The organism is Citricoccus parietis, assembly GCF_042433045.1.
Lineage (GTDB): Bacteria > Actinomycetota > Actinomycetes > Actinomycetales > Micrococcaceae > Citricoccus > Citricoccus parietis.
Map to the genome: position 1 here is coordinate 1 of NZ_JBHLWH010000005.1, position 227,297 is coordinate 227,297.

Below are 227,297 nucleotides of genomic sequence, written 5' to 3' on the forward strand. Positions count from 1 at the left end.
CGGCCCGCCACGTCACCGTCAACCGGCCGTTCTCCCACACCTTGGTCAACGGCGTCACAAACCCCGGCAATTGCGGCTCGCCGTATTGACTCTTCGCGGCGGCCACCAGGCGGTCCACGTTCTTGCGGATGGTCGGCAACTGGGCGTCCAGATACCGCCCCGGGCAGGCCGTGGAGTTGGTGACCTTGTGCCCCAGGATCGTAGGAACGGTGACCCTGGTGCCGTCACTCCACCGGGCGGTGCCCTTGCCTCGCTGGGTCAGTGTGACCTTGGCCGTCGGATCGACGTCATACCGGTAGGCCTGCCAAGCCAGCACCTTCTCGATGGCCCGCACCATGGGTGCCGGGGCCGAGGCGATGTCATAGTTGCCCATGGCGGAGATGCCGATGGTGTCCGTGTTGAACCCGCCGGCCTGAGCGCCCTGGACGGGCTTCTCGATCGATCCACGGCGGCCCTGGAAGATGTTGCCGTACTTGTCCACCAGGAACTGGTAGCCGATGTCTCCCCAGTCCAGGGAGACCGCGTGGTACTGGAAGATGCCGCGGATCTGGGCATAGGCGCCGGAGGCGGAGTAGTTGTTCGAGCCTGCCGTGTGGTGCACGTACATCGCCTGGAGGTCCGTCGACGGGGTCCCCCAGTCCTTGACCTTGCTCTCATCGGCACCCCACTGCGCGCGGGTGATGATCTTCGGCTTGACCGCATCGGCCGAGGCGTTGGCCGTGGCGGTGGCCTGGGCGGTCCCGGTGATCAGTCCCTGCTGTTCATGGACGGCGGGCCTGAAGGCCGCGTCGCCTCCCGTGCCGAGGGAGGCGGCCGGTACGGCCTCTGCACCCTGGCTGGAGGCTGCGGACTCCTGGCTGGCCAGGCCGGCCTGCTGCTCGATCTCCGCCAGGTCGTCTGAGGCGGAGGAAGCCGCCTCCAGCTTGCCGTCGGTCTCGGCCGTGCCCGGGTCGATGAGCTCGAGCTCCAGGCCCGCCGGAACTTCGCCGTCCGCCGTGGTCACTCGGGCCTGGATGGCATCGCCACCGCTGGAGATCAACGGCTCGGTGCCCACGCGGTCCGCATGGGGCGCCTCATCGCCGTCGTGGATCTCCATGCTGTTCCAGTCGGTCCACTCCCCGGCCTCACGCACGCGCAGGGACACGTCGGTGACCTGGTCCGCCTCGGCGATGTCCCACGTCACACCCGCGACGATGAAGTCCATGGTCTCGACCGGTTGGGTCAGGGCCGCGATGTGCTCGACCTCGACCTCCTGCGTGGACGAGATGGCACCGTTGAAGACAGAGTCGGTCAGTTCATCGGCCTCGGGGGCCGCTGGAGCATCGACGGCGGCGTCAGCCTTGGCCCGCAGGTCCCGGATCACGACGTCGGAGGGCTGGGACTCGCTGCCCGCGGACGTCGGTGCGGTGCCGGACACGGGGGTTGACCGGGCCGAGAGTGTCGAGGACATCAGCGAGACCTCGGGTTCGGTGGCCTCGGACTCAGCGGCCGCGGCTTCGCTGGCCTCCGGTGTCGAGGACGCCGACGGCTCGGCGAGGTCAGGGGCGTCCGTGACCGAGGGAGCCAGCGTGCTGTCAGGCGCCTGGGTGCCGTCTGTCGTCTCGGTGCCGTCAGGCGTCTCGGTGCTCTCAGGACTCGGTGTGTCAGGGGCTTCTGCCACGTCAGGAGCCGGTGTCGACTCAGGGGTGTCCGCCACCTCGGGGAGCGCCTCGGGGTCGATGCCACCGAGGGCAATGGATTGCTCCCCGGCGCCCTTGATCTCGGAGGCCACCTCCCCTGACTCGACGGCCGGGTCAACTGCATTCTCGCTGGTGGCCGTGGTCACCGCCGGAGCAGCAGTGGTGTCCGGCACCACGGGCATGGCCGTGGCCGGCAGGACGGTGGTGGCGGTGAGCGTGAGGGCCAGGGCAGTGGCGGCGCCGGCCTTCAGGACAGGGTGGAGCGTCCGGGACATATCAGTTTTTCCCTCAAGTGGTGCAGAGCGATGGACGTGGACGTGGGATTCCCCTCAACGCCACAGATAGGTTATCAAGCGTTTATTGACTTGTAATCACTTTTGTCCCTTTGGTCTCAGCCTTAACACAGAGTTCACTCCGCGGTTGGCGCTGATGACAGGCCAAGCCAAGACAAGACAAAGGGACACCGGGTCACCCTCAAGGGTGGACCCGGTGTCCCTATGCGCGCCGTCGGTGGACGGCTGTCAGAGCACTCCGTCGATCTTAGAAGTCCCAGTCATCGTCTTCCGTGGTTTCGGCCTTGCCGATCACGTAGGAGGAGCCGGAGCCGGAGAAGAAGTCGTGGTTCTCATCCGCATTCGGGGACAGCGCCGAGAGGATGGCCGGATTCACGTCGGTGACGGCGGAGGGGAACATCCCCTCGTAGCCGAGGTTCATCAGGGCCTTGTTGGCGTTGTAGTTCAGGAACTTCTTGACGTCCTCAGCCAGGCCGACGGAATCGTAGAGGTCATGGGTGTACTGGACCTCGTTCTCGTACAGTTCGAACATGAGCTCGAAGGTGTAGTCCTTGAGCTCCTGCTGGCGCTCCGCCGACTCTTTCTCCAACCCGCGCTGGTACTTGTAGCCGATGTAGTACCCGTGCACGGCCTCGTCGCGGATGATGAGACGGATCAGGTCAGCGGTGTTGGTCAGCTTGGCACGGGAGGACCAGTACATGGGCAGGTAGAAGCCCGAGTAGAAGAGGAAGGACTCCAGGATGGTGGAGGCCACCTTCTTCTTCAGCGGATCGTCACCGTGGTAGTAGTCCAGGATGATCCGGGCCTTCCTCTGGAGGTTGGCGTTCTCCTGGGACCAACGGAACGCGTCGTCGATCTCCTTGGTGTTGGAGAGCGTGGAGAAGATCGAGGAATAGCTCTTGGCGTGCACCGACTCCATGAACGCGATGTTCGTGTAGACGGCCTCTTCATGGGTGGTCAGCGAGTCCGCAATGAGGGAGACGGCGCCCACGGTGCCCTGGATGGTGTCCAGCAGGGTCAGTCCGGTGAAGACCCGCATGGTGAGGGTCTTCTCGTCCTCGGACAGCGTGGCCCAGGACTGGATGTCATTGGACAGCGGCACCTTCTCCGGGAGCCAGAAGTTGGACGTCAGGCGGTTCCAGACCTCCACGTCCTTGTCATCCTGGATACGGTTCCAGTTGATTGCCTCGACGGTCTCGAGGGTCTTGACAGCGTCGGCCATCATCTCAGGTGTCGTCCTCACTTCAAGGGTGCAGTGCTGTGGGTGGTTCGTGGTTCAGCCGGGCGGGCCGCCGGGAAGGCGACCCGCCCGGCCAAGGCTAGTGGCCGGCGTCGGGCCCGGAAGCCTGACAGGTCAGAGCATGCAGGAGACGCAGCCCTCGACCTCGGTGCCTTCCAGCGCGAGCTGGCGCAACCGGATGTAGTAGATGGTCTTGATGCCCTTGCGCCAGGCGTAGATCTGCGCCTTGTTCAGGTCACGGGTGGTGGCCGTGTCCTTGAAGAACAGGGTCAGGGACAGGCCCTGGTCCACGTGCTGAGTGGCGGCGGCGTAGGTGTCGATGACCTTCTCGTAGCCGATCTCGTACGCATCGTCGTAGTACTCGAGGTTCTCGTTCGTCAGGTAGGGAGCCGGGTAGTAGACGCGGCCCAGCTTGCCCTCCTTGCGGATCTCGATCTTCGAGGCGACCGGGTGGATCGAGGAGGTCGAGTTGTTGATGTAGGAGATCGAACCGGTCGGCGGCACGGCCTGCAGGTTCTGGTTGAAGATGCCGTGCTCCATGACAGAGGCCTTCAGCTCGCGCCAGTCAGCCTGGGTGGGGATGGACACGTTGGCACCGGAGAACAGCTCGGCGACCCGCGGGGTGGCCGGCTCCCAGACCTGTTCGGTGTACTTGTCGAAGAACGTCCCGGAGGCGTACGTGGAGTCCTCGAAGCCGCCGAACGTCGACCCGGTCTCCATCGCGATGCGGTTGGAGGACCGCAGGGCGTGGAACAGCACCGTGTAGAAGTAGATGTTCGTGAAGTCGATGCCTTCTTCGGAGCCGTAGTGCACCCGCTCGCGGGCCAGGTAGCCGTGCAGGTTCATCTGGCCCAGGCCGATGGCGTGCGAGGAGTTGTTGCCCTGGACGATGGACGGCACCGAGTTGATCTCAGACATGGTGGACACCGCGGTGAGCGCCCGGATGGCCGTCTCGATGGACTTGCCGAAGTCCGGCGAATCCATGGTCTTGGCGATGTTCATGGATCCGAGGTTGCAGGAGATGTCCTTGCCCACGGAGGCGTAGGTCAGGTCCTCATTGAACTCCGAGGCCTCGGAGACCTGGAGGATCTCGGAGCACAGGTTGGACATGGTGATCCGGCCCTTGATCGGGTTGGCCTTATTCACCGTGTCCTCGAAGACGATGTACGGGTAGCCGGACTCGAACTGGATCTCGGCGAGCGTCTGGAAGAACTCGCGGGCGTTGATCTTGGTCTTTTTGATCCGCGCGTCGTCGACCATCTCGTAGTACTTCTCCGACACCGAGATCTCGGAGAACGGCTTGCCGTAGACGCGCTGCACGTCGTACGGGCTGAAGAGGTACATGTCCTCGTTCTTCTTGGCCAGCTCGAACGTGATGTCCGGGATGACGACGCCCAGGGACAAGGTCTTGATGCGGACCTTCTCGTCCGCGTTCTCACGCTTGGTGTCCAGGAACCGGTAGATGTCCGGGTGGTGGGCGTGCAGGTACACGGCACCGGCACCCTGGCGGGCACCGAGCTGGTTCGCGTAGGAGAAGGAGTCTTCGAGGAGCTTCATCACCGGGATGACGCCGGAGGACTGGTTCTCGATCTGCTTGATCGGGGCGCCGTGCTCACGGATGTTGGTGAGGGACAGGGCCACGCCGCCGCCGCGCTTGGACAACTGCAGGGAGGAGTTGATGCTGCGCGCGATCGACTCCATGTTGTCCTCGATGCGCAGCAGGAAGCAGGAGACGAGCTCGCCGCGCTGGGCCTTGCCGGCGTTGAGGAAGGTCGGGGTGGCGGGCTGGAAGCGTCCGCCCACCATCTCCTCCACCAGGTCGATGGCGAGCTGCTCATCGCCCTGGGCCAGGTGCAGGGCCACCATGCAGACGCGGTCCTCGTAGCGCTCCAGGTAGCGCTTGCCGTCGAAGGTCTTCAGCGCGTAGGACGTGTAGAACTTGAAGGCGCCCAGGAAGGTGGGGAAACGGAACTTCAGCCCGTAGGCGCGGTCCCAGAGACTCGTCCGGAACTCGGCGGAGTACTGCTCCAGCGTCTCGGCCTCGTAGTAGTCGTGCTCCACGAGGTAGGTCAGCTTCTCATTCAGGTCGTGGAAGAAGACGGTGTTGTTGTTGACATGCTGCAGAAAGTATTGACGGGCTGCCGCGTGGTCGGCCTCGAACTGGATCTTGCCGTCCGCACTGTAGAGGTTCAGCATGGCGTTCAGCTCGTGGTAGCCCAGGTTCTGCCATGCCGCCGGCAACTCCTTGGCCGACCTGATCATGTCCTGCTCGGTGATTGTCATCCCCAAAACCTTTCCAGTCCTTCGCGCACGGCCGTGACGTCCTCCGGCGTGCCCATGAGTTCGAATCTGTACATCAGGGGCACCTCGCACTTGCGCGCCACGATGTCCCCGGCGAGGCAGTAGGCCTCGTAGAAGTTGGTGTTCCCTGCGGCAATGACGCCCCGGATCAGATCCCGGTTCGACTTGACGTTGAGGAATTTGATGACCTGCTTCGGAACGGCTCCCGTGCCGTCTCCCCCGCCATAGGTCGGCAGGATGAGGACGAAGGGCTCCGTGGCCAGGAGGGTCGGCTCCTTGGTGATGATCGGCAGCCGCGCCACTTCACCCTCCGGCAGCTCCAGTTTGGAGACGAAGCGGTGGGTGTAGCCGGAGGCGGAGGAGAAGTAGATCAGGCGTGCAGCGGTCTGTTGTGGGGTCTGGGACCCCACAACACCTGTCGGCCTGCTCTCGCTGACCACGCTCGTCATGGTGACCTCGGGAACCTCAGGCCACCGAGGCGGCAGCGGCGGTGGCCAGCTCCTCGATCTTGTCCGGACGGAAGCCGGACCAGTGCTCGGCACCCGTGATGACGACCGGGGCCTGCATGTAGCCCAACGACCGGACGCGCTCCAGTGCCTCGGCGTCCTGGGACATGTCCACGGTCTCGTAGGCGATGCCCTTCTTGTCCAGGGCGCGGTAGGTGGCATTGCACTGCACGCAAGCCGGCTTGGAGTAAACGGTGACGGTCATGGTCATTCCCCTGTCCTCGGCTACCGCGTCCGGATTGCCGGACCGGCGGGCGTTTCTGCTCTGTGGTCTGTGTTCTTGCGTCATGGCCGCGAAATCCGTCTAGGACCTGTTCAACAGGTCCCGATACCGTGGATTCCGGGTCCGCCCGGACTCTCCGGCATGAAAAACTGCGCGGTCCGAACTGCTGACATCAATACTACATCTAGTGGTGACCGTATGGAACAACCACAAGATCCTGTCTTACATGGTTGAGATTAGTTTCCCCCAATTCGTCCACAGGCGGTGTGGATGAACGGACCGTGTACGCACCCGCCCGAACGCCGGAATCACGCCGATCGACGGTTGCGGGCCGGAGAACGTCCACAGGGTGTGGACGAAGAGGCCCGGTGTTGTGCACAGATTCTTTTGACCCAGCACGGCGGCGTGTCCTGTCCGCGGCAGCGGCGTGTCGGCGTCGTGGCGGGACCGGTCGGCATCACGGACAAGACACGGATAGCCTCGAGGAACCACAGGAGGCACCACAGGAGGGACTCCCATGCCCACGCCAGAGACACCCCGCCGCCTGGTCAACACCCACGACCTCGCCGACCTCGCCGCCCGAGATGCAGCGACCGCCGCAGACGCCACAGATGTCACAGCTGCCAGAGTCGCCACCGGCGCCGCGGGCGCGATCTGGAAACTCGATGAGCCGGTCCGGGAGCTCGACTCGAACATCATCGCGTTGCCGGCCGGTGACGGGATCGACGCGCACCAGGGCCCGGACAACGACGTGATGATCCATGTCCTTGACGGCTCCGGCACGCTCGGAACCGCAGCGGGAGACCTGACCCTACGGCCTGGAGACCTCCTGTGGATGCCCCGGCGTTCGATGCGCCGCTTCACCGCGGGCGGTTCCGGACTGATCTACCACACGGTCCACGTCAGGAAGCCGGGCCTGCTCCCGACTCTGCGCCGATGACGTCGCTGCCAAACTGGGCGATGGCGTCCCCGATGGACCGGTGCAGGGTGGGGTAGGCCCACGGGATCCGCGCCAGCTCGGCCAGCGGCACCCGGGCGTGGACGGCCACGGTGAGCGCCCCGAGGATCTCCCCGGCATGAGGGCCCACCACCGCCGCGCCGATGAGCACTCCCCCACTCGTCCTGGTCCCGGATCCCTTCCCAGTCCCCTTCTCGTCCGCATTCCCCTCCGCCCGAGCCACCAGGGTCAGGTGCCCTCGAACCTCGTCGATCCAGCCCCGGCTTGAGGCCCCGAGGTCCACCCTCGCCACGTGGACCTCGGAGGCATCGCCGCCCCCATGTTCCACGGCCTTCCGGGCCTCACCCTCAGAGAGCCCGACGGCGGCCACTTCCGGATCCGTGTACGTCACCCGGGGTACGGCATGGCGGGGAAAGGGGCGCGGGGCCGCTCCGGCCAGGAGCTGGTCCGCCACCACCGCCGCCTGGGCCATGGACGTGTGGGTGAAGGGGCCGGCACCGGTCATGTCCCCGATGGCGTACCGGCCCGGAACGGGCTGCCCGCCCTCCGCGACCGCGCCGTCCAGGACGCGGCACCAGTCATCCACGTCCACGGGGTCCCGCGGCACCCGGCCGGTGGCCAGCAGCACCCGGTCCACGGTCAGCCGGCCCCCCGTGGTCAGCTCCAGGTCCACGGGGCCGACCGAGGCCGGGATGCCGTGGGACGTCTCATACCGGGAGGCCTCCCCGGCCTGCACGCGACTGATCTCCGTCCCCGTCCGGACGTCGATCCCCTCGGACCGGAACCGCTCCGCCACCAGCTCGCCGGCCTCCGGGGCCTCGCCCGAGAGCAGCCTTTCACCGCGCACCAGCAGGCTGACGCGGACGCCGAAACCGGCCAGCGCCTGCGCCAGTTCACACCCCACGGGCCCACCGCCCACGATGGCCAGGGAGGCCGGGAGTGTCTCGGCCGTCACCACGTCCCGGTGGGTCCACGTCACCGCCTCCGGCAGGCCGGGCACCGGGATCCGCACCGATTCCGAGCCGGTGTTCAGGACCACCGCACGGCGGGCCGTCCAGGTCTGGCGCGCGCCGCCGTCGTTGGGGGTGACGGTGACCCTGGTGCCGTCTGAGGCCGGGCCGGTTGCGGGACCTCCCGCGATCTCAGCCCGCCCGTGGACGAACTCCGCGCCGGTGCCGAGCAGCCGCTCCACGGCCACCCGGTCGTCCCAGTGGTCCGTGGCCTCCTCCCGGATCCGCCGCGCCACCCTCGCCCACGAGGCGTCCTCCCTCCGGGACTCGTGCAGCATCATCTTCGACGGGATGCAGCCGTAGTACGGGCATTCGCCACCGACCAGGTGCTCATCCACGGCCAGCACCGACCAGCCGCCGCGCGCCAGCCGTGCGGCGACGTCCTCCCCGCCGGGGCCGAGTCCGATCACGACGGCGTCGACCGTCCTGGACACCGAGACGGACGTGGCGGACATGGGCCCGGACGTGGGGATCGACGCCGGGATGGGGGTGGACGCTGGGGTGGAGGGGGAAGCCATGGGACCAGACTTCCATCAGCACACCCCGGGTGGCGAGAGACAGTGTGCCCCGACCCACGCCTAACGCGGCGCTCCGGGCCCAGCGACCGGACACCCTCCCCCTGAAGGCGCCCCACCCCTACGCTGAGCCCATGGTCACCGTTGCCGAGAACCTCATCCAGACCCTTTCCCTCAATGGCGTCCAGCGCATCTATGGCCTGCCCGGCGATTCGCTCAATGCCATCACGGAGTCCCTCCGGACCCACCCCGAGATCGAGTGGGTGCACGTGCGCCATGAGGAGACCGCGGCGTTCGCCGCCGGGGCCGAGGCGGAGATGACCGGTGACGTGACGGTCTGTGCGGGCAGCTGCGGCCCCGGGAACCTGCACCTGATCAACGGGCTCTACGATGCCCAGCGCAGCCGCGTCCCGGTGCTCGCGCTCGCCGCCCACATCCCCACGGAGGAGATCGGCACCACCTACTTCCAGGAGACGCACCCGCAGGAGCTGTTCCGGGAGTGCTCCGTCTATGTGGAGTACGTGGCCGATCCGAAGCAGATGCCCCGCCTGCTGGAGATCGCCCTGCGCACCGCCATCGAGCAACGCGGCGTGGCAGTCCTGGTGATCCCCGGTGATGTCGCCTCGGCGGCCGCCCACGACGATCGCCGCACCCTCGTGCGGAAGGCCCGCTCCGCCGTCGTGCCCCTGCCGGACCAGTTGCAGGAGGCCGCCGATGTCCTCAACGCGGCGCGGAGCGTCACCATCCTGGGCGGCGCGGGGACCGCCGGAGCGCACGCCGAGGTGATGCAGCTGGCCGAGCGACTGGCCTCGCCGATCGTGCACGCGATGCGCGGCAAGGAACACCTGGAGTACGACAGCCCGTACGACGTCGGCATGACCGGCCTGCTCGGCTTCGCCAGCGGGTACAAGGCGATGTCCGAGGCGGACGCCATCCTCATGCTGGGCACGGACTTCCCCTACCCGCAGTTCTATCCGGACGATGCCCGGGTGATCCAGGTCGACATCCGTGGCGCGCAGATCGGGCGCCGGCGCCCCGTGGACGTGGCCCTGGTGGGCGGGGTGCGGGAGACGGCGGCGGCGCTGGTCCCGCTGCTGGAGCAGAAGAAGGACAGGCACCTCAAGGACGCGCGGAAGCACTATGCCAAGACGCGCGCGAAGCTGGACGACCTCGCCACCCCGGCACGGAAGGGCGCAGCCGTGCACCCGCAGTATCTGGCACGGCGGATCAGTGCCCTGGCGGCCGAGGACGCCGTGTTCATCCCGGACGTCGGCTCCCCCGTGGTCTACGCCGCCCGGTACCTCGAGATGAACGGACGACGCCGGCTGCTCGGCTCGTTCTCGCACGGCTCCATGGCGAATGCGGTCCCGCAGGCGATCGGGGTGCTGGCCCAGGACCGCGCCCGGCAGACCGTCACGCTCTCCGGCGACGGCGGGCTGACCATGCTACTGGGTGACCTGCTCACGCTGGTGCAGATGAAGCTGCCGGCGAAGGTGGTGGTGTTCAACAACTCGTCCCTGAATTTCGTGGAGCTCGAGATGAAGGCCGCCGGGCAGCTGCCCTTCGCCACGAGCCTGGAGAACCCCGACTTCGCCGCCGTGGCCCGGGCCATGGGCATCAAGGGCATCCGGGTGGAGGACTCGAGGGACGTGGATGCGGCGCTCACGGAGGCCTTCGCGCACGACGGCCCGGCTCTGGTGGACGTCCTGACCGACCCGCAGGAACTCACCATTCCGCCGGCCATCCAGTTCGAACAGGCCAAGGGCTTCGCGCTGTACTCCCTCCGCACCGTCCTCTCGGGCCGCGGCGACGAGCTGTTCGACCTGGCGAAGACGAACCTGCGGCAGTTGTTCTAGTCCCGGCTAGGGTTGCCGGGTGGACCGAACGCCGAAGAACCTCATCCTCGCCTACGTCCTGTGTGTGGCACTCGGTCTGGTGGGGGCGCATCGGTTCTACCTGGGGCATCGTGCGCTCGGGGTGGTGTACCCGATCCTGACCGTGGCCGGCCTTGCCAGTGCTCCCTGGGGCATCGGGTTCGTGTTCGGCGGGTTGGTGATCCTGTTGTGCCTGATCGACGTCGTGCGCCTGCCCGGACTCGTCCGGAGGGCCGACGGCGGCCTCAACTAGGCGCGATCGCGCAGTTCCGCCTCAGCGACCCGGGTGACCGTCTCTCCGGTCCACCGTCCGTGCCGGTCCATCATGTGTCCCAATCGCTTGGGGGTCCGCAAGACGACTCCCCGGCGCAGGCGCACTCCGCGTTTCAGGGCGTTCTGCATCGCCACCTCGAGTTGGTGGATCGCTGCGAGGTTCTTGAGCCAGACATCCACCACGAGGTTCTCGCTACCACCACTGGTGGCGGCGAAGCGGATTTCCGGCAGGCCGCCCACCATGCGTGCGAAGTCCTGGAGGGACACGGCCTCGACGTCCATGAAATACCACACATGCACGGGCCACCCAGAAAGTGTGTTGACCAGGTCCGTCCGCAGATGGAACCGTCCGCTGTGCAGCAGGACCGCCAAGGCGTCCTGCACCCGTTGCGGCGGGACCCTCGCAATGCGTGCGAGCTCCGCCGCCGAGGTCCGACCATCGCGGCCCAAGACCTCGACGATCACCGCCTCCAACTCGGCGGGAACGGTTCGTGGTGCGCGTGCCCGGGGCCCCGCCGCACGGGGAATTGACTGGACCTCGGACTCATCCAGTTCCCGAATGGTCCATTCGTCGGCCACGCGTAGTACCCCGGTCAGGATCTGGGTCCGGATCTGCCTGACATGCGGTATGGACGGGAGGTCCTCCAGCAGGAACTCCGTCAGCTCCCGTTCCGTGGCGGCACCGACCGTGACCACCAGGGACAGTCCGGACGCCACGATGTCGATCGTGGTGGCCGCGGGGATCGGACTCAGCCGGCCGACCGCCTGCTTCACGTAGCCCGGCTCGATGTCGACTTCCACGATGGCCGAACCGTGCTGGGGAGTCCCCACGGCGTAGCCATGGGTCAAGGCCAGACCCGACTCGGTCAGGGCCTTCCAACGCCGGGCCAACGTCGTTTCATTCAGGCCGACCACCGGCGCCAAATCTGTCCAGGGGGCCCGGGGAGACACCTGCAGTGCGTGAATCAACCTCCGGTCCATCTCATGCAAATGCATTTCCTGCATATGGCCCTCAATTTTTGGTCGAATCCTGCGATTTTTCACGATGGAAAAACTCTAGGCCGAGCGTTGCCATCACACAAGATCGGGGACCGCAGCCGTTATCGCGATGGGACGGCATCGGACCCCACAGACTTCTCAGGACAAGAGGCCCCTCATGAGCGTCACCGAGAACACCACCATGACCGTCGGACTGCATCCGGTCCTCTGGATCGGCGCAGGCCTGGTCCTCGCCATCGTCGTGGTGCAGTCCCTCGTCTACCTCCGTGCGGCACGCAAGGCCGCCCCCGAGGCCGGGATGACCGGTCTGGACTTCACCACCGCCGTCCGCACCGGCGCCACATCCGCCATCGGACCGTCGCTTGCCGTGTGCCTCATCGCCATGGCCGTGTTGCCGGTCCTGGCCACCCCCAGCACCCTGACCCGCATCGGTCTCGTCGGCTCGGCCGCCTACGAGACCATGGCGGCCGACGTCGCCCTCGGTGCCATGGGAAGCGGGCTGGGGCAGGACAACGTCACCGGCACCATGTTTGTCTCGATGCTACTGGCCCTGGCCATCGCCGGTTCCGGGTGGATGGTGGTGACACTGATCGCCACTCCACTGATGAAGCGGGGGCTCAAGACCAACACCAAGACAGCGGCGGGGAAGGCCTCACGCTGGGCCGTCGTGCCCGCTGCGGCCCTGGTCGGCGCATTCTTCACCATGGGTCTCAAGGAAGTCTCCGCCGGCCTCACCCCGCTGCTGGTGTTCCTGGCCTCGGCCGGCGTCATGCTCCTGGCGACCTACCTGTCCAAGCGCACCGGTAAGGGTTGGTTCCTGGAATGGGCCTTGGGCATCGCCCTGTTCGTCGGCATCGCCGTCGGCTACGTCCTTTCCTGACATCCCAGCACCAGACTCCCCTGGATAACTCCGATCCCGAACGAGGTTCCCATGTCTGCTCCCACTGAAGCCACCACCGGCACGTCTGACTCCGCGATCCGGTCCGTGACCGGCACCGGCTCGATCCCCCATCCGCTCGCCACTTTCGATAAGATCACCTCGGTCTGGGGCCCCGTCACCATGCTGGCCGGACTCCTGGCGATGATGTCCGGACCCGTATTCCTGGCAGTCTTCGGCGGTTTCGATGTCGATTTCGGCACGGTGGCGATGGCCGTCGTCGCCATCGCCATGGTGTTCGGCGTCATCTGGTTCGTCGAACCAGTCTCCTACTTCCCCATTCTGGGTCCGGCGGCCATGTACCAGGCCTTCCTCATCGGAAACATCTCCACCAAGCTCCTGCCCTCGGCCATGGCGGCACAAACCCGCATCAAGGCCAAAGTGGGCACGCCCAAGGCCCAGCTCGCGGCCGCGGCGGCCATCTCCGCCGCAGGACTGATCCACGTGGTCTCCCTGATCCTGTTCGTCGGCCTACTGGGCAACTGGCTCCTGGGCATGATCCCCAGCGACATCCTGTCCGCCGTCTCCACCTTCATCATGCCGGCCGTCCTCGGCGCCTTCATTGTCCAGGCGGTCCAGACCAATTGGGGCAACAAGCCCGTACTCCTCACCGGCCTGGTCGTCGCCGCGGTCATCATCGTCGTGCTCCTGCCGTTAGTGCCCGGCCTAGCCACGTTCGCCACCCTGCTCGGCGTCGTCCTGACCATTGCCGTGGTCGTCATGCTGCCGCGCAAAGCCGCCCCGACCGCCGGCGCCGGGGAATCGACGTCCGAAGAGCTCATCAACTAGGACAACCTCTAGGCTCAAGAACCAATCCCTCATTGACAAGGAACAACATCATGAATCACGTTCAGAAGATCTCCGAGGCCATCGATGTCCTGGCACCCGAGTTCACGGCCCTCTCCGACTCGATCTGGGACGAACCGGAACTGCGCTGGGACGAGTACACGTCCATGGAGAAACAGATCAGGGTCATCGAGGGCCACGGTTTCGAGGTCACCCGCACCGTCGCTGGGATCCCCACCGCCTTCTCCGCGGAGAAGGGATCGGGTGGGCCGGTCATCGCCTTCTTGGGTGAATACGATGCCCTGGACGACCTCACCCAGGCCAGCGGCTCCCCGGAGCGCCACCCCGATCCCCACAGCAGCTCGGTCAACGGCCACGGATGCGGGCACAATCTCCTCGGCAGCGGCGCCCTCCTGGCCGCCGTCGCCACCGCTGCGTACCTTGAAGAGCATCACCTGCCGGGCATCGTCCGCTTTTACGGCTGCCCCGCCGAGGAGGCCGCCGCCGGCAAGTCCTTCATGGTCAAGGACGGTGCCTTCGCAGACGTGGACTCGGCGATCACGTGGCACCCGGCCGCCACCACGGCCTACAAGCAGAGCCTCATGCTGGCCTACACGCAGGTCTACTTCCACTTCAAGGGACTCGCCGCCCACGCCGGTGCAATGCCCCACCTGGGCCGCAGCGCCCTGGACGCCGTGGAGCTGCTCAATGTGGGCACCAACTTCCTGCGCGAACACATGCCGGACAGCGCCCGCGTCCACTACGCCATCACCGACGCCGGGGGTCACTCCCCCAACGTGGTCCAGGCCAACGCCTCCGTGTACTACATCGTCCGCCACACCGACGCCCACCAGATGCGCGCACTCTACGAGCGCGTGGTGAAGATCGCCCAAGGCGCCGCCCTGATGACGGAGACAGAGCTGACCATCGAGTTCGATGGCGCCTGCTCGGAGGTCCTGCCCAATGAGGTCCTCGAACAGGTCCTGTACGAGAACGTGAAAGAACTCGGCGCGGTCCCCTTCGATGCCGAGGACCAGGCCACCGCCGCACGGTTCGCCGCGGGGCTCGATGAGCGTGAGGTCCGCACCGCCAAGAAGTCCCTGGGCTGGGACCCTTCAGACGCGCGCGCCCTTCATGACGACCTGCCCGCACCGGCCTTCGAGTCGCCCCGCATCCAAGGCACGGGCTCAACCGACGTCGGGGACGTGAGCTGGTCCGTGCCCACCGTGCAGATCTTCGCCGCCACCACCGCCATCGGCACCCCGTTCCACGCGTGGCAGACCGTCGCCCAGGGCAAGCTGCCGGCTGCCCATAAAGGCATGGTCTACGCCGCGAAGGCCATGGCCGCGACGGGTATTTCCCTCTTCGAGCACCCGGGCCGCATCGCCGAGGCCCAGGCGGAATACGACGCCCTCACGGCGCAGACGCCGTACATCAGCCCGATCCCGGACGGCGTCGTCGCTCCCCCGCTGCGCGGGATCGGCGACGTGCCGGACGATGCCAGTGAACTGAACGGCGACCTGCAATCGGCCTGATCCCGTGCCGTCGGGTCCCGGGCCGCAGTCGACGTCGGCCCGGGACCGTGCGCTGGCGACCCACCTCCGTCTCGCCCCAGAAGGAGTAGCATCGAGGTGACGACGTCTGCATTCGCGGAAGACGCTTTCTGGAAAAATGACTTCACCGTGGCGGATTGCGGCCCTCTGCGGTGCGGGCGCCCTCCACCAGATTCCTGTCTCGCAGCAGAGGAGCTGAACAGTGTCCGAAGCAGAAGGCACCCCGCCCACGTCACCCCGCCAGCCCGGGGACAACCGCGTCGAGCGCACCAAGCTCGGCGGCACCGATCCGGCGGTGGACCGCCGCCGGCAGCGCCGCGACCGTGACGAGCAGTTCCGGGCACCGCTCACCAGCAGTGAGATGGTCAAGGGTCCCGCCGATCTGGTGCCGGACAACAGGCCCCGCGTCAACTGGCGGGTACTCGCCATCGCCTCGGCCATCATCCTGGCCTTCTCCGTCTGGGCCATGGTGGCCCCGGACAATGCCTCCGCGATCATGCAGTCCGTGGTGGCATGGATCGGCACCAATCTCGGCTGGTACTACGTGCTCACCATCGCCATCGTGATCGTGTTCGTCCTCTGGGTGGCGCTGTCCAAGGAAGGCAGCGTCCGCCTCGGACCAGACCACTCGCGCCCGCAGTACAAGATGTTCACGTGGGTGGCCATGCTCTTCGCCGCCGGGGTCGGCATCGACATGCTGTTCTACTCGGTCACCGGCCCCATCCAGCACTATCTCCAGCCGCCCACCGGCGAGGGCGGCAGCCCGGAGGCCGCCCAGGAGGCCGTGGTCTGGACGATGTTCCACTACGGCATCTCCGGCTGGTCCATGTATGCCCTCATCGGGATGGCCCTGGGCTACTTCGCCTACCGCTGGGGCATGCCCCTGTCCATCCGCGCCGCCCTCTACCCGCTGCTCGGCAAACGCGTCCGCGGTGGCCTGGGCGACGCGATCGACGTCATCACCCTCGTCGGCACCATGTTCGGCGTGGCCACGTCCATGGGCATCGGCGTGGTGCTGTTGAACATCGGCTTCTCCATGATCTTCGGCCTCCCCCAAGGGCTGGCCCTGCAGATCGCCCTGGTCCTGGTCGCCGTCATCCTCACCGTGGCCGCCACGTCCTCCGGCGTGGACAAGGGGATCAAGTGGATCTCGGAACTGAACATCTGGGCCGCGGCCGCCATGCTGCTGTACATCCTGGTGACCGGGCCCACCTCGTTCCTGCTCAACGGCGTGGTCCAGAACATCGGCCGCTTCATCGTCACCCTGCCCGAACGCACGTTGCAGACCTTCGGCTACGAGGCCGGCGGGGCCGAGTGGATGTCCGGTCAGACCCTGTTCTTCTGGGCCTTCTGGCTGGCTTGGGGGCCCTTCGTCGGCCTGTTCCTCGCCCGGATCTCGAGAGGCCGGACGCTGCGCGAATTCGTCATCGCCGCGATCACCGCGCCGGTGCTCTGTGACTTCCTCATCGTCTCGGTCTTCGGCAATTCAGCTCTGTTCCAGGTCTTCAACGGAGACATGGACTTCGCCCAGCTGGCCATCGACCACCCCGAGGAAGGGTGGTACGCCCTGCTGGAGATGTTCCCCGGCGCGGCCTTCCTCATCGGCCTGGCCACGCTCTCGGGCCTGTTGTTCTACCTGACCAGCGCGAACTCCGGGGCCATGGTGATGGCGAACTTCTCCTCGTCCATCCCGAACCCCCTGGACGACGGGGCGAAGTGGCTGAGGATCTTCTGGGCCGTCGTCACCGCCGTGCTGACGATCGCCATGCTGGTGGCCGGCGGGGTGACCACCATGGAGTACGGCACGCTGATCTTCGCCCTCCCCTTCACGGTCATCGCCTACCTCATCATGATGTCCTTCTCGAAGGTCCTCCGCATGGAACGGGCCGAGAGGGAGGGCCAGGTGCTACGCCGGCAGTCCGCTGCCGCCCACGGCGGCCACGTCCCTGAGCGCACCTGGCGCCAACGGTTGGCCGGCATGCGCGCCTACCCCTCGAAGAGGCAGGTCGCCCAGTTCATGGAAGACCGGGTCCAGCCGGCCCTGGCGGACGTCCTGCGGGAGTTCACCGCCCAGGGATACGAGGCCACGCTCGAGATCACCCCGGATCAGGACTCGGGGATCTCCGGGCACCAGCTCAAGGTCGCGATCCCCGAACACCGCGGCTTCCAGTACCACGCCCAGGCGGTCGAGGCGCCCGTACCGACCTTCGGCGGCCGCGGCTCGATGTCCCGCTCCACCGACGTCTACTACCGCGTGGAGGTGTTCGCCCAGACCGGCTCCGAGGGGTACGACCTCTACGGACTCAGCAAGCAGCAGGTGATTGACGACGTCCTGGACCGCTACGAGGCCCACCTCGGGTTCCTGACGTACACCCATGAGCACGACTACGCCTCCGTGCTGACGCCGGCCACCACCGTGCCCACGGCCACCGGGACCCTGGTCCAGGTACCCTCGGAGGACACCGCCGCGGAGGTGGCCGAGGATGCCGAAGAGATCCGGAACCACCTGGACCGGAGTGACCAGCAGGCAGAAGACCGGGGAGACGTCGGCGGCACCCATCACTAGCCGGCGCTCATCACCAGGTGGCGGCGACGAAGCCGTGCAGGTCGGCCTCCAGCTCGATCCGTGAGCGCATCAGCTCGGCGACCAGGCCGGCGTCGAGGGCAATACGCAAGCGGTCCCGGGGCACGGAGACGGTCATCCCGGCCACCGCTGTGCCCGAGCTGTCCCGGATGGCCACGCCGACTGCCCCGACACCCTCTTCGGTGCACTGATCGTTGACGGCGAAGCCGCGGATCCGGATCATTGCCAGTTCGGCGGCGAGCCGCGTGTGGGACCGCGCGTCGAAGGGACTGCCGACCAGCTCAGCCTGGTGGCGGTACAGCTGTTCGACCGTGGCCGGGTCCATCGTCGCGAGCAGGGCCTTACCGCCCGAGGCCGCGGCGGCCGGCAGGGCCACGCCCTGGCGGTCGCCCACTCGAACAGAGTGGTCCCCCTCCACGGTGGCCAGGAAACGCACCTCGGTCCCGGCACGCACCATCAGGTTGGCCGTCTCCCCCAGCCGACCGGCCAGCATCTCCAGGTGCGGATAAGTGCGGTGACGTAGCTCGGCCGTCCAGGGGACCCCCACCGGCGGCAGACCCAGGGCCGGGCCCGGGATGTAGCGACGGGAGGCGTCCTGGACGGCGTACCCGCGGTAGACCAGCATCGCCATGAGGCGGTGCGCCGTGGAGACGGAGACGCCCAGCAGCCGGGCCGCAACACTGATGCGCACCCGGCCGTAGTCACGCACCATCTCCATCAGGGTCAGGGCGTGGTCCACGGACTCGACGGGATACCTCGGCGACTGCCGCAGAGAGGGCGTTTTCTGCACAGTAGATCATTCTGGCACTGTTCCTGTGCTGAGGTTCACAGTAGACCTATGATCCAGAGCACATCCGCCTCGGACGCGCCCTCCGTGGCGCCCCGCCGACAGGCCACCACCACCGCCCACGGCTCACTGCAGGGCAGTGGGCTGTCCCGCCGCCAGGCCACCCTGGCCGTGGTGGTCTGCTGGCTCCTCGTGGTCTTCGACGGCTACGACCTCATCGTCTTCGGCACCGTCCAGACCTCGCTGCTGGAGGACACCGGCTGGGGCCTGGACAATGCCTCCCTCGGCCTCATGGGGTCCATGGCGTTCGTCGGGATGATGATCGGTGCCCTGCTGGCCGGGCGGATGGCCGATTCCTGGGGCCGTCGCCGCACCATCTTGGCGTGCGCCGTCACCTTCTCGATCTTCACCATCCTCTGCGCCTTCGCTCCGAGCGCCTGGGTCTTCGGCGTGTTCCGGCTGCTGGCCGGGATCGGCCTCGGCGGCCTGGTGCCCTCGGCCAACGCCATGGTGGCCGAGCTGGTCCCCGAACGCTGGCGCTCCTCCATCGCCACGTTGATGATGTCCGGCGTCCCGATCGGCGGTTCCCTGGCCGCCCTCATCGGCATCCCCCTGATTCCGTCCCTCGGCTGGCAGTCGATGTTCCTCGTGGCCGTCCTGGCCCTCGTTATCGTGGTCCCGATGGGCCTGGCCTACCTCCCCGAGACCCTGCCGTCCGAAGCCGCGGACCGAGAACGTCCCGGCGCCTCGCCGGCCACTGGCGGGGCGGCGAAGGCCGGCGGTTTCTCCCTGTTGCTCCGTGATCCCTTCCTGCTGGCCTCCATCATGTTCGCCCTGGCCACCCTGGCCACGCTGTTCGCCTGGTACGGACTCGGCACGTGGTTGCCGCGCGCCATGGAAGCCCAGGGCTACGACCTCGGCTCCGCACTGACCTTCTCGCTGTCCCTGAACGTCGGTGCCGTTCTCGGCTCGATCGTCACGGCCTGGGCCGGCGACCGCTTCGGCGCTGTCCGCTCCGGCGTCATCGCCGCCGCCCTGGCCGGCGTGGCCCTGCTGGGCCTGTTGCTCTCCCCGCCGGTGTGGCTCGTGTACGTGATCTTGATGGTGGCCGGCGTCGGGACACACGGCACGCAGTGCCTGATCATCGCCGCCGTGGCCAACCACTACCCGGGGCACCTGCGCGGCACGGCCCTCGGCTGGGCCCTGGGCGTGGGGCGCCTGGGTGCCGTGACGGCGCCGCTGGTGGCCGGATTCCTGCTCAACGGCGGCTTCGGCGCCGGATCGATCTTCGTCGCCTTCGGCGTGGCAGCCCTGGTGGCGGCGGTGCTGTTGGTCGTCATCATCGCCCAGGGCAACGGCGGGCGCGGCATCGGATCACACCAGGCCACGGCGAGCTGAAACAGCTGACAGAGTTCCACGGCCGGGGCATCACCCCGCGAACGGGCGCGTCGGGATTCCGCGCACCCCTACCTCCGCCACGAACAAGGCACCAGCCAGCGGGTCCGCATCGGTGTCCACGTCTTCCCGCGAGGTGGTGATGAACAAGCGGTCCAGGTGCTCACCGCCAAAGGTGCAGGCCGTGGTCTTGGTCGCCGGTACCTCGATCACCTCGTCGAGTCGCCCATCCGGCCGGTAACGCTGGATGACGCCTTGGCCCACCACGGCCACCCAGACACCGCCCTCCGCGTCCACGGTCAGACCGTCCGGCTGGCCGCCGTCGGCAATCTGCACGAAGGATCTCCGGGCCGTCAGGCCGTTCGCGGTGTCGTAGTCGAAGACCGAGACGTGTCCGGTGGGCGTGTCGTTGTAGTAGGCCAGGGAGCCGTCCGGGCTCCAGTCCAGCCCGTTGGAAATGGTGACGCCGTCCAGGACGACGTCGACCCGCCCGTCGACATCAAGGCGGTAGAGCGAGGCGGCACCCGGGGTCTGGTCGTACGCCATGGACCCGCAGTAGAACCGGCCGTCGGGGTCGCATGCGCCCTCGTTCATCCGCACCGCGTTCGACGCCCACACCGGGGACAGCGTGGCGATGGAGCCGTCCGAATCCTCCAGGGCAAAGCCCTGCTCGACGCCGATCACCGCGCCCCCGCCACGGCGTGGCCGCACCGCTGCAGCCACCGAAGCGACATGATGGCGAGTCACCGTGTCCCACGCGTCCCCCGCGTCGCCGGTCAGCGTGAGGATGTCCCCGGCGAGCATGTCCACCCAGCGCAGCCCTCCCCACTGCTCGGACCAGACCGGCCCCTCTCCGTGGTAGGTGATCGGGTCGGTGATCTGCTGGGCACGCATCGAAACCTCCTGGATGCGGTGAGGCAGGGTCGGAAACGAGGGCTCACCCTCAGACAACCCCGCCGGCGTGCTGGGTGCAAGGGGCTCCTTCCGGTCCTCCGGCCGGGGATGCAAGGATCGTCGCATGTCCCTTGCTCGACGCCTGCTCGGCACACACCTGCTCGGCACCCGGTGGCCGCGCTGGGACGAGCGCACCGGTGCGGGTTGGCTGCTCAGCCGAAGTGAACGCGGGAACCCGGCGACCGACCTGCCCGCCTGGACCGGGGGCAACACCGTTCGACTGCTGCCCCACGGGGACGCGTACTTCGGCGAGCTCGCCCGTGAGCTGGCAGCCACCGGCCCCGGTGACCTGGTCCTGGTGGCTGGCTGGCGGATGGACGCCGACCAGCGGCTGGGTCCCCACACGACCGACCAGCGGTTGGGTCCCCACACGACCGTGGCGCAAGCCCTGGTGGCCAGTGCCAGGCGCGGTGCGCTCGTGCGGGGATTGGTGTGGCGCTCGCACCCGTCATGGATCGTCGGCTCGCGAGCCGAGAACCTCCAGGTGGCCCGCCGAGTCAACCGCGCTGGCGGGCAAGTGCTGCTGGACCATCGCATCCGCTCCCTGGGCAGCCACCACCAGAAGTTCGTGGTGGTCCGCCGTCCCGGCGATCCCGCGCGGGACGTGGCGTTCGTGGGCGGGCTGGATCTGGCGCGGTCCCGCAACGACGACCTCGAGCACGGCGGGGACCCGCTGCGCCGCAAGTTCGCGGAGGCCTACGGGCCCACGCCGGCGTGGCACGACGTGCAGGTCGCGGTCCGTGGGCCAGCGGTGCGGGACGTCGAGGAGGTCTTCCGAGAGCGATGGAGCGATCCGGCCCCGATGACGTGGCTTCCGTGGCAACGTCTCCACGATGCGTTGTCCGGGCTCCCCCAGCGAACGTCTCCACTGCCTGCGCCGGCCCCCGCCCCTCCTGCGCAAGGGCAAGACCGCGTCCAGCTGCTGCGCACCTACCCCCGTCGGCGCGCAGACGGCTACCCGTTTGCCCCTGACGGCGAGTTCAGTGTGGCCCGCGGCTTCGTGAAGGCCATGGAACAGGCTCAGCACCTGGTGTACATCGAGGACCAGTACCTCTGGTCGGCGGAGGTCGGCCGCATCCTGGATGCCGCGCTGCGCAGGGCACCGGAGCTGCGCATCCTCGCCGTGTGCCCGCGATACCCGGACCAGGAAGGCCTCCTGAAGGTGCCGCCGTCGTTGCTGGGTCAAGGGCTGGTCCTGCGCACGCTGAGTCCGCGCGTTCGGGACCGGGTCACCCTGCTGGACCTCGAGAATGCGGCGGGCCGGCCGATCTACGTGCATGCCAAGCTGTGCGTGATCGACGACGTCTGGGCCTGCGTGGGCAGCGCGAACCTCAACCGCCGGTCCTGGACCCATGACTCCGAGCTGAGCGTCGCGGTGACCGACGGCGGCGATGCCGACACCGCTGACCGCCCGGGCGGGACCTTTGCTCGGGAGTTACGCCTGCGACTGATGCGCGAGCACCTGGGCCGGGCCGGGGGCGGCGTTGATGACGGGGACGATCTGGCGGATGCAGCGCAGGCAGTCCGGGTGCTGCAGGCCAGTGCCGCGGCACTGGACTCGTGGTACGACGGCGGCCGGCAGGGCCCGCGCCCACCAGGCCGGTTGCGTTCTCGGCTGCCCGAGCGCGGCGCCGCATGGCAACGCGCCCTGGTCCGGCCCTTCTACCACGCGGCGTTCGACCCGGACGGACGTCCGCCGGGCAAGCGACTGCGCCGCCGGTATTGAGCCTGCGCAGGTGACCGCAGCAGACCGTCGCGCAGAGCACGGAGCACCGCATTCGTCCGGTCCCGCGCCCCGAGCTTCAGGAGGATGGTGGAGACGGCTGCGATGAGGCTGAGCAGGACGCCAGCGTCAGGACCCCTTGGGGACCTTGACCGCGATCACCGGGACGGAGGCGCCCAGCAGGATCTCCTGGGCGTTCGAGCCGAGCAGCAGCTTGCCCACTGGACTGCGGTGCTTGATACCGACCACGATCACGGTCACGTTCAACTCCTCGGCCACATCCAACAGATCACCGGCGGCATCCCGGCTGCGGGCGTCCGGCTGACGGTGCGTGATCGCGAGACCATCCGGCGCCGGATCGCCGGCCAAACCGGCAGCGGGGTCCAGGGCTCCGGACCCGCCCGCGCCGCCGTCGAGGTCGAAGAGGATGAGGTCCTCCCCACGGCGCGTCGCCTCAGCCACCGCGAAGTCCACCGCCGCCCGGCCCTCCGGGCTGCCCGTCCGCCCCACCAATACCGACATGCCGACTCCCTCCGGTGTGCGGACGCGCCACCGCGACGCCCCCGCCCTTCGTCCATGACTGTGACTCAGGATACATTTCCCTGTAGACCAGGGGAGCACCAGCCCATGAGCCGGTTCAGAGGGGGACGTCCAGCATGGCAGCTGACCACCACGCCACATCAGGTAGACCCGGCGTCGGCATGATCATCTATGGCGTGATAACCGCCCTGGTGGTCGGGACGGCGTCGTTCTTCTCGATCCAGTCGGCCACGGCCGGGGCGGACCTGCGCAGCAATCTGACCCTGATCGCGCCGGCGGGCGCCGGCGGCGGCTGGGATGGGTTCACCCGCTCCCAGCAGTCCGCGATGCGCGTCAACGGGATCGTCAACAACGCCCAGGTCGTCAACATCCCGGGCGCCGGCGGCACCATCGGGCTCGGTCGGTTCAGCACCATGCATGGACAGGCGGACACCCTCATGGCCACCGGCTCGGTGATGCTCGGGGGGATCGAACTGAACAACTCCCCCGTGGACCTCTCGGACGTGCGGCCCATCGCCCGGCTCTCGGACGACTTCGATGCGATCGTCGTCCCGGCCGATTCGCCCTACGAGACGATCGACGACCTGGTGGCGGACTGGAGGAAGGATCCAGCCTCGTTCCCGTGGACCGGCGGCTCGGTCGGCTCCATCGATCACCTGATCATCGCCGAGCTGGCGCTGGAGGCCGGCATCGACCCGGCCGAGATCACCTACATCCCGAAGACCTCCGGCAGCGAGGCGATCCAGACCATCGCCTCCGGCACCGCGAAGGCGGCGACCTCCGGATACAACGAGTTCGCGGACCAGATCGAGGCCGGCCGGATCAGGGCCCTGGGCATCTCCAGTCCTGAGCGGCTCGACGGCGTGGACGTCCCCACCATCACCGAGCAGGGGTATGACGTGGTGATGGCCAATTGGCGCGGCATGCTCGCCGCCCCGGGCATCACCGATGAGCAGTTCGAGGAGCTCGAGGCCATCGTCACGGAGACGTCCCAGACACCCGAGTGGCGTCAGGCCCTCGAGGACAACCAGTGGACCGACTCCTTCATGACCGGCGAGGAGTTCGAACAGTTCATCGCCGAGGACCAGGAGAAGATCGCCGCCCTGATCGAGGAGTTGGACCTGTGAGCCAGTCCCAGCCCACCGCCCCTTCGCACCCCGTGGGCGACGCCGGCTCCACCACCGCCCGCGGTTGGTGGCACGGACGCAGCGGCCTCTTCCTCGCCGCCTTCATGGCGGCCTTCTCCACGTACCTCCTGGTCGGCATCCTCACCATGGCCGTCCCGGACGGCGCCGACGCCCCCGGGCCGCAGTTCGTCCCCCTGATCATCACGGTGGCCGGGTACATCCTCGCCGTCCTGCTGGCCGTCCACTACCTCCGCACTCCCGAGCCGGCCGTCACCCCCACCTTCACCGCCGAGGACGATGCGACGGAGGAAGAGCGGCGCGCGGCAGAGGCCGCCGCCACCGTGCAGTACCGGACCTTCTCGGACTGGTATGCCGTGGGCTGGAGCGTCGCCGGGTTCCTGGTCTTCGCCCTGCTGCTGAACATGCTCGGCTGGATCCTCGGAGCGGCGCTGCTCTTCTGGTGCGTGGCCCACGGGATCGGCAGCCGCCGCCACCTCTTCGACGCCAGTCTGGGCCTGCTGCTGAGCAGTTTCATCTACCTGGCCTTCGACGTCGGACTGGGCCTGTCCCTGCCCTCCGGCGTGCTGGGAGGGGTGTTCTGAGATGGAATCCATCATGAACCTCATGGACGGTTTCGGCTCGGCGCTCTCTCCCATGAACCTTTTGTGGGTCATCGTCGGCTGCCTGCTCGGCACCGCGGTCGGCGTACTGCCCGGGCTGGGCTCCTCCATGGCCGTGGCGCTGCTGTTGCCCATGACCTTCGCCCTGGACCCCACGGGCGCCTTCATCATGTTCGCCGGCGTCTACTTCGGTGGACTCTTCGGCGATTCCACCATGGCCATCCTCATGAACACCCCGGGCCAGGCCTCGGCCATCGCCTCCACGTTCGAGGGGCATCGCATGGCGAAGGCCGGACGGGCGCCCCAGGCCCTGGCCACCGCCGCCATCGGCGCGTTCATCGGCGGCATGATCGGCTCCATCGTGGTGGTCTTCCTGGCCCCGGCACTGGCGGACTTCTCGGCCAACTTCGGGCCCCAGGAGTTCTTCGCCCTGGCCCTGTTCGCCTTCGTGGCCACGTCCTCCGTGGTGGCCGACTCGATCCTGAAGGGCCTGTGCTCGCTGATCATCGGGCTGGGCATCGCCGTGGTCGGCATCGACCAGACCTCGGGGGCCGAGCGGTTCAGCTTCGGGGTCCCCCAGCTCTTCGACGGCATCTCCCTGGTGACCGTGACCGTCGCGATCCTGGCCCTCGGCGAGGTCTTCCACATCGCCTCAAGGGTCCGCCGCGATCCCACCAACCGCGTCATCCAGGCCAAGGGCCGGCCGTTCCTGTCCGGGCGGGAGTTCCGCGAGGCACTCCCTGCCTGGCTCCGAGGCACCGGCATCGGCCTGCCCTTCGGCGTCATCCCGGCCGGTGGCGCTGATGTTCCGACCTTCGTGGCCTACGGTCTGGAGCGTCAGCTCGACCGTCGGCGCAGGAAACCTCAGTTCGGCAAGGGGGCCATCCGCGGGCTCGCGGCCCCGGAGGCCGCCGGCAACGCCACCACGGGGACCGCCATGGGTGCGCTGCTGTCCCTGGGCCTGCCCATCTCCGCCACCGCGGCCATCATGCTCGCAGCCTTCGAGCAGTACGGATTGCAGCCCGGGCCGCTGATGTTCGACCGGTCTCCCGATCTGGTCTGGGCGCTGCTGGCCAGTTTCTTCATCGCAATGGTCGTGCTGCTGATCCTCAACCTGCCCTTCGCGCCGCTCTGGGCCAAGCTGCTGGCGATCCCCCGCCCCTACCTGTACGCCGGGATCACGGTCTTCTGCGGCATGGGGGTCTACGCGACCTCGGGTTCCACCTTCGACCTGCTGATGCTCTTGGGCATCGGTCTGCTGGGATTCGCACTGCGCCGGTTCGGTGTGCCGCTGGCCCCACTGATGATCGGCATGGTCCTCGGCCCCCTGTTCGAGACGAGCATGCGGGACGCCCTGGCCAGCTCCAACCAGAGCTACGGCGTCTTCGTCGATGGACCGATCCCCGTGGCCATCTATGCGCTGCTGGCCCTCGCCCTGGTGATCTCCATCGTGGGGCGGGTCCGGGCGAAGGCGCGGAAGGACACCTGACCCCCGTGTCGCGGTGTGACGTGGTCGGCTGCAGGAATTCGCACTCCACACGGACGTCAGTTTAGGTTAGGTTCACCTTACCGACTCGAAGTGAGCCGTACCCGTGACCATCGAGCATCTCGAACACCCCACCCACGACGCCGAAAGAGCAGTCCCAGCGGACCAGGCCACCGGCCGTAGTGACGGGCGCGCCGAAAGGGAAAAGTCATCATGATCTCGCAGGACAACGCACGGCCTTCGGCCGGTGTGCCGGTGCTCGCCGTGGTCGGCACCCGCCCGGACGCGCGGCTGGAGTACGCGACCGAGCTGGCCCGGACCCTGGACCGGCAGCTGGTGACCTCGTTTCAGCTGAGGGCGGCCGAGGAGCCGGTGTCCGAGGCCAGTCGGCTGACGGCCCGAGTGGAGACGCCGGCCGGTGCCGTGGTGGAGATCCCCGACCGGGTGTCCACGGCAGACCTCGCCGCTGAACTGTCCTCGACCGCGTCCGCCGCGCGGCTGGAGGGCGTGATCTGCGTGGTGGACGCCGCTCATGGCGTGCAGGACCTGTTCCGCGAGGACTACCTGGTCCCCCGGAGCGGCCACCCCTCCACCGCCACGGCCCGGTCCCTCGTGTCCATCACGCACGTGGAGTACGCCTCCGTGATTGTCCTGGTCAACTGGGAGGACGTCCCCACGGACGAGCTCCGCACCCTGTTGGCGCTGGTCCACCATCTCAGTCCGCTGGCGCGGGTACGCCTGCTGGAGGACCTGGCAGACATGGAGGACACCCTGCCGGATCTGCCTGCGATCCCCGGATATGACGCTCACCTGGACCGCCCTGGTTGGGTGAAGCTGCTGGCCCAGGGGTTCGAGACCTTCATCCACGATGACCGCGTGACAGCCCTCCACTACGACTGCGCCCGGCCGTTCCATCCTGTGCGAATGCATGAGCTGGTCCACGAGCTGATGTCCCCGGAGCGGTTCGGCACCGTGGTCCGCTCCGCCGGCTACTGCCGGGTGGCCAGCAGCGCCAACGTCACCGGGCATTGGAACCACGTGGGCAAGGTGATGGCGCTCAGCCCGGTCAGCCTCGACGACGACCTCGAGCTGTTGCTGGACCCCTGGGCGGACACGGACCCGCTGACCGTCGGCCAGAGCCTGGCCTTCATCGGTCTGGACCTGGACCGCGAGGGGCTGATCAGCGCCCTCGACCGTGCCGTGCTGACGGACGAGGAGTTCCTCGCGGGACCCTCCGCGTGGGCCGAACAGGTGAAGCGGCTCCGATAATCCCCCTGGACCCGGACGGGCGGTGCCGGCCGCCGCGGCTCAGGGAACCAGCATCACTTTGAGGGCCTCTCGGGCGTCCATGGCGGCATAGGCGGCCGGTGCCTGCGTGAGCGGCATGGCGACGTCGAAGACCCGCCCGGGGTTGATCTCCCCGGCGACGACCTGAGCCGTGGCGGACTCGAGGTAGCGGCGCACGGGGGCCGTGCCTCCCGTCAGCGTGATGTTGTTCACGAACAGGCTGCCACCGATCGGGGCCTCCCGGTACTGGGGGACGCCCACGCGGGAGATCGTCCCGCCGGCGCGCACCACCCCGACCGCCTGCTCGTAGGCCGGATGGTGGCCCACGGCCTCGAGCACCACATGCGAACCGTGGCCACCGGTCAGGTCCCGCACCAGCGCGATCCCCTCGTCACCGCGTTCGGCCACGACGTCCGTGGCGCCGAACTCGCGGCCGAGGTCCGTGCGCGAGGCGTGCCGGCCCATGAGGATGATCCGGTCCGCGCCGAGCTGGCGGGACGCCAGGACGGCGGAGAGCCCCACGGCACCGTCACCGATCACGGTCACGGTCTGTCCGGGGCCCACCTGGCCCATCGTCGCGGCGTGGTATCCGGTCAGGTAGACGTCCGAGAGACTCAGCAGACTCGCGAGCAGGTCCTCGGAGCCGTTGCCCGTCTCATCGACGGCAGAACCGTCGGCGGCCCGGACCGCCACCAGGGTGCCGTCAGCCAGCGGGACGCGGACGAACTCGGCCTGCAGGCCGATCCCCTGGCCACCGAAGAAGCCGCCATGCAGGCAGGAGACGTGGAATCCCTCACGGCAGAACTCGCAGGTGTTGTCCTGGTAGGTGAAGGAGGAGATCACCAGGTCGCCCGGGCGCAGCGAGGTCACGGCCGCGCCGACCTCCTCCACCACGCCCATGACCTCGTGGCCCATCGGGCTGCCCTGCTCCGAGGCCTCCTTCGAGTGATAGGGATGCAGGTCCGAGCCGCACACGCAGGAGCGCACCGTGCGGATGACGGCGTCCGTCGGCTCGATCAGCCTCGGGTCGGGAATGGTCTCGACGCGGACGTCTCCGGCACCGTACATGAAGGTCGCTTTCATGTCCCCCACGCTACCGGCAGTCTCCCACCCGAACGTCCTGGGCGCGGGCCCGCCGTCGGCGAAGACCTACCCCACGATGGTGACGGTTCCCGCGTCGCCATCGACCTCCACGATGTCGCCGGTGCGGATGATCTGGACCGGGTCACGGTCGAACTCGCTGACGGTGGGTACACGGGTCACCACGGCGCCGAGCACGGCCTTGGTCGTCACCGTGGTGAACACCATGGCCGCTGGGGCCGTTCCCAGCAACCGCGTGCTCTGGAAGAAACCCGACCAGCCGGACGACCCCTTGGCCCCGGGGAAGACCAGGACCTTGCCCGTGAAGCACACTCCGCACAAGGCGTGGCGCCGCTCGATGATGGTGCCCTGGGCCGGGTCGATGCCGCCCCACCCGGAGATGGTCTCCGGGGAGACGAGGGCTTCTGCCCGGACGATTCCGGGAACGATTCCCCTTCCCCTGAGCACCGTTCCCGGTGTCACGGCGCGGGCTTCTGTGGACGGCATGCTCATGACAGCTCTCCTTTCCAGGTTCCGGTGATCGCGGCCTGCACGCAGTCGGCTGTGGTGCCGAACCAGGCTTCGATCCCGAGGATGGCTGGCAGATAGTGGGCCTGCTTTGCACTGTCGGTGGCGAAGACCCGCGTGCCCTTCGGCGCTGTCCGGGACATGGCCGGACAGGAGTCCGTCAGGAGGCGCCCACCGGCACGGTGGATGACCTCTGTGTAGCCGTTGCGGTCAGCCACGGCCCGCAAGGCCCGCGGCGTCATGATCCAGAGCTCCGTCCCGGGATGCAGTGTCCGCCCGTCCAGCAACGCGGCGATCTCCCCCAGTTGGTCCAGGGAGGCATGAGGACAGCCCAGCAGCACGAAGTCGACGTCCTCGGTGTCCCCCTGGTTGTTGAGCAGTTCGTACATCTGGCGTCGGTCCGACGCGGTGAACGCCACGGGTTCCGGGATCTCGTGCGGTCCGAAGGCAGCCTCCACCGTGGGTGCCTCCGGCGTGACACCGGGCAGGTGGAAGATCTCCACGCCCCCGGTGGTCGCCAGGGCCGCCCCGAGGTGCTTCAGGTCGGCCTGGCTGGGCAGGGCCAGCCCCCCCGTCAGGACGGGCCGCTCCTCCTGGACCACATGCCCCGCGAAGTACCCGAACAGTCCCCAGTCCAGGAAGGAGTCGATGGGCACGTCCGCCCGGATGAGGTGGGATCCGTGACGGTTCTCATCCAGGTGATTGCCCCAATAGGGGATGCGGCCGGTCAGGCCGGCCGCTCCCGTTGACGCGGTGCCCTCGCAATTGGACTTGGCACCGATGACCGAGTTCGCGTAGACGACCGCTGAGGATTCCATCCAGGCGATGTGCTCTCCCCGCACGGGCAGGTTGCCCACCTGGTAGGGCGTGCACGTGGCCAGAATGTTGATGCCCCGGTCACTGGCGAAGGCCTCGGCGTCAGCCTGCAGCTCCACCAGGTGGGGGTTGTAGGGGGTGACGTTGAGGGCATCGGCACTGAATCCGTGCTGCAATTGGCACGTGGGGACCCGCATCTTAGGGATCTCGATCTCGTCGTCGCAGTCGAGGTTGATGACGGCGTACGCCTTGTTCCAGCCGCCCTCGGCCACGATCTTCTCTTTCGCAGGGGTGGGTTGGGTGGAGGTTCCGGCCACATTGCGGACACTGCACAGCCTCTCGGCCCCCAGTCCCTCCCCGTAGCGGACCAGCAGGTCCATGGCCGCCGCCACGGCGTCACCGTCCCGTCCGTCCAGCATGGCCCGGTCGTCGTCAGTGAGCAGCATGGAGGGGCTCCTTCTCCTCGTCCCGGCGGCCGCTGGGTGGCGCCCCGGCCAGACCCGCACCGTCTCCGGTCTCGTCCGGACCGATATTGGCCCGGATGCGTTCACGCAACTGGGCCCGGTCGATCTCGGCCACGGGACCGCCGTCGGCCAGGTCGAGCGCATGGGCCGCGGCCTCGCCCATGGCTGCACAGGGTCCCATCACGCGGATGCTGGAGAGGGCGGCGGCGTCGCCGTCCACGCACCGTCCGGCAGCCAGCAGGTTGACGGCACCTCGGGGGGTGATGCTGCCCAGGGGCACATAGTGCACGTGATCGCCGTCGAATTGCTCCCAGACGTATCCCTCGGGCTGGTCGTGCAATTCGATGGGCCAGGAGGTCCGGGCGATCGAGTCCTCGAACCGGACCCCTGAGCGCACCTCGTGTTCGGTGAGCTGGTGCTCACCTGCAATCCATCGGGTCTGGCGCCGACCCGGAAGACCGTAGAAGCGGACGGAGGCCTGGCCGAAGGCCGCCGGATGGTGGTCCCGAAGGAATTGGATGACGCGATCGGCCTGGTCCTTGCCGCGCAATTGGGCTTCAGCGGCCCCCACGGCCTCGAGAGGGGATTCGATATGAGTCATGTTCAGCACCGCCGTGTCCCGGCCGGGGAAGAAGAAGGCCAGCCCGTCCCGACGGATCAGCCCGTACTCCTCGGCATGGTCGTACACGCTCTGGGCCAGGTCCTGGGGGTCCGGCGCAGCCGAGGGGACGAGCCCCTCGACGCGCACCTGCTGCGATCCCCAGATGGTCCGTTCCGGGACCCGGCATTCGAGGCCGGCCTCCCAGGTCAGCGCCGCGTCTCCGGAGGCGTCGATGAAGGCGTCCGCCTCGACCTTCAGCAGTCCGTAGCGAGTCGCGAACGTCACTGACCGCAGGTGGCCGGCGTCGTTGTCCACCGAGAGGATGGAGGCTCCGGTCACGGGAACCACTCCCGACTGCACGATCTCGCGTTCCATCCAGCGGCCCACGGCGTGTTCGTCATAGTTCACCGTGATGGTGTGGCGGTGGTTGTAGGAGAGATCACCCGTCTTCTCCAGATCGGGGAACATCCGGTCGAAGAGGCCGTGCGTGAGCTGGCGGTACTCCGGCCCGTTGCCGTAGACGCCGCAGAACAGTCCGATCAGAGAGTTCGCGCACTGCCCACCCAGCATGGGCAAGGCGTCGACGAGGATCACCCGCCGGCCCAGACCCGCCGCCGTCAGGGCGGCGGAGACGCCGGCGATGCCGGCGCCGACGACGCACAGGTCTCCGCGCAGTTCCTCCAGCGGTCCGCTCGGTGGTTTCGTCACAGTGTGGATCTTCACGTCGGTCAGCTTGTGGGGCATCAGGAGTCCTTGGCGTAGTGGTGGTGCTGCAGTGCGGGGGCGGCCTCGGGGACCAGGGTGGCGCCGCGTTCGAGCGGCGTGACGGTCCGGGCATAGACGCCGAGCCACCCCCCGGTCGCGGCGGGCTCGCGGGCCGGCTGGGTCAGCCGACGTCGCTCGAGTTCCTCGCCGGAGACGAGCAGGTCGACGGTCCCGGCCGGGATGTCGGCACGGATCCGGTCGCCGTCGTGGACCAGCCCGAGGGGCCCCTCTAGGGCTCCTTCCGGCTTGACCTCGCCGACGACGATGCCCTGGTTCACGAGCCCGGAGAGCTGGCCGTCGGTCACCACGGCCACCTGACCGGTGAGTCCGGCGCCGTTGAGGGCGAACACGACATTGGAGGCCATACCCATCCCCGGTGTGCCGGAGGGTCCCAGGCCGCGCAGGACCAGCACGGTCCCCGCCTCGACTTGATGTGCGTTGACGGCCGCGATGGCCTCTGCCGCATCCTCGAAGACCCGAGCAGAGCCCTCGAAGCTGTCCTGGCGACGCTCGGTGGCGGAGAGTTTGACGATCGAACCGGCCGGCGCCAGGGACCCGTACAGGATCTGGATGGTGGCGTGTGTGGCGCGAGGCTCGTGCAGGGGGCGGATGATGCTGGCGTCCGGCTCCGGTGCCCGCTGCAGGACCTCGCCCAGTGTGCGCCCGCCGATGGTGGCGACCTCGAGGTCCAGGACGGGCTGCAGCTGCGTGAGGACGCCGAGGGCTCCCCCGGCGGCCTCCAGATCTTCAATGCTGTCAGGGCCACTCGGCCGGATGGCCGTGAGTGGGCCCACCTCGCGGCCGAGCTCGGCGAACAGGGCACTGATGTCCACGTCCACGCCGGCTTCCACGGCGATGGCCTGCAGGTGCTTGACGCTGTTGATCGACCCACTCACGGCCAGCACGGCCGCGACGGCGTTGCGGAAGGCACCCGGGGTCAGGATGTCCCGGGGACGACGCTGGGCCAACACCGCCTCGACGATGGTCCGGGCGGAGGCACGGGCGTTCTCCCACATCGCGGTGCTGTTGGCCGCAACGGGTGCCGATCCCGGCAGGCTCATGCCGAGTGCCTCGGCCATGATGTGCATGGTGTTGGCGGTTCCCATGCCGGTGCAGACGCCAGGGCCGGCGATGGCCCGGTCGCTGATCGTGCAGAGGTCCTCGATGGTGATGCCTCCGGTGGCCACGTGGCCGGCCTTCATGAAGACCTCCTCGATGTCCGCGGGCTCGCCGTTGTCCAGGATCCCGCAGGGCTGGTATCCGCAGGGCACCACGATGGTGGGCACGTTGATCCGACCGGCCGCCATCAGTTGGCCCGGTGTCGTCTTGTCGCACGAGGCCAGACAGATCATGCCGTCCAATTGGCCGCCCTCCACGGCTGCCTCGATGTCATTGGCCAGGAGGTCCCGGCTGGACAGGACGTAGCCGCCCCGGCCCCCGGCGGCCATGATGAAGTCGGTGGGTGCTACCGTCCGGATCTCGAAGCCCACGGCCCCGGCCTCCCGGATGGCCTCGACCACCTGGTCGGCGATGGCGTCGAGATGGCTGAAGCAGGGTGAGAGTTTCGAGGAGGAGTTGACCACGGCGATCTTCGGCTTGATCACATCCTCGTCACTCAGGCCGAGTGCCTTCCATTGCGTCCGGCGGGTCGCCCACCGGGGAGAGCCGACAGGGAAGTTGCTGCGCAGTTCCATTCAGCCCACGTCCTTTCGCCCATAGACGGATTCGTGCCAGGGGATCGCCACGCGCTTGAAGGAGGTCACGATGAAGTACATGATCAGTCCCACGGTCGCCAGCATCAGGATGACCGCGAACAACGCCGGTGCATTGAGCTCGTTGAGGGTCTTCACCACCATGTAGCCCAGTCCCTCGTTGCCACCCAGGTACTCGCCGACGATGGTGCCGATCACCGCCAGCACGATGGCCGTCTCCATGCCGGCGAAGACGTGCGGCATCATGCTCTTGTACTCCAGGTGCCGGAAGGTCTGCCACCGGCTGGCGTTGATGCTCTGCATCAGGTCTCGGTGCCCCCGGTCCACGGAGCGCACGCCCAGCAGGACGTTGAGCATGACGGGGAAGAAGGCCAGGAGGCCGGCGATGATGACCTTGGTGGTCATGCCGAACCCGAACCAGATGACGAACAGCGGGATGAGGGCGACCTTCGGCACCACCTCCAGGGCGATGATCAAGGGCCTGACGCTGGCTTCCACCAACGGCAGCTTCCCCAGGACGACCCCGACGAGGACACCCGCCAGGACGCCGGCCACGAAGCCGAGGACGATCTCGATAACGGTCACCCGCACGTTGTCCCAGGTGGTCGGCTGGGCGAGGAGTTCCCCGAGATTCTCGAAGATCATGCTCGGTGGAGGCAGGATCAGCGGGGAGACATCCAACGCCTTGACGCTCAGCTCCCAGATCACGAACAAGACCACGAGGAGTCCGGGAGTGGTGATCCACGGCAGGACCTTCAGCAGCTTCTTACGATTCATGGTCGTCCTCTTCGTTCAGTGAGGTGTGCAGGTTCCCGACCAGCCCGTGGAAGGCGGCGTCCTTCTTGATCTCGAGTCCGCGGGGGCGGGCCAGGGGGACGTCGACGACGTCCTTGATGCGACCGGGGCGCGGGGTGAGGTGGACGACCCGGTCCCCCAGGGCCACGGCCTCGTCGATGTCATGGGTGACGAAGACGACGGTGGCGCGGGTGGCCAGGGCGATGCGCTGGATCTCCATGTTCATCTTCTCCCGGGTCAGCGCGTCCAGGGCGCCGAATGGCTCGTCCATCAAGAGGAGCTCGGGGTTGTCACTGAGTGCCCGGGCGATGGCCACCCGCTGGCGCATGCCGCCGGACAGCTCGCGGGGATAGTTGGGGAGGAAGTTCTCCAGCCCCACCAGTTCGGCCAGTTCCCGGACCCGGTCCCGCCGCTCTTTCTTCTTGACCCCGCGCAGGCGCAAAGGCAGGGCGATGTTGTCCTCGATGTTGTACCAGGGGAAGAGATTCGAATCCTGGAACACGACGCCGAGACGGCGGATGACGGATGAGTCGACCGTCTCCTGGTGCCACAGGGCGCGTCCGCCGATCTCGACGTGACCGGCGGTGGGCGGGACCAGTCCGGCCATGATGCGCAGCAGCGTTGTCTTGCCGCAGCCCGAACGACCGATCAGGGAGACGAACTCCTCCTTGCGGATGTCCAGGTTGATGTCGGAGAGCGCGTGGGTGGTCCCGCGTTCGGTCTTGTAGGTCTTGCCGAGTCCGGAGATCCGGATCTCCGGACTCGGGTCCGGCGCTGCGGTCTCAGGTGTGGCCACGGTGGGTTGGGTTTGCATGCTCATGATTGCTCCTCGGGAATGGGCGGAACTCAGGAGGCCGGCAGGTAGCTGTTGTCCAGCCACTCCAACGGGTCCGAGCCGGACTCGACCATCCCGGCAGCCACGAGCTCCTCGTATCCTTCGGCCCAGTACCCCTCATCCGTGGTGAGCAGCGGCTGGGTCCCCTTCGCGGTCCAGAGGTCCCTGCTCTGGCTCAGGGATTCCTTGGCCACACCGTCGTCATCCAGGGACCCGAAGGAATACTTCGACCGCATCGTCTCGATGACCGATTCCAGTGACTCGTCGTCGACGATCTCCTGGACGGCATCCCGGATGGCGGCCATGTACGCCTTGATCGCGTCCTCGTGCTCCTCCAGGGACTGCTGCGTGGCGGTGTAGATCTGAGAGTCGGCGCGAACGGCATCGCCGGCATCGAAGGCCTGTGCCTCGCCCTCGAACTGCTGCTGGGTGACGATGGCCTGGTCGATACTGACCATGTACCCGGCGATGTCCCCGCGCTTGACCAGTTCGAAGGTCCCGGGGCCCAGGCCGACGACCTGGCGTGCGACGTCGTCGGGGTTCAGGCCGGCCTTGTGCAGCATCAGGGACAGTGACTTGTCGCTGGTACCGCCCTCGGAGGGCACTCCGATGGTCTTGCCGAGGAAGTCCTCGGGCTTCTCCAGCGGGTTCGCCGTGGCATTGAGGATGCGGATGGATGAGCCGCGCACGATGCTGCCCACGTTGACGAGTGGCTGTCCGTCCGCGGCCGCCGTGATCAGGTCGATGGCCCCCACCCGGGTCAGGGGTCCCGCCCCGGCCACGAGCGTCTGGATGGCCTGGGGTGAGCCCTTGGTGGACTGGAACGTGACCTGGAGGCCGTGGTTCTCGAAGTGGCCACCGGCGTCCGCCAGCAGTTCGGGAGCGACCGAGAGGGTCTCCATCGGCAGGTAGCTCAGGTACGTGAACGGCGCGGTTCCGCCTTCACCGCCGCCCGCGGCACCGGAGGACGCGGTACCGCAGCTGGTGAGAAGGCCGGTCATGCCGAGTGCCGACAGTCCCAGGGTGCCGGCAAGGAAGCCGCGCCGGTTGACCTGGGAACGGACGAGCGGGGATTGCAGGGACATCGTTGACTCCTTGTTCGGATGGATCGCCGAACACGACTTTGCCAACGGGGGCGACGCGGCTCTACAGAGATCTCAGTCAGTGAGATCTGGGTCACACGATGTGCCGGATCTAGCGGTTCATCTGGACGTTCAGTGCCATGGACCTCGTGATGGCCAAGGCTGTCGTCTGGACGGCATGCGCCATGGTCTGTTCCTTCAGGCTCCCCAGGGGCGTGTTGACGGACAGGGCCGCGATGACCTGGCCATGGGTGTCACGGATCGGTGCCGCCACCGAGATGGCGTCCATGACGACCTGACGGTCACTGACGGCGAAGCCTCGTGTCCTGATCGAGGCCAGCATGCGCCTCAGCTCCTGGGGACTGGTGATGGTCAAGGGCGTCCGCCGCTCCAGGCGGCCCGACAGGTAGTCCTCCTGAGTCTCCACGGGCGCATGGGCCAGGAGCATCAGTCCCACCGAGGTCAGGTGCAGCGGATAGTGGCTTCCGATGTAGGGCCGGGAGTTGCGCGCACGCCAATGTGACATCCGCTCGATGAAGACGGCTTGCGAACCCTCCCGCACGGCCAGGTGGACCGGGTGACCGGTGATGTCCATGAGGTCCTGCATGAACGGCAGTGCCGCCTGCTGCACCCCGCCGGACCGCGGCGCATGGGCGGCCACCTCCCACAGCCACAGGCCCACGTGATAGCGGTGCCCCTCGCCGATCTCCAGCACTCCCTCCTCGGCCAGGGAACGCATGATCCGGTGGCAGGTGGAGGCCGGCAACCCGGTCCGGCGGCTGACCTCGGTGGCGGTCAGTTCCTCCGCGCCCCGCTCGAAGGCTCGGAGGATGGACGCCATCCTGGACAGCATGCTTCGTTGATCCTCGCCAGCCAGGGCCCCTCCTCCTCGTGTGCCGCTCATCACACGATAGCCGCCAAGGTGGCTGACCAGCGCCCCAGGGCGGACGCCCAGCTCAGAAGTACTGCATGCCCTGATCGACGCTGAGGTGCTCCGAGGTGATCGTGGCCGAGGCCGGGGACACGAGGAACGCCACCGCGTTGGCAATGGCCTCGGGCTCCATCCAACCCGGCTCCAGGAACGCCTGGCCCATCTGGTTGACCTTCGGGTTCTCCCGGGTGGACGCCTCGATCTGGTCCACGGTGTCGCCGCCGCCCATCGGGGTGGCCACGGCGCCCGGATGCACGGAGTTCACCCTGATGTTGTGCGGGCCCAGTTCGATCGCGAAGCCGCGGGTCAGGCCCACGAGGGCGTGCTTGGACGCCGTGTAGTGGATCATCATCGGCTGCACCTTCTTGCCGGCGTAGCTCGAGGTGATCACGATCGCGCCCCCCCTGCCACCGTCGATCAGGTGTTGGGCGGTGGCGGTGATGGTGTTCCACACGCCGGTGAGGTTGATGTCGATGGTGTCCTGCCAGGACTGCTGCGAAATGTCCTGCCATTTGGCGGGTTCACAGATCCCGGCGTTGGCCACCACGATGTCGAGGCTGCCGAGTTCGGCCACGGCCCGGTCGGCAGCGCCCTTGAGGGCATCGCGGTCCCGGACGTCGGCTTCCACCCCCAGAATGCGGCGGTCGAGTTCCTCCACCAACCGCACGGTCTCCACGAGATCATCGGGCGTGGCTGCGGGGTAGGGAAGGAAATCGGCCACGGGCCCGGCGATGTCCACGGCCACGATGTCCGCGCCCATGCTCGCCAGCTTGACGGCATGGGCGCGGCCCTGGCCACGGGCGGCACCGGTGATGAAGGCGACCTTGCCCTCGAGTTCGTCCGACATGATGGACACTCCGTTCTGAAGTGGGGTAGAAGCTCAGGGGTCAGAAGCTCAGGGGTGGACGGGTGGCTGGACCCAGCCCCCCGGCCGCCCCTTCGACGGCGGAGGAACCCAGGGCCGGAGCGCCCCAGACATGGCCCTCGTCGCCGCCGGCGGTGATGGCGAAACCCGGTGGGATGAGCAGGTCCTGGGCGGAGATCTCGGACAGGGTCGCGTGGCCGTTGCCCATCATGGAGGCCTTGAGCCCGTCCTTCATGATGTCCAGGACGTTCTCCACCCCGGCCTGCCCGTTGGCGCTCATGCCCCAGAGGTAGGCACGCCCGATGAGGACACCCCGGGCGCCGAGGGCCAGGGCCTTGTAGACGTGGGAACCGCGGCGGATGCCGCCGTCCAGATACACCTCGACGTCGTGGCCGATGGCCTGCGCGATCGCGGGGAGCAGGCGGATGGTGGCCGGCGTCGTATCGAGGTTGTTGCCGCCGTGATTGGACACGGAGACGGCGGTGACGCCGGCCTCCCGGGCGGCTTTGGCATCGTCCACCCGGGTGATGCCCTTGACCATGAACGGTCCGTCCCACTGTTGCCGCAGCCAGGCGATGTCATCCCACGAGGGGGTCTCGGTCTGGCGCCACCACCCCATGGCCTCGAAGAACCCCGGTGCGGGTTCGCCCTTCGGCACGGCGTTCGGCACGGACAGCTCCGGCGGACGCAGGGTCTTGGCCCAGTCCATGGCGTAGTCGAACTTGCCGCCGGCGATGATCTCCGGGGCGTACTTGAGGATCGTCTTGAGGTTCATCTCCTGCGGGATCTCCGGGCTGCCCCAGTCCCGGCCGTAGCCGCTGGTCCAGTCCAGGGTGATGATGAGACCCGCGGCCCCGGAATCCATGGCCCGCTGGGCGAGGGTCAGCATCTGGTCGCGACCGCCGGCCCAATACAGCTGGAAGAACGTGCGCCCTGGATTCTCGGGCAGGACATCCTCCATGGGCTTCGAGGAATAGGCACCCAGGCCCATAGCCGCGCCCCGGTTGTTCGCCGCCCGGGCCACGGCAATCTCGCCGTCGGGATGCACTGCCTGTACGCCCGTGGGGGAGATCATGACCGGCAGCTCGACCGGCACACCCATGATCGTGGTGGTCGTGTCCTGCTGAAGGGGATTGCCGGTGATCTTCGGGGCGAAGCCGAGCTCCGAAAAGGCATCGATGTTGTTCTGCACGGTCATGCCGCGTTCTGAACCGGCCACGAGGGCCATGTACACGGACTTCGGCAGGCGCCTCTTTGCCCGGCGCTGGGCCTCCGCCACGCTCTCGAACCACGGATTGGTCATGGTGATGCCGTCCTCACTGTTGGATGTCGTTGGTCGTTGTTGATCAGGGTGAATCTCACGGACTCAGGATCCTCGACAGGGCCCCCGGCAGGTCCCGGAAGGTACGCACGGTCTCCAGCCGTCCGCGCCCGAGCCGGGCCAGGTCGCGCCCCAGGTCCACGTCCTTCTCCCCCGAGGTATCGAGGAGGACGTCCAGGCGGGGCAGGCTGGCGGCCGCAGCGCGCGGGTCCGGTCCGGCGTTGTGGACGCAGTCGGACAGCAGCAGCACACGGCCCTCGGCCGCGGGGACCCTGGCCAGTTCGTCGCGCGCCAGGCGCAGGGGCTGTTCCACATTGGTCAGTCCGCGAGCCGGGATGCGCACGAGCGTCTCGAGGATCCCGCCCGGAGTGCCGCCCTGGCCCATCGGTACGATGCGGGCGGCATCGGACCAGAACGCGATCACGGCCAGGTCGTCCCGGGCGAACTCCCCCACCATCGCGCCCACGGCAGCAGCGGCTGAGCGGACTCTCTCCCCGCGCATCGAGCCGGACACATCGAGGAGGAGCACCATCGCCCGGCGTTGACGGATGCGCTCGCGCACCACGATGTCCGAGGGCTCCGGAACCGGCTTGGCCACGAGGTTCTCCACCGTCGCCTCCAGGTCGATGTCCTCGGCGCTGCCCCGGAAGGGGAGCTGCTCCAGGTCTCCCAGTCCACGCCGCGCCGTCGCCCGCCGTGGCGGCTGTGGAATGGCCAAGGACAGGGCGATCTCCCGTGCCCGGCGCAGCACCTCCCGGTCGGCCTGATCGTCCAGGTCCTCCAGGTCGATGACCTGACTGTCCTCGCCGGTCTCCCCCGGCGCCGCCGTTCCCCTGACCCGAGCGGCGGTGGCATCCTTGCCGGATCCGCTGGCCGTCAGCACCTGTCCGCCGCCCTCGCCGGTCGCCGGCTCGAAGACCGTCGGGGCCTCCTCGAGCACCTTCGGCCTGCGACGCCGGCCCGGCGCCTTCTGCGACCGGCGCACGATCGGAGCGTCGTCCTCGATCTCCTTTCAACCCGGCTCCGCCGCCGCGGGATTCAGGATGAAATGGTCCTCCCAGATCTCCTGCAGCACGCGCTCTGGTGTGGTTCCCGCCGCCTCGTCCACGTGGAGGCGCCCGGAGAGGGAGACCATGGCGGCGTCCAGGATGACGTCGGCATAGCGGCGCCGCGGGGTGTCCTCCGCACCCACCCGGCCCTCACCCGGAGTGTCGAGGCCATGCAGATTCAGCAGTTGTGCGGCCACCAGGGCCAGGTCGATGGCTCCCCGCACCGAACTGCCCTGGCGGGTGTCCTCATGCTCCCGGGTGGCCCGGGTCAGGGCGACGGCGTCCGTGACCAACGCGGAGGCGAGCCGCGCTGGGACGTCCTGGCCGCCGTCGGGCCCCAAGCCGGTGCGCAACGCCACGATCCGGTGCTCCGCCGCGGCGTCCTGGTACCCGAGGACGAGGCGGTTGAACCGGTCATGCACCGAGGTGGACAGGCGGGTGGTCCCGACGTTGTCGTAGGGGTTCATCGAGCCGATGATGCGGAACGTCGGCTGGGCCGTGATGGTTCCGATCCGCGGGATCGTGACCTGCCGCTCCGCCATGGCCGTCAGCAGGGTGTTGAGTGTGTCATCCGGCGCACGGTTGAACTCCTCGATGTAGAGGAAGCCGCCCTCGCGCATGGCCCGCACGAGCGGCCCGTCCACGAAGTTCTCATCCCGGTACCCCTCCCGCAGGACACGGGCGGGGTCATGCCCGCCGAGGAGCTTGGACGGGGTGAGATCTGCGTTGCCCTCGACCAGGACGAAGGGGATGCCCCATTCCTCGGCGATGGCCCGCAGGATCGTGGACTTGGACGTCCCCGGGGGACCTTCCAGCAGGATGTCCCGCCCTGCCGCCACCGCGGCGAGAACCAGGTCGAGTTCGCGGTCGCGGCCGACGACGCGGTGGCCGACGCTCTCGCGGACGCGGGACACGTGGCTGGTATCCCGCAGGCCCGTTGACTGGATGCTCATCTGGTCCTCGCTCGGTGAGTGGTTCGTGCCGATAGTGCTGTTCGGTGACGTCGTCGACCGGCCCGTCAGGTCGCTGACATGCCGCCGTCGACAGCCATCGGCAATCCTGTCGTCCACATGGACTCGTCGGACAGCAGATACAGGACCGCGTTGGAGATCTCCCGTGGCGACATCAGACTGATGCCGTCCGCGTCGCCGCGGGGGAAGCCGTTGAGCATGGCCAGCAGTCCGGGATTCTCGCTTTCGAGCTCCACGATCCTGTCGACCCCCTGCGCCATGTGGGTGTCGACCGGACCCGGGTGGATGGTGTTGACCCGCACCCCGTCTCTCGACATCTCCTGAGCGAACGACTTCCCCAGCGCCGTGACACCGAACTTGGCCGCGTTGTAGGGCGCATTGAATGGTCCGGGCTTGATGCCGTTGGCCGATGAGATGAGCACGATCGAACCGCCGTTGCCAGCGTCGATCATCACCGGGGCAGCCGCACGGACCGTGTTCCACACCCCGGTCAGGTTGATGTCGATCGTCGTCTGCCAATCGTCCTGGGAGAAGGCGTGCCAGTGGTTGAAGATGTCGATGCCGGCGTTGGCCACGATGCCGTCCAGTCGGCCACCGAGTTCGGCCACGCCCCGGTCCACGACCTGCTTGAGGCGGTCGGGGTCACGGACATCTCCCTGTTCGGCGACGATGCGTCGATCGAGGGCCTCGACCTGCTTGACCGTCTCGTTCAGGTCCTCGGACGTCGACCCCTCATACTCGGTGACCCCCGGTATCGGCTCGCAGATGTCGAGGGCGATGATGTCAGCTCCCTCCTCCGCGAGGCGGAGAGCGTGGCTCCTGCCTTGACCTCGCGCGGCACCGGTGATGAAAACGACCTTGCCTTCCATGCGTCCTGCCATGAGGTGACTCCTTTGTCAGTACAGATATCGGGTGTTGGTTCTCCTAGTCGTCACGGACGACTAGGAGTTACTTGGTGGTGTAGCCGGCGTCGACCTTGATCTGGGTACCGGTGACATAACGGGCCTCGTCCGTGGACAACCACAGGATGGCGTTCGAGATGTCCACGGCTTCGATGATGCCGACGTTCAGCGCATGCGAGGCGTGCATCGTCTCGCGGAAGGACTCCTCGTTCGGGCTGTCCGGCGAGAAAAGGTTGTACAGCGCGTCATTGAGCACCATGGGCGTGGCCACGGACGTGGGGTGGACCGAGTTGACCCGGATGTTCTTGGGTCCCAGTTCCAGCGCGAGAGTCTTCATCAGTCCCACCACGCCGTGCTTGGCGGCCGTGTATGCCGCAACGCCGTAGGTGCCCTTGATGCCCGCCGTGGAGCTGGTCAGCACCACAGACCCACCATTGTCAGCGGCAATCATGTGGGGCGTCGCGGCCTTGACCGTCTGCCAGACACCCTTGAGGTTGATGTCCAGCATGGTGTCCCAGTCCTCCTCCGTAGTGTCCGCCGCGAGCGGTCCGAACGTGAAGATCCCGGCACTGGCGGACACGATGTCCAGGCGTCCACCGAGTTCGGCGACGCCCTCGTCCACGACGGCCTTGACGGCGGCGTAGTCACGGACGTCGGCCTGGCGGGCGACGATGCGCCGGTCCAGGGCCTCGACCTGACGGACGGTCTCCGCAAGATCCTCCTCGTTCGGGGCGGGGTAAGGAACGCCGTCGATGGGTCCGCAGACATCGAACGTGATGATGTCTGCCCCCTCCTCGGCGAGGCGCACGGCGTGGCTACGACCCTGGCCACGCGCTCCTCCCGAGATGAGGGCAACTTTTCCTTCTAGCCGTCCGACCATGGTTCAGGGCTCCTTCGTGAGGCGTGGTGGCGCGCAATGGTGGTGGAGTGTGAGGCGGGTAGGTGCGTGGGATGAGGCGTTCCGTGTGATCTGGGAACGGGGTCAGAAGACGACGGACTTGAGGCCGGCGCCGGCATCCACGGGCAGCGGGACGCCGGTGATGTACCGGCCCTCGTCCGAGGAGAGGAAGAGGACGGCGTTGGAGATGTCCACCGGCTCGACCCACGGGATGGGCAGCGAGTTCATGGACTGGGACGTCGCGGCGAAATCCTCGTCGGTGGGGTTCTCCAGGTCGGGGCGGAAGAGCTTCTTCGTGGCCTCGTTCATGATCATGGGGGTGTCCACCTGGGTCGGGTGGATGGAGTTCACCCGGATGCTATGCGGGGCCAGCTCGAGGGCGAGCGTCCGCATCAATCCGACCACACCGTGCTTGGCCGAGACATAGTGGGCGATGTTGCCCATGCCCTTGAGGCCGGCCAGGGAACTGGTGAGGACGATCGAGCCACCATTGCCGCCGGCCTTGATGTGCGGGATCGCGGCCTTGGCCGTGTGCCACACCCCGGTGAGGTTGATGTCGATCATCGTCTGCCAGCCGCCTTCCGACATGACGTCTGCTTCAGCCATCTCCCCAGAGATCCCGGCATTGGCAGAGACGATGTCGATACGGCCGAACTCGGCGAAGCCCTCGTCCGCCACAGCTTTGATGGCGTCGAAGTCACGGACATCGGCCTGGCGGGCGATGATGCGCCGGTCCAGGGCCTCGACCTGACGGACCGTCTCCGCCAGGTCCTCGGCGGTGGGACCCGCATAGGGAACGTGTTCGACATCCTGGCAGATGTCGAACGTGATGATGTCGGCCCCTTCCTCCGCGAGACGGACGGCATGGCTTCTGCCCTGCCCCCGTGCTCCTCCGGAGATGAACGCGACCTTGCCTTCGAGACGTGCACCCATGGTTGAAGTCCTTTCTGCCTAGAGGCTCGTCTGGCCGGCGTCGACCTTGAGCTGCTGACCGGTGATGTAGCGGGCCTCGTCCGAGGCGAGGAAGAGCAGCGCGTTCGAGATGTCCCGGGCCTCGACCCAGTCGATGTCCAGCGCCTGCATGGTCCGGGAGACCTCTGCGAAGTCCTCCCGGCTGGGGTTGTCCTTGCCCGGAACGAACAGCCTGTACATGGCCTCGTTCTGGATCATGTCCGTGTTCACCTGGGTGGGGTGGATCGTGTTGACACGGATGTTCTCCTTGCCCAGTTCAAGCACCAGTGTCTTCATCAGGCCGACTACACCGTGCTTGGCGGCGACGTAGTGCGCCATGTTGGCGTAGCCCTTGATGCCCGCCGTCGAGCTGGTGAGGACGATCGCGCCGCCGTTGCCACCGGCACGAAGGTGCGGAAGGGCGGCTTTCACCGTGTGGCGGACGCCGGTGAGGTTGATGTCGATCATCTCCTGCCAGCCGTCTTCGGACTGGTCCGCCAGTTGGTTGACCTCGCCCAGGATGCCGGCATTGCCGGAGACGATGTCGAGTCGCCCGAACTCGGCGAAGCCCTCGTCCGCGACGGACTTGACCGCCGCGAAGTCGCGGACATCGGCCTCGCGGGCGATGATGCGCCGGTCCAGCGCCTCGACCTGACGGACCGTCTCCGCCAGGTCCTCGGCACGCGGGCCGGGATAGGGATTTGATTCCATGTCCTGGCAGATGTCGAACGTGATGATGTCGGCGCCTTCCTCCGCGAGACGGACGGCATGGCTTCTGCCCTGCCCCCGTGCTCCTCCGGAGATGAACGCGACCTTGCCTTCGAGACGTGCACCCATGATGTGACTCCTTGGTCTGTTTGGTGATGGGGTTGCTTGTCGGTAGGTGGGATGTGGATATTCGGTTGTGACGGAGGGGGATCCGGTCAGGACGATGAGGCCGCGGAGGCGCCAGGTGGCACGAATCCAGCCAGTGGATCGATCTCGCAGGCACTGACCGGCGGGCGTGCGGGGGCGCCCATGCCGATGCTCACCGAAACGGGCCGGGACTTCGCGCGCGGGCGGGGCGGTGAGGTCCGGTGGGACCGGTCGACACTGGGCCGCGGGAACTCCAGGTCCGCCTCCCGCCCCTGGAGGAGTTCCTCGCCAAGGCCGCGCACGCATTCGGGGTCCGGACCGTCGAGAGGAAGGCCGGTGAAGAACTTGGCCGCCATGCAGCCGCCGCGGCAGGTGTCGATGAACTGGCATCCGGCGCAGGCTCCGCCTGTCTGGGGCTCGCGGAGCTCGGTGAACAGCTCGGAGCCGCGCCACACGTTGGCGAAACCGCCATCGTCCACCGTGTTGCCGGCTTTGAACTCATCGTGGATCGCGAAGGGACAGGCGTAGACATCGCCGACCGGGTCGATCAGGCACACCACCCGCCCGGCACCGCAGAGGTTCAGCCCGGGCAGGGTCTCGCCATAGGCGGAGAGGTGGAAGAACGAGTCACCGGTCAGCACGCCCTCCCCGTGGGCCACCAGCCAGTCGTAGAGCTCGCGCTGCTGCTCGGGACGCGGGTGGATGTCATCCCAGACATCCACCGCGCGTCCGGAGGGCCGCAGGCGGGTGATGCGCAGCGTGGCACCGTACTCGTCCGCCAGGGCCTTGAACTCGTCGAGCTGCGGGATGTTGTGCCGGGTCATGACCACGGAGATCTTGAACCCCTCGACGCCGGCGTCCTTCAGGTTCTGCATCGCCCGGACCGCGAGGTCGAAGGAGCCATTGCCCCGCAGGGCGTCGTTGACCTCGGCGGTAGCCCCGTCGAGGGAGATCTGCACGTCGATGTAGCCGTTGTCGGCAATCCGCTGCGCGGCCTCCGGCGTGATGCGCACCCCGTTGGTGGAGAACTTCACGCCGACGTCGTGGCTGGTGGCGTACTCGACGATCTCCCAGAAGTCGGAGCGGACGGTCGGCTCGCCACCGCCGATGTTGACGTAGAAGACCTGCATCCGCTGGAGCTCGTCGATGATCTCCTTGCACTGCTCGGTGGACAGCTCGTTCGGATCGCGGCGGCCGGAGGCGGAGAGGCAATGCGAACAGCTGAGGTTGCAGGCGTAGGTCAGCTCCCAGGTCAGACAGATCGGGGAATCGAGACCGCGTTCGAAGTGGTCGATGAGGGAAGGTCGGCGCTCGGGGGCGAGGGTCAAGGCATACTCCCGTGGGTTGGGTCGTCAGGCGTGGTCGGTGGCCGGCAGCAGCATGTCCGTCTCGGCCAGTCGTTGCAGGGCGGACACATAGCCCGGCCGGGTGTCCTCGTCGATCCCCAGGGCAGTGAACGTCGCGTCCACGCTCGGGAAGTCGGCCAGTGCGGTGACCAGGTCGACGAGTCGGGTGTCCTTGAGGAAGCTGAGGCGGCGGGTGCCGAAGTGGTAGAGCAAAGCCCCGAAGGGTTCAGGCCGCACCGCCACGCGCGGATTCAGGGTCCAGGCTGTCCCGGGATCGAGGCCGAGCCCCGATCCCGGATCCACAGCCGGGTGTGTGGTGGTGGCCAAGGTCAGTAGACCCCGCACATGCCGTCGATCGAGACATCCTCGACGAGATCGTCCGCCGTGACCTCCGGGTCAGTGTTCTGGGCGTGAGCGCTGGACTGCTCCATGGTTCCTCCCTGGAAAGTGCCGTGAATATGTGAGCTGGATCACTCGCATGATGGGAGACTAAATGACACTGGGTGCCAATGCAATGGATCGTGCACAACCTGGTGAACAATCTTCCTAGAGGTGAGAGGAGGGGCCATGACCGAGAACCACGAGACCTCTGACCGGACCCTGGGCCGTCCCCGTGCCACCACGCACGACGTGCTGGCCGAGATCGGCGTGGAGCTCTTCACCCGCCACGGGTATGAGAACGTCTCGGTCCAGCGGATCGCCGATGAGGCGGGAGTGTCCCGCCGGACCTTCTTCCGCTACTTCCCGACGAAGGCGGACCTGCCCTGGGGAGACTTCGCCCGGGAGGTGGAACGGTTACGCGGAGAACTGGCCCTCGTGCCGGATGACATCCCTCTGATGGCCGCCGTGCGCCATGCCGTGGTGGAGTTCAACCGCGTCCCACCGGAGGCCGTCGACCAGCACCGAGCCCGGCTCGGACTCATCCTCACGGAGCCCGAGTTGATCGCCCGCTCCCTGGTGAAATTCCTGGACTGGCGGCGAGTCATCGCGGAGTTCACGGCTCGGCGACTCGACCTGGAACCCACCTCCTTCTTCCCCGAGCTGGTCGGTGAGGTCGCCTTGAGCGCGGCCGTCGCCGCCTATCGGCAGTGGATCCCCTCGCCCGACACCGACCTCTCGACCTTCATCGACACCGCCTTCGCCGCGATCGTGGACCTGGACCGGCTGGAGCAGGGCGTCGCCGCACAGCTGTCGACGCGATTGGAGTCCCGGGGGGCAGGACCACAGGAGAACCACGAACACCGCGCCAATCCGGGAAATCCAGGAAATCCAAGAAATGCAGGAGGAGAACACCGATGAGACTCACTGACGCCACCTGGCCGGACATCCGCCCGCAGACCTTCGGTGGCGCGGCCCCAGTGCTCGTGCTCCCGGTCGGGGCGCTGGAGCAGCACGGTCCGCACCTTCCCCTGGACACGGATGCCGTCACCGCCACCGCGGTGGCCGCCGCCGTGGCAGACGCCAGGCCTCGTGCCGCCCTCGCCCCGACCCTCCCGATCGGTGCCAGCGGGGAACATGCCGACTTCCCCGGCACACTGTCCATCGGCAGTGACGCCCTGCGTCAGCTCATCGTCGAGGTGGTCCGTAGCTCCACCCCGACGCTCTCAGCGGTCATGGTGGTGAACGGACATGGCGGCAACGTGGATGCCCTCCGGTCCGCCGCCGAACTGTGCACGGCCGAAGGACGGACACTCCTCCCCCACCACCTCGGCCTGCCGGGCATGGATGCCCATGCCGGCCGGACCGAGACCTCGCTGATGCTGCACCTGGCCCCGGAGCGGGTGCGGCTGGATCACGCGGAGCCCGGCAACACCGCTCCCGTGCGAGAGCTCCTCGCCGAGATGAAGGCGCACGGGGTGCGCGGCGTCAGCCCGAACGGCGTGCTCGGCGATCCAACCGGAGCCAGCGCCACCGAGGGAGCGGAGCTGTTCGCCCGGCTCCGCGACCGGGCCATCGCAGCGTTCGACGGTCTCACGGAATAGACGGCAGAGACGGCAGAGACGGCAGAACTTATGCCGTGCGTTGGCGCAGCCGCGGCCGCAGCACCGCCCACCGCCGGAACCGCACCGCGGCACGGAGCACGCCGGTACCGTAGGCCGCGTCCGCGACGAGTCGCAGGGCAAGGTGCCGGGCGGGATCGAGGGCTGTGCCGGCGTCGTGCGCTGGGCCGTCATGGCCGAGGCGGCCCTGAACCCAGTGCCGGGCAGCCCGCGCGGTGTCCGGCACTGTGGGAACCAGTGCCAGCACGACGACGGCGCGCGCCACCCGCCGCGCCCGCCTCGCCGGTGCCGCGGACACCGTGGACACCGCGAGGGCCAGCGCCCCGAGTGGCCACCACTCGCGGCGCAGGGCGTTGCCGACAGCAGTGATCTCGGACCGCAGTCCGAGCACGGCGACCTCGGCGCCGCCGGACACGGGCAGACCCTGACGGTGGAAGCGCCGCACACCCGCGCCGAGTTGGACCGCCACACCACCCGCGACGACCGCCAGGCCCATCCCGCGCACCGCATCCCTGCCACCGGCAGCCACCAGGCTTCCAGCGAGCACCGCCAGGCCGGGCCACCCCCAGGTCGCTGGGGCGAGCCGGCCGGGGTGCCGGTCCTCGAGGGGGACGGCAGAGGTTCCATAGGCCGCATGGCGCTGGGACCACTCCGCCAGCCCAGAGCGGACTCCGTGATGGACCTCGGCGGCCGGCACATACCGGACGGTGTGGCCGGCGGCGACGAGGCGCCAGATGAGGTCGACGTCCTCCCCCACCCGCAGCCCGGGTTCGAAGGCCGGATGCGGCAGGGCAGCGCGACGCACGAGCAGGGCAGCGGAGGGGACGTAGCCGATCTGGCCACCGGGGGCGACGCGCCGCGCCTGGGGCCCGAGGTCGAGTCCGCCGCGCCGGGACTCGAACCGTTCCAGGACGGTGCCCGCGCCGGCGCCGGTCACGGAGCCCCGGACCCGGGGAGCGGCAACGGCCACCGCCGGGTCGTCGAAGTGAGGAAACAGGACGTCCAACCAGTCCTCGGTGGGCACGGTGTCCGCGTCCAGGAACGCGGCGAAATCGGCCGGTCCCTCGGCTGAATCGTGGGACGCGGCCAGTCCGGCGTTGCGGGCGCCGCCGGGTCCGACGTTCTCGGGCAGGACCACCAGGCGCACACCGTGGGCTGCACAGACCCGTGCGATGTCCCGGGCGTCGGCGGCGCTCGAGGCATCATCCACCACGGTCACCCGATGGCCCTGCACGGCCGGGAGGAGACGCGCCAGGGGCACGACCGAACCGTGGACCGGCACGATCACGTCCACCTCGTCCGGACCGGGCCGGCGGGGTGGGTGGACGGGCAGGGCCAGACCGCGGTCCACGAGCAGTCGTGCGGTCGCTCGTTCCACGTCATTGACCGGCTCGACGGCCCCGGCGCCGCGGCTCAGGACCCTCCTGGCGAAGGGACGGGCTGGGGCGGACAGCCGGGCCAGCCCCCACGGCGACCCGCCGAACACCAGTTCACCGCTTCGGCGGGTGTAGGAGCCCTGGGTCCGTTCGATGGCCGTCATCGACTCTCCCGGATCCGGGTCCCGGCCAGGTGCCCCAGTGCCATGGCCACCGCGGCCGTCCCTCCGGAGAGATGTGTGGGCAGGGCAGAGAGGTCGGCCACGTGCAGGCCGTCGATGCCGCGCACCCGTAGATGCTCGTCCACGACGGCGTCCACTCCGCCGGCCGCGCAGGTCCCCACGGCGTGGTAGATGCCACCGCCGGAGGAGCGGACGAAGGCGGCGGCAGCCTCGTCATCACCGTCGGCAACACTGACGCCCGGCAGGTCCTCGTCGATGACCACTCCCGAGAGCGCCGGTGCGGCGAGCACGGCGCGGGCTGTCTTCAGGGCACGGGCGGCCGCCGCCCGGTCGCGGGGATCCTCGAGCAGGGGTGCACGGACGTGCGGGGGCCGGTGGGGGTCGGTGCTCGCCGCGTGGACCGATCCGGTGGAGTACGGGCTGAGGGCATAGGCCTGGATCATCAGTCCGGCGTGGTCCGCCGGGGCCAGGCCCGTGCCGTCCGTGGAGATGTCGGTGAGCAGCAATTGCAGATCCGGCCGGTTCCCGCCGGTCGAGTCCACGGAGGCGGCGAGTTCGTAGGGACCGGAAGCGAGCGGCCCCGACCGGGTCGCGAGGTATTGGGCGGCGGCACCGAGCAGGCCTCGGGTGGTCCCGAGCCGGCCGTTGAGGCCCAGTCCGGGGCGGATCCGGGCCTTGACGGTGGCCCCCCGTTGTTCCCTGAGGCCTTCACCCACCCGCGGCGCTGAGACGACGGGGTCGATGCCGAGGTGCCGCAACCGGTCCGGGTCTCCGATGCCCGAGCGCTCCAGGAGCGGCGGTGTCTCCAACGTTCCCGCGGTGAGCACCACCTGACGCCGGGCGTGGTGACGGATGCGGTTGCCCTCTGCGGTGACAGTCTCCACGCCGACAACACGGTCACCGGCGGTCAGCACCCGGACGGTCGTCTGCCCTGTGAGCACCCTCAGGTTCCCTGCACGGAGTCCGGGTCGCAACAGCGTGGCGACGCTACGCCGCATCCCACCTCGGATGGTGGCTGGGGTGCGTCCCACCCGTGGCCCGACGGCGGCGCGCACGTCCGGCACGAACGGCACCCCGGTCTCCCCGAGGCCGGCGATCAGGGCTCGCAGGACCTCGGACGGAGGTTCAGACGGGGGCGCGGAGACGGGCAGTACGGTTTCCAGGTGATCGAAGGCCCGTCCGAAGGCGGGCCAGGACCAGTCCGGGCCGAGGCGTTCCGCCAGGCCGCCGTAGAGGTGGGATTCGCCGCGCAGGTACATGGTGCCGTTGATGAGCGTGGAGCCGCCGACGCCTCGGCCCCGCCGCCACACGTCCACGGGACCCGGTTCCCGTGCCGGGAGCGCCGGATACTCGAGGCTGATCCGCGGGTCGAACATGGTCCGCACAAAGCCCTTCGGCACGGCCACCAGGGGGTTGCGGTTCCACGGGCCGGCTTCCACGACCAGGACCCGCAGGTCTGGATCCTCAGCGAGCGTGGCAGCCATCGAACATCCGGCCGCACCGGCACCGACCACGATGACCTCGGCGGTCAGTCCGCGTACCGCATCGGGTGGGTCAGGGGATCCAGCGCGAGAGTCGACGGGACGTGATGTCATAGTGCGTTCATCGTAGTCACGGGAGAGGCGCGGCCGACTCGACGTGGCAGAGACTCAGGTGGTCACCGCCATCATCAGGCCCTCTCGATGGGAATCCACAGTTGGCCGCTCCCGCTGGTTCCCCCCTCATGCGGTTGCACGGAGAGCAACTCAGGACCCGGAGCCCAGCGGTAAGGATTGGCCGGGAACCACTCAGTCGCCGCATCGGCCCAGAGCTGTTGCAGTGCCTCAGGGAAGTCGCCTTCCGCTTGGAAGACGACCCACAGCCCCGCTGGAACGTCGAGCGATTCCAGGCCGGCCGGCGTCGGGCGCGTGGTGGCGACCGCGCGCCAATAATCCAGCCAGCTGCCCTCGGCGCGCGGCTCGTCGATGTTGACGGTGACGGCGACGCTGCCGGCCGGTTCCTGGTCCGAGAGCTCGGCCAGCTGTGTCCGGACGGTGGGGTCTATAGAGCGTTCGAAGTCGGCGATGGCGGCGTTCTCCCCCTCATGGATGAGCGGGACGCGGGTACTGACTCCCACCAGGCTGAAGGCGGCTTTATCGATGATGCGGTGCTTCACGTCTGTGGTCCCTTCGACGGTCAGATGGAATCTGAGTTGCGGTTGAGAATGGAGGACGGCGCCGGGACGGCGTGCCTGGCTCGGTGTCATGCCGTGCAGTGACTTGAAGGCCCGGTTGAACGCCTCGGCAGAGCCGTAGCCATAGCGCACGGCCACATCCAGCACCGTGGAGCCATCCAGGATCTCGGCGGTGGCCGCGGTGAGACGCCGGCGTCGGACATACTCGGACAGCGGCATGCCGGCAAGGGTCGAGAACATCCGGCGGAAGTGATACTCCGAGGTCAGGGCAGTCGTGGCCAGTGCCTGGACGTCGACGTCGGCCGTCAGATCCGCTTCGATGTCACCGATGGCGCGGTTCCAGTGCTGCATGGCATCCTCCCTTCACAGCTCAACTGTAGGGAGGAACCGCAGCCTCCTACCCGAGAAATCGTGCCCGGTTGGGTTGGAGCCGACCCCACGGAGTTCCAGCCGATGGTCAGGCCCGGCCAGGGCGGCCGCCATGGAGAGTCGCGCCAGTGTCCTCGCGGTGTTCCAGCCGGACATGACGGCAGCGGCATGCGTCTCGGGGACACTCGAGTGCACTGGTCTCTCATGACGAGATCGATACATTCGGCTGAGGAAGGGCGATGTCCGGTTCTCGTAGCGGTGGCCGGTGGGGGTGATGACGTCCAGTCCGTCAGGGGTGGCCTCGTGACGCCAACCGGCGTTCTCCTTGGTGTAGTTGCACCGCGCGCACAGCCCCGAGCCATTGTTGAAGCTCGTCAGGCCTCCCTCGCTGTGCGGCTTCACATGGTCGGCGTGCCGGATGGGTGCCTCACACCACGGGGTGCGGCAGACGTCGTCCCGCAGGACGAGCATCCTGCGCAGTAGCGGCGGGAACACTCGGGCCGTCGAGTCCATGGCCACCAATTGCCCGGATTCCGGTGCCGTGAAAAGCCGACGGAGGAAGACCTCGGTTTCAGGGTCAGTCACCATCTGCCGGGCCTGCTCCGCTGGGATCGGCCCCTGGCCGGGCAACCAGCCGGAGGTGGGATCTCCATCCAGCAATGAGGCGTCCGTCATCACGAGGTGGATCTCCGTGGGGATCGCCGGCGCCGAGGACTGCCCGGTGGCGCGTTCCACCAGGAGGTCGGCCATGATCTGGTCCCGCGTCCGCCCCTCCGCATCGCCCACCCCCACGGCGGTGCTGGCGTCCCGGTGGAGGTTCGCGTACACCGCCACGGCCTGGGGCATCGGCAGCAAGGCCGTCAGGTAGGCCATGCCGCCGGTGGCCGGACGGACGGAGACCCGGCGTTCGGCCGTGCACCGCTCCAAGTGGGCGACGGCGGACTCCTGGTCCAGCCGCTGGGCATGGGCCCTGGCCTCAGCGGCCAGCTTCTTCACGCCGATGGGACCCAGGCGGCAGGACATCAGCGCGTCCACGGTCCGGCGGTGTTCCACCGGCAGCCACGCCGTCTCGCGTGCCATGGCCGTGGCGTGCTCCTCGGAGATCCCACCGTCCGTCAGGGCGCGGAGGGTATTCGGCATCTCATGGCAGAGGGCACGGGCGAGGCCGATGTGGCGTCCGCCCCGTTGTGCCGGATCCCGGCGGGCCAATGCCACCTCGCCGCCGACTCCACGACCCTGTTGATCGACCGGCACTCCTTCTGCCGATTCCCGGGTCCGGCGCAGTCCGTCCAAGGCCACCGCCTCGCGGGCCTGCAGCGCCGCGCATGTTGCTTTGAGGGACTCCAGGACCCGAATCCGGTCTATGGCCTCGACCTCGGTTCCAGCAAAAGCCATCCCCGCGAGGGTCTCCCGGAGGGCGGTGAGCTGTTCGGAACCCTCCAACAAGTCGGGGAGAGCCCCAGCCACCTCTTGAAGTGGCTCGCAGGCGGTGCCTCTGACGGGTCCCCGCACAGCACCGGCCGCCGTGTCGGCGAAGCCGAGAGCCGACGAGAAGCGCTGGGGATCTTTCATGTTCCGACCCTATAAAAGGGCATGGACACGATAAGGCCTCCACCGCGAACCCGTGAATATCTCCTTCTTCACGGCCTGCCGCAGCGCCGGACGACGAACACCCTGAAGAGCACTGAAGGAGCCGGTCCTAGTGCGCGGCACGGCCGTCGGAGGGCCGCCCGATCAGGGTGTCCATGGCGGTGGAGAACTCGAGGACGATCCGGGCACACGCGATCCAGATTACGGCGGGTATCCAGCCGAGCAGCAGGGCCAGGATCCCCAGCGTGGTCCCCTGGCTGAACCCGATGACCACCACGGCCACCCAGGTCACCACGATGCCCACCACCACGGCGTAGATGGCGCGGGCCAGGCCCATCGACATCCGCTGGTCCCCGTTCAGTTCGAAGAGGGCCCGGAAGAGGGACACGGGCCCATGCGGCTCTGGCGGGGAGTGCTCCGGGTGGCGATACGGGCTGAAGTGGCTGGTGGGATCCTGCCGACCAGTTGCCGGCCGCGAATCATGGGAGACAACCATCTCGGACCTCCTGCATCGGACCGGGTGCACCACGGCGGATCAGGAAGATCACGTGCATCAGGTGCACCGCATGCGGCTCTTCACCGGTGCTGACCCGCAGGTCCCGGATCTGCCCCATCACGGCCTGCTCCAGGCGCGGGGCCAGCGGGTTCAGGATCGCCACCACATCGCGCACGTCATAGCCGTTCACCCAGGCCCCAGACCGTGCCGGGACCACCGCGGGCACCGGCACCGGCCCATCCCCGGCTCCCCCGAGCAGATGCCTCTGCACCACCGGCAGCCCCAGCGGACTCCCGGTGGTCGCCACCAGGGCGATCGTTCGTCCCTGCGCACCCCGGGTCAGCGCATCGTAGGCGACCACGCTGCCCAGACTGTGCCCGACCACCACCACGGGTTCCCCCATCGGGACATCGGCGAGCGCCCGCTCCACAATCGCCAGCACGGTCTGACGTACCTCGGCGCAACCCAGATAGTAGGCCACGTCCGTGAAGTACTCCTCGATCACCCGAGCGGAGACCCCCGCCCTCTCGGCCAGGAACTGCAGCGCCGCTCGCAGCCACGGCACCCTGAGAAGCTCGTCCAGTTCCCACCACGGACGCCCGACGCCGGCCGGGACACCTCGGGCGGTCGGCTCACCGGCCGCGGGGTGAAGGGACTCGGTGTGAAGGGACTCGGATTGAAGGGATGCAGAGTCCGGGTCGAACCGCAAGTGTTCGGTGACGTCATGGACCAAGCCGGCTTTGACCTCGCAGACCGCCTGCACGTCGGCGGGCAACGGCTCGCCGGTACTCCAGCGGGCGAGGTCCGGCCCCGGGCCGGAGCCCTCGCGTTCGGCGACCGCGTCGCGGAAGGCATTGCCGTAGAACGGGAACAGGACCGGGGCGGCGTTCGGGACCGGTGGCCGGCCGGCGTCGTGCAGTCCGGTGTTCAGGGCCTGCAGCCACCGGCGGCGAATGGCGTCCGCATGCTCTGCGACCTGACCAGGCGGGATGCCCGGAGCGGTGTGCTGGCCCCGCCCGTGGATGAGGAACAACGTGGTCATGGTCTGCCTCCTGACCACAGACTAAACCTTGACGTTCCCTGAACGCGTCACATCTACTGGCCGGGTTCAAGAGGCAGAGCCCGTGGACGAGGACGTCCGACCGGGCCCAGCCTCAACCAAGGAGGAGGGCATTTCCCATGGGACACAAGAAAAGACTGACCGCTGTAGGCTGCGTGCTGGCCCTGGCCGGCACGGCACTGGTGGCCGGCCCGACGGCTGCCGCACCGGACACGAGCGAAACAGCAGCAAGAGCTGACACGGCGGACACGCAGGCCCTGGAGCGGTCGTTGACCGAGGCTCCATCACGAGACCTGCAGACACCGTTCGAGGCCAGCAACGGGGCGAACTGGACCACGGTCGAGGAGGCGCAGGCCTTCCTGGAGGAACTCGATGCGGGCAGCGAGCGCGTCGCCCTGCAGCAGGTGGGCGAGTCGGTGGAGGGCCGGCCCCTGAACTTCGTCACGGTCGGCTCCCCCGCACCGGAATCGCAGGAGGAGGTCGCGGACGGCTCCATGATCCTGTTCAACTGTTCGATCCACGGCGATGAGCCCTCCGGGCGCGAGGGGTGTCTCCAGCTGGCCCGTGACCTGAGCACCACCAAGGATCCCGCGTGGAAGCGGCTGCTGAACAAGACCACGGTGGGCTTCACCTTCATCAACCCGGACGGCTGGGAGGCCGACACCCGGGAGAATGCCGACGATGTGGACATCAACCGGGACTTCCTGGCCTTGGCCACCCCGGAGGCCCAGGCTCTGGCCACGGTCATGCGGGACTGGAACCCAGACGTGCTCAACGACCTCCATGAGTTCGGCCCGCGCGAGTTCTATGACACGCAGGCCCTGATCCTGTGGCCGCGGAACCGGAACGTGGACTCCACCATCCATGATCTGTCTGAGCGGATGGTGAACAACTACACGGGGGCACAGATCGAGGCCAATGGCATGACCAGCGGAATCTACGGCCTGCTGGTCAAGGACGGTGAGCCGTTCCAGCAGGTGGCCGGTGACCACCAGGCCAGGATCCTGCGCAACTACACGGGCCTGAAGCACATCACCGGGCAGCTGACGGAAGCGGCGCAGGGCCCGGTGACCCCGGAGGAGGAGAACGATCCCCTGTTGGCGAACCGCCGTGCCGTGGACGTGCAGTACTCGAGCGCCGTCGGCTCGCTGGCCATGATCTCGGAGAACCGGACCAGGCTCGCCCGCCAGTCGGTCCAGGCCGCCGAACGTGCCACCCAGGCCGGTGCCAACCAGGCCGGCGTCGTCTACTTCAGCGGCCAGGACAACATGCTCCCGACCACCAGTGACGGCGCGGAGCCCCACCCCATGTGCGGATATCAGCTGACCGAGGCGCAGCTGGCTGAGGTGGGGTCCACCCTGGAACTGCACGAGATCGCGTGGGAGGAGAACGCCGAGGGCGCCTTCGTCACCATGGCGCAGCCCGGCAAGACGCTCATCCCGCTGCTGCTCGATGAGCGCGCCGAGTACGGGTTGACGGAGGCCACCCCGCTGGACGACTGCTGAGACGAGTCGGTCCTCTGGTGATAGTGCCGCCCGATGCCGGCCACCCACCCGGGTGGCCGGCATCGGGCGGACCCGTTCTTGCGGTCCTTCACTGCCCCACGTTGACCAGCCCTGACTCATAGGCGGTGACCACGATCTGCGTCCGGTCCCGCAGGCCGAGTTTGGCGAGGATCCGGGAGACATGGGTCTTGATGGTCTGCTCCGAGAGGAACAGCTCGCCGGCCAGCTCCGCATTGGACCGTCCGGTGGCCACGAGCCGCATGACCTCCAGTTCGCGCTCGGTCAGCTCCCCCAGCACGGTCACATCCGGCTGACGCGCCACCGGCCGGCTGACATAGTCCGCGATCAGCTTCTGGGTGATCGACGGCGCCAGCAGGGCCTCCCCGGCCGCGACCACCCGCACGGCGTTCGCGAGGTCCTCGGCGGTGGCGTCCTTGAGCAGGAAGCCGCTGGCGCGGGCCTGCAGGGCGGCGAAGACATACTCGTCCGCGTCGAAGGTGGTCAGCATGATCACCCGCGGATGGGTGTCCCCCGGCATCGCGAAGACCGCACGCGTGGCATCCAGCCCATTGACCACCGGCATGCGGATGTCCATCAGCACCACGTCCGGCCGGGATCGCTTAACCAGGTCCACCACCTCAGCGCCATCCTGTGCGCTCCCGACGACGGTCATGTCCTCCTGCGCGTCCAGCAGGGCCCCGAAGCCCTGGCGGACCATGGCCTGGTCATCCACGATAAGGATGCGGATCGGGTGTATGGCGGAGAACGGCTCCGCTGGTCTCTGGCTCACCCGACCAGGGTATCCGTCGCGCCGACGTAGCCCTCAAGTAGCCCCGACCTTCACCCTGCTGGGTGATGACCCGGCCCGACCGGCTCCGTAGCTTCGCCACCATGAACACCACACCTTCCGTCCTGACCCGCCTCGGCCGTGACTACGCCTTCGTCCTGCCCGGCTTCTTCATCTCCCTGTTCGCCTTCGTCCTGCTCGTTCCCCTGTTCACGCTGGCTCTCGGCACGGCCGTCATCTGGATCGGTGTCTGGCTGCTGCCCATTGTCCTGCTGGTGGCCACCGGATTCGCCGAACTGTCCCGCAGCCGTGTGCGACTCTGGGGCGGCCGGCTCGACCAGCCGGCCTACCGACGTGGCGGCGCCGGTATCAACGGATCCCTCCGCTACCTCACCGACCCGCGGCGCTGGCTGGACCTGCTCTTCGAGACCCTCATCGCCTTCCCGGTACGCACCCTCACCTTCGTGGTCTCCGTGACCTGGACGGCAGGTGCCCTCGGTGGGACCACCTACGTGTTGTGGGGCCACTACCTTCCCCGCGGAGAACAGGAGGCGCCCCTGGCCGCCGGCATGCTCGAGGCCCTCACCGGCGGGGCCATCCCGGACGCCGTGGCCACCAGCTACGCGGTCGAGTCCGTGTTCAACCTTCTGATCGGCGTGCTCTTCCTGCTCACCCTTCCCGCCGTGATGCGCGGACTCGCGCTGCTCGACGCCACGACCACCTCGGCTGCGCTCGGCGCCGGGCCGGCGTCGGGATATCCGATGCCATCCGGCGCCCGGGTAGCGTGAACACCATGCGCGCCGCCGAGCCGTCTGCTCCCTCGTCAGTCTCCTCCACTCCGTCCTCGGGTGACGGGCTGACCCCTGGACCGTCACCCGCCCGGGGCAGCTTCTCGCGCAGTGGGTGGACCTGGCTCCTGACGTACTGCGCCGCCGTGGTCCTGATCGCCACGGGCTGGCCCATCCTCGCCGCGGTCCACCACGTCCACGTCGCCATCGCCATGGTACTGGCCATCGGCCAGGCGGCCGCGGTGCCCCTCGCCGTCCGTCGGCCGATCCCGGCCATCCTGCTGGGCACGGCCGCGGCCCTCGGCACCACGCTCGCGACCGACCCCACGTCCGGGCCATGGCCGTGGCCCGTCACCACCCTGATCGCCTTCATCCTGCTGGTCCTCGTGGTCGCCTTGCGCCACCCCTGGCGCATCGGTGCCGTCACCTGGTGTGCCGGCGCCCTGGTCGGCGGGCTCGGCCTCGCCCTCGAGAGCTCCGCCACGGCCGAGGCGGCCGTGTCCAGCGCCACCCTGTCCAACGCTGTCGTGTGCGCTTCCATCGCCGGTGGCGCCCTGGCCGTCGGCAGCGCCCTGCAGGTCCTGCTGGCCAGCCGCAGCCAACTCGACCACGAACGCCAGCTCACCGCCGAGGAGGAGACCAAGCGCCGAGAGCTGCAGCAGCGCAACCGCATCGCCCAGGAGTTGCATGACGTGGTGGCACATTCCATGTCCGTGATCTCCGTGCAGGCCACCACCGCCCCCTATCGGCTGCCCGGCATGGACGAGCCGACGCGGGGCGAGTTCCACTCGATCGCGGATTCCTCCCGCCGCGCGCTGACCGAGATGCGGGGGCTGCTCGCCATCCTGCGCGGAGACGATGCCGCCGACACCACGCCCCAGCCGACCATCGCAGACATCCCCCAACTGGTCGTCACCACGCGGTCCTCCGGGGCGCAGGTGGAACTGGAGATCGACCCGGAGCTCCTCCCGCTGGGCGGGGTGACAACGGCTGGCGGGACTGGAGTCCCCGGTGCGGCGAGTGCGGCCGGTGACTGGTCCGCCGTCGTGCCTCCCGCCTCGGGCCTGACCGCCTACCGGGTGGTGCAGGAGGCCATCAGCAATGCCCTGCGGCACGCACCCGGTGCCGCCATCCGCGTGCAGGTCTCCGTGGGAGACCAGATCGGGATCCGCATCGCCAACGGACCGCCCGCCCGCGGGGGTCTCGTGGCGTCGCCGGGCGCCGGCCTCGGTCTGAAGGGCATCCGCGAGCGCGTGTCCGCGCTCGGTGGCACGGTCAAGGCCGGCCCGACGCCGGAGGGCGGCTTCACGGTGAAGGCCCGGCTGCCACTGTAGACGCCTTCGCCGGAACTAGCCACCGGGGCTGATTCTCCTTACAGTGACCCCAAGAGAAGGAGGACCCATGGGAATTTCTAGAAAAGCTGCGGTGACCAGCGGATTCGTGGCCACCGCGGTGGCCCTGACGGTGACCGGCTGCACATCCTCGTCATATCCTGCCGACCCAGACGGGACCTTTGACGACGTCTCGGGTGGCACGCTCTCCGTGGGGGTGGTCCACCACCCCCCGTACGTGGATGCCACCGGTGCCGAACCCACCGGCAGCGAAGTGGACCTCATCCAGGCCTTCGCCGAGGAGATCGACGCGGAGATCGAATGGACCGCCTCCGGCGAGGAGTCGCTCATCACGGCCCTTAAGACCGGGGACGTGGACCTGATGGCCGGAGGACTGACCGACCAGTCCCCCTGGTCCTCCCAAGCGGCCCTCACCCGCTCCTATGCAGAGGACACCGGACCGGACGGCAAGACCGTCAACCTCGTCCTGGCCGTCCCGCTGGGTGAGAACCAGATGCTCGGGGAACTCGAGCGATTCCTTGACGAGCGCCACCCGGAGACCACCCCGTGACCATGACCGTGCGCCGATTCGGGCGGACCGAACTCACACCCGAACTGCAGCAAGCCCTGCGCCGAGCCACCCGCCTGGAATGGATCACTCTGGGAATGCTCGCGGTGACTGTGACGCTCGTGATCGTGGTCATGGGCAGTTCCCAGGCCATGAAGGCCGCCTGGATCGAGGACATGCTCTCCTTCATCCCTCCTCTCGCCTTTCTGGTGGCGGCCCGCGTCATCAACCGCCCTCCCACGCGGAGCCGGCCCTATGGCAACCACAGCGCCGCGGGGGTGGGGCATCTCGTGGCCTCCGTCGCCCTGCTGGTCATGGGGGCATACCTCATCATCGACTCCGGCAGCGGCCTGGTGTCGGCCGAGCATCCCCCGATCGGCACGTTCCATCTGTTCGGGCACACGGTGTGGCAGGGCTGGTTCATGATCGCCGTCATGATCGTGTCCATCCCGGGGCCCGTGATCCTGGGACGGATGAAGATCAAGATCGCCGAACAGCTTCATGACAAGGTCCTGTACGCCGACGCGGACATGAACAAGGCGGATTGGCAGACGGGGGTCGCCACCGCCGTCGGGGTGGCCGGCGTGGGGTTAGGACTCTGGTGGTTCGACGCCGCCGCCGCGATCTTCGTGGGTGCCAGCATCCTCAAGGACGGCATCACGAACGTGGTCACCGCGATCACGGACCTCGCCGACGCGCGGGCCCGGACCATCGACGGCGAGGACCCGCACCCGCTGGTGGCGAAGGCGGAGGACTACGCCCGGTCGGTCGACTGGGTCCTGGATGCCGGAGCCAGGGTCCGGGATGAGGGCCACGTGTTCCACACGGAGATGTTCGTGGTTCCCCGCGATGGCGCGGCACAGACTCCCTCACGCCTGCGCGAGCTGACCGAGGGCATCGTCGACCTGGATTGGAAGCTGGAGGACGTGGTGGTGGCCCTGGTGGAGGAGCTGCCCGCCGAGGTCCACGGTGGAGTCGAGCGGGACAAGCAGTCCGAGGGCGGTCAGGTGGCCCGCTGACACTCCGGTCTCAGGTCCGAAGACGCTCCCGGACCAGCAGCGGCAGGGCCCTGACCAGCAGCACCATGACCGCCAGTTCCACCAGGGTCTGGGTCACCACCACGAGCGGTGCGAGGTCGTAGGCGGCCGGCAGGGCGAGCACCAGCGGCAGCACCACGAGCGAGTTCCGGGTCACGCCGCTGAACACCACCGCCCTGCGGCCCGGGGCGTCCAGTCTGGCCAGCCGGCCGGTGGCCAGGCCGATGACCACCATGATCACCGCGAACCCCACGAACACCGGGACCACGGCGAGCAGGCCGCCCAGGTGCGCGCCGACGCCGTGGATCTGGGACGCGACCACCACGGCCAGGGTCGCCATCATCAGCGGGACCATGGCGGCGAGCGCCCCGTCCCGCAGCCATCGCCCGGCACGCCAGCGGGCGGCGGCGGCGGTCTGGGTGAGCCACGCGGCGGCCAGCGGCAGGGCGATGAGGAGGACGAAGGCCTCGAGGAAGGGGCCGACGTCGACCGTCTGCAGGAGACTCTCCCCCACCATCAATCGCAGGTAGACGGGCAACAGCACCATCTGGGCGAGCATGAGCAGTGGCGTGGCCGCCAGCAGACGGTCCGCGGCGCCGCCGGCCAGGCGGGTGAAGACGATGACATAGTCCACGCACGGGGTCAGCAGCACGAACAGCACCGCGACCTCCATCACCTGGGACGGCGCCACGAAACGGGACAGTCCGAAGGCCACGAGGGGGACCACCGCGAAGTTCACCAGCAGGATGGCCGTCAGGAACCGGCCGTCCCGGAAGGCTCCCGCCAGCCGCCGGAACGGGACCGCGAGGAACGTGGAGTAGAGCAGGACACCGAGCACGGGATTGATCGCGTGCCCCGCCGGTCCGGCCACGGCCGGGACCAGGAGCCCGACGCCGGCCCCGGCCAGCAGCGCGGCCACGTACAGCACCACCTGGTTCCGTTCCAGCCACGGAACGGTGACCACCCTTCGACCCGCCGCCTGGTGCCACATGTCCTCCAGCATCTCAGGATCTGGCGGTAGAACCCGGACGGTCACCCTGTCGGTGAAGGTCTGATGAACAGCAAGATAACTTGCACGCATTTCATTCGATGCAATACAAGTTGCCGTTTACGCTGGTTCCATGAGCTTCATCGACCGCGTTGACGAACACCGGAGCCGACTGACCAAGTCGGACCGGGCACTGGTGGACGAACTGCTGTCCTATCCGGCAGAGGCGCCCCTGTGGCGCGGCGAAGACGTGGCCCGGCGCGCCGGAGTCCACCCGGCGGCCGCCACCCGGCTGGCCCAGCGCCTGGGATATCACGGCTACCCGGAACTGCGGGATCACCTCCGGCAGGACCTGGGTACCGGGCTCACCGGGGCGGGCGACCGTTTTCGGGTGGAACTACAGGACTCCGGTGGACACTCCGTGCTGGAGACCCTGCTGGCCACCGAACTGGACACCCTGTCTCAATTGTGTCGGCACGTGGGCCAGGACCAGCTGGATCGGCTCGCCGACCGCATCGCCACCGCCGGCACGGTCCATCTCTTCGCCCGCGGCAATGCCTCGGTGCTGGCGGAGCTGCTGGAACGACGACTGCGCCGCTTCGGCATCCGCACGGTCAACCTGACCGGCACCGGCCGGGACGTGGCCGAGCGGATCCTCACCCTGACCTCTGACGACCTCGTGGTGGCCTTCGCCTTCCGGCGGCCGCCACGCGATCTGAGTGAGCTGCTGGGCCACGCGCAGCGGGTCGGCGCGGGCACCGCGCTGGTCACCGACACCATGCACACCCTCGAACCGGCACCGGATGCCATCCTGTCCGCGCCGCGTGGACACCAGGACAGCCGAGAAGGATTCGCGTCCCTCACGGTGCCCATGGCCATCGCCAACGCCCTGGTGCTGACCATCGCCCAACGTCACGACCAGGCACTGCTGCCGGCGCTGGATGCCCTGGATGGACTCATGGCCGCGTTCGACTGACCCACCACACCAGACCGACCACCGTCCGATCGATCCGCCCCACCTCCCCTTGATGCACCCCGCCCTACCGTTCCCTGCCCGAAAACACCCCCGAAGGACTGGAAATGCGTTCGAAGAAGATCCTGCCCATCGCCGTCTCCCTCCCCCTGCTACTCACCCTCGCCGCCTGTGGTGGCGGTTCTCCCGATGCCGCCCAGAACGCCGGGACCGCATCACCGGCGAGTTCGGCCGGAACCCACGAGCTCGACTCGCTGAACCCGGAGCAGCTGGCGGAGCGAGCCCGGGAGGAGGGTCAGGTCACCGTCTACTCCTTCACCTCCCGGATCGCCCAGGTCGAAGAGGCCTTCGAAGAGGCCTTCGAAGAGGAGTACCCCGGGATCGACTTCATCGGCCATGACATCTCCTCCTCGGAGCAGATCACCCGTCTGCAGGCCGAGGCCCAGGCCGGTTCACCGTCGGCAGATGTCGCCTACATCTCCGACGCACCCGTCGTCGTCACCGAACTGCTCCAGGACGGCATCCTGACCAACCACGTGCCCGAGCGGATGGCCGAGGTGGTCCCCGCCGAGTACCAGGAACCGCTGCTGGCCAACCGCCTGTCCACCAAGGTGCTGATGTACAACGAGGAGGCCCACCCGGACGGCAGCCCCATCACCAACCTCTGGCAGCTCACCGAGGAGGAGTGGAACGGCAAGGTCGTCATGGTGGACCCCACGGTCCGCGGCGACTACCTGGATCTGATGACGGAGATCGTCGCCAAAGTCCGATGCCATGGCCGCCGCCCACGAGGAGCACTTCGGTCAGGCCATCGAGCTGGACGAGGGCATCGCCACTGCCGGCGGGCAATTCATCGCCGACCTCTACGCCAACGGACTGGTCCTGGTGGATGACACGGACAACGTCAATGCCGCCGTCGGCCAGACCGGCCAGGAAGACCCGCCGGTGGGCTTCACCTCCTATTCCGACCGCCGGGACAACGAGGACGAGGGCTGGGCGCTGCAGGTCTCGCTCGGCACGGAGCCGACCACCGGCATCACCTTCCCCGCCTACCTGGGCCTCGTGGAGGGCGCCGAGAACCCGGCCGCCGCCCGGCTGGCCATCGACTTCATGATGGGCGACGATTCACCCACGGGCGGTCCGGGCTACGAGCCGTTCTACGTGGCCGGCGACTACCCGGTCCGCGAGGATGTGGAGAATCCCGAAGGCGCCGTCTCCCTCGAGGAGCTGGCAGCCTGGGACATCGATCCGGAGGCCACCGCCGAGACGCGCTCCGACGTCGCCGACTTCATCCTCACCCTGGGCTGATCGCATGACCTTCACGACGATGGCCGTCCGCCTCCGCGTGGCCGCACACCAGCCCGCAGTGGTGCTCGGGCTGGGCACCCTGCTGGTGCTGGCCGTGCTGGTCGTCGCGCCGATCGTCGGACTGGTCAACTCCACGCTCACAGCCGGCAACCGAGAGGCCTGGTCGGACGTCTTCGCCTCGCGGCTGTCCGAGAACCTGCTGTGGGACCCCCTGGGGAACTCCATCCTCATGGGGGTCACCACCGCGGTCCTGTCCACCGTGATCGGCGGGTTCCTCGCCTGGGTGGTCGTGATGACACGCATCCGCGGACGGGCGGTGCTGGGAGTCCTGGCCACCATCCCGTTCGCCCTGCCGAGCTTCGCCCTGGCCCTGGCCTGGGAGTCGGTGTTCCGCAACGACCTGGTCGGCGGGTCCACGGGGATCCTGTGGAACCTGGGCTTCCAGGTGCCGGACTGGCTGGCCTGGGGACCGGTCCCGGTGGCCCTGACGCTGACCGCCCACTACTTCTCGCTGTCCTTCATGTTGATCGCGGCGGCCCTGGCGTCCGTGAACGGGGACCTGATGGAGGCCGCTGAGATGACCGGGGCCTCCAAGCTCAGGGTCGCCCAGGACATCGCCCTGCCCGTGGTCGCACCCGCCCTGGTCTCCGGCGCGCTGCTGGCCTTCGCGGAGGGTGTCTCCAACTTCGTCACCCCGGCCCTGCTGGGGCTGCCGGTGCGCTTCCACACCCTCTCGACCCGGCTGTACGGGTCCATCACCACCGGAGACACCCCCCGTGGCTACGTGCTGTCGATCGTGCTGATCGTGGTGGCCGCCATGATCATGTACACCTCCACCCGGGTCACCGGGGGCCGGCGCAGCTTCGCGACGATCACCGGCAAGGGGGGCCGCCAGCGTGGGATAGCCCTGGGTGCCTGGGGCTGGCCGGTCGGGGCGCTGTCCTGGCTCGTGGTGGCCTGCACCACCATCCTCCCCGGGATCGTGCTGGTGCTCAGCTCGCTGGCCCGGCGGACCGGTGACTTCACCGCCGGGCTCACCCTGCACTACTGGATCGGCGGCTCGGACCCGTCGATCGCCCAGGGGCAGCGCGGCGTCCTGAACAATCCGCAGATCCTCCAAGCCACGGCGAACACCGTGCTGCTGGGCGTGTGCGTGGCCCTCGGCGCCGGCCTGCTGGGCCTGCTGATCTCCTACGTGGTCACCCGCCGCCGGCACCCGAGGTGGATGATCGGGTCACTGAACGTGCTCTCCTTCGTGCCGTTCCTCATCCCCGGCATCGCCCTGGGCGCGGCGTTCATCGCGCAGTTCGGAGCACCCATCGGCCCGATCCCCAGTCTCTACGGCACCTTCACCATCCTCGTGATCGCCGGGATCGCGGCCACCATCCCGTTCGCTGTCCGATCCGGCACGGCGGCCATGAGCCAGGTCTCCACGGACATCGAGGAGTCCGCCGTCATGGCCGGGGCCGGAATGGTCCGGAGGCTGAGGTCCGTGATCGCCCCGCTCACCGCGCGGGGCCTGTTCACCGGCGGGGTGCTGGTGTTCGTGCAGATGGTCCGTGACCTGTCCCTGGTGGTGCTGCTGGCCACCCCGGCCATGCCGGTGCTCGCCGTGCTGACCTATCAGTACTCCTCGGAGAACTTCACCCAACTGGCCAACGCGGTCACCGTGATCATCGCGGTGATCTCGGTGGGCGCCACCCTGGCTGCCCGTCGGTTCGAGGGCGCTGCCCAGCCCTGGGCACAAAAGACCACGGCCCCCTGAGGGCGGACCTGATCTGGGCGACCCGGTCCCCGACCTCCCAGAACCGCCCCCCGTACCGAAAGGACTCCCCCTTGAAGGACCCTCACGCGACCGCCGTCCGCGCTCGGCCCGGCGCTGTCCACGACAGCACCACACCAACCACCACAGCCACGTCCCGTCCCAACGGCTCTGGCTCCGTGACCGTCACAGGACTGCGCAAGGACTTCGGCGGCTCCGTCGCCGTGGACGGCATCTCCTTCACCGTCCCAGCCGGGGCGTTCCTGGTACTGCTGGGCCCCTCGGGTTGCGGCAAGACCACCACCCTGCGCATGCTCGCCGGCCTGGAACAGCCCACCGGCGGGCAGATCAGCTTCGGAGACCGCGTGATCGCCCGCGGGGACGGGACCGTCAATGTCCCGGCCGCCCAGCGCGAAGCCGGGTTGGTCTTCCAGTCGTATGCCCTGTGGCCGCACAAGACCGTGCGGGACAATGTGGAATGGCCGCTCAAGGTCGCGAAGTGGGCGGCGGGCCGGCGGCGGGAGCGGGTGGCCGAGGTGCTGGACCTGCTGGCCATCTCCGAGCTGGCGGAACGGTACCCCGGGGAGATCAGTGGTGGTCAGCAGCAGCGCGTGGCCATCGCGAGGATGATCGCCCCGGAACCGAAGATCCTGCTGTTCGACGAACCCCTGTCCAACCTCGATGCCAAACTACGCGTGGACACCCGCGGTGAGTTGATGCGCATCCACCGTGCCACCGGCGCCACCAGTGTCTACGTCACCCACGACCAGGTGGAGGCGATGACCATGGCCACCCATGTGGCGCTGATGAAGGACGGCAGGATCGAGCAGTTCGGCTCGCCCCGCCAGCTGCTGGAGAATCCCCGTACCGCGTTCACGTCCACCTTCATCGGCACCCCGCCGGCCAACGTCCTGCCGTGCACCGTCATCGGAGGCCGGATGATGGCTGACGGCCCCGCGACGGCGGCGCGGCTGGACTGCGGGCCGGCGCCCGCTGGTGTGGCCGAAGGGGAGAACGTGCAGGTCATGTTCCGGGCCACCTCGATCACGCTGCAGCACACGCAACCCACGCAACCCACGCAACCCACGCAACGGACCGTGCCGACGTCGGGTCAGACGAGCCACAGGACTATCCTCGATGCCCTCTTCGCGGACCAGGCACCGCTGGCGGACCGGTGGGTGGTCGGCGTCGATATGCCCGGCGGCAACCGCCTCAGCGTCATCCTTCCCTCCCCGGTGGGCCTCGGTCCCGGCGAACCGGTGCAGCTGATCTTCCCGGACGAGCCCGACGCCGTCTTCGGCCCCGATGGCGTGGTCGTGGGCGGGGCCCGGCGATGATGCGCCTGATCCTGGTACGGCACGGCGAGACCACCTGGAACCTCGATCGGCGGTTGCAGGGCCAACGGGACATCGGCCTGTCCACGACGGGACGCGAACAGGCCTTCGCCCTGCTGGGCGCCATCCGGAGACTGGCCCCGGAGTACGTGGTGTCTGCGGAACTCGCCCGCGCCCGCGAAACCGCCGAACTGCTCGGGGCAGGGCTGGACGCCACCGACGACCGGCTCAACGAGGCCTTCCTGGGCTCGTGGGAGGGATGCCATTCGGCCGAGCTGAAGGCCTCCACCCCGGAGCTGTACGAGCAATGGCGGGCCGGGCAGTACGAGCCGCCGGGCGCAGAGTGCTTCGCGGCACTGACGGACCGCGTCGTGACGGGTGTGGACCAGGCCATCCGAGACGCACACGCCCGAGGGCTCAGGACCCTCATGGTCGTCACGCATGGAGGACCGGTCCGCGCCTACCTGCGGGCCGCCGTCGGACTCGATCCTGCCCGGACGGTGCCGAGCCATCCGGCGAGCCTGTCCTCCGTGGATGTGGACCCGTCGGCGGACTCACCGAGTCTCGCCGGGACCGCCAGGCTGAGGCTGTTCAACTTCGCGCCCGCCTTCTCCTCGCTGGACCCCTCCGACTGAGTCGATGGCCACCGCCGGGGGACCATTAGGCTGGGCACATGGACCCGTCCACCGCACCACCCTTCCCCCGCCCGTGAACCGGCTGTTCCGTTCGGCCCTGGGCCTGTTCGCCGCACCACGGCTCAACGTGCGGGAGGACTACGCGAAGGTCCGGCGTTTCCAGCAGCGCGTGGCCGCGCTCTCGGGACCGCGCTATCGGCCCGTGTACCGGCAGACGGCGGCTGATGTGGGAACCCATCGTGTCCCCGTGAGGATCTTCCAGCCGAAGGAGAAGCGGCGGGACGAGGTCCTGCTCTTCTTCCACGGCGGCGGCTGGGTCACCGGTGACATCGAGAGCTACACCCCGGCCTGTGCCACGATGGCTGACCTCACCGGCTGCGTGGTGGCCTCCGTGGACTACCGGCTGGCCCCGGAGCATCCCTTCCCGGCGGGCCTGGAGGACTGCTTCCACGTGGCACGGATGGTGTTGGAGGATCCGCGGCGGGCCGGGATCGACTCGGCCGCCAATGTCGTCCTCGTGGGCGACTCCGCCGGCGGCAACCTGGCGGCCGCTGTCTCCCTGATGTTGCGGGAGCGCGGCCACCGCGGTGCGAGCCGGCAGATTCTGCTGTACCCGGTGACCCACTGGGACCACGACCCGGCGACCTCCCCGTTCGCCTCGGTTCGCCATCATGGTGAGGACTACCGGCTCACCTCCACGGAGGTCCAGGACTACTTCGACCTGTACGTGCCCGACCGCCAGCAGCGCCGCAGCCATCTGGTCGCGCCACTGATGGCTCCGGACCTGTCCGGACAGCCGAAGACCCTGCTGGTCACGGCGGAACTGGACCTGCTCTGTGATGAGGGCGAGGCCTACGGCGAGGCCCTGGCAGAGGCAGGAAACGAGGTGCGGGTCCACCGGGTGGGCGGGGCGTTGCACGGGTTCATCGCGCTGCCCCGGTTCTCCCGTTCCCTGCGGGAGGCGTACGAGGTGATCAACGTCTTCCTCGACGAGGACTCTCCTGTCGGTGAGCAGCCTGTCGGTGAGCAGCCTGTCGGTGAGCAGCCCGGCAGTGCAGGCCACCCCGGCCACCCCGGCCACCCCGGCCACCCCGGCCCTCAGGACACACCATGACCGGGCGGACCTGGGCGCGGCTGGACAACGCCTCCAACATCTTCCTGGCGGCGCGGACCGATGCCGATCCCAAGGTGTTCCGCCTCAGTGCGGAAATGGACCACGAGGTGGATCCGCAGCTGCTGCAGGAGGCCCTGGACGCCACGTACGCTCGGTATCCGCTCTACCGTGCGGTGCTGCGGCGCGGAGTGTTCTGGTATTACCTGCAGGACAGCGACCTGCGTCCCCTCGTCAGCGCGGAGGTCCAGCACACCTGTGCCCCGATCTATCAGGTGGACCGGCGCACCCTGTTGTTCCGCGTGCTGCACCACGGCCGGCGGGTCAACCTCGAGGTGTTTCACGCCCTGTCCGACGGCACCGGGGCGCTGTGGTTCCTCTCTGACCTGGTGACCGCCTACCTCGGGTTGCGCTATCCGGAGGTGGAGCGGGCACTCGGGGCAGCCCCCGAGGCCGGTGCAGGCGAGCCCGGGGCTCCCGTCGGCACGGCACGGGCCGAACAACTCCAGGAGACTCCGGTCCACGAGCTGACCGCCGACAGCTTCGCGCACTACTTCCGCCGGCGCCGCCGGGACCAGGCGCCGGCCACCGGTGCGGACCGGCCGCCGCGGAAGCGGGTGCACCGGGTCAGGGGCACCCGCACGCCGGACCACCGCACCCGTGCCGTCGAGCTCACCCTGCCGGCCCGGGACGTGCTGAGCCTGGCCCGGGCCGAGGGCGTCTCGCTCACCATGTATCTGACCGCCCTCTTCTTCGAGTCCGTCCGCCGGTCCTCGGGTGGACTGGGCCGGAACCGCACCCTCGCGGTCTCGGTGCCGGTGAACCTGCGCCAGTTCTTCCCCTCGACGTCGGCGCGGAACTTCTTCGCCGCCGTCCGGGTGGAACACACCTACGGCGAGGGCGAGGACGACGTCGGCTCCGTCGCCCGCCAGCTGGAGGGCCAGTTCCGCCCGAAGGCCACCCCGGAGGCCCTGGAGAGGAAACTGCGGCGTTTCATCCGCTTCGAGCGGACGCCCGTGTTGCGGGTGGTGCCGCGGCCGCTCAAGGACCTGATCCTGGGGGTGGTCAACCGAGTCAACAACCGCGGCCTGACCGTCGCGATCTCCAACATGGGCCGGGTGAGCCTGCCGGAACCGGTCGACTCCCACGTGGGCCGCATGCTGCTCCACGTCTCGGCGGCCCGCCCCCAGTTCTGCGCCGTTTCCCACGCCGGCCTGCTCACGGTCAGCTTCTCCTCACCGTTCACCGAGACGGGACACATCAGGGAATTCGCCCGGCACCTCACCGACCACGGGATCGCGGTATCCGTGGCCGCGGCGCGCGTCACCGAGGAGGAGCTCAGATTGGTGGAGACAGGAGTGGATACAGGGGTGGAACCATGAGGCGCTGCCCGGAGTGCGCCGTGGACATCGAGGGCGCCTGGAGCCACTGCCCCCTGTGCGCGGCCCCGACCTTGGCCCCAGCCTCGGGCTCGGGCGAGGGCTCAGGCGAGGTCACCCCGAGTCCGTTCCCCGCAGTGCCCCTCCAGTTCTCCCGGCGTCGAGTCCTGAGGGCCCTGTTCCTCGCCTCGATCGCGGTGATCCTCGCCTCGTTCACGGCCCAACTGCTGTTCAGCCGGGACCTGGACGGCATCGGGGTCCTGCGTTCCGTGTGGCTGGGCGTCAGCGCCATGTGGCTGGTGGTGCTGATGGCCGTGCGCAAGCGGCGCAACCTCGCCAAGAGCACCGTGTACCTCGTGGTGCTGGTCGGCCTGGTCTGCGTGTACTGGGACTACCTCACCGGATGGCTCGGCTGGTCGCTGACCTATGCGGTGCCCATCGTCTGCGCCTCGTCCATCATCGCCCTGCTGATCACGGTCCGGGTGATGCGCATCGAGGTGGGCGAGCACATCGTCTACAGCGGCCTGACGGTGCTGCTGGGCCTGGCGCCGCTCGGGTTCCTGCTCTTCGGCTGGGTCACGACCCCGCTGCCGTCGGCGATCTGCGGTGCCCTCAGCCTGCTCGCCCTGGTGCTGCTGCAGCTCGGACGGGGTCGGCAGGTCCGCCACGAACTCGCCAAGCGGCTGCACCTGTAGACCCCGCGCAACCGGTCCGCCGTCCGGTCATCCGCTCGGATGCGGGTAGTCCACCGTGCGGCCCTGGAATTCCAGGATCGCGGGGTTGAGGACGACTCCGTCACGTATCTCGATGGCCCGGCTGATGGTTTCGCTGCCGGCCCAGGCGCTGGGTCCGCCCATGACGATGTCCAGGAAGGGCAGCAGGGCATCGCTGATCTCCCAGCTGGCCGAGTTCCACAGGTACGAGGGGCTGTGGTCCACCGCGTAGTAATCGATGGTCCCGCCCACCGTGAACATGGGATCGGCGAACGTGGTGGGACGGGCCCATTCGAACGCCATGCCCTCGTCGCACGAGACATCCACGATCAGGCTGCCGGGCCGGAAGGCCTCAAGATCGTCGGTGCGCAGGTAGAGCAGTGGGGCATTGGGATCCTGCAACGTGCAGTTGACGACGATGTCACTCTCGGCCAGGAAGGGAGCCAGCGGGACCCGTCCGCGGTCATCGGTGATGACCTCGCTGAGATAGGGGCCACCGTCATGGTCGAACTGGATCATGTGCGCGGAATGGATGGGTGAGGCGACAGAGGCGACCTTGCGGTTGGTCAGCACACGGACATCCGAGATGCCGTGGGCCTTCAGGGCCGTGACGGCTCCCCGTGCCGTGGCACCGAATCCGATCACCACGGCACTGAGCCGGCGGCCGTAGTCCCCGGTGACACCGGTCAGGGCCAGGGAATGGAGCACGGAGCAATACCCGGCCAGTTCGTTGTTCTTGTGAAAGACGTGCAGTGAGAAGCCGCCGTCACTGGCCCAGTGATTCATGGCCTCGAAGGCGATCAAGGTCAGCCGGCGGTCGATGGCCTGCTGGGTGAGTTCGCGGTCCTGCACGCAGTGCGGCCATCCCCAGAGCGTCTGACCGTCTCGCAATTCAGCCAGGTCTGCCGCCTGCGGCTTGGCCAGCAACACGGTGTCGGCGGCGGCGATGACGGCCGCCCGGTCAGCCACCGCACCCACCAGCTCAGCGAGGTTTGCGTCCGAGTAACCGAACCGCTCGCCGTAGCCCTCCTCCAAGACAATCCTGCTCCGTACGGAGGGATCGATGCGTTGCAGGTGGTCCGGGTGCAGGGGCACGCGGTACTCGGCGGTCTTCCGGGTGGTCCCCAGCACGCCGAGGACAGGATGATTCGATGGTGCCATGGTGCACGTCCATTCTGGGGTGCCGCAGTGGCACCGCACACATCAGGCTATACCGGCCCGGGGGTTCCAGCGGCGAGCAGGCTGCAGGAGGTACTGGTGTGGGGCCGCACGGCTCAGTGACCCGGCGGCCGCCACCCTGGATCCCGGCCGGACAGGCCCAGCACCCGGTCCAGCTGGGGTGCGTCCGCCGGCACCGGGACCCGGGGTCCGAAGAGCCCCTCCCGTTCGCCCGGCTCCTCCGGGATCCCGGCGCAGAATTGCTCGACGGCGTCCAGGGCCTGTTGCTCCACCGCATAGTCCTGACCGGTGGCCACCGCCAGGTCCCAGCCGTGCAGCACGACCTCGTCGAGCGCGACCAGCACCGCCACCTCGGCGGGCATGGTCTGCGCTCCGGCCGTCGTCGTTCCGGTGCGTGCCCCGGTCTCGTTCCAGGCGGCGGCGAGGTTCTCCAACTCGGCCGGCAGGGTCTCCCGCCAGTCCTCGGGGAGTTCCAGCCGCGACGGGTCCGGGGCGGTGTGGGTGGTCGGTCCGTCGATCTTCCGGGCGGCGTCACGGAAGGCGATGGCCAGGCCGTGCAGATGCGCCAGGAGCAGGTGGACGGGCATCTGGGGGCACGGCGTGGGGGCGTAGTGGTGCGCGTCCTCGATCCCGCGCACCACGGCCGCCACCCTCCGCGTGCTCTCGGTGAGGTCGATGCTGGTCATGGTGGGTCCCTCTCTCGCTAACGGGCCGGCGTGGTGGTGCCGAAGGTCTCGGGGTCCACCGGGCGGGCGTGCCGTGGCAGCTTCTCCACCACCAGGCGGTAGGAGTCGAGCACGAGTTCCTCGACCAGTCCGCCGGTGATGGTGTCCCCGCCGGTCACGGTGATCCAGTGCCTCTTGTTCATGTGGTAGCCGGGGGTGATCTCGGGATGGGCCTGGCGCAGTGCGCCGGAGTCCTCGGGTTCCGCCTTGAGGTTGACGATCGGTTCGCCGTCCAGCTCGGCCAGGAACATGAACATGCGGCCCTTGACCTTGAACACGTCGCTGTCCGGGCCGAAGGGCTGGTCCACGGTGACGGCGGGGAATTTGAGGGCCGCATCCCGGGCGATCCGGTGCACTGTGGTTCCGTTCATGGTGTCCGTTCCCCCGGTGGTCGAAGGGGGTCGAATCCCCTCCGCCATCTTCAGACTATGCCCGAGCGGGGGCCTTGCCGCAAGGCCCCCTGGTGCTGCCAGAATCAGGGCTCGAATCTGATCGGAGCCGCACCGTGACCACAGCCCACCACCGCACCAGCACCTCAGCCTTCGCGCTGCCAGAGCACCTCTCCGCCAAGGCAGATCCGGACCTGATAGCCGACGACGACGCCCACTTCGCGGCCATCGCCGCCGCCCTCGAACGCCGGCGTTCCGAGGACGGCCGCCGCCTCGACGCCCTGCGCCGGCAGCCGCGTGGCAGCGGCGAGTACGCCTTGGAGCGGGATGCCGAGATCCGCCGGCTGTCCTCCCGCCTGCTCCTGCTCCAACGGTTCGGTCTGGACCTGGTGCTGGGCCGGATGGTCCCGTCCGACGGCAGCGGCACCACCGTCTACGTGGGCCGCACCGGCCTGACCGACGGTGACGGTCACCGTCTGCTCATCGACTGGCGCTCCCCCGCGGCTGAGCCGTTCTTCGCCGCCACCCACGCCCATCCCCTCGGCCTGGCCAGCCGCCGCCGCTACCGGTGGAGCCGCGCGCGCATCACGGACTACTGGGACGAGGTCTTCACCACGGAGAGACTGTCCGGCGGACTGCAGGCCCATGCCGCACTCGACGACCAGTCTGCCTTTATCGCCAACCTCGGGGCCCAGAGGACCGGGCGCATGCGGGATGTGCTCGGCACCATCCAGGCGGACCAGGACGCGATCATCCGCGCCGGATCGCACGGGGCGCTCGTGGTCGACGGCGGCCCGGGCACCGGAAAGACCGTCGTCGCCCTGCACCGCACGGCCCACCTGCTCTACTCCGACGAGCGGCTGCGCCGCCACCGTGGAGGCGTGCTCGTCGTGGGCCCCCACGAGCCCTATCTGGCCTACGTCGCGGACGTGCTGCCCTCACTCGGCGAGGACGGGGTGCTCACCGCGACGGTGCGCAGCCTGCTCCCGGAGGGGGCAGCGGCTCCCGCCGAGGCGGCTCCGCGCGTCGCCGATCTGAAGTCCCGCCGCGACCTGGTGGACGCCGTGGAGCCGGCGGTCCGGCTGTATGAGGAACCTCCCGCCGAGGCCCTGCTGGTGGAGACACCGTGGGACGAGGTCTGGTTGTCCCCCGAGGACTGGGCCGAGGCCTTCAATGCCCTCGACTCCGGTACCCCGCACAACGAGGCGCGAGAGGACGTCTGGACAGCGCTGCTGCAGATCCTGGTGGAGGCCCACAGCGCTGGAATGGACCCGGACGCCGCCCGGGACGAGGAGAACGGCGAACCGTCCACCGAACAGCTGTACCGGTCCTTCGATGCGAACCGTGGGCTACGGGAGGCCTTCGCCCGCGCCTGGCCCGTGTTGCGTGCCGAGGAGATCGTCGGCGACCTGTTCACGGTGCCCGCCTACCTGTCCCGGTGCGCGCCCACACTGGAGCCGGACGAGGTTCGGTCCCTGCAGCGCGCGGACCCTCAAGCGTGGACACTGGCCGACCTGCCGATCCTGGACGCGGCACGCCGCCGCATCGGTGACCCGGACACAGCCGGGAAACGCCGTGCTCGCGACCGGGCACGCGAGCGCCACCAGGCCGCCATGGACCGGGTGATCGACGACCTGGTGGCCGCCGACGACTCCGACCTGCAGCTGATGACGACCCTGAAGACCGAGGACATCCGGGACAGACTCATCGTCGACGAGGACCTGCCGGCGGAAGCCCGTGACCCGCTGGCCGGACCCTTCGAGCACATCGTGGTGGACGAGGCGCAGGAACTCACCGATGCCGAGTGGCAGATGCTGCTGGACCGGTGCCCGTCCCGCAGCCTCACCATCGTCGGGGACCGCGCCCAGGCCCGGCGGGGGTTCACCGAGAGCTGGCGGCAACGGCTGGAGCGCGTCGGGGCTGGACCGGTGGAGATCGCCACGCTCAGGATCAACTACCGCACACCCGAGGAGGTCATGGCGGAGGCGGCCCCCGTGATCCGGGCCCAGATCCCGGATGCCAACGTGCCGACCTCGGTCCGGGCCTCGGGGAACGCGGTGCGCCACGGCACCGTGGACGAGCTGGGCCAGGTGCTGGACGCCTGGCTGGAGGAGCACGACCAGGGTGAGGGCACCGCCGTCGTGATCAGTGCGGACGGGACCACCGCGGCCGGTCCGGTTCAGGGCGGGGCGCCGGGCACGGCGGTGCGGGACCGGGTGCGGTCCCTGACGCCCGCCCTGGCCAAGGGCCTCGAGTTCGACCTGGTGATCCTGGTCGACCCGCAGGAATTCGGTACCGGGATCGAGGGTGCCGTAGACCGGTACGTGGCCATGACCCGGGCCACCCAGCAGCTGGTGATCCTGGAGGACTGAGGGCCGTCCTGGAAGACTAGGCTGGAAACCAGACGTACCGGTTGTCTCAATCAAGGGTGGATGTCCATGTCAGGAGTAGTCGCAGCCCACGGTTCCTTCGATCCCCGCCGCGGCCAGCGGATGCTGGACCGGTTGGCCCACCGCGGACCGGACGGGGCGGGCAGCCGGGAACTGGGCCGGTCCTGGCTCGGCAGCAGGTACCTGTCCATCGTCGATCCGGTCTCCGGTGACCAGCCGCTGTCCGGCGGACGGGACGGCGGACTCTGGGTCGTCGGGGACGGCCTGATCCACAACCACCGCCGGATCCGCGAGCGGCTGGGTGACGGGCGTTTCCGCACCGACTCGGACCTGGAAGCCGCGATCGTCCTCGTCGAGGAGCACGGCCCCGAGGCCTTCGGACACCTGTGGGGACCCTTCGCCCTGGTGGTCGCCGGAGCGGACGGCCGATTCGCCGCGGCCCGTGACATCCTCGGGCTGGCCCCGCTGTACTGGGTGCACGAGGGCGAGACGGTGGTGTTCGCCTCCGAGCTGAAGGCCTTCGACGAGGATCAGCGCCCCGCGGTGCGGCCCTTCCCGCCCGGACACTGCTGGACCCCGCAGGAGGGGCTCAAACCCATCCGGCGCTTCCCCGGCACCACTCCGGTGCTCCTGCAGAGCCGGTCTGCGGACGACGAGCCCCCGGCCTGGGTGTTCGATGCCCTGCGCGAGACCCTGATCCGGGCCGTGGACCGCAGCCTGGCCAGCCGGCAGCGTCCCGGGGTGTTGCTCTCCGGTGGTGTGGACTCCAGCATCATCACCGCCATCGCAGCCCGGCGCGGCGACTGGACGTCTGCACCGTTGAAGACCTTCGCCGTCGGGCTCGAGGGCAGCGGGGACCTCGCCGCCGCCCGGATCGTGGCCGAGCATTGCGGCACGGACCACCACGAGCTGGTCTACACCGCCCAGGACGCCATCGAGGCGGTGCCCGAGGTCGTCGCCGGGCTCGAGTCCTTCGATCCGAAGCTCGTGCATTCGGCGGTGCCCAACTACTTCGTCTCCCGCCTGGCGTCCCTGCACGCCAAGATCGTCCTCGTGGGTGAGGGCGCCGATGAGCTCTTCGCCGGTTACACCCACTTCGGGCGCCATCGTGACGGATCCGAATTGCACGCGGAACTGCTGGAGACCCTGCAGGGCATGCACATCGGCGGCCTGCAACGGGTGGACCGCGTGGCCGGTGCCCTCGGGGTGGAGCCCCGCCTGCCGTTCCTGGACTTGGACATGGTGGAACTGGCGATGGCCCTGCCCCCGGAATGGAAGCTCGTGGGACGGGACCGGCCGGCCAAGTGGTTGCTCCGCAAGGCCTTCGACGGGTGGCTGCCGGACGAGGTGCTGTGGCGCCGCAAGGAACAGTTCGGCGAGGGCACCGGCATGAACGACGTCCTGGCCGAGCACTTCGGCCAGACCGTCAGCGACGACGACCTGGCGGCCGAGGCGGACGCCCTCACCCCTCCGGTGCGCACCCGGGAGGAACTCGCCTACTTCCGGATGTTCGAGGCCGTCCTGCGCGGCGTCAACGCCCAAGAGACCGTCGGCCGGTTCCCGGAGGCCTGATCAGGTCCGGGAACCGGCCGACCTTGGATGCGATGGCGGTGGCGGTGCGGTCAGTGACGGTGCGGTCAGTGACGGCGGCGGTCAGCCGCCGATGAGGCCCTGGTCCTGGAGCCACTCCTCGGCCACGTCCCGCGGATCCTCGCCGTCGGTGTCGACCTTGCCATTGAGCTCCATCATGGTCTCGTTGGTGAGCTTCTCCGAGATCGGGGCCATGATCTCGGCGATCGCCGGGTACTCGTCCAGGGTCTCCTGGCGCAGGGTCATGGCCCCCTGGTACTCGACGAAGAACTCCTGGTCGTCCTCCAGGATCACCATGTCGTTCGACGCGACCCGGGCGTCGGTGGAGAACACCTCACCGAACTCGCAGGTGTCCCCCACCTGCGTGTAGATCAGGTTCAGTTCGAGCTCCACGACCTCGGAGAACTCGAAGCCGTAGGCCTCCTCCAGCCCGGGCAGGCCGTCATCGCGGTTGATGAACTCGCTGGCCGCGCAGACGCGGGCCTGGTCCGGGTTCGCATTGATGAACTCCGCCGCGTCGGACTGGGTGACCAGAGAGTTCTCGTCGGCGAAGTCCTGCTTGACCGCGATGCGGTAGGTGTTCTCGAACGGGGCCGCGTCCAGCCAGGCGATGCCGTTCTCCGCGTCCGCCTCCGAGACGGCCGCGAACAGGTCCTCGGGAACGTCCTCGGTGGTGTTGCCGAGGATGTTGACCCAGCCGGTGCCGGTGTAGTCCCAGTAGAAGTCGATCTCATCCGTCTCCAACGCCTCGCGGACGGTGGCGCTGCCCGAGATCCCGGTCTGGTCCTCGATGCTGGCCCCCGCGTCCTCCAGGGCAAGCGAGGTGATCTGGGACAGGACGACGGACTCGGTGAATTCCTTGGAGCCCGCGGTCAGCTCGGCCCCATCCAGCGCGCCGGCGTTGGCGCTGTCTCCGCCGCCGTCGCCGCCGCCACAGCCGGTCAGCAGCAACGCGGCCACCGCCGTCAGGCCGATGCCGCCGAGCGTGGTCTTGCGGGTTGTTGCGTTTCTCATGTCAGTTCCTCATTTCAGTACGATCACTGGGTGATCGGTGCGATCAGGGTGCGGTCAGGATGCGGTCACGGTGCGTTCGTTCAGGTCCTGGCGGACCGGAGTCCCTTGGGCTGCAGCAGGTTCTCTGCCAGTCCGGCGAGGTAGTCGATGAGCAGGGCCAGCACCGAGGTCAGCACGGCACCGACCACCTGCACCAGCACGCGGTTGGTGGACAGTCCGGCCATGATGACGTCACCCAGTCCACCGCCGTTGATGTGGGTCGCCAGCGTTGCCGTGCCCACGTTGATCACCAGGGCAGTGCGGACGCCCGCCAGGATCACGGGCACGGCCAAGGGCAGTTCCAGGCGACGCAGGACCTGGAACCGGGACAGGCCCATGCCCCGCCCTGCCTCGAGTACGTTCTCGTCCACCTGCTCCAGTCCGACCATGGTGTTCAGCAGCACCGGGATGATCGCGTAGAGCACCAGGCCGACGATCGCGGCCTGGAACCCGAGGAACAGGAACATCACGGCCAGCAGCACGAGGACGGAGATCGTCGGCACCGCCTGGCCCAGGGTCAGGAGGGTGATGATGAACGGACGGATCCGGCGGGTGAACGGCCTGGTCAGCAGGATGCCCAGGGGGACGGCGATCAGGAGCGTGATCACGGTGGACACCGCGGTGAGGGCCACGTGCTCCCCCACGGCCGTGGACAGCGCGGCGGCGTTCAGGGAGCGTGCCTCGATCGAATCGAGGTCGCGGCCGCTCACGTAGAGGTACAGGGAGACCAGGACGACGGCCAGGATGAGGGGCATCGTCAGGTAGCCCACCCATCCGCGGCGGGCGGCGGAGGGCGGGGTCTGGGTGACGACGTCGGCGTCCCGGACCCCGGCGGGGGTGGCCGTGCTCATGGCGTCGTCCTCCCGTCCGCGAATTCGGTGCGGGCCTCGGCGACGGCCGAGTGACGCATGGAGCGGATGGCCTCGTTGATCTGCTCGATGTCCACCACACCCAGGTGCCGACCGTCCTGATCCACCACGACGGTGACGGCGTAGCGGGCGGCGATGAGCTCGTTGAGCGCATCACTCAGGGTGGCCCGTGACTCCACGACGGCCTGGGGCACGGTGCCGATCCGGTCCAGGGGCTGCCCCTCGCCCCGGCGGAGGTCGTCGGCACCGACCCAGCGGGCCGGGCGTCCCTCCGTGTCCAGCACGAGGACCGCACTGTGGTCCGATTCGCGCAGCACCCGGTGTGCCTGTTCCACGGAGTCCGCGGCGGACACCGTGGGCCACGGCGCGAGCTCGATGTCCCGGACCCGGGAGAGGCTCAACCGCTTCAGCGAGGCGCCCCCACCGATGAAGTCACGGACGAAGTCGTTGGCCGGGGCGGTGAGGATCTTCTCCGGGGTGTCGTACTGGGCGATCGAGGACCCCTCCTGCAGGATCGCGATCCGGTCCCCCATCTTGATGGCCTCATCGATGTCATGGGTGACGAACACGATCGTCTTGCGCACCTCGGACTGGAGGCGGAGGAACTCGTTCTGGAGGCGTTCGCGGGTGATGGGGTCGATCGCCCCGAAGGGCTCGTCCATCAACATGACCTGCGGATCGCCGCCGAGGGCGCGGGCGACTCCGACGCGCTGCTGCTGCCCGCCGGAGAGCTGCTTCGGATAGCGGCCGCGGTACTCCTCCGGATCCATGTTGACCATGCTCAACAGCTCGTCCACCCGGGACTGGATGCGGGCGGCGTCCCAGCCCAGCAGCTTCGGCACGGTGGCCACGTTCTCGCCGATGGTGAGATGCGGGAACAGGCCCGTCTGCTGGATGACGTAGCCGATCCTCCGGCGCAGCTGGTCCGCATTCGTGGTGGTGACGTCCTCGCCGCCGAGGATGATCCGGCCGGAGGTCGGTTCGATGATCCGGTTGATCATCTTCATGGTGGTGGTCTTGCCACAGCCCGAGGGTCCCACGAGGACCACGATCTCGCCGGCGTGGATGTCCAGGGTGAGTCCGTCCACGGCATTGCGCTGCGTCCCGGGGAAGCGCTTGGTCAGGTTCTCGAGGCGGATCATGACCTCTGGTTCCGGAGTGGCCTGCGGTGTCTGGGTCATCGGATACCTCGCGAAGTAGTGAGTCGCTGGACGGTGTAGAAGATCAGGTCGAACAGGACGGCCAGCACGATCACGCCGAGGGTGCCGGCCAGCACCATGTTCACGGCCACGGGGGTTCCCACCCGGGCCAGGCCGGTGAAGATCATCTCGCCGTAGCCCGGTCCGTTGACCACCGCGCCGATGGCCGCGATGCCCAGCAGCACAAGGGTGGTGACCCGGACGCCGGTGATGACCACTGGCCAGGCCAGCGGCAGTTCGATGCGCAGCAGGCGCTGCCGCCGGTTCAGTCCCATGCCCTGGGCGGATTCGATGACGGCCGGGTCCACTTCCCGCAGCCCGGTGATCGTGTTGCGCACCACCGGCAGCAGTCCGTACAGCACCAGGGCGAACAGCACGGGCGGCCAGCCGAGGCCGAGCGGCCCCAGCAGCAGGATGAACAGGGCGAAGGACGGGATGGTCAGGAACGTCCCGGTGATCGCGAGCACGAACTCCCGCGGACGCTCCGTCCGATAGGTGGCGATGCCCAGGGCCACGCCGATGACGGTGGCGATGAGGACTGCTGCACCGACGATCGCGGCGTGCGCCAGACCCATCTCGAGCAGGTCGTCTGCCCGGTTCCCCAGGAACTCGAGGAATTCCACGGCTGCCCCCTTTCGAGACGAATAATGCCTGATGACGACTATAGTTCAGCGACTTTCCGCGGTACGTCTCAGTAGGTCAGGCGGACGGCGGCCTCCCGCAGGTAGCGGTCCACGAGCGAGTAGGCGTCCCGGGTCAGGGCGCGCCACAGTTGCAGCGCCAGCGCCGGATCGTCCTGTTCCAGCACCTCGATCGCCTCCGGGGTGAGGACCATGATCTCGACCTCGCCGACGGCCTTCTCGGTGGTCTCCTGCCGGTCCGCGGTCCCGAGGGCCAGCTCGCCGAACGTCATCCCGGCCCCCAGCGTGTTCAACCGCACCCGCTCACCCAGGGGGTTGGTGGCGATGGTGTTGATCTGTCCGGAGACGATGAAGTGCACGCCGCCGAAGCGCTGCCCGACCCGGCGGATGACGTCCCCGTCCTCGTGGAACCGGTGCTCCATCAGGGCGGCCAGCCGTTCACGGTCGGCCTCCTCCAGGAGGTCCAGGGCCGGCGACTCGGTCACCGGGACCCGCTCCGTGGCCGAGATCGGCGCGCCGTAGCGTTCCAGCAGGGCGTCCTCGCAGTATTCGACCGCCTCACCGAGGCCCTGGAAGACCGGCACCGGGGCAGCGTGACCGTGAGGGCCGGCGTCGGGGTGCACGATCAGGGCGGGGGCCTCCTCGCCGGTGACGAGCACGAGCTCGCGTCCGGCCGCGGCCAGCTGACGTTGGAGGCCGGTGATCATCTGGCGGGCGAGCCGGCCGGCGTCGTACACCTGCCGCAGGTCCAGGACCACGAAGACGACGCCGTCCTCCAGTTCGCTGACCGCGCGGACCAGCGATTCGGTGCCGGCGAAGAAGAGGTCACCGGTCACCTCGATGATGCGGGCTCGGTCTCCGTAACGCTCCAGCACCTCGGCCTCCTCCTCCGTGCGCCGCACACGGGAGGGGAACCGGGAGATCTCCATGGTGTCCTTGACCGCGGACCGCCCGCTGCGGGCGGCGCGCACGAAGTGCATCTCCATGTCCTTCGACACCCGCCGGCAGGTCTCCAGCCCCCGGACGCTGTTGCCGTGCCCGTCCAGCGGGGGCGAGAAGACGGCCAGGCCGGCCTGTCCGGGCAGCACGGCCAGCGTCCCGCCGCCCACCCCGGACTTCGCGGGCATGCCGACGCTGCTGACCCAGGCGCCGGCGTCGTCGTACATGCCGGAGGTCATCATGACGGACAGGACCCGTTCCACCACGTCGATCTCGAAGACCTGCTCCCCGCTGACCGGCTGCGTGCCGCCGTTGGCCAGGGTGGCCGCCATCAGGGCCAGGTCACGGCAGGTGACCTGGACCGAGCATTGGCGCAGGTAGTTCTCCAAGGCGCGGCTAGGATCGTTCTCGATGACCTCGACGGAGCTGAGCAGATAGGCCAGCGCATGGTTGCGGTCACTATGCCGGATCTCCACGTCGAAGACCGAACGGCTGCTGGACAGATCCCGCCCGGCGAAGCGGGAGTAGGTGTCCACGATCCGGCGCACAGCGGACCTGCCGCCGCCGCCACGGATCATCGACGCGACCGCCAGCGCCCCGGCGTTCACCATGGCGTTCGGCGGCCGGCCCGTCACCGGGGCCAGGGAGATCTGGTTGAACGGGTCCCCGGAGGGTTCCACGTCCACCTTCTCGTCCACGGCGTCGAAGCCGTAGTCCGCCAGGGCGAGTCCGTAGCTGAACGGCTTGGAGATCGACTGGATCGAGAACTCCTGGTCGGCCACCCCGACCGAGTAGACCCGGCCGTCCACGGTGGCCAGGCAGATGCCGAAGTCCTCCGGGTTCGGCTCCCGACCCGGGGGGTGCACCTGGTACGGCTCTCCCCCGCGCAGGCGCTGGACGTCAGCGAGCAGCGACTCGAGGTACTCCTGGATGGGCGATTCCATGCCCCAACCGTAATAGCCCGGGTCAGGCGTCGATGACGACGACCGTCAGGACGGGCGCCCGGCGGTAGGCACGATCGAGGTGACGGGCCACGGTGTCGCCGATCAGCTGCTCGAGCTGGTCGAGGTCGTCGATCTCGGACACGGACGGCTTCGACAGCGCGATCGAGACCTTCTTGGCCGCACCGTCGAAGATCACCTTGTCCTGGATGAAGCCCTTGGTGACGAACTCCAACGGCTCGGCGAGCTGGTTGGTGTCCGCGTCCACGAGGGCCACGACCGTCACAGAGCCGCCTTCCTGCAGCGACGTGCGCTCCTTCAGGGTCTCCTCGGTGACCTTGCCGACGGTGTGGCCGTCCACGTAGACCAGGCCGGCCTCGACCTGACCGGAGACAGCCGCCTTTCCGTTGACCAGGTCCACGGTGGTGCCGTCCTTGACGACCAGCACGCGTTCCGGGGCGATGCCGGTCTTCACAGCCAGTTCGGCGTTGGCGTGCAGGTGCTTGGATTCACCGTGCACGGGCATGACGTGCGTGGGCTGCACGATGTTGTAGCAGTAGACCAGCTCGCCGGCGGAGGCGTGTCCGGAGACGTGCACCTTGGCATTGCCCTTGTGCACCACCTTCACGCCGAGGTCGGTGAACTTGTTGATGATGCCGTAGATGGCGTTCTCGTTGCCGGGGATCAGGGAGCTGGCCATCAGCACGGTGTCGTCCGCGCCCAGCTTGATCTGGTGGGTGCCGTTGGCCATCCGGGACAGGGCGGCCATCGGCTCGCCCTGGGAACCGGTGCTCACCAGCGTCACCTTGTTGTCCGGCATGGACTGCAGCTTCTTGAAGTCCACCACGAGCCCGCGCGGGATCTTGAGGTAGTCGAGTTCCCGGGCGATGCCCATGTTCTTGACCATGGACCGGCCCACGAAGGCGACCTTGCGGCCGTGGGCGTGCGCGGAGTCCAGGACCTGCTGGATCCGGTGCACGTGGCTGGCGAAGCTGGAGACGATGATCCGCTTCGGTGCGGTGGCGAACACCTGGTCGATGGCCGGGGTCAGATCGCGCTCGGAGATCGTGAAGCCGGGCACCTCGGCGTTGGTGGAGTCGGTGAGGAAGAGGTCCACGCCCTCCTCGCCCAGACGGGCGAAGTGCCGCAGGTCGGTGATGCGCCCGTCCAGCGGGAACTGGTCCATCTTGAAGTCACCGGTGTGCAAGACCAGGCCGGCAGGGGTGCGGATGGCCACGGCCAGCGCATCCGGGATGGAGTGGTTGACGGCCACGAACTCGAGTTCGAAGGGACCGGCCTGGTGGAGGTCCTCGGCCTCCACGTGGACCGTCACCGGCGTGATCTTGTGCTCGGTGAGCTTGGCGGTGATGAACGCCAGGGTCAGCTGGGAGCCGATCAGGGGGATGTTCGGGCGTTCCTTGAGCAGGTAGGGCACGCCGCCGATGTGGTCCTCGTGCCCATGGGTCAGCACGATGCCGACGATGTCATCCCAGCGACCCTGCAGGGACGTGAAGTCCGGCAGGATGACGTCGATGCCGGGCTGGTGCTCCTCGGGGAACAGCACACCGCAGTCGACGATCAACAGCTTGCCGTTGTACTCGAAGACGGTCATGTTGCGACCGACCTCGCCGAGGCCGCCCAGCGGCGTGACCCGCAGCCCCCCGGAAGGAACGCCGGACGGGGACTTGGACTTGCGGGGCGAACGGGCCAAAGGATCACGCTTTCATCGGGATTGTTTCAAGACAGGGGGACCATGCCGACTGCGCGGATCCGGCATGGACGCGGACCGCTACAGGGAGATCAACTCCCCATGCTACCCCTCACGGGGGTGCTCCGCCGCCCCGGTGAGGGGTAGCCACCGCTCCGAGGCAACGAAAAAGCCCTTGTTCCGAAGAGCAAGGGCTTTTCATCTGGTGGAGGTAAGGGGATTCGAACCCCTGACCTTCTCCATGCCATGGAGACGCGCTACCAACTGCGCCATACCCCCAGATGCGTTGTTTCCGGCCTTCCCGTTTCCGTTCCGTCCGAAGCAACTCCATAAATATACACAGCACTTCGCATGCTCCGCAAATCGAACGGAACCCCTGTGGCCGAGGGCACAGAGCATTACAGCTAGCCGGCCCCGCGCCGGCCTTTACCCGTTGATCATCCGCTCATCACGCGTTGTAGGCCTCGATCCGCCACCGCCCGGGGCGCTGCGGCGAACCCTCGAGCACGATCGCCGCACCATTGCGCAGCCGCTCCAACCGCCCCATCCCGGCTGCATCCATGCCGGTCAGAAGCGTGGCTGCGGCCCGGAGGCAGTTGCCGTGGGCCGTGACCAGCATGGTCTCCGGCATGCCGAGGGTGGACTCCGCCTCGTCCACCATGCGGGTGATGGCGGTGACCACCCTGGTGCCCGACTGCCGCGGGGTCTCCCCGCCCAGAGGGCCGTGGTCGAGATGGGAGCTGCGCCACGTGGTCCAGTCATCCGGCCACTGGGTCCGGATCTCGCTGAAGCTCAGACCCTCCCAGGTGCCGCCGCCGGTCTCCTTGAACTCCTCGTGCAGCACCAGGTCCAGACCACGGCCGTCCACCACGGATTCCGCGGTGGCGCGGGCCCGGACCAGGGGTGAGGACGCCGCCAGGTCGAAATGGTGGCCGGCCAGCCGCACTGCGGCCTCCGCGGCCTGGGACCGGCCGACATCGTCCAGGGGGATATCCGTGTGTCCCTGGTAGCGCTCCTCGGCGTTCCACGCCGTACGGCCATGCCGCAACAAGACCAGTCGCATCCCGTCTCCCCCGGCTCAGTCTCGGTCAGTACTGTTCAGTCTTGTTCAACTCAGTCTTGTTCAGCCCTGTGGAGAGAGATCAATCCTGGTCCCGGCTGGGGGTCCAGTCCCGCTGACCCTCGTCCGGGTCCACCGCGGAACCGCCCTCATCCACGGCGACGCCATCGGCCAAGCCGAGGTCCACCAGAGGGGCGTCCTTCCAGAGACGGTCCAGCGCATAGAACACGCGCTCCTCCTCGTGCTGGACGTGCACCACGAAGTGCCCGTAGTCCAGCAGGACCCAGCGGCCACCGGCCTTGCCCTCGCGGCGGATGACATCCAGCGTGAGTTGTTGGGTCAGCACGTCCTCGATCTCATCCACCACCGAGACGACCTGCCGTTCGGAGCCGGCGGAGGCGATCAGGAAGGCGTCCGTGAGGCCCATCTGCTGCGCCACGTCAACGGCCACGATGTCCGTGGCCTGCTTGTCTGCAGCGGCCTGTCCGGCCAGTTTGAGTGCGGTCAGGGTGGTCTCGGGAATGGTCATAGGCACCTCGGTGTGGATCGGTCAGCGAACGGGTCGGATGAGTGGACTCAGGAAGGAATCGGAAGAAACAGTGAAAGCAGTGGAAAGGACGGAGGTAGCGGTGGAGGGACGGCCGTCAGAAGACGATGGCGAGGATCAGGGCGACCACGAGGATCAGAACCACGATCCCGGCCACGATCATCAGGGTCCGCTCGCGTGAGGACCATTCGGAGGCCTGGATGGAGTCGAGTCCATGCGCGGACTGTGCGTCCACGGGATCGTGCCGGCCTGTGGGAGAGACTGTCCCCTGCTTCGGTGCGGCAGGGCCAGCCGCCGGCTTCGATACGGCCGTTGACCTCGCCACCGAGGTCGAAGAGACCTGCGGAGCCGACGGCGAGACCTGGCGGATGAGGCCGGTGTTGAGCTGCCGAGCCTTCTCGGCCAACAGCTCCTGCTCCCGGAGCAGGGCGGGGTCGACCGTGGAGGGGTCCGCCCCTGCCGCGGCCTCGATCCGGGCAGCCAGCGCGGCGCCCTCCGCGGCGAGCGACTCACGGGTGAACGGTTGTCCAGCGGAGGCGCCCGGTGCAACGGACGTGGACGTGCCGCCATCGGTGATCTCAGCGGACTCCGCCACAGCGCCAGAGGGGGCCCCTGCCGGTGCCTCCGCCCTGCGGGCCCGGGTGGCCTCGCGGCGGGTGGACGGCCGGACGGGCTCCGGGTTGCCGCGTTCGCCGGCACTCGCGGATTCCAGGGGGGCAGGACCACCCGCGGCGGCCGTGACGGCCGGCATGGCAGCGACCGGAATGGCAGTGCCCTGCTGGCGACGCCATTCGCGCAGTTGCCGCCGCGAGAGCGGCTGCCCGTCCGGGCCCACGGGAACGCCGTCACGGTCCAGCGTCACGTCCTCGGGCAGCAGGTCAGCTGAGGAGGCCGCCGCCGACGCGGTGGACTGCTTCCCCGGTCCCCCGGCCCCACGGTCCGCTGCACCGGTGGCCCGGCGGGCCTTCAGCGCGGGCCGGTCCGCGGGGGCTGTGTCGCCGCCGGTCGGGGCGCCCGCCTCGTCCGGGGACTTGATGGCATAGGCACCGCCTCCGGGCTCACCCGTGGCGTAGATGACGCGGGGCAGCTGTCCGGTGAGCGGGCCGACGTCGGCGGGGCTGATGGAGGTGGCCGGCAGCTCCAGGATCGTCGCCTTGGAGAGATCGCCGGCCGGGGCGCCCGCGTCGCTGTCCGCGCGGCGGTGCTGGCGCAGTGAGCGCCGCGTCGGCAGCTGCGGCTCGGCCGGGGTTCCGCCGGTGGTGGCCGCGGCCGGCTCCACCCCCGGCGCACCGCGCTTGATCTGGGGCCTGCCCAGACGGGGGTTGGCGGCCTGCGGCTTCTGGTCCTGCTGATGACTCATACGGTGGTTCCCGGCGTCGATGCTGGTGCGGCAGCCGGTTCCCCGGACTGCCGTGGTGTATCCGGGAGCATCTCGGGCGGACGGCTCCCCCCGGTGAACGGCTCCTGGCCGTCACCGCTGCCGCCGCCCAGCCCCCCTCCGGGGATATGGGCGGACGGGAGGTACAGGTTGTGCTTGGCGATGTATTGGACCACGCCGTCCGGCACCAGGTACCAGACCGGTTTGCCGTCCTGGACCCGGTCTCGGCAATCGGTGGAGGAGATCGACATGGCGGGGATCTCCATGAGCTTGACGCCGGTCTCCGGCCCCAGCTCAACCAAGTCGTGCCCCGGACGGGTCACGCCCACGAACTGGGCCATGTCCCAGAGCTTCTCGACGTCCTTCCAGGTCATGATCTGCTCGAGGGCGTCGGCACCGGTGATGAAGAACAGCTCGGCCTCGGGCCGCAGGGTCTTCAGGTCGCGCAGGGTGTCCGCCGTGTACGTGGGACCGGGCCTGTCGATGTCCACGCGGGACACCGTGAAGCGGGGGTTCGAGGCAGTCGCGACCACGGTCATGAGATACCGGTGCTCAGCGGGTGACACCCTCCCCGCGTCCTTCTGCCAGGGTTGGCCGGTGGGCACGAAGACGACCTCATCCAGGTCCAGCTCGGAGGCCACCTCGGAGGCGGCGACGAGGTGGCCGTGGTGGATGGGGTCGAAGGTGCCGCCCATGATGCCCAGGCGGAAGCGACGGTGGGTCACAGTGAGATGCGGTTCAGGGGTGGATCAGTGGCCGGAACGCTGGCTGCCGTGGCCGGCCGATCCGTGGACGTTGACGTCAGTGGCCGGCGCGGGGTGGCGCTGCGAGACGGAACGCAGGGACATGGTGGCCACCAGCAGCAGCATCAGGATGGCGAAGGCTCCCACGCCGAAGACCCAGGCCGGGGCGACGAGCTCGTTGACCACGTGGGCCTCTTCAGCGGCAACGGCCACGGCCGCGGTGATGTTCTGCATCTGGTGGTTCTCCCTTAAGACTGCTATGACGGCCGGCGCCCCGGCCACGTATCACGGTGATGTCTGCGGTCCATCCTAGTACGTTCCCCGCAGGGCTCCGGCCTGCGTCAGGATCGGACCTGGCCCTGGCCGCGCAGCACCCACTTGGTGGTGGTGAGTTCCTCGAGGCCCATCGGCCCGCGTGCGTGCATCTTCTGCGTGGAGATCCCCACCTCGGCGCCGAGCCCGAGCTGACCGCCGTCCGTGAAGCGGGTGGAGGCGTTGACGATGACCGCGGCGGAGTCGATCTCGGCGACGAACCGGTCGGCGTTGGCCAGGTCGTTGGTCACGATCGCCTCGGTGTGCCCGGTGGACCAGCGTCGGATGTGGTCCATGGCCTCGTCGAGCGAGCCCACGGTCTTCACGGCGAGTTCGAGGGCCAGGTACTCGGTGCCCCAGTCCTCCTCCGTGGCCGGCGTGGCCGTGGCTTCCGCCTCGGTGGGCAACCAGGCGCGGGCGCCCTCGTCCACGTGCAGGAGCACCCCGGCCCGGTGCAGGGCGCGCAGCACCTCGCGCCCGGCCTCCTCCGCCCCCGCGTGGATCAGCAGGGTCTCGGCGGTGTTGCACACGGAGACGCGCTGGGTCTTGGCATTCAGGGCGATGTCCACAGCCATCTTCACGGGAGCCGACTCGTCGATGTAGAGGTGCACGTTGCCCTCACCGGTCTCGATGACGGGCACCTTGGCGTTGCGGACCACGGACTGGATCAGCTCCCGTCCGCCACGAGGCACCAGCACATCCACGGAGCCGCGCTCGGACATCAGGGCCGTGGCCCCGTCCCGGCCGAACTCATCGATCCCCTGGACGATGTCCGCGTCGAAGCCGTGGGACAGTGCCTGCTCCCGGAGGATCTGGATGAGCACCGTGTTGGTCTCCCTCGCAGCGGAGCCACCGCGCAGGATCACGGCGTTGCCGGACTTCAGGGCCAGGCCGGCGATGTCCACGGTGACGTTGGGGCGGGCCTCGTAGATGGCTCCCACCACGCCCAGGGGGACGCGCAGCTGGGTCATGTGCAGGCCGTTGGGCAGGTCCCGTCCGCGCACCACGTTGCCGACCGGGTCCGGCAACGCCACGAGCTCCTCCAGAGCGGTGGCGAGGGCCTCGATCCGCGGCGCGTCCAGGCTGAGCCGGTCGAGCATGGCCTCTGATGTGCCCTTCTCGCGGCCGTTCTCCACGTCCTTGCGGTTGGCCGCCAGGATCGCGGAGGCGTTCTGACGCAGCGCGTCCGCCATGCCCTGCAGCGTCTCGTCCTTCCGGGCCCGACGCGCGGTGGCCAGTTCCGGACGCGCCCTGCGGGCCCGCTCGGCCACCGCGAGGATCGCCTCGCGGACCTCCTGCGGCACCGTGGCCCCGGCCGGTTCCCCGGTGGGTCCGGTTCCGGTCGCTGAGTCGGTGACGGTGGCGTTGTTCTGGGCAGTCGTGGACATGCCACCAGCCTAGCGCCGGGGCCGTGCCCTCGCCGGCAGTCGGACACAATCGTCGGTGTGCACCACGGGCCGCTGGTACTCCGGCCCGAACTCCTCGCGCAGCTGGACGGTGTGCCGTCCGAGCATGGCCGGAAGCTCCGTCGAGGAGTAGTTGACGAAGCCACGGGCCACCACGGTGCCGAGGGCGTCTGCCAGCTCGACCGGGTCGCCGGCCTCGAAGGACCCTTCCACCCCGGTGATCCCGGCCGGCAGCAGGGACCGGCGGTTCTTCACGACCGCGGCGACCGCGCCGTCGTCGAGCACCACGCGGCCCTGCACCTCGGCGAGCAGGCCGAGCCAGATGCCGCGCGCGGACTGCCGCTTCCCGGAGGCCTGGAACCAGGTGCCCACGTCCTCACCGGCCAGCGCGGCCTCGGCGTTCTGCGCCGAGGTGACGATCGCGTGGATCCCCGAGCCGGTGGCGATCCCGGCTGCGTCCACCTTGGTGACCATGCCTCCGGTCCCGACGCCGGCCGGCCCGGTCCGCCCGATCAGCACCGTGTCCAGGTCCGCCTTCGAGACCACGTGGGCGATGCGTTCCGAGCCCGGACGTGACGGCGGCGCGGTGTACAGGGCATCGACGTCTGTCAGCAGCAGCAGCGCATCCGCTCGCAACAGGTTGGCCACGAGGGCCGAGAGCCGGTCGTTGTCCCCGAACCGGATCTCCGCGGTGGTGACGGTGTCGTTCTCGTTCACGATCGGGACCACAGACAACGCCAGTAGCCGGTTCAGTGCCCGGTGCGCATTGGTGTACTGGGTGCGGCGGCTCAGGTCCTCCGCGGTCAGCAGCACCTGCGCCACCTCGGTGCCGTGGCGCGCAAAGGAGGCCGTGTACTCGGCCAGCAGCTTGCCCTGACCGACGGCGGCCGCGGCCTGCTGCGTGGCCAGGTCACGCGGGCGCTTGCCCAACCCCAGGGGGTGGATGCCGGCGGCGATGGTCCCCGAGGACACCAGGATGACCTCCGTGCCGCGGGCGCGGACGGCGGCGATCGTGTCCACGAGCGCATCGATGGCCTCCCGGTTCACGCCCGTGGGGGTGGTCAGGGAGGAGGAACCGATCTTGATGACCAGGCGGCGGGCCCGGTGCAGGGTGTCCCGACCCGTCACCGGATTGGGGACCTGCTCAGCCATGGGAGTCCTCAGAGCCGGAGCCCCTCGTTGTATCAGCCTCATCGGCCGTGCCGGACCCGGAGGTCTCATCGGTCTCGTCGGACGTGCCGGTCTCATCGTCGCTGATACCCGCCAGGCGGTTGATCTCCTGGTCCACCGCCCACACGCCGGTGCGTCGCTCACCCTCGAGGTCGGCCTGGGTCGCGGCGCGGGCGGCCTTACGCTCCTCGTAGTCGCGGCGCTTGTCCTCACGGGTGGGACGCTGGCGGTCCTCCATGCGGAGGTCCGCACCGCGGGGGCCGCCCAGCAGTTCGGCACCGGCCGCCATGGTCGGCTCCCAGTCGAAGACCACACCGTCGTCATCCGAACCGATGACCACGGCGTCCCCGGGCTTGGCGCCCTGCTTGAACAGCTCGTCCTCCACGCCGAGGCGGTTGAGGCGGTCGGCCAGGTACCCCACGGCCTCGTCCACGGTGAAGTCGGTCTGGGCCACCCACCGTTCGGGCTTAACGCCACGGACCCGGAACAGGGGCTCGAGGTTGCGCTCCTCACGGCGGATCTCGAACTCTCCGCTGCGGCCCTTGCGCGAGCGGACGGAACGCGGGCGGATGACCTCGGGTGCGGCGATCTCCTCGGGCTCGGGCAGCCGTTCGCGGGCCTGGCGGACCAGGTCGGCCATCGCGAACTTCAACGGGTCCAGTCCCTTGTGGGAGACGGCGGAGACCTCGAAGACGCGCAGTCCACGCGCTTCCAGCGTGGAGCGGACCATGTCCGCCATGTCCTGGCCGTCCGGAAGGTCGGTCTTGTTCAGGGCGATCAGCCGGGGGCGTTCGTTCAGCGGGATGACGCCCTGGCCACCTTGGGCGAAGGTCGGCTCCACGGCATAGGCGGCGAGTTCGGCCTCGATGGCCTCGAAGTCGGAGAGCGGATCCCGGTCTGACTCCAGGGAGCCGCAGTCCAGTACGTGCACCAGGGCCGCGCAGCGCTCCACGTGGCGCAGGAACTCCAGGCCCAGGCCCTTGCCCTCCGAGGCACCCGGGATCAGGCCCGGGACGTCGGCCACGGTGTACCGGGTGTCCCCGGCCTGGACCACGCCGAGGTTCGGCACCAGGGTGGTGAACGGGTAGTCGGCGATCTTCGGGCGGGCCGCGGAGATGGAGGCGATGAGGGAGGACTTGCCGGCCGAGGGGAAACCCACCAGGGCCACGTCCGCCACGGACTTCAGTTCCAGGACGATGTCCCGCTCGTCCCCGGGGATGCCAAGCAGGGCGAACCCGGGGGCCCTGCGCTTGGCCGAGGACAGCGCCGCATTGCCGAGGCCGCCCATGCCGCCCTCCGCGGCCACGAAGCTGGCGCCGTGGCCCACGAGGTCGGCGAGGATGTTGCCCTCGGCGTCCTTGACCACGGTTCCGTCAGGCACGCTCAGCGTCAGGGACTCGCCGGTGGCGCCATTGCGGAAGTCGCCCATCCCGGGACCGCCGTTGCCACCATGGCGGTGCGGTGCGTGGTGGTAGGAGAGCAACGTGGTGGTCTGTGAGTCCACGATCAGGGTGACGTCACCGCCGTCCCCGCCGTTGCCGCCGTCGGGACCACCCAGGGGCTTGAACTTCTCCCGCTTCACGGAGGCCACGCCGTGCCCTCCATGCCCGCCGGAAACGTGCAGGACCACCCGGTCCACGAAAGCCGCCATGGCCGCCTCTCCTCAGAACTTCTCGGTACCACCCGTGCGGTGGTGACCAGTCTTGCGCAGATCGCTGCACTCCGGGGCGGAGCACAGGGCGCGTTAACCACTGCGGCGGAGGCGGGCCGCAGTGGCCCACCCCCGCCGGAGCGTTGAACTACTGGGGAATCACTCCCCCGGTGCCGTCAGCTGAATGATCACTCAGCAGCGGCAGTAACGATGTTCACGACCTTGCGGCCACGACGGTTGCCGAACTCGACGGCGCCGGCGGACAGGGCGAACAGGGTGTCGTCCTTGCCGATGCCGACGTTGGCGCCCGGGTGGAACTTGGTACCGCGCTGGCGGACCAGGATCTCGCCGGCGTTGACGGCCTGGCCGCCGAAACGCTTGACGCCCAGGAACTGTGCGTTCGAATCGCGGCCGTTCTTGGAGGAACTACCGGCCTTCTTATGTGCCATGGTGCAATCCTTCGGTGTTTATCTCGGGGACCTGGAAGTCCGGATCAGGCGATCGAGGTGACCTTGACGGTGGTCAGCTCGGAACGGTGACCCTGGCGCTTCTTGTAGCCGGTCTTGTTCTTGTACTTCTGGATGACAATCTTCTTGCCACGGGAATGGTCAACGACCTCGGCAGTGACCTTGACCTTGGCCAGGTCATCGGTACCGGTGGTCACCTTGTCCCCGTCCACCAGCATGACGGCGGACAGCTCCAGGGAGCTTCCGGCCTCAGCGGCAACGCGGTCAAGGGTAACGAGGTCTCCAACGGAGACCTTTTCCTGGCGGCCGCCAGCGCGGACAATCGCGTACACCACTTGGGACTCACTTCTCTCGACATTTACGAATCTGTTCGACTGCAACCCGGCCTGCCCAAACCAGCGGTGTCCGGCCGGCAAAGGCGGACGGTCCCGGACAGCGGGGGCAACGGCTCTCGGCGTACCGGCGGGCTTTCCAATACCCAATTCACCGGGCAGACAGAAAACGACGGCGGCGCAGCACCGAGTATCTATCCTACCCGCCGGTGCCCCCTCGGGCCAAATGACACGCTCACTCGGGGCGGGCGATATCCTCCGCCTTGACCCCGACACCGAGCATCATCGGCGCGGCCGAGGGCGCAGCCGCCTTCTGCTGGGCCTCCGCCCCGGTGCCGCTCCCGGCCGGGGCGGCGGTAGCGCTGAAGCGATGACCACCGGCGTTCTCGCCGGCCGCCGCGATCTCCACCGTCCGGATGTCACCGGCCCCCTCGGAGGAGGCCGCCCGACGACGGCGCTGAGGCCGCGCTGCCGGTTCCGCCTGAGCTGCCTGACCTGCCTGACCTGCCTGACCTGCCTGGGGAGTATCGCCGGAGGCGCGCTGGTCGCGGGGGGTCTTCTGGTCGAGGGCGCTCTCCAGTGATGCCAGGTCGGCCTGGGGGGCCGCCGTGGCCTTCGACCGCCGGGAGCGGCGCTTGGCCTGCGGCACCTCGACGGCCTCGCCCGCGAGGGTCAGGGTCGAGGGTGCCGGATCCGGCTGATCCTGGCCGGCTTCCTGACGGGTCTCCCGTTCCGGTGCCGGCTGGGAGTCCTTCTCGGGGATGGAGGTCCCGTCCTTCTCCTCATGCGCGCTGGCCGCGGCGGCTGCCATGTTGGCGAAGGCCGCCCGGGCCGCTTCGGCACGCGCCTTGCGCTCGGCCTCCTCCTCGGGGGTGAGCTTCTGCTCGACCGGCGGCTCGTGCTGCTCATGACGCTCACGCTCGGCCTGGCGTTCCCGGCTGCGGCGGCGGCGCTCACTGCGGGAGGACTTCCGGCCGCCGTCGCTGGAGTCGTCCTGCCCGGAACCACCGGAACCACCAGATCCACCGGATCCGCCCGTTCCGCCGTGGCTGTGGGACGCGCTGTGGGCCCGCGGTTCGCCGTGGGCATTGTGGGCGCGGCGGTGCTCCACCGGCATGTCATGGACGATGATGCCGCGGCCGTTGCAGTGCTCACAGGTCTCCGAGAAGATCTCGACGAGGCCGGTGCCCATCCGCTTGCGGGTCATCTGGACCAGGCCGAGCGAGGTCACCTCGGCGACCTGGTGCTTGGTGCGGTCGCGGCCGAGGCACTCGACCATGCGACGCAGCACTAGATCACGGTTGGACTCGAGCACCATGTCGATGAAGTCGATGACGATGATGCCGCCGATGTCCCGCAGGCGCAGCTGCCGGACGATCTCCTCGGCAGCCTCGAGGTTGTTCTTGGTGACGGTCTCCTCGAGGTTGCCCCCGGACCCGGTGAACTTGCCGGTGTTGACGTCCACCACGGTCATGGCCTCGGTGCGGTCGATGACGAGCGAGCCGCCGGAGGGCAGGAAGACCTTGCGGTCCAGCGCCTTCTGCAGCTGCTCGTCGATGCGGTTGGACGCGAACAGGTCCTCGCCGCCGTGTTCCTCGGGCTTCCACTGCGCCAGGCGGGGCAGCAGGTCCGGCGCCACGTAGGTCACGTAGGCCTCGATGTTGTCCCAGACGTCCTCGCCCTGGACGATCATGCCGGAGAAGTCCTCGTTGAAGACGTCCCGGACGACCTTGATCGTCAGGTCCGGTTCCGAGTAGAGCAGTTCCGGCGCCAGGGTCTTCGTGGAGGTCGACTTCTCCTCGATACCCTCCCACTGGGCGCGCAGGCGGTTGATGTCATGCATCAGCTCCTGCTCCGAGGTGCCCTCGGCCGCCGTGCGCACGATCACGCCGGCGTTCTCCGGGAGATGGTCCTTCAGGATCTTCTTCAGGCGGGAGCGCTCGACGTCCGGAAGCTTGCGGGAGATGCCCGTCATGGAACCACCCGGCACGTAGACGAGGTACCGGCCCGGCAGGGAGATCTGGCTGGTGAGCCGGGCGCCCTTGTGGCCGACCGGATCCTTGGTGACCTGGACGAGGACGGAGTCGCCGGACTTCAGGGCGTTCTCGATCTTGCGGGACTTGCCCTCGAGATTGGCGGCATCCCAATTGACCTCGCCGGCGTAGAGCACCGCGTTGCGGCCGCGGCCGATATCCACGAAGGCGGCCTCCATGGACGGCAGCACGTTCTGGACCTTGCCCACGTAGACGTTGCCGATCATCGAGTCCTGGGTGGTGTTGGACACGAAGTGTTCGGCCAGGACCCCGTCCTCCATGACGGCGATCTGGATGCGGTGCTCACGCTGGCGGACCAGCATCTTGCGGTCCACCGACTCGCGGCGGGCCAGGAACTCGGCCTCGGTGATCACATGGCGGCGCTGGCGGCCACCGGAGCGTGAATCGCGGCGGCGCTGGCGCTTGGCCTCCAGACGGGTGGAGCCCTTGAGGGAGGTGACGGCCTCCGGACCGGTGGAGGCGGCCTGGCGGGGCGCGCGAACACGGGTCACGGTGTTCTCCGGGTCATCCCCGGCGCCACCCTCCAGCTCCATGTCCACGTCGCCGCGGCGACGCTTGCGGCGGCGGCGCGAACCGTTGCCGTCGCCCTCGGCGTCCGAGCCGTCCACGTGGGACTGGTTCTCACGCCCGTCTCCGCCGCGCGCACCGGAGCTGCGCTGGGACTGGTCGTCGCCGTCATCGTCTTCCGAGGTGGTGCTGCCCTGGTCCGAGGCGCTGCCCGAGCGGCCCCGGCTGCGGCGGCGACGGCGGGAGCTGCGGGAACCGGACTGGCCGCTCTCGTCATCCTGCTCGTCCCGGTCATCGCGAGACATGCCGGAGTCGTCAGCCGTGGCCTCGAGCTCGTCGTAGCCGCCGCTGGCGTCCTCGTCCTGACGGCGGTTGCGGTTCTGACGCGGGCCGCGACCCTCGGGCTCACTGCGCTCACTGCGCTCACTGCGGTCATCGCGGGACCTGCGCGGTACCGGAGGAAGGGTGGACAGGTCCGGAGCCTTGAAGATCAGGGCCAACGGGTCATCCGGGATGGCGAAGGGGTCATCAACGGCCGGCTTCTCCTCGGCGGGTTCCGTCGCCGCGGCACCACCAGCCGTGGCCGTATCCGAGGGGCCAGCCGGGTCCTCGGACTCGGCGGCCGGGGAATCCTCGGCGGAGGACGATTCCTGGGCGACCGTTGCTCCGGCGTCCTCGGGAACCGCTGAGGGCGGATCCAGCGTCCGGTCCCCCGTGGTCTGCGCGTCCTGTTCGGACGTTGCTGCTGCGTCGTTGTCGTGGTGTTCGTTGGCTGCCATGGACAGCACCTCCTGCACCGCGGTCACGCCACACTCGTGCCCGTGGAGCGGCTCGGTCCGTTCCCGGTGGCGTTTCCCCCGATCCGTCAAGCGGTACTCGGGGTGCCGCCGTCGACGGACTCCAAAAAGTCTTAGGTGAACCGTAGGTTCGGTCTCCGCTGGATGCGGCGCCCTCTCCCGGAACCATCGGCGGCCATCCCGGTCTCACGCGTCTTGTCGCGTGCCAATGGCGGCTGTCGCAAGGCCGAGGACGCGTGGTCCGCGTCTCTGAAGGCCTGGCAGTTTCCTTACACTGCCTCAGTCCTCTACCGCCGGCCCGGTGGCCGTCCAATGGACCCTGCCCATGGTGTGGCCATCGGCGGGTCGAGGACCATTCTCTCACACGGGGGGCCTGATCGGCGGGATGAAGCCGATCGGCCTCCACCATCCGGCGCCACGGCCGTGCTCCGCACCGCGACTCGTTCACGGCAGCACCCCACGTTCTACGATGGAGCGGTGAACTCCCCCGCAGACGCCTCCCCCCGCACCGCGACCGACGCCGGCAGTGACGTCGCCACCCCCGGCGGTGGGCTCGACGACCGCCTCAGCTGGTACGCCCGGCCCTTCGGCACGGCGTGGATGATGCTGATCACCGCCCTGCTGGGCCTGTACGGCACCCTCATGCTGGTCATGGAACGGGTGATGCTGTGGAACGATCCGAACCACATCACCAGTTGCGATCTCAATCCCTGGGTGTCCTGCGGCGAGGTCATGAAGACGTGGCAGTCCCAGCTGTTCAACTTCCCCAACCAGTTCATCGGCATGGTGGCATTCCCGATCGTCATCACCATCGCCATGGGCCTCTTCGCCCGGGCGCGGTTCGCCCGCTGGTTCTGGATCGGCATGAACCTCGGAGTCCTGGCCGGCTTCGTCTTCATCGTCTGGTTGTGGAGCCAGGCCGTCTACGAGATCAACATCCTCTGCCTGTACTGCATGGTCGTCTGGGCCGGCATGATCCCCCTGTTCGTCCTGCTGACATCCCGGAACATCCAGCACGGCGTGATCCCCGCCCCGGCCGGCCTGCGGAAGTTCGCCGCCGAGTGGTCCTGGCCGGTCATCGTCCTGCTCTACGTGGGCGTGCTGGCCTCCATCCTGCTGCGCTTCTCCAACGCCTTCTTCTGAGCAGCTGTCCGGGCGGCCTGCCCCAGCGAACCGCCCCAGCGAACAGCTTGAGGCTCAGGCGAGCAGCGTGACCAGGTCAGTGCGCATGGCGGCCGGGTCCTGGTCCGGGCTCGGCTCGGTCACGTAGATCTCCCAGAACGGCAGCGCCGGCTGATGCCCGGCCTCGGCCACGGCCTGCATGAAGGCGCTCCAGGCGTCCCCCAGGCTGTCATACGCGCCGAGGTGGGACACGATCGCGATCCGGCCTCCCGGCAACTCGGAGGATGCCAACGTGATCCCAGATCCCGCGGTGACCGGCTCCTCCAGAGGGCGGTCCACCGGCAGACCCACCTCCATGTCCACCGTGTCCGAGGGCATCCGGGTGTGCAGCGAGAAGGCGGGGCCGACCGGCTGGAGGCCATGGGCGCCGAGTGCGGGAAAGAGCGCGGAGAAGGTGGAATCGAACACCTCCGCCATGGCGGCCATCGGCGAATCGGTGACGGCCTGCACCACCGTGGTGACCGGCGGCACCTCGAGGACCGTGACCTCGGTGTAGGGGGCGGCCAGGTAGTACGGGCTGGAGGCGTTCTGCGTCATGATGACTCCTCGGGTCGGGGGGGGGTGTCCCTCTGTTCTCTGTCCAGTGGCGGCGGGATCCAGGATCACCCTAGGACCCGGGCCCGCGCGGCCCCACTCCAAACGTGCGGTTTGCATCGGCAGTCCCGCCGTGGGAACGAGAAAGTCATCACCCCAGAAGGTCCGAGCGAGTCTTCCTCGCCCGGATCTTCCTGGGTGATGACGGTTCAGCGGGGTTCAGTCGGAGCGGCCGGACGGGTCAGGCGAACCAGATGCCGAGCTCGCGGGTGGCTGACTCGGTGGAGTCGGAGCCGTGGACCAGGTTCTTCTGCACGGACTCGCCCCAGTCGCGGCCGAGGTCACCGCGGATGGTTCCGGGGGCCGCGGTGGTGGGCTCCGTGGCGCCGGCCAGCGAGCGGAAGCCCTCGATGACTCGGTTGCCCCGCAGGCGCACGGCCACGACCGGGCCGGAACCCATGAACTCGACGAGCGGCTCGAAGAAGGGCTTGCCCTCGTGCTCGGCGTAGTGCTGCACGAGCATCTCGCGGCTCGGCTCAAGCATCCTCAGGTCCGCGATGGTGTATCCCTTGGCCTCGACGCGGGCCAGGATCTGGCCCGTCAGGTTGCGGGCGACTCCGTCGGGCTTGATGAGGACGAGGGTCTCTTCGACAGTGGTGGTCACAGATGCTCCTTGGATATCCAGGGGTCGGGTGGTCCCGGGATGGATGGTTTTTCTAGGCCGCTCACGCGGACTCCGGGTCCAACCCTACTGGGATGCGGGGCCGTGCTCTTCACGCCACCTCGCCTCGGCCTCGGCGCGTGAGGTGTTCTCACGGTCGATCTGCGCGCCCTTGACCACGGCGTACCACCAGGCCAGGCCGAAACCCACGCCCACGATGGCCATGGTGTATTCGATGAAGGCGGACGCCACCAGGAGGATCTGGATGGTCCAGCCGATCCAGATGCCGAGCGGCTTCCGGACCAGCGCGCACGTCAGGATCGCCACCACCGCCAGGCCCAGGGACAGGCCCAGTGCCCAGGGTGCCATCGGCTCGCCCCGGTTGACCCCGTAGACGGCCATGCCGAAGAAGGCCAGCACGAAGGCCTCCATGACCAGGACGGTGGAGGTGAAGGTCGCCCGGATGGAGCGGGCCTTCTTGACCTGCCCCGGCTTCCACTGCCGCTGGGACTTGGTCTCCCGTGCCGGTCGCCAGGACTCGTGCCCGGTCGTCGTCTCGGATGAGCTGTCCGAACTCATGCGTTGTCCCCTCCGTCTGCCCTCGGTCCCCGGGACCCCCGAGGCCCCTGGGTTCCGCCATCGACGTCGCCGTCATGATCGTTCTCGTCGAAGATGTCGTCGAAGTCCTCCTCGTCCTCGTCGAGGCCGTCACCCAGCTCCAGGCCGAAGTCGTTGAACACGTCCACGGCGGTGGGCACCGCCACCGCCTCTGGGGTTCCGGACCCCGGCGCACCCGCCGAGGGTGCACCGAGGAGCTCACGGGCTTCGGCCACCAGGGTGATGGATCCGGTGATCAGCACGCCGCCGCCCAGGCCGGCTTCCCCGGCAGTGGTGGCCTCGGCACGTCCCACCGCCCATTCGATGGCGTCCGGAACGGACTCCGTGGCGAAGAGATCCTCCTCCGGCCAGCCGGCGTCCAGGGCCGTCTGGGCCAGTTCGCCGGCCGGGATGGCGCGGGGCGAGTCGGACTGGGTCAGGCAGAGGTCCTCCACCAGGTCGCCGAACTCCCGGTACAGCTCCGTGAGCATGGACAGGGCGTCCTTCTCCTGGAGGACACCGACCACCAGCACGAGCTTCTCGAGCCCGAACGCCTCCTGCAGTGCCCCGGCGGTGGCCTTGATGCCGGCCGGGTTGTGCGCCGCGTCCACCACGATCGTCGGGGCGTTGCGTACCACCTCGAGCCGGCCGGGGGCGGTGACCTCGGCGATGCCCTGCTGCAGGAGGTCGAACTCCAGCGGCTTCTCGCCCCCGAAGAACGCCTCCAATGCGGCCACGGCCAGGGCCAGGTTCTCGGCCTGGTGTCCGCCGTGCAGCGGCAGCGTGAGCTCGGGGTAGCGGCCCGCGATGCCCTGGACGGACACCTGCTGTCCGCCCACGGCCACGGACCGGGACTCCACACCGAAGTCGACGCCACCGAACCGGAAGCCCGCGTCCACCGCACGGGCCACGTCCAGCAGGACCTGCGCGGCGTCCGGTTCCTGGGCGGCCGAGACGAGGAAGCCGCCAGGCTTGATGATCCCGGCCTTCTCCGCGGCGATCTCGGCCACGGTGTCCCCGAGCAGGTCGCTGTGGTCCAGCGAGATCGGGCTCACCACGGACACCGCCGCGTCGGCCACATTGGTGGCGTCCGTGATCCCGCCGAGACCGACCTCGAGCACCACCACATCCACCGGCTCATCCGCGAAGACGGCGAAGCCGAGCACGGTCAGGGCCTCGAAGTAGGTCAGCCGGTTCTCCCCGGCCGCCTCCAGCTCGGCGTCGACCACCTGGACCACCGGCAGGATCTCGTTCCAGATCCGCACGAACGTGCCGCGGTCCACAGGAGCCCCGTCGATGCTGATGCGCTCGGTCACCGAGCTCAGGTGCGGCGAGGTGTACCGGCCGGTGCGCAGGCCGTAGGCCCGCAGCACCGACTCGATCATCCGCGCCGTGGAGGTCTTGCCGTTCGTCCCCGTCAGGTGGATGACCGGCGCCGCCCGCTGCGGTTCGCCGAGCAACTCCATCGCCCGGAACATCGGTTCCATGCGCGGTTCCATCTTGTTCTCCGGGGCCCGCGCGAGCAGGTCACGGTAGACGGCCTCGACCGTCTCGGGTGCCTCGGCCGGTTCATCCGGCAATTGATAGTCCTCGTTCTGATTGCTCTTCTTGTTCTTGTTCTTGCTCTTGTTCTTGTTCTTGCGGTCCTTCATGCTCACGCGTCACTCCCGGTCGAGATGGATGCGGCGGCGGCCTTGGCCACGGTCACCTGCACGGTCTTGGTCGCGTCATCGGCGGGGTCCTGACGTGGATCCGCGGCCCCGGAGTCCTCCAGCACCAGCTCCACCGTCAGGGTCTCCCCGGAGACGAGGTCCCGGTGCACATCCACGGCGTGCACGACGGCGGCCGGTCCCGTGATCACGGTCCGCACCCGGTCTGAGACCTCCAGTCCGGCGTCCTTGCGGGCGGCCTGGAGGGCCCGGATCACGTCGCGCGCCGTGCCCTCGGCGGCCATGTCCGCCGGGACCGAGGTGTCCAGCACCAGGAAGCCGCCGGGCACCACGGTGACCGCGCGCGATGCAGCCGCGGCGCCGGCGTCGGCGTCAGCCTCGTTGTCTTGGCCTCCGCCAGCCACGGCCCCGGCCGCACCGACGGTGGTCTCGAGGGAGTACTCCCCCTCGACGAGTGGGATACCGCCCGAGACGACCGTCCCGTCCTCGGCCACGGACCAGTCACCGGACTTGGCGCCCTTGATGGCGACCTGGACCTGCTTGCCCAGGCGCGGGCCGGCAGCACGGGCGTTGACGGCCAGGGACTGGCTGATCCCGAAATCGGTGGCGGACACCTCGGCGGCGTCCTGCAGGTCCACGGACTTCAGGTTCAGCTCGTCCATGATGATGTCCGTGTAGGCGCCGGCCAGGCCGGCCGCATCCGGCACCACCACGGTCAGGGACTGCAACGGCAGCCGCACGCGGCGTTTGGCCCCCTTGCGCAACGAGGAGCCGGCCGAGGCGATACGGCGGACGGTCTCCATGCGTTCGACCAGAGCCTGGGCCTCCGCCTCCGAGGCGAAGCCGGCGAAGAACGGCGCGGCATCCGGGTAGTCGGTCAGGTGCACCGACCGGCCGCCGGTCAGTCCGCGCCATATCTCCTCGGCCACCAGCGGCATCAACGGCGCCGCGGCCCGGCAGAAGGCCTCCAGGGACGTGTACAGCACGTCCAGCGCCTGGGTGTCCTCGTCGAAGAAACGCTGGCGGGAGCGGCGGACGTACCAGTTGGTCATGGTTTCCATGTAGGCGCGCAGGGCGTCGGTGGCGTCGGAGACCTCGTAGGAGTCGAGGCCGGCCTTGACCTCGCGGAGCATGCGTCCGGTGGCGGCCAGGATGTACTGGTCCAGCGGGTCCGTGGACTCATAGCGGAACGAGGCACGATAGCCTTTCGGGCGCTCGGTGCCGTCCGCGGCCCGGCCGCGTGCCGAGTTCGCGTAGAGGCTGAAGAAGTGCCACACGTTCCAGGCCGGCAGCAGCACCTGGCGGGTCGCCTCCCGGATGCCCTCCTCGGTGACCACCAGGTTCCCTCCGCGCAGGATGGGCGAGGCCATCAGGAACCAGCGCATGGCGTCAGAGCCGTCCCGGTCCAGGACCTCGGAGACGTCCGGGTAGTTCTTCAGGGACTTGGACATCTTCTGCCCGTCCGAGCCCAGGACGATCCCGTGGCTGATGACGTTGGAGAACGCCGGGCGGTCGAACAGTGCGGTGGCCAGCACGTGCATGGTGTAGAACCAGCCGCGGGTCTGACCGATGTACTCCACGATGAAGTCGGCCGGATTGTGGGTCTCGAACCACTCCTTCTCCTCGAAGGGGTAGTGCACCTGGGCGTACGGCATGGAGCCGGAGTCGAACCAGACGTCCAGCACGTCCTCCACGCGGCGCATCACGGCCCCGGCGGCGGCGGCCTCCGGGTCCGGGTGCGGCCGGGTCAGATCGTCGATCCAGGGACGGTGCAGGTCCACCTCACCCTGATCGTTGCGCGGCAGCCGCCCGAAGGCCTCCTCGATCTCGGTCAGTGAGCCGTAGACCTCCTGGAGCGGGTACTCCGGATGGTCCGACTCCCACACCGGGATGGGCGAGCCCCAGTAGCGGTTGCGGGAGATGGACCAGTCCCGGGCGTTCTCGAGCCACTTGCCGAACTGCCCGTGCTTGACGTTGGACGGGATCCAGTTGATGTCCTCGTTCAGTTCGACCATGCGGTCCTTGAACGCGGTGACGGAGACGTACCAGCTGGTGATGGCGCGGTAGATCAGCGGCGTGCGGCAGCGCCAGCAGTGCGGGTAGGAGTGCTCGTAGGAAGCCTCCCTGAACAGCTTCCCGGCCGCCTTCAGCGCCCGGATGATGGTCCGGTTGGCCTCGAAGGCCTGCACGCCGGCGATGTCCTGGAGCTCGCCGCCGCCCCGATTCGCGTCCCCGAACAGGGGCAGGAAGCGCGCGCCCTCGTCCACGGAGAGGATCACCGGGATGCCATGGGCCTCACAGATCCGCTGGTCGTCCTCACCGTAGGCCGGCGCCTGGTGGACCACGCCGGTGCCGTCCTCGGTGGTGACGTAGTCGTCCACGAGGATCTGCCACGCATTCTCGGTGCCGTAGGTCTCCACATCCGTGAAGTAGGTGAACAGCGGCTCGTAGGCCAGACCGCCCAACCGGGAGCCCAGGTAGGTGCGCTGGACCGCCTCGGTGGCGGCGCCGGCGTCGGGATAGCCCAGCTCCTTGGCGTGCGCCCCCAGCAGGTCCTGGGCCAGAAGATACGAGGATCCGGCGATGTCCTCCGCGGCCTCCGGTCCGGCGGGGACCACCGCGTAGGTGATCTCCGGTCCGACGACGAGTGCCTGGTTGGTCGGCAGGGTCCAGGGGGTGGTGGTCCAGGCGAGCACGCGCACCCCGGTGAGCTCGGCAGCCAGGGCCGCATCGGCGCCGGCCGAGCCCGCGGCCAGACCGGTGATCGGGAAGGCCACGGTGACCGAGGGGTCCTGGCGGGACTTGTAGACGTCCTCGTCCATGCGCAGTTCGTGGTTGGACAGCGGGGTCTCGTCCTGCCAGCAGTAAGGCAGGACCCTGAAGCCGCGGTAGGTGAGGTCCTTGGAGTGCAGGTCCTTGAACGCCCAGAGCACGGACTCCATGAACTCGGGGTTCAGGGTCTTGTAGTCGTTCTCGAAGTCGACCCAGCGGGCCTGCCGGTTGACGTAGTCCTTCCACTGATCCGTGTACTTGAGCACGGAGGCGCGGCAGGCGTCGTTGAACTTGTCGATACCCATGGCCTCGATCTGGGCCTTGTCCGTCATGCCCAGCTGCTTCATGGCCTCGAGTTCGGCGGGCAGCCCGTGCGTGTCCCAGCCGAAGCGGCGCTCCACCCGGCGGCCCTGCTGCGTCTGGTAGCGGGCCACGAGGTCCTTGACGTAGCCGGTCAGCAGGTGGCCGTAGTGGGGCAGGCCGTTCGCGAAGGGTGGGCCGTCATAGAAGACGAACTCGTTGCCGGAGCCGTCCTCGTGGGTGGCAGGCCGCGCGTCGATGGAGGCCTGGAAAGTGCCGTCCTCGTCCCAGTACTTCAGGACGCGCTCCTCGATCTCTGGGAAACGCGGGGAGGAGGGGGTGCCGGACTGGGCGTTCGGATCCGAGCTGGCGAGGGGGTACACGGGCGTTGCCATCCTTGCAGGGGTCGACTGTGGTGCTGTCTGGTCTTCCTGCAAGGACGCCTGACGTTGTCCTTGAGCTCCAGCGCGGAGATCGAGGACGACGGCGGCGCGGTACCACCCTGCTTGCCGTCCCGCTCCCGGTGGTCCGGTGAGGCGAGATCGGCCGCTCATGACTGCTGTGACGGGCTTACCCGTCCGGGTCTACTGGGGCCGGCGCGTGCCGTGCCCGTTCTTCCGGAAGCTCGCCGGTGATGGCCGGGTCAGTGCTGCTGGTGCTGCTGGTGCTGATTCTACGCTCTTTTCTCGCTCTTCTCGCTCCTCTCGCCTGGGTCCTCTTTCCCGTCCTGCCCGCTCCTTCTCGGCGAATCGTCGAAGTAGTCGATCAGCGCGGTCCCCACCCCGGCGAGCACGGCGTAGGTAGCCCGCGGCCGTTTCGCACCGAGCCGGGCGATCAGCTTCTCGGACCACTCGTCGGTGACCGATGTCAGCCACACGGAGCCGGCCATGAGCCCGCCGAAGAGGGCCCCCGTGGCCACGGGGGCGCCGAGGCGCCGGGCCCGGGACACTTCGGTGGGGGCTTCACCCTGCACCTCGGCCTCACGCTCGAACTGATCCCGTTTCAGCATCAGGACGCCGGTCGCCACCGCGGCAGCGACACCGCCGGACCACAGGGCCAGGGGCTTGCGGGGGATCTTCCACAGGGGGAAGGCGGAGACGATCCCGGTGGCGGCACCCAGGCCGAGTGCCTTCCGGAGTCTTGGGACGTCCACGCCGGGGTGGTCGGTGTCCGTGCTGCTGACTGCGCCGCTGTCCTTGCTGTTGCCCCGGGCGGCGGTCGGCCGGTCTCGGTGCTGTCCTGCCATGCTGGTGTTCCTCACGTTGTCCTGATCATCTTGAAGTTGGCCGCCTGGGCCACGGGCCGCAGCACGATCTGGTCCAGGTTGACGTGGTGGGGCACCGAGACGGCATAGGTGCAGACGTCCGCGACGTCCTCGGCGGTCAGGGGCTTCTCCACCCCCGCGTAGACGCGGTCCGCCGCCTCCTGGTCGCCGCCGAGGCGGTTCAGCGTGAACTCCTCCGTGTGCACCAGTCCCGGCAGCACCTCGACCACCCGGATGTTGTGGTCCACCTCCTCGAGGCGCAGCGCGCCGACGAGTCCGTGCTGGGCCATCTTCGCTGCGTTGTACCCGCCGCCGCCCTCATAGCTGGCGAGCGCCGCCGTCGAGGTCAGGACCAGCACGGTGCCGTGCCCGGTGGCGCGGAGCAGGGGCAGGAACGCCTGGGTGGTGTTCAGGGTGCCCTGCACGTTGACGCGGTACATCCAGTCCCAGTCCCCGCCCTGACCGTCCGCCACCCGGTCGGTGCCCTGCGCGCCGCCGGCGATGCACAGCACGGTGTCCACTCCCCCGCCGTCCTCGACGACCTGGCGGACCCTGGCCATCTGCTCGGCGTCCGTGACGTCGGCGGGCACCGGGACGATGGTTCCGGTGCCCGCGGGCACCGCCTCGGCGAGGGACTCGAGCCTGTCGGTGCGGCGGGCCACGGCGTAGACGGTCCAGCCCTCGGCCGCGAGTTGAGCGGCGGTGGCCCGGCCGATGCCGGAGGAGGCCCCGGTCACGACGGCGGCGCGGTTCGGTCGGGTGTTCTTCTCACCAGTCATGGCACCACTCTATTCACGGTCAGAGTTCGGCGAGTTGTTTGCCGGGATTGAGGATGCCCCCGGGATCCACCGCGTCCTTGATCGACCGGTGCAGCCGCCGGCTCCCCTCGTCCAGTTCCCGGGGCAGCCAGGCACGCTTCAGCGATCCCACCCCGTGCTCGCCGGTGATGGTGCCGCCCAGCTGCAAGCCGATGTCCATGATCTCCTCGAACGCCTCATGGGCCTGACGGGTCGATTCCGGGTCCTGGGCGTCGAAGAACACAGAGGGGTGGACGTTGCCGTCACCGGCATGGGCGACCACGGCGATCATCAGGCCGGTCCGCTCGCGGATGGTCTCCAGACGGTCGTAGAACTCGGGCAATGCCATCCGTGGCAGGCAGACGTCGTCCAGCAGCTGTCCGCCGCCGTGAGTCTGCGCATGGCGTTCGAAGGCCGGCTGGGCCATCCGCCGCGTGGCCACCAGGGCGTCGCTGTCCTCTGGATCCGTGCTGAACGCGACGTCCAGGGCGCCGTGGTGCTCGGCCGTCGCGGCGAAGGCGGCCACCTCCTGTTCGGCGGACTCCCGGTGGCCGTCCCCGTTGGACTGCATCAGCAGCAGGGCTCCGGCCTCCGCGTCGAGTCCGAAGTCGCCGAACTCGTTGAGGAGCGTGATGGCATGGCGGTCCAGGGACTCCAGCATCGAGGGGCGGGCGCCCGTGGCCATGAACGCAGCCACGGCGGAGGCGGCCGCGCGTTCCGTGGGGAAGGCCGCCACGGCCGTCAACGGGGGCGGCAGCAGCGGCACCAGCCGCAACGTCACCTCCACGACGACGCCGAGGGTCCCCTCCGAGCCGACGAACAGGCCGACGAGGTCCAGTCCGGCCACTCCCTTGGTCGTCCGATGCCCCAGCCGCGTCAGCGTGCCATCAGCCAGCACCACCTTGAGTTCCCGGACGTAGTCCCGTGTCACCCCGTACTTCACGCAGCACAGGCCGCCGGCGTTCGTGGCCACGTTCCCGCCGATGGAGCAGATCGCCACCGAGCCGGGATCCGGCGGGTACGCCAGACCGTGGGGCACGAGGGCCTCCTTGAGGGTCTGGTTGATGACCCCGGGTTCCACGGTCACCGTCTGCTCGCCGGTGTTGATCTCCAGGATCGAGTCCATCCGCTCGACGGAGAGCAGGATGCACCCGTCCACGGCGTTCGCACCACCGGAGATGCCGGTGCGGGTGCCCTGGGGCACCACCGGGATGCCGAGCCGGGACGCGAGACGCAGCGTCGCCTGGACATCCTGGACGGTGCGGGCCCGCACCAGGGCCAGCGCATCGCCCACCGCGCCGAAGGGTGCCTGGTCCGCGGCGTGGCCCGCCACGACGCCCGGCTCGACGCTGACGGCGCCCGGAGTGAGCTCGGGTCCCAGCTCGTCGACCAGGCGCTGTGTCAGGGGGTTGCCGGCAGTGCTGACGACTGTGCTGCGTGAGATGGACATGGCCCCACGGTAGGCCGGGATCCCCCGGCTCGCCATCGCGCCGTCCCGAGTGACCCGGTTCGGAGAGCCTCAGGGGGCGTGGGACAATCGGGATCATGGCTGAACAGATCCCGGGCACAGACACGCCCGTTTCCACGACCGCGTCCACCAGTGTTGCCGTGACCGTTCCGGACCGTCCTGCCCTCGAGGGGCTGGAGGACAAGCTCTCCGCCCGGTGGAGGGCCGAGGGCACCTATGCCTTCGAGGCCGACACCACGCGGGAGCAGGTCTACTCGATCGACACCCCGCCGCCGACCGCCTCCGGATCGCTGCACGTGGGGCACATGTTCTCCTACACGCAGACCGACGTGCTGGCCCGCTACCAGCGCATGAACGGCAAGAACGTCTTCTACCCCATGGGCTGGGACGACAACGGCCTGCCCACGGAACGCCGCGTGCAGAACTACTACGGCGTCCGCTGCGATCCGACCAAGCCCTACATCCCGGGGTACCAGCCGCCGGAGAAGCCCGCGAAGAACCAGCGGGACTGGGACGTGGTCTCCCGCCGCAACTTCATCGAGCTGTGCGAGGAACTGGCCGTCGAGGACGAGAAGGTCTTCGAGAACCTGTTCACGCGGCTCGGCCTGTCCGTGGACTGGTCCCTGACCTACCGGACGATCGATGACACGTCCCGCGCCGTGTCCCAGCGCGGGTTCCTGCGCAACCTGGCCTCCGGGGACGCCTACATGGCCGAGGCCCCCACGCTGTGGGACGTCACCTTCCGCACCGCCGTGGCCCAGGCGGAGCTCGAGGACCGCGAGGTGCCCGGCGCCTATCACCGCATCCCGTTCTTCACCGCTGCCGGGGAGAAGGTCTTCATCGAGACCACCCGTCCCGAGCTGCTGCCGGCCTGCTCGGCCCTCGTGGCCCACCCCGACGACGAGCGGTACCAGCCGCTGTTCGGCCAGACCGTGACCTCTCCGCTGTTCGGGGTCCAGGTCGAGGTCCGAGCCCACGGGCTCGCCAAGCCGGACAAGGGCTCCGGCATCGCCATGGTCTGCACCTTCGGCGACCTCACCGACGTCACCTGGTGGCGCGAACTGAACCTGCCGACCCGCACCGTGGTGGGCCGTGACGGCCGCTTCCACGCCGAGACCCCCGAATGGATCACCAGCGAGTCGGGCCGCGCCGAGTACGAGAAGCTGGCCGGCAAGACCGTGTTCTCCGCCAAGGAATCCGTGGTGACCGCGTTGACCGAGGCCGAACTGATGGACGGCGAGCCGAAGAAGATCACCCACCCGGTGAACTTCTATGAGAAGGGCGACAAACCGCTCGAGGTGATCTCCTCCCGCCAGTGGTACATCCGCAACGGCGGACGGGACGCCGAACGCCGCGAGAAGCTCCTCGCCCGGGGCCGCCAGCTGTCCTGGCATCCCGAGTTCATGCGCTCCCGCTACGAGAACTGGGTGGAGGGTCTCAATGGCGACTGGCTGGTGTCCCGCCAGCGGTTCTTCGGTGTGCCGATCCCGGTCTGGTACCCGCTCGACGCCTCCGGCGAACCGGACTACGAGCACCCGATCGTGCCCGCCGAGGACCGGTTGCCGGTGGATCCGGTGGCTGAGGCCGCTCCGGGCTACGACGAGACCCAGCGGGACGTGCCCGGTGGCTTCACCGGTGACCCGGACGTGCTGGACACCTGGGCCACCTCCTCGCTGACCCCGCAGATCGTCGGGCGCTGGAGCCGGGACGAGGAATTCTTCGGCAAGGTCTTCCCGTTCGACCTGCGCCCCCAGGGCCACGACATCATCCGCACGTGGCTGTTCTCCACCGTGGTCCGGGCCGAGGCCCTGAACGACTCGGTGCCGTGGAACCACACCGCCCTCTCCGGTTGGATCCTGGACCCGGACCGGAAGAAGATGTCCAAGTCCAAGGGCAACGTGGTGGTCCCCACCGATGTGCTGGACGAGTACGGCTCGGATGCGGTCCGGTACTGGGCGGCCTCCGCCAAGCTCGGCGCGGACACCGCCTATGAGGTGGCGCAGATGAAAATCGGCCGACGGCTGGCGATCAAGCTCCTCAACGCCTCGAAGTTCGCCCTGAACCTCGGCGCCTCGGTGGACAACGTGGTCCGCTCTGCCGACGATGCCGCGGTCATCACCAACCCGCTGGACAAGGCCCTAATGGTCCGCCTGTACGACACCGTCCAGCAGTCCTCGCGGGCCTTTGAGACGTACGACTACGCCCGGGCGCTGAACCTGACGGAGTCCTTCTTCTGGCAGTTCACAGACGACTACGTGGAGCTCATCAAAGACCGCGCCTACGGCGGCCACGGCGAGGCCGAGCAGGCCTCCGTGCTGGCGACCCTGGCGACCACGCTGGACGCCCTGCTGCGCCTGCTGGCACCCTTCCAGCCCTTCGCCACGGACGAGGTCTGGGGCTGGTGGCGGACAGGCTCCGTGCACCGCGCCCCCTGGCCGGGCCGGGCTGAGGAGATCGCCGGCATCGAGGCCGCCTCCGCCGGCGCCACCGCCGACGTGCTAGCTGCCGTCGCCCTCGCCCTCGGCGGCATCCGGAGGGCCAAGTCAGAGGCGAAGGTGAAGCAGCGCACCGAGGTTCTCGCCGCCGTCGTGACCGCCCCGGAGAACCGCCTCGGTTCCCTGCGCGGCGGACTCGCCGATCTCAAGGCCGCGGGCAACGTCCGCGAACTCACGCTGCTGGCCGGCAGCCCGAACGGGGACGCCGGCATCGAGGTCTCCCAGGTGGAGCTGGCCGCGCCGGACGTCTCGGAAGCCACCACCGGATAGGTACGGCCGTTAGGCGTGACGGATCTGCTCCATGATGCCGGACCAGGGGATTAATAATCTCGGGCCAAGGTAAAAAAGTCCGGCAGCCGTGCTGATATAGGGATCACCGGATGACGCGCGTTCTATCCCCAGGACGCCCGTCATTGACCCGCACGATCTCCGTATCTTCCGACGGGAGTTGGTCTTCTCATGGCGCCACCATCCTCAACTCGTCATGCCCTCGTGGTCGAGGACGATGATGACATCCGCAGTCTGCTGGTCCACACCCTGAACCGGGAGGGCTTCACCGTATCCGAAGCCCCCAACGGAACCCGGGCCGTGGAACTGGTCCACACCCTTGATCCCGAATTGATCACCCTGGACGTGCAGCTCCCCGGCCTCGATGGGCTGGAGGTCTGCCGCCAGTTGCGCGAGTACTCCAACGCCTACGTGGTGATGATCTCCGCGCGCTCAACGGAGATCGACAAGCTGGCCGGGCTGGAGGCCGGCGCCGATGACTACCTCAGCAAGCCGTTCAGCACCCGGGAGCTGAGGGCCCGCATCGCAGCCTTGTTCCGGCGGCCCCGCGACCTGGTGACGGACTCGACGGAACTGGAACGCGCCGTCGAGGTTCAGCGTGGTCTCCTGCCGGACTCCTCTCCGGACCTGCCCGGGTACGAAGTGGCGGCGAGCTTCCGCCCGTCCCGGGCGGTCGGGGGCGACCTCTACGACTGGCATGTCTCCTCCGGCCAATTGCACGTGATCCTCGCGGATGTCATGGGCAAGGGCATGGGCGCGGCGATGATCGCCGCCGCCGTGCGGTCTGCCTTCCGGACCGTCGGTAACATGCCGGGACTGACCTCGGCCTTCAACCACGCCGCCCAGTCACTGGGGGGCGCCCTGGAAAGCTCCGATTCCTATGCCACGGTCTTCAAGGTCCGCCTCAATCCTGCCAACGGCCGCTTCTCCTACGTGGATGCCGGCCATGGAATCGCGGCCATCGTGGGCCCTGATGGCAACGCGAGGCGCCTCGATGCAGGCGGGCCGCCGGTGGGCCTCTGGTTCGACGACCAGTGGGTGGCCCAGCGGGCCGACCTGAACCCCGGGGAGTCATTGATCCTCGTCAGCGACGGCGTGCTCGATGCCGTCGGCGACCTCGAGGGGACCTTCGCGGCCATGTCGAAGGTCGTCCTCGCCCACCGCAGCATCCAGGACGTGGCGGACCATCTCGCCCGGCTCGCCCAGGACGATCCCGAACACGATGACGTCACCGCCGTCGTCGTCCACCGTCATCCCGATGTCCCAGGAAAGGACCACCGCTAATGCAGGTCACCGTAGAAAGACATGACACCTACACGGAGGTGAGGAGCGAGGGCCGCCTGAACATGGTCGCCGCCCCCAAGCTCAAAGACGTGATCTCCAGCGAGATCGGTGCGGGCTCGAGGCAGATCGTGGTGGACCTCGGCGCCACGGAGTTCATGGACTCATCGGGCCTGGGCGCCCTCATAGGCTGCCTCAAACTGGCTCGCCAAGCCGGTGGCGACCTGCGCATCGCCAATGTGCCACCGCAGGTGCTGATGGTGCTGCAACTGACTAGCATGGACCGCGTGCTGACCCCCTACCCCGACTCCGCATCGGCGTTCTCCCGTGCCTGAGCCGATCCTGCGCTGTGCCGACCGTCTTCCGGCGGAACCAGGGACTATCGAGACCGTCCACGACCACCTGGAAGACCTGTGGGCGGCGGCCGACCATGTTCCGGTCCTGGATCGGATGGCCTTCGACACTGCCGTCATCGAAACGGTCAGCAACACCATCCGACACGGCGTGGGAGACCCGGGACCGGTCGAGTTGGGAATGGAGTTTGCGGCCTCCCCCGCCGAGCTGCGCGCGACCATCATCGAGTTCGGTGCCGCCTCGGCGGCGCTGGGCTCGCAGCAGGTCACCGTGCCGCTTGAGGACGTCATGGCCGATGCCCTGGCGGAATCGGGCCGGGGGCTGGCCCTGATCCGCGCCCTGGTCAGCCTTGATTTCGAACGCGCCGGCACCACGAACGTGTGGCGCCTGTACCGCCCGACGAACCTGACGGAGTAGAACCATGGCACGGAACGGCATGAAACGTGAAGAGAGCCACGGGCGAGCTGGAGTCATGACCACGGCCCTGGCGGGCATGGGCGTTCTGCACTTCGCGCGGCCTCGGGCCTTCGATGGACTCATCCCCCGCGCCCTGCCGGGCTCGGCCCGTGCCTGGACCTACGGCTCGGGCGTGGCGGAACTGGCCGTCGCCGGGCTGCTGGCCGTACCGGCCACGCGAGGCGTGGGTGGCCGGGCCGCTCAGGTGCTCTTCCTGGCCGTCTGGCCGGGGAACTTCTATCACGCGTGGCGTGCCCGGAAGGCCACACCCGCCGTCCGGGCCGTCACGCTGGCACGGCTTCCCCTGCAGATCCCGATGATCCGGGCCGCGGGGCGCCTGGCCCGCGGACGCTGAACCCGCCCGCAGTACACCACGGAGAGGCTGAGGCCGGAATCAGGCCAGGATCAGGCCCTTCGAAGCGGATGAACAGTCAGTCGAACTGAGGGTTGGTCGTGCGGGAACGCTTGATCTCGTAGAAGTAGGGGAACCCGGCCAGGGTCACGGCCGCATCGAAGATCCGGCCGGCCTCCTCACCGCGCGGGATGCGGGTCATCACCGGCCCGAAGAAGGCGGTGCCGTTGAAGGAGACCACCGGCGTGCCGACGTCATCCCCGACCTTCTCGATGCCTCCCGCGTGGGAGGCCCGCAGCGTCTCGTCCAGCACGTCCGTGCGGGCCGCCGCGAGGATCTCCTCGGTCTCCAGACCCAGCTCCTCCAGTGCCCCGCGGACGGCGGCCTCGAAGTCCTTCTGTCCCTCGTTGTGGATGCGGGTGCCCACGGCCGTGTAGAAGGCGCCGATGGCCTCGTTGCCGTGGCGCTCCTGGATCTGGGTGGCGGCGCGGGCTGGCAGCCATGCCCGGTCAAGCATGGAGCGGTAGCCCTCGTCCAGATCCTGGTGCTCGTTGAGGACCGACAGGGACATGATGTGCCAGTTCACCCTGATCGGGCGGACCTTCTCGACTTCCAGCATCCAGCGTGAGGTGATCCAGGCGAACGGACAGACGGAGTCGAACCAGAAGTCGACAGTCTGGGTCCCCCCCTCGGTGGCGGTGTTCGTGGCGTCAGCGGTCTCGGTCATGGTGCCTCCTGGCATGCGTATGGGTGATTCGGGAATGGTCCGCGGTGAGGCCCTGGTGGGACTCAGGCCGACTTGGTGCGCCGCTTGCGCTGCACCTCACGGGAGATCAGCGTGGGCTCGGTCCCCTCGCGGACCACGTCACCGGTGATGACCACGGTGGCGATGTCATCGCGGGAAGGCAGGTCGAACATGACCGGCTTGAGGACTTCCTCCAGGATGGAGCGCAGCCCACGGGCGCCGGTCCCCCGCTCCTCGGCCTGCTCGACCACCGCGTCCAAGGCCTCATCCTCGAACTGCAGCTCGACGCCGTCCATGAGGAACATCTTCTGGTACTGCTTCACCAGGGCGTTCCGGGGCTTGGTCAGGATGTTGACGAGCTGTTCGTGGTCCAGGTTGTCCACCGTGGTGATCACGGGCAGCCGGCCGATGAACTCGGGGATCAGGCCGAACTTCAGCAGGTCCTCCGGGCGGACGTCCGAGTAGGACACGTCCCGCTTGCCGATGGTGTTGATCGGTGCGCCAAACCCGATTCCCTTGGAACCCGCACGTGAGGAGATGATCTCGTCCAGGCCGGCGAAGGCCCCGGCCACGATGAACAGCACGTTCGACGTGTCGATCTGCAGGAACTCCTGGTGCGGGTGCTTGCGGCCACCCTGTGGCGGGACGGCGGCCGTGGTGCCCTCCAGGATCTTCAGCAGGGCCTGCTGGACGCCCTCGCCCGAGACGTCCCGGGTGATGGAGGGGTTCTCGGACTTGCGGGAGATCTTGTCGATCTCGTCGATGTAGATGATGCCCTGCTCGGCTTTCTTGACGTCGTAGTCGGCGGCCTGGATGAGCTTGAGCAGGATGTTCTCGACGTCCTCGCCGACATAGCCTGCCTCCGTCAACGAGGTGGCATCCGCCACGGCGAACGGCACGTTGAGCTTCTTGGCCAGGGTCTGGGCGAGGTAGGTCTTGCCGGATCCGGTGGGGCCCACGAGCAGGATGTTGGACTTGCCGACCTCCACGTCCGCCAGCTCGTCGGCTTCCTCGGCCGAGCGGTCGGCGAACGAGTCGCTCTTGGCCTGCGTGGACTGCTGCCCGGAGCGGATGCGCTTGTAGTGGTTGTACACGGCGACGGCGAGGGACCGCTTGGCATCGGGTTGGCCGATCACGTACTCCTCGAGGAAGTCGTAGATCTCCCGGGGCTTGGGCAACTCAACCTCGGCGGTCTCCGCGACCTCGGAGAGTTCCTCCTCGATGATCTCGTTGCACAGCTCGATGCACTCGTCGCAGATGTAGACGCCGGGTCCGGCGATCAGTTTCCGGACCTGCTTCTGGCTCTTTCCACAGAATGAGCACTTGAGCAGGTCGGCGCTTTCACCGATGCGGGCCATGCGGGAATCTCCTCGATTGGGTCGGGCCTCCAGACGAAGCTGCCCGGGGTACTGCCATTACAGCTTAGGGGGTGGACGCGTTAGGACGGTGGATTGCAACGGCGGCCCACACCGGACGTGACGGAGCATGTCCAGGTGCGGGCCGCCGTCGGGCGATCCCTGGTCCCCGGCGGTCCCTGCCACCGCTCACACGGTCGCAGGTCCGCCAGCCGGACCGGATCAGTTGGAGAGCTGCGGACGGGTGATCTTGCGGGACTCGAGGACCTCGTCCACCAGGCCGTAGTCCTTGGCGCCCTCGGCCGAGAGGAACTTGTCCCGGTCGATGTCCTGGCGGATCTGCTCGGCCGACTTGTTGGTGTGCAGGGCGAGTGTCTCCTCCATCCAGGTGCGGATCCGGAGCAGCTCCTCGGCGTGGATCTGCAGGTCCGTGGCGGTGCCCTGGTCCCCGCCCATGGACGGCTGGTGGATCAGCACTCGGGCGTTCGGCAGGGCCAGGCGCTTGCCCGGCGCCCCGGCGGCCAACAACACCGCCGCCGCCGAGGCAGCCTGGCCGAGGCACACGGTCTGGATCTCGGGACGCACGAACTGCATGGTGTCGTAGATCGCGGTCATCGCGGTGAACGAGCCACCCGGGGAGTTGATGTACAGGGTGATGTCCCGCTCCGAATCCATGGACTCCAGCACAAGCAGCTGGGCCATGATGTCATCCGCGGAGACGTCATCCACCTGCGAGCCGAGGAACACGATGCGGTCCTCGAACAGCTTGGCGTAGGGATCGTTGCGCTTGAAGCCGTAGGGCGTGCGCTCCTCGAACTGGGGCAGGACGTAGCGGCTGCTCGGAGCCGGCTGACCGGCACCGGAAGGCATTCCGACGGGGAACTGGTTCATGTCTGGTCTCTCCTGGGCAAAGGGTCTGGTCGGTCGTGTGGACGTGTCTGGGCGGCCGGGGCCGGATCAGGCGTTGCTGTCCACGCCGCCGCCGCCGGACACGGAGCCGGCACGTTCGGCGATGCGGTCGAAGAACCCGTATTCCAGGCCCTCCGTGGCGGTGAACCACTTGTCCCGCTCGTTGTCCTTCAGGATGGTGTCCACGGTCTGGCCGGTCTGCTCCGCGGTCAACTCGGCCATGACCTGCTTCATGTGCAGGATCAGCTGCGCCTGGATGCGGATGTCCGACTCGGTGCCGCCGATGCCGCCAGAGGGCTGGTGCATCAGGATGCGGGCGTGGGGGGTGGCGTAGCGCTTGCCCGGCGTGCCTGATGACAAGAGGAACTGTCCCATGGAAGCGGCCAAGCCGGTCGCGACGGTGACCACGTCGTTCGGGATGTACTTCATCGTGTCGTAGATCGCCATGCCGGCAGTGACGGAACCGCCCGGGGAGTTGATGTACAGGTAGATGTCCTTCTCCGGGTCCTCGGCGGAGAGCAGGAGCAATTGGGAGCAGATCACGTTGGCATTGTCATCCCTCACCTCGGAACCCAGCCAGATGATGCGTTCCTTGAGCAGACGGTTGTAGATGTAGTCCTCGCGGGCCGCCGGATCAACCGACGCCATACGGGGAGCAGTGGACGATGCGGACATGGCGCCCTGCCTTCCTTCAGATGGACTTCACATGCGACGACGGCACCTGGTGGTACACGTCCGGCATTGGTCTTGGATCGAGACTACTGTCCAACGGCGCCGCCCGGGCCCTCCTGACCCGGCTGTTCGCTGTTGGCGTGGATGGCCGACGACGGCGGCCGCCTCCCTGATCCGGACGCCAAAACGCCCGGGCCGACCACGCATGGTGCATGGTCGGCCCGGGCGTTCGCCTCCCGCTCCCGCCGATCCGGTGGGGATCAGTTCCGGCGGGCGGACGGCGGTTCGGCGATCACTCGGCCGTGTCTGCGGCCGTGTCCTCGGCGGTCTTCTTGGCGGCAGCGGTCTTGGCTGCGGCGGTCTTGGCCGGAGCCTTCTTCGCCGGAGCCTTCTTGGCCGGGGCCTTCTCCTCGCCCTCGGCCTCGGCCTTCTTGGCGGCGGCGGTCTTGGCCGGAGCCTTGGTGGTGGCCGTCTTCGCAGCGGTCTTGGCCGGAGCCTTCTTCGCCGGAGCCTTCTTGGCCGGAGCCTCCTCGGAGCCCGCCGCGCCCTCGGCCTCGGCCTTCTTGGCGGCGGCGGTCTTGGCCGGAGCCTTCTTGGCGGGAGCCTTCTTCGCGGGGGTCTTCTCCGCCTCGGCCGGGGAATCGGCTGACGGGGCGGAATCAGCAGAATCTGCAGAGTCAGCCGAATCAGCGGAGTCGGCAGAATCTGCGGAGTCGTCCGAGGCAGCGCTGTCTTCGCCACCCGGGGTGACGAAGGCGGTCAGGTCCACGGTGTTCCCGGCGGTATCGGTGACCAGAGCGTACTCGAGGACCTTGGCGAGGGCCTTGCGGCGGCGGACCTCACCCATGATCATCGGCACCTGGCCGGCCTGGTCCAGCATCTGGGCGAACTGGTTCGGGTCCATGCCGTACTGCTGGGAGGTGGAGATGATGTATTCGATCAGCTCGCCCTGGTCCACGCCGACCTCTTCGGCGTCGGCGACCTTGTCGAGGATGATCTCGTTGCGGAAGGCCTCGCGGGCGTTCGACTCGACCTCGGCGCGGTGCTCCGGGGTGTCGTGCTCGTCGCCCTCGGAGTGACCCTGCTGGGAGAAGTGCTGTTCGATCTGCTCGTTGACCACGGAGTCCGGGACCGGCACCTCGACGAGCTTCACGAGCTCCTCGAGCACCTTGTCACGGGCCTCGATGCCCTGACCGGTGACGGCGCCCTCGGCGGCCTTCTCCTTCAGGTCGGCCTTGAGCTCGTCGATGGTGTCGAACTCGGAGGCCAGCTGGGCGAAGTCGTCGTCGGCCTCGGGCAGCTCGCGCTCCTTGACGCCACCGAGGATGACCTTGACGGTGGCCTTCTCACCGGAGTGGTCGCCACCGGCCAGGACGGTCTCGAAGACCGCGTCTTCGCCGGCGGACAGGCCCTCGAGGGCCTCGTCCATGCCGTCGAGCATGGTGCCGGCACCGACCTGGTAGGACAGGTCCTCGGCGTGGTCGACCTGCTCGTCCCCGACCGTGGCGGTCAGGGTGATGGTGACGAAGTCGTCCTGGGCGGCGGGGCGCTCCACGGCCTTGAGGGTGCCGAAGCGGGAACGCAGCTCGTCGAGGGCCTTCTGCTCGTCCTCCTCGGACGCGGCGGCCGGCTCGACGGTGACCTTGAGCCCCTTGTAGTCGGGCAGCTCGACCTCGGGACGGATGTCCACCTCGACGCTGAACTTCAGCGGGCCCTCGGCCTCGCCGTCAACGCCGGGCATGGAGGTGACCTCGACCTCGGGACGGGCCATCGGGGTGGTCTCGGTCTGGGCCAGGGCTTCCTGGTAGTAGTCGTTCAGGCCCTCGTTGACGGCCGTCTCCACCACGTAGCCACGGCCGACCCGCTGGTCGATGAGGCGCGCAGGAACCTTGCCCTTGCGGAAGCCGGGGACCTGGATCTGGTTCGCCACCGTCTTGTAGGCCTGGTCCAGGCGCGGCTTGAGGTCCTCGAAGGGGACCTCGACGTCCAGCTTGACCCGGGTCGGGCTGAGGTTTTCTGCGGTGCTCTTGACCACGTGGGACTCCTGTGTGGATTGATCGTCTCGTCTATATGGCGCGGATGGGCCCGGCCGTCGGGCATCCGGTGAATCAGGCCGCCCCGGCAAGCGGGGCGACCATGACGTCGGGGTGACAGGATTTGAACCTGCGGCCTCACGCTCCCAAAGCGCGCGCTCTACCAAGCTGAGCTACACCCCGCAGACGGCCCTGGCCGTTTCTGGCCAGAGACCAGTGTACGCATGACGGCGCCAGACTCCGCATTTCTGCGACATTCAAGCCCGGGCTGAACCTCTGCGCCGCGCCGATGTGGGCCTGTTTTGCTGCTCACACGGACTGCTTGGTAGGATCAACTTCGCTGCGTTCGGCTGATGGCCCTTGCGGGATCATCCATCCCGGCCGACGCCGTGGGGATGTAGCTCAATGGTAGAGCCCCAGTCTTCCAAACTGGCTACGCGGGTTCGATTCCCGTCATCCCCTCCACCGCAACACGAAGGCCCCGGATCCATCCGGGGCCTTCGTGTTTAAGACCTGAACGTCACTGATTAAGCTTTGCCTTATATAAGACTCGATGAAAGCATGGATCCATGCACGCTCTCGATGTCCTGGGTGATCCCGTCCGGCGCCGCATCCTCGAGATGCTGGCCGGGGGCGAACTCAGCGCCGGGGAGGTCGGCACCCAGGTGCAGGCCGAATTCGGGATCAGCCAGCCTGCGGTCTCGCAGCAACTGAAAGTCCTTCGTGATCACGGCTTCGCCACCGTGCGGCCCGAGGGCACGCGCCGGCTCTATGCGGTGGACCCCCAGGGGCCCCGGGAGGCCAGCGACTGGCTCAGTCCGTTCGAGCAGTTCTGGCGGCCAAGGCTGGATGCTTTGGGGACCGAACTGGCCCGGGGCAAGCGCCATCGGAGGCTGGCAGCGGAGCGTGCAGCAGCGGAGATCACCGCAGACGTCACCGAACACCACCATCCATCCCACCAGGAGTCATGACATGGTCGATATCCAGAATCAACTCTCTGCTGTCACGCGCGGCCTCGCACTCGAGGACCGGGACGGCGAACCCTCACACGTCCAGACGCTTGAGCAGACCTACCCGGCAGGGCTCGAGGACGTCTGGGAGGCGGTCACCACGGCCGATCGCATCGCCCGCTGGTTCCTGCCGGTCAGCGGTGACCTCGGCCTCGGCGGCCAGTACCAGCTCGAGGGCAATGCCGGCGGCACCGTGCTGGAATGCGCCCCTCCCACGGACGGCACGGCAAGCTACCGGATCACCTGGGAGTTCGGAGGAGGCGTCTCCTGGGTGACCGTGCGGCTGGCCACCGAGGGTGACTGGACGCGATTCATCCTCGAACACGTCGCTCACGCTGCAGACCTCCCGGAGGGGATGTGGGACACCTACGGCCCCGGCGCCACCGGGGTGGGCTGGGACGGCGGCCTGATGGGCCTGGGATTGCACCTCGGGGCCATCGAAGGCTCTCTCTCGCCCCAGGAGGCCGAGGCCTGGGCCGTCACCGAGGAGGGCAAGCGTTTCTATCGCGGAGCCGCTGACGGCTGGGCTGCCGCCCACGTGGCCGCCGGCGCGGACCCCACGGTGGCCGCCCGCGCTGCGGACGCCACCTATGGCTTCTATACCGGGTCGGACGCCTGATCCGGCGCCCCGGGGCTGCCCAGCCTCGGGGCGGCCCAACCCTGCCCCCGGCTCACCGGTAGTCCTCCACGGCCAGGTCCGCAGACGGCGTCGTGTCCATGGCGGCGATGAACCCCCAGGCGTCCGGCCGGGAGCCGTCCACGTCGGTCACGCCGTAGTGCCGGGCCAGTTCGAAGGAACTGACGGACCGGGTGTTCCACTGATCCCGCTGCGGATCGGCCGCCAGCTCCACGATGCCGCGGGCGAGCAGGGCGGGGGTCTCCGAGATCACGAACTCGTAGGGCGGGACCACGTCGGTCTTCCCGCGGTTGGCTTCCGCCGTCTCGCGCCAGGTCTGCTCGGTGACGCCGAAGGCATCCAGCATCATCTCCGAGCGCAACCATCCGGCTGAGACGGAGACCGCCGTACCCCCGTGTGCCTTCAGCTCGTGCCCCTCGGCGAAGGCCAGCCGGTCGACAGCGGTCTTCGCGAGGTCCAGGAACACGGTCTCCCGGAAGTGGCCCTGGTTGTAGTCCCGGGTCCCGTCGGTCGTCTCCACCACCAGGCCCCCGGGGTGGCGGATCAGCAGGCCCAAGGCGGCGTGGCTGGTCAGCAGATGGGTGCGGAAGCCTGCGTCGAAGAGCCGCATGCCGTCGTCGAGGTCGTACTCCCACAATGGGATGCCGAACTCCACGTAGGCCTCTCCTCCGATGTCGTTGATGAGGATGTCCAGTCGACCCTGTTCCCGGTCGATCCGCGCCACGAGCTCACGGACGGCGCTCACGTCGAGGTGGTCCACGACCACGGCATGGGCCGTCCCGCCCTCGGCCCGGATCAGGCCGGCGGTCTCCTCGACCGTTTCTGGCCGCCCATAGTCCGAGGGTTGGCCAGCCGTGGACCGGCCCGTGCAGTAGACGACCGCCCCGGCCCGGCCCAGTTCCCGGGCGATGGCCCGGCCGGCACCGCGGGTGGCCCCCGCCACCAGGGCGATCCTTCCCTCCAAGGCCCGAGGGCGTTGCCCTGCCGACTCCGTTGCTCCCGTTCGTTCGGCTGGTGCTGCCGGACCTGTTTCGTCCGTTGGTTCGGCTGGTTTCATCGCCATGACTCTGTCCATTCCGGTTCTCGTGTTCGATCCTGTACTCACCATGGTTCCGCCTATTCATGACAACCCATGTCGTCAATCGGTTAGCGTGCCTCATGCGCACCACCCGGTTGTTGGCGATCATGATGGATCTGTCACGCCGTCAGCAGACGTCCGTCCGGCAGCTCGCCGACCACCACGGGGTCTCCACCCGCACCATCCAACGGGATCTGACGGCACTGCACGAGCTTGGCGTCCCGGTGTGGACCCGCACGGGTCCCGCCGGCGGGGTTGGCTTGGTGGAGGGGTGGTCCTCACCCGTCACCGGGATGACGGCGTCCGAGCTTCAGGCGCTGCTGATGGGCGAGGCCGGATCCCGCGATCTCGGTCTGCACCCGCACTTCGAGACCGCCCGGCTGAAGATGCTGGGCACCAGGACGGCCCAGGATCCGGGCGTCAACTCCGTCAACGAGCGATTCCTCATCGACCATGAGCGGTGGTTCGCCGAACCGGAGCGGCCCGCGTCCCTGCCGGTGGTCTCCCAGGCAGTGTGGTCTGGTCGGCGATTGAGAATCGACCACAGCCGGGGGTCCCGCTTGGTCGACCCGCTCGGCCTCGTCCTCAAGACGGACGTCTGGTACCTCGTGGCGGCACATCGTCGCCGGATGCGGACCTATCGCCTCTCGCGCATTGTCGCCGCCGAGATCCAGCCAGAGGCGGCGTGGCGGCCAGACGATTTCTCCCTCTCGACCTACTGGGAGGCCAGTCGAACGGCCTTCGAGGCGTCCGTCCAGACCCTTCCGGTCCGCCTGTCCGTCCCGCTGGCGTCTCTCGATGCCCTGCGGGAGGCGGTCCCGGGGCCGGGCATCGACGCGGCGCTGGATTCCGTGCGCCAAGACGAAGGTGACCGGCTGGAGCTGGACCTGTTCATGGAGCACCAGGACATCACCGTGGCACAGCTTTTGCAGGTTCCGGGCATCGAGGTGCAAGAGCCTGCGGCCGTGCGAGAGGCGTTGTACCGCCGCGGCGCAGAGCTGGTCGCCCGGAACCGTTCCCCCAGTCCCGACGATCCTGAAAATTCCCGGTGATCATCACCGGGACTTCTCTCGATCACCGGGTATCGCCGACCTCCACCCCGTCAGTCGCCCCATGGATCACGCCGTCCTTCACCCCGTGAGCTGACAGCCCGGGCACCAGAAGAGCTTCCGCGCCTGCATCTCGGCCAGTCGGACCGTGGACCCGCAGACCCGGCAGTCCATCCCGTCCCGCTGGTACACGTAGTACGCGTTGTCCGGCCACACCGGAGCCACGTGCCCGTGCTCATTTTTCGACCTGCGGTGCTCGGGGCGTGTGGTGATGATCTTGCCGTCCCGGACGCCGTCGTTCATCAGGGCCACGAGATCCTCCCAGAGAGCCACGCCGGCCTCCCGCCCCAGCGCCCGTCCCGGCCGGTACGGGTCGATCCGCTGCCGGAACAGGGACTCGGCACGGTAGATGTTTCCCACGCCGGCCAGCACGTTCTGGTCCATGAGCAGCTGCCCAAGCGCCACCCCGCGGGCGGACACGCGCCGCAGGAACTCCTCCGGCCCGGTGCCGGGCGCCAGGGGGTCCGGTCCGAGGCGGTCGACGACGGCGGCCGCCTCGGGCGGCGTGATCACCTCGCACGCGCTCGGGCCGCGCAGATCCGCCCAACCGTGGGCGGAGACCAGCCGGACGCGGACCTGGCCCACCGGGGCCGGCGGGCCGGCGTACGCGGGTGCGGCGCCGGCGTCGTGCCCTGGGGTGTGCGGTGCCGTGTCTGCTGCCGTGTCTGCGGGCGCCGCCGGAACGTCAAAGGTGTCCGTCTCTCCCATCCTGCGGGGTGCGCCGATGCTGGAGGCCCCGCGGAACGTCTCATCGCCGCCGAAGCTCCAGGCGCCGTAGAGACCGAGGTGGACGCGGAGGACGAGAGCGGTGCCGGTGTAATGGCCGAAGTCGAGGAACAGGTGTTTGCCGTGGGCCCGCGCCGCCGTCAGCGTGGCCCCGTCGATCAGACGGGCGCCGGCGGCGAAGCGGCCCTGCGGGGAGCTCACCCGCAGGCGCTCACCGGCGAAGACGTCGGAGAACTGCCGGGCGAGGCGGTGGATCGAATGGCCCTCGGGCATGGGTCAGGCCACCGTCAGCTGACGATCTCGCGGGTCTGCTCGTAGTGCGCGATCTTGCCGATGCGGCGCACGTGGCGCTCGTCGCCGGAGAAGGGCTCCGCCAGGAAGGCCTCGATGATGGCGGTGGCCTCCTCGAGGGAGTGCTGCCGGCCGCCGACGGCGATGACGTTGGCGTCGTTGTGCTCACGGGCGAGCCGGGCGGTGTCCAGGTTCCAGGCCAGGGCGGCGCGGATGCCGCGGACCTTGTTGGCGGCGATCTGCTCGCCGTTGCCGGAACCGCCCAGGACGATCCCGAGCGCCTCCACCCCGGACTGCTGGTCCACCACCACGGCGGCGGCCGCGTTGATGCAGAACGCCGGATAGTCGTCCTGCGGGTCATAGGACTGGGGTCCGTGGTCGACCATCTCGTATCCGGCGGCCGTCAGGTGCTCGATGAGGTGGGCGCTCAGCTCGAGGCCGGCGTGGTCGGTGGCGATGTGCACGCGCATGGGTCTGCTCCTGCTGTCGGCATCTGGCGGGTTCTCGTCCGGCCGTGGCGATGCGGTGGGATACGGTCGGGACCAGCGACCAGCCTACCGGGGCGGTTCCCCTACCCGCAGGGATGTGTCCGGTGGCACAATACTCCCTGGACCAGTTATCCAGCAATCGCTTCACACCGGGGTGCCTGCTGGTCCTGTCCGCCCGATGGCATCCGCACCGCCATCGTCACTGTCCGTTCCCGATCGACCGGAGGCCACGTGCCCACTCTGAACATCACCCGCACCGAGGCCGCCGAGCGTGCCGCAGCCCTGAGAGTCGCCTCCTACGAGGTCGACCTGGACCTCACGCTCGACGGCGACCACTTCCGCTCGGCGACCACCGTCACCTTCTCCGCGGCGGAGGCGGCCGTAGGCACCAGCACGTTCATCGACTTCGTCTCCACCGAGGCGCCGACCGTCACCCTCAACGGAGAGGTCCTGCCGGCGGAGGCCTTCGACGGCACCCGCATCGCCATCGGGCCGCTGGCGGCCGAGAACGTGCTGGTGGTGGACGGGTTGGCCGACTACATGAACACCGGTGAGGGCCTGCACCGCTTCGTGGATCCGGTGGACGGGGAGACGTACCTGTACTCGCAGTTCGAGGTCCCGGACTCCCGCCGCATGTTCTCGGTCTTCGAGCAGCCGGATCTGAAGGCCACATTCGCCTTCACCATCACCGCCCCCGATCACTGGGCCGTGGTCTCCAACTCCCCCACCCCACAGCCGGCCCCCGCCGGGGGCGCGCGGGAAGGGGTCTCCACGTGGGCCTTCGAGCCCACCCCGCGGATCTCCTCCTACATCACCGCGCTGATCGCCGGTCCCTACCGGTCCACCCATTCGGAGCTGACCAGTTCGGACGGCCGGACCATCCCGCTGGGCGCCTACTGCCGCGCCTCGCTGTTCGAGTACCTGGATGCCGAGAACATCTTCGAGCTGACCCGCCAGGGCTTCGAGTTCTATGAGGCCCAGTTCGGCACCCCCTACCCCTTCGCCAAGTACGACCAGCTCTTCGTCCCGGAGTTCAACGCCGGGGCCATGGAGAACGCCGGCGCCGTGACCTTCCTGGAGAACTACGTCTTCCGCTCCACCGTCACCGAGGCCATGGTGGAGCGCCGCGCCATCACGATCCTGCACGAGCTGGCCCACATGTGGTTCGGCGACCTGGTGACCATGAAGTGGTGGAACGACCTCTGGCTCAACGAGTCCTTCGCCGAGTTCATGTCCACGCTCTCCGCCGCGGAGAACACCCGCTACACCGGGGCCTGGACCACGTTCTCCGCCATGGAGAAGAACTGGGCCTACAAGCAGGACCAGTTGAGCACCACGCACCCGATCAAGGCCGAGATCCGGGATCTGGACGACGTCCTGGTCAACTTCGACGGCATCACCTACGCCAAGGGCGCCTCCGTGCTGCGCCAGCTCGTGGCCTGGGTGGGCCAGGAGAACTTCATGGCCGGCGTCCGCGCGTACTTCGGCAAGCACGCCTGGTCCAACACCGAGCTGCCGGACCTGATGCGTGAGCTCGAAGCCTCCTCCGGCCGCGACCTGACCGAGTGGACCCGGTTGTGGCTGGAGACCTCCGGGGTGAACACCCTGTCCGTGGAGGTCGAGACCGCCGGGGCGTCCGGCTCCGGCACCACTGACGGCGGAACTCCCGACGCCGGCGCCATCACCTCCCTGCGCCTGCGCCAGTCAGCGCCGGGAGACCACCAGCCCGGGGACGACGTGCTGCGTCCGCACCGCATGGCCGTGGGCTTCTACTCCGCGGATGGCTCCGGACGGCTGGTGCGCACCCACCGGTTCGAACTCGATGTGGCGGGCGAGGTCACCGAGGTCATGGAGGCCGCCGGCCAGCGGCGCCCGGACCTGATCCTGCCCAACGACGACGACCTGGCCTACGCCAAGATCCGCCTGGACGACGCCTCCTGGGCCTTCGTGGCCACCCACCTGAAGGATGTGGCGGAGTCCCTGCCCCGTACCTTGCTGTGGGGTGCGGCGTGGGACACCGTCCGTGACGCCGAGGCCACGGCGGGGTGGTTCACGGACCTGGTGCTGACCAATATCGGCCACGAACGCGACTCATCCGTGGTGCAGACCCTGCTGCGCCAGCTGGCCACCACGCTGACCCAGTACGCCGCGCCCAAGCACGCCGTACAGCTGCGTGAATCCGCTGCGGACCGCCTGCTGGACCTGGCCCGGAAAGCGGAGGCGGGCTCGGACAAGCAACTCCAGTTCACCAAGGCGTTCGCGGCGGCGGCCCGCTCGGAGCGGCAGCTGGACACGCTGGCCGCCCTGCAGGCCGGCACCGAGTCACTGGACGGGCTGGACCTGAACACGGACCTGAAGTGGGAGATGCTCACCGGGCTCGTGGCCGGGGGCCGCGCCGGCGAGGCGGAGATCGCTGCCGCGGAGGCCGCCGATGCCACCGCCACCGGTGCCCTGGCGGCCTCACAGGCTCGCGCCGCGGTGCCCACCACCGTGGCCAAGCGCACGGCGTGGGACCAGGTGGTGAGCGGAGAACTGTCCAACATGACCCAGCGCAACGTGCTGCTCGGCTTCAACCGCGTGCACGATCCGGCCCTGTTGGCCCCGTTCGCCGCCGAGTTCTTTGCGGGTGTGGAGGAGCTGTGGGCCTCGCGTTCGCACGAGATGGCGGAATCCGCGGCGATCGGGCTGTTCCCGGGTGCCCAGGTCTCCCAGGAGACCATTGACGCCGCGAACGCCCTGGTGGAGCGCTCGCGGGGCACGCAGGCCGCCCTGTCCCGCACGGTGGCCGAGTCCCGCGACGAGATGGTCCGCGCCCTGGCCGCGCGCCAAGCGGACGCTGCGCGGTAGCCGCCCCGCGCCCCGGTCGGTCGCCTCTCGCCGACGCTGTGCGGGACATCCCCACCGGTGGGGATGGCCCGCCCAGCGTCGGCTTACCGGGGTTCGACCGCCGGAACAGCTTCACCGTCGGCCACGATCCGCTGCTCCCCCGCGTAGATGACGAAGCGGTCACCGCGGACGAAGCCGGCCAGCGTCATCCCGGCCTCCCGGGCCAGGTCCACCGCCAACGACGACGGCGCGGAGACGGAGGCGAGCATCGGCACCCCGGCCATCATGGCCTTCTGGGTGAGCTCGAAGGAGGCCCGGCCGGAGACCATCAGGGCATGCCCGGAGAGGGGCAGCATTCCTTCCAGCAGGGCCCAGCCGAGGACCTTGTCCACGGCGTTGTGGCGGCCCACGTCCTCACGCACCGCCACCAGCTCGCCCGTGGCGGTGTTGAACAGGCCGGCGGCGTGCAACCCGCCGGTGCGGTCGAAGACCTTCTGCCGCTCGCGCAGCACCTCGGGCATCTGCAGGACGAAGGACTCGGTGACCTGCATCGGGTCGCCGTCGACGGGGAACCGCGACTGGGTACGGACGTTCTCGATGCTGGTCCGCCCGCACAGGCCGCAGGCGCTGGACATGAGCACCTGGCGTTCCATCTCCGGCGCCGGGGCCTGGACCCCGGGCCGCAGGACCACGTCCACGGTGTTGTCGGTCTCCTCCGCCCCCGGGCCGAAGTCGCGGCCGCAGTACCGGACGGAATGCACCTCGCCGGCGGCCCCGATCAGCCCCTCGCTCAGCAGGAAGCCGACGGCCAGGGAGAAGTCCTCCGTGGGCGTGCGCATCGTCACCGCCAGCCGCCGGCCGTTCACCCGGATCTCCAGGGGCTCCTCGGCCGCCAGCACGTCCGCCCGGGCGTCACGCTCCCCGGCTTTGACCCTGACCACGCGGACCCGCGATTCACTTCGTGCCATGCCTCCATCTTCGCCCCCGGCCCGCTTTCAGTCGACTTCGGGTGGGTCGCGACGCCCAACACCCCCACGAAGTCGACGGAAAACGCGGTGAATGAGTGCGCCGCGGACTGGCGGGGACGCCGCGGACTAGGCTGGCCCCATGCCCCAGGACCGCCCCGCGCACACCGCAGAACGGACGCTCCGCCAACGGACCCTGCCCCAGATCGGCGATTCCGGACAGGAACTCCTGTCACAGGCCTCCATCGCCGTCGTCGGCGCCGGAGGCCTCGGCTCGCCCGTCATCAGCTACCTCGCGGCCGCCGGCATCGGCACCCTGCACGTCATCGACGACGACCAGGTGGAACTGAGCAACCTCAACCGCCAGACCCTGCACGGCGTGGACACCCTCGGCGGACTCAAGACCGACGGTGCGGTGTCCGCGGCCCGGCGCCTCTCCCCCGAGACCACGGTCATCCCGCACACCGTCCGCCTGACGGACGCCAACGCGGCGGACCTGCTCGCCGGCGTCGACCTGATCATGGACGGCAGCGACTCCTTCACGACCCGATTCATCGTCCACCGGGCCGCCACCGCCCTCGGCACGCCGGTGGTCTTCGGAGCCCTGATGCAATGGAGCGCCCAGGTCACCGTCTTCTGGTCCGATCCTCCCGTGGCCTCCCACCTTCCCGCCGTCGTCCTCACCGATGTCTTCCCGGACAATGCCGCCACCCATGCCGCACCCGGGTGCGCCGAGGCCGGGGTCCTGGGCGCCGTCGTCGGGATCACCGGCTCCCTGATGGCCCTGGAGGCGATCAAGCTCATCCTCGGCACCGGCACGCCGCTGTTGGGGCGGATGATGCTGATCGACGGGCTCTCCGGCACCACCACGGACATCCCCCTCACGCCGTCCGCCCGGTCGACGCCGACCGCCGCGTCAGCCGGAGACACCGCCCGCGTGGTCCCGATCGACCGCCCTGACGTGGATCCGGCGGCCGTCTGGCTCGACGTCCGGAGGCCGGAGGAATCCCGCGAGCGCCCCGGCCCGCCCGGCACGGTAGAGCTGCCCCTCGACCGGCTCCTGCGTCTGCGCCACGGCCCGGAGCTGCCGCTGCCTCCCGAGCACCCGCTGGCGCCCGTCCAGGCTGCCCTGGGACCCGGTGGCATGGTCGGGCCGCCGGACGGAGCGACGCTGCTGCCTTTCTGCGCGGCCGGCCCCCGGAGCGCGACGGCGGCCCGTCACCTGGCGCGCCTCGGCTGGCCCGTCCAGGGGTACCTGGACGGCGGACTTCCCTCAGCGACCATCGAGCCCCCAGGAGACCACCGTGGCTGAGGCGCGCTACCGCAGCACCGTCGAGGACCACCAGCACCGGGTCCTCACCCTGGCCCCCCTCCTGCCCGCAGACACCCTGCCCCTGGCCGAGGCCGCCGGGCTCACCCTGGCGGCCGACGCCAACGCCACCCTGGACCTGCCCCCGTGGGACAACTCCGCCATGGACGGATACGCCGTCCGGTCGGAGGACACCACGCGAGCCTCCGCGCAGGCACCGGTCCGCCTGGACCTCATCGCGGAACTGCCCGCCGGCACGGAGGCCGATCCGGCGCTGGCCCCCGGCCAGGCGGCCCGCATCATGACCGGCGCACCGATGCCCACGGACGCGGACGCCGTCGTGCCCCTGGAGGATGCCGTGGGCTGGGACCCGGCCGCGCCCACCGCCGGCACCGAGACCCCCGTACACGTGGAGCTCCACCACCCCGCCGTGGCGGGACGCCATCTGCGGCGCCGCGGGGAGGACGTGCGCGCCGGCGAACTCGTCTCCCCCGCCGGCCGGCCGTTGACACCGCACCGGCTGTCCGCGCTCGCCGCCGCCGGTATTGCCGAGGTGCGGGTCCGTCGCCGGCCGCGGGTCGTGGTCGTCAGCACCGGTTCAGAGTTGGTGGCCCCCGGCGAATCGGTCCGCCGCGGCCAGATCCCCGATTCCAACAGCCTCCTGCTGGCATCCCTGGTGGAGGCCGGCGGCGGGCTGGTGGTGCACCGGGGCCGCGTCTCCGACGACCCCGCTGAACTGCAGACTGTGCTGCAGTCCACCCAAGGCGCCTCCGACGCCGTGATCCTCACCGGAGGGGCCAGCGTGGGGGCCCATGACGTCGCCCGCCTCGTCCTGGCGCCAGGCTCACCGGGCGGAACGGTGCCGCCCGCGCCCGACGGCGGCGCCCCGGCCCCCGAGGATCCCACCGTGCGCTTCGACCGGGTCGCGGTCCAGCCGGGCAAGCCCCAGGGCTTCGGCTTGCTGCCGGACGGGCGGGCCGTGTGGTCGCTGCCGGGCAACCCGGTCAGTGCGTGGGTCTCCTACCTGCTGTTCGTGGAGCCGGGGCTGCTGGCCATGCAGGGCCGCGATGCCCCCGTGGCCCCCTGGCACCCGGTGATCACGGAGGAGGGCTGGCGTTCACCGCCCGGGCGGGAGCAGTTCGTGCCGGCACGGGTGGTCTCCGCCCCCGGGGAACCGCTCCGGATCGCCCAGGCCACCGAGCGTGGCTCCGGATCCCATCTGGCCGGCCGGATGGCCCGCGCCACCGGACTGGCCCGCGTGCCCGCCACCACCGACGCGGTGTCCGCCGGAGACACCGTCCTCTACCGAGCCCTGGAGGCCTGATGACCGAATCCCCTGCCGTCCAACCCACCGCTTTCGGCGCCGCCGGAGCCGACGGCTTCACCCACCTCGCCGGTGACGGCTCGGCCCGCATGGTCGATGTCACGGCCAAGACACCGACGATCCGCAGCGCCACCGCCGAGGCCACCGTGCTCGTGGCCCCGGAGGTCCTCGAGGCCCTGACCGGGGGCACCGTACCCAAGGGTGACGTCTGGGCCGTGGCCCGGATCGCCGGCATCCAGGGCGCCAAGAAGTGCGCCGAGCTGCTGCCGCTCGCCCATGTGATCGGTGTCCATGGCGCCACGGTGGACTTCGAGGTCGGCCCCGATCGCATCCGCATCATCGCCACCACCCGGACCGCCGACCGGACCGGGGTGGAGATGGAGGCCATGACCGCCGCCTCCGTAGCCGGGCTGGCCATGGTGGACATGGTCAAGGGCCTGGACCGGGCCGTCGAGCTGACCGGGGTCCGGCTGCTGGAGAAGACCGGCGGCCGCTCCGGCACGTGGCGCCGTGACGACGCGGAGCACCCGGCAGCGCCGGAAGCCCCGGAGGCACCGGAGGCACCGGTCGACCGTGGCTGAGGCGCTGGCGGCGATCGTCCTGGCGGGAGGAGCGTCCACTCGCATGGGCCGGGACAAGGGCTCGATCGTCGTGGATCCCGCCGACGGGCTCACTCTGCTCGAGCGCACCGTCCAGGCCGCGCTGTCGGCCGGTGCCACCACCGTCGTCGTGGCCGGTGACCGGCCGGTGACTGCTGCGCCCACGGTGCAGGCTCTGCCGGCGTCTCCCCCTACGGGACCGGCGGCCCCACAACGATCCATTCAACGCTCCATCCTGGACTCCCCGGTCGTCCGGTTCGTGCGTGAGGACCCACCGCGGTCCGGCCCGGTCGCGGCCCTGGACGCCGCACTGGCCGCCCTGACCGCCCCCGAGGCAGACCGCGTCCTGGTGCTGCCCTGCGACCTGGCCAATCCGGTGGCGGCCGCCCGTGAGCTCGTCCGGGCCTCCGACCGCACCCGGGCTGGAGTCCTGGACGGGGCCGTGGATCGAATCCCCGGCGGCTCTATGGACGGCTCCCTGGACGACGGCGGCCCCGACGGCGTCGTCGCCGTGGACTCCACCGGTCGCCGCCAGCACCTCACCGCCGTCTTCCGGCTTCCGGCCCTGCGCCGGCACGCGGCACCTGCCACCACGGACGGTGGCACCCGCGTCACCCGCGTGCGGGAGCGGGTTACCGGCCTGGACCTGCTCGAGGTTCCCGAACCGGCAGGCCGCCCCGGTCTCTGGGACGATATGGACACCCCCGAGGATCTGGAACGCCACCGGCCCCACCCGGCAGGATCCGCCACGACACCACCAGGAGCACCCGTGCCTGAGAACAGCACCACCGAACCCCACTCGACTGAACCCCGCGCCGGCGAGGTCCCGGCCGGCACGCGCCGCGGTAGCCAGCAGGACATTCCCGGACTGGCTGACTGGCTGGACGCCGTCGCCGGGGAACTGGGCCTGCCGGCCTCCATCGTGCTCCCCGGTCCCCTGCTGGACGTGGCCCGAGATGTGGCCCACGGGGTCCTGCGTCCCGGGGCCCCGACCTCGACCTACCTGATCGGCGTCGCAACCGGGCTGCAGCTGGCCGGTCAGGAGCGAACACCGGAGGAGATCGCCGGCCTGGTGGACCGACTCTCGGCTCGAATCCAGGATCTGGCCCTCGGCTATCACCCGGCAGGGGGTGAGGGCTGATGGCCCGGATCCGTCTCTTCGCGGGAGCCGCTGACATCCTGGGCGCCTCCGAACTCACCCTCGAGGCCGCCACCGCGGGCGAACTGCGCCGGCTCCTGGTGGCCGGCCACGGGGCCAGCGCCGAGCAGGTCGTCTCCCGTTGCTCCCTGATGGTGGACGGCGTGCGCGCGGCCGAGGACGACCACCCGGTCCAGGCGGACTCCCTCGTGGACGTCCTGCCGCCCTTCGCCGGCGGCTAGCAGCCAGCAGACGGGCCGTCGGCACGACCCCGTCTCCGTGGGGCGAGCCGTCAGCCGCCGATGGCGTTCATGCCGCGGCCGGGTTGGACGAAGTCCGGGTCGTCGATGCCGTGACCGGCCTTCTTGGCCCCGACCGAGATCTTCATGGCCGCGGCCAGGTCGGCGTCCGAGGCGGAGCCGGCCAGCAGGGTCCTCAGATCGGTCTCCTCCCGGGCGAACAGGCAGTTGCGCATCTGGCCGTCAGCGGTGAGGCGCAGGCGGTCACAGTCTCCGCAGAAGGGCTTCGAGACCGAGGCGATGACGCCCACGGTGTGGGGGCCGCCGTCGACCGTGTAGAGCGCGGCCGGGGAGGAACCGCGGCCGGGGACCTCGGCAAGGTCGAAGCGCTCGGCGAGCCGCTCGAGGATCTCCTCGCCGGAGACGAGGTTGTCCCGCTTCCAGGTGTGCCCGGCGTCCAGGGGCATCTGCTCGATGAACCGCATCTGCGCGTCCTGGGACACGGCGAAGGCCACGAGGTCCGCCAGCTCGTCGTCGTTGACCCCGCGCATGGCGACCGCGTTGAGCTTGAGCGGGCGCAGCCCGGCGTCCCGGGCGGCGGCGATCCCGGCCAGGACATCGGCGTGCCGGTCACGACGCGTCAGCTGGCGGAACTTCTCCGGCTGGAGGGTGTCGATGGAGATGTTCACGCGGGACAGTCCGGCCTCCTGCAGGGCGGGCAGCCGCCGGTCCAGGGTGATCCCGTTGGTGGTCATGGCCACCGGCAGGCGCCCACCCCCGGACGCATCGGACAGCTCGATTCCGGCGAGCCGGGCCACGATGTCCTCGAGGTCCTGGCGCAGCAGCGGTTCGCCGCCGGTCAATCGCACCCCGGTGATGCCGTGGTCCACCGCGATCCGCACCAACCGTTCAATCTCGGCGGCCGAGAGCAACTGGTCCTTCGGCATGAACGGGCCGGCGTCCTCGGGCATGCAATACGTGCAGCGCAGCGAGCACTTGTCCGTCAGCGAGACGCGCAGGTCCCGGTGCACGCGTCCGAATCCGTCCGTCAGGGACCGGTCGGTCCCCTCATGGGGTCCGACGCCGGCCAGCTCCGCCGGAGTGGGCAGCAGTCTCCTGGCCTCGGGGCCGGGTGCCGGTGCTGGCGCGGTGTCCGCGGCGCCGGCGGGGCGTGCGCCCGGCCCGGTCGCGGTCCGGGTGGTCAGGGTGATCGGCACCGAGGTCATGGCAGTCCCACCCAGTGAGCCTCGCCGGAGGCGGTCTGTTGCTTCTTCCAGATCGGGACCTCGGCCTTGATGTCCTCCACCACGGTCCGGCACACCTCGAAGGCCTCGGCCCGGTGCGCGGAGGCCACGGAGACCACCAGGGCCAGGTCGCCGACGTCGAGGTGTCCGATCCGATGCGCCGCGGCGACCCGCACCTCCCCGCGCGGGTCCCCCGGGTCGCGGATGTGGCGTGCCACGATCTCCGCCAGCACGGCGCCCGCATCCGGATGCGCCGAATAGTCCAGCGAGGTCACGGTGCCGGTGGCTTCCGGATCATGGTTCCGGACGATGCCGGTGAACGTCAGTGCCGCCCCGCAGGCGGAGGTCACGACCGAGGACTCCAAGGCCACCGGGTCCAGGGGCTCCTCGGTCACCCCGGTCTGGACCGGTGCGGCCGAACGGGGTGCTGGGGAGAGCGTTGTCGAGACTGGCCTCACGGTGGCTGCGTCCTCAGTGGCGGGCATGGTCGCCGCCTCCAGCGAGTTGCTCGACCAGATGCGTCAGCAGGGGCGCGAGCAGGGGAATGCCCTGGTCCGTGGCACGCAGGGAGCCGGGGAGGTTCACGACGAAGGTCCGGCCGATGATCCCGGCGCGTCCGCGTCCCAGCGCGGCGGTCGGGGTCTGCTCGGCACCCTCACGGCGCAGCATCTCAGCGATGCCGGGCAACTCCGTACCGATGAGCCCGTCCATCGCCTCGGGCGTCAGGTCCCGCGGGGACACCCCGGTCCCGCCCAGGGTGATGACCACGTCGGCCCCGTCGCCCTGTGCCGCACGGACTCCGGACCGGACGGATTCGACCCCGTCCGCCACGATGGCCCCGTCCGCCGTCCACTCGCTCAGGTACTGGGCCGCCAGCTCGAGAGCGCGCGGCCCGGCCGTATCCGGAGCCTGGCCCGCATGGGCCCGGTCGGAGACGGTCAAGATGTGGATGTGTGGCATCAGACCTCCCAGCGTGTCTCGAGTCTAGGGTGACGAGGGCGGTCCGGCCAGCGCGCCGCCTAGTAGCACCACCCAGCAGCACCACCTCTGCGGACCGTGGCAGAGCCGACACACGGCTGCGACGCCGCGGGCGGTACCGTAGAGGACGTGGAACACTCCTTCTCCCTGCATGCCGAATGGACCGGAAACCGGGGCTCCGGCACCTCCGGATACAAGGACTACGGCCGTGAGCTCGTGGTCCGCGCCGAAGGCCCCGGCGAACTCAACGGCTCCGCGGCGCGGGCCTTCCACGGGAGCGACTCCCGGTGGAACCCCGAACAGCTCCTGCTCGCCGCCCTCGCCGAGTGCCACCTGCTGTCCTATCTCCAGGCCGCCACGCAGGCCGGGGTGGTCGTCACCGGCGCCTCCGTGCGCGCGGAGTGTGTGCTGACCCATGACCACGACGGCGGCCGGATCACCTCCGCGACCCTGGTCCCGGAGATCTGGCTGGCCGACGAGGACCAGCGCCGCACCGCGGACGAACTGCATTCGAAGGCCCATGAGCAGTGCTTCATCGCCCGCTCCGTGAGCTTCCCCGTCACCATCAAGCCTCAGCAGGTGCGCCGCCATCAGAACCAGAACCTGCCGGAGTTCGGCAGCCGCCTGGGCGCGCCCATCGCGGTGCTGAAGCCGCGCCAGGGCAAGGCCCCCAGCCAGGTGACCGGCCTGCAGGACCGGCCCGCCGCCTCGACCGGCCACCGCCCGCCGCAGGTGATGGCTCCCTCGTCCGGCGCCGCTGCCAGTGCCGGTGGAGGTGCTGGGGCCGCTGCCGGTGGAGGTGGAGCTGCTGGTGCTCGTGCTGATGCGGAAGCCCAACCGGAGAACGCGAGCTTCTACGAGCAGGTCGGCGGGCACGAGACCTTCGTGAAGCTGGCCCGGGTGTTCTACGAGCAGGTCGCGGCAGACCCCGAGTTCAGGGCCCTGTACCCAGAAGAGGATCTCGGCCCGGCCGAGGAACGGCTGCGGATGTTCCTGGAGCAGTACTGGGGCGGGCCGAAGACATACAGCGAGCAACGCGGCCACCCTCGGCTGCGGATGCGGCACGCGCCCTACACTGTGGACTTCGCGGCCCGGGACACCTGGCTGCGGCACATGCGGGCAGCCGTGGATTCCCTTGAGCTGGCACCGTTGCTGGAGGAGACCCTCTGGGACTACTTGGAGCGGGCCGCCCACTCGATGGTGAACTCCGCCTAGAGCAGCATCGGCTGACGGCAGAGCACGTACCCGGCCGCGTTCGAGAGGCGCACCCAGGGACCCGAGGTGTGGACCGCCGTCGTGCCCTGCGGGCTGAGGAAGCCCAGGCCGTGGGCCGCGAAGGCCGCTCCGGCCGGCAGGAAGCCGTCACCGGCCTCCGCCGAGGTGCCTCCTAACAGCCGTCCCCAGACTGCGGCGCGAGCCTGGGCGACCATGGAGGCCCCCGGATCCTGGGGCAGCGCGTCAGCCAGCTCACGGATCCCGTCCCGGGCGATCTGCTGGAGTTCGCCATCCTCCACCGTGGCCACCGGCGTCCATCCGCCCCGGGGTGGGGTCACGGCCGTCCACGGGGCGCTCTCGGGCGCCGGGGGAAGCGTGAAGGCCGTGGATCCCGTGGCGGCCATGCGGGCCAGCCGCTCCAGGACGGAGGACAGGGCATAGACCGCATCTATCCCGTCATGCCGGCCCTCCACCAACCGGACTGTCCGCAGGCCGAGGGCCACCGGAACCCGATCCCCCAGTCCGCGGGGGTGGAGCACGGAGACCCAGGAGGCGAGCACGTTGCCGGCCACCTGGAGACGCAGCCCCGTATCCGCCATGGTCTTGGCCCGCGTCGCGTACCGTTCGAGGTCCTTGGCCGCCTCCAGATCCTCCAGGTGCAGTTCCGGGCCGGCCGGATCCCGGGGGGAGGTGGAGTCGGGACGGAACGGATCGACGGGTGAGGAGGACATGGGATCCATTGTCCCATCGTCGGCCCCCGGGACAGATCACCCGGACGGTCCCCCGGGCAGGTCAGCGCGGCAGGCCAAGGCGGCAACACCACGCCGGCGGAGTAGACTTCCGGGACGGTTACCGGCCGGTACCGACGCCGTCGGACGGGCCACAACGGCCAGATGGCTCGGAGACAGCGAAGGGGCATTCATGAGTACTGGCAAGGTCCACAAGGGGCGCAACGACTTCCCGGAGGATCCGACCGATGTGCTCCGCAGCGTCCTGGATCTGACTCCGGCCGGAGAGGACGCGGCCACCGGTGAGCTCCTCTTCACCGGTGAGACCCCACCGCAGGCCCGCGGCCGTGTGTTCGGCGGGCAGGTCATGGCCCAGGCCCTGATGGCCGCCATCGCCACCGTGGACGGGGAGCGTGCCATCCACTCGATGCACGGGTACTTCCTCCGCCCCGGCAACGCCCTGCTGCCCATCACCTTCGCCGTCGAGACCCTGCGTGACGGTCGGTCCTTCTCCGCGCGCCGCGTCCAGGCGAAGCAGGAGGGCCAGACCATCCTGTCCCTGATCAGCTCCTTTCAGAATCCCGTGTCCGGCCTGGAGCACCAGTCCCCCATGCCCACGGGAGTGCCCGATCCGGAATCCCTGCCGTCCACCTCGGACCGGCTCGGCCGCATGCGTCACCCGACCGCGCAGGAGTGGTCCTGGGCCCGGCCCTTCGATATCCGGCACGTGGATCCACCCATCGAGATCGCCCCGGACCGGAGGGAGGTGGCCACCAACATGGTGTGGATGAAGACGTTCTCCGCCATGGAGGGCAATGCGAACCTGCACCGGGCGGCCCTGGCCTATGCCTCGGACTACACCCTGCTCGAGCCGATCCTGCGCCGGCACGGCGTCTCCTGGGTTCGGCCCGGGATCTCGGTCGCGTCCCTGGACCATGCCATGTGGTGGCACCGGCCGGCGCGGGCGGATGAGTGGTTGCTGTACGTCCAGTCCAGCCCCTCGGCACAGGGCGCCCGCGGGCTCAGCAACGGACGGATCTACTCGCGTGACGGTGGGCTGGTGGCCTCCGTGGCCCAGGAGGGGATGATCCGGGTGCCCGGCGACCTGCAGTACCGGGTCAAGAACTCGGTCCAGAGCCTGTTCCTGAAGGGCGCCGGCCGGCCACGTCGGTAGCTGGCCGGCGGTCAGCGGCCGGCAAAGCAGTCGGTGGAAACTGGCCGACCTTCAGGGCTGGTGGTCTACGTTGAAGTCATGGACGACGACGACACCCTGACGACCGCGCACGGTTCCGGGAACCCCGATCTCCTGACGGTGGTCGGCCCCTGGGACGGTCAGATCATCTTCACGGCGGTCCACGCGGGCCATGACCTGCGCCCTGAGGTCCGGGACCTGATGGTGCTGGACGAAGCCACCCGCTACCGCGAGGAAGACCCGCATTCGGACCGGATCGGCTCGGGACTGGACTCGGGCATGGTCATGCACCGTTCCCGGTTCGAAACCGACCTCAACCGAGCACGCGACACCGCCGTGTACCTAGATCCGGAAGACTCCTGGGGCCTCGACGTCTGGCGGGACGGTCAGCTCCCGGACGACGTGGCCGAACGGAGCCGGCGGGTACACGACGCCTGGTACGAGGAGCTGGCGCACCGCATCGCCCCGATGGCCGCCCGGGGACCCTTCGTGGTCTATGACCTGCACAGCTACAACCACCGTCGGGACGGTCCCGACGCCGGCCCGGCACCCCAGGATGGGAACCCCGACGTGAACGTCGGGACCGGATCCCTGGACCGCGAACCCTGGAGCCCGGTGGTGGACGCCTTCACCGAGTCGATGTCCACCGAGGTGATCCCGGCCACGGGACGCCGGCTCGATGTTCGCGAGAACGTCCGGTTCTGGGGCCAGAACGAAGGTCGCTGGGCCCACCGGCTGTTCCCGGACACCGCCTGCGTCCTGGCCCTGGAGTTCAAGAAGACCTTCATGGACGAGTGGACCGGGGAGGTCGACGAGGAGCACTTGGCGCAACTGGCGGACGCCTTGGCACGCACCGTCCCGGCCGTCACCGCCGCACTGAGGGAGGTCGAGGTGCCGACACCATGAGTGCCAAGAAGCCCACCAGCTCCGAACACAAGGAGACCGGGCGCATACCGGTCGAAGGCAAGCGCACCGGGGTCAAGCGGAAGGACCGCACACGAATCGACGACCCGCGGGCCGTCGTCGGGCTCTCAACCCGGGACCGGGCGATCGACCATGAGTTGGCGTTGCTGTCCGGCTCCATTCGGTTCCTGCTGGACATCACGCCGATGAACGTGGAGCAGGCACGCACCGAATTCCTCGCCACCGGCGAGTTGCCCGAGTTCGTCTACCGCGACGTGGTGGACGACCCCGAGGTGCTCAAGCGGGTGCTGGAGGACGTACCGATCCACTTGGTGGACGATACGGTGCTGGGCACCCTACTGCGCAACAAGCACAAGGAGATGTCCCTGCAGCTCGACATGCTGGCAGCCCGTGACACCGAGGACTTCATGCCGCTGAGTATCGAACTCTACGGGGCCATCCTCCCGGACCTGCGGCGCTCGGCCGAGTTGATCCTCGAAACGGTCACGGCCACGGAATCGACGTCGGCCGGTAGCCTCGGGGCGAAGGAATTCCTCGACCTCGCCCGGGCGGAAATAGACCACTACCGCAAGCAGGACCCGGACATCGAGATGCACGCCGAGATCCGCGACGACGTGTCCGGGGTGATGGTATCGGGCAATTCGCTGCTCCTCGGACCCGAATCCAAGGTCCGGAAGACCCGCGCGCACGCGCTGCTCCAGCACGAAGTCGGGACCCATCTGGTCACCCATTTCAACGGCTCCGCCCAGCCCATCAAGATCCTCGGCACCGGGCTGGCCCGCTATGACGAGACGCAGGAGGGCCTGGCCGTGCTGGCGGAGGTTGCCTGCGGCGGGCTCACGGCTTTCCGGCTGCGGCAGCTGGCCTCCCGGGTACTGACCGTGCACCGCATGGTCACCGGGGCCACCTTTGCCGAAGCGCACGCGGCGCTGGTGGCGGACGGCGTCCCTGCCTCGTCCGCCTTCACCACCACCATGCGTGCGTTCCGTGCCGGAGGGTTGACCAAGGACGCCATCTACTTGCGTGGCATGCTCGATCTCTTGGGGCACCTGAGCCGGGGAGGCAGCCTCGACCTGCTGCTGTTGGGCAAGTTCTCACTGGAGGACCTGCCGCTCATCGACGACCTCCAGGAGCGAGGGGTCCTGGAGCCAGCGGTGCTCCAGCCTCGGTGGTTGGACGACCAGGACGCCACGGCCAGACTCGGCCGGGCTGCCGCATTGGACGACCCCACGGAGTTTGTCAACGCCTGAGCACATCCCGCTGACTCGGCGCTCGTCACTCCACGCCGGCCGTCTCCACCCCGGCACCACGCCAACCGGCCCCCGAATGATCGGAGCACGTATGAAAATCGGATTCGTTGTCAACGACGTCGCCACGGAGAAGCCCCACTACACGACCAACCGACTGGCCCTGGCCGCCACGCGGGCCGGCCATGAAGTCCTCATGACCGGGACGGGCGACTTCGCCTATGAACCCGACGGCACCCTGTCCGTACTGGCCCGCGGTGGGGCGGACAAGAATTACCGTTCCCTGGAGCGTTACCTCCAGGATATCCAGCGACCAGCGACCGAGCGGCAGGTCGCCGTGAACGATTTCGATGTGGTCCTACTGCGCAATGACCCAGCCGACGACGCCGTGGACCGGCCTTGGGCGCCCACCGCCGCCGTCGCCTTCGGCCAGCTGATCACCGACTCCGGGGTGCTGGTGGCCAACGACCCCCACACCTTGGCCAACGCGCTGTCCAAGGCCTACTTCCAGCACTTCCCCGAGGCAGTACGTCCTCGCACGCTGATCTCCCGAGACGAATCCATGATCTCGGACTTCATCGATGACATGGGCGGCAAGGCCGTGCTCAAGCCGTTACAGGGGTCAGGCGGGTCGGGGGTGTTCCTGGTGAACCGCAGGGAGTCGCCCAACCTCTCGCAGATCATCGGGGCCATCGGCCGGGACGGCTACATCGTGGCTCAGGAGTACCTGCCGGAGGCCGAGAACGGCGACGTGCGCCTCTTCCTCCTGAACGGCCGGCCCTTGACGGTCAACGGCAAGGCCGCCGCATTCCGCCGCCGGAACACGTCCAACGATGTCCGGTCGAACATGTCGGCCGGCGGAAACGCCGAACCGGTTGACCTCACCGACGAGATGCTGCGCCTCGTGGAGGTCGTCCGGCCCAAGCTGGTGTCCGACGGGATGTTCCTGGTCGGCCTGGACATCGTGGGCGACAAGCTCATGGAGATCAACGTGTTCTCCCCGGGCGGCCTGGGCTCCTGCCAGAGCCTCTATGGGGAGGACTTCGCCGTCGCGATCATCGCCGACCTAGAGCGCAAGATGGACGTGCGGAAGCACTATGGGGACACGCTGCAGAACGCCCGGCTCGCGACCATCTGAACCGGGCGCCTGAGGTGGTCAGTCGGTCAGTCCCGGGTGAGCTTGCGGTGGGTCACGCGGTGCGGACGGGCGGCATCCGCGCCCAGCCGCTCTACCTTGTTGGCCTCGTAGGAGTCGAAGTTGCCCTCGTACCAGTACCAGTTCGCCGGGTTCTCGTCAGTGCCTTCGTAGGCCAGCATGTGGGTGGCCACCCGGTCCAGGAACCACCGATCGTGGGAGATGACCACGGCGCAGCCCGGAAACTCGAGCAATGCGTTCTCCAGGGAGGTCAGGGTCTCCACGTCGAGGTCGTTGGTGGGCTCATCCAGGAGGAGCAGGTTGCCTCCCTCCTTGAGCGTCAGCGCCAGGTTCAGGCGGTTGCGCTCACCACCGGAGAGCACCCCGGCCTTCTTCTGCTGGTCCGGGCCCTTGAAGCCGAACGCCGAGACGTAGGCGCGGGACGGCATCTCGACCTGGCCGACCTTGATGTAGTCCAGACCGTCCGAGACGACCTCCCACAGCGACTTCTCCGGGTCGATCCCGCCGCGGGACTGGTCCACGTAGGAGATCTTGACCGAGTCGCCGATCTTCAGCTCTCCGCCGTCGAGGGACTCATAGCCGACGATGGTCTTGAAGAGGGTGGTCTTACCGACGCCGTTGGGGCCGATGATGCCGACGATGCCGTTCGGCGGCAGGGAGAAGGACAGTCCGTCGATCAGGACGCGGTCGCCAAAGCCCTTCTGCAGGTTCTTGGCCTCGATGACCTGGTTGCCCAACCGCGGGCCCGGCGGGATCTGCAGCTCTTCCATGTCCAGCTTGCGGGTCTTCTCGGCCTCCGACGCCATCTCCTCGTAGCGGGAGAGGCGGGCCTTGGACTTGGCCTGACGCCCCTTGGTGTTGGAGCGCACCCAGTCGAGCTCCTCGGACAGGCGCTTGGCCATCTTGGCGTCCTTCTTGCCCTGGATCTCCATGCGGGCGCGCTTCTTCTCCAGGTAGGTGGAGTAGTTGCCCTCGTAGGGGTACAGACGTCCGCGGTCCACCTCACAGATCCACTCGGCCACGTGGTCCAGGAAGTACCGATCGTGGGTCACGGCGAGCACAGCACCGTGGTAGGCGGCCAGGTGCTGCTCCAGCCACAGCACGGATTCGGCGTCCAGGTGGTTGGTGGGCTCGTCGAGCAGCAGCAGGTCCGGCTTCTGCAGCAGCAGCTTGCATAGCGCCACGCGGCGGCGCTCACCACCGGAGAGGTTGGTGACGTCGGCATCGCCTGGCGGGCAGCGCAGGGCGTCCATGGCCTGCTCGACCTGGGAATCGATGTCCCAGGCGTCAGCAGCATCGATCTGCTCCTGGAGCTTGCCCATCTCCTCCATCAGCGCATCGAAGTCCGCATCCGGATCGGCCATCGCCTCGGAGATCTCGTTGTAGCGCTGGATCTTGCCGTAGATCTCGCCGACGCCCTCCTGGACGTTGCCGAGGACGGTCTTCTCCTCGTTCAGCGCGGGTTCCTGCATGAGGATGCCGACGCTGTATTCGGGGGAGAGCCGGGCCTCGCCGTTCGAGGGCGTGTCCAGTCCCGCCATGATCTTCAGGATCGTGGACTTGCCCGCGCCGTTGGGGCCCACCATGCCGATCTTCGCTCCCGGGAGGAAGGCCATCGTCACGTCATCCAGGATCAGCTTGTCGCCCACTTTTTTGCGGGCCTTGACCATGCTGTAAATGTATTCCGCCATGGGCCCAAGGCTAGTGGGTGGCCGCCGGAATGCCCGCATCCGTTGCGTCCGGCGGCCACCGGGCGCCCTCAGGCCGCTGACAGGGCCTGCGAGTCGGCCGAGTCCTCCCTGGCGTCCGAGCCCTCAGCACCTTCGGCCGCCCCGGCCCCGGTGCCCTCGTGGCCCAGCAGCTCGCCGGTCTCCCGGTCGAAGGCCTCCTCGCTGGAACTGTCTGACCCGACCGGCTCACCCGGCCCCGGCCCGGTCTCTGCCGCTCCGGCCGCCACCTCGCCCGGTCGCCCGGAGGAGCGCTGGAAGGTCGCCGTACCCAGGGACAGGTCATGACCGATGGTGTCCGCCTCGATCTCCACGGCGGTCCCGGAACGCTCCTCCGTCTCCCAGAGACGGATCTTGAGCCGACCGGTGACCACCACGGGCTGGCCCTTCTGCAGGGACGTGAAGGCGTTCTGGGCGAGGCTGCGGAAAAGATTGACGGTGAACCAGTTCGTGTTGCCGTCCACCCACGCATTCTGCTCGCGGTCGAAACGCCGGTCTGTGGCGGCCAGCCGGAAATTGCCGACGGGGAACCCGGCCTGGGCGTTGCGGATGGTCGGATCGGTGGCCACGAAGCCGCGGACGGTGATGTGCTGACTCATGCTGGTGCCTTTCGGTGAGCCGGCCCGCGGCCGGCGAGGGGCCGCCGTCGGCCATGGTGTCCGACGGCGGCAGGAAGAGAACTTCCTGCCCTTCCAGCACAGCCGCACCGGCACTGCGGCGACAGGGTGGCGCCGTTGATCCGTGGACAACCCACCGGGGACGGTTTCCTGTGGAGGAGGGCCATCCCGCTAGAATGACGGGGCCCAGCCCCAGTAGCTCAGTGGATAGAGCAGGAGCCTTCTAATCTCTTGGTCGGGGGTTCGACTCCCTCCTGGGGCACTCCGCCGTCAGCCGGCGCGGGAGACCAGGCCGCCCAGGCCTCGATCCCCGGCGGCGAGCGCATCGGCCGTCCGCAGGATCATCCGGTGCATGGCCGCCGCGGCACGCGTGGGCTGCACGTCCTGGCGCCGGGCGAGGCTGATGGTCCGGCTGAGCCGGGGCTCCGTCAGCCGGACGGAGCGCAGGCCGCGGCGGTCCCCCAACACCATGGCCGGCACCAGCGCCACCCCCATCCCCAGTTCGACGAATCGCAGCACGGCATCCATCTCGGCGCCCTCCAGCACCACCGTCGGCATGAGCCCGGCGGCACGGAAGGCCTCGTCCAGGGTGCCGCGTAGGTCATAGCTGGACGGGAAGACGATCTGCGGCATGCCGGCCAGGTCCTCCAGTGTGACCGAGGTGCGCCCTCCGAACGGTGCGTCCCCGCCGCCCACGACCACCAGCTCCTCCGTCAACAGCCGGCTGCGGGTGAGGCTCGGTGCGGTCGCCGGATGCGCGTCCGAGGTGATGACGACGGCCAGGTCAAGGGCCCCGGAGGACAGCTCGTCGATCAGCCCGCGCGAGCCCCGCTCCGTCAGGTGCAGCTCGATCCCCGGGTGGGCTGCGTGGAAGGCTGCCACGGCATCGGCCACGATGCTCACGCACAGCGTCGGAGTGGCCCCGAGCCGGACCCGGCCGCGCTGGAGGCCGGCCAGTTCCGCCATCTCCCGGCGCACCGTCTCCGCATCGGCCAGCATCCGGCGTGCCAGGGGCAGCAGGGTCTCCCCCGCAGCCGTCAGGGTGATGTGGCCCCGTGCCCGGTGGAACAACTCGGACCCCAGGTCGTGCTCCAGGGTGGCGATCTGCCGGCTCAGCGAGGGCTGGGTCAGATGCAGGGACTCGGCGGCGCGGGTGAAGTGCCCCACCCGGGCCACCTCCACGAAACCCCGCAACTGTTCCAGGTTCATGGTCATAGCGAAAGCGTATCGTTTCCACTCTTATTATTCATTGGAGTAATGAAGGGTGTTCTCTCTACGGTGGGTCCATGACTTCCACAGCACGTCTCACAGCGCCCCCGACGGCACGTCCCACCGGACGCCCCACAGCCGTGGCCGAACACCAGATCTCCACCACCGTCCTCGTCATCGGCACCGGCGGATCCGGCCTGCGCGCGGCCATCGAGGTGGCCGAACAGGGCGTGGACGTCCTGGCCGTGGGAAAACGCCCGCGGCAGGACGCCCACACCTCGCTGGCCGCCGGCGGCATCAACGCGGCCCTGGGCACCATGGACGCGGAGGACAGCTGGCAGCAGCACGCCGCGGACACCATCAAGGAGAGCTACCACCTCGCCAATCCCCACACGGCGGAGATCGTCGCCCGCGGCGCCGCGCAGGGTATCGCCGATCTGGACCGCTACGGCATGGCCTTTGCCCGCGAGGAGGACGGGCGCATCTCGCAGCGGTTCTTCGGCGCCCACACCTACCGGCGCACCGCCTTCGCCGGGGACTACACGGGACTGGAGATCCAGCGGACCCTGGTGAACCGGGCGGAGCAGCTCGAGGTTCCCATCCTGGACACCGTCTACATCACCCGGTTGCTGGTCAGGGACAACGTGGTCTTCGGCGCGTATGGCTTCGACGTCCAGGACGGCACGCGCTACCTCATCCACGCCGACTCGGTCATCCTCGCCGCCGGCGGGCACAACCGGATCTGGCGGCGCACCTCCTCCCGCCGCGACGAGAACACCGGGGACTCGTTCCGCCTGGCGGTGGAGGCCGGGGCCCGGCTCCGCGACCCCGAGCTCGTGCAGTTCCACCCTTCCGGCATCATCGAGCCCGAGAACGCCGCCGGCACGCTGGTCTCCGAGGCCGCCCGCGGCGAGGGCGGGATCCTGCGCAACGGCCGCGGCGAGCGCTTCATGGCCGCCTACGATCCGGAACGGATGGAGCTCTCCACGCGTGACCGGGTGGCCCTGGCCGCCTACACCGAGATCCATGAGGGCCGCGGCACGGCGAACGGGGGCGTGTGGCTGGACGTCTCCCACCTCCCGCGGGAGACGATCATGACGCGTCTGCCGCGCGTCTACCAGACGCTGCTCGAACTGCAGATGCTGGACATCACCACCGATCCCATCGAGATTGCCCCGACCGCGCACTACTCCATGGGCGGGGTCTGGGTCCGGCCCGAGGACCACAGCACGGACGTCGAGGGCCTCTATGCCATCGGCGAGGCCTCCTCCGGACTCCACGGTGCCAACCGGCTGGGCGGGAACTCCCTGATCGAGTTACTGGTGTTCGGACGCATCGTCGGCCAGGCCGCCGTCGAGCATTCCGCCGGTCTCGACGCGCAGCGTCGCTCTCCCGAGGCCGTGGCCGCGGCCCGCGCCGAGATCGAGGAGTTGCTGGACGCGGACGGGCAGGAGAACGTCCGTGCCCTGCAGCGGGCCATCCGCAACACGATGACCGAGCACGCCGGCGTCGTCCGCAGTGAGGCAGGGCTCTCGGCCGGACTGGCCGAGCTGGACTCGATCGAGGCGCGCCTGCAGGACGTCGGCATCCACCCGGACATCGCCGGCTATCAGGACCTGGCCCACGCCTTCGACCTCAAGGCCTCTGCCCTGGCCGCCCGAGCCACGCTGGAGGCCGCCCGTGAACGCCGCGAGACGCGCGGCTGCCACAACCGCAGTGACTTCCCGGACACTGATCCCGAGCTGCAGGTCAACCTCGTCTGGTCACCCACCGCCGGGATCACGCGCGAGGAGATCCCGCCGGTGCCGGAGGAGATCGCCGCACTGATCCGTGAGGTCTCCCAGGACGGCAAGCTGGTCGAGTAGCCACGGCACGATTCCGGCCGGCGGCGCGGCGCCGGCCGGAGGACTGTGGCGCCGCCGGCCCACCCGGGGTCATTACGATGGAGGGGATGTCCCGATTCCGATCCCCCAGGTGGCCCGTGCAGCAGAATCCCGCCCTTGACGACTCCGGTTCCGGCGAAGCCCCGGCACCCTCGCAGGACCGCACCGAGGGGCGGGCACCCCGCTGGGTGATCGGCCGCCAACCGGACCGCCGCGACGGCGCGGTGACCGTGGGGCCGCGCACCACCGGCCGCCACTGGTGGCAGCTGGGCGCCGTCATGGCCGTGGCCGCGGTCCTCTACCTGGTCCACTCGTTCCTGCGCTTCCGGAATTTCGAGGCCAAGGGGTACGACCTCGGGATCTTTGATCAGGCCGTGCGCCAGTACGCGCTGTTCCGGGAGCCGATCGTGCCCATCAAGGGCGTGGACTTCAACATCCTCGGCGATCATTTCCACCCGATCATCGCGCTGGCCGCACCCCTGTACTGGATCTGGGACGACCCACGCATGCTGGGCATCGCGATGACCGCTCTGCTGGTCTCCACCGCCATCCCGGTCTACCTCTTCGCGCGCCGCCGCTTCCGCCACGCCACCTCACTCATCGCCGCCGCCGCCCTGCTGCTGTGGTGGCCGTTCCAGGCGATGGTGAACTGGGACTTCCACGAGGTCTCCTTCGGCGTGCCGATCGCCGCCTGGATCATCTGGGCCATCGACGGCCGCCGGTACTGGCTGGCCACCCTCCTGTCGGTGTTGCTCCTGACGGTCCGCGAGGACATGGGCATCACACTGCTGGCCATCGCGATGGTGCTGGCAATCAAGCGGGCCTGGCTGCCCGCCGTCGTGACCGCCGTGCTGGGGGTGGCCGGCTACGTCTTCGCCACCTCCGTGGTGATCCCACGCTTCTCCCCCGAGGGGGAGTTCGGCTACTGGAATTTCACGGCGCTGGGCCCGGACATGGGGTCCTCGATCGCGTTCATCCTGTCCCAGCCCTTCGACGCCGTGGCGGTCCTGTTCGACCACCCGCTGAAGATCGGTCTGTGGCTGCTGCACTTCGTGGCGCTGTGGCTGCTGCCGTTCCTGTCCCCCTACACCCTGATCGGCGCGCCGATCCTGGTCTCCCGCCTGTTCAACGACCGGCTGAACGTGTGGAGCCCGGTCTACCAGTACGACGCGATCCTGGCCCCGGTCTTCCTGCTGGCCGCGCTCGAGGCGCTCGCCCGGATCGGTGCCTGGCGTGAGGCACGCCGTCAGCCGTCCGGTGATTTATCAGACCCGGCACGACGCCGGAGCACCGGTTCCACAGCCACCACCGGCCCGCGCGCCGCGGGCGTCTCGCAGCAGGGGCGGCTGCCCCTCGTGTTCGTCTCGGTCCTGCTCGGCTGCGGCGTGCTGGGCACCGCGGTCTTCCCGCAGGTCTTCCCGTTCCACCGCACGGTCACCGGCGACAACTGGCAGATGACGGAGTGGGCCCACGCCCTGGACCGGGCCGTGGAGTCCATCCCGGACGACGTCTGCGTCGAGGCCGCGGACAACGCCGTGCCCCACCTCGTGGACCGGACCTATGTGGGCCTGCACGGGGACATGGGCGACGAGCTGGCCACGTGGATGATCGTCGACACCACCGTGGAGGAGCTCGGCGGCTGGGATCCGCTGACCCCGGATGAGGCCCTGGACCGCGCGGAGCGGCTGGGCTACGAGGTCGTCACGGAGGACGACCACGGCATCTGGGTGCTGCACCGCGACCGGCCGGTGGACCCGGTCTGCGCCACCTACGTCCCCTGATCCCGGCCCGCGGAAGCCTCAGATGATTGGCGTCAGCCCTTGTTCGGCAGCGCCAGGCGGAAGATCTTGCCCCAGGTGGAACCGACCTGCTTGTGCAGGGGCCCGATGTTGTAGGGCAGCCCGTAGCGCTCGCAGATCTCGCGGACCTGCACGGCCACCTCGGCGTAGCGGTTGGACGGCAGGTCCGGGAACAGGTGGTGCTCCACCTGGTGGGAGAGGTTGCCGGTCATGAAGTGCATGGCCTTGGAGCCGGAGATGTTGGCCGAGCCGATCATCTGGCGGACGTACCAGTCACCCCGGGTCTCCCCCTCGACCATCTCCTCGGTGAACGTCTCCGCCCCCTCCGGGAAGTGGCCGCAGAATATCACGGCGTGGGCCCAGATGTTGCGCAGTCCGTTGGCGGTGCCGGTCGCCAGCAGGGCCGCGAGGCCGGAGCCGGTGAGGACCTGCGCCGCCACCGGGGTGGCCGCGTAGTCCTTGGCGAACTGCTTGGCCGCTTTCGCCCCCACGGTCTTCAGGTCCCGCACGAGTTCGGCCTTGGACTTCTCGCCGGTCTTGACCCGGTCCAGCTCCAGGTCGTAGAGCGCGATGCCCCATTCGAAGACGGGCGCCAGGCCGGCGTTGATGACCGGGTTGAGGATGTGCTTCGGCTCCCAGGGCTGGTCACGGTCCACACGCAGCACGTTGTAGCCGACGTCCCGGTCCTTGCCGATCACGTTCGTCCACCGGTGGTGCATGTCGTTGTGGGTGTTCTGCCAGGACTTGGACGGGGTCACGAAATCCCACTCCCACGTGGTCGAGTGGATGTCCGGGTCCCGCATCCAGTCCCACTGGCCGTGCAGGACGTTGTGCCCGATCTCCATGTTCTCGATGATCTTCGCGACTGTCAGCATGGAGGTTCCCGCCACCCAGGCCAGCTTGTTGTTGGCGCCCATCAGACAGGCCCGTCCGCCGAACTCCAGGGCACGCTGCCAGCGGATGACCTTGCGGATGTAGGCAGCGTCCGTTGCTCCGCGCTCGGCCAGGACCGCGTCCCGGACGGCGTCGAGCTCGCGGCCGAGCTCGGCCACCTGGTCGTCGGAAAGATGGGCTGCGGCCGGTGGGCGAACAGTCGGGCTGCCGTCGGACGCCAGGGATCCCGGTCGCGGCGTTCCGCTTCCCGGTGCACGACGCCGGCCGGGCGCCTCGGTGCGCGGCTCCGGCGGACCGTCGGGGCCCTTGCCCCGGCCCGGGGCCCAGCTGACCGTGTCCGGTTCGCTGATGGTCTTGGCGTGGGTGTTGGTCTTGAACACGATGCTCCTAGAGATGGGCGTCGGATGGTCTGGGGTGGTGTGTGGCGGGATCGAGGATCGTCAGGCCCTACAGCGTCCTGCCGTGCGCTACAACGCGAGGCTGACGGGGCCGGCGGCCGCACTGACGCAGGTCTGGATGAGTTCACCGGGATCTCCGTGCACCTCGCCGGTGCGCAGGTCCGTGACCTGGCCGGAACGCAACGGGATCAGGCAGGCATGGCAGATCCCCATGCGGCAACCGCTGGGGGCTGCCACGCCGGCGTCCTCGGCGACCTCCAACAAGGGGATGTCCCCGGCAGCCTCGGCCTCGAGGTCGGAGTTCTCGAAGACGGCCAGGCCGCCCGCGCCGGCGACGCCGCCGGCCAGGTCGGCCTGGAAGCGCTCGATCTTGAGCCCGGCCGCACCGGAACCGGTTTCGCGCTTCCAGAGGTCCTCTGCGTCGTCGAGGAAGCCCGTGGGACCGCAGGCGTAGGCCGCACGGTCACGCCAGTCGGGGCAGAGGGTGTCCACGGCGTGGGGGCCGGTCAGGTCGAGCCGGCCCTCGTCCGCCGTGGTGTGGTGGTGGACCCGCAGCCCGGGGAACTGCTGGGCCAGCTCGTCCAGTTCCTCGCGGAACGGGGAGGACTCGGACGTGCGGGTGGAGTGGATGAGGACCACGTCCGCGTCAGGGCGACGCGGCACCAGGGTCCGGACCATGGACATCACGGGGGTGATACCGGATCCGGCGGTGAGCATCAACAGGGGCCGAGGGTGCTCGGGAAGGGTGAAGTCACCTTCCGGGCGGTCCAGGAACAGGACGTCTCCGGGCTCGGTGTTGCGGACCAGGGCGCCGGAGACCTTACCGATGTCCGTGACGGTGATCTCCGGATCCTCCCCCGCAGCGGCGGAGAGGGAGTAGGACCGCCACTGGCGCACCCCGTTGACGTCCACGCCGATGCGGGCCCATTGGCCGGCCTCATGGGACTTCCAGCCGGGGCCGGTGCGGAACGAGATGGTGGCCGTGCCGGGAACCGGGCGGGAGACGTGGGTGACGATGCCGCGGAGTTGCCGGGGGGAGTGCACCGGGTCCAACAGCGCCAGGAAATCGCGAGGCGAACGGGGCGTCGCCAGGACAGAGGAGAACAACGAGAGTACCGATACAAGGGGACGACGAGCCATATGTCCACATTATGCGCCCCGTCAACTAATTTCTGCACCGAACAGATACGATTGCAGCCATGAATCTATCGTCAGAAGATAGTCTCCCGTCGCATCCCCTGGCCGGCGGTCCCCCGCCACCACAGGTGCGGGAGACCCCGGAGGCACAGCGTTCCCGAGGGACCGCCGAGGCCGGGGACGCCTCCCGGCCACCGTGGTTGTCGCTGCCGCCGGAACTGGCGGAACTGCTGGCACCCGCCGTGCCCGCCGTCGTCGAGCAGATCATCCAGACGGTGCCGAACCAGATCCCCGCCTATCAGATCACCAAGACCGAGCGGTTCAGTGAGGTGCTCTTCCTCGGTGTGCAGGGCGCCCTGGAGCAATTGCTGTCCCTGCCGGGCACGGCCAATCCTGCCCTGAACGAGGAGTCGCGCGAACTGGTGGCGGCGCTCGGGGCCGGCGAGTACCGCCAGGGTCGCAGCATGGACGCCCTGCTGGCGGCCTATCGCACCAGTGCCCGGATCACGTTCCGCGGCCTGTCCGAGGCGTGTGCCGAGCAGGGCATGGCGATGGACGTGGTGGTGGACCTCGGGGAGACGATCCTGGCGTACATCGACGAGCTGTCCGCCGTGAGCGTCCAGGCCTACGCGGTGGAGCAATCGGCCCACGCGGGCGCCCTCGAGCTGCGGCGTGCCGACCTCGTGGCGGCGCTCGTGGGTGGCGGCGTCGAGATCCATGAGGTGCGGCGGCTGGCCTCGGGAGCCGACTGGCACCTGCCGCAGCGCATGGCGGCGGTGGTGTTGCCCCTGGCCGCGGCGTCCGGGGTCCGCACCCGGCTGGGCACCTCGGGGATCGTGGTGGAGCGCGAGTCCGAGGCCACGGCGATCGTGGCCGCGCCCCAGTCCGATCGCCTGCGCCCCCGGTTGCGGGAGGTCTTCGCCGGCACCTCCGCCGTTCTTGGCCCCGCCGTGGAGTGGGACGGGGTGGCGCACTCCTACCGCGTGGCACGGCTCGTCGCCGCTCAATTGCCACCGCTGCAGACCGAGTCCCCGGGGGACGGAGACCCTGTCTTCGCCTCGGACCACCTGGCACAGATCGTCCTCGGAGCGGAGACCCAGGTGATGGCGGACCTGGCCGCGCGGCGCCTGGCACCTTTGGACGGGCTCAGCGGCACGAAGCGCGCGACTCTGGAGGAGACCCTGCTGTCCTGGCTGGTGCACTGGGGCCAGCGCAATCCCGTGGCCCATGAACTGGGCATCCATCCGCAGACGGTGGGGTACCGGGTGGCCCAGTTGCGGGAGTTGTTCGGCGGCGAGCTGGATCGACCGGCGGTCCGGTTCGAACTGGAACTCGTGCTGCGCGCCCGCAGGATGGCGGAGGCCGGACCGGTCGAGTAGAGCGAGGAAGGCGGAGACTGGGGTCAGCCGGTCAGGACGCGGCCTCGTCCCGCTGGAGGCAGCAGGAATCGATCCGGCTCCTCCGCCAGGATTCCCGCTGAGGGATCAGGAGGCGGCAGGGAGACCGAAGGAGTGGCGTCGATGGCCGGGGCGTCGGTGGTGGCACCTGGCGCCGCGGTGACAGCGGGAGCAACGTCCCGCGCCGCGCCAGCCGCTGCGGAGTGGCGGACCGGGTCACGGTCGGGGTCGAGGATGTCCCGGATGACGGAGACGCAGATCCAGATCACGGCGGCCATGTGCAGCACGATCCCGGACCCGTACCAGAGCGGAATCCACAGCGCTCCCCCACCGAAGGCACCCTCCGAGGTGATGCGGGCGGACTCCATCCACACGCCGCCCCAGTGGTAGACCTCCACCGCCTGCCAGATCCAGAACTGCCTCCAGTTCGGGCGGGCCAGCACGACCAGCGGCATCAGCCACATCACGAACTGCGGTGAGTACACCTTCCCCAGCAGGATGAAGGCCGCGACGATCAGCAGGCACAGCTGGGCCATCCGGGGCCGGTGCCGGGACGAGAGCCCCAGGTAGGCGATCCCCAGACAGCACAGGGCGAAGAGTCCATTCGAGATCAGCGAGAACGTCTCGCCGGACCAGCCGGTCCACGTGAAGGCCAGCCACATCGAGGAGAAGGACACCTCACGGTCCCCCGAGAAGGTGTAGAACCGACTCCACTGGTCGAAGGCGGTCAGCATGAAGGGCACGTTGACGGCCAGCCAGGCCACCGCGCCGGCGGCCAGGGACTTGAAGAAGACACCCAGCTTCCCGGCACGCCAACACAGGACCAGGATCGCGCCGAAGAAGAACAGCGGGTACAGCTTCATGGCCGCTCCGAGGCCGAGCACCACACCGGCGAGGACCGGATGGCTTCGGGACCAGAGCAGCAGGCCGAGGGCAGCCAGCATGACGGCCCACAGGTCCCAGTTCAGGAAGGAGGTCAGGATGATACCCGGCGCCACCGCCACCATCAGTGCGTCCTTGGACCGGCCGCGTGCGGTGTAGGCGGTCGCCACCACGACGATCAGCCAGCAGAGCAGGGCACCGACCGCATTGATGTCGAAGTAGGTGACTGTCCGCTCCAGCAGCGTCCCGTCCTGGGGTACGAACCACGAGGTCACCCCGGCGACGACGGCCAGCAGCGCCGGGTACTCCATCCACTGGTCCTCGGGCAACGGCGTGAAGAACGGGAAGTATCCCTCGGCCAGGCCACGCGTGGGGAAGAGCTGTCCGAAATCCGAATAGCACATGTGGATGTGCACCCCCGGGGCGTCCCAGCCGTTGAGACGGCACCACTGCTTGGACAGCACCGCCACCACGGCCGCCAGCAGGGTCGCTCCCACGAGCACCAGCAGCAGCCGGCGGTCCGGGCCGCCGGCACGGGAGCCTGCGCGAGAGCCCGCCCTGGGTGCGGCCTTCGCTGGTCCGGTCTGGTTCACAAGGTCTCCTGATTGGTCTGGTGAGTGGTGGCTTCCGGGCGTCCTCGTGACCTCCACCGTGCGGTGAAGGGGAACAGCGTGGACGTCTTGGGATCGAGAAAGACAATGAACACCATATAGGCGAGTCCGACGACCGCAGCGGTGATCCGCACCCAGAACAGGGAGATCCACTGCGCCACGGACAGCTGGTCCACCACGCCGACCACCACAAGCACCATGACCAACAGGTACAGCGTCCACACGGGCCACCCGCGCCAGCGCCGGACGACGGCGAACATCGGCAGCACCCACAGCAGGTACCAGGGTTGGATGATCGGGGCGAGCAGGACGGCGGCCAGCAGGGCCAGGCCGGTGGCCAGCACGGGGTGGACGGGCCGGCGCGTGAGGGCCAGCCAGGCGGTGAAGCCGATCGCCGCCACCGTGCCCAGCGTGTAGACGAGGTCGGCCACCGGGCGGACCCCCGTGCCGGCCACCGCATCCACGGCCCAGCCGGCCCCCAGACCGAGGATCCCGAAGGGCGCGTAGGGGAAGGCGGCATCGCCCGAGGTCAGCATGGCCGGGATCCACCCGAACCAGAGGCCGGTGAGGGCCCCCATGCCCGTCAGCACCGCCGCTGCCACCAGCAGGCACCAGGTCCAGACCTTCGCCCGCGTCCCCCAGCGCGGAGACCCCGGAGCGCCCCGGAGCAGCAGCAACCCGGCGAAGGGCAGCGCGAGGACCGTCAACGGTTTGATGGCGATCGAGAGGGACACGAGCATGAGCCCGGCGAGGCCGCGGCCGCGCGAGGCTCCCGGGGTCAAGAGCACGAATCCGGCCAGCAGGAGACCCATCATCAGCGAGTCGTTGTGGATGCCGGCGATCATGTAGAGCGCGAACAGCGGATTGGCCACAGAGATCCACACCGACCACCCGGGTTCGGTGCCGAACCGCCGGGCCAGTCGCGGCACCGCCCACAGGCACAGCGCCAGCCCGGCCACCGAGACGAGGCGGAACAGCAGCAGGGCCGGCTCAGGACTCCCACCGGTCAGGAACCAGACGGCCCGGGAGATCAGCAGGAACAAGGGGCCATAGGGCGAGGGCGATTCGGCCCAGATGGAGTCGGCGCCCTGCATGAACCAACCGGGCAGCTCGGAGATCCAGTCCTCGTAGGGGTTCAGTCCGGCATGCAGGAGCCGCCCCTGGCCGAGGTAGGAGTAGACGTCCCGCGAGAACACGGGGAAGGCCACCATGAGCGGCGCGGCCCACAGCCAGGTCGCCCGGACCACCACCGGCCCGGCCGTTGCCCAGCGGCCCTCCAGGCGTTGGCCCAGCCGTAGCCACGCCCGCACCAGCAGCAGGGACCCCAGAACCAGGAGGATGGCACAGACCACCACGCCCACCGGTTCCACGCGGAGCGGGTTGAGCACGGTGGTCCGGGCGAAGACCGAGGTCGGCGTCATGGCGAGCCAGCCGACGCCCCAGGAACCGATCATGATCAGGAGTGATCCGATGAGACCCTGCCACAGGCTCGGGGCCGTCTCCTCGTCCGGACCGCCCACCAGACGATGGGTCAGCGGGAAGTCGCCGAGCCGGCGTCGTAGTCCGGCCAGGGCTCCGGAGGGGGCGCCCGTGGGTTCGGAGACGCTCACGAGGGAGTCGTCCCCTGGCCTGCCCGTTTGTCCCCCGTCCGGCCCGCCGCCCGGTCAGGTCTACCGGTGGAGGCGACACCGGCCTGGGAGCCGGGCCCCGTTGCGGGCGTCATCCCGTCAGAGGCGTCGGAGTCGTCGGAGTCGACGGCGGCGTCGCGGCCCCTCATCCGGTCCACCGTCCGGCGCAGGGCGGCCCGCACGTGCCACTCCTCCTTCAGGATGGAACTCGTCCAGGGGTCCAACAGCAGGATCCACAGCATGCAGGCCCAGGACAGGAATGTGGCCAGGTGGGCCAGCTGCTCGCCGATGCCGAGGAACTGCCACACGAACAGCTGGTCGGCGGCACCGAAGGCCACGAAGAAGGCCACCGTGAACACGACCCATTTCAGCTGCCAGTCACTGCGGATCCCCAGCACGGCGAAGAACGGGAGGAGCCACAGCAGGTACCAGGGCTGGATGATCGGCGTCAGCACCACCAGCGCGGTGAAGGCCCACGTCAGCCGCTGCATGAGGTGCTCGTGCCGGCCGCGGAACATGAGCCAGATGACGATGAGGATGGACAAGAGCCGGCCGGCGGTCTTGAACGCGTCGAGCACCCAGTCGTCCTCGAACCCGAGCGAGCCGAGGATCACCTTGGTGCCCTCGGCGAGGATCCCGACCGGGGACCAGGGCACGGAGCCGGTGCCGGTGCCGAGCATGACCGTCAGCCACCCGAAGCCGAACTCGTTGAGCAACCCGACCACCACCATGATCGCTCCGGCGATGCCGGCCGTCAGGAACCAGTAGCCGAAGCGCCGGGCCCAGCTGGCTCCCCGGCCGGCCCAGAGCAGGCCGATGAAGGGCAGCAGCACCATGGTGATCGGCTTGATGCCGAGCGAGGCGGTGACCAGCAGGACACCGAGCAGCCCCCGGTTGGTCGCCGCGTACCAGACGCCGGCGATCGCCAGACCGACCATCAGGGCATCGTTGTGACCGGAGGCCACGAAGCTGATGAGGAACAACGGGTTGGCCACGGTGATCCACTGGGCCCGGGCCGCATTCGTGCCCAGCAGGGTGGCCAGCTTGGGGACGTAGACCATGATGAGCACCACGCCGGCCACGGCGACGAGGCGGAACAGGAAGATGGCCAGGTCCGGGTCGTCCGGCCCGGCCACGGCCATGACCAGTTGCTCGATCCACAGGAACACCGGCCCGTAGGGCGTCTCGGTCTGCGCCCAGGTGGTGTCCGCGCCCAGCTGGAACCAGTTGGAGAGCGTGGAGATGCCGTCCTCGTAGGGATCGCGGCCGGCGATCATCAGCCGACCCTGGCCGATGTAGGCGAAGATGTCCCGGGAGAAGATCGGCAGGCAGGCCAACAGCGGCAGGATCCACGCCGTCGTCGTGAGCGTGACGATCCGCAGCGCGCCGGGGCCGAAGGGCCGCAGGACCTGGCCCAGGCGGAGCCAGCCCCAGAACATGAGCCAGCAGCCGATGGTGAGCACCACGGTGCCGGTGATGACCCCGGATTCAGTGGTGCGCCACGGGATCAGCCAACCCCAGCGGTTGATCGGTGACACAGAGGCCAGCCAGCCGACGGACAGGGATCCGGCCATCACGGCCACCGAGCCGACGAAGCCGAGGACGGCCGGGACCCACACCGAGGCCGTCCAGGAAGCGGAAGAACGTTCCGTCCGGGTGCCGGACACATTCATCGCAGGCGGATTCCTTCCGTGGCTTGACGGGCCGTCTCAAGGCCTTCCACAAAGTACCACTGGGCATCAGGCTACTGTGGGAGGCGTGGCAGCTACTGCAGAGAACCTCGTATGGATCGATTGCGAGATGACCGGGCTGGACCCCGTCAAGGACGCGCTGGTGGAGATCGCCGTCCTGGTGACGGACTCCGAGCTCAACGTCCTGGGCGAGGGGGTGGACGTGGTCATCAAACCCCCACGTGAGGCGATGGACCAGATGGTCCCCTTCGTGCGGGACATGCACACCACCTCAGGGCTGCTGAACCGGCTGGACGACGGCGTCTCCCTCGCCGAGGCGTCCGAGGCCTGTATGGCATATATCACCCAGCACTGCCCGCAGCCGGGCAAGGCGGTCTTGGCCGGGAACTCGGTGGGCCAGGACAAGCTGTTCCTCACCCGGGACCTGCCGGCCATCACGGACCACCTGCACTACCGGATCGTGGACGTGTCCACCCTGAAGGAGCTGGCCCGCCGCTGGTATCAGAAGGCCTACTTCCAGGCGCCGGCCAAGACCGGCGGGCACCGCGCGCTCGGGGACATCGTCGACTCCATCAACGAGCTGCGGTACTACCGTGAGGCCGTCATGGTGCCGGCTCCCGGCCCGGACTCGAAGACCGCACAGCGGATCGCCGCTGGCCTGCAGACCGTGGCCGCGCCAGAGGCCTGACCGGACGTCGGGCCCGATTCGGACCCACCGCGAAATCCATGTATGATGGAACGCGCTGTCAAGGTCCGTTCAACGGACCAGCATGGTGGGTATAGCTCAGCTGGTAGAGCGTCTGGTTGTGGTCCAGAAGGTCGCGGGTTCAAGCCCCGTTACTCACCCCAGAGACAGAGGCCCGGACTTCTACGGAAGTCCGGGCCTCTGTCGTTTCCCCTCCCCCAATCCCTGCCGCTGCCGTGCGCCCGTGCCCTTAGGATGGCCGTGACCGCCGCCGTCGAAAGGGCCCTTCCATGTCCGTCGTGAAGATCAATGCCATCAGCGTCCCCGAGGGGTCCGGCTCCGAGCTCGAGTCCCGCTTCGCCGCCCGCAAGCACGCGGTGGACAGCTCCCCCGGGTTCGAGGGCTTCCAACTACTGCGCCCCACCGCCGGTGACGACCGCTACTTCGTGGTCACCCAGTGGGCCACCGAGGCCGATTTCCAGGACTGGCGGGACCACCGGGCCGCCGCTGCCCATGGCGGGCCGGACGGCGAACAACGCAAGCCCGTGGCCACCGGCGCCGAACTGCTCGAGTTCGAGGTCGTGGACCTCTGAAGACCTTCTCTTTCCTGGACACCATCGATCGCCAGCTGGACTGGCAACGCGATCTCTACCGGCACTTCCACCAGTTCCCTGAGCTGAGCCTGCAGGAGCACCGCACTGCAGAGCGCATCGAGGCCGAGCTGGGCGGGCTGGGACTGGAGTCCCTGCGCATCGGTGGCACCGGCGTCGTGACCGTCCTCGAGAACGGCCCGGGGCCCACGGTCCTGGCCCGCGCGGACATCGACGCTCTCCCGGTCACGGAGGACACGGGTCTGGACTACGCCTCCACGGTGGACGGGGTGATGCATGCCTGCGGCCACGATATGCACCTCGTCGCCCTGCTGGGCGCGATCCGGCTGCTGTCCGAGCATCGGGAGGCGTGGTCCGGGACGTACATCGCGCTGTTCCAGCCGGCGGAGGAGAACGCGGCCGGCGCCCAGGCCATGCTCGACGACGGCCTCACGTCCCGGGTGCCCCGGCCCGACGTCGCGTTGGCCCAGCACGTCATGCCCGCCGAGGCGGGCACCATCGGCACCGCGCCGGGCCCCGTGCTGTCCGCCGGCGACTCGCTGAAGATCACCGTGCACGGGCGCGGAGCCCACGGGTCGATGCCACACACCGCCGTGGACCCGGTGGTGCTCGCCGCCTCGATCGTCCTGCGCCTGCAGACGATCGTGTCCCGGGAGACCGAGCCCGGCCAGTTCGCCGTGGTCACGGTGGGCGCCTCCAACGCCGGCACGAAGTCCAACATCATCCCTGACCGCGCCGAGCTGCTGCTGAACCTGCGGACCTATGATCCCGCGCTGCGGGCGCAGGTCATCGCCTCGATCGAACGGATCGTCCGGGGCGAGTGTGCCGCCGCCGGCGCGCCTCGTGAGCCGGAGTTCGAGTACTACGACCAGTTCCCGCTGACCAGCAACGACGTCGGCGCGCACCGGACGGTGACCAAGGCCTTCACCGACCATTTTGCTCCTGGCCAGGTCTTCGAGGCCGTGCCCGCCACCGCCTCCGAGGACTTCAGCCGCATCCCCGACGCCTTCGGTATCCCCTACGCCTACTGGTTCGTGGGTTCCGTGGCCCCGGAGACCTTCCGCGCCGCCGTGGAGGCCGGCACGGTGTCCTCGGCCATCCCGGCCAACCACTCGCCGTTCTTCGCCCCGGCCCTGGACCCCACGCTGGAGATCGCCACCCGGGCGCACGTGGTGGCGGCGTGCGCCTACCTGAGGCCATAGCCGGGCCCGGCCGCCGCGGAGACTAGACTCTCTGCTGTCCCGCACGGCACCTGAAGGAGTATCCACCGCCATGACCATCCGCCCGATCACCATCCACGGCGAGCCCGTCCTCCACCGCCGGGCAGCCGAGGTCACGCAGATCGACGACGAGATCCGGGCACTGGTGGCGGACATGTTCGAGACCCAGGATGCCGCCCACGGCGTCGGGTTGGCGGCACCGCAGGTGGGCGTGGGCCTGCGGATCTTCACGTGGACCTTCGAGGACTCCGGGGACGCCCCGGCACGCGGGCACGTGATCAACCCCGTACTGACGCGGATCGGCAAGACGTCCCAGGAGGATCCGCACCCGGACGAGGAGTCCGAGGGCTGCCTGTCCGTGCCCGGCTACAGCTTCCCGCTCAAGCGCTCCGACCACGTGCGCCTGACCGGCCTCGACGTGGACGGCAACGACATCGACTTCGAGGGCACCGGCTGGTTCGCCCGTGTCCTGCAGCACGAGTACGACCACCTCGACGGCTACCTCTACATCAACCGCCTCAATGGCAAGTGGACCCGGCGGTGGAAGAAGTCCCTGCGCCGCGAGGGCTGGACGGTGCCGGGCCACACCTGGCTGCCCGGCGTGGACCCCGATCCGTTCGGGCACGACGAGACCGACGAACACCATCACGACCACCACGAGCACGAGAGCCACTGACCGCTCCGGCTTTCCGCATTCGGCTTTCCGGCCCAGACCACGACGCCGGCCCGGTCACCTTGTCAGGTGACCGGGCCGGCGTCGTGGTTCAGGGGGTTCCGGACGGGTCCGGAACGGGTCAGGCCTTCGGGAAGACCGGTACCGCGTCCCCGGCCATCTCCTCGATGACGCGGACCACCTGGCAGGAGTAGCCGAACTCGTTGTCATACCAGACGTAGAGCACCGCGTTCTTGCCTCCGTTGACGATGGTGGCCAGGCCGTCCACGATGCCGGCGCGGTTGGAGCCGACGAAGTCGGACGAGACGATCTCCGGGGAGTTGATGTAGTCGATCTGGTTGCGCAGCTCGCCGGTCAGCGACTCCTCCCGGAGCCGCTGGTTGAGCTCCTCCACCGTGGTCTCCTGCTGGAGCGCCAGGTTCAGGATGGCCATCGAGACGTCCGGGGTGGGGACGCGGATGGCGTTGCCGGAGAGCTTGCCCTTGAGCGCAGGCAGGGCCTTGGCGACGGCCTTGGCGGCACCGGTCTCGGTGATGACCATGTTCAGGCCGGCGGCGCGGCCACGGCGGGAACCCTTGTGGAAGTTGTCCGTGAGGTTCTGATCGTTGGTGTAGGCGTGCACGGTCTCCACGTGGCCGTAGTCGATGCCGTACTCGTCATGGAGGACCTTCAGCACCGGGGTGATGCCGTTGGTGGTGCAGGAGGCGGCCGAGAGGATGGTGTCCTCGGCGGTGATGTCACCGGTGTTGACGCCGAAGACGATGTTCTTGATGTCTCCCTTGCCCGGGGCGGTCAGCAGGACCTTGGAGGCGCCGGTGGCCTTCAGGTGCTGGCCGAGGCCGTCCTCGTCACGCCAGCGGCCGGTGTTGTCCACCACGATCGCGTCGTGGATGCCGTAGGACGTGTAGTCCACGGTGGCCGGGTCGTTCGAGTAGATGACCTGGATGACCGTCCCGTTGGCGGTGATCGTGTTGTTCTCCTCGTCCACGGTGATGGTGCCCTCAAAGGGTCCGTGGATGGAGTCACGGCGCAGCAGCGAGGCGCGCTTGACGAGGTCGTCCTCCGAGTTCTTGCGGACCACGATGGCCCGCAGGCGCAGGGCGGAGCCGCCGCCCTCGTGGGAGAGGATGATGCGGGCCAGCAGGCGGCCGATGCGCCCGAAGCCGTAGAGCACCACGTCCTTGGGGGCCTTGACGCCCTCGCCACCCTGCCCGGCCACCTCGGCCAGCTCCGTGTCCAGGAAGTGCTGCAGGTCGCCGCCGGCGGTGCGGAACTTCGCGGCCAGCTTGCCCAGGTCGATGGACGCGGCACCGAGGTTCATCCCGGCCAGGGCCTCGACCATGGGGTAGGTGTCCTCCACCGGAAGCACGACGTCGTCAATCTGACGGGCGTAGCGGTGGGCCTTGATGATGTCGATGACGCCCTTGTGGACGAGCTGGCGGCCGTAGATGCTCGTGATCACGTTGTTGTCCCGGTACAACGAGCCGATCAGCGGAACCATCCTCTCGGCCAGCTCCTCCCGGTTGTTCCAGGCGGCGCGCTGGTCCTGCGCGGTTCCGTTGGTCTCTTCTGCCACGGTAGGTCCTTCCCTTGTGCGCCTGCCTCCAGGCGGCGACGGCGCTGTCGCTGACGGGCACCGATGGGCGCCCGGTGAGCGGACGGTCATGGCCCGTCCCGGCCAATACCGCAACCAGATGGCACACGGCGGTGCCCAGTCTAGTGACTTCGGCGCCGATCACCGTCGAAGTGCGCCCCGGTGACACACGAAAAAGTGTGTCCTCCGCCACGCGGCTCGACTGGCAAATGCTGACAGCCTTGTCATTTCTTGTTTGACTCAGTCCATCCCCTTCCTGAATGGTGGCTGGGAACCGACGACCCGGACCACCGTCCCCGAACCAGCGACGGAATCCATCGTCTGACCAAGAGAGGCAATCATGTCGAGTTCGGACCACGAACCCACGATCCCCGCGGAGGAACCGCCCACGTCAACCACCACGGCACCCGTCTCGGAGGACGGCCGGGAGCACGTTCCTCCCTCAGCTCGGATCCACGAGAACGATTCTGACGAGGAGATCACCGAGAAGCTCAAGCGACAGGGTGTCCGCGTGGGCGCCGGGACCATCGCTCCGGCCGTCTTCTGGCCCTCGCTGATCCTCATCGCAGCCGTGGCCATCGTTGCCATCCTCGCACCGGATCCGACCGGAGAGGTGCTGTCCGCCATCCAGGGCTGGATCACCACCAACCTGGGCTGGTTCTACATGCTGGCCATCGGCGTGTTCATCATCGTGGCGCTGGCCATCTGCTTCTCCAAGTTCGGCAAGATCCGCCTGGGCAAGGACGATGAGAAGCCCGAGTTCGGGGTGCTGTCCTGGTTCGCCATGCTCTTCGCCGCCGGCATGGGTATCGGTCTGGTCTTCTACGGAGTCGGTGAGCCCCTCGGCTATGCCACCACCACGCCGAAGCCCGGTTGGCCCGGCACCGAGACCGGCGCCGACGGCGTCACCTCGATCATCCCCGGCCAGGAACACTCTGTGGCCATGCTGGGCATGGCCCAGACCTTCGTCCACTGGGGACTTCACCCCTGGGCTGTCTACGCCGTGATCGGCCTGGCCGTCGGCTATGCCATCCACCGCCGCGGGCGTCCGGTGTCCATCCGCTGGGCCCTGGAACCGATCCTGGGCAACCGGGTGAAGGGCTGGATGGGGGACGTCATCGACATCCTGGCCATCTTCGGCACCATCTTCGGCATCGCCACCTCACTCGGTCTCGGCGTCCAGCAGATCGGTGCCGGTATGGCGGCGATGGGCATTGTCGAGACGCCGGATCAGACCCTGCTGATCGTCCTGATCATCGTCATCACCCTGCTGGCCACCCTGTCCGTGGTGTCCGGCATCGGCCGGGGCATCAAGTGGTTGTCCAACATCAACCTGTCCATGGCCGCCATCCTGGTGATCTCGGTACTGCTGCTCGGCCCCACGCTCTTCCTGTTCCAGAACCTGGTCCAGTCCTTCGGCGTCTACCTGGCAGAGGTCATGAACATGACCTTCGACGTCGGCGCCTACACCGGCGACGCAGGCGCCAGCTGGGGCGCCAGCTGGACCATCTTCTACTGGGGCTGGTGGGTCTCCTGGGCCCCCTTCGTGGGCGTGTTCATTGCCCGCATCTCCCGCGGCCGCACCGTCCGCCAGTTCATTGCCGGTGTGCTGCTCGTGCCCACTCTCGTCGGGATGCTGTGGTTCTCGATCATGGGTGGCACCGGCCTCTGGCGACAGCTGTTCTCAGACGACCCGATCGTGCCGGAAGGCGCTTCCGAGTTCGGCGTGGAGGCCGCCCTGTTCGATGTGCTGGGGGAACTGCCCCTCGGCGGCGTGCTCTCGGCGATCGGCATCGCGTTGGTGGCGATCTTCTTCATCACCTCGTCCGACTCCGGCTCGCTGGTCGTGGACATGCTGGCCTCCGGTGGTCACCCGAACCCTCCGATCTGGTCCCGGGTGCTGTTCTCGTTCCTGGAGGGCGCCCTGGCCATCGGCCTGCTGCTCGCCGGCGGATTGGGAGCCCTGCAGGCTGCGTCCATTGCGACGGCACTGCCCTTCAGCCTGATCCTGATCGCCATGTGCTTCGCGATCGTCAAGGCGTTGAAGAAGGACCAGGACGCGATCGACGCCCGAGAACGCCGACTCCGGTACGAGCAGATCAGCGATCGGCTCTCCGAGGACTTCGACGACGCCTTCGGCGACCAGGTCGATTCCCGCATCGACTACCGGATCTCCCGGACGACCGGTCTCTTCGACCGCCGTCGAGACGGTGGCACGGCCACGCAGACCGTAGCACCGGACTCCCCGCCGGCGCCCACGCCGGCCACTGAGCCGGACCCCGTTCAGCGCGGCGAGCAGTCCCGTCGACTGTTCCGCGGGCGCCGGAAGGACGGCCAGTAGGTCATCAGGAAGGGGATTTCGTCCCCGTTCGCATCCGGCCGTGAGTCCGCTCGCACCGGATACAGCGAACCCCCGGGAGGCCTGGCCTTCCGGGGGTTCGTCGGTTCTCGGCTTCTCGTGGAGGAGCGTGAGTGGGACAGGCTGGCTTGTACGCCGGGTTCTGTACCGGGAGCGGTCACCCGCTTCCCAGCGACGGCCATCCATCTAGGCCCGCCGTTGCCGGCGGGCTCGAGCGGCCAACCCGGATGCTCAGGCGGGCAGCCCTCGAACACATCCTGTTCGGCCTTGCTCCGGATGGGGTTTACCGAGCCGATCCGGTCACCCGGACCGCTGGTGGTCTCTTACACCACCGTTTCACCCTGACCTGCCCGCCTGATGCATGCACCAGGCGGGCCGGCGGTCTGTTTTCTGTGGCACTGTCCTGCGGGTCACCCCGAGTGGGCGTTACCCACCATCCTGCCCTGTGGAGCCCGGACGTTCCTCACGGCGCCGAGAACCGGCGCCCTGCGGCCGTCCGCCAGCCTGTCCCGGCGCACCAGTCTACCGGTGGCTGGCCGTGGCGGTGTCCGAACCCGTGGCCGGAGCAGGTGCGATCCCAAGAGGAGCGCGGGCTGACGCGGTGCGCGGGGCCCGGCGGGGATCGCTAGGCTGTTTCGGTGCTCATCCTGTTGCCGCCCTCCGAGGGCAAGACCGCTCCGCGTTCCGGCGCACCCCTGGACCTCGCCTCCCTCGTCCTGCCCACGCTGGCCGGTGAGCGGACCACGGCCATGGGCATCCTCGCCGCAGTCTCCTCCGCCCCGGATGCAGCCGAGGTGCTGGGCGTGGGCCAGACCGTGCGGGCGGACATCGACGCCAACGTGGTGCTCATGGAGTCGCCTGCTGCCCCGGCCCACCAGGTGTTCACCGGAGTGCTCTACGACGCCCTCGACTATGCCTCCCTTCCGGAGACGGCCCGCCGGCGGGCCCGCGAGAAGGTCCTGGTCTTCTCCGGCCTGTTCGGGGTGCTCTCCCTGGGCGACCACATCCCGAACCACCGCCTGTCCGTGACCAGTTCGCTCCCGGGCCTGGGCCGCATGTCCAGCTGGTGGAAGCCGCGGCTGACCCCGCCGCTGGACGTCCATGCCGAGCACACCGGCGTCATCATCGACGGCCGCTCCGGTGGCTATGCGGCGCAGTGGAAGGCTCCGGCGGCGATCACCGCCACCGTGGACGTCTTCCAGATCCGGAACGGTGAGCGCAAGGTCGTCTCCCATTTCGCCAAGCACACCCGTGGCCTCGTGGCCCGTGAGCTGCTGCTGGCCGGCCCCCGGGTGGTGAAGTCGCCCGAGTCCGCCGCCGAGGTGATCGCGGCCGCCGGGTCCGCCCAGGGCACCCATGACTGGTCCGTGGACCTCGTGCCGGGAACCGGGGCGAAGCCTTCGAGCCTGCAGATCACCCTCCCGGACGAGCACACCACGGTCGGAGGATCCTGACCCGCTAGACCGGCTCGGCCACGAGCTCGACCTCGAAGCCGCCCGGCGCCTCCAGGTAGGCCGCATAGTGGTTCCGGCCGCCGGCGAAGGGATGCCGGTCCGCGAACATCAGGGTGAAGCCGCGGTTCCGGGCGGCCTCGGTCAGGGCGTCGACCTCCGCCCGTGAGCCGGCGTGGAACGCCACGTGGTTCAGTCCGGGCCGTAGCCGGTCATGGCTGGCGGCCCTGACATGCGGGCCTGATTCCAGGACCAGGTACTCCCCCGCCCCCTGGTAGCTGGTCCCCTCGGACCATTCGCCGCTCACGGCATAACCGAGTTCCTGGAACAGCCACCCCAGGCTCGACCGTGCGGCCTCGAGATCCTCCACCCAGATCTCCACGTGGTGCAGTCGACCCACACGGCCTGGAGGCACGACGCCGGCCGGGGCCGCACCCGCGGCGGGTTCCGGAACCGGCGCACCCGGGGCGAGCGGGCCGTCGTCGTGGGTGGACTCGCCCCCGGTCACCTTGATGCCCGACCTCGCCTTGACCCATTCGGTGCCGGCGGCCCCGGCGTCCATGGCCTCATTGGACAGCAGGTCGGCGTCCTTGTTCTTGGCCCGCGGAATCCACTCATAGGTGACCTGGCCGGCGGGAAGGATGCCGCGGGCCTCGGTTGCGAGTTTCTGCATGTCCGCGTGCTTGATCTTCCAGCGGCCACTCATCTGCTCCACCACCAGTTTGGAGTCGAGCCTCACGTGCACGGCGGCATCCGGGTCGATCTGCCGGGCCATCCGCAGTCCGGCGATCATGCCCGAATACTCCGCCACGTTGTTCGAGGCCCGCCCCAGCGGCTGGGCATCGATGTCCAGGACCGCTCCGGAGTCAGGGTCGCGCACCAGCGCTCCGTAGCCGGCCACACCGGGATTGCCGCGGGAGCCGCCGTCGGCCTCGACATACAGGAGGCGACCGGTGGAGGGGGTGGACTGCTGGGGCACGCGGGAATCTCCTGTGGACGGTGTGGATGAAGCGGGATGATGCTGGTGTGGTGCGGGAACTGGTCGAGTCTAGGCCTGTTCGGCGCGGACCAGGATGGCCCCCGAGTCGGGACAGTAGGCCAGCGTCTCCACGGGCGTCTGCTCGATCTGGGCCAGGTCGGCGGGACTCAGCGGCATGCCGGAGGCCTCAGACCGGTTGCCGACGAGCCGGGCCGCGCCGATCCCGCCGTTGCGTTCCCGGATCTTGTCATAGCGGGCCACCAGCTCGGTGGGCAGGGTGGCGGCGAGGGCCTTGCGCTGGCCGGTGAGCTCGTTTCCCTCGGCCGCGACGCCGGCCGCCTCCTCCTTGAGTGCGGCTCCGCGTTCCTGCGCTGCCGCCTGGGCCGCGGCGAGGCGGCGCTGGGCCTCGGCGTCGGCCGCCTCGGACTGCTCGGCGGCCTCCATGGCCTCCAGCTCGGTGCCCTCGTGCTCGTCCTGCAGGGCCTTGAGCGTCTGAAGCTCGTGCATCATGTTCTCCAGGTCCTTGGCGGACCCCTGCCCGGCATCGAGGCGCTTCTGGTTGCGGTCCCGGCGTTCCTGCACACCCGCCACCGTGGCTTCCGCCGTCCGGACCGCCTCCCGGGCCTCGGCCAGGGCGGTGGCGGACTGCTCGGCGGCCCGTTGACGGTCGGCCAGCTCCTGCTGGAGCCGGGCGTAGTCCGGGTCCTGGCGCAGTTGCTGCATGCGGTGCCGGGCCCGGTCGAGGGCCGTGTCCAGCTGCTGGAGTTCCAGCAGGCGCATCTGGTCGGCGAGGGGGACGGTGGGGGCGTTGCTCATGGTGGTGTCCTTACGGTTCGGTGGTCACGGCCCGGGCGTCAGGACGAAGTCCCAGGGGTCGGAGTTGTACGAGCTCACGGCGATCTCCACGTCGAAGCCGCGATCGGTGAGCAGGGTGTCCAGTGCCTCGGCGGCCGCGGGCAGCCACAGCCATTCACTGCCGAAGTGGGAGACCTCCACGAGGTAGGGGCGGCCACCGGTCAGCCGGGCGGCCTCCCGCAGCTCAGAGGCGGGATGGTGGCGGAGGTCCGCGGTGACGTAGACGTCCGCCTGGGCGGCGCGGACCTGGTCGAACAGGCTGTCCCCGGCCCCGCCGCAGACGGCGACGGTCTGGATGATGCCGTCCCGGTCACCGGCCACCCGGACCCCTCCGGCGACGGCGGGCATGGCCCCGAAGACCCGGGCAGCGAACTCGGAGAGCGTGAGCGCCTGGGGCAGGCGCCCCACCCGGCCGAGGCCCTCCTCGGGCAGTCCGCCGGGCGTCGGGGCCAGCGGCACGACGGATTCCAATCCGAGGATGTCTGCGATGACGTCCGAGACCCCGCCGACGGCGGAGTCCGCATTCGTGTGGGCGGTGAGCAGTGCGCAGCCTCCCTCGATCAGGGTGTGGACGGCCTGTCCCTTGAAGCCGGTGGCGGCCACCGAGGTCACGCCGCGCAACAGCAGGGGGTGGTGGGTGACGAGCAGCTGGGCGCCGGCTCCCACGGCCTCGTCCACCACGTCCTGGACGGGGTCCACCGCGAAGTGGATCCGTTCCACCGGCCGCTCGGGGCGGCCGGCCACCAGCCCGGTGGCGTCCCAGGGCTCGGCCAGGGAGGCCGGCCACAGCTCCTCGAAGCACTCCAGCACCTGGGCAAGGGTCGGCGTCGCGGTGTTCGGGGTGTTCGCATCCGTGGCGTGGGTCTCGGCGCTCATGGTGCCATTCTGCCTGACCCGGGAATGAACGCGGCCAGCGTGGTGCTGTAGGGGAATGTGAGTGATCTCGACAACGCCCCTGAAGCCACAGATGCCACCGACGCCACCGTTGCCAGCGCCGCCCCGGCCTCCGAGGGCCAGCGCCCGTCCCACCGCGTGCTGACCATGGCCGGCGGATGCTTCTGGTGCCTGGACGCCGTCTACCGGCGGATCCGCGGGGTGACCTCCGTGGAGTCCGGGTACACCGGCAGCGACTGGCCGAACCCCACCTACGAGTCCGTCTGCTCGGGACGCACGGGCCATGCCGAGGCCGTCCGCGTCGGGTTCGACGAGTCCGTCGTCGGCGCGGACCTGATCCTGGACCTCTTCTTCACCGGACACGACCCGACGACCCTCAACCGACAGGGCCACGATGTCGGCACCCAGTACCGTTCAGCCCTGTTCCCGGCTGACGCGGCAGACGAGAAGCTGTACCGCTCGGCCATCCGGCGCAACCAGGAGAATTGGCCGGACCCCATCGTCACCACCATCGAGCCGCTCAGCACGTGGTACCCGGCCGAGGACTTCCACCAGGACTTCTATTCCAACCGCCCGGACGTGGGCTACTGCCACGTGATCATCACCCCGAAGCTGGCGAAGGTGCGCCAGCGTTACTCGGAATGGCTCGTGGAACCCTCGGAGAGCATCGGCCTGTCATAGGCTGAAGTCAGCACTGTTTTACTGCCGTCTCCCGGCTTGCCCACGCCCGCCGTTTCTGGAAGGAACACCGTCTTGGCCAACATCCTGAACAACATCACCGAAGCCATCGGCAACACCCCGCTGATCATGCTCAACCAGTTGACGGAGGGTCTTCCCGGCAAGGTCGCCGTCAAGGCCGAGTTCTACAACCCGGCCAATTCCGTCAAGGACCGCATCGGCCGCTCCATCGTGGACGCCGCCGAGGCCTCCGGTGAGCTGAAGCCCGGCGGGACCATTGTGGAGGGCACCTCCGGCAACACCGGGATCGCCCTGGCCATGGTGGGCGCGGCCCGCGGCTACCAGGTCATCCTCACCATGCCGGAGACCATGTCCAACGAGCGCCGCGTGATGCTGCGCGCCTACGGGGCCGAGATCGTGCTGACCCCGGGCGCCGACGGCATGCGCGGAGCCCTGGAGAAGGCCCAGCAGATCGTCGCCGAATCGGACAACGCCATCTGGGCCCGGCAGTTCTCCACTCAGGCCAACGTCCAGGCCCACTACGACACCACGGGCCCGGAGATCTGGAATGACACCGACGGCACCGTGGACATCCTGGTGTCCGGCATCGGCACCGGCGGCACCATCACCGGAGCCGGCCGCTACCTCAGGGAGCAGAAGCCCGGGATCGGCATCGTGGCCGTGGAGCCCTCCGACTCCCCCATCCTCTCCGGCGGCAAGCCCGGGCCGCACAAGATCCAGGGGCTCGGCGCCAACTTCGTCCCGGAGGTCCTGGACACCGAGATCTACGACGAGGTCTACACCGCCACGCTCGAGGAGTCCGTCAGCGTCGCCCGCACGATGGGCACCCGCGAGGGCATCCTCGGCGGCATCTCGGCCGGCGCCATCGTGTCCGCCGCCCTCGAGATCGCCAAGCGCGAGGAGAACCGGGACAAGCTCATCGTGGCGATCGTCCCGGACTACGGCGAGCGGTACATCTCCACCGTCCTGTTCGAGGACATCCGGGGCTGACCGACTGGTCTTGCTCTCCCCTCCCCGGCATCCGGCGCCAGTCCGGAGCCAATCGATCGAAAGGCCACCAGTGGGTTTCCTGTCCCGACTGAAGGAAGACATCGCGAATGCCCGGTCCCATGACCCGGCGGCGCGTGGGAACCTGGAGGTCGCCGTCGTCTACTCGGGTCTGCACGCCATCTGGGCCCATCGCCTGACGCATCAGATGTGGCAGCACGAGAAGCTCAAGACGCCGGCGCGGGTGCTCTCCCAGGCCGCCCGGACCCTGACGGGCATCGAGATCCACCCCGGGGCGACGATCGGCCGCCGGTTCTTCATCGACCACGGCATGGGCGTGGTCATCGGCGAGACCGCGGAGATCGGGGACGACGTGATGCTCTACCACGGGGTCACCCTCGGCGGGCGCTCCCTGGAGCAGGTCAAGCGCCACCCTACCCTGCATGACGGCGTGGTGGTCGGGGCCGGGGCGAAGATCCTGGGCCCGGTGGAGATCGGGCAGGGTTCCTCGGTCGGCGCGAACGCGGTGGTGGTCAAGGACACCCCGGCGGACTCGATCGCCACCGGTATCCCCGCGACCTTCCGGCACCGTTCCCCCAAGGAGCATCAGCCGGCCGTGGACCCGGCGGAGTACGTGGACCCCGCCATGTGGATCTGACCGGCGCAGAACCGAGAACAAACCCCCACCCCGGTACGACGACGGCCGGCACCTTCCGCGGAAGGTGCCGGCCGTCGTCGTGCTCCGTGGTGTCGAGGGCTGGGCCTCAGGCCTCGACCTCGCTGCGGTCACCCGACCACAGGGTGTGGAAGGTGCCCTCACGGTCGGTGCGGCGGTAGGTGTGCGCGCCGAAGTAGTCGCGCAGGCCCTGGGTCAGGGCCGCGGGCAGGCGGTCGCGGCGCAGTCCGTCGTAGTAGGACAGGGCCGAGGAGAACACGGGCACGGGCACGCCGGCGGCCACGGCGGTGGCGACCACGCGGCGCCAGGCCGGCAGCGCCGCGGCGATCGCATCCCGGAACTCCGGGGCGAACAGCAGGTTGGACGGCTGGCCCTCGGCGGTGGTGCCGGGTTCCGGGTGGCGGGTGGTGTCCCGGCCGCCGAACGCCTTCATGATGACGTCGAGCAGGTCGGCGCGGATGATGCAGCCGTCCCGCCAGAGCGAGGCGATGGTGCCCAGGTCCAGCGACCAGCCGTATTCGGCGGCGGCGGCGGTGAGCATGTCGAGGCCCTGGGCGTAGGAGACGAGTTTGGAGGCGTACAGCGCCAGGCGCACGTCCTCCACGAAGGCCTCACGGTCCGCGTCCTGCGGGGCGGTGACCGGGTCGGTGCCCGCGGCCAGCACCTGCTGGGCGGTGGCACGGATTTCGGGCTGGCTGGACAGTGAACGGGCGAAGACGGATTCGGCGATCGCCCCGATGGGCGAGCCGAGGTCCAGCCCCGAGATGGCGGTCCAGCGGCCGGTGCCCTTCTGGCCGGCCTGGTCCACGATCACGTCCACGAGGGGCTTGCCGGTCTCCGCGTCCACGTGTCCGAGGACCTCGGCCGTGATCTCGATCAGGTAGGACGCCAGGTCGGTGGAGTTCCACGAGCGGAAGATGCCGGCCTGGTCGGCCGGCTCGATCCCACCCACCGAGCGCAAGAGGTCATAGGCCTCGCCGATGACCTGCATGTCCGCGTACTCGATGCCGTTGTGGACCATCTTGACGAAGTGACCGGCGCCGTCGGTGCCGATCCAGGCGCAGCACGGATCGCCCTCGTAGTGGGCGGAGATGTCCTCCAGCAGGGGGCCGAGTGCCTCGTAGGACTCCTTCGGCCCGCCGGGCATGATCGCCGGGCCGTTGAGCGCGCCCTCCTCGCCGCCGGACACGCCGATGCCGACGAAGTGCAGGTCCTTCGCGGCCAGGGCGGCCTCGCGGCGGCGGGTGTCCTCGTAGTGGGAGTTGCCGGCGTCGATGACGATGTCACCGGGGGCCAGCATCGGCACCAGCTGGTCGATCACGTCATCCACCGGCTGGCCGGCCTTGACCATGATCAGCACGCGGCGCGGCACGGCCAGGTTCTCGACCAGTTCGGTCAAGGTCTCGGTGGGGATGAAGGTGCCCTCGCTGCCGTGCTCGGCCACGAGCGCATCGGTCCGGGCCCGGCTGCGGTTGTGCAGGGCCACGGTGTAGCCGTTCCGCGCGAAGTTCCGGGCCAAGTTGGCCCCCATGACCGCTAGTCCCGTGACGCCGATGTCAGCCTTCATGCCATTCCTTCCCAGCACGCTCGGTGCTGCTACCAACAGGGAGTGGGCCGCCGCCCCTGGAGGGACGGTGCGACCGTGCTCCAGCCTACGCGGTCGCAGGCCCCACCCCTCGCCGATCCGGGCTGCGCCCAGCGCGGGGTCGGCCGGCTCAGGATCAGTCCCCGACGGCGTCGCGTCCGCGGCGGACGATCAGCGGGTCGGGGGTGCCGATGACCTCGTGGTCCTTGCCGTCGTACTCGAACTGGGTCAGGAAGTACCGCATGGCGTTGAGCCGCGCCCGCTTCTTGTCATTGGAGCGGATGGTGGTCCACGGGGCGTGGTCGGTGTCCGTGTGGAGGAACATGGCCTCCTTGGCGGCCGTGTAGTCCTCCCAGCGGTCCAGTGACTCCAGGTCCATCGGGGAGAGCTTCCACTGACGCACCGGGTCGATCTGCCGGATGGCGAAGCGCGTGCGCTGCTCGGACTGGGTCACGGAGAACCAGAACTTGGTCAGGTGGATCCCGTCATCCACGAGCATCTTCTCGAACAGCGGCACCTGGTTCATGAAGGTGGTGTACTGCTCGTCCGAGCTGAACCCCATGACCCGCTCCACGCCGGCGCGATTGTACCAGGAGCGGTCGAAGAGCACGATCTCGCCCTCGGTCGGGAAGTAGTTGATGTACCGCTGGAAGTACCACTGACCCTGCTCACGGTCCGAGGGCTTGTTCAGCGCCACCACTCGTGCGGTGCGGGGGTTCAGATGCTCGGTGAAGCGCTTGATGGTGCCGCCCTTGCCGGCGGCGTCCCGGCCCTCGAAGACGATGATGTGCCGCTGGTTGGTGTCCTCGCCCCAGTACTGCAGCTTCAGCAGTTCGATCTGCAGCTTGTACTTCTCGAGCTCATACTCCTCGCGGGACAGCCGCGACTCGTAGGGATAGTCCTCCTGCCAGGTCTCCACGGCCCGGCCTCGAGGGTCGATCAGGTCCGGGTCCGGAGTGTGCCCGTCGGAGACGGTGTATCCGCCGTTGCGCAGCTTGTCGATGAACTCGCGCAGGTTCTCCCGCGGGGCATCAGGGTTCATCAGCATGTGGTCTCCTTCTACGCCGGGCTGGGCCTTCATTCTCCATCATCGGACGGACGCGTGACGGACCACGACCTCTTCTGCCGATCCCCCGGTGAACAGACCGTGAACAGTCCCAGAGACGACGACGGCCGGCCGCGTGCTGCGGCCGGCCATCAGTACGTCTGGGGGCAGGGTGTCAGAGGGCCACGGCATACGGCGGACGCTGCAGGTCCTCGGCCAGGGCCTCGGACGGGTCCGTCCCGAGGTCCACGATCCGGTTGTCCGCGTCCACGTGCACGACGGCCGGCACGAACGAACGGGCCTCGGCGGCTTCCATCTGCGCGTAGGTGATGAGGATGACGGTGTCCCCCACGTCCACGAGATGCGCTGCGGCGCCGTTGATGCCCAGCACCCCGGATCCGCGTTCACCGGCGATGGTATAGGTCTCCAGCCGTGCCCCGTTGGTCACGTCCACAATGGCTACGAGCTCGCCGGGGAGGATGTCCGCGGCATCGAGCAGGTCTTGGTCCACGGTCACGGAGCCGACGTAGTGCAGGTCGGCGTGGGTCACGGTGGCCCGGTGGATCTTGGACTTGAACATGGTGCGGGTCATGGCCATGTGGCGTGCATCCTTTCAGATGGCTGGACTTCCCGTAGTGCCTTCTTCAACGGTCAAGGAGCTTCCCGTATTCCGGAAGCAACCCTCTATACTAACCTGCTCACCACGCTCGCAGCCAGGGTTCTCGGCCTCCAAGCACCCCTCGGGCACCGCTGCAGGCCGCCGGTACCGTGTGACTATGGCCGACTCCCGTTCCACCCCCTCCTCCACCTCTCCCTCCGCCCCGACTCCTTCGGAGTTGCCGAGCCAATCGGCGCGCACGTGGCTGGTGACGGGAGCTACCCACGGCGTCGGCCTGGAGGTGGCTCGCGAGGCCGCCCGTGCGGGGGCGCGGCTGGTGCTTCCGGTCCGGGACGTAGGTCGGGGACAGGCCGTGGCGGGAGAACTGCGTCGGCTCGGAGCCGAGGTGGTGGTAGGCCACCTGGACCTGGCCGACCTGGCCTCCGTCCACGCTTTCGCGGCCGGCCTGGACGAGCCCCTAGACGTCCTGGTCAACAACGCCGGCGCGGTCACCCCGCGTCGCCGCGAGACCACCGACGGATTCGAGATGATCCTCGGCACCAACTTCCTGGGGCCTTTCGCCTTGACCAACCTGATTGCCCGGCACCTCCGTGGGCGGGTGGTCGTCGTCGGTTCAGGGGCACACCACGGCGGGCACGTCGATGCCGCCGACCCGCACTTCCGGCACCGCCGCTGGAGCATCGCGGCGGCCTACGCCCAGTCCAAGCTCTGCGACATGCTCTGGGCTCGCGCGCTGCAGCACCGTTTGACTGCCCAGCCGGGCACCGTTGACGTCCAGCTCGCCCATCCGGGCTGGGCCGTCACCAACATCCAGAATGCCACCGGCGTGCCCGTCCTCGACCGCGCCGTCACGGGCGCCTGCCGCCTGATCGGCCAGTCGGCAGCAGACGGGTCACTGCCGGTCCTGGAGGCCGCCGTGACCGGCCTGCCGGCGCTGACCTATTTCGGTCCAGACGGCTTCCGCCAGTGGCGGGGCAGGCCCGAACCACAACGCACCTCGGCACTGGCCCGCGACGATGCCGCGGCAGAGGCGATCTGGGAGCTCGGGGTACGGGAGACCGGCACTGACCTCTCGGCGGCCGACGCCTGATGGAACCGACTGCTGACGCTCCCTTGCTGACCTGGGAACAGGCCGGGGTGACGGCATCCGCCACGTGGTGGTCTGCCAATGGCCGGCCGGCCCCCAAGAAACTGGTCGCCGTCGATGACCGGCTCACCACCGTCCAGGCCGTGAAGTATGCGGCCCAGGGCACCGCCATGCTGTGGCTGGGCGACTTCCACAACGCGAAACAGATCCTCAGCGCGATCGATCGACGCCTGGCCAAGGGTAAGAGCGGCGAGGCGGCACCACGGCCCGCTATCGGCGATGCGGATGCCTTCTATCGCCTGCGCCAAGCCCGCGCTCAGCGCTCGCGGATGATGTCTTTGATTCTGGTGCCGCTCACGTTCGAGGCACCAGGAGGTTCGGCCACGGTGCCTTTGCCCCGCGCCCCACAGGTCGGACCCGCGGTCGATTTCGCCTACGCGCGGCAACCAGGCTTCGGTGCGGGTCACGCTGTGGTGAGTCTGCAGGAGCTGACCGGCGTCCAGAGCGCTTACCAGTGGTACCTGACCGGCATCGACATCCCCGCCGTGAACGGGAGGATCCATCCTCACTACGGCACGTTTCTGCCCACCCGCCACGAGTATGTCGACCTGGTGGCCCAGGCACCGTTGAGCAACCCGGAGCTCGCGTTCGATGTGGGCACCGGCACGGGACTACTGGCCGCCGTGCTCGTGAACCGTGGCGTGAAGAAGGTGGTGGGGACCGACATCCACCAGCGTGCGGTGGACTGCGCGAACGAGAACTTCGCCCGGCTGGGCCTCCAGGAAGCCGCCGAAGCTCAGCTGACCAGCATGTTCCCGGACGGTCGGGCGCCACTCATCGTCTGCAACCCCCCGTGGTTGCCGGGTAGCGCGACGACCACACTCGACGCTGCTGTGTACGACCCCGGCAGCACCATGCTGCTGCAGTTTCTGGACGGACTACCGCACCACCTCACGGACGACGGCGAGGGCTGGTTGGTCCTCTCGGACCTGGCCGAGGTCCTCGGACTACGCAGCCGTCAGCTGCTACTGGACGCCATCGACCAGGCGGGGCTTGAGGTGATCGATCGTCTCGACACGACACCCCGCCATCAGCGAGCCACCGACCGCTCGGACCCCCTCCACGCCGCCCGCTCGCGGGAAGTCACCTCGTTGTGGCGACTACGGACGAAGCGGCCGGGCCGCCTCCCACCCGTGTGAGCCGTCGAGGGCGGCTTCCGCCGGGAGTGCGAGGAACACCGCCACGAACAACGGGAGCCCGGCCAATGGCCGGACTCCCGTTCAACTGTCACCGATGACTCGACTCAGGTGTAACCCATGTCCCGACTCATCTCAGGGTGGGCCCAGAGGGACTCGAACCCCCGACCCCTTCGGTGTAAACGAAGTGCTCTAACCAACTGAGCTATAGGCCCTGAAGCGTCCATGCTAGCCCAGATGCTCCTCAAGCCGCCGCTGCTCCCCCGCGCCGGCTTGGACCCGGGCGAGCACCCTGCCGTCGAAGTCCATCAGGACGCTGCTGCGCCGCGCGCGGCCGGTGGTCTCATTGAATTCACCGACGGCGCGGGCCGCAGCCCCATGGGGCCAGAAGTCAGACAGCAGCGGGGTGCGGATCCCGGTCTCGTCCGCGACCTTGCGCAGCACGGAGGCGGAATCGCAGGCCACCACCCGGAGCCCGACGCCGGCCGGTGCCAGCCGCTCGGCCAGCTCGTCCACCCAGCCGAGTTCGGCGGTGCACACCGGTGTGAAGGCCCCCGGCAGGAAGAACAGCCAGCAGCGGGTGGGCGCGGCGCCGTCGTCGTGCATGGTCCCGCGACCGGTGCGGAGCGCGTCCGGAGACGGCGGCACCACGGGGGGCCACGGCCAGAGCTGGCCGTGCTGGTCCCGCAGGGCCGGCGGGTCCGCGGGAGTCTCCCGGTCCCCCGCCGGACCGGTCACAGGTTGCGCTTGGCCACCAGTCGGGTGGCGGACCAGTCCGCAGAGACCCCGGCGGTGGTGGTGACGTGCAGGCCGGCCGTCGGCGCCGCCTCGGCGATGTCCGCCGGCGGCACGTGGCCGTCACGGCCGTTGCGCGGTGTGAGCAACCACAGCGCCCCACCGGTGTCCAACGTGGTCTGCGAGTCCATGAGGGCATCGGCCAGGTCGTCGACGTCTCCGTCCGCCTCCCGCCACCACAACAGGACGGCGTCGACCGGCTCCTGGTCCTCCTCGGTCAACAGCTCGCTGCCGAGCTCGTCCTCGAGCGTGTTCCGGAAATCGAAGTCGATGTCCTCGTCAAAACCGAGTTCCTGGACCAGTTTGCCTTCGGAAAGGCCCATCTTCGCGGCCGGTCCATCACTGGTCTCCGCAGTACGCCCTAGGGCGGGGGCGGAGTCTGGCTGGTTCACATCTCTCCTTGACTGTTGCGTGGTACCCATGTGGGCATCATCTCACCAGATTACGTCCTCGCGGGCACCATGGGCCATGCGGGGTACGCAAGCCTGCATCCGGGGCCCGTCAGGTTATACAGTCTTGGGTGGAACCAGAGGACCCGCCACTGACCATCCAGCCGGACGATCCCGGTGTGGACCGCGGGCCCACCAGACCAGCGGAGACCATCCGCCGACAGAGAGGTTGCCGTGAGCGCAGCTGAAGAGAGCTCCCACATCCTGAGCGGACTGACCAACCAGATGTCAGACAAGGACCCGCAGGAGACGGCAGAGTGGATCGAGTCCTTCGACGGACTCGTGGAAGAGCGGGGCACGGAGCGCGCGGAGTACATCATGCGCCAACTCCTACAGCGGGCCGGCACCAAGTCGGTCGGCGTACCGATGGTCACGACCACGGACTACGTCAACACGATCCCCGTGGACCAGGAGCCCGAGTACCCCGGAGACGAGGAGCTCGAGCGCCGCTACCGCAACTACCTGCGGTGGAATGCCGCCATGATCGTCCAGCGCGCCCAGCGCGAGGGGGTCGGGGTCGGCGGCCACATCTCCTCCTACGCCGGTCTGGCCACCATCTACGAAGTGGGTCTGAACCACTTCTTCCGCGGCCAGGACCACCCCGGCGGCGGCGACCAGGTCTTCTTCCAGGGTCACTCCTCCCCCGGCAACTACGCCCGGGCCTTCCTCGAAGGACGTCTCACGGAAGAGGAGCTCGACGGTTTCCGCCAGGAGAAGTCCAAGGCGCCCAAGGCACTGCCGTCCTACCCGCACCCGCGCATGCTGAACGACTTCTGGCAGTTCCCCACCGTGTCCATGGGCCTCGGTCCGATCAACGCGATCCACCAGGCGCAGTTCAACCGCTACCTGCACAACCGCGGGATCAAGGACACCTCCGACCAGCAGGTCTGGGCCTTCCTCGGCGACGGCGAGATGGACGAGCCGGAATCACGCGGCGCCCTGCACATCGCCGCCAATGACAAGCTCGACAATTTGAACTTCGTGGTCAACTGCAACCTGCAGCGCCTCGATGGCCCCGTCCGCGGCAACGGCAAGATCGTCCAGGAGCTGGAGGCCTACTTCCGCGGCGCCGGCTGGAACGTCATCAAGGTCCTCTGGGGCCGCGAATGGGACCAGCTGCTGGACCAGGACGACGAGGGCGAGCTCGTCCGCATCATGAACGAGACCCTCGACGGCGACTACCAGACCTACAAGGCGGAGTCCGGCGGCTTCGTCCGCGACCACTTCTTCGGCCGCTCCTCGGTGACCAAGGAGATGGTCGCCGACATGACGGACGATGAGATCTGGGGCCTCAAGCGCGGCGGACACGACTACAACAAGGTCTACGCCGCCTACCAGGCCGCCATGGAGTACAAGGGCAAGCCGACCGTCATCCTGGCGCAGACCATCAAGGGCTACGGCCTGGGTCCGCACTTCGAGGGCAAGAACTCGACGCACCAGATGAAGAAGCTCACGGTCGAGGACGTCAAGCTGTTCCGCGACCGCCACCGCATCCCCATCACGGACGAGCAGATCGAAGCCGACCCGTACAACGTGCCGTACTACCACCCGGGTCCGGACGCACCGGAGATCAAGTACATGATGGAGCGGCGCCAGAAGCTGGGCGGGTTCCTGCCCGAACGCCGTACGGACTACGACAAGATCCCGATGCCGCCGGAGGCGACCTACAAGCACGCCCGCAAGGGCACCGGCAAGCAGCAGGCGGCCACCACCATGGCCTTCGTGCGCCTGCTCAAGGACTTGATGCGGGACAAGAACATCGGCAACCGCATCGTGCCGATCATCCCGGACGAGGCCCGCACCTTCGGCATGGACTCGTTCTTCCCCACGGCGAAGATCTACAACCCCAAGGGTCAGAACTACCTGTCCGTGGACCGGGACCTGATGCTGTCCTACAAGGAGTCCACGTCCGGCCAGCTGTACCACGTGGGCATCAATGAGGCCGGCGCCACCTCGGCGATGACCGCCGTGGGCACGTCCTACTCCACGCACGGCGAGCTGATGATCCCCGTGTACATCTTCTACTCGATGTTCGGCTTCCAGCGCACCGGCGACGCCTTCTGGGCTGCCGGTGACCAGCTGGCCCGGGGCTTCGTCATCGGCGCCACCGCCGGACGCACCACCCTGGCCGGCGAGGGCACGCAGCACATGGACGGCCACTCGCCGATCCTGGCCGGCACCAACCCGGCGGTGAAGCACTACGACCCGGCGTTCTCCTTCGAGATCGCGCACATCGTCCGCCAGGGCCTGGAGGACATGTACGGGGAGCATGACCGCGGGGACGACGTCCGCAACGTCATGTACTACCTCACCGTGTACAACGAACCGATCATCCACCCGAACGAGCCGGAGGACCTGGACGTGGAGGGGCTGCTCAAGGGCATCTACCGTTACAGCCAGGCCAACGCCGACGTCACCGGGCCGAAGGTCCAGCTCATGGGTTCCGGCGTATCCGTGCCGTGGGTCATCGATGCGGCCAAGATCCTCGCCGAGGAGTGGAACGTGGCCGCCGACGTGTGGTCCGTGACCAGCTGGAACGAGTTGCGCCGTGACGCCGTGGCCGCCGAACGTGAGGCGATGGAGAACGCGGAGGGCAAGGCCCGCATTCCCTACCTCACGCAGAAGATGGCCGACACGGAGGGCCCCGTGGTGGCCACCACGGACTACGCCACCCTGGTCCCGGACCAGATCCGCCCCTTCGTCCCGAACGACTTCGCCACCCTGGGTGCGGACGAGTTCGGCTTCGCGGACACCCGCGCCGCAGCCCGCCGCTACTTCCTCATCGACACCCACTCGATGGTCGTGAAGGCGCTGCAGATGCTGGAGAAGGACGGCAAGGTCGATGCGGGCACCGCGGCCGAGGCCTACCGCAAGTACCGGATCGACGACGTCAACGCCGGCACCACCGGCAATGCCGGCGGCGATTCCTGACCTCGTCCCCAGGGACCCCTGTCCGGGCTCGTCCGGCTCCCGACGACGGCCGGTGAGGTGCACAGCGCACCTCACCGGCCGTCGTCGTCCTTGTGGGTTTCCCACAATGCACCCGTGTCACGCGCGTCACGATGCCCCTTCCGGGGCACTATGCTCGAGTGCATGTCCGACGCGCGCAGCACCCCACCGCCGCGCAAGGTCTCCGAGGAGTCCCTGCGCCGGCTGCGGGCCCATCTGGGCGTACTCAACACCGCGACCCTCCAGCGTCTGGACTCCACGCTGCCGTGGTACCGGAAGCTGACACCGGATGAGCGCTCCTCCCTCGGACTCATCGCCCAGCGCGGGCTCACCGGGTTCCTGTCCTGGTTCGAACGTCCCACCACCTCGATCAGCACCGTCCTCGGGGAGGTCTTCGGCGGGGCCCCCACCGAGCTGACCCGGTCCATCAGCCTGCAGCGGGCCCTCCAGCTGATCCGCACGGTCGTGGATGTGGTGGAGGCCCAGGTACCCGGGATCGTGCAGGACCGGGACCAGATCCTGGTGCGCGAGGCCGTTCTGAGATACTCGCGGGAGATCGCCTTCGCCCTGGCTGATGTCTATGCCCGTGCCGCCGAGACCCGCGGCGCCTGGGACAGCCGGAACGAGGCGGTCCTGCTGGACGCCGTGCTGCGCGGTGAGGCACCGGACGAGATCCTCTCCCGGGCCACGGCGGCCGGCTGGAACGGCGACAAGGGGATCATGGTGATGGCCGGGCCGACTCCCTCCGCCGACCTGCCCACCCGCCTGGCCGGGGCACGGCGCACCGCGGTCCGCGCCGGCCACGACCTGCTGGTGGGAGTCCAGTCCGAACGGATCGTCCTCGTGGTCGGCGGCGTCACCGATCCCAGCCAGGCCGCACTCGCCCTGACGGCCTGGTTCGGTGACGGCCCGGTGGTCTACGGCCCCCTCTCCGACAGCCTGGTGGATGCCCACCGCAGCGCTCGAGAGGCCCTCGCCGGACTGGCCGCCGCCGCCGCCTGGCCCCGCGCACCCCGCCCCGCCCATGCCCAGGACCTGCTGCCCGAACGTGCCCTGCACGGAGACCAGGCCGCCATCGACGTGCTGGTCCAGCGCGTCTTCACACCCCTGCAGGCAGCCGGCAATTCGCTGTTGGAGACGGTGGACGCCTACTGCGAGCTGGGACATTCCCTGGAGGGCACCGCCCGGGAGCTGTTCATCCACGCCAACACCGTCCGCTACCGGTTGCGGCGGGTCAGCGAGATCACCGGCTGGGATCCCCTGTCCCCGCGGGACGCCTATGTCCTGCAGACCGCCCTGGTCGTCGGTCGCCTGCCGCCCGCTCCCGGAACCACCTTGTAGGAATCCTCCAAAACACGACGCGGAGCTTGGTGTCCCCACCGCCCCGGAACCCGGTCACGGTTTTGACACAGTTAAGGACATGCTTGCGATCGTGTGCCCCGGACAGGGCTCCCAGACCCCCGGGTTCCTCACACCATGGCTCGAGCTGGACGGCATGGCCGGCCTGCTCGCCGAGTGGTCCACCGCCACCGGGGTCGACCTGACCGCCCACGGCACCGTGTCGGATGAGGCCACCATCAAGGACACGGCCGTGGCCCAGCCCCTCATCGTGGCCGCCGGCCTGCTGGCTGCCCGGGCCCTGAACCTGAACTCCGTCCCCGCTGCCGGATGGATCGCGGCGGGTCACTCCGTGGGTGAGATCACCGCGGCCGTCCTGGCCGGTGTCCTCCCTGCGGACGAGGCCTTGGAGTTCGTCCGCATCCGCGCCACCGGAATGGCCCAGGCGGCCGCGGCCGAACCGACCGGGATGTCCGCCGTCCTCGGAGGCGACGCGGACGAGGTCCTGGCCGCCCTCGACGCCCAGGGACTCGTACCGGCCAATGTCAACGGCGGGGGCCAGACCGTCGCCGCCGGCTCGGCTGCCGCGCTGGCCGCCCTGGCCGAGAATCCGCCGGCCAAGGCCCGCGTCATCGCCCTCAAGGTCGCCGGCGCCTTCCACACCCCGTACATGGCCCCGGCCGTCCCGGTCCTGACCTCCTACGCGGACGGGCTGGCCCCCCGGGACCCGGCCGTCCCCCTGCTGTCCAATCGTGACGGGCTCGCTGTGGAGACCGGGCGGCGGTTCGTGGACCAGCTCGTGGACCAGGTGACCCGCCCGGTCCGCTGGGACCTCTGCATGGACACCCTCCGGGACTCCGGCGTGACCGGCATCCTGGAACTGCTGCCGGGCGGCACCCTCACCGGGCTGGCCAAGCGCGCCCTGAAGGGGACGCCCACCCTGGCGGTGAAGTCCCCTTCGGACCTGGACGCCGCCCGGGACTTCATCGCCGAGCACGGCGTGGCCACCACCGGCACGGCCGACTGACCGGACGCCGGACACACGGGGACCTCCCGGGGTCCGCGCCCTACCCACCCAGACTGCATCCGAGAATCCCGAGGACATCATGACCACCACCCTGAAGCAGTACGAGCCCGTCGCCGGCAGCCGCATCCTCTCCGTGGGCGCCGCGCGCGGCAACCTGGTGGTGACCAATGAGGACATCGCCGGGCCGATCGACTCCTCGGACGAGTGGATCCAGAAGCGCACCGGCATCGTCACCCGCCGCCGGGCGGACCGGGACCTGTCCCTGCTCGACCTCACCACCCAGGCGGCCCAGGAGGCCATCGACAAGGCCGGACTCACCGGGGCGGACATCGACGCCGTGATCGTCTCGACCGTCACCTCCCCCTACGCGACCCCCTCGGCCGCCGCCGCGCTGGCCCACAACATCGGCGCCACCCCGGCACCGGCCTTCGACATCTCCGCCGCCTGTGCCGGCTACTGCTACGGCGTGGCCCAGGCCGACGCGCTGGTGCGGTCCGGCATGGCGAAGCACGTGGTGGTCGTCGGTGCCGAGAAGCTCTCCGACTTCATCGACGAGACGGACCGCTCCATCTCCTTCATCCTGGGCGACGGCGCCGGGGCCGTGGTGGTGGGCGCGTCCGAGGAGGCCGGCATCTCCCCCAGCGTCTGGGGCTCCGACGGTGAACGCTGGGAGACCGTGAGCATGACCCGCTCGATGCTCGACCTGCGTGATGCCGTGGAGACCGCCCGGAGGACGGGAGACACCTCCGCCCTGACCGATCCGGAGTCCAAGCTCTGGCCGACGCTGCACCAGGACGGGCCGAGCGTGTTCCGCTGGGCCGTGTGGTCCATGGCCAAGGTGGCCCAGGAGGCCCTCGACAAGGCCGGTGTCCGCGCCGAGGACCTGGCGGCCTTCCTGCCGCACCAGGCCAACGAGCGCATCATCGACGAGATGGCCAAGCAGCTGAAGCTTCCGGACACGGTGACGATCGGCCGGGACATCAAGGAGACGGGCAACACCTCCGCCGCCTCGATCCCCCTGGCCATGCACCGGGTCCTGCAGGAGGACCCCTCCCTCAGCGGGGGCCTGGCCCTCCAGATTGGTTTCGGCGCCGGGCTGGTCTACGGCGCCCAGGTGGTCCGGCTCCCCTGAGCCGCTCCCCCTGACCTGACCTCCACGTCAACCGACGCTGGATCAACCACCATCATCCACACTGAAGGAGCCACCATGGCAAACAAGGAAGAGATCCTCGCCGGCCTCGCCGAGATCGTCAACGAAGAGACCGGCCTGGAGTCCGAAGAGGTCCAGCTGGACAAGTCCTTCACCGATGACCTGGACATCGATTCGATCTCGATGATGACCATCGTGGTCAACGCCGAGGAGAAGTTCGACGTCAAGATCCCGGACGAGGAAGTCAAGAACCTCAAGACCGTGAACGACGCCGTCGAGTTCATCGCCAACGCCCAGGGCTGACCTGCCGTTGGACCACAGCGACCGGTGAGGGAACCGGCCGGCGGACAGACGGACTGTCCCGACGCCGGCCGGCCCCTCCCCCGGCTCAGGGCCACTCCCAGCCCCTCACCAACCACTCGTTCGGGTCCACCGACCCGGTAGACCAAAGGTAGAAACATGAACCGCACAGCCGTGATCACCGGGCTCGGTGCCACGACACCCATCGGCGGTGACGTCCCGACCCTGTGGCAGAATGCCCTCGCCGGAACCGCGGGTGCCCGCCCGCTGGAGCAGGAATGGGTCGCCGAGTACGAGTTGCCGGTGACCTTCGCCGCCCAGGTGTCCACTCCGGTGTCCGAGACGCTCTCCAAGGTGGAGATGAAGCGGATGGACCCCAGCACCCAGTTCGGGATGGTTGCCGCCCGTGAGGCCTGGGCCGACGCCGGACTGGCCGTCGGGACGGACCAGGACAGCTCCGTGGACCCGGATCGCTTCGCGGTGTCCTTCGGCACCGGCATCGGCGGCGTGTGGACCCTGCTCGACGGCTGGGACACCCTGCGGAACAAGGGCCCGCGCCGCGTGCTGCCCATGACCGTGCCCATGCTTATGCCGAACGGTCCGGCCGCGGCCATCAGCCTCGCCCTGGGCGCCCGTGCCGGCGCCCGGACCATGGTGTCCGCCTGCGCCTCCGGCACCGAGTCCCTCGACATCGGTCTGGAGCTCATCCGCTCCGGCAAGGCGGACGTGGTGGTCTGCGGCGGCGCCGAAGCCGCCATCCACCCGCTGCCGATCGCCGCCTTCGCCTCCATGCAGGCCCTGTCCCGGCGCAACGACGAACCCGAGCGTGCCTCCCGCCCCTATGACAAGGACCGTGACGGCTTCGTGCTCGGCGAGGGAGCCGGCGCGCTGGTCATCGAGTCCGAGGAGCACGCCAAGGCCCGTGGAGCACGCATCTACGCCGAACTGGCCGGTACGGGCGTCACCTCGGATTCCTATCACATCACCGCTCCCGAGGCCGAGGGGCTCGGAGCCTCCCGCGCTCTGACCCTCGCGCTGGAATCGGCCGGTGCCGCGCCCACGGACGTCAGCCACGTCAACGCCCACGCCACCTCCACCCCGGTCGGAGACCGCCCGGAGTACCTGGCCATGAGGTCCGTCTTCGGCGGCCACCTGGACGAGGTGGCCGTGTCCGCCACCAAGAGCCAGACCGGGCACCTGCTCGGCGCCTCCGGTGCCATCGAGTCCGTGCTCTCCGTGCTGGCCGTCTACCACGGCCGGGCCCCGGTGACCATCAACCTCGAGAACCAGGACCCGGAGATCCCGCTGAACGTGGTGACCGGTCAGCCCCGTGAGTTGCCCCAGGGCGCCCGCGTGGCGGTCAACAACTCCTTCGGGTTCGGCGGCCACAACGCCGTGTCCCTGTTCCGGAGCGTCTGACGCCGGGTCCGCACCCCGCGCCCGTCACCGGATTAACGGCAGAACCCGCCAGGATCACCTGGCGGGTTCTGTCGTTCTGGGAGGAAAGGGGCAACTCAGAAGCGCGGCTCCGGCGTCAGTTCAAGCGGCGGCTAGTGAAGCATGCCTGTGGCAGCGGCCGATGCTGCGACCGTGGAGGGTTGCTAGCCGACCTGGTGCAGCCAGCGCACCGGAGCACCCTCGGCAGCCTGGCGGAAGGGCTCGAGCTCCTCGTCCCAGGCCTCGCCCAGGGCCAGGCTCAGCTCGTGGAAGACGGCCGAGGGATCGCCACTGCCCTGTTCGTACGCGTAGCGGATGCGGTCCTCAGACACCATGATGTTGCCCGTGACGTCAGTGGTGGCATGGAAGATGCCCAGTTCGGGAGTGTGGGACCAGCGGCTGCCGTCCGCTCCAGCGGAGGCCTCTTCAGTGATCTCGTAGCGCAGGTGGGCCCACCCGCGCAGGGCGGAGGCCAGCCGGGCACCCGATCCCTGGGGCCCGGTCCAGACGATCTCGGCTCGATAGGCACCCTGGGATGCCGGTTGCGCCGTCCACTCGAGCCGGTCCTGGGCACCGAGGACCGAGCCCACCGCCCACTCGATGTGCGGGCATAGCGCGGCCGGGGCCGAGTGGATGTACACAATTCCACGGACCATGGTTTCAGACATACGTTCCTCCCAGTGCTGTGCGGTACGTCTTCCCCAACGACCCCACAGGCGGGTGAACCACAGGGGTTCCCGGGAGGCAGCGACCTGCGCTGAATGCCTCGATATATTCAGTTACTGAAGCTGTTGCCGGAAGCTCCGAGGTCAGTCGAAGGAATGACACCGGTGTGCTTCCGGGACCATTGTGCCCCACAACTGCGTCCAGAGCCAAGATCGACACCCGGTCAGGCCCGCGGATGCGCCTGGCGGTACCCCTCGCGCAGCCGTTCGACCGAGATGTGCGTGTATAGCTGCGTGGTCTGCAGGGAGGAGTGGCCGAGCAGTTCCTGCACACTGCGCAGGTCTGCGCCGCCGTCGAGCAGATGGGTGGCTGCCGTGTGACGCAGCACGTGGGGACCACGGGCAGAGGTGTCCCCGAGTCCGGCCAGGGCCCGGTTGACGACCTCACGGACCTGGCGTACACCCAGGCGTCCGCCCCGGACACCCAGGAACAGGGCGTCCCGGGCTGGTCCTGAGGCTGAGGCTGAGGGCGGATGATGGCCAGTCGGGTCACTGGCCATGAGGACCCGGCGGCCGTGATCGAGCCAGCGTTCGAGGGCGGCCGCCGCAGACGCACCGAAAGGGACCGTCCGCTGCTTGCCGCCCTTACCGGTGACCACCAGCGTGCGGCGTTCATGGTCCACGTCCTGACGGTCCAGACCCACGAGTTCGGAGACGCGCAGGCCGGTCGCATACAGCACCTCCAGCAGGGCGGCGTCCCGCAGGGCCACGGCCCGTTCCCGGGTGCCCTCCGGCGCGGGCTCCCCTGCGGTGTCCAACAGCCGGCCGGCCTGGTCGGCACTCAGCGCATCAGGCAGCGTGCTGCTGCGCTTCGGGGAGCTCAGCCGGAGCGACGGGTCCTGTTCGAGGTGTCCCTCACGCACGGCCCACGCCATGAAGACCCGCACGGCGGCCGTTTTTCGCGCGAGCGTGGACCGCGAGCGCCCGGCTGCGGACAGCCGGCCCAACCAGCCGCGCAGGTCGGCCAGGTCGAGTCCGCCCAAGACCTCCGGCCAGGCTCCCTCAACGGGGTGCAGCCGCTCGTGTTCGGCCACCTCAGTGATGAGGCCTTCCACATCCGAGAGGTAGGCGCGCACGGTCTGGTCCGAACGGTTGCGTTCGTGCATCAGGTGGTCGGCGAAGCCCTCGACCCAGGCGCGGTCCCGGGCCGCGAGCCGGGGCGACGTCCCGGTTCGCGCGGAGTGCGGTGCAGTGGAAGAGGACATGGTCCCACTCTGCCACCGAGCCGTCTCCTGCCGGGGCTACGACTCCCCTCCTGGGTCACTGTCAGTCTGGCCGCCCTGCCGTGGTCGCTGCCATTGTCTCCACCGTTGTCTCCGCCGCTATCCCAGCCGTTGGCTATGCCGCTGTCATTTGACCTCGGTCGCGCTGCGGCGCCAGCCGGACTCCCGTTGCTCGGCCAACGATTGGCGTTGGAGCTTCTTCAGGGTGCCCATGACCGTGCCGGGGCCCAATCCGGCCACGGCACAGAGTTTGTCCACCGGCGCGGCCTTGCGGAGGGGCAGCGCCTCATAGACCAACAACTCCTCCACCGTGAGGTGATCATGGGGTCGAGCATCGCTCGGCGAACCACCCGAAACCACCGAGCCACCCAAGCCACCTGTACCTCCAGGGCCTCCAGCATCTCCAGCGACTCCAGAGCCGGCCCCGTGCAGTGCCGACCCTCGACCGCCAGCGGCATGCTCGGCATCGCCGCCGCCCGGTATCAGGGCCAGGGCCTCCTCCACGTCACTGACGACGACTGCGGGGGATTCCCGGAGCAACCGGTGGCAACCGGCGGACTGCGGGGAGGTCACCGGCCCGGGGACCACCCCGACTTCCCGTCCCAGGCCCAAGGCATGACCGGCCGTGTTCTGCGCGCCGGAACGCCACCGCGCCTCCACCACCAGCACGGCGGCGGACAGAGCCGCGATGATGCGGTTGCGTTGCAGGAACCTGTGCCGGGTCGGGCTGGCACCTGGTGGCAGCTCGGACAGCAGCAGCCCCTGGGCCACCACCTCTCGCAGCAGGTCCTCATTGCCAGCCGGGTAGTAGCGGTCCAGGCCTCCGGCCATGACCGCCACCGTCGGTGGCGTTCCCGTGCCGGAGGCCAGTGCGGCCCGGTGGGCCATGGCGTCGATCCCGTAGGCCCCTCCGGACATCACCGTCAGTCCACGTGCGGCCAGCCCGCCCGCCAGGTTCCTCGTCACCGACTGCCCATAGCCGGTGGCGTCACGGCTCCCCACCACGGCCAGGGTGGAGCTGCCGCGGGGAACAGGTCCTGCACCCCGGAACCACAAGGCCACCGGGGCGGCCGGCCCCAGGTCGTCCACCCCGCTGGGCCATCCGGGATCCTCCGGGATCAACAATCCGCCGCCCAATCGGTCCAGCGAGGCCAAGTCGCGTTCGGGAGCGAGGCTCGAGGCGCGGGCCGCCCACCCGGCCAGGGACGTGGTCCAGGTCCGCTCGGTCAGTGTCACGCCTTCCGAGGCAAGGACCAGCCTCAGGTCCTGCCGCTCATCGGTGCCCGGGCTGTCCCGCCCGGTGAGGATCTGGACCGCACGCGCGGCACCCCAGACCCGGACTGCGGTGCCACCCAGAACCGATCCCGGCTCGAGCAGCCGGGTCAGCGCCGCCCGGGCGATGCGCAGTTCGTCGGTGGCCCTCGCCGGCGTCGTGTTCCCGCTCATGTCCTCTCCCGTCATCTCGTCGCCGTCTCCCCTACCGTCGTTCATGCGTCGCCCTCCCCTTGGCTTCGACGCCGCAGATACAGGGCCGCGTCCACGTCTTCCGCCTCCGGCCGGTCCGCATCCCGCAGGTCGGCCATGGTCCAGGCCAGGCGCATGACGCGGGCATGACCCCGGGCAGTGAGTTCTGCTCGATCCAGGGCCGCATCGGCTCCGGCGCGTGCCCTGGGCTCGATGGCCAACGGCCCCTCCCGCAGCACGGCTGCCGGGATGTGGGCATTGCGGGACAGTCCGAAGGGCCTCAGCCGCGCGGCCTGCCTCTCGACCGCAGGCAGGATGCGGCCCCGGACGGTGGCCGAGTCCTCTCCTCCGGCCCCGGAGGTCAGGGCAGCCGCATCCACCGCCGGAACCGTGACCTGGATGTCCACCCGATCCAAGAGGGGGCCGGACAGTTTGGCCGTGTAGCGCCGCCGTTGCAGGGATGTGCATCGGCACTTGCTGCCGCGCCCGCCACCCCAACCGCAGGGGCAGGGGTTCGCAGCGAGCACCAGTTGGAAGCGGGACGGATAGCGCACCGCCCCGGAGGCCCGGTGCAGGGTGATGGCGCCGGACTCCAGGGGCTGGCGCAGGGCATCCAGAACCCGCCGGTCGAACTCGGGGGCCTCATCCAGGAACAGCACACCGCCGTGCGCCAGGGACGCGGCCCCGGGACGGGCGATGCCTGAGCCACCGCCCACCAGGGCCGCCATGGAGGCGGAATGGTGGGGCGCCTGGAACGGGGCCCTGCGGATCAGCCGGGCCGCTTCCTGGGGCCGTCCGGTCAGTGACCGTACCGCGGTCGCCTCCAGCGCTGTCTGGTCGTCCAACGGCGGCAGGATGCCGGGCAGCCGTTCGGCCAACATCGTCTTGCCCGCCCCCGGACTCCCCTCCAACAACACATGATGTCCCCCGGCGGCGGCCACCTCCAGGGCAAAGCGGGCCTCGAACTGTCCCGCGACCTCCGAGAGATCGGGTTCGTGTCCCCCAGACAGAGAGACGGACGTGGTCCTGTCCTCGCCATCCGACGCCGGTGCCGGCTCCGGCACGGCGCTGGCCAGCGGCGGCTCCGGATCCCCGCCGAAGGCCCTGATCACCTCATGCAGCGAGCGGAAACCCCGCACCCTGGCGCCGGGCACCAGGGAGGCCTCATCCGCCGATTCCTCGGCCACCACGACGTCCGGATACCCCGATTCGACCGCCGCCATCACGGAGGGCAGGATCCCCGGCGCGTGGCGCAACCGGCCGTCCAGCCCCAGTTCAGCGAGGAACACGGGCCCGTGCACGCCGTGCACCTGGCGGTCGGCGGCATAGGCCGCCATCACGATCCCCAGATCGAATCCGGGCCCCCGTTTGTGCAGTGCTGCCGGGACCAGGTTCACGGTCAGGTGCCTCCGCGTCAGTGGCAGTCCGGAATTACGGGCGGCGGCCTTGATGCGGTCCCGGCTCTCCTGGAGCGACTGGTCCGGCAGGCCGAGCAGGACGAAGCCGGGCAGCGTCTGGCCGATGTCCGCCTCGACCTCCACCAGGTGGCCGTGCATGCCGGTGAGCGCCACGGCGAGGGTCCGTCCCATGACGGCGGCCGCGCTCATGGGCGGATGTCCTTGAGGACCTCGACGGTCAGGCCGCCACCGGCCGGCAGCAGGACGGAGACCGCGTCCACCCTCCAGCCGGCCAACCGCCGCAGCTCCGGGTGCGCCGCCGCCCATTGGAGTGACAACCGGTACAGCCGGCGGAGTTTGCGCGCGTTGATGGCCTCGAAGGGGTGGCCGTAGCCGATGCCGCGGCGGGTCTTGACCTCCACCGCCACCCACCAGCCCTGGTGGATCCCCACGAGGTCGAGTTCACCGTCCGGGCAGCGCCAGTTGCGGTCCACGATCTCGTAGCCCTGGTCCTGCAGCCACCGGGCGGCCACGTCTTCCCCGAAGCGACCGAGTGCCGTGTGGGCTGATGATTGCTGCGGCCGGCGACCGGCCGCGGTGGATTGCGCCATTGATGTACCTCCACGCACCAGCCTGCTCGCTGACAGGGCCGCGTGGGGCGTGGCGGGCGGCCACTGTGGATGCTTCGGGCGAACCGGTGACCTGTGGAGGAACGCGCCGGTTCTCCGGTTACGGCAGGGCGGGCCCGTCCTGGGGCAACTGCAGGTCGTCGTTCTGCGGGAGTTCCTCCACGTTGACGTCCTTGAAGCTGAGGACCCGCACCCGCTTGACGAAGCGGGCGGTGCGGTAGATGTCCCACACCCACGCGTCCTCCATCAGGACCTCGAAGAACACCTCGCCGCCCTCCGCGCGCGCTTTCACCTCCACCGCATTGGCCAGGTAGAAGCGGCGTTCGGTCTCCACCACGTACCGGAAGAGGCCGACCACGTCGCGGTACTCCCGGTAGAGCTGGAGCTCCATCTCGGATTCGTAGTTCTCGAGTTCGTCGCCGCTCATGCCGTCCATTCTCCCTGTTGCACGCGCTGTTCCCGGCCCTGTTCCGGCCGTGCGGACCAGACCGGGGTCGCTTCGTGGCCTGGGGACAGGCCCAGGTTCCAGCTCATCCGATGGTAGGGGCTCGGCCCTCGGTCCAGGATCGCCTGCCGGTGTACCGCAGCCCCATAGCCCTTGTTGCCCTCCCAACCGTAGTCCGGAAAGGCCTCCGCCAGGCCGGTCATCAGCCCGTCGCGTTCCACCTTGGCCAGGATCGAGGCGGCCGCCACGGTGGCACACGTCGCATCGGCCTTGACCTGGAGGTGCACCGACCCAGGGCCAGGAGCCAGGCCGACACTGGCCTGCAGCGGGGACCGCGGCAGCCAGTTGTCGCGCCCGTCCAGGACCAGCGCATCCGGGATGCGCCCCAAGTCGGCCGCCACCCTGTGCCAGGCCCGCCGTCCCGCGAGGGCGAGGGCTGCGGAGATCCCGTACCGGTCGATCTCCCCGGGTTCCGCGTGTCCGACGGCGGCCGCGGCACCCCACGCGAGGATCTCGGGAACCAGCGCCTCCCGGCGCTTGGCGGACAGGACCTTGGAGTCACGGACGGCCGGTTGCGGGCCGGCGTCGGGCAGGGCCACGACGACGACTCCCACGCTCACCGGACCGGCCAGGGCACCCCGGCCCACCTCGTCCATGCCGGCGACCAGCAGCGGACGCCCGGTCCGTTCCGTCCGCCCGGGCACTCCCGGTGAGGCGAGGGCCAGCTGTGCTGCGACGAGGGACAGCTCGACGGACAGGTCGGGGCCGGGCACGGTGGTACGCGTGGTCATGCGGGCCGACGTCCAGCTGCGTGGCGGACGGGGTTCATTCGGACTCCGTCCGGGCCGCCTCGGGGTCCGGGACGTGCTCGAAGGCGTCGCGGTTGCCGCCGGCGTCCCCCCAGCGGGAGAGGGGCCAGGCGATGACCTCGGCGCGGCCGGTCACGTCGTCCAGGCTGATGAACCCGTTGCCCGGACCGTCCTGGTGCATGCGGGAATCGGCGGAGGCGTCACGGTGGTCGCCCATGACCCAGATCTGGCCTTCGGGCACCGTGACGTCGAAGGGGATGTCCGAGGGGGCGGACCCCGGGTGCAGGTACGGCTCCTCGACCGGGGTGCCGTTGACGGTGAGCATCCCCTCGGCGGTGCAGCACTCCACCCGATCCCCCGGCAGGCCGATGAGCCGTTTGACGAGGTGCTGCTCGGAGGAGTTCGGCATCAGGCCGATGAACTCGAGGGCCTCGCGGACGGGATTGGACGCCACCGGGGCCGGCTCGCCGAGCCACCCCTTGGTGTCCTCGAAGACCACCACGTCACCACGCTCCACGTCGAAGGGGCCGGGGACCAACAGGTTGACGAAGATCCGGTCATTGATCTGCAGCGTCTGCTCCATGGACCCGGAGGGGATGTAGTACGCGCGGAACAGGAAGGTCTTGACCAGGAAGGAGGCCAGCAGCGTGATGAGCACGATCAGGACGACTTCACGGACCGCGAGCCAGAGCCGGTGCCCTCCGGACGGTGCGCCGGCGTGGTCCGTGGCCGGGCCGGCGACATGACCGGCATCGTGGCCCGCGGGGGTCTCGGCGGGGGTCGTTCCAGGGCCTTCCCCTCGAGGGGCCTCAGGTGCCCCCGGGTTGTTCTCCTGGGCCATCTCGCCGTCCTCTCCGCTGGTCCGGCTGTCCACTCTACCGCTCGCCAGCTCCCGGACCGGGCTCCAGCGGGGTGCGTCGCTCCGCGGGCCAGGCGATGCCGGTCACCTTCCCGATGACCTTGGTCTCCTCGATCATGCCGCCGCCCGGGGCACCCAGGAGGCCGCGAGAATCGTGGGAGTGGTGGCGGTTGTCCCCCAGGAGGAACAGCCGCCCCTCGGGCACCTCGGCGGTGAACGCGGTGCGGGAGGCCGGCGGTTCGGCGAGGTAGTCCTCCGGAACAGCCTCGCCGTTGACCTCGAGCAGGCCGTCGGCACTGCAGCAGGAGACGGTGTCCCCGCCCACGCCGGCCACCCGCTTCACATAGGCGGACGTGTCCGGCTTCAGGCCGAGCCATTGCAGCGCCTCGTCCACCGCCCGGGCCGGTGCCGGCCGGGAGTCGTAGGGCACGAAACTGCCCTCGCCGTCCACGACGACCACGTCCCCCCGCTCCACGGGTGCGGCCGCGTAGGCCCCTCGGTCCACACTGATGCGGTCTCCGGGGAGCAGCAGCGGCTCCATGGATCCGGAGGGGATGCGATACAGATCCGCCACGGTGCTGCGCAGCAGGGCGGCGGCCAGCACAGCGGCGATCAGCACCGCGCCGACGAGGAGGGCCCAGGCCCAGACGGGATGTGCCTCGAACGCCGCCCTGAGACGACGACGCCGCGGGCGCCGGTTCCCCTGGGGATTCCGGCGCCCGCGGCGCTGACGAGGCGACGAGTCAGACGACAGGTCGGTCATCGGATCATGATCATGCGGAAGCGCAGATCAGGCCTTCTTGGTCGAGAAGTCGCGCTTCTCCTTGATCTTGGCGGCCTTGCCGTGGCGATCGCGCATGTAGTACAGCTTGGCGCGGCGCACGTCACCGCGGGAGACGAGCTCGATCTTGTCGATGACCGGGGAGTGCACCGGGAAGGTGCGCTCCACGCCGACGCCGAAGGACACCTTGCGGACACGGAAGGTCTCGCGCACGCCATGGCCGTGGCGGCCCATGACGAAGCCCTGGAAGACCTGCACACGGGCGGTCTTGCCTTCGACGATGTTCACGTGCACCTTGACGGTGTCACCGGGGCGGAAATCGGGAACGTCGTTGCGCAGCAGGGGCGCATCGAGGGAGTCGAGAATATGCATGGTGATACTCCTGGTGAACGCCACAGGTCATTCACGTCGTCAGCGGCACGCCGGCCGGTGCCTCCGGAAGTGGAGGCGTCGGGATGGGCATGCCCAAGCTAGGGACCGGTTGACCCGTCTGGGCGCCGGTGGGTCAGACTGTCGGCATCCGCCCCCTGTGGCAGGTCGGATGTCCAGTTGACACAGCTGACCATTATGCCAGATCCGAGGCCGTCTTGTCTCCTGGCGCGGTGGATGTGGTGGGGCCAGCGGTCTCCGTGGACTCGACTGACTCGGGTGGCAACAGGTCCGGACGCCGGGACCGGGTGCGGGCCAACTGCTGGTCGTGCCGCCAGGCCGCGATCCGCCCGTGGTCACCGGACAGCAGGATCTCCGGGACGTCGCGGTCACGCCACGAGGACGGCTTGGTGTAGACCGGGTACTCGAGCAGTCCGTCGCTGTGGGACTCCTCCACGAGGGATTCCGGGTTGCCGACCACGCCGGGCACCAGTCGCCCCACGGCCTCGATCATGGCCAGAGCCGCCACCTCCCCGCCGTTGAGGACGTAGTCGCCGAGGGAGACCAGCCGCACCTCGAAGAGGTCGGCGGCCCATTCGAACAGTCGCTCGTCGATGCCCTCGTAGCGTCCGCAGGCCACCACGAGGTGATCCGCGCCGGCCAGCTCCTGGGCCACGGACTGTCGGAACAGCGTTCCCGACGGCGTCGGCACCAGCAGTACCGGACGCGCACCCGAGGCGTCGTCGGCGTCAGCCGCGGAGGCTGCGATCGCCTCGAGCGCCAGCGCCCAGGGCTCCGGCTTCATGACCATGCCGGCACCGCCGCCATAGGGGGTGTCGTCCACGGTGCGGTGCCGGTCGGAGGTGTGATCGCGCAGGTCGTGGATGCGGATGTCCAGCAGGCCCTCCCGGCGGGCCTTGCCGATCAGCGACACGTCGAGGGCCTGGAGGTACTCGGGGAAGATCGTGACGACGTCGATCCTCATGCAGGGTCCTCCGCAGCAGAGCTGCCATCAGCCGCGGGGGCGTTGAGCGTCAACAGGCCCGGCGGTGGCGTCAGGGTGATCGTGCCGGACTCGGGATCGACCTCGGGGACGATCTCCTCGACGAACGGCACGAGGGCGCTGGTCCCGCCGTCGAGCTCCACCTCCAGAAGGTCCTGGACCTCCCCGGTGATCAGCCCGGTCACGCTGCCGACCTTCGTGCCGTCGACCATGACGGCCAGTCCGACCAGGTCCTCCTCGTACCAGGCGTCGTCCTCCCCCGCCTCGTCCGGCTCGGCGAAGAGCTCGGTGCCGCGGAGGGCCTCGGCCTGGTTGCGGTCGGCCACCCCCTCCAGGGCCACCAAGAGGATGTCCTTGTTCCACCGGGCCCGGACCACGGTCAGCGCCCCGTCCTGGCCGGCACCCTGACCACCACGGCGGCCCTGAAGCACCGCTCCGGGGCTGAACCGTTCTCCGGGCTCGTCCGTGAACACCTGGACGGTCACCTCACCATGGATGCCATGGGGCTTGCCGATCCTCGCGACGCGGACGTGCTCGCGCTCGTCCCGGGGTGGGTTCTCGGCACCTGACTGCGGCATGTTCGTGGGGTCCTTTCGGAAGGAAGGCAAGAAGAAGGCAAGAGGGTCAGGGACGACAATGGCCCGCGCCGGACGGTGTCCGGACACGGGCCATCATGTCATGCAGCCGCGCCGGGCCCGCAGTGCGGGACGGAGCGGCACGGTACAGCTACCGGCGGCGGTCGGTGTCCACGACGTCGACCCGGACCGGATGGCCGGCGAGGCCGTCCAGCACGGTGCGCAACGCGGTGGCGGTCCGGCCCTGTCGGCCGATCACCCGACCCAGGTCGGCGGGATCGACACGAACTTCGAGGACTTCGCCGCGACGGTTGTTCCGCAGGTCGACCTGAACGTCTTCCGGGGAATCGACGATTCCCCGGACCAGATGTTCGAGCGCTTCCTGCAGCATGGTCACTCGGACTTCTCGTCGGCCGGAGCCTCGGCGGAGTCGGCGGCGACCTCGGTGGTTTCAGCGGCGTCGGCAGGGGCCTCAGCGGCATCTTTCTTCGGCGTGATGGCCTCCGGGATGATGACCGAGCCCTTCTGCGGAGTCACGAAGGACTCCTTCGGCTGCTTGGTCTTCAGGGTGCCCTCGGCACCCGGCTCACCCTTGAACTTCTGCCAGTCACCGGTGATCTTGAGGATGGCGTGCACCTGCTCGGTGGGCTGGGCGCCCACGGACAGCCAGTACTGTGCCCGCTCGGAGTTGACCTCGATGAACGAGGGCTCCTCGGTGGGGTGGTACTTGCCGATCTCCTCGATGGCACGGCCATCGCGGCGGGTGCGGGAGTCCATGACGACAATGCGGTAGTACGGGGCGCGAATCTTGCCGAAACGCTTCAGACGGATCTTTACGGCCACGGGTGTGGTAGCTCCTGGTTCTTGGTTTTGGCGCAGCGTACACGCCGGCCGTGGGGTTGGCGCGGGGTGGTGAGCTACTGACAGAACGGCCGGCCGGAGTGATAGAGGGTCGCCCGGACGGCAGTTCAGTACCGTCCCATTCTGCCAGACACCCGGCTGTTTGTCCTAGTTCGCCCCGAGGGGTGTCCTACTTCGTCTCGGGCGCGGCCTCCGCACCGGGCCCAGCGTCGGTCCCGACGCCGGCCGGCACCTCGGCCTCGGAGAGCACGAGCAGCGTGTTCCACGGGTCGCGGACCTCGAGGCCGCGCTCGGTGCGCTGGGCGGCCCGGCCGGCACTCCTGAGCCGGTCCTCGGCGGACCCCAGCCCCTCACCCTGCGGCAGGGTGATCTCGACGGAGCCCAGACCGAGGGTGTTGCGGCGGGGGCCGACACCGGTGGAGTTCCACGTGTTCATCGCCATGTGGTGGTGGTAGCCTCCGGCCGACACGAACAGGGCCATGGTGCCGAGCGCGGTGGTCTTCTCGAAGCCGAGCTCCCGGATATAGAAGTCCTCGGCCTCCTGGACGTTCCCCACCTGAAGGTGGACGTGCCCCACGGATGCGGGTGCGGTGGTCAGTCGGTTCACGGCCTCCTCGGTGAGGTGCGTGTCCAGGTACCGGTCCCACGGCAGGTAGATGGTCGTCATGGCCACCTGGCGGTCCGGACCCCACTGCCACTGGTCACGGGGCCGGTCGACGTACAGCTCGATGCCGTTGTTGTCCGGGTCCTGGAAGTAGAAGGCCTCAGAGACGAGATGGTCAGAACTGCCGACGAACCGCGTGGGGTCCAGGCGCACGGCCGAGTAGACGGTGGCGGCGAGATCGGCAGCCTCCTCGAAGAGGATGGCCACGTGATAGAGGCCGGCCTCGCCCTCACCCGGGAGCTTGAGGCCGCGTGCTTCCTCGATGCCGACGAGCGGCACGCCGGACCGGCCCAGGATGACGTTGGGGCCGTCCTCGGCCACAGCGACGAGGCCCAGTGCCTGCTCGTAGTAGGCCCGCAGGCGGGTCACGTTGTCCGACTTCAGAGTCACCATCCCCATGGACAGCCCGGCGGGCAGCAGATCGGCGACGGGGCGCCCACTGATGGGCTGATGCTGCATGGACTGGCGCCGCAGGGCATCGGGATCTGCAGCGGTATCAGAGGCGGTGAAGGACATGACTGGTCTCCTCGGGTTCGGCCCGGTATCTACTCGGGCTGGTGGCGTCTGCGGGCGGCACTGCGGATTCACTGGCTCGTGTCCCGGTCAGCGCCTTCATCACATCACAACTCAGTTGACGCTTCAAGTATTCCACCGCCCGGTGCGGTGTGACCAGAACCACCCCAGCCCACCAGAGGAACCACCCCAACGCGGAAACATCCCCGGAGACATCAGAGGGCCGCAACCACCGTGGTGGTTGCGGCCCTCGAGTCGTGCCGGCTCAGTTGCCGCCGAGGTACTTGTCGAACCCATTGGGAAGGTTCAGCGACGACGGGTCGAAGCCGCCGTCCGTACCGCCCTCGGCGCCCTGACCGAAGGCGGAACCCGCGGCCGGGGAGCCAGACCGCTTGCGTCGGTCCTCAAGCTCACGCATCTCCTGGGCTGCCTTGGCCGGGTTGCCCGACTTGGGCTTGGCCTTCTTGCCCTTGCCCTTGCCCTTGCGGGAACCGCCGGCCCCGCCCGCTCCGCCACCGGGCATCCCTGGCATCCCAGGCATTCCCGGCATGCCGCCGCCGGCCGCCATCTTCTTCATCATCTTCTGGGCCTGGCCGAAGCGCTCCAGCAGGCCGTTGATCTCGGAGACCTGGACACCGGCGCCGCGGGCGATGCGGGCCCGGCGGGAGCCGTTGATGATCTTGGGTGCCACCCGCTCGTGCGGGGTCATGGACCGGATGATGGCCTCGATGCGGTCGATCTGCCGCTCGTCGAACTGCTCGAGCTGCTGGCGCATGCCCTGCGCCCCGGGCATCATCATCAGGAGCTTCTTCATGGAGCCCATCTTCTTGATCTGCTGCATCTGATCAAGGAAGTCGTCGAGGGTGAAGTCCTCCTGGTCCACGAACTTCTGGGCCATCTTCTCGGCATCGGCCCGGTCCCAGTTGCGCTCGGCCTGCTCGATCAGGCTCATCATGTCGCCCATGTCCAGGATGCGTGAGGCCATCCGGTCCGGGTGGAAGACCTCGAAGTCAGCTAGGTTCTCGCCCGTGGACGCGAACATCACGGGCTTGCCCGTCACCGAGCGCACCGAGAGGGCGGCACCGCCGCGAGCGTCGCCGTCGAGCTTGGAGAGCACCACGCCGGTGAAGCCGACGCCCTCGTTGAAGGCCTGGGCCGTGGCCACGGCGTCCTGGCCGATCATGGCGTCGAGGACGAAGAGGACCTCGTCCGGCTGGACCGCCGCGCGGATGTCCGCCGCCTGCTGCATGAGCTCGGCATCCATGCCGAGACGGCCGGCGGTGTCCACGATCACGATGTCGTTGTACCTGGCCTTGGCCTCGGCCACGCCGTTCCGGGCCACCTGCACCGGGTCCCCGGTGGGATCCTCGAACTCGCTGGAGACGCCCGGGTGCGGGGCGTAGACCGGAACGCCGGCCCGTTCGCCGTTGACCTGGAGCTGCTTGACCGCGTTGGGGCGCTGGAGATCGGCCGCCACCAGCAAGGGGGTGTGGCCCTGTTCCTTCAGGTGCTTGGAGAGCTTGCCCGCGAGGGTGGTCTTACCCGCACCCTGCAGGCCGACGAGCATGATGACCGTCGGGGGGTTCTTCGCGAGGTTCAACCGCCGCGTCTCACCACCGAGGATGGCGACCAGTTCCTCGTTGACGATCTTGACGATCTGCTGGCCGGGGTTCAGTGCCTGGCTGACCTCTTCGCCGAGGGCCCGCTCCTTGATGTGGCTGATGAACTCACGCACCACCGGAACGGCCACGTCTGCATCCAGCAGTGCCCGGCGGATCTCTCGGGCAGTGGCGTCGATATCCGCTTCGGACAGGCGCCCCTTGCCCTTCAGGTTCTTGAAGGTGGCGGCCAGGCGATCGGACAGGGAGTTGAACACTGCGGTGCTCTTCCTTCGGTGGTTGGGGGTGGCGGCGGAAACTACCAGTTCCCAAGGGTATCAAGTCAGACGCAGAGGGGGCCCCGCTCGCTGGCGGGGCCCCCTTTCGGACTTGTCTCCCTACTTCACACCAACCGAGGTGGTCTCCCGGTCTGCCGGGGCCGCAGCGGCCACCGTCTCCTGCTCCCCGGTGTCCGGGGATTCGGAATAGGACGTTCCCATCCCGCCGCCACCGAACTCGTAGGCGTTCTCGCTGTGCAGGGACCGGTCCAGGCCGGCCTCCTCCTCCTCAGCGGTGACGCGCCACCCCATGGTGGCTTTGAGGGCGATCCCAATCACGAAGGTGACCACGCCGGCATAGACGACGGCGACCAGCACGGCCACCACCTGCGCGAGCAGCAGGGAGGCGTCGCCGCCATAGAACAGTCCGGCACGGCCGTCCTCCAGGGGCCGGCCGAGCAGGCCGATCATGACGGTGCCGATGATGCCCGCCACGAGGTGGAGCCCGACGACGTCCAGGGAATCATCGAAACCGAGCTTGTACTTCAGGCCGACGGCTAGGGCACAGGCGGCACCGGCGATGAAGCCGATGATGAGGGCGCCCACTGGATCGACGAAGGCACAGGCCGGGGTGATGGCCACCAGTCCGGCCACGATGCCGGAGGCGCTGCCGATCGAGGTGGCGCGCTTGCCGCGGATCCGTTCGGTCAGCAACCAGCCGAGCATGGCGGCTGCCGGGGCCGCGAGGGTGTTGACCCAGATGAGGCCGGCCTCCGTGGCATCACCGGCGGCGCCGCCGTTGAAGCCGAACCAGCCGAACCACAGCAGGGCGGCGCCGAGCATCACGAAGGGGATGTTGTGGGCGCGGTGACCGGGGTCCGTGCCGAAGCCTTTGCGCTTGCCGAGCAGCAGGGCGATGACCAGGGCGGCCACGCCGGCGGAGATGTGGACGACCAGGCCACCGGCGAAGTCGACGGCCTCGCCCACGGCACTGCCGATGGCACCGTCGGCGGAGAGCAGTCCGCCACCCCAGACCATGAAGGCCAGCGGGCAGTAGACGGCGGTGACCCAGATCGGGACGAAGACCACCCACGTGCTGAACTTGGCACGGTCGGCGATGGCACCCGAGATCAGGGCGACCGTGATGATGGCGAAGGTCGCGCCGAAACCGATGCCGATCAGGTCCTCGGTGCCGAGGGAGCCGTAGAGCCCGAAGTCGGCGAACGGATTGCCGAACATCTGGGCGATGCCGTCACCGCCGGTCATGTTGTAGCCCCAGAGCACCCAGACCACGGCCACCAGGCCGATGGACACAAAGGACATCATCATCATGTTCAGGGCGGCCTTGGCACGGGTCATGCCGCCATAGAAGAAGGCCAATCCGGGGGTCATCAGCAGCACCAGGGCGGCACACACCATGGTCCAGACATGCCCCGATGTCAGTTCGATCGTTTCCACTGTTCATCCTCTCGCCCGGGTCCGCCCGTGACTCCCGGGCGGGGATGGCCCGGGACATCGTGCGGTGTCGCGACGGGTTGCGACGGGTCCCGGTTAAAAGAATGGGCGTGGCGTGTTTCACGGCCTTCGTCAGGATGTTTCCCCAAGATGACGATCATCCGGGGCCGGTAAACAACATGTTTCGCCGCTGGCAGCACGATGGCCCAGGCGAATGTCGCCCGGGCCATCGTGCTGCAGTCATCGATCAGATCGTCTTCCTGGAATCCGGATCCTCGGATCCTTGACCGTACGGCTCAGTCGAGCAGGGCCTCCACGAAGCCCTCGGCGTTGAACGGCGCGAGATCATCCGGGCCCTCGCCCAGGCCGACGAGCTTGACCGGGACGCCGAGCTCACGCTGGATGGCCACCACGATGCCACCCTTGGCGGTGCCGTCCAGCTTGGTCAGGGCGATGCCGGTGATGTTGACGACCTCGGCGAAGACCTTGGCCTGGGCCAGGCCGTTCTGTCCGGTGGTGGCATCCAGGACAAGCAGCACCTCGTCCACAGCGGCCTGCTTCTCGATGACGCGCTTGATCTTGCCCAGCTCGTCCATGAGGTTGGCCTTGTTCTGCAGGCGCCCGGCGGTGTCCACGATCACCACGTCGGCTTCCTGCTCGATGCCGGTCTTCACGGCTTCGAAGGCCACCGAGGCCGGGTCGGCACCATCCTCGTAGGAGCGGACGGTGTCCACGCCCACCCGGGCCCCCCACGTGGCCAGCTGCTCGGCGGCGGCCGCACGGAAGGTGTCAGCCGCGCCGAAGACGACATGGCGGTCCTCGGCCACGAGCACCCGCCCGATCTTGCCGACGGTGGTGGTCTTGCCGACACCGTTGACGCCGACGACCATCATGACGGCCGGGCGGCCCTCCTTACGGGAGGCATCCAGGCGGCGGTCCATGGTCGGATCGACCATCTTGACCAGCTCCTCGTGGAGCATGGCCTTGACCTGCTGGGGATCGCGGGACCCCTCCACCGTGACGCGTTCGCGCAGGTTGTCCACGAGTTCCATGGTGGGCTCGGTGCCGAGGTCCGCCAGCAGGAGGGTCTCCTCCACCTCGTCCCAGACGTCATCCGTGATGTTGTCCGTGGACAGCAGCGCCAAGAGGCCCTTGCCGAAGATGCTGTTGGACTTGGCCAGGCGTGCACGCAGCCGCGCCAGACGGCCGGCGGCGGGGGCCGGTGTCTCCAGCTCGGGGGCGGTCGACTCCTCGGCCTCCACCACGTCCTTGGCGGGCACGGGGGCGGCGACCGGCGCCTCGGGTTCGGCGACCGCAGTACCCGCGGGGCCGGCGTCGTCCGTCTCCGGACGATCGAGGACCGCGGTGCTCCCGGTACCGGTGGGCCCCGGGTCATTGGCGTCACGGGTGGTCGGGTAGATGCCCCGGGGGCGCTTGGGCTTGCGGTCGATGAAGACCAGCAGCACCAGGCCGACGAGCAGGACAGAGGCAAGCGAAATCAAGATGATCGGATCCACCGCACCAGTCTGTCACAGCTCTCCGGGTGACTCGCGATGGTACGCCGTGGCCCGCCAAGGCCAGGGCGGGCAGGCCGGCCGCAGGTGGCAAGATGGGGGTCATGGCGCGTACGAGGAACACGGTGGAGGATCGGATCCCCATCCCCCGGGAGATCAAGGTCCTCATCGTCGCCGCCTTCGTCATCGCCATCGGCTTCGGCATCATCGCGCCGGTCCTGCCCCAGTACGCCCAGTCGTTCAATGCCTCCGCCACGGCCGTGTCAGCCGTGGTCTCCGCATTCGGACTCACCCGGCTGCTGTTCGCCCCGTTCTCCGGGCGCCTGACGAGCCGGTTCGGGGAGACGCCGGCCTACATGGCCGGAGTGCTGATCGTCTCGCTGTCGATGTTTCTCGTCGCGTTCTCGCAGGACTATTGGCAGCTGTTGGTCTTCCGTGCGCTCGGCGGCATCGGCTCCACCCTGTTCACGGTGTCCGCGATGGCGTTCCTGGCCCGGAAGGCGCCCCCGAGTATCCGCGGCCGGGTCTCCGGGGCCTACGCCTCGGCGTTCCTGATCGGCAATATCGCCGGCCCGGTGGTCGGCTCGGTGCTGGCGGTCTTCGGTTACCGGGTGCCCTTCCTGATCTACGGCACGGCACTGGTCGTCGCCGCCGGACTGGTGTTCTTCCTGCTGCGTGACTCCCGGCTCGCTGACCGTGGCAAGCCGGACACCCGGCCGGACATGAAGCTGGCCGAGGCCTGGGAGCGCCCTGCCTTCCGCGCCGCGCTGACCTCCTTCTTCGCCAATGGCTGGGCGACCTTCGGCGTGCGCAACTCCCTGACGCCGTTGCTGGCCGCCACCGCCTTCACGGGCACGGGGTTCTGGCTCGACGGACCGCAGATCGCCGGTGCCGCCCTGTCCCTCTTCGCGGTCGGCAACATCGCCGCGGTCACGTTCTCCTCACGGTTGTCCGACGTTCACGGCCGCAAGCCCCTGATCATCATCGGTCTCCTGGTGGCCGCCGCAGGCACCGCCGTGATCGGCTGGATGGACAACCCGTGGCTGTTCCTGGCCCTGTGCGTGGTGGCCGGAGCCGGCACGGGAACGCTCAATGCGCCACAGCAGGCCGCCGTGGCGGACATCGTGGGCCAGGAGCGCAAGGCCGGCCCCGTGATGTCCACCGCGCAGATGGCCTCCGATCTCGGGGCGATCTCCGGTCCGCTGATTGCCGGGCTGGTGGTGGACACGTCCGGGTTCGGCTGGGCCTTCCTGCTCAGCGGCGGCATCCTGGCCGTGGGCGCCATCTCCTGGACCTTCGCCCCGGAGACCAATCTGCCGGTGGCGCCGGGTGGCCCCCGGACGGGCGCCCTGCCGAAGGTCAGTCCGCCGGGGCGGGCCGCAACGCCTCCAGACGCTGGCTGATGACGGTGCTGACGCCGTCCCCGCGCATGGAGACGCCGTAGAGCGCGTCCGCGACCTCCATGGTGCGCTTCTGGTGGGTGATGATGATCAGCTGACTGTCCTGCTGCAGCTCCCGGAAGATCTCCAGCAGGCGCCCGAGGTTGGTGTCGTCCAAGGCGGCCTCCACCTCGTCCATCACGTAGAACGGGCTGGGCCGGGCCTTGAAGATCGCGACGAGCATGGCGACGGCGGCCAGTGAGCGTTCACCGCCGGACAGCAGGGACAGCCTCTTCACCTTCTTGCCCGCCGGCCTGGCCTCCACCTCGACGCCGGACTCGAGCAGGTTGTCCGGATCCGTCAGGAACAGCCGCCCCTCACCGCCCGGGAACAGCGTGGCGAAGACGTGCTGGAACTGGGCGGCGGTGTCCTCGAACGCCGCGGAGAACACGCGCAGCACCGTGTCATCCACGTCCTGGATGATCTTCAGCAGGTCCCGTCGGCTGGAGTCCAGGTCCTCGAGCTGACCGGACAGGAAGCGGTGCCGTTCCTCCACGGCGGCATACTCCTCCAGCGCCAGCGGGTTGACCCGGCCCAGCGCGGACAGTTCACGCTCGGCCCGGCGCAGCCGCTTCTGCTGTTCGGCGCGGTCGAACGGCACCGTCTCGGGCTCGGCGCCGGTCTCGGTGGGGGTCTCGGCCTCGGAGTCGGCCTCGGTCCGCTCCGCGGGTGGTGCCAGCGGGACCGGCAGGTGCGGGCCGAAGTGCTCGATCAGGTAGTCCACGGTCATGCCGAGGTCATCGAGGGACTTGTCCCGCAATTGGTCCAACTTGAGCTGCTGTTCCTGCCGGGCCATCCTGGCCGCGTGCAGCCGGTCCTTGGCCTGTGCCACCACCGAGCGGTGGTGGTCAGCGGTGCGCTGGAGCTGTTGACGCCGCGCCGCGAGTTCCTCGCCGCGGCGGTCCAGTTCCGTGCGGTCCCGATCGGCGCGGGCCACGGCGTCCTGCACACGTTCCAGGGCCTGTGCCAGCGCCTGCGAGACCGCCGAGATCCGGGTCATCCAGGCCCGTCGCTTCTGCTCGGACCGCTCCCGCTCCTGGTGGGCCAGGGTGGCCGCTGAGACCTGGCGGCGCGCCTGATCGGCCCGCACGACGAGCTGGGACCGGCTGGACTCGGCGGCCCTCAGGGCCAACCTGGCCTCGGTCTCCCGGTGCCGGGCGAGGCCAGCCTGCTCCTCCGCCCTGTCCCGCGCCTCCGGGTCGGGATGGGCCGCCGTGTCTTCAGTCGACGCGTCCGTGGTCGATTCTTCCGCACTGTTCGGATCCGCTGCGGCGGTCTCGGCCCGCCGCGCTTCCTCCTCGGCCTGTCCGACGCCGGCCGTCGCCTCCGTGAGTCGGTCCCGCAGGGCCGTGAGCTCGGCACGCTGGCGTTCCACACCGTCGTCGGCATGGGCCAGCTGCTGGTTGAGCCGGGCCAGCTCCTCGGTGACCGCCGTGAAGCGGGCATCCGAGGCGTCGAGGGCCTCGAGTGCGGCGGTCTCGGCGGCGTTGGCCTCCTCGACCTCCCGGGCCAGCCCGGAGCGCTGGAACCGGAGCCGTTCGACCTCATGGGTGGCCTGCTCCGCCTCACCGGCCGCCTGGTCCGCCGCGGCCTGGCGCTCCAGCCGACTGCCGGATCCGGCCCCGCGGCCATCCGCCCATCCCGGGCCCACCACGTGCCCATCCCGGGTGGCCAGGCGGACCGGCACACCCCGGTAGAGCGCCGGAAGCAGTCCGCCGTCCAGGAGCGCGGTGGCCGTGGCCAGGTCCTCCACGAGCACCGTCCCGGCCAGCAGGGACCGCACGGTGTCCGCGATCGAGTGTTCTGCGCTGGAGTGACCGGCGCCCGACGGTTCCGCGGTGCCGCCGGCGGTCCCGGTCTCCCCCTCGGGAAGCCGGACCACGGACCCCGCGTCCGTCGCCCCCTCGGGGAGATCCTCCCCCGGTGCGGCGAGGCCGAGACCGGCTGCGCCAGGGACGGTCATGGCTGTTCCCTCCGGGCCGGGCGCCCAGGGGAACAGCAGGCGCGCGTCTGCTGCGCCGGCGTCGGCCAGCCGACCCGCCGCCTCGACGGCCGGGGCGAGGCCGTCGAGGACGAGCTGTTCCGCAGGTCCGCCGAGGGCGGCGGCGATGGCGGCCTCCCAGCCGCCCTCCACGGTCAGGACCTCGGCGAGTGCGGTGGGGGCCAGGTCCCCGAGAGCCGTGACGGCGGCGCCGGCCTCCGGTTGGAGGGCCTCGGCCAAGGCGTCCCGACGGGCCAGGGCGGCGCCGTGGGCCGATTCGGCGGCGGCGAGCGCCTCGTCGAGCCGGGTCAGGCGTTCGCGCAGCCGATCGGCGGTCTCGGCGGTGGCCTCGTAGGTCGCGTCGAGTTCCTCCTCGGAATCAAGCGAGCCGGCCAGGCGGTTCTGGTGGTCCGCCAGTTCGGCGCGCAAAGACTGCGCGGTCCGCTCACTGTCCGACAGCCGGGACGTGGCCTTCTCCCACTGCGCCCGGAGGGACTGCTCGGTCGCCTTGGCGGCCTCGATGCGACCCGCCGCGACGGCGGCCGCTTGGCGCCGGTCCGCGGCCTGTTGCAGGAGACGCGTGTAGGTGTCCGATGCCGCCCGGGCCGCGGCTTCGGCACGTTGCCGCTCTATGGAGGCCCGCTCGAGCTCTGACTGGGCCGTCGCCACGGCGGTCTCGGCCTCGGCTGCCTCGGTCCCGGCCCGGTCGGCGAGGTCCCGTGCCGTGTCCGGGTCCGGGCCCGACGGCGCCGGGACGGGCTGACTGCGAGAGCGTTCCCGCTCGGCGGCCACGGCACCCAGGGAACGGTACCGTTCGGCCAGGGTCGAGAGCCGGTACCAGTGGTCACGGGCGGCCGCGGAGGCCTGCCCGGCCGTGGCGACGTCCGTGGCCAGCTCGGCTGCGGCCTCCTCGGCCCGGGCGACCTCGGCCTCGGCGGTGGCGACAGCCTGTTCGAGCTCCTGGTCTCCGGCGCCCAGCTGCTCCAGGGCCGCCTGCTGCCGGAACAGGTCGTCCGCAAGCAGGCGGGACCGGGCATCACGGACGTCGAACTGGATCCGCTGCGCCTTGCGGGCGGTCTTGGCCTGCTTGGACAACGGCCCCAGCTGACGGCGCACCTCCTCGGAGAGGTCACGGACACGGTCCAGGTTCGTGCGCATCGACTCGAGCTTGCGCACGCTGCGCTCCTTGCGCCGGCGGTGTTTGAGCACCCCCGAGGCCTCCTCGATGAAGCCGCGGCGTTCCTCCGGACTGGCCTGCAGGATCCGGTCCAGCTGGCCCTGGCCCACGATCACGTGCATCTCCCGGCCGAGACCGGAGTCGGATAACAGCTCCTGGATGTCGAGCAGTCGGCAGGAACTGCCGTTGATGGCGTACTCGGATCCCCCGCTGCGGAACAGCGTGCGGGAGATGGTGACCTCCGAGTACTCGATCGGCAGGGCGCCGTCAGCGTTGTCGATGGTCAGGGACACCTGGGCGCGGCCCAGCGGGGCGCGCCCAGAGGTGCCGGCGAAGATGACGTCCTCCATCTTCCCGCCGCGCAGGTTCTTCGCACCCTGCTCCCCCATCACCCAGGAGAGCGCGTCCACCACGTTGGACTTGCCCGAGCCGTTGGGGCCCACCACGGCGGTCACACCGGGTTCGAAGTGGAAGGTGGTGGCCGAGGCGAAGGACTTGAAGCCGCGGACCGTCAACGTCTTCAGGTACATGGGCTGGTGCCGGGCCCTTCCCCCAGACCATCCCGGAACTGCGGCAGCCGCGTGCCCACGCCGAGGAGTTCTGCCACGGCCGAGACCGTGCGGGCCGCTGCTTGTCCGTCCCCGTAGGGATTGACCGCCTGGGCCATGGCATCGTAGGCATTCTGGTCCCGCAGCAGGGTGGTGACCTCCCTGTAGATTCGTTCCTCGTCGGTTCCGATCAACCGCACGGTCCCCGCCGTGACCGCTTCCGGCCGCTCCGTGTTCTCCCGCATCACCAGGACGGGCTTTCCGAGACCGGGGGCCTCCTCCTGGACCCCGCCCGAATCCGTGAGGACCACGGTGGACAGAGCGAGCAGGTGTGTGAACTCCCCGTAAGCCAGAGGCTCCGTGACCAACACGTTCACCAGCCCCTCCAGTGCGGGCAGAACGGCCTCCCGCACGACGGGGTTCTTGTGCACGGGCAGGACCACGTCCAGCTGGGGATTCTCCCGCGCCAGCCGTGCCACCGCCCGCCCGACGCCGCGCATGGCCTCACCCTGGTTCTCCCGGCGGTGGGTTGTCACGACCAGCAGCCGCCGACCGTCCGCCACGGATTGCGTCAGGGCCTGCAGCCGATTGTCGGAGAACGGCACCCGCAGGCCCACGACCTCCAGCAGGGCATCGATGACGGTGTTGCCCGTGACATACACCGTCTCCGCGGCCACGCTCTCTCGCAGCAAATTGTCCCTCGCCACGCTGGTGGGCGCCAGGTGCAGGGAGCTGACCTGGGAGGTGATCTTGCGATTGGCTTCTTCTGGGAAAGGGGAATGAAGGTCGAAGCTGCGCAGCCCGGCCTCCACGTGCGCCACCGGGATGCCGCAGTTGAAGGATGCCAACGCCGCTGCCGTCGAGGTGGTCGTGTCCCCCTGAACGATGACGGCGTCCGGCTGGACTCGTTCCAGCACGGAGTCCAGCCCGTCCACCGTTCGAGCCAGCACCATGTTGAGCGTCTGCCTGGACTGGATGATGTTCAGATCGTGGTCCGGAACGATCCCGAAGAGTTCATTGACCTGGTCCAGCATCTCCCGGTGTTGGCCCGTCACGGTGACCAGGCACTCGAAGCGATCGTCTGCCTGCAGGGCTTGGACGATGGGCGCCATCTTGATCGCCTCCGGTCTGGTCCCGAAGATGGGCATGACCTTTTTCATTGGATCCTCACTTCGGCGGGTTGAACGCACAGGAAATCATGTCAGCGCCATACTATGAGGTGCAGTTCGCGCCTCCGTGGCGGCCTGCCGCCGGGTACGCAAGGCTCTCGTCGGATCACAGGCTTCGGGTATCATGGATCGGTCACCGCACAGGTCCGATTCCGGTCCGGCGGCTACAGCGCGGCGACCGCCGCGTCATGTCCTGAGTCGAAAGGCACCATTCATGTCCGTGCAGGACTCCGATTCGGCGCCCGCTGGGACCGATTCCGATGTCGTCCTCATCGACAAGCGCCCCTTCGTCCGCGTTGGTGCCCGCCCCAATATCTTCCGGTACATCGGCCAGATGTGGAGTTACCGGCACTTCATTCTCTTCGATGCCCGGGCCCGCGTGGCCGGCTCGGCCGCCAACGACGCTTTGGGCCGGCTGTGGATGCTGCTCAACCCGATCCTGAACGGCGCGACCTATTTCCTCGTCTTCGGTGTCCTTTTGGGCACCGGCCGTGGCATCGAGAACTTCCTGGGCTACCTCATCATCGGGGTGTTCATGTTCAGGTACACCACCTCGTCCGTCACCGCCGGTTCGAAGGCCATCGTGGGCAACCGCCCGGTCATCCGTGCCTTCAGTTTCCCCCGGGCCACCCTGGCCGTCGCCACCAACGTCCGTGAGCTGATCAGCAATATCCCGACGTTCCTGATGATGTTCGTCCTGGTTCTGGCCATCCCGCCGTCAGAGCCGATCACCTGGGCCTGGTTGCTCTTTGTGCCGGCCCTGGCCCTGAACTTCATCATGAACCTAGGCCTCGGCCTGTTCCTGGCACGGCTCGTGGCTCGCTGGAACGACGTGACCCACCTCATCGCCTTCGGCACGAGGGCCTGGCTGTATCTGTCGTGCGTGTTCTTCAGCGCTGATCGATTCGCGGGCAATGAGCCCCTCACCGCTCTCATGAACGCGAACCCCATGTTCTGCGTCCTCGACATCGTCCGGGACATCCTGCTCTACGGTGGAATGGGCGATCCGGCACGGTGGCTCGTGCTGGGGGCCTGGGCCCTGGGCGCACTGGTGATCGGCGGTCTCGTATTCTGGCAGGCAGAGGAATCTTATGGGCGTGAGCAATGAGTGAAACTCCAGACACCACCACAGCGCAGGAGACTGCCGCCACGTCCGCAGGAGCCCCGGTCATCCTGAGAGATCCACTCGTGGTCATCGACCGCGCCGGGCTGACCTATACCGTCCGGACGCGGCCGCCCAGCGACGAGTCGACGGGCATGAGGTGGACCGGGCGCGTGCAGCGCATGAGGACCACCAGCGTTGAGGCCTTGAAGCCCCTGTCCCTGGTAGTCCGCCAGGGTGAGTCCGTGGGCATCGTCGGGACCAATGGCTCCGGCAAGTCCTCCCTGATGAACCTCATCACCGGCCGGCTGCGCCCCACGACTGGCATCATCCACGCCACGTCCACGCCCATCATGCTGGGCGTGAACGCAGCCCTCGTCAGGACCGTCTCCGGTGATGACAACATCACCCTGGGATGCCTGGCCATGGGGATGACGCCGGCACAGGTCGAAGCCAAGCGGCCGTCCATCGTCGAGCTCTGTGGCCTGAAGGGCAAGCTCCACCTCCCGCTGAAGTCCTATTCCTCCGGCATGGCCTCCCGGCTGCAATTCGCCATCGCCACCAGCATCGACCCGGAGATCCTCATCATCGACGAGGCGCTCAACACCGGCGATGCGCAGTTCCGGAGCCGCACCCAGGCCCGCATCGACGAGTTGCGTCAGCAGGCCGGCTGCGTCTTCCTGGTGAGCCACTCTCTCGGCACCATCAAGAATATGTGCACCCGAGTGATCTGGATCGAGCAGGGTGAGCTCATCATGGACGGAGAACCGGACACGGTGACGGCCCACTACCGCAAGTACACAAAGCTCAAGTCCGAGAAGAACTACAAAAAGGCTGCCGCGCACCGGCGGTCCCTGCAGGCCAGCCTGGCACCGCTGACCATCGCCTGGCGCTGAGCCGCCTCAGCCGCTCAGCGCCACTGACCTCGGGTGTCCACCACTCGGAGCCCTGCGACCTCGCTCCGCAGTCCGCTGAAGGTCCGGTGGTCCACCAGCAGCACGACGATGTCCGCCTGCTCGATGGCCTCGGCGGCGGTGACCAGGTCGATGTTCGCCCGGTCCGCGAGCTCGGCCGGCAGCACATCCACATGGGGTTCGACCGCCAGGATGCGGCTGTCCGGGAATTCTTCGGCCATCCGACGGGTGATGGTGACGGCGGGCGATTCCCTGAGGTCGTCGATGTTCGGTTTGAAGGCCAGGCCCAGTGCGGCGATCACCGGGGACCGTCCCGTTTCCCGCTGGACGTCATAGGACTCGGCCTTGACCTGGCGGACCACCCATTCCGGCTTGGCGTCGTTGATCTCGCGGGCGGCCCGGATCATGCGCGCGGACTGCGGAGCCGCCGAGACGATGAACCAGGGGTCAACGGCGATGCAGTGCCCACCGACGCCCGGACCGGGTTGCAGGATGTTGACCCGGGGGTGGTGATTGGCGAGCTCGATGAGCTCCCAGACGTCGATGCCGAGCTCGGTGCAGATCATGGACAGCTCATTGGCGAAGGCGATATTCACATCGCGGAAGGAATTCTCCACGAGTTTGGCGAGCTCGGCGGTGCGCGAGTCGGTCAGGAGGAACTCGCCCTCGCAGAAGCGCTGGTACAGGCGCTGCGCAGCAGTGGCGGCCTCGGGAGTGGAGCCGCCGATGATCCGGTCGTTGGTGACCAGCTCGCGCATGATCTTCCCTGGCAGCACGCGCTCGGGGCAGTGGGCGAACATCAGGGTCCCCGTTGCGGCCAGATCCGGCCGCTCCCCGTGGATGACCTCGGCCACCCGCTCCGTGGTGCCGGGAGGAGAGGTGGACTCCAGGATGACCAGCTCGGTCCCTTCGAGGCGTGGCGCGATGCTGCGTGCCGCCGCCTCGATGTAGCTCAGGTCAGCCCGGTGATCATCGGCGAAGGGGGTCGGCACCGCGATGATGAACGCTTCCGCGGCGGCGACCTCTGTGGACGCTGAGAGCGTCCCCCGGGACACCGCCCCGGCCACCACGTCGCCCAACTCTGGTTCCACGAACGGGACGCGACCTGCGTTCACCGCCTCGACGGTCCCCTGGTTGACGTCCACCCCGTGGACCCGGATACCGCTGCGGGCCAGCACGGCGGCCGTCGGAAGTCCGATGTAGCCCAAGCCGATCACGGCAACGGTGGAGATCTCAGTCATGAATCGATGGTCCCTTCGAAGTGGTTGCACACGGCCGTGACCGCGGCAGGAGAGTCGGCTGCCCGCTGATCAGTGGGAATGGTGCCTGATCGAGCATAGTTCAGGCCCGGTCCGCCGGGCCGGGTGCCGAGCTCGCCGGATGCGCCGAACTGTGCAGCAGCGAGCGGTACAGCTGCGTATAGCGGCGGCCATTGGCTTGCCAGGTGCGCTCACCCAGCGCCCAGTTCCGACCGGCACGGCCCATCGTCCGGGCCAACTCCGGATCCTCCAAGAGTTGGCGCAGGGCCGCGGCCAGCGCGGCCGGGTCCTCGGCCGGGACGAGCATTCCGGTGCGTCCGTCCTGGACCAGCTCAGCCAGGGCCGGCAAGTCCGATGCCACCACCGGGCGGGCCGAGGCCGAGGCCTCGACCGATTTCATCGGCGTGACGGCTCGGGTCACCTCGATGTCCCGGCGCGGGACCACGAACACGTCCAAGGCCTGGTGATAGGTGGGCGCCAGGCTCCGGTCGACGCGCCCGGTGGCGATGACACGGTCCTTGATCCCGAGCACATCGGCTAGGTCCAGCACTCCCGGCAGGGCCGTGCCGTCCCCGACCAGCAACAGGCGCAGTCGGGGGCGAGACGGTGCCAGGGCGGCGACCGCCCGGACCAGGACATCGAGACCCTCATAGGGAACGATGGAACTGACCGAGCCGACGTATTCCAGGTCCGATTCGAGTCCCAGCCGAGACCTCGCCTCGGTGCGACTCATCGGATCGGCGAGGAATGAGCCTCCGATGGCGTTCGGGGACAGAACGATCCCGTCCGCTGCCACGCCTTGTGCCACCAGGTTCTCACGCATCCCCCGCCCCAGGGTGACGACGGCGTCGGCCGCGCGCGCGGTCTCGGACTCGCGTGCGGTGAAGGCCCGGTAATACTCGGAGCCCCCAGACTCAGGGCCACGCGTGGAGGCCCAGCTGTCAGCCCGCTGGCCCCGCACCTCGTAGACCCACGGAATGCCGACGGCCTCCGCCACGGCGCGCACCACGAGGCCGTTGGTGAAGTCCGTGGTCGTGTGCAGCAGCTCAGGCCGCAGTCGAAGCACCAGACGGAGCAACAGCTCGGCATGCTGTTGGAGGCGTTGATCCAGCCCGGAGGCCGGGCGTGACGGCAGCAGGCGATGGTAGTCGATGCCCTCCACCGTGTCCTGGACGGCAGCGTGCACCACGCCCACCTGGACAGGCCATCCCAGCCGGGTCACGGCGGCGACGTCCCACCCTTCATCTCGCAAGGACATCAAGATGGAGTGGCTGCGCTGGGCGTACCCGGCACCGGTGTGCGGAAGAGAGTTGTCCAGGACGTGCAGGACCGAGCGTTCGTGCGGGACGTATCCCGGCACCGGGTCCAGCCGGGGCCGGGTCGTGGTGATGCGGTTGCGTTCCGATACGAACCGGGCGCGCTGCCGGCTTCCCCGGCCAGCGCGAGGCAGGACTCCGATCGCCTCGCTCAGGTGTCCCTCATGCCAGGCCAGACGCGCCGTCACGGAGCGGTGCCCGGCTGATCCGGGCCGTGCCCGGTCCAGGATCTCACGTGCAGCAGGAACGTCGCCCGTGCCGATCAGCGTGTCCGCATAGCGCAGCAGTATGCCGTTTCCCTCGCCCCGCTCCGCCGCCGCAGCGGCCCGACTCCTGAGTTCCTCGTCCCGGCCCGCTGCCGCTAGACCGAGAGCACCCACCACTTGGAGCGGCCCACTGTCCAGGCGGGCGGCCGCACCGGCCACGGCACGGCGCACAGCCGGCGGAAGCCTGCGGGTGATCTGCAGTGCCATCACCGCGGGATCATCGCGTACATGCTCCCACACGGTAACCCAGGTCAGGGACAGGTTGGCGACGAGTTGCCGAGCCCGGCCCCGGTCAGGTGCCCCTGATTCCCAGCGCGCACCGGCCACCTCGGCGGCCAGATCGACGAAGCGTTGGCCCAGTACCGGCAGGTTCGCCCGGTCTGTCACCCAGTCGCGCCCCCGCCCGTCCGTGGTGGTCGACGCGGGGTCGCGGGCCAGCCGCGTCCACAGCGCGGCCAGGGCCTCCGCATCGTGATCGACCAGGTCCGCGGCTCCGGAGTCGCTCAGTATCTGTGCTGCTTCACCGGTGACCACTCCGGTGATGTGCTTGCCGACCGCGAGCAGTTCGTAGGTCTTGGACGGAACGGTCCAGGCGAAACTGGGCCAGTCCGGGCGCAGTGTGACCAAGCAGGTGTCCGCCCAGTCGTACTGAGACCGCAGTCCGGGGCCGTGCACGGAGTCCAGCATCTCCACAGGACGCCCCAGAGATTCGTTCAGGGCCCACAGCTCATCCTTACGGGTGCCCGATCCCACGAGGCGGACGGTGATCCTCTCCGTCCCGTTCTGCAGAAGAGCGGCTGCCCGGATGGTCGTCTCCAGCCCCTGGCTTTCCCCATGGTTGCCCACGTACAGGACGTGCAGTTCTCGTGGTGGCCGATGCCGCACCGCAGCCGGCTCGATCTCGTCCAGGGGTACCCCGTTGCTGACCACCGCCACCGGGCCGATGCCACGCTGTGCCAATCGCTCGGCAAATCCCTCGGTCACCGTTACCACCAGGTCGGCTGACCGCTGCGTACCGGTGACCAGTCGATCCATCAGGCGACTGAGCAGTCCGATGGACACCTCGGCTTCGCGGGCCAGATCGGGCCAGGCATCGCGCATCTCCACGATCAAAGGCACCCGTCGGCACCGGGATAGGACCCAGCCGGCGACGACGGTCGGCAGGGCCGGCACCGTGACCACCAGAACGTCCGGCCGCTCCACCAGGAATGTCCGTGGAATGGCAACGACGGCATGGACGATGGACCCCAGGAAGCGACCTTCGCGGGTGGCCCCCAGCAACGCTATCCGCAGCGTGTGCACGACGCGCTCTCCCCATGGGCCGACGCCGACGTCCGCACGGTCCATGAGCCGCCCCCCGTGGTACGCATCCGCGCCGGGGATATGGGCGGGGTCCCCGGGAGGAGCCACGATGTCCACATCCCATCCGCGGCGGCGGAAAGCCTCCGCGAAGGCGGTCCACCGTCGCTGGGGCGGGGTGCGTTCCGGAAGGTAGGAGTGCGTGATCAGCTGGATACGCACGGCTCAGGTCCCCGCGCAGGGCTGCGCCCGCGCTGCGGGGGCCGCCGTCGGACTCACCGGTGCCGAGCTGGAGGCGGCATCCGAGGCGGCTTCGGATGCCGCGTCTGAGGACGGGCCCTGATCACTCGCGCCCGGAGCGGACGCAGACTCCGACTCCGTCCCGGACGAGGCGGCCGCCGAGGCATCTGCCGAGGCTGACGCGGGCGACGACTCGGCGCCGTCCTGATCCTCCGACAGGTACTCGTCCAGCTGATCTGACTGAAGAGCCTGGGACAATTCAGCGGTGGCCATCTCGTCCTGGAGGACGATCGAGGCTCCACCGGGACCCTCGGCCGGATCGCCGTGGGGAATCGTGAAGGTCTCGATGTCGTCGGTGCGGATGCCGTTGAGCTGGAGGCCGTAGCCGGCGATCGTCGCCGCGTCCAACCCGTCGTCCACCGTGATGAAGGGCACGATGCTGTTGACGACGCCCATTAACTTCTGGGGGTTGGCCAGCGTGTCCACCGTGAGGATCTGGTCCACCATCGCCGAGACGAAGCGCTGCTGGTTGGCTACCCGCTCGAAGTCACCACCCAGGAAGGCTTTGCGCTCCCGGACATAGCGCAGGGCGTCGGAGCCCTCCAGCAGAATCTCGCCCTGGGCGAAGAAGGACGGATTGACCTGTCCCGAGGAGAAGGACTGCGGGTTGCAGACCCGGACACCGCCGAGCGCGCTGGTCAGCCCGTTGAAACCCTCGAAGTCGATCACGGCCAGGTGATCGATGTTCACGCCCAGCAGGTTCTCCACCGTCGAGGTCACCAGCGGGTAGCCGCCGAGTCCGAGCGCGGCATTGATCTTGCGTTCGCCGTGGCCGGGTATCTCCACCCACAGGTCACGCACGATCGACATGACGTAGACGTTTTGCCGGTCCTCGGGGATGTGCACGAGCATGAGGGTGTCCGAGCGTTCGCCCTCCTCGCCCTTGTTCTCGGCGGTGTCCATGCCCTCACCGCGGGAGTCCGATCCCATGACCAGCACGTTCAGGGCGCCGTCTGTGGTGGCCTCCGAGGTGGCGATGCCGGCGTCCACCGTCTGGCGCTGATCGTTGAAGGCCGAGGCGATGGAGCCCACATAGACTCCGACGGACACGAGGACGACCACCAGCAGTGCGGCAACCACGATGAAGGCGTTGCGGACGGTATGGCGCCGCCGCCGTGCCCGACCGCTTGAGCGGCGCGGCAAATAGTCGTTGTTCTCAGTGTGAGACAAAAGGGGTTCCCATCGACACGTCACAGTTCCACATCATCTTAGACCGCAACCGGGCTGCGGCTGATCCTGCCGTCCCGGACGCTACCAGCGGGCGCGGCGCGGAACGGGCTGGCATCGCGGGCAGTAGGCCGAGGACCGGTTCATGAACCGGTCCTTGACGATCAGGCTCTGATGCCCCTCGCCAGCACATCGCGCGCAGGGCCGGCCGGCCTGGCCGTAGACATTGAGCGAACGGTCGAAGTACCCGGACTCCCCGTTGACATTGACGTACAGCGCGTCGAAGCTGGTGCCGCCCTGGACCAGGGCCTCCTCCATTACGGCGCGTACCGCGTCCAGCAGCCGCGCCGATTCGCCGCGGTTCAACGTCTCGGTAGGGCGGGCATAGTGCAGACGCGCCTGCCACAGGGCCTCATCCGCATAGATGTTACCGATACCGGAGATGAGGCCCTGGTCCAGCAGCGCTCGCTTGAGGCCTGTCCTGCGGCGGCGGAACCGCTGATATACGGCGTCCGGATCGAAGTGAGGGTCCAGGGGGTCGCGGGCGATATGGGTCACCGAGGCGGGCACCAGCTGGTCCGGACGGTCCGACGCCGGCTCCAGGACATCGATGAACAGCCCGCCGAAGATACGCTGGTCTGCGAAGCGCAGTTCCAGCGCGGCCTCGCGGTCCTCGCCTTCACGCTCACCCTCGCCCAAGCCCTCGCCCTCCCCCTCGAGCAGGATCCGGATGCGCAGGTGTCTCGGGTCCGGATCACCCGGAGCGTTCACGAGTAGCTGACCGCTCATGCCCAGATGTGCCACAAGCGCTCGATCAGGCGGCGAACCGGCGGCCGCCAGCGGAACCCACAGGTATTTGCCGCGCCGTTCGGGTGCCGCCAGCCGCAGTCCGGTCAGCTGGGATTCGAAGGCGACCGCGCCGCCGTCGTGCCGGCGGGTGGAGCGCGGCTCCACCACCTCGACACCGGAGACCGAACGTCCGGCCGCCCAGGTCGCGAGCCCCCGGCGGACGACCTCCACCTCGGGCAGTTCAGGCACCGGCGACTGCCTCGGTACCTGCGGCGGCCGCCTGGGCAGCAGCCGAGATCCGGTCCCAGGAATGGGCCGCGGCCTGGCGTTCGGCCTCCTTCTTGGAGGGCCCGGTGCCGGTGGCGTAGGGCGTGCCACCCACCACCAGGGTGGCGGTGAACACTTTGTCATGGTCCGGGCCGGCGGATTCCATCCGGTACTCGATGGGACCGAGGCCACCGTTCGCAGCGGCCTCCTGGATATAGGTCTTCCAATCGGTCCCGGCACCCATAGCGCGCTTGTCCGCGAGCAGCGGGATGACCAGCCGGTGGACGAGGTCATGGGCGGCGGGCAGCCCCTGGTCCATGTAGGTGGCGCCGATGAGCGCTTCCATGGTGTCGGCCAGGATGGAGTCCTTGTCCGCACCGCGGGTTCGCCGTTCGCCCTCTCCGAGCAGCACGGCTGGACCGACGCCGATGGTGCGGGCCACGGAGGCGAGGGCACGGGTGGAGACGACGGCGGCGCGCATCTTCGCGAGATCGCCCTCGGCGAGATCCGGGTAGGTGCGGTAGAGGTGGTCAGTCACCACGAAACCGAGCACCGAGTCGCCGAGGAACTCGAGGCGCTCGTTGGTCGGCAACCCGCCCTGCTCATAGGAGTATGAGCGGTGCGTCAGGGCGAGCACAAGCGTCTCGGGGCCGATGACGACCCCGAGACGCTTGAGCAGGTCTTCAGTTATCGGCCGGTCCAGCTGGACCGGCCGGCGCCGCCCGGACTGCTGTCCGGACGCCTGTACCGACTTCCGTGGCGCCATGGGCACCTCAGGCGTCGGCGACCTTGCGGCCCTTGTATTCCATGAACAACGGCGTACCGGCGGAATCGGTCACGACCTGGGCCTGGTGCGGCAGGCGGTAGGTGACGCGGCCGTTTTCCACGGACTTCACCAGCGGGGGCACGGTGGCCTTCCACTGGGAGCGGCGGGCACGGGTGTTGGAACGGGACATCTTCCGCTTCGGAACTGCCACGGCTATCTCTCTTCTGTCTCGTCGGATGAGGTCTTCGTCTCCGGCCCGGCAGTGCCGGACTCGGAGGTCTTCGTCAGTTCGGCCAAGGCCGCCCAGCGCGGATCCAGCTGTTCATGGACGTGGTCGTCCGGTGCGTCCTCCAGTCGGATGCCGCACTCGGAGCACAGACCCAGACATCCCGGCCGGCAGACCGGCTGGAAGGGCAAGGCCGTGACCACGGCGTCCCGAAGGACTGGCTCCAGATCCACCGTCTCGTACACCACCAGGCGCTCTTCGTCACTCCCACCCTCCGGGGCGGACGCGTGGAACAGCTCCTGCAGGTCAACGGTGATCCCGTCCTGGATCGGGTCCAGGCAACGACTGCACTCTCCCACCAGTTCGGCGTGAGCCTCACCGGTGATCAGGATGCCTTCGTGGACCGACTCCAGACGCAGGTCGACGTCCACGGCTGAACCAGCCGGGATGCCGATGAGCGGAGTGGACAGTGCCTCGGGGGCTGGCCACTGCTCCTCCAGGGTCCTCATGGACCCCGGGCTGCGCACCAGGTCCTTGACGGAGATCACCCAGGCACCGGCCGTTTCCGCAGCGGAGGGTGACGATGACGCGGACATCAGCATTCCTTCCGAATCGGTGGCGGTGCGGATTCCTCGAGCGGCGTGAGCCACGCTCCGACATCCGGGCAGGGTAGATCCCTTAAGGACCGACTCACCAGTGTAACCCGCGATCCCGGCGAGTCCAAACCCGCGAGTTGACTCAGGCTGAATGCCCGCGCGGGGCGGTTCATTGCCTCATTCAACATTGCCCGCGTGGAGCGACCACGCCCGCAATGCCATTCGCCGGGAATTGGCCGGCGTGCCGGCGACACCCAAGCTACGTGGACCGCTCTACCGCTATTCAGAGCAGCAGATCTGGGCACTGACCGCGATCCTACGTCGAATAGAAAAACTGGGCCTGGATCAGACGGTGCGCTGGCTACTGCCGCTACGACACCCCAACGGAGATCGAGATCCTGCCGCCCTCCAGGACCGGCTCGTCACCCTCGCCAAAAATAGCGCGGGCCCGTGCCGAACCGACCCCAGCAACACCATGTCTTCGACATCCAAGACCAGGCTCAGCCGCCCACCCCGCACGCGGGCGAAAACGGATGAGTCAACGAATCAATAAACGAATCAATACAAGCTGGCATCTTGACATGAGGCAACTAGACCCGGGTGTACTGCGCAGACAGAGTCGTGGATTACGCTCGGTGCATGACTTCCAGTGTTGACGAGCAGACCCCGATCGACCACGCCTTCAACTACGGGTACCTCGCCGCCGATCACGCCGTGGAGGTATCCGACCTCGCCGACTGGCGGGCGGAAGCGTTCGGGAACCTCACGGTCCGGCTGCACCCCAAGACCACATGGGCGGTCCACGAGGGGAATCAGGTCCGCGCCGCCATCATCGGCGAGCCGATCGATCTCACCGACGACATCGTCGACCCGGAGATCATTGTAGCCACCATCGGCCACCTGCTGGAGGCTGAGGGCCTACAGCAGGCACTGCGCCGCGTGGCTTATCTCGGTGGCCGGTGGACGGCCATGCTTTATGACGGTACCGAGACCCTGTTGATCACAGACTTCGCGGCCACCCAGGCCGTGTTCTGGCACCACGATGAACGCGGGACCACGTTCTCCAATTACTCTCACCTGCTGGCCGAGGCCACCGGCGCCGAGTTGAACACACCGTACCGGGAGCTCATGGCAAGCCCTCGGGACCATGGCGCCAAGGGAACTATCTACTGGCCAGGCGTGGAGACTCCCTTCATAGGTGTCCTGCCCGTCCTGCCGAATCACGCCTTGCACCTGAAGGCTGGCTCCACGCCCCAGCACCGTCGCTACTACCCGTTCCCGGAAACCACGGCCATCAGAGATTCCGAGAAGGCTTATGAGGCCTTTCGCGATCTGTTCATCCGTCACGTCCGGCTGATCTGCGCCTCGACGGACCAGATCGGCATCTCGCTGACCGGCGGTACGGACTCGCGCTCCACCCTGGCCGCGACGGCCCCGTATCTCAACACCGACACAGCCGTCACGTGGACCTACATCGATGTGAGCAATCCGCACGCCGGAATGGCTGCCGATCTTGAGGCGGCGGTGAAGCTGGCCGAGCTCTACGGCCTGCGCCACCAGGTCATCGACCTCAGCCCGAATGTCCTGAAGGCACTGTCCACGACCGCAGGCACAGACTACGGCCGGTCCTACGAGCGGAGCCTCCGGTATTCCCGGCAGTTTCGGCGCGTCTCAGTCGCCTACGCGGAACAGCTGCCCGTTGACACCGTCCAACTGCAGTCCATGGTGGCCGAGGTCGGCACGGGATTCTATAAGAAGCGATCCGGTCAGCCTGATGTGGAACGACTGTCCTACCTCTACAATTCGTCGCCCTTCCATGAGCATCCGCTCGTCAGGTCGGCATTCGAACGGTACGTCGACTACGCAGGTCTGGACACGGAGTACCCCGGACCCTTCGACTGGCACGACTTGTTCTACGTGGAGGGCAGACTGGGCCGCTGGGCCACCCTGCGGATCCAGGAGGTGGATCTCGCCCACCGTGTTCAGCTGCCGTTCAACGCCCGGGGAATCGTCGAGGCCCTGGCCGGGCCGCTCCTGGAGGACCGCGTGGACAAGCAGGCGTTGAAGCGCTTCATCGCTGAGCACGAGCCCGCCGGAATGGAACCTGCCGCCGCCCCCGAGGGCACCACAGCAGCGGCAGTTCCGGCCACGGCGGCCCAGGCGGATTCAGTCCAGGCGGCTCCGACCCAGGTCCGGCCCAAACCAAGCCTGGTGCGCCGGGCCGTGCGGAAGATCAGACGACTCGTCGGATCATCCCGATCCGCTCGTTGAACGTCTCGACGGGCTCGAACTGCGGGAACTGATCCAGCCAGCCCTCCACGATCGCCCGCTCATCGGGTCGGTTGAAGTCGTCCATCACGACGAGGCAGCCCGGCGCGAGGCGGTCAAGAAGCACGGGCAGCGCGGGGAACCGGGCGTTCTCGCCCGTGGACTTGGGCGGCCCGTCCACGACGAGCAGATCGATGTCCCGGAGGTCATGGAAGGCCTCCAGTCCGTACCACTGAAAGGTCTGGTCCTTGATGTCGACGGGCTGCAGTGGAGACAGGCGGACCTCGACGGTGTCCCCGAGGCCACGGGCCTCGACTTCATGGCGGGTCTGGGCCGCGTATTCCTCCAGATGGTCCACGGACACGATCTTGCCGCCGTGGCGGCGGACGAACTCTCCCATCCAGGAGGTCGACGCGCCGCTGCCCACCTCAAGGACCTTCCGGGGCTGGTGATCCTGGAGCAGGTCGGTCAACCAGAGCAGCCCCTCGGCGTTCATGGCGAAGCCTCCCGAGAGCGGCAGGCGGTGGTGCGAGGAGTCGACCCGCCCCGACAGCTGCATCAGGGACTCGACCTGCCGCACGGTCTCCCGTGAGGTCGTCGTCGTATGCCGGACGCCATCAGAACGCTGGCGTTCGGCCTTAGAGGCCTGCCGTTCCATGTGCTCATCCACGGCTTCCAGTCGCTCTTCCAGGGCTGCCAGCCGGTCTTCATGGCCGAAGCGGAAGGTATCCATGGTGGCCAGCAGGCGGCGCTCCGCGGCCTCGAGACGTTCCCGCGTCGTCGTCTCCTGGCGCCGGGCCGAGAGAACCTGAGCCTTCGCCGCCTGACGGCGCTGGGAATCCTTCTCCACGTAGTCGAGGAAACGGTCGATCTGCCGGCGTAGCCACTTCCGCACCTTGGCGGAACGCAGCACCAGGCGCACCAGGGACAGTGCCAGAACGGCCAGTATCGCCCCCAACACCAGCATGAGCAGCATCAGGGTCGCCAGGGTGGTCCAGAATGCTCCCGCCGTCACCGCCTCGGCACCGGCATAGCCCGCCACGGTCAGCACCAGGGCCAGCAGGAAAGCCGCGACGACCCCCAGGATGACCGGCAAAATCCTCCGGGCAGTGATCCTCATGTTCTCGTCCCATCCTCATCGCCGTTGTTGTCTTGCAGGGTTCGGACCAATGACTGGCCGCCGTACCTCGCCCGAACGTGCTTCTGTCCTGCTAGGGCCAGACGGCGGTACTCCTCGGGGTTCTCCGCCAGCGTCCGGAGGGCATCTGCCGCATCCGCTGGCCGGACTTCGACCACGAAGTCACCGTAGGCCCGTTGGTGGCCTACATCGCCCACCACCACGACGCCGGCCGCGAGGGCTTCGAGGACATCACGCCGGGGGTGCCCCGTCGCCGAGTCTCCGCCGAACTGCAGGCAGAAGTCCGCCGAGCGCCAGAAGATCAGGGGGTCGATTTCGCCGTCGCCGAAGCACACCCAGGAGGCCGGGAGGGTTCTCCGTCCCACGCGGTCCAGGAGCACGTCAGCATCCCCCAGCCACCGGTACTCCCCCGATCCATCCGTGGGGTAGGCAGCTTCAATCTGCTCCTCGTTCGCCGGCCAGTCCCCGGAGTCCGTGCCCACCCGGCGGGCGAGGACGAATCCTTCGGTCCGTACCGGCGCCGGCGGACGCGCGGTCCAGCCGGCCGACAGCACCACGGGGTAGGCCCAATCGGCGACGGGCACGGGGAAATCGGTGCCGGCGGCTTTTTCGGACGAGGCGTCGGCTGCGGTCAGCACCCACTCGGCCTGACAGTCGAAGATGTCCGCGGCCATCGACTGTGTCCACGCCGGGTCGAAGGTCCAGTCGCGGTCGCGGATGGACATCTCCTCCGCGTCCGCGACGATCAACAGCCGGTCTGGAGCCAGTCCGAGCGACGCCCGGCGGCCCAGGTGGACTGTTGCCGGGTCCCGGACGATGACGTTCCGTGCGGTGTCCGGCCCGTAGGGGTACATCTGCAGCACGGACCCATCATTGATGAGTTCCTGCACCTCGGGGAGGATCGGGGTGCCGAACTGGTTCGACCCGTAGGGAGACTCCATCTGGAGGACGGCGACGCTGAGGCCGCCGTCCCGGCAGGCACGGATCTCTTCCAAGACCTCACCGACCTGCGGAGAATTCCCGCGCCAGTCGGCCACGAAGCAGACATCAACACGCTGCGGTTCATATTCCTTTCCCCGCATGTTCGGGGCGATGGCGAACGGGAAACGGTCCTCGTCGCCCAGGTTGTCCAAGGCAAGCTCAGCGGGTTCCACCGTCTGGTGCCAGCGCCGGTAGGCATTGCGGAAGCCGGTGCGCATCGGATGGTTCCAGCCGACGCGGAAGTCAGATCGGGACAGGGACCCGAGGGACAGCCTGATCATGTACAGGGGCTCGTCCAGGACGTCCGTGGGCTTTCCCGTCCACCGCTCGAGCCGCTCACGGAACTCCGAGTCCCCCGCCTTGCGCACCGGCAGGTAGCCGCCGACCCCGATGGCGTCCTCGCGACGCATCATGAAACTGACCTCACAACGGCGCACCGGAACCAGACCGCGAGACACCCGCACCAAGGTGTCGTCCATGCGGGTGGCCCGGGTCATCACCCCGGCGACGTCCTCGCGGTCGCGAAGACGGTCGACCTGGTGGGCGATCCGTTCCGGGTGGGACCAGTCGTCCGTGTCCTGGCCGGTGATGAATTCACCACGAGCCGCCTTGATGCCCTCATTGCGGGCCCGGTAGGTACCCCCATTGGGGTCGAGACGGATGAGGCGAATCCGGTCATCAGAGGCGGCCAGTTCGTCCAGTATCACCGGGTCGGATTGACTCGAGCAGTCATCCACGAGCAGGACCTCGAGGTTTCGCCAGGTCTGGTTGAGGATCGACTGCACGGCGGTGACGATCTCTGCCGGGTCGGGGTTGTACGTCGTGACGATCACGGAGACCAGGGGCCCGCCATGGCGCACCTCGGATTCCGGAACCGCGGAGAGCGTGTCGAAGGGCTTGGCGGCGTCCGGGTCCACGGTGACCGGCCCCAGGCCGAAGCTGGTGAACGGTCGGTTGAAGGCCTGGAGCCACTGGGCGTGGTCCGCCCGATTCCCCGTGACGAAGGGGTTGAGAGTATCCGCGTCCAGGTATCCCCAGAACTCAGAGGCCAGGTCCGGATGCCGGCCCAGGAGCTTGCGGACCTCGGCGAACCTTCCCTGTTCGAACAGCATCTCGACCAACAGCTTGCGGTGGTGGCGGTACGCCGGGTTGTGGGGATCGTGGCGCAGGACGAGCTGAAGGACGTCCACCACGAATTCGTCATGCTGCGGGGCGATGAGCTGGACCGCCAGCAACCGCGCCATGCGGACAAGGTTCGCCGGGTCGAGCCCGTCCAGCCGGCCTTTGTGGACCTGCTCCCGGACCTCGGCGAAGGTCATGGTGCCCTCGGAGGCGATCCACGCGTAGAACTCACCGATTTCGGCAGTCTCCGAAGACACGGCCCACTTGTCCAGGCGGTCACGGGTGGCGCGGTGCACCACTGCCGTCAGGGCCGGCGGAAGCCCGGGGTACTTCTCGTCAGCCCCTGCACCGTGCGCGTCCATGTCCCGTCCCGTCCTGTCCCGTTCCGTCCCGATCACCTTGATCTCCAAGTCCTTCTACATTGCCGCGATCGCTCGCAGCCGGTCGGCCAGGAGCTCGGCGGCCTGCGCTCCTCCATCAGCCGGCAGCGGGGCCTCGGCGGCTCTGCCGTCACCGGCCGCCTGCGCGGTGATCGCCTCCCGCAGCCCCTCTGCCGAGCGGACCGTGCGGGCCAGGCCCTCCTCGTCCACGGACAGGGCTCGCCTGACCTGATCATCCGTAACGGTCCGGTCGTTCGGCAGCAGGATCGAGGGCAGGTCGAGAGCAATGGCTTCCTGGACGGAGTTGTATCCCGCCGCAGTGACCGCGAATTCGAAGGCCCGGTAGTACCGGGCCAACGGATAGGCGCTCATGACCTGGAGACGCTCGTCCACAGCCGCCTCCTCTGCCAGGGGGTTCCGCGTCATGACCGGCACCCACTCCGGCCCGAGGGAGAGGACCGCTTCCAGGGCCGCGGCCACCGCCTTCTCACCATCGAACAGGATCCCGCCGCCCAGGCTGATCAACACATACCTGCGGGATGAATCGAATCCCAGGTCCGCACAGGCCTCCTCCCGGCTGAGGAGGTCTTCCGGC

The 227,297-nt window shown here is 68.8% G+C and carries 201 protein-coding genes, 6 tRNA genes, 1 other RNA gene and 1 pseudogene (1 of these 209 running past the window's edge); 79 read left to right on the forward strand and 130 right to left on the reverse strand.

The features are described from left to right. From ACFFIO_RS00805 to nrdH, 5 genes are all read right to left on the reverse strand, one after another. Window positions 1-1,954 (reverse strand): N-acetylmuramoyl-L-alanine amidase (locus tag ACFFIO_RS00805; protein ID WP_378039785.1); only part of this gene is annotated, 1,954 nt, incomplete at its 3' end. Window positions 1,955-2,219: 265 nt separating this feature from the next. Then, entirely contained in the window at window positions 2,220-3,194 is a 975-nt protein-coding gene (nrdF, locus tag ACFFIO_RS00810; RefSeq protein ID WP_378039995.1) for a class 1b ribonucleoside-diphosphate reductase subunit beta, read from the reverse strand. A gap of 132 nt (window positions 3,195-3,326) precedes the next feature. Further along, a complete protein-coding gene (gene nrdE, locus ACFFIO_RS00815) occupies window positions 3,327-5,495 on the reverse strand; it encodes a class 1b ribonucleoside-diphosphate reductase subunit alpha (protein WP_378039786.1) in 2,169 nt (722 codons plus the stop codon). Then, entirely contained in the window at window positions 5,492-5,962 is a 471-nt protein-coding gene (gene nrdI / locus ACFFIO_RS00820) for a class Ib ribonucleoside-diphosphate reductase assembly flavoprotein NrdI (RefSeq protein WP_378039787.1), read from the reverse strand. The genes nrdE and nrdI overlap by 4 nt, the downstream gene beginning before the upstream one ends. A 16-nt stretch (window positions 5,963-5,978) precedes the next feature. After that, on the reverse strand, window positions 5,979-6,224 hold the full coding sequence (gene nrdH / locus ACFFIO_RS00825; RefSeq protein WP_115933195.1) for a glutaredoxin-like protein NrdH: 246 nt from the start codon (window positions 6,222-6,224) through the stop codon (window positions 5,979-5,981). A gap of 535 nt (window positions 6,225-6,759) precedes the next feature. Between nrdH and ACFFIO_RS00830 the strand changes: the two genes are divergently transcribed. Beyond that, window positions 6,760-7,182, forward strand: coding sequence for a cupin domain-containing protein (locus ACFFIO_RS00830; protein WP_378039788.1), 423 nt, complete (start codon window positions 6,760-6,762; stop codon window positions 7,180-7,182). Here ACFFIO_RS00830 and ACFFIO_RS00835 read toward each other — a convergent pair. Next, the gene (locus ACFFIO_RS00835; RefSeq protein WP_378039789.1) at window positions 7,145-8,728 is read right to left on the reverse strand and encodes a dihydrolipoyl dehydrogenase family protein; all 1,584 of its coding nucleotides are present in this window, start codon (window positions 8,726-8,728) and stop codon (window positions 7,145-7,147) included. The two genes, ACFFIO_RS00830 and ACFFIO_RS00835, sit on opposite strands and share 38 nt — an antisense overlap. Before the next feature lie 131 nt (window positions 8,729-8,859). Between ACFFIO_RS00835 and poxB the strand changes: the two genes are divergently transcribed. Next, window positions 8,860-10,581 (forward strand): ubiquinone-dependent pyruvate dehydrogenase, encoded by a 1,722-nt coding sequence (gene poxB / locus ACFFIO_RS00840; protein WP_378039790.1) that lies wholly within the window; start codon window positions 8,860-8,862, stop codon window positions 10,579-10,581. A 19-nt stretch (window positions 10,582-10,600) separates the two neighbouring features. Next, entirely contained in the window at window positions 10,601-10,852 is a 252-nt protein-coding gene (locus ACFFIO_RS00845; RefSeq protein ID WP_378039791.1) for an NINE protein, read from the forward strand. On the opposite strand, the gene ACFFIO_RS00850 is transcribed toward ACFFIO_RS00845, so the two are convergent. Next, window positions 10,849-11,877, reverse strand: a complete 1,029-nt coding sequence (locus ACFFIO_RS00850) for an Lrp/AsnC family transcriptional regulator (protein WP_378039793.1) — start codon at window positions 11,875-11,877, stop codon at window positions 10,849-10,851. The two genes, ACFFIO_RS00845 and ACFFIO_RS00850, sit on opposite strands and share 4 nt — an antisense overlap. A gap of 151 nt (window positions 11,878-12,028) precedes the next feature. Here ACFFIO_RS00850 and ACFFIO_RS00855 point away from each other — a divergent pair, with 151 nt between their 5' ends. From ACFFIO_RS00855 to betT, 4 genes are all read left to right on the forward strand, one after another. Further along, complete coding sequence (locus ACFFIO_RS00855) at window positions 12,029-12,751, forward strand: DUF5058 family protein (protein ID WP_378039794.1); 723 nt, start codon at window positions 12,029-12,031, stop codon at window positions 12,749-12,751. 51 nt (window positions 12,752-12,802) lie between these two features. Beyond that, a complete protein-coding gene (locus ACFFIO_RS00860) occupies window positions 12,803-13,597 on the forward strand; it encodes a hypothetical protein (protein WP_378039795.1) in 795 nt (264 codons plus the stop codon). A 50-nt stretch (window positions 13,598-13,647) separates the two neighbouring features. Further along, window positions 13,648-15,129 carry an amidohydrolase gene (locus ACFFIO_RS00865; RefSeq protein WP_378039796.1) on the forward strand — a complete coding sequence of 494 codons (1,482 nt, stop codon included), beginning with the start codon at window positions 13,648-13,650 and terminating at the stop codon, window positions 15,127-15,129. A gap of 220 nt (window positions 15,130-15,349) precedes the next feature. After that, a complete protein-coding gene (gene betT, locus ACFFIO_RS00870) occupies window positions 15,350-17,713 on the forward strand; it encodes a choline BCCT transporter BetT (protein WP_378039797.1) in 2,364 nt (787 codons plus the stop codon). A gap of 10 nt (window positions 17,714-17,723) precedes the next feature. Here the strand turns inward: betT and ACFFIO_RS00875 are convergent, their stop codons facing one another. Next, window positions 17,724-18,521 (reverse strand): IclR family transcriptional regulator, encoded by a 798-nt coding sequence (locus tag ACFFIO_RS00875; RefSeq protein ID WP_378039798.1) that lies wholly within the window; start codon window positions 18,519-18,521, stop codon window positions 17,724-17,726. Between the two features lie 48 nt (window positions 18,522-18,569). Here ACFFIO_RS00875 and ACFFIO_RS00880 point away from each other — a divergent pair, with 48 nt between their 5' ends. After that, window positions 18,570-19,916 (forward strand): MFS transporter, encoded by a 1,347-nt coding sequence (locus tag ACFFIO_RS00880; protein ID WP_378039799.1) that lies wholly within the window; start codon window positions 18,570-18,572, stop codon window positions 19,914-19,916. A 30-nt stretch (window positions 19,917-19,946) separates the two neighbouring features. Here the strand turns inward: ACFFIO_RS00880 and ACFFIO_RS00885 are convergent, their stop codons facing one another. Then, complete coding sequence (locus tag ACFFIO_RS00885) at window positions 19,947-20,807, reverse strand: SMP-30/gluconolactonase/LRE family protein (RefSeq protein WP_378039800.1); 861 nt, start codon at window positions 20,805-20,807, stop codon at window positions 19,947-19,949. 124 nt (window positions 20,808-20,931) lie between these two features. On the opposite strand from ACFFIO_RS00885, the gene ACFFIO_RS00890 reads away from it, so the two are divergent. Beyond that, entirely contained in the window at window positions 20,932-22,593 is a 1,662-nt protein-coding gene (locus tag ACFFIO_RS00890) for a phospholipase D family protein (protein WP_378039801.1), read from the forward strand. A 126-nt stretch (window positions 22,594-22,719) separates the two neighbouring features. Here ACFFIO_RS00890 and ACFFIO_RS00895 read toward each other — a convergent pair whose 3' ends face one another. Then, window positions 22,720-23,112, reverse strand: coding sequence for a universal stress protein (locus ACFFIO_RS00895; protein WP_378039802.1), 393 nt, complete (start codon window positions 23,110-23,112; stop codon window positions 22,720-22,722). Window positions 23,113-23,246: 134 nt separating this feature from the next. Here ACFFIO_RS00895 and ACFFIO_RS00900 point away from each other — a divergent pair, with 134 nt between their 5' ends. From ACFFIO_RS00900 to ACFFIO_RS00915, 4 genes are all read left to right on the forward strand, one after another. Continuing rightward, window positions 23,247-24,257: a Bug family tripartite tricarboxylate transporter substrate binding protein gene (locus ACFFIO_RS00900; protein WP_378039803.1), complete on the forward strand. Its 1,011-nt coding sequence runs from the start codon at window positions 23,247-23,249 to the stop codon at window positions 24,255-24,257. Beyond that, entirely contained in the window at window positions 24,254-24,859 is a 606-nt protein-coding gene (locus ACFFIO_RS00905) for a tripartite tricarboxylate transporter TctB family protein (protein WP_378039804.1), read from the forward strand. Before ACFFIO_RS00900 ends, ACFFIO_RS00905 begins: the two co-directional genes overlap by 4 nt. A gap of 1 nt (window position 24,860) precedes the next feature. Then, a complete protein-coding gene (locus ACFFIO_RS00910) occupies window positions 24,861-26,366 on the forward strand; it encodes a tripartite tricarboxylate transporter permease (RefSeq protein ID WP_378039805.1) in 1,506 nt (501 codons plus the stop codon). Window positions 26,367-26,576: 210 nt separating this feature from the next. Continuing rightward, complete coding sequence (locus tag ACFFIO_RS00915) at window positions 26,577-27,632, forward strand: GTP-binding protein (protein ID WP_378039806.1); 1,056 nt, start codon at window positions 26,577-26,579, stop codon at window positions 27,630-27,632. 39 nt (window positions 27,633-27,671) lie between these two features. Here the strand turns inward: ACFFIO_RS00915 and ACFFIO_RS00920 are convergent, their stop codons facing one another. The 20 genes from ACFFIO_RS00920 to mftA all read right to left on the reverse strand — a co-directional run bounded on the left by ACFFIO_RS00920 (window position 27,672) and on the right by mftA (window position 46,848). Next, complete coding sequence (locus tag ACFFIO_RS00920) at window positions 27,672-28,733, reverse strand: alcohol dehydrogenase catalytic domain-containing protein (protein ID WP_378039807.1); 1,062 nt, start codon at window positions 28,731-28,733, stop codon at window positions 27,672-27,674. A 66-nt stretch (window positions 28,734-28,799) separates the two neighbouring features. Then, window positions 28,800-29,243, reverse strand: a complete 444-nt coding sequence (locus ACFFIO_RS00925; protein ID WP_378039808.1) for an aconitase X swivel domain-containing protein — start codon at window positions 29,241-29,243, stop codon at window positions 28,800-28,802. Further along, window positions 29,240-30,520: an aconitase X gene (locus tag ACFFIO_RS00930; protein WP_378039809.1), complete on the reverse strand. Its 1,281-nt coding sequence runs from the start codon at window positions 30,518-30,520 to the stop codon at window positions 29,240-29,242. Before ACFFIO_RS00930 ends, ACFFIO_RS00925 begins: the two co-directional genes overlap by 4 nt. Further along, window positions 30,507-31,883 (reverse strand): FAD-dependent oxidoreductase, encoded by a 1,377-nt coding sequence (locus ACFFIO_RS00935; protein ID WP_378039810.1) that lies wholly within the window; start codon window positions 31,881-31,883, stop codon window positions 30,507-30,509. Before ACFFIO_RS00935 ends, ACFFIO_RS00930 begins: the two co-directional genes overlap by 14 nt. Then, window positions 31,883-33,598 carry a dihydroxy-acid dehydratase domain-containing protein gene (locus ACFFIO_RS00940; protein ID WP_378039811.1) on the reverse strand — a complete coding sequence of 572 codons (1,716 nt, stop codon included), beginning with the start codon at window positions 33,596-33,598 and terminating at the stop codon, window positions 31,883-31,885. Before ACFFIO_RS00940 ends, ACFFIO_RS00935 begins: the two co-directional genes overlap by 1 nt. Beyond that, the gene (locus tag ACFFIO_RS00945) at window positions 33,599-34,393 is read right to left on the reverse strand and encodes an ABC transporter permease (protein ID WP_378039812.1); all 795 of its coding nucleotides are present in this window, start codon (window positions 34,391-34,393) and stop codon (window positions 33,599-33,601) included. After that, entirely contained in the window at window positions 34,383-35,231 is an 849-nt protein-coding gene (locus ACFFIO_RS00950) for an ABC transporter ATP-binding protein (RefSeq protein WP_378039814.1), read from the reverse strand. The genes ACFFIO_RS00945 and ACFFIO_RS00950 overlap by 11 nt, the downstream gene beginning before the upstream one ends. Before the next feature lie 26 nt (window positions 35,232-35,257). Beyond that, complete coding sequence (locus ACFFIO_RS00955; RefSeq protein ID WP_378039815.1) at window positions 35,258-36,331, reverse strand: ABC transporter substrate-binding protein; 1,074 nt, start codon at window positions 36,329-36,331, stop codon at window positions 35,258-35,260. 109 nt (window positions 36,332-36,440) lie between these two features. Next, a complete protein-coding gene (locus ACFFIO_RS00960) occupies window positions 36,441-37,169 on the reverse strand; it encodes an IclR family transcriptional regulator (protein WP_378039816.1) in 729 nt (242 codons plus the stop codon). 115 nt (window positions 37,170-37,284) lie between these two features. Further along, window positions 37,285-38,106, reverse strand: a complete 822-nt coding sequence (locus ACFFIO_RS00965) for a mycofactocin-coupled SDR family oxidoreductase (RefSeq protein ID WP_378039817.1) — start codon at window positions 38,104-38,106, stop codon at window positions 37,285-37,287. A 40-nt stretch (window positions 38,107-38,146) separates the two neighbouring features. Beyond that, window positions 38,147-39,427: a pre-mycofactocin synthase MftD gene (mftD, locus tag ACFFIO_RS00970; protein WP_378039818.1), complete on the reverse strand. Its 1,281-nt coding sequence runs from the start codon at window positions 39,425-39,427 to the stop codon at window positions 38,147-38,149. A 55-nt stretch (window positions 39,428-39,482) separates the two neighbouring features. Then, window positions 39,483-40,430: a vWA domain-containing protein gene (locus tag ACFFIO_RS00975; RefSeq protein ID WP_378039819.1), complete on the reverse strand. Its 948-nt coding sequence runs from the start codon at window positions 40,428-40,430 to the stop codon at window positions 39,483-39,485. Between the two features lie 27 nt (window positions 40,431-40,457). Further along, complete coding sequence (locus ACFFIO_RS00980) at window positions 40,458-41,447, reverse strand: AAA family ATPase (protein ID WP_378039820.1); 990 nt, start codon at window positions 41,445-41,447, stop codon at window positions 40,458-40,460. Between the two features lie 65 nt (window positions 41,448-41,512). Beyond that, window positions 41,513-42,346, reverse strand: a complete 834-nt coding sequence (locus ACFFIO_RS00985; RefSeq protein WP_378039821.1) for a mycofactocin-coupled SDR family oxidoreductase — start codon at window positions 42,344-42,346, stop codon at window positions 41,513-41,515. Between the two features lie 67 nt (window positions 42,347-42,413). Then, window positions 42,414-43,247, reverse strand: a complete 834-nt coding sequence (locus ACFFIO_RS00990) for a mycofactocin-coupled SDR family oxidoreductase (RefSeq protein WP_378039822.1) — start codon at window positions 43,245-43,247, stop codon at window positions 42,414-42,416. 102 nt (window positions 43,248-43,349) lie between these two features. Then, entirely contained in the window at window positions 43,350-44,198 is an 849-nt protein-coding gene (locus ACFFIO_RS00995; RefSeq protein WP_188806779.1) for a mycofactocin-coupled SDR family oxidoreductase, read from the reverse strand. An 18-nt stretch (window positions 44,199-44,216) separates the two neighbouring features. After that, a complete protein-coding gene (locus ACFFIO_RS01000) occupies window positions 44,217-45,053 on the reverse strand; it encodes a mycofactocin-coupled SDR family oxidoreductase (RefSeq protein ID WP_378039823.1) in 837 nt (278 codons plus the stop codon). Between the two features lie 86 nt (window positions 45,054-45,139). Further along, window positions 45,140-46,399, reverse strand: coding sequence for a mycofactocin radical SAM maturase (gene mftC / locus ACFFIO_RS01005; protein ID WP_378039824.1), 1,260 nt, complete (start codon window positions 46,397-46,399; stop codon window positions 45,140-45,142). A 24-nt stretch (window positions 46,400-46,423) separates the two neighbouring features. After that, window positions 46,424-46,744, reverse strand: coding sequence for a mycofactocin biosynthesis chaperone MftB (gene mftB, locus ACFFIO_RS01010; RefSeq protein ID WP_378039825.1), 321 nt, complete (start codon window positions 46,742-46,744; stop codon window positions 46,424-46,426). A gap of 2 nt (window positions 46,745-46,746) precedes the next feature. Then, window positions 46,747-46,848 (reverse strand): mycofactocin precursor MftA, encoded by a 102-nt coding sequence (gene mftA, locus ACFFIO_RS01015; protein ID WP_378039826.1) that lies wholly within the window; start codon window positions 46,846-46,848, stop codon window positions 46,747-46,749. 136 nt (window positions 46,849-46,984) lie between these two features. On the opposite strand from mftA, the gene mftR reads away from it, so the two are divergent. Both mftR and mftE read left to right on the forward strand, forming a co-directional pair. Then, a complete protein-coding gene (gene mftR, locus ACFFIO_RS01020) occupies window positions 46,985-47,716 on the forward strand; it encodes a mycofactocin system transcriptional regulator MftR (RefSeq protein ID WP_378039827.1) in 732 nt (243 codons plus the stop codon). Next, window positions 47,713-48,399: a mycofactocin biosynthesis peptidyl-dipeptidase MftE gene (mftE, locus tag ACFFIO_RS01025; protein ID WP_378039828.1), complete on the forward strand. Its 687-nt coding sequence runs from the start codon at window positions 47,713-47,715 to the stop codon at window positions 48,397-48,399. Before mftR ends, mftE begins: the two co-directional genes overlap by 4 nt. Window positions 48,400-48,427: 28 nt before the next feature. Here the strand turns inward: mftE and mftF are convergent, their stop codons facing one another. The 6 genes from mftF to ACFFIO_RS01055 form a co-directional block, all read right to left on the reverse strand. After that, entirely contained in the window at window positions 48,428-49,957 is a 1,530-nt protein-coding gene (gene mftF, locus ACFFIO_RS01030) for a mycofactocin biosynthesis glycosyltransferase MftF (RefSeq protein ID WP_378039829.1), read from the reverse strand. Then, window positions 49,954-51,570, reverse strand: coding sequence for a GMC family oxidoreductase (locus tag ACFFIO_RS01035; RefSeq protein WP_378039830.1), 1,617 nt, complete (start codon window positions 51,568-51,570; stop codon window positions 49,954-49,956). Before ACFFIO_RS01035 ends, mftF begins: the two co-directional genes overlap by 4 nt. A gap of 74 nt (window positions 51,571-51,644) precedes the next feature. Continuing rightward, complete coding sequence (locus ACFFIO_RS01040) at window positions 51,645-52,499, reverse strand: AraC family transcriptional regulator (protein WP_378039831.1); 855 nt, start codon at window positions 52,497-52,499, stop codon at window positions 51,645-51,647. A 12-nt stretch (window positions 52,500-52,511) separates the two neighbouring features. Next, a complete protein-coding gene (locus tag ACFFIO_RS01045; protein WP_378039832.1) occupies window positions 52,512-54,089 on the reverse strand; it encodes an HNH endonuclease in 1,578 nt (525 codons plus the stop codon). 127 nt (window positions 54,090-54,216) lie between these two features. Next, window positions 54,217-54,495, reverse strand: a complete 279-nt coding sequence (locus tag ACFFIO_RS01050) for a DUF4282 domain-containing protein (protein WP_378039833.1) — start codon at window positions 54,493-54,495, stop codon at window positions 54,217-54,219. 91 nt (window positions 54,496-54,586) lie between these two features. After that, window positions 54,587-55,645 carry a hypothetical protein gene (locus ACFFIO_RS01055; protein WP_378039834.1) on the reverse strand — a complete coding sequence of 353 codons (1,059 nt, stop codon included), beginning with the start codon at window positions 55,643-55,645 and terminating at the stop codon, window positions 54,587-54,589. A gap of 137 nt (window positions 55,646-55,782) precedes the next feature. Here ACFFIO_RS01055 and ACFFIO_RS01060 point away from each other — a divergent pair, with 137 nt between their 5' ends. Then, window positions 55,783-57,168: a M14 family zinc carboxypeptidase gene (locus ACFFIO_RS01060; RefSeq protein WP_378039835.1), complete on the forward strand. Its 1,386-nt coding sequence runs from the start codon at window positions 55,783-55,785 to the stop codon at window positions 57,166-57,168. An 88-nt stretch (window positions 57,169-57,256) separates the two neighbouring features. Here the strand turns inward: ACFFIO_RS01060 and ACFFIO_RS01065 are convergent, their stop codons facing one another. Continuing rightward, the gene (locus ACFFIO_RS01065) at window positions 57,257-57,958 is read right to left on the reverse strand and encodes a response regulator (RefSeq protein WP_378039836.1); all 702 of its coding nucleotides are present in this window, start codon (window positions 57,956-57,958) and stop codon (window positions 57,257-57,259) included. 101 nt (window positions 57,959-58,059) lie between these two features. Between ACFFIO_RS01065 and ACFFIO_RS01070 the strand changes: the two genes are divergently transcribed. From ACFFIO_RS01070 to ACFFIO_RS01085, 4 genes are all read left to right on the forward strand, one after another. Next, window positions 58,060-58,743, forward strand: a complete 684-nt coding sequence (locus tag ACFFIO_RS01070) for a sensor domain-containing protein (RefSeq protein ID WP_378039837.1) — start codon at window positions 58,060-58,062, stop codon at window positions 58,741-58,743. A gap of 5 nt (window positions 58,744-58,748) precedes the next feature. Next, on the forward strand, window positions 58,749-60,077 hold the full coding sequence (locus tag ACFFIO_RS01075) for a sensor histidine kinase (protein ID WP_378039838.1): 1,329 nt from the start codon (window positions 58,749-58,751) through the stop codon (window positions 60,075-60,077). A gap of 67 nt (window positions 60,078-60,144) precedes the next feature. After that, the gene (locus ACFFIO_RS01080) at window positions 60,145-60,645 is read left to right on the forward strand and encodes a substrate-binding periplasmic protein (protein WP_378039839.1); all 501 of its coding nucleotides are present in this window, start codon (window positions 60,145-60,147) and stop codon (window positions 60,643-60,645) included. A gap of 2 nt (window positions 60,646-60,647) precedes the next feature. Next, complete coding sequence (locus ACFFIO_RS01085; RefSeq protein ID WP_378039840.1) at window positions 60,648-61,661, forward strand: cation efflux transmembrane domain-containing protein; 1,014 nt, start codon at window positions 60,648-60,650, stop codon at window positions 61,659-61,661. Window positions 61,662-61,671: 10 nt separating this feature from the next. Here ACFFIO_RS01085 and ACFFIO_RS01090 read toward each other — a convergent pair whose 3' ends face one another. After that, window positions 61,672-62,670 carry an arsenic resistance protein gene (locus ACFFIO_RS01090; RefSeq protein WP_378039841.1) on the reverse strand — a complete coding sequence of 333 codons (999 nt, stop codon included), beginning with the start codon at window positions 62,668-62,670 and terminating at the stop codon, window positions 61,672-61,674. A 130-nt stretch (window positions 62,671-62,800) separates the two neighbouring features. On the opposite strand from ACFFIO_RS01090, the gene ACFFIO_RS01095 reads away from it, so the two are divergent. From ACFFIO_RS01095 to ACFFIO_RS01135, 9 genes are all read left to right on the forward strand, one after another. Further along, window positions 62,801-63,643, forward strand: a complete 843-nt coding sequence (locus ACFFIO_RS01095; protein WP_378039842.1) for a MurR/RpiR family transcriptional regulator — start codon at window positions 62,801-62,803, stop codon at window positions 63,641-63,643. 104 nt (window positions 63,644-63,747) lie between these two features. Continuing rightward, window positions 63,748-64,533, forward strand: coding sequence for an extracellular solute-binding protein (locus ACFFIO_RS01100; protein WP_378039843.1), 786 nt, complete (start codon window positions 63,748-63,750; stop codon window positions 64,531-64,533). Continuing rightward, window positions 64,415-64,948, forward strand: coding sequence for a hypothetical protein (locus tag ACFFIO_RS01105; RefSeq protein WP_378039844.1), 534 nt, complete (start codon window positions 64,415-64,417; stop codon window positions 64,946-64,948). The genes ACFFIO_RS01100 and ACFFIO_RS01105 overlap by 119 nt, the downstream gene beginning before the upstream one ends. A gap of 4 nt (window positions 64,949-64,952) precedes the next feature. Then, window positions 64,953-66,713 carry an ABC transporter permease gene (locus ACFFIO_RS01110; RefSeq protein ID WP_378039845.1) on the forward strand — a complete coding sequence of 587 codons (1,761 nt, stop codon included), beginning with the start codon at window positions 64,953-64,955 and terminating at the stop codon, window positions 66,711-66,713. A 71-nt stretch (window positions 66,714-66,784) separates the two neighbouring features. Beyond that, window positions 66,785-68,047 carry an ABC transporter ATP-binding protein gene (locus ACFFIO_RS01115; protein ID WP_378039846.1) on the forward strand — a complete coding sequence of 421 codons (1,263 nt, stop codon included), beginning with the start codon at window positions 66,785-66,787 and terminating at the stop codon, window positions 68,045-68,047. Further along, window positions 68,044-68,679, forward strand: coding sequence for a histidine phosphatase family protein (locus ACFFIO_RS01120; protein WP_378039847.1), 636 nt, complete (start codon window positions 68,044-68,046; stop codon window positions 68,677-68,679). The genes ACFFIO_RS01115 and ACFFIO_RS01120 overlap by 4 nt, the downstream gene beginning before the upstream one ends. Window positions 68,680-68,752: 73 nt before the next feature. After that, window positions 68,753-69,793, forward strand: a complete 1,041-nt coding sequence (locus tag ACFFIO_RS01125; RefSeq protein ID WP_378039848.1) for an alpha/beta hydrolase — start codon at window positions 68,753-68,755, stop codon at window positions 69,791-69,793. Then, window positions 69,790-71,172 (forward strand): alcohol acetyltransferase, encoded by a 1,383-nt coding sequence (locus tag ACFFIO_RS01130; RefSeq protein ID WP_378039849.1) that lies wholly within the window; start codon window positions 69,790-69,792, stop codon window positions 71,170-71,172. The genes ACFFIO_RS01125 and ACFFIO_RS01130 overlap by 4 nt, the downstream gene beginning before the upstream one ends. Beyond that, window positions 71,169-71,864, forward strand: a complete 696-nt coding sequence (locus ACFFIO_RS01135) for a DUF6320 domain-containing protein (protein WP_378039850.1) — start codon at window positions 71,169-71,171, stop codon at window positions 71,862-71,864. The genes ACFFIO_RS01130 and ACFFIO_RS01135 overlap by 4 nt, the downstream gene beginning before the upstream one ends. Before the next feature lie 27 nt (window positions 71,865-71,891). On the opposite strand, the gene ACFFIO_RS01140 is transcribed toward ACFFIO_RS01135, so the two are convergent. The 3 genes from ACFFIO_RS01140 to ACFFIO_RS01150 form a co-directional block, all read right to left on the reverse strand. Further along, entirely contained in the window at window positions 71,892-73,043 is a 1,152-nt protein-coding gene (locus tag ACFFIO_RS01140) for a N(5)-(carboxyethyl)ornithine synthase (RefSeq protein ID WP_378039851.1), read from the reverse strand. Between the two features lie 113 nt (window positions 73,044-73,156). Next, window positions 73,157-73,747: a TIGR03086 family metal-binding protein gene (locus tag ACFFIO_RS01145; protein ID WP_378039852.1), complete on the reverse strand. Its 591-nt coding sequence runs from the start codon at window positions 73,745-73,747 to the stop codon at window positions 73,157-73,159. A gap of 17 nt (window positions 73,748-73,764) precedes the next feature. Further along, window positions 73,765-74,157, reverse strand: a complete 393-nt coding sequence (locus tag ACFFIO_RS01150) for an MmcQ/YjbR family DNA-binding protein (protein ID WP_378039853.1) — start codon at window positions 74,155-74,157, stop codon at window positions 73,765-73,767. Between the two features lie 134 nt (window positions 74,158-74,291). Between ACFFIO_RS01150 and helR the strand changes: the two genes are divergently transcribed. Continuing rightward, window positions 74,292-76,547, forward strand: coding sequence for an RNA polymerase recycling motor ATPase HelR (helR, locus tag ACFFIO_RS01155; protein ID WP_378039854.1), 2,256 nt, complete (start codon window positions 74,292-74,294; stop codon window positions 76,545-76,547). Window positions 76,548-76,613: 66 nt separating this feature from the next. After that, window positions 76,614-78,137 carry an asparagine synthase-related protein gene (locus ACFFIO_RS01160; protein ID WP_378039855.1) on the forward strand — a complete coding sequence of 508 codons (1,524 nt, stop codon included), beginning with the start codon at window positions 76,614-76,616 and terminating at the stop codon, window positions 78,135-78,137. 81 nt (window positions 78,138-78,218) lie between these two features. Here the strand turns inward: ACFFIO_RS01160 and ACFFIO_RS01165 are convergent, their stop codons facing one another. The 18 genes from ACFFIO_RS01165 to ACFFIO_RS01250 form a co-directional block, all read right to left on the reverse strand. Then, window positions 78,219-79,169 carry a glycine betaine ABC transporter substrate-binding protein gene (locus ACFFIO_RS01165; protein WP_378039856.1) on the reverse strand — a complete coding sequence of 317 codons (951 nt, stop codon included), beginning with the start codon at window positions 79,167-79,169 and terminating at the stop codon, window positions 78,219-78,221. 80 nt (window positions 79,170-79,249) lie between these two features. Further along, window positions 79,250-80,059 (reverse strand): ABC transporter permease, encoded by an 810-nt coding sequence (locus tag ACFFIO_RS01170; RefSeq protein ID WP_378039857.1) that lies wholly within the window; start codon window positions 80,057-80,059, stop codon window positions 79,250-79,252. Further along, window positions 80,056-81,258, reverse strand: a complete 1,203-nt coding sequence (locus ACFFIO_RS01175; protein WP_378039858.1) for a betaine/proline/choline family ABC transporter ATP-binding protein — start codon at window positions 81,256-81,258, stop codon at window positions 80,056-80,058. The genes ACFFIO_RS01170 and ACFFIO_RS01175 overlap by 4 nt, the downstream gene beginning before the upstream one ends. Beyond that, window positions 81,255-81,899: an ABC transporter permease gene (locus ACFFIO_RS01180; protein WP_188806807.1), complete on the reverse strand. Its 645-nt coding sequence runs from the start codon at window positions 81,897-81,899 to the stop codon at window positions 81,255-81,257. Before ACFFIO_RS01180 ends, ACFFIO_RS01175 begins: the two co-directional genes overlap by 4 nt. A gap of 68 nt (window positions 81,900-81,967) precedes the next feature. Beyond that, window positions 81,968-83,800 carry a glutaminase A gene (gene glsA, locus ACFFIO_RS01185; protein WP_378039859.1) on the reverse strand — a complete coding sequence of 611 codons (1,833 nt, stop codon included), beginning with the start codon at window positions 83,798-83,800 and terminating at the stop codon, window positions 81,968-81,970. A gap of 22 nt (window positions 83,801-83,822) precedes the next feature. Further along, entirely contained in the window at window positions 83,823-85,508 is a 1,686-nt protein-coding gene (locus ACFFIO_RS01190; RefSeq protein WP_378039860.1) for a ribonuclease J, read from the reverse strand. Window positions 85,509-85,708: 200 nt separating this feature from the next. Further along, window positions 85,709-85,784 (reverse strand) — tRNA-Ala (locus ACFFIO_RS01195). Window positions 85,785-85,953: 169 nt separating this feature from the next. Beyond that, window positions 85,954-86,568, reverse strand: a complete 615-nt coding sequence (locus ACFFIO_RS01200; RefSeq protein WP_378039861.1) for a histidine phosphatase family protein — start codon at window positions 86,566-86,568, stop codon at window positions 85,954-85,956. A gap of 79 nt (window positions 86,569-86,647) precedes the next feature. Beyond that, the gene (gene rsfS, locus ACFFIO_RS01205; protein WP_378039862.1) at window positions 86,648-87,094 is read right to left on the reverse strand and encodes a ribosome silencing factor; all 447 of its coding nucleotides are present in this window, start codon (window positions 87,092-87,094) and stop codon (window positions 86,648-86,650) included. 115 nt (window positions 87,095-87,209) lie between these two features. Then, a complete protein-coding gene (locus ACFFIO_RS01210) occupies window positions 87,210-88,472 on the reverse strand; it encodes a hypothetical protein (protein WP_378039863.1) in 1,263 nt (420 codons plus the stop codon). Continuing rightward, on the reverse strand, window positions 88,469-89,185 hold the full coding sequence (nadD, locus tag ACFFIO_RS01215; protein WP_378039996.1) for a nicotinate-nucleotide adenylyltransferase: 717 nt from the start codon (window positions 89,183-89,185) through the stop codon (window positions 88,469-88,471). The genes ACFFIO_RS01210 and nadD overlap by 4 nt, the downstream gene beginning before the upstream one ends. 54 nt (window positions 89,186-89,239) lie before the next feature. Further along, entirely contained in the window at window positions 89,240-89,467 is a 228-nt protein-coding gene (locus ACFFIO_RS01220; protein ID WP_378039864.1) for a hypothetical protein, read from the reverse strand. 107 nt (window positions 89,468-89,574) lie between these two features. After that, window positions 89,575-90,933, reverse strand: a complete 1,359-nt coding sequence (locus ACFFIO_RS01225; protein WP_378039865.1) for a glutamate-5-semialdehyde dehydrogenase — start codon at window positions 90,931-90,933, stop codon at window positions 89,575-89,577. Between the two features lie 9 nt (window positions 90,934-90,942). Continuing rightward, window positions 90,943-92,103, reverse strand: a complete 1,161-nt coding sequence (proB, locus tag ACFFIO_RS01230; protein ID WP_378039866.1) for a glutamate 5-kinase — start codon at window positions 92,101-92,103, stop codon at window positions 90,943-90,945. Beyond that, the gene (gene obgE / locus ACFFIO_RS01235) at window positions 92,096-93,772 is read right to left on the reverse strand and encodes a GTPase ObgE (RefSeq protein ID WP_378039867.1); all 1,677 of its coding nucleotides are present in this window, start codon (window positions 93,770-93,772) and stop codon (window positions 92,096-92,098) included. Before obgE ends, proB begins: the two co-directional genes overlap by 8 nt. A gap of 188 nt (window positions 93,773-93,960) precedes the next feature. Further along, on the reverse strand, window positions 93,961-94,221 hold the full coding sequence (gene rpmA, locus ACFFIO_RS01240; RefSeq protein ID WP_378039868.1) for a 50S ribosomal protein L27: 261 nt from the start codon (window positions 94,219-94,221) through the stop codon (window positions 93,961-93,963). Between the two features lie 44 nt (window positions 94,222-94,265). After that, entirely contained in the window at window positions 94,266-94,574 is a 309-nt protein-coding gene (rplU, locus tag ACFFIO_RS01245) for a 50S ribosomal protein L21 (RefSeq protein WP_159550664.1), read from the reverse strand. A gap of 232 nt (window positions 94,575-94,806) precedes the next feature. Next, a complete protein-coding gene (locus ACFFIO_RS01250) occupies window positions 94,807-97,911 on the reverse strand; it encodes an Rne/Rng family ribonuclease (RefSeq protein ID WP_378039869.1) in 3,105 nt (1,034 codons plus the stop codon). Between the two features lie 495 nt (window positions 97,912-98,406). Here ACFFIO_RS01250 and ACFFIO_RS01255 point away from each other — a divergent pair, with 495 nt between their 5' ends. Continuing rightward, on the forward strand, window positions 98,407-99,072 hold the full coding sequence (locus tag ACFFIO_RS01255; RefSeq protein WP_378039870.1) for a vitamin K epoxide reductase family protein: 666 nt from the start codon (window positions 98,407-98,409) through the stop codon (window positions 99,070-99,072). Between the two features lie 54 nt (window positions 99,073-99,126). On the opposite strand, the gene ACFFIO_RS01260 is transcribed toward ACFFIO_RS01255, so the two are convergent. The 8 genes from ACFFIO_RS01260 to ACFFIO_RS01295 form a co-directional block, all read right to left on the reverse strand. Continuing rightward, on the reverse strand, window positions 99,127-99,648 hold the full coding sequence (locus ACFFIO_RS01260) for a GyrI-like domain-containing protein (RefSeq protein WP_378039871.1): 522 nt from the start codon (window positions 99,646-99,648) through the stop codon (window positions 99,127-99,129). 238 nt (window positions 99,649-99,886) lie between these two features. Further along, window positions 99,887-100,309: a nucleoside-diphosphate kinase gene (gene ndk, locus ACFFIO_RS01265; protein ID WP_229672733.1), complete on the reverse strand. Its 423-nt coding sequence runs from the start codon at window positions 100,307-100,309 to the stop codon at window positions 99,887-99,889. An 84-nt stretch (window positions 100,310-100,393) separates the two neighbouring features. Then, window positions 100,394-100,885 carry a DUF4233 domain-containing protein gene (locus ACFFIO_RS01270; protein ID WP_378039872.1) on the reverse strand — a complete coding sequence of 164 codons (492 nt, stop codon included), beginning with the start codon at window positions 100,883-100,885 and terminating at the stop codon, window positions 100,394-100,396. Beyond that, the gene (locus ACFFIO_RS01275; protein ID WP_378039997.1) at window positions 100,882-102,483 is read right to left on the reverse strand and encodes a bifunctional folylpolyglutamate synthase/dihydrofolate synthase; all 1,602 of its coding nucleotides are present in this window, start codon (window positions 102,481-102,483) and stop codon (window positions 100,882-100,884) included. Before ACFFIO_RS01275 ends, ACFFIO_RS01270 begins: the two co-directional genes overlap by 4 nt. A gap of 74 nt (window positions 102,484-102,557) precedes the next feature. After that, complete coding sequence (ileS, locus tag ACFFIO_RS01280; protein ID WP_378039873.1) at window positions 102,558-106,040, reverse strand: isoleucine--tRNA ligase; 3,483 nt, start codon at window positions 106,038-106,040, stop codon at window positions 102,558-102,560. Window positions 106,041-106,318: 278 nt separating this feature from the next. After that, a complete protein-coding gene (locus tag ACFFIO_RS01285) occupies window positions 106,319-106,891 on the reverse strand; it encodes a hypothetical protein (RefSeq protein ID WP_378039874.1) in 573 nt (190 codons plus the stop codon). A gap of 11 nt (window positions 106,892-106,902) precedes the next feature. After that, a complete protein-coding gene (locus tag ACFFIO_RS01290; RefSeq protein ID WP_378039875.1) occupies window positions 106,903-107,688 on the reverse strand; it encodes an SDR family oxidoreductase in 786 nt (261 codons plus the stop codon). Window positions 107,689-107,707: 19 nt separating this feature from the next. After that, on the reverse strand, window positions 107,708-109,156 hold the full coding sequence (locus ACFFIO_RS01295; RefSeq protein WP_378039876.1) for an FAD-binding oxidoreductase: 1,449 nt from the start codon (window positions 109,154-109,156) through the stop codon (window positions 107,708-107,710). A gap of 95 nt (window positions 109,157-109,251) precedes the next feature. On the opposite strand from ACFFIO_RS01295, the gene valS reads away from it, so the two are divergent. The 5 genes from valS to ACFFIO_RS01320 all read left to right on the forward strand — a co-directional run bounded on the left by valS (window position 109,252) and on the right by ACFFIO_RS01320 (window position 114,403). Continuing rightward, complete coding sequence (gene valS / locus ACFFIO_RS01300; RefSeq protein WP_378039877.1) at window positions 109,252-111,939, forward strand: valine--tRNA ligase; 2,688 nt, start codon at window positions 109,252-109,254, stop codon at window positions 111,937-111,939. Window positions 111,940-112,128: 189 nt separating this feature from the next. Beyond that, the gene (locus ACFFIO_RS01305) at window positions 112,129-113,241 is read left to right on the forward strand and encodes a SpoIIE family protein phosphatase (RefSeq protein WP_378039878.1); all 1,113 of its coding nucleotides are present in this window, start codon (window positions 112,129-112,131) and stop codon (window positions 113,239-113,241) included. After that, entirely contained in the window at window positions 113,241-113,573 is a 333-nt protein-coding gene (locus ACFFIO_RS01310; protein WP_378039879.1) for an STAS domain-containing protein, read from the forward strand. Before ACFFIO_RS01305 ends, ACFFIO_RS01310 begins: the two co-directional genes overlap by 1 nt. Beyond that, window positions 113,566-114,009 (forward strand): ATP-binding protein, encoded by a 444-nt coding sequence (locus ACFFIO_RS01315; RefSeq protein ID WP_378039880.1) that lies wholly within the window; start codon window positions 113,566-113,568, stop codon window positions 114,007-114,009. The genes ACFFIO_RS01310 and ACFFIO_RS01315 overlap by 8 nt, the downstream gene beginning before the upstream one ends. Window positions 114,010-114,064: 55 nt before the next feature. Then, a complete protein-coding gene (locus tag ACFFIO_RS01320) occupies window positions 114,065-114,403 on the forward strand; it encodes a DoxX family protein (protein WP_378039881.1) in 339 nt (112 codons plus the stop codon). Window positions 114,404-114,479: 76 nt separating this feature from the next. On the opposite strand, the gene ACFFIO_RS01325 is transcribed toward ACFFIO_RS01320, so the two are convergent. The 6 genes from ACFFIO_RS01325 to ACFFIO_RS01350 all read right to left on the reverse strand — a co-directional run bounded on the left by ACFFIO_RS01325 (window position 114,480) and on the right by ACFFIO_RS01350 (window position 120,297). Further along, window positions 114,480-115,127, reverse strand: coding sequence for a mycothiol-dependent nitroreductase Rv2466c family protein (locus tag ACFFIO_RS01325; RefSeq protein ID WP_378039882.1), 648 nt, complete (start codon window positions 115,125-115,127; stop codon window positions 114,480-114,482). Between the two features lie 62 nt (window positions 115,128-115,189). Next, window positions 115,190-116,503, reverse strand: a complete 1,314-nt coding sequence (clpX, locus tag ACFFIO_RS01330) for an ATP-dependent Clp protease ATP-binding subunit ClpX (RefSeq protein WP_378039883.1) — start codon at window positions 116,501-116,503, stop codon at window positions 115,190-115,192. A gap of 219 nt (window positions 116,504-116,722) precedes the next feature. After that, window positions 116,723-117,391 (reverse strand): ATP-dependent Clp protease proteolytic subunit, encoded by a 669-nt coding sequence (locus ACFFIO_RS01335; RefSeq protein WP_378039884.1) that lies wholly within the window; start codon window positions 117,389-117,391, stop codon window positions 116,723-116,725. 66 nt (window positions 117,392-117,457) lie between these two features. Continuing rightward, a complete protein-coding gene (locus tag ACFFIO_RS01340) occupies window positions 117,458-118,057 on the reverse strand; it encodes an ATP-dependent Clp protease proteolytic subunit (RefSeq protein WP_366218849.1) in 600 nt (199 codons plus the stop codon). A 316-nt stretch (window positions 118,058-118,373) separates the two neighbouring features. Then, entirely contained in the window at window positions 118,374-120,116 is a 1,743-nt protein-coding gene (gene tig, locus ACFFIO_RS01345; RefSeq protein ID WP_378039885.1) for a trigger factor, read from the reverse strand. 107 nt (window positions 120,117-120,223) lie between these two features. Beyond that, window positions 120,224-120,297 (reverse strand) — tRNA-Pro (locus ACFFIO_RS01350). Window positions 120,298-120,505: 208 nt separating this feature from the next. On the opposite strand from ACFFIO_RS01350, the gene ACFFIO_RS01355 reads away from it, so the two are divergent. From ACFFIO_RS01355 to ACFFIO_RS01365, 3 genes are all read left to right on the forward strand, one after another. Next, window positions 120,506-120,579: transfer RNA gene (locus ACFFIO_RS01355), tRNA-Gly, on the forward strand. 104 nt (window positions 120,580-120,683) lie between these two features. Beyond that, window positions 120,684-121,085, forward strand: coding sequence for an ArsR/SmtB family transcription factor (locus ACFFIO_RS01360; protein ID WP_378039886.1), 402 nt, complete (start codon window positions 120,684-120,686; stop codon window positions 121,083-121,085). A gap of 1 nt (window position 121,086) precedes the next feature. Further along, entirely contained in the window at window positions 121,087-121,743 is a 657-nt protein-coding gene (locus ACFFIO_RS01365; protein WP_378039887.1) for an SRPBCC domain-containing protein, read from the forward strand. Window positions 121,744-121,795: 52 nt separating this feature from the next. Here the strand turns inward: ACFFIO_RS01365 and ACFFIO_RS01370 are convergent, their stop codons facing one another. Further along, window positions 121,796-122,836: an SDR family oxidoreductase gene (locus ACFFIO_RS01370; RefSeq protein WP_378039888.1), complete on the reverse strand. Its 1,041-nt coding sequence runs from the start codon at window positions 122,834-122,836 to the stop codon at window positions 121,796-121,798. A gap of 83 nt (window positions 122,837-122,919) precedes the next feature. Here ACFFIO_RS01370 and ACFFIO_RS01375 point away from each other — a divergent pair, with 83 nt between their 5' ends. Continuing rightward, window positions 122,920-123,891, forward strand: a complete 972-nt coding sequence (locus ACFFIO_RS01375) for a helix-turn-helix transcriptional regulator (RefSeq protein ID WP_378039889.1) — start codon at window positions 122,920-122,922, stop codon at window positions 123,889-123,891. Between the two features lie 78 nt (window positions 123,892-123,969). Here ACFFIO_RS01375 and ACFFIO_RS01380 read toward each other — a convergent pair whose 3' ends face one another. Together ACFFIO_RS01380 and ACFFIO_RS01385 are read right to left on the reverse strand one after the other, a co-directional pair. Next, a complete protein-coding gene (locus ACFFIO_RS01380) occupies window positions 123,970-124,947 on the reverse strand; it encodes an Fpg/Nei family DNA glycosylase (RefSeq protein WP_378039890.1) in 978 nt (325 codons plus the stop codon). 14 nt (window positions 124,948-124,961) lie between these two features. Next, window positions 124,962-125,435: a ribose-5-phosphate isomerase gene (locus tag ACFFIO_RS01385; protein WP_378039891.1), complete on the reverse strand. Its 474-nt coding sequence runs from the start codon at window positions 125,433-125,435 to the stop codon at window positions 124,962-124,964. A gap of 249 nt (window positions 125,436-125,684) precedes the next feature. On the opposite strand from ACFFIO_RS01385, the gene pepN reads away from it, so the two are divergent. After that, window positions 125,685-128,300, forward strand: a complete 2,616-nt coding sequence (gene pepN / locus ACFFIO_RS01390; protein ID WP_378039892.1) for an aminopeptidase N — start codon at window positions 125,685-125,687, stop codon at window positions 128,298-128,300. 83 nt (window positions 128,301-128,383) lie between these two features. Here pepN and fdhD read toward each other — a convergent pair whose 3' ends face one another. Continuing rightward, the gene (fdhD, locus tag ACFFIO_RS01395; protein WP_378039893.1) at window positions 128,384-129,247 is read right to left on the reverse strand and encodes a formate dehydrogenase accessory sulfurtransferase FdhD; all 864 of its coding nucleotides are present in this window, start codon (window positions 129,245-129,247) and stop codon (window positions 128,384-128,386) included. A 139-nt stretch (window positions 129,248-129,386) separates the two neighbouring features. On the opposite strand from fdhD, the gene ACFFIO_RS01400 reads away from it, so the two are divergent. Genes ACFFIO_RS01400 through ACFFIO_RS01420 form a run of 5 tightly spaced genes read left to right on the forward strand, consistent with a single transcriptional unit; the run spans window position 129,387 to window position 133,856 of the window. After that, window positions 129,387-130,556 (forward strand): ThiF family adenylyltransferase, encoded by a 1,170-nt coding sequence (locus ACFFIO_RS01400; RefSeq protein WP_378039894.1) that lies wholly within the window; start codon window positions 129,387-129,389, stop codon window positions 130,554-130,556. Further along, window positions 130,549-131,877 (forward strand): molybdopterin molybdotransferase MoeA, encoded by a 1,329-nt coding sequence (locus tag ACFFIO_RS01405; RefSeq protein WP_378039895.1) that lies wholly within the window; start codon window positions 130,549-130,551, stop codon window positions 131,875-131,877. Before ACFFIO_RS01400 ends, ACFFIO_RS01405 begins: the two co-directional genes overlap by 8 nt. After that, window positions 131,877-132,458: a cyclic pyranopterin monophosphate synthase MoaC gene (moaC, locus tag ACFFIO_RS01410; RefSeq protein WP_378039896.1), complete on the forward strand. Its 582-nt coding sequence runs from the start codon at window positions 131,877-131,879 to the stop codon at window positions 132,456-132,458. The genes ACFFIO_RS01405 and moaC overlap by 1 nt, the downstream gene beginning before the upstream one ends. Then, a complete protein-coding gene (locus ACFFIO_RS01415; protein ID WP_378039897.1) occupies window positions 132,451-133,617 on the forward strand; it encodes an NTP transferase domain-containing protein in 1,167 nt (388 codons plus the stop codon). Before moaC ends, ACFFIO_RS01415 begins: the two co-directional genes overlap by 8 nt. Then, window positions 133,617-133,856: a MoaD/ThiS family protein gene (locus ACFFIO_RS01420; protein WP_378039898.1), complete on the forward strand. Its 240-nt coding sequence runs from the start codon at window positions 133,617-133,619 to the stop codon at window positions 133,854-133,856. The genes ACFFIO_RS01415 and ACFFIO_RS01420 overlap by 1 nt, the downstream gene beginning before the upstream one ends. Window positions 133,857-133,906: 50 nt before the next feature. Here ACFFIO_RS01420 and moaA read toward each other — a convergent pair whose 3' ends face one another. Genes moaA through ACFFIO_RS01435 form a run of 3 tightly spaced genes read right to left on the reverse strand, consistent with a single transcriptional unit; the run spans window position 133,907 to window position 136,057 of the window. Continuing rightward, on the reverse strand, window positions 133,907-135,079 hold the full coding sequence (moaA, locus tag ACFFIO_RS01425) for a GTP 3',8-cyclase MoaA (RefSeq protein ID WP_378039899.1): 1,173 nt from the start codon (window positions 135,077-135,079) through the stop codon (window positions 133,907-133,909). Then, window positions 135,076-135,582 (reverse strand): molybdenum cofactor biosynthesis protein MoaE, encoded by a 507-nt coding sequence (locus ACFFIO_RS01430; protein ID WP_378039900.1) that lies wholly within the window; start codon window positions 135,580-135,582, stop codon window positions 135,076-135,078. Before ACFFIO_RS01430 ends, moaA begins: the two co-directional genes overlap by 4 nt. Further along, window positions 135,569-136,057: a MogA/MoaB family molybdenum cofactor biosynthesis protein gene (locus tag ACFFIO_RS01435; protein WP_378039901.1), complete on the reverse strand. Its 489-nt coding sequence runs from the start codon at window positions 136,055-136,057 to the stop codon at window positions 135,569-135,571. The genes ACFFIO_RS01430 and ACFFIO_RS01435 overlap by 14 nt, the downstream gene beginning before the upstream one ends. A 234-nt stretch (window positions 136,058-136,291) precedes the next feature. Between ACFFIO_RS01435 and ACFFIO_RS01440 the strand changes: the two are divergent. Next, window positions 136,292-136,585 (forward strand): annotated as a pseudogene (locus ACFFIO_RS01440) (OsmC family protein); the annotation flags it as partial. Window positions 136,586-136,810: 225 nt separating this feature from the next. Continuing rightward, entirely contained in the window at window positions 136,811-137,290 is a 480-nt protein-coding gene (locus tag ACFFIO_RS01445) for a globin (RefSeq protein WP_378039998.1), read from the forward strand. Here ACFFIO_RS01445 and ACFFIO_RS01450 read toward each other — a convergent pair. Next, the gene (locus tag ACFFIO_RS01450; RefSeq protein WP_378039902.1) at window positions 137,287-138,021 is read right to left on the reverse strand and encodes a DUF8185 domain-containing protein; all 735 of its coding nucleotides are present in this window, start codon (window positions 138,019-138,021) and stop codon (window positions 137,287-137,289) included. The genes ACFFIO_RS01445 and ACFFIO_RS01450 overlap by 4 nt on opposite strands. Window positions 138,022-138,211: 190 nt before the next feature. On the opposite strand from ACFFIO_RS01450, the gene ACFFIO_RS01455 reads away from it, so the two are divergent. From ACFFIO_RS01455 to ACFFIO_RS01470, 4 genes are all read left to right on the forward strand, one after another. Beyond that, entirely contained in the window at window positions 138,212-139,192 is a 981-nt protein-coding gene (locus tag ACFFIO_RS01455) for an acyl-CoA thioesterase (protein WP_378039903.1), read from the forward strand. A gap of 78 nt (window positions 139,193-139,270) precedes the next feature. Beyond that, window positions 139,271-140,116, forward strand: coding sequence for an N-formylglutamate amidohydrolase (locus ACFFIO_RS01460; protein WP_378039904.1), 846 nt, complete (start codon window positions 139,271-139,273; stop codon window positions 140,114-140,116). Next, the gene (locus tag ACFFIO_RS01465) at window positions 140,113-141,384 is read left to right on the forward strand and encodes a peptidase MATCAP family protein (RefSeq protein WP_378039906.1); all 1,272 of its coding nucleotides are present in this window, start codon (window positions 140,113-140,115) and stop codon (window positions 141,382-141,384) included. Before ACFFIO_RS01460 ends, ACFFIO_RS01465 begins: the two co-directional genes overlap by 4 nt. A 91-nt stretch (window positions 141,385-141,475) precedes the next feature. Further along, entirely contained in the window at window positions 141,476-142,519 is a 1,044-nt protein-coding gene (locus ACFFIO_RS01470) for a glutathione synthetase (protein WP_378039907.1), read from the forward strand. A gap of 26 nt (window positions 142,520-142,545) precedes the next feature. On the opposite strand, the gene ettA is transcribed toward ACFFIO_RS01470, so the two are convergent. Both ettA and ssb read right to left on the reverse strand, forming a co-directional pair. After that, window positions 142,546-144,228, reverse strand: coding sequence for an energy-dependent translational throttle protein EttA (gene ettA, locus ACFFIO_RS01475; RefSeq protein WP_378039908.1), 1,683 nt, complete (start codon window positions 144,226-144,228; stop codon window positions 142,546-142,548). A gap of 68 nt (window positions 144,229-144,296) precedes the next feature. Beyond that, on the reverse strand, window positions 144,297-144,863 hold the full coding sequence (gene ssb / locus ACFFIO_RS01480; RefSeq protein ID WP_378039910.1) for a single-stranded DNA-binding protein: 567 nt from the start codon (window positions 144,861-144,863) through the stop codon (window positions 144,297-144,299). 207 nt (window positions 144,864-145,070) lie between these two features. Here ssb and ACFFIO_RS01485 point away from each other — a divergent pair. Further along, window positions 145,071-145,143 (forward strand) — tRNA-Arg (locus tag ACFFIO_RS01485). Window positions 145,144-145,151: 8 nt separating this feature from the next. On the opposite strand, the gene ACFFIO_RS01490 is transcribed toward ACFFIO_RS01485, so the two are convergent. Continuing rightward, on the reverse strand, window positions 145,152-146,090 hold the full coding sequence (locus tag ACFFIO_RS01490) for a LysR family transcriptional regulator (protein ID WP_378039999.1): 939 nt from the start codon (window positions 146,088-146,090) through the stop codon (window positions 145,152-145,154). Window positions 146,091-146,167: 77 nt separating this feature from the next. Here ACFFIO_RS01490 and ACFFIO_RS01495 point away from each other — a divergent pair, with 77 nt between their 5' ends. Continuing rightward, window positions 146,168-147,955: an L-aspartate oxidase gene (locus ACFFIO_RS01495; RefSeq protein ID WP_378039911.1), complete on the forward strand. Its 1,788-nt coding sequence runs from the start codon at window positions 146,168-146,170 to the stop codon at window positions 147,953-147,955. 296 nt (window positions 147,956-148,251) lie between these two features. Next, window positions 148,252-149,754: a DUF2079 domain-containing protein gene (locus tag ACFFIO_RS01500; RefSeq protein WP_378040000.1), complete on the forward strand. Its 1,503-nt coding sequence runs from the start codon at window positions 148,252-148,254 to the stop codon at window positions 149,752-149,754. A gap of 32 nt (window positions 149,755-149,786) precedes the next feature. Here the strand turns inward: ACFFIO_RS01500 and ACFFIO_RS01505 are convergent, their stop codons facing one another. Together ACFFIO_RS01505 and ACFFIO_RS01510 are read right to left on the reverse strand one after the other, a co-directional pair. Then, the gene (locus tag ACFFIO_RS01505) at window positions 149,787-150,887 is read right to left on the reverse strand and encodes a fatty acid desaturase family protein (protein ID WP_378040001.1); all 1,101 of its coding nucleotides are present in this window, start codon (window positions 150,885-150,887) and stop codon (window positions 149,787-149,789) included. A 246-nt stretch (window positions 150,888-151,133) separates the two neighbouring features. After that, window positions 151,134-152,204: a ferredoxin reductase gene (locus tag ACFFIO_RS01510; protein WP_378039912.1), complete on the reverse strand. Its 1,071-nt coding sequence runs from the start codon at window positions 152,202-152,204 to the stop codon at window positions 151,134-151,136. A gap of 59 nt (window positions 152,205-152,263) precedes the next feature. Between ACFFIO_RS01510 and ACFFIO_RS01515 the strand changes: the two genes are divergently transcribed. Beyond that, on the forward strand, window positions 152,264-153,580 hold the full coding sequence (locus ACFFIO_RS01515) for a PucR family transcriptional regulator (RefSeq protein WP_378039913.1): 1,317 nt from the start codon (window positions 152,264-152,266) through the stop codon (window positions 153,578-153,580). A 23-nt stretch (window positions 153,581-153,603) separates the two neighbouring features. Here ACFFIO_RS01515 and ACFFIO_RS01520 read toward each other — a convergent pair whose 3' ends face one another. The 3 genes from ACFFIO_RS01520 to mptB (ACFFIO_RS01530) are packed head-to-tail and all read right to left on the reverse strand — an operon-like array spanning window position 153,604 to window position 158,392. Next, window positions 153,604-155,073, reverse strand: a complete 1,470-nt coding sequence (locus ACFFIO_RS01520; RefSeq protein WP_378039914.1) for a glycosyltransferase family 87 protein — start codon at window positions 155,071-155,073, stop codon at window positions 153,604-153,606. Continuing rightward, window positions 155,070-156,701, reverse strand: a complete 1,632-nt coding sequence (gene mptB / locus ACFFIO_RS01525) for a polyprenol phosphomannose-dependent alpha 1,6 mannosyltransferase MptB (protein WP_378039916.1) — start codon at window positions 156,699-156,701, stop codon at window positions 155,070-155,072. Before mptB (ACFFIO_RS01525) ends, ACFFIO_RS01520 begins: the two co-directional genes overlap by 4 nt. Further along, a complete protein-coding gene (gene mptB, locus ACFFIO_RS01530) occupies window positions 156,698-158,392 on the reverse strand; it encodes a polyprenol phosphomannose-dependent alpha 1,6 mannosyltransferase MptB (protein ID WP_378039917.1) in 1,695 nt (564 codons plus the stop codon). Before mptB (ACFFIO_RS01530) ends, mptB (ACFFIO_RS01525) begins: the two co-directional genes overlap by 4 nt. Window positions 158,393-158,477: 85 nt before the next feature. Here mptB (ACFFIO_RS01530) and orn point away from each other — a divergent pair, with 85 nt between their 5' ends. The 5 genes from orn (at window position 158,478) to def (ending at window position 161,602) form a co-directional block, all read left to right on the forward strand. Beyond that, window positions 158,478-159,098: an oligoribonuclease gene (gene orn, locus ACFFIO_RS01535; RefSeq protein ID WP_378039918.1), complete on the forward strand. Its 621-nt coding sequence runs from the start codon at window positions 158,478-158,480 to the stop codon at window positions 159,096-159,098. 85 nt (window positions 159,099-159,183) lie between these two features. Continuing rightward, window positions 159,184-159,259 (forward strand) — tRNA-His (locus ACFFIO_RS01540). Window positions 159,260-159,385: 126 nt separating this feature from the next. Continuing rightward, window positions 159,386-159,688 (forward strand): antibiotic biosynthesis monooxygenase family protein, encoded by a 303-nt coding sequence (locus ACFFIO_RS01545; RefSeq protein WP_378039919.1) that lies wholly within the window; start codon window positions 159,386-159,388, stop codon window positions 159,686-159,688. Then, window positions 159,685-160,908 carry an amidohydrolase gene (locus ACFFIO_RS01550; RefSeq protein ID WP_378040002.1) on the forward strand — a complete coding sequence of 408 codons (1,224 nt, stop codon included), beginning with the start codon at window positions 159,685-159,687 and terminating at the stop codon, window positions 160,906-160,908. Before ACFFIO_RS01545 ends, ACFFIO_RS01550 begins: the two co-directional genes overlap by 4 nt. Before the next feature lie 70 nt (window positions 160,909-160,978). Further along, window positions 160,979-161,602 (forward strand): peptide deformylase, encoded by a 624-nt coding sequence (def, locus tag ACFFIO_RS01555; protein ID WP_378039920.1) that lies wholly within the window; start codon window positions 160,979-160,981, stop codon window positions 161,600-161,602. 118 nt (window positions 161,603-161,720) lie between these two features. Here the strand turns inward: def and ACFFIO_RS01560 are convergent, their stop codons facing one another. Next, the gene (locus tag ACFFIO_RS01560; protein ID WP_378039921.1) at window positions 161,721-163,175 is read right to left on the reverse strand and encodes a glyceraldehyde-3-phosphate dehydrogenase; all 1,455 of its coding nucleotides are present in this window, start codon (window positions 163,173-163,175) and stop codon (window positions 161,721-161,723) included. Window positions 163,176-163,533: 358 nt separating this feature from the next. Between ACFFIO_RS01560 and ACFFIO_RS01565 the strand changes: the two genes are divergently transcribed. Beyond that, window positions 163,534-165,534: a BCCT family transporter gene (locus ACFFIO_RS01565; RefSeq protein WP_378039922.1), complete on the forward strand. Its 2,001-nt coding sequence runs from the start codon at window positions 163,534-163,536 to the stop codon at window positions 165,532-165,534. Between the two features lie 132 nt (window positions 165,535-165,666). On the opposite strand, the gene rnpB is transcribed toward ACFFIO_RS01565, so the two are convergent. Then, an RNA gene (rnpB, locus tag ACFFIO_RS01570) (RNase P RNA component class A) lies at window positions 165,667-166,060 on the reverse strand. 130 nt (window positions 166,061-166,190) lie between these two features. Here rnpB and ACFFIO_RS01575 point away from each other — a divergent pair. Further along, the gene (locus ACFFIO_RS01575; protein WP_378039923.1) at window positions 166,191-167,006 is read left to right on the forward strand and encodes a YaaA family protein; all 816 of its coding nucleotides are present in this window, start codon (window positions 166,191-166,193) and stop codon (window positions 167,004-167,006) included. A gap of 4 nt (window positions 167,007-167,010) precedes the next feature. On the opposite strand, the gene ACFFIO_RS01580 is transcribed toward ACFFIO_RS01575, so the two are convergent. The 3 genes from ACFFIO_RS01580 to ACFFIO_RS01590 form a co-directional block, all read right to left on the reverse strand. Then, entirely contained in the window at window positions 167,011-167,982 is a 972-nt protein-coding gene (locus ACFFIO_RS01580; protein WP_378039924.1) for a reverse transcriptase-like protein, read from the reverse strand. Between the two features lie 69 nt (window positions 167,983-168,051). Next, window positions 168,052-168,798 carry a zinc ribbon domain-containing protein gene (locus ACFFIO_RS01585; protein ID WP_378039925.1) on the reverse strand — a complete coding sequence of 249 codons (747 nt, stop codon included), beginning with the start codon at window positions 168,796-168,798 and terminating at the stop codon, window positions 168,052-168,054. A gap of 24 nt (window positions 168,799-168,822) precedes the next feature. Further along, window positions 168,823-169,713 (reverse strand): Nif3-like dinuclear metal center hexameric protein, encoded by an 891-nt coding sequence (locus ACFFIO_RS01590; protein ID WP_378039926.1) that lies wholly within the window; start codon window positions 169,711-169,713, stop codon window positions 168,823-168,825. 165 nt (window positions 169,714-169,878) lie between these two features. Between ACFFIO_RS01590 and msrA the strand changes: the two genes are divergently transcribed. The 3 genes from msrA to epsC all read left to right on the forward strand — a co-directional run bounded on the left by msrA (window position 169,879) and on the right by epsC (window position 172,075). Beyond that, a complete protein-coding gene (msrA, locus tag ACFFIO_RS01595; RefSeq protein WP_378040003.1) occupies window positions 169,879-170,412 on the forward strand; it encodes a peptide-methionine (S)-S-oxide reductase MsrA in 534 nt (177 codons plus the stop codon). Window positions 170,413-170,484: 72 nt separating this feature from the next. After that, on the forward strand, window positions 170,485-171,420 hold the full coding sequence (cysK, locus tag ACFFIO_RS01600; protein ID WP_378039927.1) for a cysteine synthase A: 936 nt from the start codon (window positions 170,485-170,487) through the stop codon (window positions 171,418-171,420). Window positions 171,421-171,490: 70 nt separating this feature from the next. Then, complete coding sequence (gene epsC, locus ACFFIO_RS01605; protein WP_378039928.1) at window positions 171,491-172,075, forward strand: serine O-acetyltransferase EpsC; 585 nt, start codon at window positions 171,491-171,493, stop codon at window positions 172,073-172,075. Window positions 172,076-172,181: 106 nt separating this feature from the next. Here the strand turns inward: epsC and gnd are convergent, their stop codons facing one another. From gnd to panD, 3 genes are all read right to left on the reverse strand, one after another. Beyond that, the gene (gnd, locus tag ACFFIO_RS01610; RefSeq protein ID WP_378039929.1) at window positions 172,182-173,660 is read right to left on the reverse strand and encodes an NADP-dependent phosphogluconate dehydrogenase; all 1,479 of its coding nucleotides are present in this window, start codon (window positions 173,658-173,660) and stop codon (window positions 172,182-172,184) included. A gap of 154 nt (window positions 173,661-173,814) precedes the next feature. Further along, window positions 173,815-174,726: a polyphosphate kinase 2 gene (ppk2, locus tag ACFFIO_RS01615; RefSeq protein WP_378039930.1), complete on the reverse strand. Its 912-nt coding sequence runs from the start codon at window positions 174,724-174,726 to the stop codon at window positions 173,815-173,817. Between the two features lie 172 nt (window positions 174,727-174,898). Beyond that, on the reverse strand, window positions 174,899-175,315 hold the full coding sequence (gene panD, locus ACFFIO_RS01620; protein ID WP_378040004.1) for an aspartate 1-decarboxylase: 417 nt from the start codon (window positions 175,313-175,315) through the stop codon (window positions 174,899-174,901). 184 nt (window positions 175,316-175,499) lie between these two features. On the opposite strand from panD, the gene ACFFIO_RS01625 reads away from it, so the two are divergent. Next, window positions 175,500-176,432: an SDR family NAD(P)-dependent oxidoreductase gene (locus tag ACFFIO_RS01625; protein ID WP_378039931.1), complete on the forward strand. Its 933-nt coding sequence runs from the start codon at window positions 175,500-175,502 to the stop codon at window positions 176,430-176,432. Beyond that, window positions 176,432-177,628 (forward strand): methyltransferase, encoded by a 1,197-nt coding sequence (locus ACFFIO_RS01630; protein ID WP_378039932.1) that lies wholly within the window; start codon window positions 176,432-176,434, stop codon window positions 177,626-177,628. The genes ACFFIO_RS01625 and ACFFIO_RS01630 overlap by 1 nt, the downstream gene beginning before the upstream one ends. Before the next feature lie 138 nt (window positions 177,629-177,766). Here ACFFIO_RS01630 and ACFFIO_RS01635 read toward each other — a convergent pair. The 3 genes from ACFFIO_RS01635 to ACFFIO_RS01645 all read right to left on the reverse strand — a co-directional run bounded on the left by ACFFIO_RS01635 (window position 177,767) and on the right by ACFFIO_RS01645 (window position 178,743). Further along, window positions 177,767-177,840 (reverse strand) — tRNA-Val (locus ACFFIO_RS01635). Between the two features lie 13 nt (window positions 177,841-177,853). Further along, a complete protein-coding gene (locus ACFFIO_RS01640) occupies window positions 177,854-178,363 on the reverse strand; it encodes a redoxin domain-containing protein (protein WP_378039933.1) in 510 nt (169 codons plus the stop codon). Continuing rightward, entirely contained in the window at window positions 178,360-178,743 is a 384-nt protein-coding gene (locus ACFFIO_RS01645) for a DUF3052 domain-containing protein (protein WP_236558134.1), read from the reverse strand. The genes ACFFIO_RS01640 and ACFFIO_RS01645 overlap by 4 nt, the downstream gene beginning before the upstream one ends. Window positions 178,744-179,043: 300 nt before the next feature. On the opposite strand from ACFFIO_RS01645, the gene aceE reads away from it, so the two are divergent. The 6 genes from aceE (at window position 179,044) to fabF (ending at window position 187,052) form a co-directional block, all read left to right on the forward strand. Further along, window positions 179,044-181,800, forward strand: a complete 2,757-nt coding sequence (gene aceE / locus ACFFIO_RS01650; protein WP_504381506.1) for a pyruvate dehydrogenase (acetyl-transferring), homodimeric type — start codon at window positions 179,044-179,046, stop codon at window positions 181,798-181,800. Between the two features lie 162 nt (window positions 181,801-181,962). Continuing rightward, a complete protein-coding gene (locus tag ACFFIO_RS01655) occupies window positions 181,963-183,159 on the forward strand; it encodes a PucR family transcriptional regulator (protein ID WP_378039934.1) in 1,197 nt (398 codons plus the stop codon). Window positions 183,160-183,238: 79 nt separating this feature from the next. Next, window positions 183,239-184,183 (forward strand): ACP S-malonyltransferase, encoded by a 945-nt coding sequence (locus ACFFIO_RS01660; RefSeq protein ID WP_378039935.1) that lies wholly within the window; start codon window positions 183,239-183,241, stop codon window positions 184,181-184,183. A gap of 79 nt (window positions 184,184-184,262) precedes the next feature. Continuing rightward, a complete protein-coding gene (locus ACFFIO_RS01665; RefSeq protein WP_188803107.1) occupies window positions 184,263-185,315 on the forward strand; it encodes a beta-ketoacyl-ACP synthase III in 1,053 nt (350 codons plus the stop codon). Between the two features lie 75 nt (window positions 185,316-185,390). Next, the gene (locus ACFFIO_RS01670) at window positions 185,391-185,636 is read left to right on the forward strand and encodes an acyl carrier protein (protein WP_188803109.1); all 246 of its coding nucleotides are present in this window, start codon (window positions 185,391-185,393) and stop codon (window positions 185,634-185,636) included. 156 nt (window positions 185,637-185,792) lie between these two features. Next, on the forward strand, window positions 185,793-187,052 hold the full coding sequence (gene fabF, locus ACFFIO_RS01675; RefSeq protein WP_378039936.1) for a beta-ketoacyl-ACP synthase II: 1,260 nt from the start codon (window positions 185,793-185,795) through the stop codon (window positions 187,050-187,052). Window positions 187,053-187,234: 182 nt separating this feature from the next. Here the strand turns inward: fabF and ACFFIO_RS01680 are convergent, their stop codons facing one another. The 18 genes from ACFFIO_RS01680 to ftsY form a co-directional block, all read right to left on the reverse strand. Beyond that, window positions 187,235-187,738 carry a DUF3145 domain-containing protein gene (locus ACFFIO_RS01680; protein ID WP_378039937.1) on the reverse strand — a complete coding sequence of 168 codons (504 nt, stop codon included), beginning with the start codon at window positions 187,736-187,738 and terminating at the stop codon, window positions 187,235-187,237. Between the two features lie 221 nt (window positions 187,739-187,959). Beyond that, entirely contained in the window at window positions 187,960-189,000 is a 1,041-nt protein-coding gene (locus tag ACFFIO_RS01685) for a tyrosine recombinase XerC (protein WP_378039938.1), read from the reverse strand. A gap of 144 nt (window positions 189,001-189,144) precedes the next feature. Further along, window positions 189,145-190,509 carry a DNA-processing protein DprA gene (dprA, locus tag ACFFIO_RS01690; protein WP_378039939.1) on the reverse strand — a complete coding sequence of 455 codons (1,365 nt, stop codon included), beginning with the start codon at window positions 190,507-190,509 and terminating at the stop codon, window positions 189,145-189,147. Next, the gene (locus ACFFIO_RS01695) at window positions 190,506-192,089 is read right to left on the reverse strand and encodes a YifB family Mg chelatase-like AAA ATPase (RefSeq protein WP_378039940.1); all 1,584 of its coding nucleotides are present in this window, start codon (window positions 192,087-192,089) and stop codon (window positions 190,506-190,508) included. The genes dprA and ACFFIO_RS01695 overlap by 4 nt, the downstream gene beginning before the upstream one ends. Continuing rightward, complete coding sequence (locus tag ACFFIO_RS01700; RefSeq protein WP_378039941.1) at window positions 192,086-192,490, reverse strand: YraN family protein; 405 nt, start codon at window positions 192,488-192,490, stop codon at window positions 192,086-192,088. The genes ACFFIO_RS01695 and ACFFIO_RS01700 overlap by 4 nt, the downstream gene beginning before the upstream one ends. A gap of 118 nt (window positions 192,491-192,608) precedes the next feature. Beyond that, window positions 192,609-192,935 (reverse strand): DUF2469 domain-containing protein, encoded by a 327-nt coding sequence (locus ACFFIO_RS01705; protein ID WP_313817270.1) that lies wholly within the window; start codon window positions 192,933-192,935, stop codon window positions 192,609-192,611. Beyond that, window positions 192,932-193,744: a ribonuclease HII gene (gene rnhB, locus ACFFIO_RS01710; RefSeq protein WP_378039942.1), complete on the reverse strand. Its 813-nt coding sequence runs from the start codon at window positions 193,742-193,744 to the stop codon at window positions 192,932-192,934. Before rnhB ends, ACFFIO_RS01705 begins: the two co-directional genes overlap by 4 nt. Before the next feature lie 34 nt (window positions 193,745-193,778). Further along, window positions 193,779-194,603 (reverse strand): signal peptidase I, encoded by an 825-nt coding sequence (lepB, locus tag ACFFIO_RS01715; protein WP_378039943.1) that lies wholly within the window; start codon window positions 194,601-194,603, stop codon window positions 193,779-193,781. Between the two features lie 34 nt (window positions 194,604-194,637). Continuing rightward, window positions 194,638-195,384 (reverse strand): signal peptidase I, encoded by a 747-nt coding sequence (gene lepB, locus ACFFIO_RS01720; RefSeq protein WP_378039945.1) that lies wholly within the window; start codon window positions 195,382-195,384, stop codon window positions 194,638-194,640. A gap of 27 nt (window positions 195,385-195,411) precedes the next feature. Next, window positions 195,412-195,774 carry a 50S ribosomal protein L19 gene (gene rplS / locus ACFFIO_RS01725; RefSeq protein WP_159550359.1) on the reverse strand — a complete coding sequence of 121 codons (363 nt, stop codon included), beginning with the start codon at window positions 195,772-195,774 and terminating at the stop codon, window positions 195,412-195,414. A 193-nt stretch (window positions 195,775-195,967) separates the two neighbouring features. Then, window positions 195,968-196,756, reverse strand: coding sequence for a tRNA (guanosine(37)-N1)-methyltransferase TrmD (trmD, locus tag ACFFIO_RS01730; protein ID WP_378039946.1), 789 nt, complete (start codon window positions 196,754-196,756; stop codon window positions 195,968-195,970). Next, entirely contained in the window at window positions 196,753-197,352 is a 600-nt protein-coding gene (gene rimM, locus ACFFIO_RS01735; protein WP_378039947.1) for a ribosome maturation factor RimM, read from the reverse strand. The genes trmD and rimM overlap by 4 nt, the downstream gene beginning before the upstream one ends. Before the next feature lie 148 nt (window positions 197,353-197,500). Further along, window positions 197,501-197,740, reverse strand: coding sequence for an RNA-binding protein (locus ACFFIO_RS01740; protein ID WP_313818443.1), 240 nt, complete (start codon window positions 197,738-197,740; stop codon window positions 197,501-197,503). Window positions 197,741-197,742: 2 nt separating this feature from the next. Next, window positions 197,743-198,192, reverse strand: a complete 450-nt coding sequence (gene rpsP, locus ACFFIO_RS01745; protein ID WP_159550350.1) for a 30S ribosomal protein S16 — start codon at window positions 198,190-198,192, stop codon at window positions 197,743-197,745. 187 nt (window positions 198,193-198,379) lie between these two features. Beyond that, on the reverse strand, window positions 198,380-199,333 hold the full coding sequence (locus tag ACFFIO_RS01750; RefSeq protein ID WP_378040006.1) for a VOC family protein: 954 nt from the start codon (window positions 199,331-199,333) through the stop codon (window positions 198,380-198,382). Window positions 199,334-199,652: 319 nt separating this feature from the next. Continuing rightward, the gene (gene ffh, locus ACFFIO_RS01755; protein ID WP_378039948.1) at window positions 199,653-201,263 is read right to left on the reverse strand and encodes a signal recognition particle protein; all 1,611 of its coding nucleotides are present in this window, start codon (window positions 201,261-201,263) and stop codon (window positions 199,653-199,655) included. 120 nt (window positions 201,264-201,383) lie between these two features. Next, complete coding sequence (locus ACFFIO_RS01760; RefSeq protein WP_378040007.1) at window positions 201,384-202,712, reverse strand: ammonium transporter; 1,329 nt, start codon at window positions 202,710-202,712, stop codon at window positions 201,384-201,386. A 302-nt stretch (window positions 202,713-203,014) separates the two neighbouring features. Continuing rightward, window positions 203,015-204,235, reverse strand: a complete 1,221-nt coding sequence (ftsY, locus tag ACFFIO_RS01765) for a signal recognition particle-docking protein FtsY (protein ID WP_378039949.1) — start codon at window positions 204,233-204,235, stop codon at window positions 203,015-203,017. Between the two features lie 101 nt (window positions 204,236-204,336). Here ftsY and ACFFIO_RS01770 point away from each other — a divergent pair, with 101 nt between their 5' ends. Beyond that, a complete protein-coding gene (locus tag ACFFIO_RS01770; protein WP_378039950.1) occupies window positions 204,337-205,635 on the forward strand; it encodes an MFS transporter in 1,299 nt (432 codons plus the stop codon). On the opposite strand, the gene ACFFIO_RS01775 is transcribed toward ACFFIO_RS01770, so the two are convergent. Together ACFFIO_RS01775 and wecB are read right to left on the reverse strand one after the other, a co-directional pair. Next, on the reverse strand, window positions 205,592-209,359 hold the full coding sequence (locus ACFFIO_RS01775; RefSeq protein WP_378039951.1) for an AAA family ATPase: 3,768 nt from the start codon (window positions 209,357-209,359) through the stop codon (window positions 205,592-205,594). The genes ACFFIO_RS01770 and ACFFIO_RS01775 overlap by 44 nt on opposite strands. Beyond that, window positions 209,350-210,537: a non-hydrolyzing UDP-N-acetylglucosamine 2-epimerase gene (wecB, locus tag ACFFIO_RS01780; RefSeq protein WP_378039952.1), complete on the reverse strand. Its 1,188-nt coding sequence runs from the start codon at window positions 210,535-210,537 to the stop codon at window positions 209,350-209,352. The genes ACFFIO_RS01775 and wecB overlap by 10 nt, the downstream gene beginning before the upstream one ends. Window positions 210,538-210,760: 223 nt before the next feature. Between wecB and ACFFIO_RS01785 the strand changes: the two genes are divergently transcribed. Together ACFFIO_RS01785 and ACFFIO_RS01790 are read left to right on the forward strand one after the other, a co-directional pair. Further along, window positions 210,761-211,654, forward strand: a complete 894-nt coding sequence (locus ACFFIO_RS01785; protein ID WP_366218821.1) for an ABC transporter permease — start codon at window positions 210,761-210,763, stop codon at window positions 211,652-211,654. Next, a complete protein-coding gene (locus ACFFIO_RS01790) occupies window positions 211,651-212,544 on the forward strand; it encodes an ABC transporter ATP-binding protein (RefSeq protein ID WP_366218822.1) in 894 nt (297 codons plus the stop codon). Before ACFFIO_RS01785 ends, ACFFIO_RS01790 begins: the two co-directional genes overlap by 4 nt. 14 nt (window positions 212,545-212,558) lie before the next feature. On the opposite strand, the gene wecC is transcribed toward ACFFIO_RS01790, so the two are convergent. The 7 genes from wecC to ACFFIO_RS01825 form a co-directional block, all read right to left on the reverse strand. Next, window positions 212,559-213,803: a UDP-N-acetyl-D-mannosamine dehydrogenase gene (gene wecC / locus ACFFIO_RS01795; protein ID WP_378039953.1), complete on the reverse strand. Its 1,245-nt coding sequence runs from the start codon at window positions 213,801-213,803 to the stop codon at window positions 212,559-212,561. A gap of 100 nt (window positions 213,804-213,903) precedes the next feature. Further along, window positions 213,904-216,924 (reverse strand): glycosyltransferase family 4 protein, encoded by a 3,021-nt coding sequence (locus ACFFIO_RS01800; protein WP_378039955.1) that lies wholly within the window; start codon window positions 216,922-216,924, stop codon window positions 213,904-213,906. Between the two features lie 3 nt (window positions 216,925-216,927). Further along, on the reverse strand, window positions 216,928-218,172 hold the full coding sequence (locus ACFFIO_RS01805) for an LCP family protein (RefSeq protein WP_378039956.1): 1,245 nt from the start codon (window positions 218,170-218,172) through the stop codon (window positions 216,928-216,930). Between the two features lie 81 nt (window positions 218,173-218,253). Continuing rightward, entirely contained in the window at window positions 218,254-219,207 is a 954-nt protein-coding gene (mutM, locus tag ACFFIO_RS01810) for a bifunctional DNA-formamidopyrimidine glycosylase/DNA-(apurinic or apyrimidinic site) lyase (RefSeq protein WP_378039958.1), read from the reverse strand. Beyond that, window positions 219,200-219,991: a ribonuclease III gene (gene rnc / locus ACFFIO_RS01815; RefSeq protein WP_378039959.1), complete on the reverse strand. Its 792-nt coding sequence runs from the start codon at window positions 219,989-219,991 to the stop codon at window positions 219,200-219,202. Before rnc ends, mutM begins: the two co-directional genes overlap by 8 nt. Window positions 219,992-219,998: 7 nt before the next feature. Further along, a complete protein-coding gene (gene rpmF, locus ACFFIO_RS01820) occupies window positions 219,999-220,202 on the reverse strand; it encodes a 50S ribosomal protein L32 (protein ID WP_115930987.1) in 204 nt (67 codons plus the stop codon). 2 nt (window positions 220,203-220,204) lie between these two features. Further along, window positions 220,205-220,813 carry a YceD family protein gene (locus ACFFIO_RS01825; RefSeq protein WP_378039960.1) on the reverse strand — a complete coding sequence of 203 codons (609 nt, stop codon included), beginning with the start codon at window positions 220,811-220,813 and terminating at the stop codon, window positions 220,205-220,207. A 639-nt stretch (window positions 220,814-221,452) separates the two neighbouring features. Here ACFFIO_RS01825 and ACFFIO_RS01830 point away from each other — a divergent pair. Next, the gene (locus ACFFIO_RS01830) at window positions 221,453-223,084 is read left to right on the forward strand and encodes an asparagine synthetase B family protein (RefSeq protein WP_378039961.1); all 1,632 of its coding nucleotides are present in this window, start codon (window positions 221,453-221,455) and stop codon (window positions 223,082-223,084) included. Here ACFFIO_RS01830 and ACFFIO_RS01835 read toward each other — a convergent pair. The 3 genes in view from ACFFIO_RS01835 to ACFFIO_RS01845 are tightly spaced (at most 6 nt apart) and all read right to left on the reverse strand, a layout consistent with a single transcriptional unit that may run on beyond the window. Beyond that, complete coding sequence (locus ACFFIO_RS01835; protein ID WP_378039962.1) at window positions 223,047-224,201, reverse strand: O-methyltransferase; 1,155 nt, start codon at window positions 224,199-224,201, stop codon at window positions 223,047-223,049. The two genes, ACFFIO_RS01830 and ACFFIO_RS01835, sit on opposite strands and share 38 nt — an antisense overlap. Next, complete coding sequence (locus tag ACFFIO_RS01840) at window positions 224,198-226,732, reverse strand: glycosyltransferase (protein ID WP_378039963.1); 2,535 nt, start codon at window positions 226,730-226,732, stop codon at window positions 224,198-224,200. Before ACFFIO_RS01840 ends, ACFFIO_RS01835 begins: the two co-directional genes overlap by 4 nt. 6 nt (window positions 226,733-226,738) lie before the next feature. Then, a protein-coding gene (locus ACFFIO_RS01845; RefSeq protein ID WP_378039964.1) for a glycosyltransferase crosses the window boundary here: on the reverse strand, window positions 226,739-227,297 show its end. 671 nt of this gene lie beyond the right edge of the window; 559 of the gene's 1,230 nt are visible here — the last part of the coding sequence; its start codon lies off the right edge, out of view; the stop codon is at window positions 226,739-226,741.

What these genes read in the sequence shown, in the direction of transcription:
- nrdF (WP_378039995.1), bottom strand. Translation starts at nt 3,194, where the DNA reads ATGGCCGACGCTGTCAAGACCCTCGAGACCGTCGAGGCAATCAACTGG.
- nrdE (WP_378039786.1), bottom strand. Translation starts at nt 5,495, where the DNA reads ATGACAATCACCGAGCAGGACATGATCAGGTCGGCCAAGGAGTTGCCG.
- nrdI (WP_378039787.1), bottom strand. Translation starts at nt 5,962, where the DNA reads ATGACGAGCGTGGTCAGCGAGAGCAGGCCGACAGGTGTTGTGGGGTCC.
- nrdH (WP_115933195.1), bottom strand. Translation starts at nt 6,224, where the DNA reads ATGACCGTCACCGTTTACTCCAAGCCGGCTTGCGTGCAGTGCAATGCC.
- ACFFIO_RS00830 (WP_378039788.1), top strand. Translation starts at nt 6,760, where the DNA reads ATGCCCACGCCAGAGACACCCCGCCGCCTGGTCAACACCCACGACCTC.
- ACFFIO_RS00835 (WP_378039789.1), bottom strand. Translation starts at nt 8,728, where the DNA reads ATGGCTTCCCCCTCCACCCCAGCGTCCACCCCCATCCCGGCGTCGATC.
- poxB (WP_378039790.1), top strand. Translation starts at nt 8,860, where the DNA reads ATGGTCACCGTTGCCGAGAACCTCATCCAGACCCTTTCCCTCAATGGC.
- ACFFIO_RS00850 (WP_378039793.1), bottom strand. Translation starts at nt 11,877, where the DNA reads ATGCAGGAAATGCATTTGCATGAGATGGACCGGAGGTTGATTCACGCA.
- ACFFIO_RS00855 (WP_378039794.1), top strand. Translation starts at nt 12,029, where the DNA reads ATGAGCGTCACCGAGAACACCACCATGACCGTCGGACTGCATCCGGTC.
- ACFFIO_RS00860 (WP_378039795.1), top strand. Translation starts at nt 12,803, where the DNA reads ATGTCTGCTCCCACTGAAGCCACCACCGGCACGTCTGACTCCGCGATC.
- ACFFIO_RS00865 (WP_378039796.1), top strand. Translation starts at nt 13,648, where the DNA reads ATGAATCACGTTCAGAAGATCTCCGAGGCCATCGATGTCCTGGCACCC.
- ACFFIO_RS00880 (WP_378039799.1), top strand. Translation starts at nt 18,570, where the DNA reads ATGATCCAGAGCACATCCGCCTCGGACGCGCCCTCCGTGGCGCCCCGC.
- ACFFIO_RS00885 (WP_378039800.1), bottom strand. Translation starts at nt 20,807, where the DNA reads ATGCGTGCCCAGCAGATCACCGACCCGATCACCTACCACGGAGAGGGG.
- ACFFIO_RS00890 (WP_378039801.1), top strand. Translation starts at nt 20,932, where the DNA reads ATGTCCCTTGCTCGACGCCTGCTCGGCACACACCTGCTCGGCACCCGG.
- ACFFIO_RS00895 (WP_378039802.1), bottom strand. Translation starts at nt 23,112, where the DNA reads ATGTCGGTATTGGTGGGGCGGACGGGCAGCCCGGAGGGCCGGGCGGCG.
- ACFFIO_RS00900 (WP_378039803.1), top strand. Translation starts at nt 23,247, where the DNA reads ATGGCAGCTGACCACCACGCCACATCAGGTAGACCCGGCGTCGGCATG.
- ACFFIO_RS00910 (WP_378039805.1), top strand. Translation starts at nt 24,861, where the DNA reads ATGGAATCCATCATGAACCTCATGGACGGTTTCGGCTCGGCGCTCTCT.
- ACFFIO_RS00915 (WP_378039806.1), top strand. Translation starts at nt 26,577, where the DNA reads ATGATCTCGCAGGACAACGCACGGCCTTCGGCCGGTGTGCCGGTGCTC.
- ACFFIO_RS00920 (WP_378039807.1), bottom strand. Translation starts at nt 28,733, where the DNA reads ATGAAAGCGACCTTCATGTACGGTGCCGGAGACGTCCGCGTCGAGACC.
- ACFFIO_RS00925 (WP_378039808.1), bottom strand. Translation starts at nt 29,243, where the DNA reads ATGAGCATGCCGTCCACAGAAGCCCGCGCCGTGACACCGGGAACGGTG.
- ACFFIO_RS00930 (WP_378039809.1), bottom strand. Translation starts at nt 30,520, where the DNA reads ATGCTGCTCACTGACGACGACCGGGCCATGCTGGACGGACGGGACGGT.
- ACFFIO_RS00935 (WP_378039810.1), bottom strand. Translation starts at nt 31,883, where the DNA reads ATGCCCCACAAGCTGACCGACGTGAAGATCCACACTGTGACGAAACCA.
- ACFFIO_RS00940 (WP_378039811.1), bottom strand. Translation starts at nt 33,598, where the DNA reads ATGGAACTGCGCAGCAACTTCCCTGTCGGCTCTCCCCGGTGGGCGACC.
- ACFFIO_RS00945 (WP_378039812.1), bottom strand. Translation starts at nt 34,393, where the DNA reads ATGAATCGTAAGAAGCTGCTGAAGGTCCTGCCGTGGATCACCACTCCC.
- ACFFIO_RS00950 (WP_378039814.1), bottom strand. Translation starts at nt 35,231, where the DNA reads ATGAGCATGCAAACCCAACCCACCGTGGCCACACCTGAGACCGCAGCG.
- ACFFIO_RS00955 (WP_378039815.1), bottom strand. Translation starts at nt 36,331, where the DNA reads ATGTCCCTGCAATCCCCGCTCGTCCGTTCCCAGGTCAACCGGCGCGGC.
- ACFFIO_RS00960 (WP_378039816.1), bottom strand. Translation starts at nt 37,169, where the DNA reads ATGGCGTCCATCCTCCGAGCCTTCGAGCGGGGCGCGGAGGAACTGACC.
- ACFFIO_RS00965 (WP_378039817.1), bottom strand. Translation starts at nt 38,106, where the DNA reads ATGTCGGACGAACTCGAGGGCAAGGTCGCCTTCATCACCGGTGCCGCC.
- mftD (WP_378039818.1), bottom strand. Translation starts at nt 39,427, where the DNA reads ATGACCAATCCGTGGTTCGAGAGCGTGGCGGAGGCCCAGCGCCGGGCA.
- ACFFIO_RS00980 (WP_378039820.1), bottom strand. Translation starts at nt 41,447, where the DNA reads ATGAGCATCCAGTCAACGGGCCTGCGGGATACCAGCCACGTGTCCCGC.
- ACFFIO_RS00985 (WP_378039821.1), bottom strand. Translation starts at nt 42,346, where the DNA reads ATGGCAGGACGCATGGAAGGCAAGGTCGTTTTCATCACCGGTGCCGCG.
- ACFFIO_RS00990 (WP_378039822.1), bottom strand. Translation starts at nt 43,247, where the DNA reads ATGGTCGGACGGCTAGAAGGAAAAGTTGCCCTCATCTCGGGAGGAGCG.
- ACFFIO_RS00995 (WP_188806779.1), bottom strand. Translation starts at nt 44,198, where the DNA reads ATGGGTGCACGTCTCGAAGGCAAGGTCGCGTTCATCTCCGGAGGAGCA.
- ACFFIO_RS01000 (WP_378039823.1), bottom strand. Translation starts at nt 45,053, where the DNA reads ATGGGTGCACGTCTCGAAGGCAAGGTCGCGTTCATCTCCGGAGGAGCA.
- mftA (WP_378039826.1), bottom strand. Translation starts at nt 46,848, where the DNA reads ATGGAGCAGTCCAGCGCTCACGCCCAGAACACTGACCCGGAGGTCACG.
- mftR (WP_378039827.1), top strand. Translation starts at nt 46,985, where the DNA reads ATGACCGAGAACCACGAGACCTCTGACCGGACCCTGGGCCGTCCCCGT.
- mftE (WP_378039828.1), top strand. Translation starts at nt 47,713, where the DNA reads ATGAGACTCACTGACGCCACCTGGCCGGACATCCGCCCGCAGACCTTC.
- mftF (WP_378039829.1), bottom strand. Translation starts at nt 49,957, where the DNA reads ATGACGGCCATCGAACGGACCCAGGGCTCCTACACCCGCCGAAGCGGT.
- ACFFIO_RS01035 (WP_378039830.1), bottom strand. Translation starts at nt 51,570, where the DNA reads ATGACATCACGTCCCGTCGACTCTCGCGCTGGATCCCCTGACCCACCC.
- ACFFIO_RS01040 (WP_378039831.1), bottom strand. Translation starts at nt 52,499, where the DNA reads ATGCAGCACTGGAACCGCGCCATCGGTGACATCGAAGCGGATCTGACG.
- ACFFIO_RS01045 (WP_378039832.1), bottom strand. Translation starts at nt 54,089, where the DNA reads ATGAAAGATCCCCAGCGCTTCTCGTCGGCTCTCGGCTTCGCCGACACG.
- ACFFIO_RS01055 (WP_378039834.1), bottom strand. Translation starts at nt 55,645, where the DNA reads ATGACCACGTTGTTCCTCATCCACGGGCGGGGCCAGCACACCGCTCCG.
- ACFFIO_RS01060 (WP_378039835.1), top strand. Translation starts at nt 55,783, where the DNA reads ATGGGACACAAGAAAAGACTGACCGCTGTAGGCTGCGTGCTGGCCCTG.
- ACFFIO_RS01070 (WP_378039837.1), top strand. Translation starts at nt 58,060, where the DNA reads ATGAACACCACACCTTCCGTCCTGACCCGCCTCGGCCGTGACTACGCC.
- ACFFIO_RS01075 (WP_378039838.1), top strand. Translation starts at nt 58,749, where the DNA reads ATGCGCGCCGCCGAGCCGTCTGCTCCCTCGTCAGTCTCCTCCACTCCG.
- ACFFIO_RS01080 (WP_378039839.1), top strand. Translation starts at nt 60,145, where the DNA reads ATGGGAATTTCTAGAAAAGCTGCGGTGACCAGCGGATTCGTGGCCACC.
- ACFFIO_RS01085 (WP_378039840.1), top strand. Translation starts at nt 60,648, where the DNA reads ATGACCGTGCGCCGATTCGGGCGGACCGAACTCACACCCGAACTGCAG.
- ACFFIO_RS01090 (WP_378039841.1), bottom strand. Translation starts at nt 62,670, where the DNA reads ATGTGGCACCAGGCGGCGGGTCGAAGGGTGGTCACCGTTCCGTGGCTG.
- ACFFIO_RS01095 (WP_378039842.1), top strand. Translation starts at nt 62,801, where the DNA reads ATGAGCTTCATCGACCGCGTTGACGAACACCGGAGCCGACTGACCAAG.
- ACFFIO_RS01100 (WP_378039843.1), top strand. Translation starts at nt 63,748, where the DNA reads ATGCGTTCGAAGAAGATCCTGCCCATCGCCGTCTCCCTCCCCCTGCTA.
- ACFFIO_RS01105 (WP_378039844.1), top strand. Translation starts at nt 64,415, where the DNA reads ATGGCCGCCGCCCACGAGGAGCACTTCGGTCAGGCCATCGAGCTGGAC.
- ACFFIO_RS01110 (WP_378039845.1), top strand. Translation starts at nt 64,953, where the DNA reads ATGACCTTCACGACGATGGCCGTCCGCCTCCGCGTGGCCGCACACCAG.
- ACFFIO_RS01120 (WP_378039847.1), top strand. Translation starts at nt 68,044, where the DNA reads ATGATGCGCCTGATCCTGGTACGGCACGGCGAGACCACCTGGAACCTC.
- ACFFIO_RS01130 (WP_378039849.1), top strand. Translation starts at nt 69,790, where the DNA reads ATGACCGGGCGGACCTGGGCGCGGCTGGACAACGCCTCCAACATCTTC.
- ACFFIO_RS01135 (WP_378039850.1), top strand. Translation starts at nt 71,169, where the DNA reads ATGAGGCGCTGCCCGGAGTGCGCCGTGGACATCGAGGGCGCCTGGAGC.
- ACFFIO_RS01140 (WP_378039851.1), bottom strand. Translation starts at nt 73,043, where the DNA reads ATGGCACCATCGAATCATCCTGTCCTCGGCGTGCTGGGGACCACCCGG.
- ACFFIO_RS01145 (WP_378039852.1), bottom strand. Translation starts at nt 73,747, where the DNA reads ATGACCAGCATCGACCTCACCGAGAGCACGCGGAGGGTGGCGGCCGTG.
- ACFFIO_RS01150 (WP_378039853.1), bottom strand. Translation starts at nt 74,157, where the DNA reads ATGAACGGAACCACAGTGCACCGGATCGCCCGGGATGCGGCCCTCAAA.
- ACFFIO_RS01160 (WP_378039855.1), top strand. Translation starts at nt 76,614, where the DNA reads ATGTCAGGAGTAGTCGCAGCCCACGGTTCCTTCGATCCCCGCCGCGGC.
- ACFFIO_RS01165 (WP_378039856.1), bottom strand. Translation starts at nt 79,169, where the DNA reads ATGAGAAACGCAACAACCCGCAAGACCACGCTCGGCGGCATCGGCCTG.
- ACFFIO_RS01170 (WP_378039857.1), bottom strand. Translation starts at nt 80,059, where the DNA reads ATGAGCACGGCCACCCCCGCCGGGGTCCGGGACGCCGACGTCGTCACC.
- ACFFIO_RS01175 (WP_378039858.1), bottom strand. Translation starts at nt 81,258, where the DNA reads ATGACCCAGACACCGCAGGCCACTCCGGAACCAGAGGTCATGATCCGC.
- glsA (WP_378039859.1), bottom strand. Translation starts at nt 83,800, where the DNA reads ATGGAATCGCCCATCCAGGAGTACCTCGAGTCGCTGCTCGCTGACGTC.
- ACFFIO_RS01200 (WP_378039861.1), bottom strand. Translation starts at nt 86,568, where the DNA reads ATGCGACTGGTCTTGTTGCGGCATGGCCGTACGGCGTGGAACGCCGAG.
- rsfS (WP_378039862.1), bottom strand. Translation starts at nt 87,094, where the DNA reads ATGACCATTCCCGAGACCACCCTGACCGCACTCAAACTGGCCGGACAG.
- ACFFIO_RS01210 (WP_378039863.1), bottom strand. Translation starts at nt 88,472, where the DNA reads ATGAGTCATCAGCAGGACCAGAAGCCGCAGGCCGCCAACCCCCGTCTG.
- nadD (WP_378039996.1), bottom strand. Translation starts at nt 89,185, where the DNA reads ATGGGCGGCACCTTCGACCCCATCCACCACGGCCACCTCGTCGCCGCC.
- ACFFIO_RS01220 (WP_378039864.1), bottom strand. Translation starts at nt 89,467, where the DNA reads ATGCAGAACATCACCGCGGCCGTGGCCGTTGCCGCTGAAGAGGCCCAC.
- ACFFIO_RS01225 (WP_378039865.1), bottom strand. Translation starts at nt 90,933, where the DNA reads ATGTCCACGACTGCCCAGAACAACGCCACCGTCACCGACTCAGCGACC.
- proB (WP_378039866.1), bottom strand. Translation starts at nt 92,103, where the DNA reads ATGGCTGAGCAGGTCCCCAATCCGGTGACGGGTCGGGACACCCTGCAC.
- obgE (WP_378039867.1), bottom strand. Translation starts at nt 93,772, where the DNA reads ATGGCGGCTTTCGTGGACCGGGTGGTCCTGCACGTTTCCGGCGGGCAT.
- rpmA (WP_378039868.1), bottom strand. Translation starts at nt 94,221, where the DNA reads ATGGCACATAAGAAGGCCGGTAGTTCCTCCAAGAACGGCCGCGATTCG.
- ACFFIO_RS01250 (WP_378039869.1), bottom strand. Translation starts at nt 97,911, where the DNA reads ATGGCAGCCAACGAACACCACGACAACGACGCAGCAGCAACGTCCGAA.
- ACFFIO_RS01260 (WP_378039871.1), bottom strand. Translation starts at nt 99,648, where the DNA reads ATGACGCAGAACGCCTCCAGCCCGTACTACCTGGCCGCCCCCTACACC.
- ACFFIO_RS01270 (WP_378039872.1), bottom strand. Translation starts at nt 100,885, where the DNA reads ATGAGTTCGGACAGCTCATCCGAGACGACGACCGGGCACGAGTCCTGG.
- ileS (WP_378039873.1), bottom strand. Translation starts at nt 106,040, where the DNA reads ATGGCAACGCCCGTGTACCCCCTCGCCAGCTCGGATCCGAACGCCCAG.
- ACFFIO_RS01285 (WP_378039874.1), bottom strand. Translation starts at nt 106,891, where the DNA reads ATGGCAGGACAGCACCGAGACCGGCCGACCGCCGCCCGGGGCAACAGC.
- ACFFIO_RS01290 (WP_378039875.1), bottom strand. Translation starts at nt 107,688, where the DNA reads ATGACTGGTGAGAAGAACACCCGACCGAACCGCGCCGCCGTCGTGACC.
- ACFFIO_RS01295 (WP_378039876.1), bottom strand. Translation starts at nt 109,156, where the DNA reads ATGTCCATCTCACGCAGCACAGTCGTCAGCACTGCCGGCAACCCCCTG.
- valS (WP_378039877.1), top strand. Translation starts at nt 109,252, where the DNA reads ATGGCTGAACAGATCCCGGGCACAGACACGCCCGTTTCCACGACCGCG.
- ACFFIO_RS01305 (WP_378039878.1), top strand. Translation starts at nt 112,129, where the DNA reads ATGGCGCCACCATCCTCAACTCGTCATGCCCTCGTGGTCGAGGACGAT.
- ACFFIO_RS01310 (WP_378039879.1), top strand. Translation starts at nt 113,241, where the DNA reads ATGCAGGTCACCGTAGAAAGACATGACACCTACACGGAGGTGAGGAGC.
- ACFFIO_RS01320 (WP_378039881.1), top strand. Translation starts at nt 114,065, where the DNA reads ATGACCACGGCCCTGGCGGGCATGGGCGTTCTGCACTTCGCGCGGCCT.
- ACFFIO_RS01325 (WP_378039882.1), bottom strand. Translation starts at nt 115,127, where the DNA reads ATGACCGAGACCGCTGACGCCACGAACACCGCCACCGAGGGGGGGACC.
- clpX (WP_378039883.1), bottom strand. Translation starts at nt 116,503, where the DNA reads ATGGCCCGCATCGGTGAAAGCGCCGACCTGCTCAAGTGCTCATTCTGT.
- ACFFIO_RS01335 (WP_378039884.1), bottom strand. Translation starts at nt 117,391, where the DNA reads ATGAACCAGTTCCCCGTCGGAATGCCTTCCGGTGCCGGTCAGCCGGCT.
- ACFFIO_RS01340 (WP_366218849.1), bottom strand. Translation starts at nt 118,057, where the DNA reads ATGGCGTCGGTTGATCCGGCGGCCCGCGAGGACTACATCTACAACCGT.
- ACFFIO_RS01360 (WP_378039886.1), top strand. Translation starts at nt 120,684, where the DNA reads ATGCACGCTCTCGATGTCCTGGGTGATCCCGTCCGGCGCCGCATCCTC.
- ACFFIO_RS01365 (WP_378039887.1), top strand. Translation starts at nt 121,087, where the DNA reads ATGGTCGATATCCAGAATCAACTCTCTGCTGTCACGCGCGGCCTCGCA.
- ACFFIO_RS01370 (WP_378039888.1), bottom strand. Translation starts at nt 122,836, where the DNA reads ATGGACAGAGTCATGGCGATGAAACCAGCCGAACCAACGGACGAAACA.
- ACFFIO_RS01375 (WP_378039889.1), top strand. Translation starts at nt 122,920, where the DNA reads ATGCGCACCACCCGGTTGTTGGCGATCATGATGGATCTGTCACGCCGT.
- ACFFIO_RS01380 (WP_378039890.1), bottom strand. Translation starts at nt 124,947, where the DNA reads ATGCCCGAGGGCCATTCGATCCACCGCCTCGCCCGGCAGTTCTCCGAC.
- ACFFIO_RS01385 (WP_378039891.1), bottom strand. Translation starts at nt 125,435, where the DNA reads ATGCGCGTGCACATCGCCACCGACCACGCCGGCCTCGAGCTGAGCGCC.
- fdhD (WP_378039893.1), bottom strand. Translation starts at nt 129,247, where the DNA reads ATGGCACGAAGTGAATCGCGGGTCCGCGTGGTCAGGGTCAAAGCCGGG.
- ACFFIO_RS01400 (WP_378039894.1), top strand. Translation starts at nt 129,387, where the DNA reads ATGCCCCAGGACCGCCCCGCGCACACCGCAGAACGGACGCTCCGCCAA.
- moaC (WP_378039896.1), top strand. Translation starts at nt 131,877, where the DNA reads ATGACCGAATCCCCTGCCGTCCAACCCACCGCTTTCGGCGCCGCCGGA.
- ACFFIO_RS01420 (WP_378039898.1), top strand. Translation starts at nt 133,617, where the DNA reads ATGGCCCGGATCCGTCTCTTCGCGGGAGCCGCTGACATCCTGGGCGCC.
- moaA (WP_378039899.1), bottom strand. Translation starts at nt 135,079, where the DNA reads ATGACCTCGGTGCCGATCACCCTGACCACCCGGACCGCGACCGGGCCG.
- ACFFIO_RS01430 (WP_378039900.1), bottom strand. Translation starts at nt 135,582, where the DNA reads ATGCCCGCCACTGAGGACGCAGCCACCGTGAGGCCAGTCTCGACAACG.
- ACFFIO_RS01435 (WP_378039901.1), bottom strand. Translation starts at nt 136,057, where the DNA reads ATGCCACACATCCACATCTTGACCGTCTCCGACCGGGCCCATGCGGGC.
- ACFFIO_RS01445 (WP_378039998.1), top strand. Translation starts at nt 136,811, where the DNA reads ATGGCTCCCTCGTCCGGCGCCGCTGCCAGTGCCGGTGGAGGTGCTGGG.
- ACFFIO_RS01450 (WP_378039902.1), bottom strand. Translation starts at nt 138,021, where the DNA reads ATGTCCTCCTCACCCGTCGATCCGTTCCGTCCCGACTCCACCTCCCCC.
- ACFFIO_RS01455 (WP_378039903.1), top strand. Translation starts at nt 138,212, where the DNA reads ATGAGTACTGGCAAGGTCCACAAGGGGCGCAACGACTTCCCGGAGGAT.
- ACFFIO_RS01460 (WP_378039904.1), top strand. Translation starts at nt 139,271, where the DNA reads ATGGACGACGACGACACCCTGACGACCGCGCACGGTTCCGGGAACCCC.
- ACFFIO_RS01465 (WP_378039906.1), top strand. Translation starts at nt 140,113, where the DNA reads ATGAGTGCCAAGAAGCCCACCAGCTCCGAACACAAGGAGACCGGGCGC.
- ACFFIO_RS01470 (WP_378039907.1), top strand. Translation starts at nt 141,476, where the DNA reads ATGAAAATCGGATTCGTTGTCAACGACGTCGCCACGGAGAAGCCCCAC.
- ettA (WP_378039908.1), bottom strand. Translation starts at nt 144,228, where the DNA reads ATGGCGGAATACATTTACAGCATGGTCAAGGCCCGCAAAAAAGTGGGC.
- ssb (WP_378039910.1), bottom strand. Translation starts at nt 144,863, where the DNA reads ATGAGTCAGCACATCACCGTCCGCGGCTTCGTGGCCACCGATCCGACC.
- ACFFIO_RS01490 (WP_378039999.1), bottom strand. Translation starts at nt 146,090, where the DNA reads ATGAACCTGGAACAGTTGCGGGGTTTCGTGGAGGTGGCCCGGGTGGGG.
- ACFFIO_RS01495 (WP_378039911.1), top strand. Translation starts at nt 146,168, where the DNA reads ATGACTTCCACAGCACGTCTCACAGCGCCCCCGACGGCACGTCCCACC.
- ACFFIO_RS01500 (WP_378040000.1), top strand. Translation starts at nt 148,252, where the DNA reads ATGGCCGTGGCCGCGGTCCTCTACCTGGTCCACTCGTTCCTGCGCTTC.
- ACFFIO_RS01510 (WP_378039912.1), bottom strand. Translation starts at nt 152,204, where the DNA reads ATGGCTCGTCGTCCCCTTGTATCGGTACTCTCGTTGTTCTCCTCTGTC.
- ACFFIO_RS01515 (WP_378039913.1), top strand. Translation starts at nt 152,264, where the DNA reads ATGAATCTATCGTCAGAAGATAGTCTCCCGTCGCATCCCCTGGCCGGC.
- mptB (WP_378039917.1), bottom strand. Translation starts at nt 158,392, where the DNA reads ATGAATGTGTCCGGCACCCGGACGGAACGTTCTTCCGCTTCCTGGACG.
- ACFFIO_RS01545 (WP_378039919.1), top strand. Translation starts at nt 159,386, where the DNA reads ATGTCCGTCGTGAAGATCAATGCCATCAGCGTCCCCGAGGGGTCCGGC.
- def (WP_378039920.1), top strand. Translation starts at nt 160,979, where the DNA reads ATGACCATCCGCCCGATCACCATCCACGGCGAGCCCGTCCTCCACCGC.
- ACFFIO_RS01565 (WP_378039922.1), top strand. Translation starts at nt 163,534, where the DNA reads ATGTCGAGTTCGGACCACGAACCCACGATCCCCGCGGAGGAACCGCCC.
- ACFFIO_RS01585 (WP_378039925.1), bottom strand. Translation starts at nt 168,798, where the DNA reads ATGAGCAACGCCCCCACCGTCCCCCTCGCCGACCAGATGCGCCTGCTG.
- ACFFIO_RS01590 (WP_378039926.1), bottom strand. Translation starts at nt 169,713, where the DNA reads ATGAGCGCCGAGACCCACGCCACGGATGCGAACACCCCGAACACCGCG.
- msrA (WP_378040003.1), top strand. Translation starts at nt 169,879, where the DNA reads ATGGCCGGCGGATGCTTCTGGTGCCTGGACGCCGTCTACCGGCGGATC.
- gnd (WP_378039929.1), bottom strand. Translation starts at nt 173,660, where the DNA reads ATGAAGGCTGACATCGGCGTCACGGGACTAGCGGTCATGGGGGCCAAC.
- ppk2 (WP_378039930.1), bottom strand. Translation starts at nt 174,726, where the DNA reads ATGCTGATGAACCCTGATGCCCCGCGGGAGAACCTGCGCGAGTTCATC.
- panD (WP_378040004.1), bottom strand. Translation starts at nt 175,315, where the DNA reads ATGACCCGCACCATGTTCAAGTCCAAGATCCACCGGGCCACCGTGACC.
- ACFFIO_RS01625 (WP_378039931.1), top strand. Translation starts at nt 175,500, where the DNA reads ATGGCCGACTCCCGTTCCACCCCCTCCTCCACCTCTCCCTCCGCCCCG.
- ACFFIO_RS01630 (WP_378039932.1), top strand. Translation starts at nt 176,432, where the DNA reads ATGGAACCGACTGCTGACGCTCCCTTGCTGACCTGGGAACAGGCCGGG.
- ACFFIO_RS01645 (WP_236558134.1), bottom strand. Translation starts at nt 178,743, where the DNA reads ATGGGCCTTTCCGAAGGCAAACTGGTCCAGGAACTCGGTTTTGACGAG.
- ACFFIO_RS01655 (WP_378039934.1), top strand. Translation starts at nt 181,963, where the DNA reads ATGTCCGACGCGCGCAGCACCCCACCGCCGCGCAAGGTCTCCGAGGAG.
- ACFFIO_RS01660 (WP_378039935.1), top strand. Translation starts at nt 183,239, where the DNA reads ATGCTTGCGATCGTGTGCCCCGGACAGGGCTCCCAGACCCCCGGGTTC.
- ACFFIO_RS01665 (WP_188803107.1), top strand. Translation starts at nt 184,263, where the DNA reads ATGACCACCACCCTGAAGCAGTACGAGCCCGTCGCCGGCAGCCGCATC.
- ACFFIO_RS01670 (WP_188803109.1), top strand. Translation starts at nt 185,391, where the DNA reads ATGGCAAACAAGGAAGAGATCCTCGCCGGCCTCGCCGAGATCGTCAAC.
- fabF (WP_378039936.1), top strand. Translation starts at nt 185,793, where the DNA reads ATGAACCGCACAGCCGTGATCACCGGGCTCGGTGCCACGACACCCATC.
- ACFFIO_RS01680 (WP_378039937.1), bottom strand. Translation starts at nt 187,738, where the DNA reads ATGTCTGAAACCATGGTCCGTGGAATTGTGTACATCCACTCGGCCCCG.
- ACFFIO_RS01685 (WP_378039938.1), bottom strand. Translation starts at nt 189,000, where the DNA reads ATGTCCTCTTCCACTGCACCGCACTCCGCGCGAACCGGGACGTCGCCC.
- dprA (WP_378039939.1), bottom strand. Translation starts at nt 190,509, where the DNA reads ATGAACGACGGTAGGGGAGACGGCGACGAGATGACGGGAGAGGACATG.
- ACFFIO_RS01695 (WP_378039940.1), bottom strand. Translation starts at nt 192,089, where the DNA reads ATGAGCGCGGCCGCCGTCATGGGACGGACCCTCGCCGTGGCGCTCACC.
- ACFFIO_RS01700 (WP_378039941.1), bottom strand. Translation starts at nt 192,490, where the DNA reads ATGGCGCAATCCACCGCGGCCGGTCGCCGGCCGCAGCAATCATCAGCC.
- ACFFIO_RS01705 (WP_313817270.1), bottom strand. Translation starts at nt 192,935, where the DNA reads ATGAGCGGCGACGAACTCGAGAACTACGAATCCGAGATGGAGCTCCAG.
- rnhB (WP_378039942.1), bottom strand. Translation starts at nt 193,744, where the DNA reads ATGACCACGCGTACCACCGTGCCCGGCCCCGACCTGTCCGTCGAGCTG.
- lepB (WP_378039943.1), bottom strand. Translation starts at nt 194,603, where the DNA reads ATGGCCCAGGAGAACAACCCGGGGGCACCTGAGGCCCCTCGAGGGGAA.
- lepB (WP_378039945.1), bottom strand. Translation starts at nt 195,384, where the DNA reads ATGACCGACCTGTCGTCTGACTCGTCGCCTCGTCAGCGCCGCGGGCGC.
- rplS (WP_159550359.1), bottom strand. Translation starts at nt 195,774, where the DNA reads ATGCATATTCTCGACTCCCTCGATGCGCCCCTGCTGCGCAACGACGTT.
- trmD (WP_378039946.1), bottom strand. Translation starts at nt 196,756, where the DNA reads ATGAGGATCGACGTCGTCACGATCTTCCCCGAGTACCTCCAGGCCCTC.
- rimM (WP_378039947.1), bottom strand. Translation starts at nt 197,352, where the DNA reads ATGCCGCAGTCAGGTGCCGAGAACCCACCCCGGGACGAGCGCGAGCAC.
- ACFFIO_RS01740 (WP_313818443.1), bottom strand. Translation starts at nt 197,740, where the DNA reads ATGCTGCAGGAAGCGCTCGAACATCTGGTCCGGGGAATCGTCGATTCC.
- ACFFIO_RS01750 (WP_378040006.1), bottom strand. Translation starts at nt 199,333, where the DNA reads ATGCAGCATCAGCCCATCAGTGGGCGCCCCGTCGCCGATCTGCTGCCC.
- ACFFIO_RS01770 (WP_378039950.1), top strand. Translation starts at nt 204,337, where the DNA reads ATGGCGCGTACGAGGAACACGGTGGAGGATCGGATCCCCATCCCCCGG.
- ACFFIO_RS01775 (WP_378039951.1), bottom strand. Translation starts at nt 209,359, where the DNA reads ATGTACCTGAAGACGTTGACGGTCCGCGGCTTCAAGTCCTTCGCCTCG.
- wecB (WP_378039952.1), bottom strand. Translation starts at nt 210,537, where the DNA reads ATGAAAAAGGTCATGCCCATCTTCGGGACCAGACCGGAGGCGATCAAG.
- ACFFIO_RS01785 (WP_366218821.1), top strand. Translation starts at nt 210,761, where the DNA reads ATGTCCGTGCAGGACTCCGATTCGGCGCCCGCTGGGACCGATTCCGAT.
- ACFFIO_RS01790 (WP_366218822.1), top strand. Translation starts at nt 211,651, where the DNA reads ATGAGTGAAACTCCAGACACCACCACAGCGCAGGAGACTGCCGCCACG.
- wecC (WP_378039953.1), bottom strand. Translation starts at nt 213,803, where the DNA reads ATGACTGAGATCTCCACCGTTGCCGTGATCGGCTTGGGCTACATCGGA.
- rnc (WP_378039959.1), bottom strand. Translation starts at nt 219,991, where the DNA reads ATGGCGCCACGGAAGTCGGTACAGGCGTCCGGACAGCAGTCCGGGCGG.
- ACFFIO_RS01825 (WP_378039960.1), bottom strand. Translation starts at nt 220,813, where the DNA reads ATGTCCGCGTCATCGTCACCCTCCGCTGCGGAAACGGCCGGTGCCTGG.
- ACFFIO_RS01830 (WP_378039961.1), top strand. Translation starts at nt 221,453, where the DNA reads ATGACTTCCAGTGTTGACGAGCAGACCCCGATCGACCACGCCTTCAAC.
- ACFFIO_RS01835 (WP_378039962.1), bottom strand. Translation starts at nt 224,201, where the DNA reads ATGAGGATCACTGCCCGGAGGATTTTGCCGGTCATCCTGGGGGTCGTC.